Origin of the sequence: Paraburkholderia aromaticivorans, from assembly GCF_012689525.1 — a bacterium.
GTDB classification, from domain to species: Bacteria; Pseudomonadota; Gammaproteobacteria; order Burkholderiales; family Burkholderiaceae; genus Paraburkholderia; species Paraburkholderia aromaticivorans_A.
This window is the reverse complement of sequence record NZ_CP051516.1, coordinates 2233376-2464061: the sequence shown is the minus strand read 5'-3', so window position 1 is coordinate 2464061 and position 230686 is coordinate 2233376. Positions and strand designations below refer to the sequence as shown.

Sequence of the window (230686 nt, the reverse complement as noted above, 5' to 3'; positions counted from 1 at the left end):
AGCTTCACTTCTCCTGTTCCAGTTATCGGTGCGTTGACGGTGTTCATAAAGGTCCGGCTACCCGTGTTTAATGCGGCATTTCGTGGGGAAATCTCCGTGTCACGCCCGGCGCTCGCAAAGTATTGCTGCCGCGCATTGGGTCTATGAATTCTAGAAGGAGGCCCGGCTTTCTAAAAGCCGACACAGGTCGCGTATCAGGCCATTTCGTGTGCAAATCTGGCCAATGCCACTGTCGCTATGAAGACAAGGACAACGCGCTCACCCCAGGCAATGAATCTTTTCTGTTCTTCAGGCAGAACAGATTTCATCAGCCTGGGGCGGGGCGAGTAGTTGTCTCGTTACGGGGATGCCGATATCGCGCTACGGCCGGCTCACGCCTTGGGCTGTACCTCTGCAAAGTATTGAGGCGCCTCGCGGCGATCGAACATTCCGTACTCCCGTACAACGCGGATGTGCCGCAGGCGCACGAACTTCGGCAGCGTCGTATTGCGCTCGAAGGCTTCAGCGGCCGCGAGGTCGTCCCACGTCGCCACCGCGATGACGTCGCCGGGTGTCATGAGCGCGTCGAATGCGTCCCAGGCGACGAGGCCGGGTGCCTTCGTATCGAGTCCGAGCGCCTCCGCAACCGCCTCCGCACCCACCAGCTTGACCCAGTCCGGCGCGTACTGCGCGTCGAGTAGCGTGACCGCCTTGCCAAGTCCCGTTTCGGTTGCATCGAGGCGTTGCTCGATCAACGTCTGCCCGGCAGGTACGCACGTATCCGCGACGGTCTGGCCAATGCGCAGGCGATAGTCGGCAAACACACGATCGCGCGCCGCCTGCTGTACCTTGTGATGGTTCGTCGTCACTCGCCAGCGTATCAGCGACTTCTCATCGCGCCAACTCGATAGCGAGAGCAGCCATCCCTGGCGTGTCAGACTTGCGTAGCGGGTATTGTCGACGAAACCATCGATCGCATCGAGCTCCGGGCGCAGCATCTTGGCCATGCCGAGATAGGCATCGAATTGATCGGACAACGGATTGACTTCAAGCATTGCAGAAAACATGGATTCCTTGGTCTGGTTGAGGACGCCTGGTCATGCGGCAGGACATGGAATCGCAGCGACGCAGTCGATTCATCCCCATGTGACTGTCGCGCGATGGGTGAGCTGATTGTCGGAGATGGAGAGGGCTTCTTGAAGCCCCAGCAGGCCGCGAATTGGGCCATTCCATGCGCGAATTCTGCCAGGCTCGTCACGGATACCGAGGCGACGTGCCGATCCGGAACGGGTTATTTTCCGTTTGCTCAACAAAGCCAATCCCACTGAGATGGAATATCGCAAAGGCCGTTTCGTGTGCTCGTTGAAAGCGTTCGAAATCGGCCATTTGCGGTCTGCTTCGAGTCAACCGCGCAAAGAGAGCGTCACCATGCAGGGCATGGCGCTTAATATCGCGGCATCTTCCTGGCGTCTGATGACGCGGCGTCCCCGTGAGGAGGGCGCAGGTCTATCGGCAAGCAGCAAACACATTGAAGTTGGAATCAAGATGGACAGATTACGCGAGATGGAGGTTTTCGTAGCCATCGTCGACGGAGGCAGTTTTACCAGCGCGTCGGACAAACTTGGCATGTCGGCCCCCGCGGTGTCGCGGGCGCTCACCTCGCTCGAAGCCCGTTTGGGTGCGCAACTGCTTGCGCGAACAACCCGTTCAGTCCGGCCGACCGAGGCGGGTATGTCATACCTCGATGCCTGCCGTCGGGTGTTGGATGCCGTCACGGACGCCGAAGCCGATGTCGCGGCGTGTCAGGACAATCCGGTAGGCACACTGACCATTTCTGCGCCGGTGCTGTTTGGCCAGCGATTCATCGCTCCGCTAATTGATGCCTATGCCCAGCGTTATCCGGACGTCAGCATTAACGCGGTGTATGTCGATCGCACCACGCGACTTCTCGAGGAGGGCGTGGATGTCGCCATCCGGATAGGCCACCTGGGCGATTCGTCGATCTATGCCATTCCGTTGGGTTTTGTACGGCGTCGAACCTACGCGGCTCCGGCTTATCTCGCGGCGCACGGGGAACCCGTTCATCCCCGGGAGCTTGCCGATCATCACTGCGTGTCCCTCACGGGCGTGACGAATCCTCTCGAATGGTCGTTTTATGAAAACGGCTCGCGGCTATCGGTCCGGGTTCAGCCGCGAATGATCGTCAACCTGGCTCCCGCGGCCGTGATGGCCGCCGTCGACCGCGTGGGAATAACGCAACTGTTTTCCTACCAGGCGGCCCCCGAGGTACTCAATGGAACGCTGCTGCCGGTCTTGACGGCATTCGAACCCGAGTCGACGCCTGTCAACTTGCTGCATGTGGAGCGGCGTGGCGCAAGCGGTAAGATTCGGGCCTTCGTGGAGTTCGTGACCGAGACGTTGCGTAGAAACGTACATCTTCAACAGCACATGGAGACCGCGATGGCTATGAATGGGACTTCTGGAATTTTGAGTTCGGTGAAATAGGGTGTGCTGAGGGAGCGAGTCCGTTCATGCGGGCTCGTCTACACGGCGAGTTGTTCAAGCCGACCCAGCCGGCGCGATGGCAAGACGAAGTTCGCGGTAAGCAGTCACCAGCGCATCGAGGCTGAATGTCCGGTTCAAGCCGCTGGGATTGGGCAGCACCCATGCGCGGGCGCCACCAAACGCGGTGGGTTGCAGCCCCCACTGGATGTCGCGGCTGCCCGACATTGCGCTGAGCGCCATCTTGCCGAGGAAGGCCACGCATTGTGGCGCATAGCCTTCAATCTTCCGCTCGAACTCCGTCGCGGCCGCTTTGAATTCCCATGGGGATAGCTGGTCCGCTCGCGCGGTCGGACGCGAGACCACCGTGGTGAGACCACAACCGTGCTGAAGAAGCGTGTGGTCGTCTTTGGGGCCGATCTGTTCGGGAGTAAAACCCGCCAGATGAATGGCCCGCCAGAACCGATTGCCTCGGCCGGCAAAATGGCGGCCGGTCGACGCCGCGCAGACGCCCGGGTTGACGCCGCAAAATACGACGGATAAACCCGGCTCAAGGAGATCAGGAAGAGATTGAGGTGAATCGGAGCGAGTCACGGAGGGTGTAAGCCTGTTCATGAAGTACATTCGAGGCGCCGGGTGGCAACAAACCTGGGTAGACCCGAGACCTAATCGACCATTTCCAGTTCCGCTGTTTCGACTTGCTCGTCCACGTCGCCAGATGCCCACTGCTGCTTGCCAACCGTACCACGGAATCGTTGGCGATACTGTCTGGGCGTGACGTTGAGCCGCCGGAAGAAAGTGGCTCGCATATGCGTGGCGCTGTGAAAACCACAATTGAACGCCACGGTCTTCAGAGGCGCATCGGTCTCCTCGAGCAGTTTCCTCGCGGTGTCGACGCGAACCTGTTCGACAAACGCCGAGGGCGTCACCTTCGCATACTTCGCGAATAACCGCGAGAAGGTACGGCGGCTGACCGACACAGCGCTGGCAAGCTGTTCGATCGACAGCGCGTCGGTTATGTGCTCGGTCACGTAGCGGAGCACCTTGCCGACGATCGGATCCTGGTCCTTCCGCACTCCAACGTAAGGACTGTATTGAGACTGTCCGCCTTCCCGCTGGATGTAGACCACCAGACGTTTCGCAACCCGCACTGCCAGTTCGTGCCCCCAGTCTTCCGCCACGAGCGAAAGACACAGGTCGATGCCCGCCGTCACGCCGGCAGAGGTAAAGAGGCGTCCGTCACGGATGAAGATCCGGTCGGGCTGCACGGACGCCTGCGGAAACTCGTCAGCGAGGCGGCCCGCATCTGCCCAGTGTGTCGTCACTTCCTTGCCGTCGAGCAGCCCGGCGTGCGCGAGCACGAACGCTCCGTTGCAAACGGAACCGAACCGGGTTGCGCCGCGCGCCTGGTCTTGCAGCCACTTCAGAAACTCGGGCCGTGGCTGGACATTGGGCAACCGCGGTCCGCCTGCTACCAACAGCAAGTCGAATGGCGTGTCGAAGTCCGCATAGCCGTGGGGAACCGTGAGTTGCATCCCGTTCGAGCAGGCCACGGTGCCGGCCTCGTTTCCTACGAGAAAGACCTCGTATTTCTGATGCTCGGGCAAAAATGTGTTTGCCTCCGCGAATACGTCCAAGGGGCCAGCGACATCCAGCGCCTGCACATCATCGAATATAACAATGGCGACTTTCATGCCGTGACCCTCGTTCCTTGTTGCTGGCGTTCATGCCCGCGTCCCTCAAGCGGGCCGGTCGACCCACCGTTCGCGAGTCCGCGCGCGCCCGGTGAGCGGCTTGCCCGCCGGTTCGCGACACAGGTGTCTCTTCGCTGGATCCACTATAAGAGGGAAGCGCCACGGGATAAATGCGCTGCGCCGAAAATCACTTGTTACACCAGGTAGGGGTATGCAAACCGGGAAATACTGGTAAAGAGGCGCGTAGACACGTTCGTTGGCCGTCGCAAGGGCGGAGTCAGGGGCACGCCGTCTGGTGCGGGGTGCCTCATGACCCGTTGGCAGCCGTCGCGCATGGCGCCACGGCTACGTGGCCCAAATCTCACCTTCATTGGCCAGCGACGGCGCCAACGATGCACACAGTCGCTGCGCCGACTACCTATGCTTGATCTCATCAATGCGGCTGGGAACGTAAAGCCCGGGCGCACCAGAGAATCTGTCGCCGGCGAAATGCACGTCCGTCCCTAGCCCCTGGTTGCGCGCCGGACTCGCCACGATGAGGCTCCAGTCGCCTCACCACATGTCACGGTCGAAGTTCAGACCTGACGCGAATGGAGGACAGATTCATCATGTTGATGGAAAAAATTCAAAGCTCTTTCCTGTTCGGAGGAAACGCCCCCTACGTCGAGGAGCAGTACGAACTCTACCTGGCTGACCCGGCATCGGTTGCGGATGAGTGGCGCGGGTATTTCGATGCGTTGCGGGAAACGCCCGCCATCGACGGCAGCGACCGCGATGACGAACCGCACGCACCCGTCGTTTCCAACTTCGTCGATCTGGGCAAGCGCTCGCGCGCCACGGAGATCAGGCTCGACGACGGCCTTGCGATCGCCAGAAAACAGGTGGCCGTGCAGTCGCTGATTGCCGCGTTCCGCATGGTCGGCACGCGCAAGGCGAAACTGGACCCGCTGCTGTGGACGCCGCCACAGGCTTCGGTCGAACTTACGCCAGCGTTCTACGGCTTGTCGGCAGCCGACATGTCCACGCGATTCAGCACGGCGGACACGTTTCTTTTTGACGAAGACGCAACGCTAGGCGACATCGTCGCGGCACTCGAACAGACTTATACGGGCACACTCGGCGCCGAATTCATGCATCTGACCGATGCCGGCGAGCGGCGTTGGTGGCAGATGCAACTCGAGTCGACACGCGCGAGACCTTCGTTTTCGGTAGCGGAGAAAAACCGCTTTCTCGAACGTCTGACGGCTGCTGAAGGACTGGAGAAGTACCTGCACACGCGCTATGTCGGGCAAAAGCGCTTCTCGCTGGAAGGTGGCGAATCGTTGATCGTGCTGCTGGACGAACTCGTCCGCTATGGTGCGTCGAAGAAGGTCAACACGGTGGTGATGGGCATGGCGCACCGTGGGCGTTTGAATGTGCTGGTGAACATTGTCGGCAAGCCTTTGCGCGCGCTCTTCGACGAGTTCGACGGCAAGAGCGGCGACCGTCTGCCGGCCGGCGACGTCAAGTACCACAAGGGCTACAGCAGTGTCACGCAGACAGACGACGGGCCCGTCGATGTCGTGCTTGCATTCAATCCTTCGCATCTGGAAATCGTCAACCCGGTCGTGCAGGGCATGGCACGCGCCAAAGGAGACGCCTCGGGCGAGGGTGACGGTAGCGACGTGCTGCCCGTCGAAATTCACGGCGACGCGGCAATGTCCGGGCAAGGCGTCGTGATGGAAACGTTGAGCCTCACGTACACCCGCGGACACGGTACGGGTGGAACCGTGCACGTCGTCGTCAACAATCAGATTGGCTTTACGACTTCGGATCCGCGCGATACACGCTCGTCGTTCTACAGCACGGACATCGCGAAGATGATCGAGGCGCCGGTTCTGCACGTCAACGCTGACGATCCGGAAGCGGTGGCCATGGCGGTGCGGCTCGCGCTCGACTATCGCACGGCGTTCCAGCGCAGCGTGGTGATCGATCTCGTCTGTTTTCGCAAGCACGGGCATCAGGAACAGGACACGCCCGCCATCACGCAGCCTCTCATGTACCGTGCGATTGCCAGCCATCCGGGCGTGAGGACCGTGTATGCCCAACAGTTGATCAAGGAAGGCGTGGTGACGTCGGATCAGGTCAAGGACTACCTCGACGCGCGGCGCGAAAGCCTCGAGCACGCGAGAGAGAGCAACGCGGTCGAGGCAGCCGTCCAGCCGGACGAAATCCCCGCATGGCCGAAGTTTCTCGAGGACTATGCCGGCCCGGTCCAGTATGGCCCTCCGTTGCCCGCGCAGGTGCGTGCGCTGGCGCAGCAGGTCTCGACCGTTCCGGACGGTTATGAGCTGCATCCGCTGGTCGGCAAGATGATCGGCGCACGCCGCGAGATGGCCGCGGGAAAAAAGCCGGTCGATTGGGGCATGGGCGAGCACCTGGCATTCGGCTCGTTGCTGGGCGCCGGGATCGATGTCCGCCTGAGCGGGCAGGACAGCGCGAGGGGCACGTTCAATCACCGTCACGCCGTTCTGCACAATCAGACACGCACGAGCCGGTCGGAGGGCGTCTACATCCCGCTGGAGCATATCGGCGAGGCACAAGGCCGATTTACCGTGACGAACTCCATTCTGTCGGAGGCGGCCGTGCTGGCCTTCGAGTATGGCTACTCGACGGTGAACCGCAATGCGCTCGTCGTGTGGGAAGCGCAGTTCGGTGACTTCGCGAATGGTGCGCAGGTCGTGATCGATCAGTTCATCGCAGCGGGCGCCGCCAAGTGGGGGCAACTCAGCGGGTTGACGCTGTTCCTGCCACATGGCCAGGACGGGCAGGGACCGGAACACGCGTCGGCGAGGCTTGAGCGATATCTGCAGCTTTGCGCGCAGGACAACATGCGGGTAGCCCAACCGACCACGCCCGCGCAACTGTTTCATTTGCTGAGGATGCAAGCGGCTGTCTTCGATCGCCGGCCGCTCGTCGTGATGACGCCCAAGTCGCTGTTGCGTCATCCGGAAGCGGTCAGCACGCTCGACGATCTGGCCACGGGCGCGTTCCGTGAGATCCTGGTGGATACGCAGGTCGAGCCGTCGCGGGCGTCGGGTGTGGAGCGCGTCATCGTGTCGTCGGGCAAGGTCTATTTCGACCTGCTGGAACATCGCCGCACGTCGGGTGTTGCCGATACGCCGCTCATCCGCGTCGAACAGTTGTATCCGTTTCCGTCCCGGCAACTCGCCGCGGAGTTCGCGCGCTATCCGAATCTGAAGACCGTGGTCTGGTGTCAGGAGGAGTCGCGCAACCAGGGTGCGTGGAGCTTCATCGAACCGCAGTTGCGTGAGATCCTGCCTTCGGCGGCGCAACTGCGGTATGCGGGGTCGGCGGCTTCCGCGTCGACTGCGCCCGGTTATCACGCGGTCCACGCGGCAAGGCAGGCAGCGCTGATTTCGAGTGCGTTCGCGGACTAACGGCGCATGCGTATTGCGGTGATGCCGGTGCATCACCGCAATGGCTCAAATCCGGCCTAACCTGGCCCGGATACAAGCTCTTTTACGCGTGTGCGCAGCCTCAATCGTTGTCAGAATGAATAAAGCCGTTTCTCACGATACTTCCAGACGCACATCAAAAAAGTGCTAGATGGGCTGCGCTTTGTACGGAGAACCCGTCGAAGCAATCGCCCATAAGCTGGTATGGAACATACGCTGTTCTCGAGTTGGAAGGGAAATCGTCCTTAGATTTTGGCCGCTGATGTTGTCAGCGCCCGTTTCCATGCGAGCCAGCCATGACCCAAAACCCAAACGTTGCTTTAGACGCTCTCCTGAAACCGCCGGCTGCCGGCGAATCGATGTCGGGTGCCGACATCATCCTGCGCGTGCTGAGCGAACAGGGCGTCGATACCGTATTCGGCTATAGCGGCGGCGCAATTTTGCCGACGTACGACGCCGTGTTTCGTTTCAACGAGATGCACGCGCAAACGCCCGAGCGCCAGATCAAACTCGTCGTACCGGCCAATGAACAGGCCGCCGGCTTCATGGCCGCCGGTTACGCGCGCGCGAGCGGAAAGGTCGGTGTGTTCATGGTGACGTCGGGCCCCGGCGCGACGAACGCGGTGACACCGATCGCCGACTGCAACGGTGATTCGATTCCCGTCGTCCTCATATGCGGACAGGTGCCTCGTGCCATGATCGGCACCGATGCTTTCCAGGAAGCGCCCGTCTTTAACATCATGTCGGCGTGCGCGAAACAGGTGTTTCTGGTGACCGATCCGGCGAAGCTGGAACAGACGCTGCGGACCGCATTCGAAGTCGCGCGCACGGGCCGTCCAGGCCCGGTTGTCGTGGATGTGCCGAAGGACATCCAGAACTGGACCGGCACTTACCACGGGCAAGGTACGCTGGAATTTCGAGGCTATTCCGACCGTCTTCGAATGGTGGCAAAGGGCGCTCGTCTCGACGAGAACAAGCGCACCGACTTCTTCGATCTGCTGGCGCAAAGCAAGCGGCCGCTGCTGTATGCCGGCGGCGGCATTATCACGGCCGGCGCGACGGCTGAACTGCGTCAGTTTGCCGAACGCTTCGGGGTCCCCGTGGTGACCACGTTGATGGGTCTTGGCGCGATATCCGTGAAACACGAACTGGGCCTCGGCATGCTGGGCATGCACGGCGCGGCCTGCGCGAACTACGCGGTGGAAGATTGTGACTTCCTGATCGCGGTGGGCGCCCGCTTCGATGACCGGGTCGCTGGTGGCCGCCCTGACGCATTCGCGCCCAGAGCGCGGCATGTCGCGCATATCGACATCGACGAGGCGGAAATCAACAAGGTGAAACGGGCGCACTGGACCCACGTAGGCGACGCGAGGGATACCTTGCTGTCACTGATGAAACATGGTCCAGCCGCGCAACCGCCTTTAGACTGGCTCGATCGTATCAAGGAACTGAAGCGGGTCTACGGTATGAACTACGACCGGAATAGTCCGGCAATTCAGCCGCAATTCGTTGTCGAAAAGCTCAGTGACATGACCGGCGGGCGAGCAATCGTCACCACGGGTGTCGGCCAGCATCAAATGTGGGCTGCGCAATTTTTCGACTTCGTCGAGCCGCGCAGCTTCCTCACTTCGGGCAGCATGGGGACCATGGGTTTCGGGTTGCCCGCGGCTATCGGGGCTCAATTGGCGCGGCCGGATGCCCTTGTCATCGATATCGATGGTGACGGCAGTATCCGCATGAATATTGGCGACCTGGAGACGGCCACCACCTATGGCGTGCCGGTCAAAGTCCTGTTGCTCAACAATCTCGGTGACGGGATGATCCGGCAATGGCAGCGCCTCTTTTACGAGGGCCGCTTGTGCGTGAGCGACAAGTCGCTGCATCGCAAGGATTTTGTCATGGCGGCACAGGCCGACGGGTTTGAGTTTGCGCGTCGCGTTGAAACCATGGGCGAACTGGAGGACCAGCTTAAGGCCTTCGTGGAATTCGACGGACCGGCTTTCCTCGAAGTGATGGTCGACGAGAACGCTGATGTGTTTCCGATGGTGGGGCCGGGGCAAGGCTACGCGAATATGGTCACCGGGCCGTTCATTCCGTCGCGGGCCGAGCCGGAAGCCAAAGGGAAGGGCACGGAGCGTCAGGCGGCGGCCGATATGTTCTAGCCGTACTTCGTGCTGGTTCACTCGCGCTTACGCGACCGCTTCAGCAACGTGCCAATGCCATTGGCTGCGCTATACTTGCGGCGATGAAATTCCTGCGGACACTTCTCGTCTTGCTGCTGTGTGTGATGCTGCCCCTGAGCGGGCTGGCAGCGAGCGGCACGGCTGGAGCGTGTCCAATGGAATCCGCCATGACCGGCGACAACGCCGCCATGTCGGCCGACATGCCGGGCTGCGATTCGGCAGGCGCGATGTCCAGCGAACACGCCAAGTCGAAGATATCGCTGTGCAAGGTGAGCGCCCAGTGTCAGATGGGCAGCCTCTATCACCCCGTTTCTGCTCCCACCGTGACTCGACCCGCCGGGTCGTTTGTTCCCGTCAGCTTCCACTACGCACAGTCGCTCTCCATCCGCGAGCCGGATGGCCTCTGGCGTCCACCGCAGTCCCTCTAACTCCATCGTTCTGGTTCGCCGCTTTTGAGCGGTGATGTCGTCCCGTTCGGGACGTGAGTTCGTGTGTCCGCTCGCGCGGCTACACGCGGCTCGACCATTCGAGGTTAGAACATGCTTTCCATCATTGGCACGCCGGCATTCCGGCGCGCCCGGGCTGGCTCGTGCGCCGTCTTTTTCGCGTTCGGCCTGTTGGCTGGCCACGCGGCACACGCCCAGGACGCGGGCCTGACGCTCGACGAGGCGCTTCAAATAGCCACCAGTCGTTCGTCCTCGATCCAGGCTGCGCAAGCCTCGGTTCGAGGAAGTTCGGACGTGGTTGTCAAAGCCGGGCAACTGCCCAATCCCACGCTGAATCTGAGTCTCCAGAACTTGCCTGTCAATGGACCCAATGCGTTCACGATCGGGCAGGACAATTTCACGATGCGCGGCATCGGCATCCAGCAGGAATGGGTTTCTCCTGCCAAGCGCCGTCTGCAGACAACGCGGGCCGATCGTGCCGTGGAGCGCGAGAAATCGATGTACCTCGAAAAGGTCGCGGAGGTTCGTCAGCAAGTGGCCATGGCCTGGCTCAACGCCATCTATGCAAAAAAAACCGTCGCACTAAGTCAGGCGCTGGTTGAGCATCTGAGCCAGGAGCTCACCGCAAAACAGGCTTCGTACCGCGGCGCAAAAGGGGCGGCGATCGATGTCGCTCAGGCGAACCTGACGCTTGGAAATGCGCGTGACGAACTGATCAGTGCCCAACAGGACGAGAAGACCGCGTTGATTACGCTGTCGCGCTGGACGGGAGCGGGCAATGTGCTCGAAGTGGGCGGCACGCCGCCGGCACTCCAGTCAAACGTATCCAGTTTAAGCGTCGAGCAGCTTGCTCAGGTTCAGCCTGCGTTGATCGCGGCTCGCGCAGCCATTTCGCTGGCCGATGCCGACACGGACGTGACCCGCAGCAACCGGAGCCCGAACTGGACGTGGGGGCTGACCTACTTCAAGAGCGGTGGGAAGTTCCCGGACTACGTGTCGGTCGGTGTTTCCATCCCTTTGCCGATCCACCGCGGGAAAGTCGAAGACCGCGACGTCGAGCAAAAGTCCGAAATGGGTACGCAGGCGCGGCTCACTTATGAAGACACCGAGCGACAGGTTGTCGCGGATATCCAGAGTCTGACGGCAAAGCTCGCCAGTGGACGGGGCCGTCTAGCCAACGCGCAACACACCGTTCTTCCCGCGGCCGAACAAAAAGTGCAACTGGCCAATGCTGCTTACCGCTCGGGCACCGGCACGCTCTCCGATGCGTTGGATGCAAGACACACACAGCTCGAAGCCGACCTTCAGGTGTTGAACCTCGAGCGGGACGTTTCCCTCGTCTGGGCGCAGCTGGAATACCAGGTTCTGCCGCCCGACCTGACCTCCGGCCAGTAAAGAGAAAAAACATGAACCAGGAACTGATCGTACGCGCGGTTGCGGCGGTGTTCACTGCAGCCGCGCTGCTAGCTGCCGGCTATGTGATCGGCACTCATCGTGCTGCAACAGAGCCATCCATGGCGTCAGCCACGGCCGGAGACAAGGTCGACCCAAAGACGGGCCGCGAAGTGCTCTATTGGCACGATCCGATGGTGCCGAACCAGCACTTCGACAAGCCCGGCAAATCGCCCTTCATGAACATGGCGCTTCAGCCCGTCTTCGCGGACGAAGGCGGTTCGAGCGGTATCAAGGTCGACTCGACGCTGCAACAGAATCTCGGCATCCGATACGCAACCGTGGTCCTTCAGGACGCCGCTGAACGTTTCGATGCGATCGGAACCACCCAGTTCGAGGAGTCGATGGCCGATGTCGTCCAGTCGCGGGTGACGGGTTATATCGATCACCTGTACGCGAGCGCTCCGATGCAACGTGTCGCAAAGGGGGCGCCGATTGCGTCGCTCTTCGTTCCGGACTGGCTGGCGCCTCAGGAAGAGTACCTGGCGCTCAAACGCGGGGGCATGGATGCCGGCCTGCTTGCCGCCGCACGTGCGCGCATGCAGGCGCTGTCGATTCCGGACGGGCTGATTGCCAGCCTCGACCGAACCGGAAAAGCGCAGACCCACGTCACGCTATTCGCCCAGCAGGCCGGCGTGCTGACGGAACTCAATGTTCGCGATGGTGCGATGGTGTCGCCTGGACAAACGCTCGCCAAGATCGCGGGTCTCTCGAAGCTGTGGCTGATCGTCGAGATACCCGAGTCGCTCGCATTGCAGGCGCGGCCCGGCATGATGGTCGACGCGACGTTCGCCGGCGACGCTTCGCAGCACTTTAGCGGCCACATCCGTGAAATCCTGCCGGGCATCAGTCCGGACAGCCGTACGCTGCAGGCGCGCCTCGAAATCGATAACGCAGGCCTGAGGCTGACCCCCGGGATGCTGATGCGCGCGCAGGTCAGCGGAGCGAAACCGGTCTCGCGGCTGCTCGTGCCGTCCGAAGCGGTCATCACGACCGGCAAGCGCTCGATCGTCATCGTCAGGAATCGCGACGGCCGGTTGCAGCCTGTCCAGATCGCGGTCGGTCACGATAGCGGCGACAGCACCGAGGTGACGAGCGGATTGACCGAAGGCCAGCAGGTTGTCGCATCGGGCCAGTTCCTGATCGACTCGGAAGCGAGCCTGAGGTCCGTGCTGCCGAAACTCGCAGGAAGCGCGGCACCCGCGGCGTTGGCCTCGGCGCCTGCTGTTGCCTCCGCGCCTGCTGCCGCGCAAACCTACGAAACGACCGGCAAGGTCGAAAAAGTCACCGCCAGCGACATCACGTTCTCACATCAACCTGTGCCGGCGCTGGGCTGGGGGGCGATGACCATGACCTTCGGCAAGCCATCGCCGACGGCCTTTCCGGACGTCAAGGTCGGCGAGTCCGTGCATTTCGTCTTCAAGCCATCCGGCGACGGCTACCAGTTGACGCAGGTCGAACCGGCCGGAGGCACGAAATGATTGCACGCATCATTCGCTGGTCGATTGACAACCGGTTCCTCGTGCTGCTCGCGACCGTGCTCGTCACCGCGTGGGGCGTTTATTCGCTGACTCAAACGCCGGTCGACGCATTGCCGGATCTCTCCGACACGCAGGTCATCATCAAGGCGTCGTATCCCGGCAAGGCGCCGCAAGTCGTTGAAGACCAGGTGACGTATCCGCTCACGACGACCCTGCTGGGGGTGCCCGGCGCGACCACCATACGCGCCTATTCGTCGTTCGGGGACGCATTCGTCTACGTGCTATTCGATGACAGGACGGACCCGTACTGGGCCCGCTCGCGCGTGCTCGAATATCTCAACCAGGTGCAGAGCCGCTTGCCGCCGGGCGCGACTGTTTCACTCGGGCCCGATGCCACAGGCGTTGGCTGGGTCTACGAATACGCACTGCTCGACCGCACGGGCAAACATGACCTCGGCCAGCTTCGGGCCTTGAACGACTGGTTTCTTAAGTTTGAGTTGAAATCGGTACCCGACGTTTCGGAGGTCGCTAGCATCGGCGGCATGGTGCGGCAATACCAGGTCGTTCTGGATCCGGACAAGCTGCGCGCCTACGGCATCACACAGGCTAGCGTCGCGGATGCCATCGGCAAGGCGAATCAGGAATCGGGTGGTTCGGTGGTCGAGCTGGCCGAGTCGGAGTACATGGTCAGGTCGTCGGGATATCTGCACTCGCTCGATGATTTCCGCCACATCGTGCTGCGCACGAACGGCACTGGGACCCCCGTATTGCTCGGCGACGTCGCGCGCATCCAGATCGGACCTGAAATGCGCCGCGGCATTGCCGAACTGAACGGTGAAGGCGAAGTGGCCGGCGGTGTGATCGTGATGCGCTCAGGAAAGAATGCGCTGACGACCATCGAAGCGGTCAAGGCAAAGCTCGCCGGGCTGAAAAAGTCTCTGCCGCCGGGCGTCGAGATCGTGACCACCTATGATCGCTCGCAACTCGTCGAGCGCGCCGTCGACAACCTCAAGGACAAGCTCATCGAAGAGTTCATCATCGTGGGCCTGGTCTGCGCAGTGTTCCTGTTCCACCTGCGCAGCGCGTTCGTGGCAATCCTGTCGCTGCCGCTCGGCGTGTTGACCGCATTCATTGTGATGCGTTATCAGGGCGTCAATGCAAACCTGATGTCATTGGGCGGCATTGCGATCGCGATTGGCGCGATGATCGATGCGGCTATCGTGATGATCGAGAACGCCCACAAACATCTGGAGGCGTACGACCACAAGCACCCCGATACGCCGATCACGACCGCCCAGCGGTGGGAGTTGATCGCGCAGTCGGCGGCCGAGGTCGGCCCCGCGCTGTTCTTTTCGCTCCTGATCATCACGCTGTCGTTCATTCCGGTGTTCTCGCTCGAAGGCCAGGAAGGGAAGCTGTTTGCGCCATTGGCATTCACGAAGACCTACACCATTGCCGCGGCCGCCGGGCTGTCCGTCACGCTCGTGCCGGTTCTAATGGGCTATCTGATCCGTGGCCGGATTCCGCATGAGAACGCCAATCCGATCAACCGTGTGTTGATCCGGCTTTACCGTCCGGTGCTCGAAGCGACGCTGCGCCGGCCGTGGGCCGCAATCGGCCTGGCAGTGCTGGCGCTTGCCATCACGGTGATTCCCGTGTCGCGGCTCGGTGGCGAATTCATGCCGCCGCTCGACGAAGGCGATCTGCTTTATATGCCGACCGCCTTGCCCGGCATCTCCGCGGACAAAGCCGCCGAGCTTTTGCAGCAGACGGATCGCCTCATCAAGACGGTTCCCGAAGTGAAAAGCGTGTTCGGCAAATCGGGACGTGCCGATACCGCGACCGATCCTGCGCCGTTCGAGATGTTCGAGACCACCATCCAGTTCAAGCCGCGCAGCGAGTGGCGGGCCGGGATGACCCCCGAGAAGCTGGTGGACGAACTCGACGCGCGCGTGAAGATTCCGGGTCTCTCGAATGTCTGGGTGCCGCCGATTCGCAATCGCCTCGACATGTTGTCGACCGGGATCAAGACGCCGGTCGGAGTGAAAATCTCCGGCGCGGACCTGGGGCAGATCGACAGGATCGCCACGCAGGTCGAATCCGTCCTGAAGAACGTTCCGGGCGTCACGTCGGCGTTGGCGGAACGCCTGAACGGCGGTCATTACATCGACGTCGATATCGACCGGCTGGCGGCCGCCCGCTACGGTCTGTCCGTGACGGACATCCAGTCCATCGTGTCGACCGCGGTGGGGGGCGATAAGGTCGGCGAGGTGATCGCGGGCCGCGAACGCTTTCCGATCAATATCCGGTATCCGCGGGAGATCCGGGACTCCGTCGACACGCTGCGCCAGTTGCCGGTCGTCACCGAGCGCGGCGCGCAGATCACGCTGGGCGATGTGGCGACGATCAGGATCTCGGATGGGCCGCCGATGATCCGCAGCGAGAACGCCCGCTTATCCGGCTACGTCTACGTCGACATTCGCGATACGGACTTGCAATCGGCCGTGAAGGCGATGCAGACCGCCGTTGCGCAACATGTTGTCCTGCCGCCCGGCTATTCCATCGCCTGGTCGGGGCAGTTCGAGTATCTGGAACGAGCGGCCGCGAAGCTGAGAACGGTGATTCCGGTGACGCTCGCGGTCATTTTTGTGCTGCTGTTCCTGACGTTCAACTCGGCGGCCGACGCCTTGTTGCTGATGTCGACGGTGCCGTTTGCGCTGGTCGGCGGGTTCTGGTTGATCTGGATCCTCGGGCACGCGGTGTCGGTGGCGACGGCGGTGGGATTCATCGCGTTGTCGGGCGTGGCGGCCGAATTCGGTGTCGTGATGCTGCTCTACCTGAAGGGCGCGCTCAACCACCGCCTCGACGCAGGTGAGCCGTTTACCGAAGCGACCCTGATCGACGCCATCCGCGAAGGCGCGGTTTTGCGTGTACGACCCAAGGCGATGACGGTCGCGGTTGTTCTCGCGGGCCTCATCCCGATCATGCTGGGCCATGGGTCTGGCTCCGAAGTCATGCAGCGCATCGCCGCGCCGATGGTTGGCGGCATGGTGACCGCGCCGCTCCTGTCGATGCTCATCATTCCGGCCGCCTGGCTGTTGCTGCAACGCCGCCGCGTTGCGCGCATGAAAGCCGACGCGCAAGACGCGCTTCAATCCCACGTAGCACCCAATGGCACGCTTGTGCCGCACACTCACTCTGGAGAAAACCCATGAAGAAGATGATCACTCTGACGGCTGCGCTCTGTACCGGTCTGACGCTCGCCGGCGCCGCGATAGCGGCGGACGATATGGCCGGCATGAAAATGACCCACGGCGCGATGGATGGCGGAACACCGAACCAGGCCGCGCTCACCGATGCGGTCATCAGGAAAGTGGACCGGTCGACCGGCATGGTGACGCTTCAGCACGGCGAACTGAAGAACATCGGGATGTCGTCGATGACCATGGCCTACAAGGCCAAGGATGCGGCAATGGTCAAACAGGCGAAGGAGGGCGAGAAGGTGAAGGTTCGCGTTGAAAATGTCGATGGCACGCTGACCATCGTGAAGCTTCTGAAACAGTAACGTTCGCGGTTGCACGGCGATGCGTCGGCGCCTTGTCCTTCCGCTAACGCATTGCTGTGTCAGTGCTGATGCTGATCCGTTGGCTGATAGCGCGGTAAGCGCCGACCTTGCGGCGCCTGCGCCCGTCAGGCACCGCGCCCGAACGCGCCCGCTCAGAACGACGTGCCGATCTGAAACTGGAACTTCTGATACTTGTCGGTCGCATGTTTGACGACCGGAAAGCCGAGCGACAGCTTGAGCGGACCGATCGGCGAAATCCATTCGAGACCCGCGCCATAGCTGTACCGCAAGCCGTTGGCGCCGGTGCTGTTGCCTTCGTCGCCCCAGACATTGCCGGCGTCGAGGAAGGTGAATACACGCAGCGTCCGGTCCCAGCCGCTGCCCGGCAGCGGGAACGTCATCTCGACGTTGGCCACCACCATCCGCGAGCCGCCGATCGGGTCGCCGGTCGTCTTGTCGGTCGGGCCGAGCGAGCCGGCCTCGTAGCCCCGCACCGAGCCGATACCGCCCGCGTAGTAATTCTTGAAGATCGGATAGGCCTTGCCCGCAAAGCCATTGCCGTAACCGCCCTGCAGATTCAGGCCGAGAATGAAGCCGCGCGCGAACGAATAGTAGTACTGCGCCTGCACGTCCGCCTTGTAGTACTCGGTGCCGCCGGCCGGCGTGCCGACTTCGCCGTTGGTCTGAATGAAGTAGCCGCGGCTCGGCACGAGCGCGCTGTCGCGATTGTCGCGAGCCCAGCCTGTTGTCAGCGGCACGTTGTTCACCACGCGGCCGAATTCGGAGACGTAATCCAGATAGCTTTGCGGCGTCGAAGAATCCGTGTTCAAGCGGTTCTGTTCGAGCCCGACGCCAAAATAGACCGTGTCCGCTTCGGAAAACGGAATGCCGAATTTCAGGTCCGCGCCCATCGTGATGATGCGGAAACTCGTGTCCGTGTAGTTGTAGAGCGGATAGCTGGTGCGGTAGTACACGTCGGTGATCCGCTTGATGCCGTCCACCGTGAAATACGGATCGGTTTGCGTCACGGTCAGCGTGCGGTAGGTCTTCGCGGTGTTCACGTTCACGGCGAGGCTCGTGCCCGAACCGAACACGTTGTCCTGCGAGATGCCGGCTGAGAGCACCACCTTGTCCGTCGATGAAAAGCCCGCGCCCAACGTAATCGCGCCAGTGGGTTTCTCGCTCACCTTGACGTCCACGTCGACCTGATCGGGCGAGCCCTCCACCGGCACGGTGGTGACGTCGACATCGGTGAAATAGCCGAGCCGGTTGACCCGGTCTTTCGAGAGCGTGAGACGGTTCGAATCGAACCACGAGCTTTCGAGCTGACGCATTTCGCGGCGCACCACTTCATCACGCGTACGCGTGTTGCCGATCACGTTGATATGGCGCACATACACGCGGCGGCTCGGGTCCACCTGCAGCGTCAGGTCGACCGTGTGGCGTTGCTGGTCGATCTTCGGCACCGCATTGACCGTAGCGAACGCATAGCCGTATTCCCCCAGCCTGTCGACGATGGCCTTGGTGGTGACCTGCAGTGTCTCGGCGGAGAAGCGCTCGCCGGCTTTGATATTCACGAGCTTCTTCAACTCGGCTTCGCGATCGAGCAGGTTGCCCGCGAGTCCGATCGACGCAATCGTGTACGGCTCGCCTTCATGCAGCGTGACCGTCAGGTACATCTCCTTCTTGTCCGGCGTCAGCGATACCTGAGTCGACTCGATGCTGAACTCCAGATAGCCGCGATTCAGGTAATACGAGCGCACGTGCTCCAGGTCGCCGGTCAGTTTGTCCTTTGCGTACAGGTCGTTCTTCGTGTACCACGAGAACCAGTTCGGCGTGGACAACTGCATCTCGTCGCGCAACGTATCGGTGCTGAACGCGTGGTTGCCGATGATGTTGATCTGGCGGATCTTCGCGCTCGGACCTTCGGCCACCGAGAACAGCACGGCCACCCGGTTGCGGTCGATCGGCGTGATCGTGGTGGTGACTTCGGCGGCGTAGTAGCCGCGCGTCAGGTATTGGCGCTTGAGTTCCTGCTCGGCCTTGTCGACCAGCGCCTTGTCATAGTAGCGGCCTTGCGACAGTCCGACCGAACTAAGCGCCTTGGTCAGGTTTTCCTTATCGAACTCGTGAATGCCCGCGAAGTCGATCGTGCCGACCGCCGGACGCTCCTGCACATACACGATGACCGCCTTGCCCTCGGTTGAGATCCTAACTTCGTTAAAGAAGCCCGTGGCATAGAGCGCGCGAATCGCTTCGGAAGCCTTATCGTCGCTGAACGTGCTCCCTTGCTTGATCGGCAGATAGGCGAACAGCGTGCCGCGCTCGACGCGTTTCAGTCCCTCGATGCGGATGTCCTGCACCACGAAAGGTTGCGCGGCGTGGGCGGACCCGCTTGTCAGCGTGATACCGGCGAGCGAGAGCGCACCGGCTAGACGGCTCGTTAACACTTGAAGGTTCATCTTGGGTTTCAGTCCTGATGCATCGCGCGACAGCGTGGAAGAGAGCGAGCGATGCATTCGAAACGACGTGCCTTGGCTCTGGAAAGCGCGAAGTATAGGGACGTGCGTGCCGTCGATCGTTACTGAAAACTTTCCGCACATTAGGGTTGCTAACGTGCGCAACGTGCTCGTTGGGCAGGCGCGTGCGGTTTGCGGGCGGTGCGGCGAAATAAAGCGTTACAGAACCCAAGGAAGCGTAGGGGGCGTGTAACCCAAGGGCCGGCGTGCGCTGCTATCGTCAAATGGTCGATTCCGCTACCTGCGAAACGCGTTTTGGAGAAGCGATCATGATTGAATATCTTTCACCCGCAGTTCTGGCGGCGGTCCTGCGTGTCAGCTCGACGCCGGTCTTTTCGATTCATCTGGCTCTGGCGTCGTTGCTTACTCCGCGCGAGGCGTCCGGCAGCGCGCCGAGCACGACTGACGGCAAGGCCGTGAGCCGTGCACCGCTCCGGCAGGAGGGCACGAGCCGTGTCTGATCCGTCGACCTTCATGCTGAATTCGATTACCGACATGCAATTGACGGCGGACGGTCAATATCTGCTGATTCACGGTAATCAGCCCACCGCGGCGTTGCATCGGTCGGTGCTCAACGACTTGCTGGTCGCGTTGCCGAATGCCATCGAGCACGCCGACCGCGTGATTCATAACGATCAGGAGATGGGTTTCGCGCTGCACTGCCAGGGCTGGGAAGTCGGCCGGCTCAACGGTATGGAGATGGTGGTGATCCGCTTCCGGCTATCGGGCAGCGCGGGCTTGTCGTTTTCGTTGCCGGCCGGGCAGATTCCTTATCTGCTGCAGGCGCTCGGCGGCGCGGCGGGCGTGAGTACGGCGGGCGTGAGCGAGCCCCGCTCGAACGACATGACGCTTCAGTAAAACCCGGTCGACCCACTCGCGCATGACGCAGTTCAAACGGGCGCTTGCCCGGATCCCTCTTCACCGCGCCGCATCGCTGCGTCCTTTCTCCTTTCCGAGCATTACCTGTCTTGATACTACGCCGTGTATTTCAGCGTCTACGTTTGCGGCCGCTCGTTCCTCTCGTGCTCTGCGCGGCGGGATGCGCGCCGCTTGCCGGTCACGCGCAACTGGCCGGCACCGCAGCGGCGCCCGAATCGCTCGACGGCGTCTGGGGGCTGCGCCTTGCACCGCAATTGAGCGAACAACCCTTGCGGCCCGGCGACAAACCCGTCACCTCGGCGATGGCCGATTCGATGACCACTACGACCAGCACGGATGTCGCGTTGAAGGGACACGCGCAGTTGCGGCGCCCGGCGTCGGTCGTCGCGGGCGACGCGCTCTATTACGACGTCGACCGCGACAAAGCCGATGCTTATGGCCACGTGCACCTCGTCGACAACGGCAACGTGTTCGACGGACCGGACGCACATTTCTACGTGGAAGCGAACGAAGGCTATATCAGCGTGCCGAAGTACAGGTTTTATCTCGGCGGCGGGTGGGGCAGCGCCGAGCGCGCGGATGTGGTCGATAACGAACGCACCGTCGTTCATCACGGTACGTACAGCACCTGCCAATGCGAGTCGGCGCCGGCGTGGTATCTGAAGGCATCCGAATTCGATATCGACAATGGCAACGACGAGGGCATCGCCCACAACGGCGTGCTGTTTTTTCAGGGCGTGCCGCTGCTGGCTAGCCCGTGGCTGTCGTTTCCGCTGTCGGGTGCCCGCCGCAGCGGGTTCCTGCCGCCGACGTTCTCGGTCAGCTCCACCAACGGCGTCGACGTCGCATTGCCGTACTACTTCAATCTCGCGCCGAACTACGATCTCACGCTCACGCCACGCATCATGTCGCGCAGAGGTGAAATGCTGACGGCGGATTACCGCTATATCCAGCCGAACGATTCGGGGACGATGTCGCTCGCGTGGCTGCCGCACGATGCGATTACCAACACACAACGCTACTCGATTGCGCTGAATCAGAACTGGAACCTCGGTTCGGGCCTGAGCGCCTATGTGAACTACAACCGCGTGTCGGACTCGACGGTATCGACCGATCTGGCGTCGGGCGTGGCGTTTCCGACCGGCTCCACCACGCTGTATCAGCAGGAGGCGGGCCTCAACTATACGAATGGGCCGTGGAGCGTGCTGGCTCGCGAGCAGCGCTGGCAGACTTTCTCGAGCGACTCGACGTATAACCGCGAACCGCAGGTCAACGTGCGATATGCGCGCTACGACGTGGGCGGCTTCGACTTCGGCGCGGAAAGCGACGCGACGCGCTTCACGATCTCGTCGGCGGATATGACGCAAGGCGACCGGTTCGTGTTCAACCCGTACGTCAGCTATCCGATCGAACGCCCCGGCTGGTTCATCACGCCGAAGCTCGCCTGGCATTTCGCCGCTTACGACCTGACTTCGATCGGTACGGACGTGCCCGCCGGTGAGCCGAAATCGTTCAGCGTGAACGTGCCCACCTTCAGCCTCGACTCGGGCATGCGGTTCGAGCGCAGTGTGCGGCTCTTCGGGCAATCGTACCTGCAGACGCTCGAACCGCGGCTCTTCTATGTGTACACGCCGTACCGCAACCAGGCGTTCGCGCCGCTGTTCGATACGGCGACAGCCGATTTCGGGCTCACGGAACTGTTCATGCCCAACAGCTTCGTCGGCAACGACCGGGTATCCGACGCCAATCGCGTCACCGCCGCACTGACCACGCGTTTCATCGATCCCGCCAGTGGCGACGAGCGCGCCCGCTTCATCCTCGCGGAGCAATACGACTTCCGCACGCCGCGCGTGACCCTGGAAGCGGACGATGCGCTCAGTACGGTCGCCCGCACCGGTGTGATCGCGGGGGCGTCGTACAAGGTGGGTCCGGATTTCACGACCGAGCAGGCCGTGGAGTACAGCCAGGCCAACCATTACCTCACGCACGCGGAAGCCGGCTTCGGCTGGGCGCCGGGCGCACGCCAGGTGTTGAACGTCGCGTATCGCTATACGCGCGCCAACAGCACGCTCGACTATCAACTGGTCAACCAGTTCATCGTGTCGGAGCAATGGCCGCTGGCGCGCAACATGGTGAGCGTGGCGCGCGTGAATTACGACATGAGCACGCACCGTTTGATCGCGGGTCTGCTGGGACTTCAGTACGACGCGGACTGCTGGTCATTGGGCGTCGCGTTCGAAAAGTACACCAACGCCACGAGTTCGACCACGTCGCCGAGCACCGGCACGCGTGTGTTGATGCAGCTTCAGCTGAAGGGCTTTTCACAGGTGGATAACGGCCTGCTCAATCAGTTTCGCGCGAATGTGCCGGGCTACACGCCGGCGTCGACGGTCAACGAGCCGACCTCACGGTTCAGCGACTATCCGTAAGCGAGTCGAGTCAATCCGCGGGGCAGGGCACGCTTGCGGCGGCGCGCCGCGCGCGGGCAGTCGTCGTCATGCCTTGTGCGGCAGGCGCGGTGCGCGCATCCGGTGAGGCGTCGAGCGCTTCGACCCCGGCGGCGATCTTCGCGGCCACCTGATCGAGCGCGAGCCGGTGGCCGGCCACGAGCGCGTCGTTACCGCCCGCCACCGCCTCGCTGACGACGCTGCGGCATGTCAGCACGGTCTGCGTATTCAAGGCTCGCACGCTCCAAACCGCATCGATCAGCGCGTGCGAGCCGGGCCACGATTCGAAACGCTGCACGCTCACCGTGACGCGATAAACGGGCACACCTTCAGGATGCGGCGTGCCGAATACGTCGATGGTGCCGAGCCGCCGGGTCAGTTCCTGCGAGAGCGCGTGACGGATTTCATCGGCAGGCAGCGAGGCCCAGCGCGTCTGTTCGAGCACGTCCACCTGGTTCGCGCCGGTCTGCACGACGAAGGCGGTGCGCGCTATCTGCGGCGGCACTTCCACGGGTGGCACTTCGATCAGGAGCGCGGGCATGGAGGCGGTGCGCGCGGTGGTGGGTGCGGTGGTGGGTGCGGTGGTGGGTGCGTCGCTCGAACCCAGCGTGTAGAAGCGGCTCGACGGCGACGAACAGGCTGTGAGCGCAGCGAGTCCCGCGCAGATCATCGTGCCGGCGACAGCGCCGACGAGCGGCCGCCAGGCAGAGGAGGGCCGTGAGGAAGTCATGGCTTGTCTCCAGGTTTGCCTCGCACCAGCGACTCCGGATGGCGCTCCAGATAGTCGGCCAGCGCGTTCAGCGATTGCAGCGTGCGGGTCAACTCCTGCAGCGCCTGGTGCACGTCCGACTGCATCGGCGAGTCTTGCTGCAAGGTCGCCTCGGCCGAGCCGAAGGTTTGTCGCGCGGCGGCGAGCGTGTCGCGCGCCTGCGGCACGACTTCGTTGTTCAGCCGGTTGAACAGCGCGTCTGCGTTTTTCAGCGACGTGTTCAGATTCGAGCCGATCTGATCGAATGGAATCCGGTCGAGCTTCTTCGCGATGTCGGCTACCTGCGTCTGCAGCGCGTCGAGCGTGTTCGGAATGGTCGGCAACTGGACCGGCTCGCTATTGGTGTCGAACTTGACGGGCGCGGCGTTGGGGAAGATGTCGAGCGCGATGTACAACTGGCCCGTCAGCAGGTTGCCGGTGCGCAACTGGCCACGCAGGCCGCGCTCGACGAGACGCCGCAATAGCACATGGCTGGCCGTAGTACCTGCCTCGGGCATCGTCGCGGTGCGGGCACGCCGCCGCAGCCGGTCCGGGTACAGATCCAGCGTCACCGGCATGACAAAGCTGCGCGCGTCCGGATCGTATTCGACGCCGATGTCCGTCACCTGGCCCAGCACGATGCCCCGGAAGTCGACCGTCGCGCCCACTGACAGCCCACGCAGCGACTGGCTGAACATCATCACGGCGCGTACCGGTGTGCCGTCCGGCGCGCGCATGGCGTCCACTTCGTCGGCGGCGAGCCGGAAGTCGCTTTTCTCCGCGGCCGGCGTGCCCATCGGCTGGCCTGGCGGCGTCTGGAATGCGAGGCCGCCGACCAGAATCGTCGCGAGCGACTGCGTGTTGACGACGAAGCCGGTCGAATCGAGCCGCACATTGACGCCGCTCGCATGCCACCAGCGCGAATTGGTGCCGACGTACTGGTCGTACGGCGCGGCGACGAACACCTGCATCGTCACGCCCGTGCCGTCCTTGTCGAGCGAAATGCCGTAGACCTGGCCCACCTGCACGCGCCGGTAGAAAATCGGCGAGCCGATGTCGATCGAGCCGAGCGAATCGCCGTGCAGCGTGAAGCGATGGCCTTTCTGGTTGGCGGTGATGGGTGGCGGCGTCTCCAGCCCGACGAACTCGGTTTGCGTTTCCGTGGAGCGGCCGACGTCCACGCCGATATACGCACCCGAGAGCAGCGTGCCGATGCCCGACACGCCGGTGGCGCCCACGCGGGGGCGAACCACCCAGAAGCGGGTGTCCTTGACCGCGAAGCTCTCCGCCTGCTTCGTGAGTTGCACGGCGATCTGCACGTGCGTCCGATCCTTCGACAGCGTGATCGACTTCACCGAACCGATTTCGACGTCTTTGTACTTGACCTGGGTCTTGCCGGGTTCGAGGCCTTCGGCGCTGTCGAAGACGATTGCGATCGCCGGACCGCGCTCCGTGACCGCCTTGACGACCAGCGCGATACCGATCAACGCCGCGATCAGCGGCACAACCCAGACGAGCGAGGGCAGCCAGTTGCGCCGCGGCGCGATATCGGGATCGGGCAGGTCGGGCGGCAGGACAGGTCCTTGTGGGCTACTCATGACGGGGCTCCGAAGCGTGGCTGGGCGCGGCCTGGCTACCGCTCGCCGAGCGGGTCCGGAAGCGGGCGCGGATCGAACTGCAGCGCCATGCTCACCGCTGGTCCCCGGGGCGCCGTATGCCAGGCGCCCACGCGGGATCGCGCCCGGCGGTGCTGATGCCGCGCTCAGGGGTTCACGGCCTCCCACGACGAGTCCGGATCGAACGATTTGAGCGCAGCGGCGGCTGCCGCCGAATTCGGGCCGAGGTTCTTCTGATAGATCTGTCTGTCCTGATTGACGATGAAGCTCATTACGCCCGTCTTGCCGTATTCGGCGGGCCACGCGACGACGCCGTAGCCCTTGGTCATCGCGCCGTTCTCGACGTAGTTCTGGCTACCGCCTTTGGCATGCGGCCCTTGCGCGGTCAGGATGCGGAAGTGATAGCCGTAATAACCCTCTTTCGAGATGTTCCCGGTATGCGGCATCGCCGCGGCGAGCGGGCCGAGCGGACTGTCTTTTTCATCCGACGCGCTCGGCCAGTACAAGCCGTCGTGCTGGCCCGGTGTGCTGACAATGCGTTGCGCGTAATGCTGGGTCGACGCTTGATAGTCGCCTTGCGCATCGAGAATGGCGAGCGATATCAGCATGGCCGCGTTCTCGTTGCGGCCGATGCGGCGTGTCGCGATCTCATCGTGGGCGACAGTGGGATCGAAGCGCCAGCCCTTGGACGTCTGCACGAGCGGGATCGGCAACGTCCAGCCACTGGTGCCGACCGACAGATGCTTGCTCGCATGACCGTTCAGCGGCACCGGATCGTCGACGATCTGGTGTCCCTTCGACCATGCGCCGAGAAAGTCGTAGATATCCTGTTCTCCGATGTTTTGGGTCGGAATGAAGCGGGTGAAGTCCTTGCCGAGCACATGCTGCATGGCGGGGTGGTCGCTGCTGGCGAGCGCGTCGACGAACGCGTTGACAGCGGCCTCGGGCGTCGGGTACACGGCTTGCGCATGCGCCGCGGATGCGCCGAACAGCAGCGTGGCAAGCGCGAGCGCGGCAGCGATGAGGCGCCGGTTGAGCGCGGGGGCGTAGGCGAGCACAAGCGCGTCGGCAAGACGGGCGCCGAGGGTGTGGAACAGGCGGATGCGAATCATGAGCGGCTCCTGTGAGATCGGTTCAACGTTATCGGCCGAAGTGACGCTGACCGCCGCCACCTGCGCCCAGACCGCCGCCGCGCGGCTGCCCGCCGCCGCCCGCGCCGAAACCGCCGCGTTGTTGTCCCCCGCCGCCCGCGCCCAAGCCGCCGCCGGCGCGCTCGCCACCGCCGCCCGCTCCCAGATTGCCGCTACGTTGCTGACCGCCGCCGTTCGCGCCGAGGCCGCCGCCGCGGTTGTTCGCCTGCGCCTGCCGGCTGGCTTGCCCGCGCTGCATGTCCCGCTGCGCGTCGCCGCCGTTGCCGGCGCCACGCAACGCGTTGTCGCGGTTCACGTTCTGCGCGCTGTCGCGCAGGTTGCCGCCCGTGTTGCCGCCCTGGTGGATGCCCTGCACGCGCTGGCTGGCGGTTCCGCCCAGGTTCTGGCCGGTGCGGTTCTGCAAGGTCTGCTGAGCCTGCGCACGCGACGCCGCCGCCGCCGACGTATCGCGCCCGCGATACGCATCGCGTTGTGCGCTGTTCACGTTGGCCGAGGTATTGCGGTTGAAGGTCGAATTACGGTTCCAGTTGGTCGTGCTGCTATTCACGTCGAGCCGCCGGTTCACATTGATATTGTTGTACTGATTGACGTTGATGTTGACGCTGTGATTGTTCCAGTTGACGTTGCTCCACAGCGAACTGGTGATCGCGACGCCGACGCCGAACGCGAGGCCCGCGGCGAGACCGCTGGCCACGGCATAGCCCGGGGGGGGCGGCACATACACGGGCGGATAGGCTGGATAGGGCCACGCGCCGTAGACGACCGTGGGGTTGTACGTCGGCACATAGACGACCTGCGGGTTGACCGGCACGATCTGGATCGTGCTCTGCTCGACCACCACTTTTTGCTGCGGGTTGGTCTGCAGGTTGCCGGCCTTCTGCGCCTGTTTGCGCAGTCGTTGCACGGAGTCCATCACGTCGTTCGGCTGCGCGAGGAAGGCGTTGCCGAGTTGCGTGACCCAGTCGGGTTTCGACGCCATGGTGGCCAGCACCTGGGGAAACGCCACCAGCGATTGCACGCTCGGGTCCCACGGTTCCGACGCGACCGCCTTCACGGCGTCGTCGCCCTGGAGTTTCGGATTGGCTTTCGACCATGCCGCCGCCGCCGGCACGTCCTGCGGAAAGGTGGAAGCCATCAGCACCTGCGCGAGGAGCGCGTCGGGGTAGAGCGCGATCGGCGCGGTCAGCGAGTCCAGCTGCTGGTTCGAGATCTTCGCCGGGGCCTGGGCCGCGGTTTGTGCATGAGCGGCCGGCGCCGCGACCTCGAGCAAAAGCGGCGAGCCGGCCAGTACGGTCAATGCGGCTAGAAGAATTCGCGATCCTCTCTGGTATGCCCTGGAGCGTTTCACGATCAGGTCTCCCTTGTTGGAAGTTGTTTGTGGCGCAGTGGTGCGGTGCGTGAGACGTCGACGCCGTGACCGTGCCCCGAGGCGGTCGGTCACTGGAGACGGGGTTGCTCACCGGTGCGGCGAACGGTGATGCAGGACCCGCGAGAATCGAACTTCGAACGGACTCCGAATCGTGTTACGGGCAACGTGCGTCTCATCATCCGGGCCATGCATTCGTGGCAAATTCATGACGACACGCGGAACTGCGCCGCGTGCGCAGAGCGAGTGATGCGTGCATGCGAGACACCGTGAATCGCAATGGCAAGCTTATTAATAAACCTTTTCTACCGAAGTGTGCAATCTTTTGTTCAAGTAAATTCTAGTTGAATTTCCTTTGTTGATGGATTGGTGGCATGATGCTCGCCGGGTTTTTTTCGACGCTCAGCGCTTCTAACGATGTCCTTGCGTTTCGCGGCGGGGTTTCATAGGGTGTTTGAAGCACCATCGAAATAGTCTGCGCGTTAGCCGAAGATTTCCGGACCCTTCCAGGTAATCTATGGCCCCTCGGCGCAGGTTGGCGAAGCGGCGATCAACGCGCGCGGGCATGTCTGATCCGTACCTGTGCCGTTCGAGCACCCCGCTCAATGAGAGACTGAAATGAAGCGCTTTGCCGTGCGATCCTGGGCAGTATGAGCGCGCTCGCCGGTGGGGCGCGCGGCCGTCAGCTCCAGCGCTACTGTTCGTCGCCGACGAACCAGCGGAAATAGGGGTTATCCGGTTGTGACTGCAACGCGTCGCGAATGTCGCGAGACCACGCCTCCCGTTCGCCGCGGTACGCGTCGAGACCCGCGGCATAGAAACTTTGCAGCGCGCCACGTTCCGCGTTCAGGGTCGCGCGGAAAGTTTCATCGGCATGCAGCAACGGCGGCTCGCTACGCAGCGCGAGCAGATGCGTGAACGTGTCCGCGAAACTGTCCCGCCGCACCCACGCCGCGTATTCGATACGCGGCCGGTCATCGGTGACGGGCGGGGCATCCGCGATGTAATAGGCGAGGCCGGCGCGATCGGTGATCCACGTCGCCAGCAGCGCCGCCGGCGAGGCCACACCCACCTCGCGCAGCGCCGCCGCCACCTGCGGTTGCGCAAAGCGCGACGCGATACGCGGCACATCCAGTTCGATCGGCTGCATCGAACCGATCAGCATCATCTCGTGCAACTCGGTGGTCCACAGTGCGGCGTACGGAAACACTTGAATGAAGCTCTGGATCAGCGAGCGCGTATCGTCTTCGTTCTGGGTCGGCAGCGGCAGCCATTGCGCGACGATGCCGCCCGTCTGCAGACGCGAGGCCGCCAGCCGGTAGAAGTCCGACGAGTACAGATTGACCACGCCGGCCGCCGACGGCGGTGGCGGTTCGAGCGTGATCAGGTCGTAGCGTTCGCTGCTGCGCAGCAGTTCGCGCCGTCCGTCGCGCAGGCGGATATCGACGCGCGGGTCCGTGCTTATGCCGTAGTTGCCCTTGAACTGCGGCGCCGCGCGCACGACCGCCGGCAGCAGTTCGGCCACCACGCGTTGGTCGAGGCCCGGCCACGCGAGCAGCGCGCCGCCCGTGATGCCCGTGCCGAGTCCGATGACGAGCGCGCTGCGCGGCGTCTCACGATGAACCAGCAGCGGCAGCAGCGCTTGCAGACGCATATAGCGCAACGAAGTCATGGCATCGCCGGAGTTCGAGACGCCTTGAATGTAGAGACGCCGGAACTGTTTCTGGCCCGCGCCCTGTTCGATCACTGCAACGGTGCCGCCCGCGCTCTCCTCGTAGGAGATCAGGTTGCCGCCGCGCGCACCGGCGAGCAGCGCGGCGAGCCGGTCCGACGGTGTCAGCAGCACGGCGCACAGCGTGGCCACGGCCAGCACGGGTACGCTCCAGCGCGCGCCGCGCCGCACGCCCTGGCCGCGCCACACGGCGACCGCGCCCACTGCGCCGGCGAGGACGGCGAGTACGGCGAGCGCCTGCACCAGCCCTAGCGCCGGCACGAGCAGGAAGCCGGCGAGCAGCGTCCCGGCGATGCCGCCCGCGGTATTCAGCGCCACCACCGCGCCGACATCGCGCCCGGTATGCCGCGCATCCACGCTCACGCGCAGCGCGAACGGAAACGCCGCGCCCAGCAACAACGTGGGCACGAAGACGATACATGCGGCCGCGACCGCGAAGCTCGCGCACATGGCGGCGAGCAGGCTGCCGGTGGCGGAGAACGCGGCCGCGCGCGCGAGGCTTTGCCATTGCAGCAGCCAGCCGCCCAGCGCGGCGACTTCCAGCAGCGCGACGAGTCCGGCCGCCACGATCAGCAGCGCAAAGACGCCCCACGGATCGCGCGTGCGATCGACGCGGCGCGACGCGAGCGCGCTGCCGAGCGTGAGTCCGAGCAGATAGGTGGCGAGCACGATCGCAAAGGCGAAACTGCGGGTGCTGATGAACTGCACGATCAACTGCGACCACACCACCTCGTAACCGAGCGCGATGCCGCCGGCGAGCGCATAGAGGGTGATGGCGAGGCGTGCGCCGGACTTGTTGTTCGCCGCTGCGTCAGCGGAGGAGGCCGTGTCGAGCGCTGGCAAATTCACGGGCGCCGGCGCGACACCGCCGCGGCTGATCAGCAGCGCGAGCAACGCGGCCATCGCGTTCAACCCGGCCGCGGCGAACGCGCTGCCCCGCACCCCAAGCGACGGAATCAGCACGAACGCGCAAACGAGCGTGCCCGCGATCGCGCCGCCCGTATTGGCCGCATAGAGGCGCGCGCCGGCGCGGCCCAACTGCGTCGCGCGCGGACCCAGGGCGCGCATCAGCACCGGCAGCGTGCCGCCCATCAGCACGGCAGGCAGGCCGACCAACGCGAAGGGCAACGCCCACGCCAGTGGTCCGGCGCGATCCTGCAGCCAGGCGAACGGTGCCGCTGCGTATGCCAGCGCGACTGTGCCGGCCACCGCCAGCAGTAACGCGCCGCCTTCCAGTGCGGCGTAAAACAGCAGAGGCCGCGCCAGGCGGTCGGCGATCCGGCCGAGCAGCCAGCCGCCCAGCGCAAGACCCGCGAAGAAGGCGCTGACGCCGGTCGTGACCGCCTGCACGTCGACGCCCACGACGAGCGTCAATTGCTTGATCCACAGCACCTGGTAAATCAGCGACGCCGCGCCCGACGCAAACAGCAGCAGCATCGGCCACGCGACGGACAAGGCGGGCGCAACGGCGGGATCCGGCGACGCCTGTTCGAGCGGGTCGGCCCGGTCCGAGGCGCGTGCCTGGGCGCGTTCCTGGGCGCGGCGCTCACGGCGCGAACTCTTGGCTCGGTGGGTCAGCGTGTGCGTCATCGATTGAATGGCGTTGAAAACGGCGCGTGAAATGCGCCGCTCGGGTGGCGCGTTGCGCGCGCCATCGGAGGATGATGCGCACAACGCAGCAATTGACTTGCATGGCACCGGAGCAAGTGCTCTGCATAGGACCGGAGTAACGCGCTAAAGCGCGAACTCCGGTCGACAGCAACAGCGCTATTCCAGTCCGCGCTTCTTGAACGACTCGTCGATCTTCTTGTCGACCTGCCGGCGCACACCGTCCACGCTGAAGCTCGCGGGACGCTGGCTCGGCGGATACGTGACGAACGTCTGCAGGAACGTCGAAGCTTTCAGCGTCGCTATGCCAGTCAGATAGGCATTTTTCGTCACCCAGTCGTTGTATTGATCCGAGGTGATGTCCGCCCGTTCATAAGGATCCATGCGCAGATTGAATATCTTCGGCAGACGCAGGCAGACAAGCGGGTCCTGCCAGATATTCAGGTTGCCCTTCGCGCGCTGCTCGCAGAAGACCGCCTTCCACGCATTGCCGTCCTGGTCCCAGCGCATGGCAACCAGTTGTCCGTCGTCGTCGAAATAGTAGAACTCGGTGCGCGGGTCCTGGGTCGTCTGGCCTGTCAGGAACGGCAACTGGTTGTACCCGTCGAGATGGTTCTTGAAACTCGCGCCGCCGGCCTTGGGTGCCCATCCTTTCATCAAGCGGTCCTTCACGCCGCCGTCGCCGGCCGCGGCGAGCAGCGTCGGGAACCAGTCGAGGCCCGAGAACATGCCGTTGGACGTTTCGCCAGCCTTGATATGGCCCGGCCATCGCACCATCGCCGGAACACGGAACGCGCCTTCCCAGTTCGAATCCTTCTCGCTGCGGAACGGCGTGGTCGCCGCATCGGGCCACGAGAACTGATTCGGCCCGTTGTCCGTGGTGTAAATGACGATGGTGTTTTTGGAAATATTCAGGTCATCCAGCAGCTTGAGCAGTTTGCCGACGTCCTGATCGTGCTCCCACATGCCGTCGGCGTATTCGTTGCCGGCCATGCCGCTCTTGCCGTTGAATTCCGGACGGACATGCGTGAACACGTGCATGCGCGTGTAGTTCATCCAGACGAAGAAGGGCGTGCCGTTCTTGACCTGCTTGCGGATGAATTCTTCCGCGTGCGCGCCGGTTTCGTCGTCGATGGTCTCCATGCGTTTGGTGGTGAGCGGGCCGGTGTCCTGAACCTTGCCGTCCGAGGTGCTGTGAATCACCCCGCGCGGCGAGAAGTTCTTCACGTACGGGTCGTTCTTGTCTTTCGGCCAGTACGGGCGCTCAGGTTCTTCTTCGGCGTTCAGGTGATACAGATTGCCGTAGAACTCGTCGAAGCCGTGATTGGTCGGCAGGTACTCGTTCTTGTCGCCGAGGTGGTTCTTGCCGAACTGGCCGGTGGCGTAACCGAGCGGCTTGAGCGCCTGCGCGATCGTCATGTCGCTCTTTTGCAGACCCACCGGCGCGCCCGGTGCGCCCACCTTGGACAAGCCGGTGCGCAACGGCGTCTGGCCGGTGATGAAGGAGGAGCGGCCCGCCGTACAACTGTTCTCGGCGTAATAGTCCGTGAAGATCATGCCTTCGTTCGCGATGCGGTCGATATTCGGCGTCTTGTAGCCGACCACGCCGCGCGAGTAGGCGCTGATGTTGGTTTGCCCGACGTCATCGCCGAAAATCACGAGGATGTTCGGTTTCGGCGCCGACTTGGCGGCCGGTTGAGGGGCGCTCGTCGGAGCGGGTTTGGCCGCGGGTTGCGTCTGCGCGGGTGCGTTGATCGATGGAAGGATCAGCACCCCGAACACGGCAAGGGCAAGCACGGTCGCCCCCAACGCGTAACGTCCTTTTTTCAGCACCTTTGTCATTGTGTCGCTCCAATGGAGTTGACGCTCATCTGCCTGTTATCCGCCCGTCATGCATTGCTTCGCGTGACGGGGTTGCCCCTCGTCGGCCGCGGTCTGCTTGCGGCCTGCGCTCGCCGCTGCGCGCGGCTTATTGCTTCGGCGCCGGAAACACCGTTTGCCAGTCGTCCTTCATGCTGACGACCGTCCAGCCGTCGGCGACTGCTTCGTCCCATGCCTTGTCGAGCTTGCCGACTTTCGACGCACGGTCGTAAGCGAATTCACGCGCGGCGTCGTCGTGATGCAGCAGCAACGCGAGATGCCGCCCCGGACCGCTGGCGGTGTACTGCAGCATCTGCAGATCGCCGTCGGAGTTGCCGAACGCGAGAATCGGCTTGCGGCCGATGTTGCGATAGATGCCGACCGGTTTGCCGGGGCCGTCGTTGACGAAATCCAGTTTCGGCTGGCGCACGAGAGCGGGCTGGCCGTTGCGCGACTCGTACTGCACGATCTGGCTGGAGCCGATGATCTGCTCGGGCGGAACGCCGTAGACCCTTTCGGCCCACACCCGCATGAACTCGATCGTGCCGCCCGAGACGATGAAGGTCTTGAACCCGTTGGCGCGCAGATAGGCGAGCAATTCCAGTTGCGGTTGATACACGAGTTCGGTATACGGCCGGCCGAACTTTGGATGGCGTGCACTGTCGAGCCACGCGCGGATCGTCTTGTCGTAATCGTCGACGGTCATGCCGCTATTGGCAACCGCGACCAGTTGCAGCAACGCCTTCTGCTGGTTCGCAAGCGCGCCGTAGTCTTTCGCGACCAACGCCTTGAACGCCGGATTGTCTTTCCACTCGGGATGCTGCGGCGCGGCCGCCTTCACCTGTTCGAGCATGAAGACGAACTGGAAATACAGCGGCTGTTCGCTCCACAGCGTGCCGTCGTTGTCGAACACGGCGATGCGGTCCGCAGGCGGCACGAACGACGGCGAGCCTTCGCGGGTGACGTCGGCGACGAAGGACTGGATCGCCTGTTTGGCCGGCGTGTCGCGCCACGAAGTCAAAGCGGCGGCGGGCTGGTTTGCCGCCGGCTGGGCGTGCGTGACGGCGTCGTGCTGCGCGGCGCAACCGGCAAGACTCACTGCGACGCATGCAGCCCGGATCAGGCGCAGTGCACGGCTTGACCACACAGGCTGACGGCACGGTTGCATCCAGGCTCCAGTTCGATTGGATCGATAAGTTAAACCGACGAGTTGAACCGACACTCACGACACGCGCCGACACCTCGCGGATGCGAGAAACGGCGCTCAAAGCAAAACGCGCAGCAAATAAATAGCGATCAGGCAGCAGTCAATTCGCGGTCAGGCAGCCACCAGGCGCACGGGGCTACCCGCCGGCGATGCCTGGCGCGCCCGCGGCTCTCGCCGAGGCCTGACGGGCGCCGGCTTCTTTCCAGGTGTCTTCGTCCATCACCAGGCGAAAGCCGAGATGCGACATGCTGTTATAGGGGTCGGTGCCGCGTCTTGCGCTGGGCCGGTAGCTCAGGCAGTAGGTTTCGTTGCACAGGAACGAACCGCCGCGTGTCACGCGCTTGGGGGCGTCGACGGGCACGCCCTGGTCGGCGGGATCCCACGAGTCGCGCGGACCCACCGGGTTGTCGATCGCGCTGGTGCTCACCGCTTCGCGTCTGAATTGATCGGCGCGATACCAGTCGGCGACCCATTGCCAGGCGTTGCCGGTCATGTCGGAGAGGCCGTAGCCGTTGGCCGGAAACGTGCCCACCGGACTCGTGCCGAGCGCGCCGCCCGCTTTCGGATTGACGACCGGAAACGACTGCGGCTGCTGGCCTTGCCACACGTTGGCCATCTGTTTGCCGTCGGGGGAAAACTGCTCGCCCCATGCGTACGTGGCCTGGTCGAGGCCGCCGCGCGCGGCGAATTCCCATTCGGCTTCGGTCGGCAGGCGCTTGCCCGCCCACTTCGCATAAGCCTGCGCATCTTCGTAGGACACCTGCACCACAGGGTGATCGTCTTTACCGATGATGTTGCTGTCGGGCCCGGTCGGATGACGCCAGTCGGCGCCAGGCACATAGCGCCACCACTGCGAATAATCATCCAGCGGCACCGGGCGATTCGTGCCGACGAACACCATCGCGCCCGCCACCAGCGCACTGTCGGGCGGACGCGGCGTGCCGGGCGGCAACTGCACTTTCAGGCTGTCCCAGTCGGGCTTTTTCTCGGCGGTGGTGACGTAGCCGGTCGCAACGACAAAGCGGCGGAATTCGGCGTTCGTGACGTGATGGCGGTCCATCCAGAAGCCATGCACCTTGACCTTGTGCGCGGGACGCTCGTTCGGCTGGGCCTGTTTGGCGTCGCTGCCCATCAGGAATTGACCGCCGGGCACCCAGGCCATGCCGAGCGGGCCGTGCGTGCCGTCGCCGAGGACGAGTTGCGGATGAGCGGGAGTATGCGGTGTGAAAGCCCAACTGACAGCGGCGCCGACGCATGCGGGAAGCATGACGAGGAGGGTGCCCCATAGCAACAGTTTGCGCATGCGTGACGCACGCGTTGCTGTCGCGACGGCCGTTCCGTTCGAGCGGGACGGCTTGGCAGGCCCTCGATCTCTTGCACTCGTCATCTTTCCTCTCACGCAGTGAAACGGCCGGGTCGTCGTACGTAACGGTCGACTCTTTATTTCAAGCTTCAGGACAAGCTTAGCGATACAGAATAAGAATGTTGCACTCGTGCAAACGAGCCAGTTGGAGAGTAGCAATTTTTTCCCGATATTTCATAACTTTTTTTAAACAAGTTAGAAACTTTGACGAATACGCAGCGGTGCATTACCGTGTGTGCGGCAAGCATGGCATCCGGGTCGTTCAATCAGAACTCACATAAATGACTTGAGAGAGAAAACACGATGCGCGAGACCGTTCTGCAGTTCGAAGCGAGCGTGAATGAGGCGATCGTGGGCCAGCAGGCCGTGGTTCGGCAGGTGTTGATTGCGTTGCTGGCGGACGGTCATGTATTGCTGGAAAGCCTGCCTGGGCTTGCCAAAACGCGCACGGTCAAGGCGATTGCTACGCGGCTCGCGGCCACCATGAGCCGGATTCAGTTCACGCCCGATCTGTTGCCCTCGGACATCACCGGCGCGGAAACGCTGCTGCAATCCGGTAGCGAACGCACGCTCAGTTTTCAACCCGGACCGATTTTCGGTAATCTGATTCTCGCCGACGAAATCAACCGCGCGCCGGCCAAGGTTCAATCCGCATTGCTCGAAGCGATGGAAGAGCGGCAAATCTCAGTCGCGGGAAAAACGCACCGCATGTCCGCGTTGTTTCTCGTGATGGCCACTCAGAATCCGATTGAACAGGAAGGCACTTATCCATTGCCCGAAGCGCAAATGGATCGGTTTCTTCTCAAGGTGCTGATCGACTATCCGTCGCCTGAAAGTGAGGTCGCCATGCTGCGGCTGCTGCGGCACGAGAGCAATGCGGCCGCCGAGGCGCCGGACGTGCTGTCGCAGGACATCATTTTCGCCGTGCGTGAAGAAATCCGCCAGATTGCCGTGGCTCCCGCGATCGACGACTATATCGTGTCGATCGTCAATGCGACGCGTCACGGCGCGGAACTCGACGCCGACCTCGGCAAATGGATCGAAGTCGGCGCGAGCCCGCGCGGCGCGATCGGCCTCGACCGCGCGAGCCGCGTGCAGGCCTGGCTGCAGGCGCGCAGTTTCGTCACGCCGGACGACGTGCGCGCCGTCATGCATCCGGTGCTGCGGCATCGTCTGATCCTTTCTTACGATGCGAACGCGGAGAGCATCAGCGCCGACCGGGTGATCGACCGTCTGGTGGAAAAGGTGGCGGTGCCGGCCTGATCCGGCTGTCGTTTCAATGCTAAGGAGTGGCGTGGCCGTGCTGTCCTCTACTGACATCGGCAGCGTGTATGTCGACGCCGCACATCTGGCGAAGCTCGAATTTCAGGCGCGCGGCTTGAGTTTCGTCGCGCCCGCGCCGGTGTCGAGCGTGCTGTCCGGTGCGCACGCGTCGCGTCTGCGTGGGCGCGGTTTGAACTTCGAAGAGATTCGTGGCTATCTGCCGGGCGACGATGTTCGTCATATCGACTGGAAGGCGTCGTTGCGGCTCGGCAAACCGCAGGTTCGCACTTATACCGAAGAGCGCGACCGGCCGCTTCTGGTGGTCGTCGATCAGCGCATGAGCATGTTTTTCGGCTCGCATCGCGCGTTCAAATCCGTGGTGGCCGCTGAAGCCGCCGCGCTCGCCGTGTGGATGGGGTTTGCCGCGGGCGACCGCGTCGGCGGCGTGCTGTTCAACGATAGCCAGCTCACGCGCATCAAGCCGTTGCGCAGCCGCAGCCGCATCAAGACATTGTTCGGCGCACTCGCCGCGATGAATCGCGCACTGCACGCCGAAAGCGAGACCCGAACCGCTTACGATCAACTCGACGCCGCGCTCGAAGGCGTGCTTCAACTGGCGGGACACGACTATCTGATTTGCGTGATCAGCGATTTCGCCGGCGCGGGCGAGCGCACGCGCCGTCTGCTGCGGCAACTCGCGGCGCACAACGACGTGGTGGCCGCGATGATCTTCGATCCGCTGTGGCAGCAGATGCCGGGCCACCGCGCGCTCGTCGTCAGCGAAGGGCGCTTGCAGGTCGAATTGCGCATCGAACAGGAACGCGTGCGCCGGCCCTTGTCGAGCCTGTTCAGCGGCCGCACCGCCGAAGTGGCCGAATTGCTGCGCACGAGCGGCGTGCCGTTGATGGCGCTCTCCACCGACGAGCCAGCCGTCGATCAGGTGCGCCGTCTGTTCGGCGAACGCGCGCGGCCTGCCACCGGGAGTGGCATATGAGCGGCGTGTCGGGCATCGTGTCGGCGGTGGCGGATGGGTCGCCGCAACTGCAAGGCTTGCAGGAGTTGCCGCTGCCCGAGCCGGTATCGTACGTACCCCAAACGATCGGCTGGGTGCTTGTCGCCATCGTGTTGCCCGCGCTCGTGCTGCTGGCGCTATGGGCGGCCTGGCGCCGCTACGAACGGCAGCGTTACCGGCGCAATGCCTTGCAGGAACTGGCCGGAATCGAAGCGAGCCTTGCGGCAGGCCAAGCGGACCCGCTTCAACGTGCGGCTACACTCGCCGCGATACCGCGTTTGCTGAAACGCACGTCGCTCGAGGTCGCGCCGCGCGAGCAGGTGGCGGCACTCACCGGCGAGGCGTGGCTCGCGTTTCTCCAGCGCACGCGTGGGTGTTTCGACGCGCACACCGGTCCGCTTCTCACGCTAGCGAGCTATGCGCCGCCGGAGCAGGTCGCACGTCTTTCGCAAGACGACGCAGCCGCGCTGATCCGGCATGCGCGCGACTGGATCGAGCATCATCATGTGGAAATTTGATTTTCCGTGGGTGTTCGCGCTGCTGCCGCTGCCGCTACTCGTGTGGTGGCTGATACCGGCTTATCGCACCACGGCCATGGCCGTGCGCGTGCCCTTCTTTCACGAAATGGCGCAGGCCGCGGGCGAGAAGCCGGCGCCCGGCGGCGTGCGTCTGCGCCGGCACTGGCTGCTGCGTTTGCTGATGCCCGTGCTGTGGGTGCTGCTCGTGATCGGGGCGGCGAAACCGGTGTTCGTCGAGCCGCCGGTCGTGCGCGATGAACCGGCACGCGACCTGATGCTGGCGATCGATCTTTCGGGATCGATGGCCACGCGCGACTTCGTCGATCCGGCCGGTGAGCGCATGGACCGGCTAAGCGCCGTCAAACGCGTGGTGGCCGATTTTGTGGCGAAGCGCAAGGGTGACCGCATCGGCCTCGTGGTGTTCGGCGACGCGGCCTATCCGCAGGCGCCGCTCACGCTGGATCACGACAGCGTGCGGATTCTGCTGGAGCAGATGCAGATCGGCATGGCGGGCCCGCGTACGGCGATCGGCGACGCGATCGGGCTGACGGTCAAGCTGATGGGCGATTCGCACGCGCAGGAGAAGGTGCTGATCCTGCTCACCGACGGCAACGACACCAGCAGTGCGATCCCACCGGAGCGGGCGGCGGAGATCGCGAAACAGCACAAGCTGGTGGTGCACACAGTGGGCATCGGCGATCCGGACACGACCGGCGAAGACCGCGTCGATCTCGATGCGTTGAAGCGTATAGCGAGCATCACCGGCGGCCGGGCGTTTCGTGCATTGGGTCAGGAAAAGGATCTGGCCGATGTCTACACGACGCTCGACAAACTGACACCCGAAAAAATCAAACGGGAAATCTACCGGCCGCAGCGCGATTATTTCTGGGTGCCGGTCGCGGCGGGCTTGTCCATTCTCGCGCTGTATCACGTACTGGCTTTGCTGATCGCGTGGTTGCGCGCACCTCGGCGGGCGCGGGACGTGCAGCGTATGGAAAGCGTGCCGGTGAGTGTGCCGGTGAGCGAGGCTCAGCATGGAAATTGATCTGACCGCGTTCCATTTCCTGCGGCCGGTGTGGCTGCTGTTGCTGATTCCCGCGTTCGGCCTGCCGTTCGTCTGGCTGCGTCGCAATGACGTGCGCGCGCGCTGGCGTGGTGTGATCGCGCCGGAGTTGCTGGAGCATCTGATCGTCGGCGGTGCGAAACGTCGCGTGATTCAGCCGGTTCATACGCTCGCGCTGTTGCTCGGCATCGGCGCGCTTGCCGTGGCGGGGCCGACGTGGCAGCAGGAACGCCCGCCGTTCAATCAGGACAAGGCGCCGCTCGTCGTCGTGCTCGAACTCGCTCATTCGATGGACGCCACCGACATCGCGCCGACTCGCCTCGAACGCGCGAAGCAGAAAGTGCTCGATCTCGCGAGAGCGCGCAAGGGCGCGCGAACGGGGCTCGTCGTGTTCGCATCGACAGGTCACCTCGTGGTGCCGCCGACCGAAGACCCGGCGATGCTCGAACTCTACGTGCCCGCGCTCTCGCCGGCGCTGATGCCGCGCGACGGCAAGAACGCGACGGCCGGGCTCGACGTCGCCGAAAAGCTTCTGGCGAACGACCCGGCGGCGGGCACGATCGTCTTCATGAGCGACGGCTTCGATGCAAATGACGCGGACGCCTTCGTGCAAAAAGCGAAAGCGCTGCGGCATCAACTGCTCTGGCTCGCGGTCGGCACGGAACACGGCGGCCCGATCCGCGGTCCCGACGGCATGATCCAGATGGACGCCGAAGGCCACCCGCTGCTGGGCACGTTCGACGCCGACGCGATCCGCACTGTCGCGCGCGATGCCGGCATCCCGCTCGCGAGCATGCGCGCGGATGACGACGATGTATCGTGGGTCCAGCATCGCGCGCAGGCCTATCTCGCGCAAGCGGAGGAAACCAAGGTCGAGCCGCGCTGGAAGGAGAGCGGCTACTGGCTCGTGTTGCCGTTGCTGCTGCTCGCGCTGTGGAGTTTTCGGCGCGGCTGGACCGTCAAGTGGCTGCCCGTCGTGCTGCTTTCGCTCGCGTTCAGCGCGCTGCCGCGGCAAGCGCAAGCGGCGCAATGGCAATGGCTCGACCTGTTCGCGACACACGACCAGCAAGGGCGCTGGAATCTCGAACACGGCAACGACAAGGCGGCCGCGGAACGCTTCGACGATCCGATGTGGAAGGGGCGCGCGCAATATCTGGCGGGAGATTACGCCGGTGCGCTCGAAACGTTCTCGCGGATCAAGACGGCGCAGTCGTATTTCTATATCGGCAATACGCTGGCGCATCTCGACGATTACGCGGGCGCGATCAAGGCCTACGACAACGCGCTCAAACTGCAACCCTCGCTCGCGCAGGCGACGGCCAATCGCGCGTACATGCAGACGCTGATGGCGAGAGACAAACAGAACGAGGCCGACCCGGAGGAAGATCCGCCCGACCAGGTGCAGGTCGACAAGAAGAAGGGCCGTGGCACGACCGCGGTGATCGAAGCAGCGCCACAGCCGAGCGAGGATGCATGGATGCGCAACCTGAACACGTCGCCCGCCGTGTTCCTGCAACAGCGCTTTGAACAGGAATCCGCAGCGAAGACGGGAGGCGCGCCATGAAGCGATTTCTATTCGGCGTTGCGTTGCTGGTTTCCTTGTTCGCGTCGGCATCCGCGATGGCCGATCCCGCACCGCGCATCATGGCGCGCGCGCATCTCGAACCCGCCGGCCCGGTCGTGGCGGGCAGCGAGGTCAAACTGGTCGTCGATGTGCTGACGACCACGTGGTTTACCGAGGCGCCGAACTGGCCGTTGTTCAACATCCCCGGCGCGATCGTGAATCTGCCCGACGAGCAGGCAACCAATCTCTCCGAAGATATCGACGGCACGCGCTGGTTCGGCGTGAGCCGCGCGTATCGGATCGCGCCGCAGGCGGGCAAGACGTTCGAGATTGCGCCGTTGACCATTACCGTGTATCCCGGCGGCATGACAGGACCCGCGCAGGTGACGACGCCCGCATTGAAACTCGTCGCGACCTTACCGCCAGGCGCCGAAGGCATGACCACCTTTTTCGCCGCGCCCAAACTCACCGTCGAACAGAAAATCGAACCAACGCCGGGGCATCTCGCCGTCGGCGCGCCGCTCACGCGCACGATCACGCAGCGCGCCGCGAGCACCGAGTCGATGCTGATTCCGCCCGCGATACTCGGCGACGTGGCCGGTCTCAAACGCTACGCGAAACCCGCGGCGACGCGCAACATTGTCGAGGACCGCGCCGGACTCGTCGCCGGTGAGCGAACCGACAGCGCGAGTTATGTCGCCGAGCGCACCGGCACCTACAATCTGCCGCCCGTGACGATCGAATGGTGGAACACCACAACGCGGCGCGAGGAGAAGATCGTCCTGCCCGCGGTGCGTTTCTCGGCCGCCGCGGTACGGGAGAAACCGCTGTTCGAGATTCCCATCGACGCCATGCGCGGAGGCATGCCGCATCGCATCGTCGTGATTCACGCGCGGCAGGTCATAGTCGGTTGTGTCGTCGTGCTAGGCGTGATTCTGTTGATTGCCTTGCGTGCGCGTGCGGGCTCTTTCGTTCGGCGTGGCGAGCGTGCGGTGACTCATGCGTGGCAGCGCTGGTTGGCCAGCGATGCGCTCGCCTGGCGCAAGCTCGCGACGGCCGCCCGCAAAGGAGAGTGGCGGCGGACCATTCCGGCCTTGTATGCGTGGATAGATAGAGCAGGCGACTTCGGTCGTCCCGCGCGCTTCGAGAACATCGATACGACTGGCGATCAGGATGCCGCGAGTTTGATCGCCGCGGTCGAGTCGAACTATGCGGGAGACGACGCGCGGAGTGGTCCCCGATGGAAAGAGATCGGCGCGGTTCTGCGCCGGCGTGCGGATCAGGCGAGGACGAAGCGCAAGGACGACAGCTTGCCGGGACCGCTGAACCGATATTAGGCAGCAACGCTCTTTCCTGGCTTCAATGAGACCCTCCGCAATGCCACGACAACGGTTGGCTACGAGATGGCTTTTCCTATTCCGCAAACACTTCCTGCAAGGTTCGCAGGGTGTCCAACATCGCTTTATCGGCAATTGCGCCTTCTTTCTTGACCAACCGCAGTTTGTCAACCGAGCGAATCTGATCCAGCAGAATCAACCCCTGTTTTCGCTTGAACGTCACAGGGATTCGATACGGGGCAGGGCGTCCCTTCGAGGTCATTGGCGCGACGATCGCGGTACGCAGATGGTCATGCATTTCTGGTGGCGATACCACCACGCAGGGCCGAGTTTTTTGAATCTCGCTACCCAGCGTCGGATCAAGGGCGACCAGCCAAACTTCGCCTCGTACTACCATGTAAGCTCCGCGTCGTCGGCATTTCCAAAGTCGCCAATCAACAGCGCGTCGTCGCCGCTTTCAGCGAGAGCTTTGCTTGCTTCGGCCCATCCTTCGCGCGCTTTTTGCCGAGGACGTCGAAGCACAATCGCGTCATTTTCGACTTCCATTTCCACTTCCTTCTCCAATCCCAACTGCGCAAGGACAGGCTTTGGAATAAGCACACCCTGCGAGTTACCCATTCTGCGAATCGTCGTTTTCATCATTTCACCGTGATAACAATGTTATACCGTGAGGTGCGAAGCGTCAACGCAATGTTATGACACGATTCGCCCGCTGTCATTGTCGCTCTATCGACCGTCGTGGACTAAGGCAACCGTGGTAACGGGATAACCCGGCAACGTAACCTATGCCGATTCATGTGCACGGGCAAAGTGCCGGCGCAGCCCACACTCGAAGAAGCAGTGAACGCCTGCGGAAAACCTGCACTATCTGCCTTGCCGCGACGATCGCCTCGTGCTGATCGTGCCGACCGGTCACGTGCTCGAAGGGCGTGAAGCGGTGGCGTTCACCGAGACGCTCGCGTTCGATTACGTCGGCTTGTCGGAATGGAGCGCGATTCACGCGTTTCTAGTACGGGCCGCCGCCGAGGCCGGACGGCCGTTCCGCTTTCGCGCAGAGATGGGTAATTTCGATGCGGTGTGCCGGATGATCGAGGCGACCGTCGGCATCGGCGTGATCCCGGACTCCGTGGCGCGCCGGCTCGTGCCGACCATGCGCATCACCGCGAGCGCGCTGACCGATAGTTGGGCGTTGCGCAGGCTGCATGTCTGCGTGCGCGATTTCGACGCGTTGCCGCTGTTCGCGCGTGAGCTGGTCGATATGTTCGCGGCCGAAGCGCAGGCCGGCAAAGATCACACGCTGACGGCCGGCACGGTGACGCCTTAACGAACCTCGAAGATCGCTTCAACCTCGACGGACGCCGCAGCGGGCAGGGTGGCGACGCCGACCGCCGTCCGCGCATGCCGGCCGCGTTCGCCGAACACCTCGAAGAAAAGATCGGACGCCCCGTTGATCACTTTCGGCACGTCCGGATAACCGGGCGTCGCATACACGAAGCCGCCGACGCGGTGGCAGCAGACCACACGATCCAGATCGCCATCCAGCGCGAGCTGCAATGCCGCCAGCAGGTTCAGCGCGCAGATCTGCGCGGCTTGCTGTCCGGCCTGAAGGTCGTGCACCTCGCCGACCGGGCCGCTGAATCGCACTTCGCCTTCCCATTCGCAGATTTGTCCGGAGAGGAAGACCAACTGGCCGGAGCGTGAAAATGGTTTGAACGCGCCGCGCGGAGCGGGCACGTTCGGCAGGGCGAGGCCGAGCGCGTGCAGGCGGGCCAGGGCGGTGCCGGGGGCGTCGTTCGATGTGGACGTGGTCATGTCGATGTTGAAGGTTTCGATTGAGGTTAAAGCCAGGAGCATTCGGCGCTGAAAAAGCGTGGGTCGATACCCGCCGGTCGGAGAGCCCAATCATGACACGGCCGGGTACAGGGTAGAAACGTGTTAATCAGGCTCAACGCTTCTATGCGAGGTAACGGCAACGATATAGACATCCACGTGGGCGTATGATTTCGCAACCTCTGCCAAACAGGAGTCGCCCATGCAAGCGCGTGTTCACCTTCTCTTCATTACCGTATTGGCCGGTGCGTTGAGTGCCTGCGCACAGACCGGTCCCGTCGAGTTCTCCGCATCGGGCGCGGACGCGCCGATGCTCAATCAGGCGAGCGATATGGACTTCGGTCCGATGGACAGGACGATCGAACAATGCAAAGCCGTGTCGCGGAACGCGGGCCCAGGGCAATGCACGAAAGTTCGCGCATACGAATCGTGTATGAAGAGCAAAGGCTATATCACCGTGCTCGGACCAGAAAACCCGCAGGGCTGCGGCGATCCGGAATGGGAAAAGGATGTACGCAAGTGGCTTCGCTGAAGCAGTACGCCCCGACCCACTGACGTCCGTCGGGCTCCCTTCAAACCACGCCGAGCAACTCCTTCAACTGCGCGGTTCGCGAACGGCTGACGGGCACCTGAGTCTGTTCGGCGTCGTCCATGACGAGATTGACGCTCTCGTCCAGTTTGACCAGTTCGACCGCATATTGCAGGCTCACGATATGGCTGCGATGCACGCGTAGATAGATGCTGCTGTCGAGGCGCAGTTCGAGATCGGCGAGCGAGAGATTGGAGAGGTAGCGGTCGTCCTTCGTGACGATGGTCGTGTAGTGGCCGTCGCCTTGAAAACGCACGATCTCCTTCAGATCGAGCAGGATCACGCGATTCTTGCGGTACACGGGAATCTTGAAGAGACGGCGCGGCGACGGCGCGGCGCCGCCCGTTTGCAGGCCGGACGGTTCGGTGGTCAGGTCAGTGACGTCGTAAAAAATCATGCAGGTGCCGCAGGCGCCGTCGGCGCCGGCCATTTTGGACACCTTGATCATCAGGATCCGGTCCGGAATGTTGATCATCATCGCCACCGGCGGCGGCGACTTGACCGGGCAGCCGCCCGCGTCTTTCGACTGCAGCAGAAAGCGCAGTTTGTCGCGGCTTTTCTCGGGGTGGAGCTGCACCACGTCGATGCCGAATAGCCGGTCTTGTGACACGCCCAACGATTGCTCGCCGGCCGGCCCGAGAATTTGCAGCGCGACGTCGTTGAATGCCGTGACGTAGCCGCGCGGGTCCAGCCAGACGATCCCCGGATTGAACTGCTCCAGCTTGTGCTGGAAGGTCTCTGATCGGCGCTCGGACGCCGATACGGCGGCGGGCTCAGACAATTTCATGCCGGGTCTCCTCACGGGATGTCCACGTTCTCATGCGATTCGTCCTGCCTGATTTTCCTGCTTAACCACTCCCGCCGATTTTCGCGCAAATTTCCGGGCCGTTCACGCAGGTAAACCCGCCATTCAGGAAAGCGGCTTGAAATGCCGCATGGCCTCGTGAATCGTACTCTTCATTTCGTGAATACACGCCGCGCCCGATTCGTCCGGCCATGTCGGCTTTCATGGTCGTTTTCCGGTAGTTGGCGCACGCGAACCACCGTTCGGGAAATCGCATTGAATTGCTGCATTGCATTGTGAAATCCTTGATTACGGGCCGGCGACGTTCCGGGTGGCAGGCGCATGACAATAAAGGAGGCCAGTGTGATCCCTCGTCCGTTCGACTATCACGCTCCCGGCAGCTTGCCGGAAGCCATCGCGCTGCTCGCCGAATATGGCGATGAGGCGAAGCTACTGGCGGGCGGCCATAGTTTGCTGCCCATGATGAAGCTGCGTTTTGCCGAGCCCGCGCATCTGATCGACCTCGGCAAGCTCGTGGAACTCAAAGGCATTCGCGAGGCCGGCGGCGAGCTCCGCATCGGCGCGATGACGACCGAGAACGAATTGATCTGGTCGGAACTGTTGCAGACGAAGTGTCCGTTGATCGTCGAAGGCGCGCGGCAGATTTCCGATCCGCAGGTGCGCTACCGCGGCACGCTGGGCGGCGACCTGTCGCATGGCGATCCGGGCAACGACCATCCTGCGCTGATGATGGCGCTCGACGCATCGTTCGTGCTGGCGGGCGAGCGTGGCGAGCGCGTGGTGCCGGCCAACGGCTTTTTCCTCGGCACGTACGCGACGCTGCTCGAACCCGGCGAAATCATGACGGAGATCCGCATCCCGCTGCCGGACGCGGGCACCGGCTATTGCTACGCCAAGCTCAAGCGCAAGACCGGCGACTTCGCGACGGCCGCCGCGGCGGTGACGCTCCGCGTCGAATCAGGCACGGGCGCAGTCAGTCACGTGCGGATTGCTCTGACGAATGTCGCCGAGACGGCCATTCGCGCATCGGACGCGGAGCAGTTTCTATCAGGCAAGCCGCTCGATGATGCCGCCATCGCCGAAGCCGCACGCCTCGCCATGTCCGCCTGTGCGCCGGTCGCCGATTTGCGCGGCGACGTCGAGTACAAGACGGCGATGGCGGGCGAGATGACACGCCGGGCTCTGGCCACGGCTTACGCACGCACCGCGCACTGACCGCGCGCAACGAACCCGGTTTCCGGAGACTGCGACATGAGCAAAAAAACCATGGTGTCGTTCACGCTGAACGGCCAAGAAACGGACGTGATCGTCGAGCCGCGCGAACTGCTGATCCATACGTTGCGCGAAAAATGCCTGCACACCGGGCCGCACATTGGTTGCGAGACCTCGCATTGCGGTGCCTGCACGGTCGACTTCAACGGCATGTCCGTCAAGTCCTGCACGATGCTGACGGTGCAAGCCGAAGGCGCCACTGTGCTGAGCGTCGAAGGCCTCGCGCAAGGCGGCGAACTGCATGCGCTGCAAGAAGGTTTCATGCAGGAGCACGGGCTGCAGTGCGGCTTCTGTACGCCGGGCATGCTGATGCGTGCCTACCGTCTGTTGCAGGAAAATCCCGATCCGAGCGAAGCGGACATCCGTTACTGGATGGCGGGCAATCTGTGCCGCTGTACGGGCTATCAGAACATCGTGAAGGCGGTGCAATACGCGGCGCGCAAGCTGCGGGGTGAGGCGGTCGAAACATCGCATCCGCTGATGTCAGCGGAAACCCACTGACGACCGGGAGAACGTGATGGGCAATCTGGACACCAATCTCGATCGTCTCGCCGCACTGGAAGGCATGGGCTGCTCGCGCAAACGCCGCGAGGATCCGCGCTTCATCCAGGGCAAGGGCACGTACGTCGACGACGTGAAGATGCCGGGCATGCTGTTCGGCGTCATGGTGCGCAGTCCGTATGCGCACGCTCGCATCAAGAGAATCGACAAATCGCGCGCGCTCGCGCATCCGGGCGTGCATGCGGTGCTGACCGCCGACGACCTCAAACCGCTCAAGCTGCACTGGATGCCGACGCTAGCCGGCGACGTGCAAGCCGTGCTCGCCGACGAGAAGGTCTGCTTCCAGAATCAGGAGGTCGCCTTCGTCGTCGCCGACGACCGCTACGTGGCGGCGGACGCCGCGGAACTGGTGGAAGTGGAGTACGAGGAACTGCCGGTCGTGGTCGATCCGCTGACCGCGCTCGCCGCGGACGCGCCGGTGATCCGCGAGGACATCCAGGACAAACAGGCCGGCGCGCACGGCGCGCGCAAGCATCCGAATCACATCTTCACCTGGCAGATCGGCGACAAGGACAAGACCGACCGCGTGTTCGACAATGCGGACGTTACCGTGAAGCAGGACATGCTGTACCCGCGCGTGCATCCTTGTCCGCTCGAAACCTGCGGCTGCGTGGCCTCGTTCGACAAGGCGCGCGGCGATCTCACGGTTTACATCACGTCGCAGGCGCCGCATGTCGTGCGTACGGTGGTCGGCTTGCTGTCGGCGATTCCGGAGTCGAAGATCCGCATCATCTCGCCGGATATCGGCGGCGGCTTCGGCAACAAGGTCGGCGTGTATCCGGGCTACGTAACGGCGATCGTCGCCTCGATCGTGCTCGGGCGGCCGGTCAAATGGATCGAATCGCGCGCGGAGAATCTGAGCAGCACCGCCTTCGCGCGCGACTATCACATGACCGGCGAACTCGCGGCGGATCGCGACGGCCGCATCAAGGCGTTGCGCGTGCACGTCACCGCGGATCATGGCGCGTTCGACGCGTGCGCCGATCCAACCAAATGGCCCGCCGGCATGTTCCATGTCTGTACGGGATCCTATGCAATTCCGAACGCGTTCGTGTCGGTCGACGGCATCTATACCAACAAGTTTCCAGGTGGCGTCGCGTATCGATGCTCGTTCAGAGTCACGGAGGCGGTCTATCTGATCGAGCGGATGGTCGATGTGCTGGCGCAAAAGCTCGGCATCGACAAAGCCGAAATCCGGCTGCGCAACTTCATCCGCAAGGAGCAGTTTCCGTACACGACGCCGCTCGGGCTCGAATACGATTCGGGCGATTACGAACCGGCGCTGAAGAAAGTGCTTGCGGCCGTCGACTATCCGGCGCTGCGCGCCGAGCAGGCCGCGCGGCGCTCGGACCCGAACGCCGAATGGCTGCTCGGCATCGGCATCGTCAACTTCACGGAGATCGTCGGCGCCGGGCCGTCGAAGATGTGCGACATCCTCGGTGTCGGCATGTTCGATTCGTGCGAGATCCGCGTGCATCCCGACGGTTCCGCGATCGCGCGCATGGGCACGATCACGCAAGGGCAGGGGCATCAGACCACCTACGCGCAGATCATCGCGTCGGAGGCGGGCATTCCGGCATCGGTAATCACGGTCGAAGAAGGCGATACCTCCACCGCGCCGTATGGCCTCGGCACGTATGGCTCACGTTCGACGCCGGTGGCGGGCGCGGCGGTCGCGCGTGCGTCACGCAAGATTCGCGAAAAGGCACGGCAGATCGCCGCGCATCTGCTTGAAGCGAGCCCGAACGACGTCGAATTCGATCTCGATCGCTTCGTCCTCAAGGGTTCGCCCGGTCAGTTCAAGACCATCAAGGAAGTGGCGTGGGCCGCGTATAACAACGTCCCCGAAGGACTGGAGATGGGCCTTGAAGCCGTCGATTACTACGATCCGCCCAACTTTACTTTTCCGTTCGGCGCATACGCGTGCGTGCTGGAGGTGAATCGCTATACCGGCGAAACGCGGGTGCGCCGGTTCTACGCGCTCGACGATTGCGGCACGCGGATCAATCCGATGATCATCGAAGGACAGATCCACGGCGGTTTGACGGAGGGCTTCGCGGTCGCGATGGGACAGGAGATGCCCTACGACGAGGCCGGCAATCTGCTCGGCGCCACGCTGCTGGATTACTTCGTGCCGACTGCCGTCGAAACGCCACATTGGGAGACCGACTACACGGTGACGCCGTCGCCGCATCATCCGATCGGCGCGAAGGGCGTGGCCGAATCGCCGCACGTGGGCTCGATTCCGTGCTTTACGGCGGCGATGGTCGATGCGTTCGCGCATCTGGGCGTCACGCATATGAATATGCCGCACAACGCGTATCGCGTCTGGCAGCAATGCCGCGCGCTCGGACTCACGCGGCCGTGACGGTAAACGCCGACGCAACGGGACGTGTAACGCCACACACGCAAAGGATGGTCCGATGAAAGTCGTACTCGAAAAGGTGTTTCCACTGGCCGCCACGGCGGACAACGCGTGGCAACTGATGCAGGACATCGAGGCCGTGGCCGGCTGCATGCCGGGCGCGAAGATCACCGAACGCATCGACGCCACGCATTACAAAGGGACGATTACGGTGCGGCTCGGCCCGGCCACGATGTCGTTCAAGGGCGATATCGAAGTGGTGAATCTCGACGCGGCGGCGCGCAGCCTGCATCTGATCGGCAAGGGCAGTGACGCGACAGGCACCTCGGCGGCGTCGATGGATCTGGTCGCCGCGGTGCAGGCCACGGGCGAGACTTGCGAGCTGACCGGCAAGAGTGAAGTGACGATGAGCGGCAAGGCCGCGTCGCTCGGCGGCCGGTTGATGGGGCCGGTGTCGGAGCAGTTGCTCAAACAGTTCGTGGCGAATTTTGCGGCGCGCTTGCAGAGCTTGCCGGTTCAGCAGAACGCGTCGTCTGCGAGCGCGGCGACCGAAGGCTCGCAGCCCTCGCTTCCCGTCACGCCCGACGTTGCCGTGGCGATTAAAGGTTCGCAGCCTCCGAGTCCCGTTGCCCCCGAGGTTGCAATGCCGACTGAAGGCGACCAGCCTCCGCGTCCTGTCATGCCCGAAGCTGCAGCGCCAACATCCGAACTCAACGGTTTCTCGTTGACGTGGGCCGTCATACGCGACTGGTTGCGCGGGATTTTCTCCCGCAAGACGGCTTGAGGACGCCGCGCGATCATGGCCACCGACCGCATGCACGACCTCGTCGATCTGCAGGCGCAGCTTGCGCGGCACGGCTTTATCGCCGAGCGCAGCTTCGCCGCGACCCTGTTGCTGACGATGGAAATGCGCCGCCCGTTACTGCTGGAAGGCGAGGCCGGCGTCGGCAAGACGGAGGTCGCCAAGGCGCTTTCGCGGCTGCTCGACACGCGGCTGATCCGCCTGCAGTGCTATGAAGGCCTCGACGCGCATTCCGCGCTCTATGAATGGAACTACCAGCATCAACTGCTGGCGATCAAACTACTGGAGCAGGACGACCGGCCGATTACGGACAAGGAGCAGGACATTTTCTCCGAGCGCTATCTGCTCAAACGGCCGCTGCTCGAAGCGATCACCACGACGCCGGCGCCGGTGTTGCTGATCGACGAAATCGACCGGACCGATGAAGCGTTCGAGGCCTATCTGCTCGAGTTGCTTTCCGACTTCCAGATGTCGATCCCGGAGCTAGGCGTGATTCGCGCCGCCGAGCGGCCTTTCGTGATTCTGACCTCCAACGGCACGCGCGAAATCTCGGATGCGCTGCGCCGCCGCTGCCTTTATCAATACGTCGACTATCCCGGCTTCGAGAAGGAGTTGCTGATCGTGCGCACCCAGATTCCAGACGTGCCGGATAAGCTCGCGCGGCAAATGGTCGAATTCGTGCAGTCGGTCCGGCAAATGGATTTGCGCAAGAAGCCGGGACTCGCCGAGACGCTCGACTGGGTTGCCGCGTTGCTGCGCCTCGGCGTGAGCGCATTCGACGCGGACGGGGTCGAGCGGATCATGGATTCACTGGCCGCGCTCGTCAAAACGCGCGAGGACCAGGCGGGCCTGACACGGCCGGTCGTCGAAAAACTGGTGGCGTCATGTTGAGCAACGTCGACAACGCCAATAGCGCCGGCGCGAGCCGCCCCCCGCCGCCGGATCTCGACGCGGCGCTGATGACCCGCTATGCGGGCTTCGCCGGCTGGCTGCGCACGAACGATTTTCATGTGACGAGCAGCGACGTGGCTGCCTCGATGGAAGTCGCGCTGCGCATGGGTCAACTCGACAGCGAGGTGTTGCGTTGGAGCCTGCGCGCGTTGCTCTGTTCGCGAGCGCAGGAGTGGCGGCGCTTCGACGCATTGTTCGACGCGTATTTCTTCGTGCCGAACCGCCGTCAACTGGTCGAAACACGCGCCGGCGGCGCGGGCCGGATCGAGGCGAACCAAGCCACGGGGCCGCGTGACGGCAGCGAAGGCACGCCGCTATCGCTGGCGGCCGGGCGCGGCGGCGTCGCGGCGGAGCCCGACGGCAGCACCGCGGAGCAGGGCGCCTCGGAAGACGAATCGTTGGCGCATGCGGACTTCCGCCATCTGAACCAGCCCGACGAACTGTTCGCGATCGACGCCGCGATCCGCCGTTTCGCGCAGCGTCTGCAAGGCATCCAGTTGCGCCGTGAGCGGCGCGCGAACGCCGGGCGCGTGATCGACATGGCGTGGACCGTGCGCCGCAGCGTCTCGCGTGGCGGCCTGCCGCTCGATCTCGGCTGGCGCCGCAAACGGCGGCTGCGGCCGCGCATCGTGCTGCTGCTGGACGTGAGCCGTTCAATGAGCCTGTACAGCTTCTTCTATCTGCGGCTCGCGCGTGCGCTCAGCGCGCGGGTGTCCGACGTGCATTGCTTCATTTTCCATACGCGCCTCGTGGGCGTCGAGCAGGCGCTGCGCGACCCGGACCCGTGGCGTTCGCAGGAGCGCCTGCAACTGCTGTCGGCGGGATGGGCGGGCGGCACGCGCATCGGCGATAGTCTCGACGAGTTCAATCAGCAGCACGCTACACGCCTGCTGCATTCGCGCACGGCGGTCGTGGTGGTCAGCGACGGTTACGACGCCGGCGAACCCGAGCGCCTTCAGCAGGCGCTCGCCGCGATACGGCGCCGTTGCCGGTGTCTCGTGTGGCTCAATCCGCTGGCGAGCCGCGCCGATTTCACGCCGGCGAGCGCGGGCATGCAGGCGGCGCTGCCCTATATCGACCTGCTGGCCGGCGCGCGCGATCTGGCGAGTCTGGAGCGCGTGTTGCCTCAAGTACTGTCGGTCTTGCAATGAGGGTTCTGTAATGAGCACCGAAACCCTTCTCCAACTCGAACAACGGCTGATTGAAGCGGCGCGGCCGTTCGCCGTCGTGACCGTGATTCGCGCGGCGCCGCCCACCTCGGCGTGGGTGGGCGCGCAGGCGCTGGTCGACGGTGACGGCGCGCTGCACGGCTGGATCGGCGGCGGCTGCTCGCGGGCCATCGTGATCGAGGCGGCGCGGCAGACCATGCGCGCGGGCCAGCCAAAGCGCGTGCGGATCAGCAACGAACCCGGCAGGCCCGAAGCCGATGTCGAAGCGCATGCGATGCCGTGCGCGAGCAACGGCGTGCTCGAACTGTTCATTCAACCGACGCTGCCCGCGCCAGCGGTGCTGGTGCTCGGCTCGACACCGACGGCGCTCGAAGCCTGCGTGCTGGCCCAGCGAATGGGCCTGCGGGTCTGCGCGGCGGCGAACGTCACGGCGCCGCTGGCGGCGCTCGGTCTGTCGCGGATCATGCAAGGTTTCGATAGCGCCGCGTTCGATCAGATCGAGCCGCAGTTGATTCTGGTTGCCACTCAGGGCGACAGCGACGAAGCCGCGCTCGAAGCCGCACTGCGCAGCTCGGCCGATGCCGTGCTGCTGGTCGCAAGCCAGCGCAAGGCGGACCGGTTGCGCGACGCGATGCTGCTGCGCGGTATCGCGCCGGCGCGTTTAGCGGCGCTGCATTCGCCGGCGGGTCCGCATATCCACGCGCACACGCCGCAGGAAATCGCGCTGGGCGCGGTCGCGGGACTCGTGGCGCTGCGCCGTGAACTGGAACTGGCCGCTGCAGCCGCTGCCGACGCAGGGCATTGCGTCGAGGGCGAAGCGGTGCCGGCGTTGCCGCCGTGCGAAACGCCGGCTTCGATCGACGCGCCCGCCGCGCGCTATACGAACCCCGTCTGCGGGATGGCGGTCGAGATCGCATCGGCGAGACACGTGCTCGACTATGGCGGCGAGCGCGTCTATTTCTGCTGCGACGGCTGCAAACTCGAATTCGAGCGCGCGCCCGACAAGTATCTTGCGATCGCGCAGGGCCGCACCCAACTGGAAAAGACATGAGCGACGCCTGGCAGGTCGCCGCGCTGCACCGGACGCCGACCTTCTCGGCGGTGGTGCTGGCCGCCGGCATGTCGTCCCGGATGCAAGGGCAGCACAAGCTGCTACTGCCGGTGGACGGACAGCCGGCTATCAGGCGCACGGTGAGCGCACTGTGCGCGGCCCGCCCCGAGCAAATCGTGGTCGTCACTGGCTATAAAGGGCGGGCCGTCATGGAAGCGCTCGACGGTCTGCCGGTCAACTTCCAGAGCAATCCGCGCTACGAGGAAGGGCAGATGACTTCCGTCGCCGCCGGCGTGGCCGCTCTCACGGCGCCCTGCAACGTGGTGCTGGTGTGTCTGGCCGACCAGGTGCTGCTCGATGCCGCCGACTACCGCGAGTTGATCGACGCGTTCGCCGCGATGCCGCGCGGCTCGATCCTCGTGCCGTTCTTCAATGGGCAACGCGGCAATCCGGTGGCGTTCTCCGCGAGCTATGCCGCGGAAGTCGTGAGCGGACACGTGAACCCGGGATGCCGCAAGCTGATTGCGGAGCATCCCGACGAAGTGTTCATCCACGAGGCCGCGCACGACCGCTTCACGATCGATATGGACACGCCGGAGGACTATGCGCGTGTTCTGGAGCGGTTGACGTCGGTGGGAGAGAAGCTGATTCGCGTTACTTCCGGAGGCGGGTAATGCCGGCGCTGTCTCGCGCACGACGCCACGAATCTGGACGCAGCGGGTGATCGTGGTGTCGGCCGACGAGATCGTGGCAACCATCGGACGATACATCGAGCTTCGCGCGATGGGCTACGTGCCCCAATCGTCGCCGCCTGAAGCTTCGCGCCGCGATCAGCGCGGCGCTTGCCGGCCTTGCATCCGGTTCTGGTGAGAATAGAGTGCTGGCGGACCGGCTTGGTCTACCTGCGGTCCAGTCAAGGCGTATTGACGAGAGCGCTTCCGCTTAAGCCACTTCAATAAGTGTAAGAGGCAATCACGCCTTTAATCTTTTCCAACGACTCCCGGAGTATGGGCAAATCAACGGATCCAAGCGCCACGCGAATCGCGTGGGGCACATGCTCCGAAGTCGAGAAAGGCTCGGCCGTCGAGACTGAAATTCCCTCGCGCACGAGCGCCATCGCCACCACATCGGCGCGAACCTCTTCCGCGAGAGGAAGCCAGAGGAAGTAGGACGCGGGATGGCAAACGCGCCGCAGTCCGGCGAGGACCTCGGCGGCCATCGATTGCCGGACCCTCGCATCGCGACGCTTCTCAACCTCCAGACGTGTGACGGTGCCATCGTCCAGCCAGCCGCAGGCAATCGCAGTCATCACCGCGGCCGTGTTCCAGGTGGTGGCCCGGATCACACGCTCGATCGGTGCGACCCAGCGATCGGGCGCGGCGACGAAACCGACTCGCAGGCCGGTGGCGATGCTTTTCGAAAGCCCCGAGACGTACACCGTCGTTTCAGGTGCGAGCGCTGCCAACGGGGGCGGTGGGTCTTCCGCCAGGAAGGCATACGCGGCGTCCTCGATGATGAGCAGTCCGTGCTTTCGGGCAATCGACACCAACTCGTGTCGACCATGCGCGTTCATGACCCAGCCTAGCGGGTTATGAAGTGTCGGCATCGTGTAGATGGCGCGCACTTTTCTGGTTCGGCACAAGCGTTCGAGCGCGTTCAGATCGGGGCCCTGATCGGAAACCGGAATCGGCGCCAGTTCGAGCCGGATCGTTTCGGCTAGCACCTTGAATCCCGGGTAGGTCAATGCGTCGACTGCGACTACGTCGCCGGGCTTCAGGAGCGCCAGAACGGTTGCAGTCAAACCATGCTGCGCGCCGTTCACGATCACGACCTGAGCGCCTTCCACGGCTAGCCCTCGAGACGACAGGTGACGCGCGACAATCTCGCGTTCATGCGTCCGGCCTCCATGCGGCTGATAGCGCAATAGCGCATCCAGATCACCGGAGGACGCGAGCTGGCGCAAGGCGCTTCTGAGCAGTTCGGCCTGGCCGGGGAGCGACGGATTGTTGAAATTGAGGTCCGCCAGCCCCGCGTCGCCGGCGTGCTGGTCAATGCCCAGGCGCGGAGGCAGGGATATTTCCCGCACGAAGGTGCCGCGACCGGTTTCGCCGCTGACCAATCCCATTGCGTCCAGCTCGGCATAGACCCGCGACGCGGTGACGAGCGCGAGTCCCTCTTGCGAGGCGAGCTGCCGGTGAGTCGGCAGGCGCGTGCCGGGCGCGAGGCGTCCGGCGCGAATATCGATCGCCATTCTGTCGACCAGCAATTTGTACCGAGGCGTGGGCATGCGCGAATGTATCCATGACAATTATTTGATTGTATTGATTCTCGGCCATATGATGTCACATCGCAACTCTGTTTGCGCAGTCGTGGGACTCGCCGGCTTTCATTGGCGTGGCCTCATGAAACGGCGGCAAACAGTAAGCGCCCCTTGGGCTCACGGACGACATCATGCACATCGCCATCCTTACCTTCGAAGGCTTCAACGAACTCGACTCGCTCATCGCACTCGGCGTGCTCAATCGCGTCAAGAAACCGGGCTGGCGAGTGTCGATCGCCTGTCCCACCGCACGAGTCAAGTCGATGAATGGCGTGGTCATCGAAGCACAGGCTTCGCTGCAAGAGGCTTGCGATGCCGATGCGGTGATCGTAGGCAGCGGCGTGCGCACGCGTGAAGTCGTCGCCGATAATGCGCTGATGGCGCAGTTGCAGCTCGATCCATCGAAACAGCTGCTGGGCGCGCAATGTTCCGGCACGCTGGTTCTCGCCAGGTTGGGCCTGCTCGATGGCGTGCCGGCGTGCACCGATCTCACGACCAGGCCGTGGGTTCAGGAAGCCGGTATCGACGTGCTGAATCAGCCCATTTTCGTCAGCGGAAACGTCGCGACGGCCGGGGGATGTCTGGCCTCGGCTTATCTTGCCGCCTGGATGATTGCCCGTCTGGAAGGGATCGATGCAGCGGCCAGCGCACTGCATTACGTCGCTCCCGTCGGTGAGAAAGAGGACTACGTGTCCCGCGCGATGGGGCATATCACGCCGTTCCTGGACGCGAACCTGAAGACGGCATAAGCGGACGACGTAAACCGCCGGCGCAGTCTCCTGATTATTCCTCGTATGAAACCTGCCATTTAAATCGCGTTGCGTATTGCGGCGGCTTGATCCGCCGCGATACCATCCGTTCCGATCGTTCGAACCCGCAGTCGCCACCGCGACAAAAACCGAAAGCATCCCCCGCGCCTTCAACGCAGACTAAACGTCAGCCCCAGTCAAGCGCTTTCTGCGTTCTCGCGCTTTTCCCGGCGTTTCAACTGCGCAAAAACCAACACTTATTCGCCGACAACGTTTGCGCCGTCTCAATCCGTCCGGATCAGTGTCTTTGGCTATTTACAAAACGGGAAGCTACCGAAATACTCCCGCCACAACTTGAAAGTTACGTGTCAACGAGAAGTCATGCCAGTCCGTTTAACACGGACGTCACCCGTCGCAGGCTGACGCAACTTCTAATTCGCTTCCCCCCATGAACACAGCGTTTGCCCTAAGATCGCAGCAGTCCAGGGTAAATATTACCAACGATTACGAGCCGGACCGTCGTACGCAGGAAGGGTCCGGGAGGCTAGTCAGCGCATGAAAGCATTAAGTGTTCTCCACAGCGAATCGTCGCGGGGATGGGGAGGCCAGGAAGTTCGCACGCTCAAGGAAATGATCGCGTTGCGGGCGTTGGGTCATAACGTCGAACTCGTGTGTCCGGAAGACGCGCGCCTCGGTATGCGCGCGCGTGCCGATGGCTTTGCCGTGCATCACGCGCGTATGCGGGCCGGCGCCGATCTGCGCTCTATGCTTACGATCCGGTCGCTGCTCGCGCGTCGTCGCTTCAATGTGCTGAATACGCACAGCGGCCATGACAGCCTCGTCGCCGGCATGGCGGGGCGGCTCGCGGGGACGCCGTTCATCGTGCGCACGCGGCATCTGGCGTTGCCGATTACGTCGCTTGCCACGTACAACTGGATTCCCCATCGCGTGGTCGCGGTCAGCCATCATGTGCGTAACTACCTGATCTCCGCGGGCGTGCAGGAAGACCGCGTGGAGACGATTTACGACGGCATCCTGAAGCCGGAAGCGGCGACCTGCTCCACGTTGCGCGATGAACTCGGGCTGGACGCCGATGCGGTGGTCGCCGGCATGGTGGCGATCGTCCGCGAGAAGAAAGGCCACGAGGATCTGATCGCTGCCGTCAGGCCGATGCTGGCCGAGCGCCCCAATCTGCATGTCGTGATGGCGGGCGACGGCGTGTGGTTCGAGAAGATCAAGGCGATTGTCGATGGCACGGGGTTGTCGCATCGCATCCATTTGCTCGGCTTTCGCACGGACATTACCAACGTGCTGCGCGGCTGCGACCTGTTCGTTTTGCCGACGCATCAGGAAGCGCTCGGACAATCGTTTATCGAAGCGATGGCGGTGGGTTTGCCGGTGATCGGCACGCGCGTCGACGGCGTGCCCGAGTTGATCGACGACGGCGTGAATGGCCTGCTCGTGCCGGCGCATGACATCGATTCATTGCGGAGCGCGCTCGCGCGTCTGATCGACGATGCGCCGCTGCGCGCGCGCCTGGGGCTCGCCGCGCGTCTGAAGACCGATAGCCGTTTCACGGTGGACGTCATGGCGAACGAGACCATCGACTGCTACATGCGCGGCATCTATGCCGGGCGCACTTACTACGGCGAGCGGCGGGCGGCGGCATGACGAAGTTCGCGCGCGCGGTGCCCGTGCTGATGTATCACCACATCAGCACGTCGCCAGGCATGATCACCGTCTCGCCGGAACACTTTGCCGCGCAAATGGCGTATCTGGCCGGCGCGGGTTACACGACCATCGGCAGCGCGCAACTGTCGGCCTATCTGGCGGGCGAGCCCTTGCCGAAGAAGGCCGTCGTGCTGACTTTCGACGACGGCTATCTCGACAACTGGGTGCACGCGCATCCGGTTCTGCAGGCACACGGATTGACCGCGTTGTGCTTTCTGGTGACGAACTGGATCGGCGAAGGGCCGGTGCGTGCGCACGCGCGTTCGGGCGGCGCGCTGCCTGCGTTGCTCAATCACCGCGAGGGCGAGGTGGCGATCGAAAACGGTGAACCCGATCCCGCCATTCTTCGCTGGTCGGAGATCGATGCGATGCGTGAAGCCGGCACGTTCGAATTTCACAGTCACACGCACAGCCATGTGCGGTGGGATCGGGTGTCCGCCAATGCGGAGGAGAAGTGCGCCGGGCTGACACGCGATCTCGCCAGCGCACGCGCCACGCTCGAGCAAAGACTGGGCGCCGTGTCGGATCATCTGTGCTGGCCGCAGGGATACCACGACGAGGACTATCGGCGCATCGCGGCTCAGGCCGGCTTCCGGCACTTTTACACGTGCGAGACGGGTTCGAACTACTCGGGACGCAACGATGGCGTGGCGCGCTCGATCACTCGCCTGGAAGTACGTGACCGGCCGGCTTCGTGGCTGGCCTCGCGGTTATGGGTGCATACGCGACCGGCGATCAGCCGCGCGTATTTGAGGATCAAACGGTAACGCGCTGGAGTCTGACTTTGCGGCGACGCCACCATTGCCCTATCCCCGTCATTGCGATGGCGCCCAACGCCGAACCGCCTCCTTACAGTTGCGACTCGATCGGCAACAAACCGAGGAACCAGATGCCGACGCGTTTCATGCTCGACACGCCGGGTTCGTCGAGTTCACTGACCGTGCCATCCGGCGCGGTGTCGATCCAGACGATCCGGCTCGTGCCGTTCGCATCCGTGCGGGTTTCGAGCCGCCACGCGATCTGATCCAGCTTCGGCTCAAGTCCATCCGTGACTTGCGCGGCGAGCGGGGCGCTTTCGCAGTACACGCCGATTTCCGTGTTGAGCGTGATCGAACGGGGATCGAGATTCATCGAGCCGATGAAGATGCTGGTCCGGTCGAACACATAGGTCTTCGCATGCAGCGAGGCTTTCGACGAACCCAGAATCGATTTCTTTTTCTGACCGGCGTCCTCGTCGGCGTTCTTGTCCGCGTTCTTGTCGACAGCGGGCTTCAATTCATACAGATGCACCCCGGCGTCGAGCAGATCCTTGCGATAGCGCTGATATCCCGCGTGAACCGCGGCGACGTCGGTGGCGGCGAGCGAGTTCGTCAGCACCGTGACGCGCACGCCGCGCTGCGTTTGCGCGCGCATCCATTCCACGCCCTTTTTGCCGGGGACGAAGTACGGCGAGATGATCAGCACTTCCTTCGCGGGCTCGACACTCAGGGCATTGAACTGCGATAGCAGATGTCCCTGCGGGTCGTCGGGCGAGCGGGTGATCTTCGCGGGATCGTCGTAGAGGAGGGTTGCCTTGCCCCAGGAGAAGTCGGCGTCGCGCGCATTCAGCGTTTCGCGAAGGCGAGCTCTCGCCTGCGTGACGTACGGCGAATCGTGCTCGACGGCGACGAACGCCGTGAGCTTCGCGCGATAGGCCGGCAGCGCGTCCGGCTCGGCGGCATGTCCGGTCAGGCTCGCGATCGGGTACGCGGCATCCGAATTCCAGAATTCGTCGAAGGCAATGGACACCTTATGGACCACGGGTCCGAAAGTCAGCACGTCGAGGTCGCCAAAGTCGACCTCGCTGGATGCGCCGAAGTATTCATCGCCGATATTGCGGCCGCCGAGAATCGCGGCCTGATTGTCCGCGATCAGCGCCTTGTTGTGCATGCGCCGATTGACCCGGCTGAACTCGAGCGCAGCCCCCAGCCTCTTGAAGCTCCGGTTGGCGATCGGATTGAAGAGCCGTATTTCGATGTTGGGGTGTGAACTGATGGCGAGCAGGACTTTGTCGTCGGCGCCCGTGCCCAGATCGTCCAGCAGAACGCGAACCCTGACGCCGCGATCGGCGGCCTTGAGTACCGCGTCGGCCAGGTGGCGGCCGGTCAGATCGTCGTGCCAGATGTAGTACTGCAGGTCGAGCGTGCGCTCGGCTGTTTCCGCCAGCACGATGCGGGCGAGAAGCGCATCGACACCGTTGGGCAGCAGGTGGAACGCGCTGTTGTCGGGATGCTTGCGCTCCTGCGGGATGAACGCGGTGGCGAGACGCGTGCTGTCCGTGTCCGTCAGTGCGTGCGTCGTGGTACGGCCGGTTTGCGGCGGCAAGCTCGCGCAGGCGGACAGCAGCGTGATTAGCAAGACTGCAACGAGACCGCGGAACGTCGCCATGGTTGTGCCCTTCGAACGTGCGTGTCCGTAAGATAGCCGCAAGCGTGGGGCGCGTCGAGTGGAGCGGAGGAGCCGCGCACCGGCGTGGATAGCGGCGACAATGTCGGTTCAGGTTGAAACGAGTATTCTTCTGTCGACTGACAAGATATAAAGGCGTTTTTCGCGGCCACTCAAACCCTTGGGCCGCACGCCTGCCACGGGAAAAGCCGCACGCTATCCGCACCATGACCGATCTCTTTGCCACCCCGCCTCGCGCGCCGCTTGCCGAGCAGCTTCGGCCCGAATCGCTCGACGACGTCGTCGGGCAGTCTCATCTGCTGGGCCCGGGTAAGCCGCTGCGGCTCGCGCTCGACTCCCAACGGCTGCACTCGTTCATCCTGTGGGGGCCGCCCGGCGTCGGCAAGACGACGATTGCGCGGCTCGCCGCGCGGGCGTTCGACTACGAGTTCATCGCCGAGTCCGCCGTCGCCGCCGGCGTCAAGGAACTGAGAGAGGCCGCCGCGCGCGCCCAGCAGATGCTCGACCATCGGGGCCGCTCGACCGTCCTGTTCCTCGATGAAATTCACCGGCTCAACAAAGGTCAGCAGGACGCCTTGCTGCCGCACGTGGAAACGGGCCGGCTGACACTCATCGGCGCGACCACGGAGAATCCCAGTTTCGAGGTCAACAGCGCGCTGCTGTCGCGCGCGCAGGTGTATGTGCTGAAGCCGCTATCCGACGAGGAATTGCGGCAGCTCTTCACACGCGCTCAAACGGTGTTGGGACCGATCGAGTTCCAGCCATCCGCAATCGATGCCGTCATCGGCTTCGCCGACGGCGACGGCCGCAAGTTTTTGAACCTCGTCGAGCAACTCGCCAATGCCGCAACGGCAGCCGGGCGCACGCGCATCGACGCGGGCTTCGTCAGCACGGCGTCCGCGACAACGACGCGGCGTTTCGACAAAGGCGGCGAGGAGTTCTATGACCAGATTTCCGCGCTGATCAAATCCGCCCGTGGCTCCGATCCGGATGCGGCCTTGTACTGGATGGCGCGAATGATCGACGGCGGCGTCGACGTGCGTTATCTCGCGCGCCGCATCGTCATCCTGGCGAGCGAGGAGGTGGGTAATGCGGATCCGCGAGCGTTGCAGGTCGCGCTGAACGCGGCCGAGGCCTATGAACGGCTCGGCTCACCCGAAGGCGAACTGGCGCTCGCTCAAGCGCTCGTGTATATCGCTGTCGCGCCGAAGTCGAACGCGGTCAGCATGGCGTGGCACTCGGCGCTGTCATTCGTGCGCGGCGACCGCACGCGCGCGGTGCCGCTGCATCTTCGGAATGCGCCGACGCAACTCATGAAGGATCTCGGCTACAAAAAGGACTACCGCTACGCGCACGACGAACCGGATGCGTACGCCGCGGGCGAGCATTACTTCCCGGACGATGTCGCCGAACAACGCTGGTATCAACCCGTGCCGCGCGGACTGGAATCCAGAATCAGCGACAAGCTCGATCACCTGCGCGAACTCGACGCGCAGGCGCGCGGGAAACAGAAGCGCTAGGCGCGCATCGCACGCTGTCGATCTGACCGACAGCGCCGGTCAGGGTTGCGATGGCTCTTTGCTGCGTCTGTTGCCGGCTGTCTGCTCGCGAGCCGCGCCGTTGTCCTCAGTTCAACGCGACCGCCGCGGCGGCACTCACCGGTGAGCCTTCAATCGCCACCGATTGCGCGCCGTCCGGGCCAACGGGCACGTCGCCGACGAGCGTCGTGCGATACAGTTGCCGGTCGAAGTCGAGATCGAAAATATCCGTGGGCGCAAGGTGAGCCGTCGCCCGGTTATCCCAGAATGCCACGCTGCCTGCCTCCCATTTGAAGCGCACGGTGAACTCCGGCCGCGTCACATGTTCCCAGAGCAGTTCGAGCAACGCCTGGCTTTCGCGCGGGCTCACGCCGACGATCGACTTCAGGAAGCTCGGGCTCACATAGAGCGCCCGCTCGCCCGTTTCCGGATGGACCCTGACCAGCGGATGTTCGGTGACGAGCGTGCGTTGCTCGACGGCTTTGTTGAACGCCTCCGTGCCACTCGCGCCGGCCGGCGGCGTGAAACGATGAAGCCCACGCAGACCGTCCACGAACGCACGCAGCGGTGCGGAAAGCTTCTGGTAGGCAGCCACCAGGTTGGTCCACTGCGTGTCGCCGCCGTAAGGCGGAATCGTCACGCCACGCAGGATCGACGCCCACGGAGGATTGAGCGCGGCCGTCACGTCCGTATGCCAGCCGGTCCACGGGCGTTGCAGCGTTTGCCCCTCGAAACGCGTCGCTTTGCGGTACTTCGAAATCGAGTAGATCTCCGGATGACCGTCCACGTGACCGAACACCGGATGCCCCAAGGTCGGTTCGCCGAACTGCGCCGAGAAGGCGACGTGCTGCTCATGCGTGAGGAACTGCTCGCGAAAGAAGACGACGCGCCACTTCAGAAGCGCGGCGCGAATCTCCGCGATCTGGCGCGCGTCCAGCTTCTGTGTGAGATCGACACCATGGATTTCCGCGCCGATGTGCGCGGAAAGCGGCGTGACCTGAATCGACTGTACGTCCTGCACTGCGGCTGCACTCATGAAAGGCTCCTGATGTCCTGATGTCTTGGTGAAGAGAACGTGTCCGGCGGCGCGAATGCCGTCGCTGATCAACTTGCTATGGCGGCTACCTGCTGCGTCGCTGACGCATAACGATTCACAGGGCGCGGCAGCCCGAGGTTTTCGCGCAGCGTGCTTCCCTCGTATTCCGTGCGGAACAGTCCGCGCCGTTGCAATTCCGGCACGACCAGTTCGGCGAATTCCGTCAAGCCGCCCGGCAACCATGGCGACATGATGTTGAAACCATCGGCGCCTTCTTCTTCGAACCACTGCTGTAACTGGTCCGCAATGCTCTTTGGCGTGCCGACCACTTGCTGATGCCCACGCGCGCCCGCGATGCGCAGATACAGGTCGCGAATCGTCAGGTTCTCGCGCCGCGCGAGGTCGAATAGCAGCCGTTGACGGCTCTTGCCGCCGTTCGTTTCCGGCAATTCGGGCAACGGCCCATCGACGGGATACTGCGAGAGATCCACGCCGCCCGACATATTCGACAGCAGCGAGAGACCGACGGTCGGATGAATCAGGTCCTGCAGCGCGGCGAATTTCTCCTCGGCTTCCTCCTGCGTGCGGCCGACAATCGGGAAAATGCCCGGCATGATCTTCAGATGATCCGGCGCGCGCCCATACTTCGCGAGACGCCCTTTGACGTCGCGATAGAACGACTGCGCTTCCTCGAGCGTCTGATGCGCGACGAAGATCACCTCCGCGGTTTGCGCGGCGAGTTCGCGTCCGGCCTCGGACGCGCCGGCCTGCACGACGACCGGCCAGCCCTGTGGCGAACGCGCGACGTTCAGCGGCCCGCGCACCTTGAAGTGCTTGCCCGTATGGCCGAGCACGTGCAGCTTGTCCGGGTCGAAGTAGACACCGCTGTCCTTGTCGCGGAGAAACGCATCGTCTTCCCAGCTATCCCACAGGCCGGCCACCACGTCGTAGAACTCTCGCGCGCGCTCGTAGCGGACCGCGTGCTCCGGATGGCGCTCGAAACTGAAATTGAGCGCCTCGGATTCCGTACTCGACGTGACGAGATTCCAGCCCGAGCGGCCGCCGCTCAGATGATCGAGCGAAGCGAATTTGCGCGCGAGGTTATAGGGTTCGTTGAATGTCGTGGAGACCGTCGCGATCAGGCCGACGTGTTTCGTCACGACCGAGAGTGCCGATAGCAAGGTCAATGGTTCGAAATGATCGGCGCGGGCGGTGCGGGATAGCGAAGGCAGATTCGTGTCACGTACGCTCACGCTGTCGGCGAAAAAAATCGCATCGAATTTGGCGCGCTCGGCGATCTGCGCGAGTTCCGCGTAGTGCGCGAAGTCGAGCCCGCCGCTTGCATGCGCATCGGGATGCCGCCATGCGGCGATATGATGGCCTGTTTCCATGAGGAAGGCGCCTAGTCTGATCTGCCGCTTCTGCTGCTTGTCACCGCTCATCGTCTGCTCCATGAAGAATTGTTGTGGATAGGAGTGACCGCGCGCATCACCATGCGAGCCGCCATTCGGTGATCGGCGAACTCGCTACTTGCGGAATGCGCGTGCCACCGCGCGGCTTATCGCCACCGCGATCATCGCGATCCTCGCGTGGTTCGCGTTGCGCGCCGTCGTGCTCGGCGAAGTCGGCCAGCACTTCGTCACGCAAACGGATGAAGCGGGGATCGTTGCGCTCGCGCGGACGCGGCAACGCGACATCGACGATCCGCTTGATGCGGCCCGGCCGTGGCGCCATCGTGACGACGCGGTCGCCGAGATAAAGCGCTTCGTCGACATCGTGCGTAACGAGGATCATCGTGATGCGTTCGTGTTCCCAGATGCGCTGCAACTCGTTTTGCAAACGGCCGCGCGTGAGCGCGTCGAGCGCGCCGAACGGCTCGTCGAGCAGCAGCACGCGCGGACGATTGACGAGACCGCGCGCGATCGCCACGCGCTGCGCCATGCCGCCCGACAGTTGATGCGGGTAGGCATTTTCAAAACCGTTGAGGCCGACCAGCCCGACATGTTCCGCCACGGCTTCGCGTTTCTCGCGTGCGGAAAGCGGCGCGTTACGCAGCGCGGCGAGAATGTTTTGCGACGCCGTGAGCCACGGAAACAGCCGGTGATCCTGGAACACGATGCCGCGTTCGAGCGACGTATCGCGCACCTTGTCGCCCGCGACGACGATGTCGCCGCTATAGTCGGTGTCGAGTCCCGCGACCAGTCGCAGCAAGGTGGATTTGCCGCAACCGCTCGAACCGAGCACGCTGACGAATTCACCGGCGCGCACGCGCAGGCTGATGTCGTCGAGCACCGCGAGCGGCGTGCCGTCTTGCTGGGCGTAGTGCTTGCTGACGTGAAGAATGTCGATGCTGTCGGAGAGCGTGGAAGCAGTCATGAGCGGTCCGGAGAGTGAAAGTTCATCTGCAGGTTTCAGCGCGTGGCCGACTGGAACCGGCGTGCGAAGATCGCCCGTTCCACGGCGCGCGCCAGCGCGTTCAACGCCCAGCCCGTCACGCCGATCACGATCACGCCGAACAGCACCAGATCCATGCGGAACTGCTCGCTGCCGTCGATCAGCGTGTTGCCGATGCCGCTGCCGGCCACCAGCAGATATTCGGCGCCGAGCGTGGCGAGCCACGAATAGATCAAGGCGAGATAGATGCCGGTGAAGATCGACGGCAGCGCGGCCGGCAGAATCACGGCGCGGATGAGCTGCCATCGCGAGTAACGGAAGGCGCGTGCGACTTCGATATAGGCGCGCGGCACCGCGTGGATGCCGTCGCAGGTATGTGCGGTGACGGGCAGGAGCGCGGCGAGCGAGAGGAACACGACTTTCGCCACGTCGCCCAGACCGAACCACACGGAAATCAACGGGATCCACGCAAATAGCGAGATCTGTTTGAAGGTGTCGAAGCTCGGTCCGATCATGCGTGTCGCGAGTCGCGAAAAGCCGAGCACGCTGCCGAGCAGCAGGCCGCCCAGCGTGCCGATCACAAAGCCGCTCGCTTCGCGTGCAAGCGACGCCGAGAGCGCTTTTAGCAGCGCGCCGCTCTCGATCTGCTGCCACGCGGTGGCGAGAACCTGCGCCGGGCTGACGAGCAATCCGCTTTTGCTCACATGCGCTGCCGAGACGGCCCACCAGATCACAATGGCGACGACGGGCAAGACGGCGCCGCGCCAGTCGACGCGTGTCAGCAGCGGGCGGCGCGGCTGGGCAGCGCGTCGGAAGGAAGCGGGGGCGCTGCAATCGCAGGATGCGTCGGCGGACTGTTCCGACTGATTGGAACGCTTGAAGAGCTTCATCGTAGTTTCCTCGCGTGTGGCGCCATGTGTGCGTCGTTCATGCGATCACTCGCGAAATGCCGACGGCTGTCCGCGTCGCAGGCGCGCTTCGAGCGCATCGAGCGCACGATTCACCGCATAACCAATCGCGCCGACCACGACCACCGACGCCATCACCAGATCGAGTTGAAAGAGTTGCCGCCCGTAGACGATCAGATAACCGAGCCCTTCGGAAGACGCCACCAGTTCGACGACCACCAGCGCGAGCCAGGCTTTCGTGAACGCGAGCCGCACGCCCGTGGCGAGCGTCGGCACCGCCGCGGGCAGCACGAGATAGACAATCCGTTGCCAACCGTTGTACTCGAACACGCGCGCGACTTCATCCAATGCGGCGGGTGTCTGGCGGAATCCCTGCAGCGTGCTCAACGTGACCGGTACGAGCGCCGCATGCGCGATCAGAATGTATTTGAGCGGTTCGCCCACGCCCACGAGCAACAGCAAAAACGGCAGCCACCCAAGCACCGGAATCTGCACGAGTGCATTGAAGCTCGGCAGCACATAAGCTTCGAGCGTGCGTGACAACCCCAGCGCCGCGCCGAGCGCGAAGCCGAGCAGCGTGCCCGCGCCGAAACCGAGCAGCACGCGTTGCAGGCTGACCAGCGTATTGCGCGCGAGGTCGCCGCTCTGTGCCAACTCGACCAGCGTCTCGAACACGCGCTCGGGCGCCGGCAGAATTTGCGGCGCGATCCAGCCGCGTTCGCAACCCACGGCCCACAGTGCGAACAGCAGCGCCGGCAAGACCCACGGGGCGAGCCGCCACGCGAGCGCGCGCAGCCACGGCTCACGAAACAGCGGAACGTGAGACGTTTGCGGTGTACTGGAAGGCGCGAGCCGTTCGCGTTCGACGTGGATTGCGGTTTCGCTCATCGTGATCGCTCCGGTGGGTTAGCTTTGCGGTTTTCCCGCAACGTCATAACGCGTCCAGTAGTGGTCGAGCTTTTGCGTGCGTAGCGCGTTGTCGAGATATTTCGTTTCGAACCAGCCATCGACCTCGACCGGCTGGCGGATCAGTTTCAGGTTCAGCGCATCCGTCGCGACGGCTTTATAGCGCCCCACGATGAATGGATCGATCAACGGTGAGTTGCGGTCCTTCAGCTTCTGATTGGCGAACTCGGCCTGCCACGACGAATAGGGCACGCCGCTTTTGGCCCACAGTTTGAAGAGCGCATCGCGGTTCGCTTCGTCGGAGGACCATTGCGCGCCTTGCACGAACACGTTGACGACACGCTGCACGATATCCGCATGCGCATGATCGAAGTCGTCGACGACCAGCAGATGCGACTGCCGCGTGAATTGCGGACCGTCGTTCTGCGATTCGTAGACCACCTTCGCGAGGCCCTGATCGCGCAGCTTGTACACGTGGTAGTCGTTGACCGACGCGTCGATGCCCTTGGACGCCAGCGCTGCGAGCGAACTCGCGGCATCCAGATTGATCACGTGCAGATCGCGCTCGTTCAACTGATTGGCGGCGAGCACGTTGTCGGCGACGAGTTGCAGATTGGTGCCGCGAAAGATCGACACGCGCCGGCCTTTCAGGTCCTTGATCGAATGCACATCCGAATCGGCCGGCACAGCGACCTTGATGCCGACGCGTGCGCCCGAGATAAGCAGAAGGTGCGTCTTCAGGCCATTGGCGCGGGCGAGCACCGAGGGGAGATCGCCCTGGAAGGCGAAGTCGAGCGATTTGTCGGCGATTGCCTCGTTGACCGCCGGGCCGGCGCCCTTGAAGAACAGCCACTCGACCTTGATGCCGTCGGCGGCGAATTCCTTTTCTAACGACTGCTGCAATTGCACGGTCGCCGCCGGCGAGCCGCCGAAAGTGGGCGGATCGCCCGTGCCTTGTTGCGCGACGCCGATGCGGATCACCGCGGGCTTGTCGGCATAGGCGTGAACCGCGGCAAGCGAGAGGGTCGCCACGGCGACCAAAGACTTCAGCAGACGGAAATAGCGCATGCGCAAATACCAATCGAGGGATGGGAGCGGGGGTAAAAGCTCAGGTCGGCGGATAACCGGGTCGCCGGCCGCAGGAACTACACACGTTAGATTCGCGTGCGTTCGAATCCAACCAATCATTGCAGATAAGAAAATCTGCAGAAGTGCGAACCGTGCTGCCAATAGCGCCGCTGCATGGCGCACTACGAAGCAAGCGCGGAAATCCCGATTTGCATAGTTAAATTCGTCGTTTTGCCGGCGTGTAGCGGATGGCTACCATGCAACGCTTCAGCCATTCATGCGAAGTCCGGATCATGTCCACTGTTGCTTTTCCATCGACCGATGTCGACACTCAAACGCCCGCCGACAGCGCGGCGCGGCCCGCTGTCATCCGCAGCGCGCAAGACGTTTCACGCATCGTCAACGCCGGCGCCGCGAAGGGCAGCAATGCGCGCATCGTGATTGCGATCGCGCTCGGCGGCGTCTTTCTGGATGCTTACGATCTGACCTCGCTCGCTTACGGCATCAAGGACATCGCGCGCCAGTTTTCGCTGTCGCCAGTGCAGGTGGGCTTCGTTTCATCGGCCATTACCTTCGGGGCGATTCTCGGCGCGCTGTTCGGCGGTTATCTGACGGACCGCATCGGCCGCTATCGTGTGTTCATGGCCGACATGCTGTTCTTCGTGGTCGCGGCGATCGCGGCGGGTCTCGCGCCGAATGCGTGGGTGCTAGGCGGCGCGCGCTTTCTGATGGGTTTTGGCGTCGGTCTCGATCTGCCGGTGGCGATGGCGTTTCTCGCGGAATTCTCGCGCGTGGCGGGCAAGGGCAACAAGGCGGCCAGCGTCGCCGCTTGGTGCCCCGCCTGGTATGCGGCCACGAGTACCTGCTATCTGCTGATTCTCGGGCTCTATGCGATTCTGCCGGAGCATCAGCTCGGCTGGCTGTGGCGTCTGACGCTGGCCTTCGGCGCCGTGCCCGCCATCGCGATCATTCTGGTGCGCAGCCGCTATATCAGCGAATCGCCGGTGTGGGCCGCGAATCAGGGCAATCTCGACGAAGCCGCGCGCATCCTGAAGCGCTCGTACGGCGTGGACGCCGTGGTCGAGGCGAGCGACGTGCCGGTTAAAGCGCCGCGTGCCGCTTCATGGCGCAACTACGGCGTGCTCTTCAATGCAACGTATCGCCGCCGCACGATTCTCGCCGCGGTGATCGGCAGCGCTTCTTCGTTCGGCTACAACGCGATCATCTTCGGCTTGCCGGTGATCATCACCAGCTTCTTTCATCAAGGGCCGCTCACGACGATCATCGCCGCGCTGGCGCTGAACCTGGCGTTTGCGTTCGTCGGCGGTCTGATCGGCGTGCGCACCGCGCCGACGGTCGGCGCATGGAAAATGACGGTGCTCGGACACGCGCTGCAGTTCGCCTCGCTGATCGGCCTCGCGCTGATCGGCAAACCGGGCAGCGGCGCGCTCGTCGTGGTGGCGATCCTGCTGCTCGGCGGCTATCTGTTCGGGCAAGGTTTCGGGCCCGGCTCCCATTCGATGACGTATGCGTCGCTGAGCTATCCCACGTCCTTGCGCGGAATCGGCGTGGGTTTCAACCAGACGCTGGTGCGTTCCGCGTCGACGGTCTCGCTGTTTCTCTTTCCAGTGCTCGCCGCCGCGCTCGGTACGAAAGTGTTCTGGCTGATCGCGATCGCTCCGCTGGCTTCGCTGCTCACGTTGCTGGTGATCCGTTGGGAGCCGTCGGGCTATGACATCGACGGCGAGGATTACGCGGAGCCGGCCGTGACGGGAACGCGATAATGCCTTCGCGCATCGCCCAGCAGGATGCGCCGCCGTCGCGCGGTCGCCGTCGCGTGCTTGGCCGCCTGGCACTCGGCAGCCTCGTTGCCTCGCAAGCTGCGGCGGCGAGCGAGTTGCTCAAGCCGCTCGAGGTCGCGCCGTCGAGCCGCGTGCCAGGCGCACCCATACTTGAACATCCGTACGGCGTACCGTCGACGCATGAGGCGGATGTCGTGCGCCATAGTGCACGCGCTTGGCCGTTACCCGGCGCGGCTTCGTCGATGACGCCGCTCGCCGAATTGCACGGCACGCTCACGCCCAATGGTCTCGTCTACGAACGTCATCACGGCGGCGTGCCCGACATCGACCCCGATCAGCACAGGCTGGCGATTCACGGACTCGTGCGGACGCCGAAACTGTTCACGATAGACGACCTGCTGCGCCTGCCATCCGAATCGCGCATTCATTTTCTCGAATGTTCCGGTAATACCGGCAATGAATGGAATGGGCCGAGCGGCATGCCCGTGCAACTCACGCATGGTCTGCTGTCGTGCTGCGAATGGACCGGCGTGCGTCTTTCCACCTTGCTCGAAGAAGTGGGCGGTGTATCGGTCTCCGAAAGCGGAACACAGGGCGGCTGGTTACTGGCGGAGGGTGCCGACGCCGCTGCCATGACGCGCAGTTTGCCGCTCGGACGGATACTCGACCGCGCACTCGTGGTCTACGCGCAAAACGGCGAACGCTTGCGCCCGGAGAACGGTTATCCGTTGCGGCTGATCGTCCCCGGCTTCGAGGGCAATACCAACGTCAAGTGGCTGCGTCGGTTGAAGGTGGTCGACGCGCCATTGCAAACGCGCGAGGAAACCTCGAAGTACACGAGCCTGCTCCCGAACGGCACCGCGCGTCAGTTCGCGTTCGAGATGGACGCGAAGTCGGTGATCACGCGGCCGTCGCCGGGGCATCGCCTCACCACCCACGGCTACTACCCGATCACCGGTCTGGCCTGGTCCGGGCGCGGCACGGTCCGCAAGGTCGAGGTGTCGACCGATGGCGGTGCGACGTGGCGCGCCGCGCGTCTGGTCGGCGCGATCCATGATCGCGCGTTGACGCGCTTCGAGGCGGACTGGCATTGGGACGGCGGCGCGGCCGCGATTCTCTCGCGCGCCACCGATTCGACCGGCTACGTGCAGCCGACGCGCGCTGAACTGGTCGCCGCGCGCGGTCTCAACTCGCAATATCACTACAACGCGATTCAGCAATGGCGCGTTGAGGCAAGCGGCGAGGTGCGAAATGCGTGAGGCGCTTTTCCGGCGCAAGCCCGCTCGTGTGGCACTGGCCGCGTTGCTGTCGCTGACGGCGCTGGCGTCGTGTTCATCGGTGGCGCCGTCAGCGCGCAACACCGAGGCGAACCACGACATCGGCACGCCGCTCACCGCGCAAGACCTCGCCGCATGGAACATCGACATCGCGCCGGACGGCCGCGGTCTGCCGGCGGGCAGCGGCGACGTCGCCACGGGCGCGCACGTCTTCGCCGCGAAATGCGCGGCGTGCCACGGCGCGCAGGGCCAGGGCGGCCTCGGCGATCAACTGATAGGCGGGCAGGGCACGTTGACGAGCGCGAAGCCGAAACGCACCGTGGGCAGTTACTGGCCGTATGCAACCACGCTGTTCGACTACATCCGCCGTGCGATGCCCTACACCGCGCCCGAATCGCTTTCCGCCGACGAGGTGTACGCGGTGAGTGCGTTCCTGCTCAACCAGAACGGCATCGTGCCGGCGAATACGCGGCTCGACGCGGCGTCGCTGCCGCGCGTGGTCATGCCCAATCGCGATGGTTTCGTCGCCGACCCGCGTCCTGGGCGGCTTTGACGGGCCTCGCGGGGACACATCAAGAGTCGGCCGGCTGCCCGCCGCGCGTTAAAGCATCGGGTTTATCACTCCAGCAGATATCAGTATCGGATTTGCTTCGTTGTCGGCGTGCGTGCGTGCCGGTAAATTCGTCTGACTGCGCCCTTGCCGGCGTTTCCGAACAGATTCGACCAAGAGTTTCCTGTGACGACTGCCTTTGCACCCACCGCCGCCAGCGAGACTGGCCACGCTCATCAAGCCCAGCCCATCGAGATTCGCGCTTTCGACGCCCCCGTCGGCGCGGAAGTGCTGGGCCTCGATCTCAGCCAGCCGCTCGGCGACGACGATTTCCGCCGCATTCACCGCGCGCATCTGGATCATCACGTGCTGGTGTTTCGCGATCAACGCATCACGCCGGATCAGCAGATTGCCTTCAGCCGCCGCTTCGGTCCGCTGCAGATTCATGTGCTGCATCAGTTCCAGTTGAACGGCTATCCGGAGGTGCTGGTCGTCTCCAACATCGTCGAGAACGGCCAGCCGATCGGTCTCGGCGATGCCGGTCATTACTGGCATTCCGACCTGTCGTACAAGGAGACACCGAGCCTCGGCTCGCTGCTGCACGCGCAGGAATTGCCTTCGGAAGGCGGCGACACGCTGTTCGCCAACATGCATCTGGCGTACGACACGTTGCCCGCGCATTTGCGTGCCGCTGTGGAAGGACGTTCGGCGGAACACACGTATCTCGCGAAGTACGCCGAGCTGCAAAAGCGCAGCCCGTGGCGACCGAATCTCTCCGCCGAGCAGATCGCGCAGGTAAAGCCGGTGGTGCATCCGATCGTGCGCACGCATCCGGAGACCGGACGCAAGGCGCTCTTTGTCGGCGAGCATTTCACGACCCGCGTGATCGGTTTGCCGGAAGACGAGAGCATGCAATTACTCGATGAACTCTTCGCGCATAGCGTGCGCCCCGAGCATCTATACCGGCATCAATGGGCCGAACACGACATGGTGTTCTGGGACAACCGCTCATTGATGCATCTTGCGGCCGGCACGCCGGATCATCTGCGCCGCAAACTGTATCGCACGACGATTGAAGGCGACGTGCCGTTCTGAAAGCAACGCGCCTCGCTTTACCCCTGCTTTAACCAAAACAACACGCTCACACGCTGACCGGAGTTCTGATGCTCGCCATGTTTCGCCCGACCGCTGCGCGGTCGTCTTTTGCTCGCCGTTTGACCGCGACGCTGCTGACTCTGTCGACGGCTGTGGCCGGTCTCGGCGCAGCCGTGCCCGCGCATGCTGAAGGGCAGATTCGCGTGGCCGAGCAGTTCGGTATCGTCTATCTGCTGCTGAACGTGGCGCGCGATCAGCAGTTTGTCGAGAAGGAAGGGCGCAAGCAGGGGCTCGATATCAAGGTCGACTGGGTGAAGCTCTCGGGCGGCGCCGCCGTCAACGACGCGCTGCTCTCCGGCGCGGTGGATATCGCCGGCGCGGGCGTCGGCCCCTTGCTGACGATCTGGGATCGCACGCACGGCAAGCAGAACGTGAAGGGCGTGGCGTCGCTCGGCAATCTGCCGTATTACCTCATCAGCAACAATCCCAACGTCAAGACGATTGCCGACTTCACCGAGAAGGACCGCATCGCGGTGCCGGCCGTCAACGTGTCGGTGCAATCGCGCGTGCTGCAATACGCGGCGGCGAAACGCTGGGGTGACAAGGATTACAACCGCCTCGACAAGTTCACGCAGGCTTTGCCGCATCCCGACGCGGCCGCGGCGATCATCGCGGGCGGCACGGAAATCACCGGACACTTCGGCAATCCGCCGTTTCAGGAGCAGGAGCTGGCGGGCAATCCGAAGGCGCACATCGTGCTGAATTCATACGACGTGCTAGGCGGTCCGAGTTCGGCGACCGTCCTGTACGCGACGGAAAAATTCCGCGACAACAATCCGAAGACCTACCGCGCATTCGTCGACGCACTGGCCGACGCGGCGCGCTTCATCACGGCAAATCCCGATGCCGCGGCCGATATCTACATCCGCACGAATCAATCGAAGATCGACCGCAGTCTGCTGCTGAAGGTCATCAAGGATCCGCAGGTGCAGTTCAAGGTCGCACCGCAGAACACGTTCGGGCTTGCGCAGTTCATGCATCGCGTCGGCGCGATCAAGAACGAACCGAAGTCCTGGAAGGACTATTTCTTCGACGACCCGGCGACCGCCGCGGGTAGCTGAACATGAATGCTTACGCGAGCATCGCCGGATATTCAACGGCCCGAGTGGTCGGCTTACAGGGAGCGATCTGATGGTGGCCAATCCTACCTTGCTGTTTCCGAACCCCGCAGAAGCTGCCACACCGGCGACCAGTGAAAGACTGCTCGCCGTCGAAAACGTCAACCTCGAATACCGCACGCGTGAGCGGATCGTGCGCGCAACCCACGACGTGAGTTTCGACGTCTACGGCGGCGACCGTTTCGTGCTGCTCGGACCGTCCGGTTGTGGCAAGTCGACCCTGCTCAAGGCGGTGGCCGGCTTTATCGAACCGACGTCCGGCAGCATTTCGCTCGACGGCCAGACTGTGCGCGGTCCCGGCGCGGATCGCATTGTCGTGTTTCAGGAATTTGACCAGTTGCCGCCGTGGAAGACGGTGCTGCAGAACGTCGCCTTTCCGTTGCGTGTCGCGAAGAAGCTCTCGCGCGCGGAGGCCAAGGAGCGGGCGCTGCATTATCTGGAGAAGGTCGGGCTGGCGTCGTTTGCCAATGCTTATCCGCATACGTTGTCGGGCGGCATGAAGCAGCGCGTCGCGATTGCCCGCGCGCTGGCGATGCAGCCACGCGTGCTGCTGATGGACGAGCCCTTCGCCGCGCTCGACGCGCTAACTCGCCGCAAGATGCAGGAAGAATTGCTGCGTCTGTGGGAGGAAGTGAACTTCACCTTGCTGTTCGTCACGCATTCGATCGAGGAAGCGCTGGTGGTAGGCAATCGCATTCTGTTGCTGTCGCCGCATCCCGGCCGTGTGCGCGCGGAGCTCAACAGCCATCAATATTCGCAGGACAGTTTCGGACGCAGCGATTTTCAGCGCAGCGTCGCGCGTATTCATCACCTGTTGTTCGAAGAGACGGAGGCTGGGCAATGAGTTCTCCCGCCACTTTGCTGCCGCCGGTTCGCGAGGAGTACGAGCGTCCGCTCGAACCGCTCGGCGAACTCGTGCTCGAAGCGCCGCTGCCGCTCGGCAAGCGCATCTTCGCGCAGAGCTGGTTGCGCAAGACGCTGATTGCGCTGGTGTTGATCGGCATCTGGGAAATCGCCGCGCGCGCGATCGACAACGATCTGCTGCTGCCCACTTTCGGCGCGACGTTCAGCGCGTTCGTACAAGGCGTGTGGTCCGGCGAGCTGCTGCAAAAAACCGCCGTATCGATGTCCGTGCTGCTGCGCGGCTATCTGCTCGGCGCGGCGCTCGCCTTCGTGCTGACGTCGCTCGCGGTGTCGACGCGTCTGGGCCGCGATGTCCTCTCGATGCTGACGGCGATGTTCAACCCGTTGCCGTCCATTGCGCTGTTGCCGCTCGCGTTGCTCTGGTTCGGCCTCGGCACCGGCAGCCTGCTGTTCGTGCTGGTCCATTCGGTGCTCTGGCCGCTCGCGCTGAACACCTATTCCGGCTTCCAGTCGGTGCCGGCGACGCTGCGCATGACCGGCCGCAACTACGGGCTCACCGGCATGCGCCATGTGCTGCTGATTCTGGTGCCGGCGGCGTTGCCGGCGATTCTGGCGGGCTTGCGGGTGGGCTGGGCGTTTGCCTGGCGTACGCTGATTGCCGCCGAACTCGTGTTCGGCGCGAGTTCGGGCAGCGGCGGCCTCGGCTGGTACATCTTCCAGAATCGCAACGAGCTGTATACGGACCGCGTTTTCGCGGGCCTTGCCGCGGTGATCGTGATCGGCTTGCTGATCGAGCACCTGGTGTTCGATACGCTCGAACGCGTGACCGTGCGGCGCTGGGGCGTGCAGCACTGAGGGATCTTCAGGGCACCGAACGCGCACGCCGTGCGGGACGAACGGCGGCGCATCGCGTTGGCGAGTAGGATAGTGCAGCAGGGCGCTTGCACACGACTAACGCTGCGCCGCACAAAAAGTTGGCGAAACTCTCGGTTGCTCTCGCTGCCGCCGTGGACTACAAATCTAAAGCTGCGCCACGGTCCTCCGCCAACGGGCCGTGTATCTCATTGACGCACGATGTTTCGTAACAAGGCGAGCGGCCCGTCCATGACGGTGAATACGCGAACGCCCTGGCCCCGAACCGGATAGACAAGGAGAACTCGCCATGGGTATGCGCCCAGATCCCACGTTCCATGCGTCACCGAAACTCGCGATGGATGCGCCCGCGGAAGAGTACGCCTACACGGTGCTTCTCAGCCCTGACTTCTCGCAGCCCGACGCGCTCGCCGTCATTGACGTGAAGCCCGGCTCGCCCACCTACAGCCAGGTGGTTCACACCGTGCCGGTGCCGAACAAAGGGGACGAATTCCATCATTTCGGCTGGAATGCCTGCTCGTCGTCGCTTTCGCCGCTGACCGGCCACGCGTTCCTCGAGCGACGCTATCTGATCATTCCGGGCATGCGTTCGTCACGCATTTACATCGTGGACACCCATCCGCATCCGACCCAGGCGAAGATTCACAAGATCATCGAGCCCGAGGAAATTTTCCGCAAAACGGGTTACTCGCGGCCGCATACCATTCATTGCGGGCCGGAAGGGATTTACGTCAGCACGCTCGGCGGCGCGGGCGAAGATGGCACCGACGGGCCGCCGGGCATCTTCATCATGGACTGCGAAACGTTCGAGGTGCTCGGCCGCTGGGAGATCGATCGCGGGTCGCAGGAGAAGCACTACGATTTCTGGTGGAACCTGCCGCGCGACTATATGGTGTCGAGCGAATGGGCATTGCCGCCGCAATTCGAGAACGGCATCGTCCCCGAGGATCTGCTGTCGAACAAATACGGGCACCGGATCCACTTCTGGGATCTGCGAGGTCGGCGCAACGTGCAGACGCTCGATCTCGGCGCGAACCATCAGATGGCGCTCGAAGTGCGGCCCGCGCACGATCCGAGCCGCGAGTACGGCTTTATCGGCGTGGTGGTCGATACGACGAATCTGGAAGGGTCGATCTGGACCTGGTGGCGCGAAGGGGGCGAGTTTCACATCGAGAAGACCGCGACCATTCCGCCCGAGCCCGCAGCCACCGAACTGCTGCCGCCGTTGCTGCAGGGTTTCGGCGCGGTGCCGCCGCTCGTCACGGACATCGATCTCTCCATCGACGACAAATTCCTGTACGTCGCCTGTTGGGGCACCGGCGAGATGCGCCAGTACGACGTGACCGAACCCCGCAAGCCGAAGCTCACGGGATCGGTTCATATCGGCGGGATCGTTCGGCGCGCGCCTCATACGAACGGCAAGACCTTTGCGGGTGGTCCGCAGATGGTGGAGATCAGCCGCGACGGCAAGCGTGTCTACTGGACCAACTCGCTCTATTCGACGTGGGACAACCAGTTCTACCCGGACGGCGTGCCGGCGGCGCAGGTCATGGCGCGGGCCGAACCCGGTGGCGGGCTCGCGTTGGCCGATGACTATTGGGTGACGTTTCCGGACGGATACCGGGCTCATCAGATCCGGCTCGAAGGCGGAGACTGCTCGACCGATTCGTTCTGTTACCCGTCGGTGGGCGTTTGATTGGGGGAGGCTGGTCGCAGACCGGCCTGTGGCTGGCCATTCTGGCGAGCGGTCTCTATCACGGGATCAACCCGGCGATGGGGTGGCCGCTCGCCGTGTCGAGCGGCCTGATGGAGCGGCGCGCGCGGGCGCTGTTCAGCGCGCTCGTCTATCTCGCGGTTGGGCACGTGCTGGCCGTGTTACTGGTGATGCTGCCGTTCGCCATACTGACGCTCCTGCTCGCCTGGCAGCACGCGATACAGGTCGGCGCCAGTGTGCTCGTGATCGGCTTTGGCGTTTTCCTGCTGATCCGGCGACGCCATCCGCGTGTCCTCGTGCGAATTCCGCCGTCACGGCTCACGCTGTGGTCGTTCGCCGTTGCCATTGCGCACGGCGCCGGACTGATGCTCGTCCCCATCTACCTCGGGCTGTGTAGCGCTTATGGCATGGATCGAGGGCATCGGGCCGCGCAATCCCTGATCGAAGCGAATCTGGGCATGGCGCTGCTCGTCTCGTGTGTGCATGCTTGCGCAATGATGGTTGCCGGTGGGCTTCTGGCCTGGCTGGTCTATCGTTACCTGGGGTTGAAGTTCGTGTCGCGGAGCTGGTTCAATCTGGATGCGGTGTGGGCGTTGAGTCTTGTGCTGGTTGGCGCGCTCTCGCTGGCGCTTAATGCCGCGGTGGTCGGTGAGGTGTGATCGGGCGTGTGTCCGTTACTCCCGGCCGACTCCTGGCGCCGGTTGCTGCCGCACACGGCTCACGGGTTTTGCCTCGCGCCCAAGGCCGCATTTAACTTCCGATACAACGGGCCGCGGCGCCCCGGCCCGTTGTATCGTCAGTTGCACTGGGCGACGTTGGACGATACCGGAAGCGCCGCGTCTTCGATCACGCTGGCTTGATGAGTCCGAGTTGCCGCAGGGCGGTGACGCCGTCGTCCAGGCCGATTTCTTCGACGATCATGCCGTCTTTGAGCCGTAACACGGTGGTGCCGGTAAAGCGCATGGTCCGGCCGGTCGCCGCAGGCAACGATCCGAAGAGGAAGTCGCGGAATGCCGGACCGGTATGTGTGCCGCCACCCTCCCAACGGCCAACGACATAGTCCCCCTCGGCGATGAGATCGGCGGCGCCCCAGAAGTTGAGGTCCGGGAAGGCTTCGCGGAACCCGCTCATGAAGGCCTTGATGTCCTCGCGGCCACGCGCGGTTCGTGCAGCGAGTATTGAAGAAGCATGTCAGGCGCAGCGAGTTCGTCGACGATGTCGAGGCTGCAGGTCTTGCCCCAGAAGTCGGTAAACCAGCGGCCTACAACGGCCTTGTTGTCATCTTCCTTGGACATGGTGAATTCCTCATTGACTGTGGTTGAACGAGGGAAACGCAATCGCTTCCCTCTGCCTGAACAATATGGGCGCAAGCAGTCGGCCGCCTTCCGTTTCTTGCTGCAATACTCGCGTTGCGCGCGGTTGCCGCCCGGAATCCGCCGTGGCCGCGCGAGGAGATTTCAAAGCGGCGTGGAATAGATCGCAATGGTGAGGTGTTGTATCGGCAGCCCGGGTGAACCGGTTGCTTACACAACAACAGGTTCGTCGACACGCGTGCCGGCCTCAGTCGAAACCGGCGCGGCCCGAACCGCCGGCGATTGCCATCGACGGCACATCGCGTGTTTGAAGAGGGGCGAGCCGGTTGCAGGCTTTCACCGTATCGCGTCAAAAGGAGCATCGCCATGATTCGCTTGTCACGCAGAACGCGCCACTCGATCAGCGCCGTATGGCTGTCGGCGGTAGTCGCCACGTCGGCCGGCGCCGCGTCGATCGACCCGCCCGATGCGGTCGCGCTCCTGAGCGCGAGCGCATCCGGTGTGCAGATTTACTCGTGCCAATACGATGCGAATCACACGCTTGGCTGGGTGTTCCGCAGTCCGCGCGCCACGTTGTTCGACACGGCCGGGAACGCGGTGATCGAGCATTCGGCGGGACCCTCGTGGGAAGCCCGCGACGGCAGCCGGATCGTGGGCCACGTCCTCGCGCAGATGCCGAGTGAAACGCCGAACGGCGTGCCGCAGCTGCTGCTGGAAACACATTCGACGGGCGCGAAGGGCATGTTGAGCGAAGTGCGTTACGTGCAACGCACGATGACCGCCGGCGGCGTTGCGCCGACCGCGCCATGCACCGTCGAACATGCGGTGGGCAACTCGCCGTACATCGCCACTTATACTTTTTTCAAGTAACAAGCGACGGCGGATAGCATCCCTATGGACCTCATGACCAGTCGAATTATTTCGGATAACTCCATTTTTTAAGCAATGGAGTAGATAAGCGCTCGCAGTTGACGATGCCAGGCAACGCCGGTCTCTTCAACACAATAGCGGAGCGGCCGAATTATTCCGTGGCTGAAAGAACCGGCGTGTCGAGCGCGGCAAGCGGAATGGGCGCGGGCAGGGAACCGAAGAGCGGCGGGGCGCGGCGGGTGGCAATGCTGTTGCTCAGCACGCTCAGATCGACGCCGTCGCGCGGACCGATCAATGCGTAACCGAGTTCGGACTGACGCCAGGTGACGACCGTCATCGACGCGACCTGCTGTGCCTTCAGGCCCGCGTCGGGCTTGGCCTCCTTCATCACGCACAATGCGACGGGCGCGCCCCGTTCGGGCAGATAGACGATCTGGACGAGCGGCTTGTCGTTGAAACGCAGACGCTGCACGCGCTTGAACGTGAGGCCGTAAGCGCTCAGATCCGGAATGCGGACGGCGAGGCCATCGTCGTCGTGAATCTGCGCGGTGGTTTTCGCCACCAGCGCGGGATCGGCTTCGATGTTGGCGAGCGTGTCGCGAGAATAGAGCTGCTGATAGCTGGCGGCGGCCGCGACCCAGGGCGACATCCCCTTTACCACCGACGCCGCCGACGCCACCGACGCCACCGACGCCACTGACGCGCCTCCGGTCGACGCGGCCCCAATGCCGCTTCCGAGGCGCAGCACGAACCCGCAGGCGAACGCACCCGCGATGAACGCGACGGCTAGCCATGCGGGCGCGACGCGCAGGCGCGAGCGCGAGCGGATCGTCGCTGACGCCGCGGCGGCGCCGGGATGCGGCACGACGGCATCGTTGGCGCTCGCATCGCGCCCAACCGCCGCGGCGTCGCCTTGTAGGCTCAGTGGCTGGTTCCGCGTGGGATTCTGCGCGGGCTTGTTCGCCGCGCGCGCCATGTCGGCAATCCGCGCGCTCAGGCTTTCGGGCACCGGCGGCAGAGCCTGCTGCGCAAACGCTTCCGCGTAGGGCAGGCGCGACGCCCTGAGTCTCGCGACGCGTTGCATGGCGTCGGAAGAGCCGTTCAGCGCGCGCTCCACGGCTTCGCGCGCGTGGGCCGGCAGTGTGCCGTCCACGTAGCCCATCAATTCGATGTCGTCCGGATTCATAAGGCCTGTCTTCGCTCTTCGCGGAATGGGGACGCCTGGCCCAAACCTGCATGACGCAATGAGGGCTAATGACAGAACACCTATGGCTCGACATTATTCCGTCGGGCTCTCAAGATTTTGTTCGAGTCGCGTGAGCGCGTTCGTCGTTGAGCGGCGGGGTGCGTGGCTCAGTTTTGACTGCACCTGAGTATGTCGTCTAATGCGCGCCTGCTTACGGTAAAGGCTTACCGAAATTCGCCGCGGCACGGCCCGATGCGTCGCTATCGCGCGGCGCGCTCGGGCATGCCGTCATCCGGACGTGGGCCGTGTTATCGGCGAGGCGTCGCTGAAAAGCGGAGCCATGTCGAGATTGGAGATGCGCTTGCCGAGCGCGGCGAGATCGACGTCGCCCGGCTTCCCGATGAGCGCATAGCTCAGCTCCGCTTGCCGCCACGTCGCGACGTCCATTGCGTCGACCGTCCTGGTCGCGACCGGCTGGTCCGGCTTCGAATCTTTCATCACGCACAGCGCGATGGGCGGGCCATTTTGCGGCAGATAGATGATCTGCACGAGCGGCTTGTTGTTGAAGCGCAGGCGTTGCACCGACTTGAACGTCAGCCCGGCACTCGTCAGGTCCGGAACGCGCAGGGCGAGCCGGTCGTCGCTGCGGATATCCCTGACGATCTTCGCGGCGGCCGCGGGATCTTCCTGCAAGTACGCGACGGTGTCGCGCGTGTACAGCTTCTGATAGCCGACCGCCGCCGCCACCCACGGCGATACGTCGGCGCGGGCGGTCACCTGCGTGCCGCCGCCTTCAAGCGGGCCGAGCCGTACGAACAGGCCGCAGGCGAAAGCGCCGGCCACGCAGGCCGCGGCAAGCCAGACCGGCATGCCGCGCACGCGCGAGCGCACGGGTTCGGAGGGCGTCTTTTCGCAGGCAGACAGGGGCGGCTCGTTCGATTCCCGGGCGCGCTGCGCGCGGATCATCTCGTCGACCTTGAGCTTCAGCGAATCGGGCACCGGCGGGATATTCTGTTGCGCGAAAGCGTCCGCGAAATCCAGGCGCGAAGCGCGCAACAGCGCGACCTTTTCCCGTGCTTCGGCGGATTCGCGCAGTCGCGCTTCGACCGTGCTGCGGTCCTCGGGCGACAGGCCGCCATCCACGTAAGCGAGCAGTTGAGCGTCGTCAGCCATCATGCGATCGAATCCTTTTGTGTCTTCGCGGGCCGGGCTTTCGGCGTCGCGCCGCCAAGCAGCGCGCCGACCGCCTGGCGGGCGCGCGACAGGCGGCTCATGACGGTACCGATGGGCACCTCGAGCACCTCGGCGGCTTGCTGATAGCTCAAGCCTTCCACGGCAACGAGCAGCATCACGACGCGCTGCGCCTCCGGCAAGCGGTCGACTGCGTCGATGATCTGCCCGTGCATCAATTGCGTTTCGGGCCCCCGGTCGACGGGGTCGGGAAGATTTTCGAGGAAGTCGTCATCCCAATCGAAACTGGACCGTCGCCGCACGCTGCGGGCGCGCAGTTCGTTGATCCAGGTCGAATGAACAATCGAGAACATCCAGCTCAGCGGAGCCGTGTCGGGCTGAAGCTGATGGGCGCGTTCGAGCCCACGCAGGCAGGCGCGCTGCACGAGATCCTGGGCGTCATGCTGGTCGCCCGACAGGCGAAGCGCGAACGCCCACAGGCGCGGCAGCATTCCGGGAAGCATGCCTGGTAAATCTGCACCGTTCATTGAACGAAAATCTCCGATGTTCCCCGAGACGTGTTCGAGAGCACTGCGAGCACGTCGATCTCGCACAAAAAAATGCACTGCCGTTCGCCACCGTTTTTTTCGCCACGAAGCTCGAACAGCATAGTTTAACTTGAGACCACACAACGTGTGAAAGCGGTCCTTACGGCATCGAGGCGGTCTCGATGCCGCGCTTTCTAGCGGCGATGCGCGCCAATTCCCGCCTCTTCGCGCGTGCGCCGGTTGAACGAAACCGCGTAGGCCGCCGAGCGCGCGGCGAGTAGCGGATCGGCCGAGGGCGCGATGCCATAGGGGAGGATCAGCGGATCGAAATTGATGTCCCGGCAGGCGCCGTCGATCTGGCTCTCGGCGCGCTCGATCACGATCGTGCCGGCGTCCACCCGATGCAATTCGCGCTCGGCCGGCCAAGCGCGCGTCGCGTCGTCGATCGGGTCGCCCGGGCCTGCCGGCGTCAGCATGAGGCGCCAGGAAACGGGGCCGGTTTGCAAGCGCAGGTCGAGATCGTGTGCGAGAAAGTCGGGATCGCGCGCCGGGTTAGTGAGTTCGTTCGACGGCGCATAGGGCGTGTCGGGGACGACGCTCCAGCGGACGAAGCGCGCGTTGCCATCGGCATCGACGAAACGGAACGCGTCGATGCCGAAGTAACTCGCGTTATGGAAAGCCGTGGATGGCGGATGGGTATCGACCCACTGGCGAAAGGCTATTGTTTCGGGATGCTTCGCAAGAAACGCGTTCAATTTCGCGGGATCCGGCTGGCCGCTTCGCGCATCCGGGCGCAGCGCCACCAGTTGCTCGTACAGCGCCTCTGGTGTGGCAACCTGGAAGATCGGCGCGGAGTTCATTGCGGTGCGCCATTGTTCTCCGTTACGCAGCGAGAAGAGCAGTGCAAAGCTGCGCACGGACGCGTCGGCGTCGTCCCGGGCGGGATCGCTGCCCGGCGCCGAGAGGCGGCCGATCACAGGCGTGCGGCCGCGCTCGAATACGCTCGCGCGCGACAGCGCGGCGCCGTTTCCGTTGCTATCGAAATAGCCGCTCACGCACACGCCCTTGGCATGATTGCGGCGAAAGCCGGCGTGCCTGCCCATGCTGTCCTCGAACGCGTCGATCATGCGGGCAGGCGTCAGTGCGGGCTCGCTGCCCGGCCAGCGAATCCAGCCCGCGACCCACGCGAACGCTCCTGCGAGAGCCGCAATGACGATCACGATGAGGGCGTAACGGAGCAGAAGCGCCGGTGGCTGGGGTCGGGACATGATGCAGCGTGAAAGCGAACGCGCCGATCCAAAAAGCTGACGAGTATAGAGCAGGGTACGTTTTGGTGCGTGGCCGCGCAATGGAATCCATTCGCGGCGAAGCGGCGTCTCGCCATCTCGCGGCGGAATAAAACGGCTCATCGCGTGTTGTACGAAAACGCACAGGCCGGCGTTCCGCTTTGCGGCTGACCGATATTTTCGTGCCCAAGCTTCTGAAGGAGAATCCGGGCGCTTCCGCATCACAGCGTGACCTCGAACGGTTTGGACGAGGCCTTCCATGGGTCCCGACGATGCCTGGGTGGCATCGGGTTTTGCTTGCGTGGTCAGAGTCGGCGTCCGCGGCGCCTGCGGATCCTGAGCGTGTCCTATGTATGCGCCGCTCGCGCCGCGTCCGCCGACTCGTTATTGGGCGACGTCGATCCGGCCATAGACGCCGGTCGTCGGTGTCGGACCGGCGGCGAAGAACAAGGTATTCAGCGGCTGATTCGCAGCATTGTTGCCGAACGAGATGCCCCAGATACCCGGCTGCCTGAAAGTCGATCCGTCGGCTTGTGTCACGGCGCCAATGAACGAACCGGTATTGGGGTTGAACGCATCGAGCGTGCCGTCGCCGAAATTTCCGACCAGCAGATCATTACTCAGTGCACCGAAATTTGCCGGTGCCACCGCAAGACCCCAAGGCGAATTCAGCGATCCACCCTGGGCAATGCGCTTCGTGAGGTGCCCGGCTGTATCGAACGCGTCGACGGCGCCGTTGCCTGGGCCGTTCACCTGGGTGTGTCCATCGGGCCCGAGCTTCGCAAACGTCACATAGACGGTCGTACCGATCACACGTATCCCGAACGGCGAAAAACCGGCAGGCAAATTGGGATCCTTGAATTGCCCGTCGAGTTGCTGCTTGTTGAACGACTTGTCGAACACATCGACCTTGCCGTTATGGAAGTCCGCCGCGTACAGCAGGTTCTGACCGGCATTCGTGCCGATGGCAAGACCCTTGTAAACGGCGCCGCCGGCGCCGTCGTCGTGCGCGGTGACCGCTTGCGTCGGCAACACTTTCGGTGACCAGCCGGCGATGGTGCCGGCGTCGGTGGCCCAGAGAAAGAGTGCGTTACTGCTGAGGCCGTTTGCGCTGATCCCGAAGTCGGCGCTGGTATTGAACACGATGCCCGTCGGACCGGCAGCCTGTCCACTCGCCGCGGGCGGGATCGTCACGACGAGCGACTGCACCACGCCATTGCCGTCATAGAGGGTCGACTTTTTCGTATTGTTGTCGGACACCCACATCACGCCGGTTGGGTTGAAGGCGATACCCCAGCCGTTCTTGAGATTGGCGTCCGTGTTCGGCGCGCTCACGCTGCCATCGGAAACCAGGACGGTGGCTTTGAAAGGACCGGTGGCCGGGGCCGGCGGGGTGGAATTGTCGCTGCCGCCGCCACACGCGGTGAGCGTTGCCGTGCAAGCGGCGAATGACCAGGCAATCACTGCCTTTTGACGGAGTTTCATTTCGCGATTCCTTTTGTGTTCGGAGTAGCGCCCGCCGCAATCGTCTTTCTTTCCGCGATGCACGCGAACGAACGATCCGGGGTACGCAACGGAATGGGCGTGCAATCAGCGAACAGTCATTCCGCAGACTGAATTGCCCGATCCCTTTGGCGCTGAATCGTCCTTGTCGAAACACTTGGGGTTGCGGTTTTATTCCGTGACGACAGACAGCCGCCGGCGACAGCAATCGTTGCGCTTGTGTGGAATACCTCGACTGGCACGAGTGTTATGGGAAAGACAGAACCGCCGCCACTCTCTTCGTCGCACGATTCGAGGATCCCATGCCTGATCACTACAATCTGCTCGTCTATTACGATGGATCGCCTGAATCCAGATCGGCATTGCTGCGCGTGACGCGTTTGGGATATGCGTTGACCGCTACCGTTCATGTACTGTCGGTCGTGGATATCGGCTCGGCCGTGGGCAGCAGTCTGGGATACCTATCGGACGTGGCGTGTTCACAGATGGAGGGCGCGGCCAGGCAGATCTTGAAGGAAGCGCTGAATCATTTGAGAGAGAGCGGCACGGTTGCGTGCGGCTATGTCGCGGTAGGCAACGTGGTCGATAGCATGGCTAATTACGCAGGTTTGCTCAACGCGGACCTGCTCGTGCTGGGTCATCGGAATCCGCGTGGACTGGCGAGATGGTTAGGCCAGCCATCCAACCACGCGGAGCTTGTGAAACGCGCCGCAGGGCGTGCGGTTATTACCGTGCCGCTGGACTAGATGAGAGCGCCATGGATTGACTTGATCGAACACGAGGCAGGCGAGATGCGGTTTGAGCCGGTGCGCGTGGATGAACCGGCGCTTCTACTGTCGACGTCCGGCGCCACGGGAGCACCGAAGTTCGTCACGCACACCCCGCGTATCGTGTGCGCGATACGGGCTGTGCATGACGTGGCAGTTTATCTCCGCGCTGGCGTGTCGCATCGCAACAGCCAGCGCGTGACTTCTTACTTGCTTGCCACACCGATCGCCGACTGCGCATCAAGACTGCTGCGCGCTTTCTTGACAGCATCAGCGGAGACGGGCGCTGCCGCGTTGCCCCAGCTATTGCGGACATACGTGGACAAAGCAGCGATATCGCTATCGGTCAGCTTCCAGCTGAAGTTCGGCATGGCCGCACCCTCAACGGCGCGTTGCTTTCGAGTGACGTGCGCTCTCAGGGGGAATCAGGCGCCAGGTCAGCAACACCACCAGACCGAAAGCGACGTACAGAAGCGTGAATGCCCAGGCCGGCAAATCGTAGTAGAGCAGGCGACTCACCCAGCGCTGAATGAAGCCTTGCGTGAATCCTTGCGAATCCAGCGAACCCGTACGCAGCCAGTCCTCCAGCGTCGTCAACGGGCACGCGATACCCAGCAGCGACAGCGTGGCCACGATAACGATCGCTGACAGATGAACGAGCCGGAAAAGCCGCTGGCGTATCCACTCCCAGCCAAGGGGGGCGCCCAGCCAGATCGCGACGAACCCGCACACGATGAACAACGCAAGCAGCGCGTGCACGACAAGCACCGCATTGGCCAGCCCGATCATGATCGGCTTTCTCGTAACCGGCTAGTGCACCTTCAGCGCCTGTCCCGCATCACTTCCCAGCAGTCGCGATGGTCCATCCGCCGGAGCTGGCGACGCCTTATCATCTCGCGCCAATAATGTCCGGCGACCAGTAGCATGGCGACGCTCAGCCCGCATAGACCCACGACGATTCCCGCCCCTGATTCGGCCATGCAACACTCCTTGACTGTGCAACTGATCAGGCGATACGTGTCATTCGTCGTTCAGGATACGAGCGGCGGCCTTCAGAAATATCTGTCCATCAGCGGTAATGAGCGGGCGTTGTTGCCCGGAAGCGAGGTCTTCCAGCGTGACGAGTTGGCGCTCCAGAAGCACTTCCAGATCGGCACCGTCCAGACTCAGTAGATCCGGTGCATCCTTGAGCAACATGAGGGTCGCGAATTCGTGTGGACTGAGCATCGTCGTCTCCTGGCTGAGCTTGCTGCCTGGCTGGGAACCTGATCCGTTGCCCTCGCTTCGCGAGCAGGATCAATTCGGTGATGTCGGCGGCGGGATGTCATCCTGCATCTGGATGGCATGTTGCGCGCCGAGGTGCCCATCTTAATGCTGAGGCATGCAATAGATCAACATGTGGGAAAAGCTTTTTTCGATCCGCTTTGCGCCGGGTGTTCGTCAGCGTCATACTTGATGCGTGCGAGATCGATCCTGACGACTAGCCTGGCAGCGCTTCCATACGTCGGCCTCTCTTACTCGAAGCGAGGCCCGTATGCCGGGCGCTACGATCGAAACCTGAAGGAGACAACACTTGACCACCTTCGTCCTACGTAACGGCGCGCTGCTCGATCCTACCCATCCTGATCTGCTGGAAGGCTTTGAAATTCTCATCGAGGATGGCTTCGTCCGCGAAGTGTCCGATAAGCCGATCAAAAGCAACAACGCGCATGTGATCGACGTCAAAGGCAAAACGATCATGCCGGGTCTGATCGATCTGCATGTGCATGTCGTTGCAATCGAGTTCAACCTGCCGCGCGTGGCGACGCTACCCAACGTGCTCGTCACGCTGCGCGCCGTGCCGATCATGCGCGCGATGCTGCGCCGCGGCTTCACCACCGTGCGCGACGCGGGTGGAGCAGGGTATCCATTCAAGCAGGCGGTCGAGTCGGGGCTCATCGAAGGTCCGCGCCTTTTTGTGTCCGGCCGCGCGTTGAGCCAGACGGGCGGTCACGCCGATCCGCGCGCCCGCTCCGACTACATGCCGCCCGATTCCCCCTGCGGATGCTGCGTGCGCGTCGGCGCGCTCGGCCGCGTGGCGGACGGTGTCGATGAAGTGCGCCGGGCCGTGCGCGAGGAACTGCAGATGGGCGCCGACCAGATCAAGATCATGGCGTCGGGCGGGGTTGCTTCACCCACCGATCCAGTCGGCGCGTTCGGTTACTCCGAAGACGAGATCCGCGCGATCGTCGCCGAAGCGCAAGGGCGCGGCACGTATGTGCTGGCGCATGCCTATACGCCCGCGGCGATCGCGCGCGCCGTGCGTTGCGGCGTGCGCACGATCGAACACGGCAATCTGATCGACGAGGAGACCGCACGCATCGTCGCGGAGCACGGCGCGTATGTCGTGCCGACCCTCGTCACTTACGACGCCCTTGCAAGCGAAGGCGAGAAATATGGACTGCCGCCGGCCAGTATTGCCAAGGTCGCGGACGTGCATGGCGCGGGTCTGCACTCGATCGAAATCATGAAGCGCGCCGGCGTCAAACTGGGCTTCGGCACGGACCTGCTCGGCGAAGCGCAGCGGCTGCAAAGCGATGAGTTCCGGATTCTGGCCGACGTCATGTCGCCGGCCGAAGTGATCGCGAGCGCGACTCTCGTCGGCGCGGAAGTGCTCGGCATGCAGGACAAGCTCGGCAGAATCATGCCGGGCGCGCATGCCGATGTGCTGGTGGTCGACGGCAATCCTTTGAAATCCGTCGATTGCCTGTTAGGTCAGGGCGAGCATATTCCGCTCGTGATGAAGGATGGCCGGATCTTCGTCAACGAACTCGAAAGCGCTTGACCGTATGAGCGCGCCTGCGCGCCGTCCCAATGTCCTGATCGGAGCCTGTCCATGTCGATGATTGCCGCCCGTATTGAGCGATTGCCGTTTTCAGGTTTTCACCGCCGTCTGCTTTTGATGGGCGGCCTCGGCTACACCTTCGACGCGATGGACGCCGCCGTGCTCGCATTCCTGCTGCCGGTGCTGCGCACGCAATGGGGGTTGACGAGCGTGCAGACCGGCGTGCTGGGAAGCGGTACGTTCATGGGCTATTTCGTCGGCGCGATGCTCGCGGGCATGCTCGGCGATATCATCGGCCGACGCAAGGTCATGATGTATGCGCTCGTGATCTACTGTTTCGCCTCTATTGCCAGCGCGCTCGCGAACGACTGGGGATTTTTTCTGGCGACGCGCATTGTCGCCGGCTTGGGGACGGGAGCGGAAAGCGCCATCGTCGCGCCGTTTCTCTCGGAGTTCGTGGCGCGACGGTATCGCGGCAGTTTCACTGGCAGCCTCGCGGGGTTTTTCTCGTTTGGCTTCGTGGCGGCTGCACTGCTCGGCTATCTGGTGATCCCGCTCGCACCCAATGCATGGCGCGCGGTCATGGTCATCACGGCGCTGCCCATTGTGATGCTGCTCTGGTGGCGCCGCGCGTTGCCCGAGTCGCCGCGCTGGCTCGAAGCGCGCGGCCGGCACGCGGAAGCCGATGCGATCGTGTCGCGGATGGAAGCGGAAGTGATGAAAGCCGGCATACAGTTGGAGCCGCTGCCTGCCGTGCGCGAGGGATCCGTTCCGCTCGCGGCCGGACGGGCCTCGATCATCGCGAACGTCAAGGCGTTATGGGCGGCGAAGCTCGCGCGCATTACGGCCATGACGTGGCTGATGTGGCTATCCATCACGTTCAGCTATTACGCTTTTTTCACGTGGATTCCCGGCTTGCTGGTTCAGAACGGGATGACGATCACGCGGAGCTTTTCGTATTCGCTCGTGATTTACATTGCGCAGATCCCGGGATACTTTTCGGGCGCGTGGCTCAACGAGAAGATCGGCCGCCAGGGGACGATCGCGTCGTACATGATCCTGGGCGGCGTATCGGCGCTCGGGCTTGCTTTGACGCGTACGGATACGGGCATCATGGTGTCGGGCATTCTGCTTTCGTTCTTCATGAACGGCACCTATGCCGGCGTTTATGCCTACACCCCGGAGGTCTTTCCCACGGACGTGCGCGCGACAGGTACCGGGCTCGCTTCGTCGATTGGCCGGCTGGGTGCGATTGCCGCGCCTATCCTCGTCGGGTACGTCTATCCGCGGCTGGGCTTTGCCGGCGTGTTCGGGGCGACGACGCTCGTGCTGCTGATCGGCGCGATGGCGGTGCTACTCATGGGCGTGCCGACGCGCGGAAGATCGCTGGAAGACATTGCAGCAGGGCAGGTCAACCCGTGAGAAAAGCAGGCGCGGCTATCGTGACGACCAGTCCGCCTGCGCGATGCTGCGCGCGCTAATGCTTAAATCACATAGGGCTGAACGCGCGGTACCGCGTTCAGCCCCACGAAGCACCCTTAAGCGCGGGTCGTCGCGATCGCCGTGCGTGGCCGCAGCGTCGCCATGATCAGATACGTGCCGCCGCCGATCAGCACGCCGAAGAACCAGCCGTAGGTATTCCACCAGACCGGCAGCAGCGTGGTGAAGTTCGGTAGAAGGGTCGAAAACACGCCACCGGTCGCCGCCGCGACCAACGCGTTGACGTTCCAGCCGCCTTCGTAACGGTACTCACCGTGCTCCTGATAAAGCGCCGCGACGTTGATGTTGCCCTTGGCCACCAGATAGTAGTCCACCAGAATGATCCCCAGCAAAGGGCCCATCGTCGCGCCGATGGCGTTGACGAAGTGCGCGGCGTTGCCTTCCCACGGCGCGAACGGGTAGAGCACCAGCGCGATGGCCGCGGCAATGTAGCCGCCCTTCTTGAAGCTGATCTGCCTGGGGAAAACGTTGGAGATGTCGAACGCGGCCGAGACGAAATTGGCGACCACGTTGATGCCCAGCGTAGCGACCGCGAAGGTCAGCGCCGCGATGAGCGCCAGAACCCAGCTGTCGAACTTGGCGGAGATCTGCTCGGGATGCAGCAGCACCTCGCCATACACCTTGAAGGCGGCGATGGTGGTGATGCCGGCGACCAGCGAGAACGCGATCAGATTGACCGGCAGGCCCCACAAATTGCCTTTCTTCACGGCGTCGCGATTTTTCGCGTAGCGCGAGAAGTCGCAAAAGTTCAGATACAGCGCCGCGAAGTAGGTGATCCAGGTCGCGCCCACGGCCATCAGCGCCCAGAACGAGCCGGGCTCGCCGCTGACACCGGCATCTTTGGTTTTATCGAGCAGCACGTCCATCGGAATGCCGTGCGAGAACGAGAAGCCACCGGCCTTCACGCACAGCCCGATCGCCAGAATCAGCATCGCGACCCACACCGCCGGGCCGGCCCAGTCCTGAAACTTGCGCACCGTCTCCATGCCCTTCTGGATGATGAGCAACTGCAGCGCCCAGATGACCACGTAGCAGATCACCTCCAGTCCCGCGTGGCCGAGGAAGTGCGTGCCCTTGTAGAACGCCATCAGGCTGTCGTTGCGGATGAGCAGCGCGACCAGCGCGCCCGCCGCCGCGGCCGTCTGCGCGCCGTACCAGAAGCAGGCCACCACGGCGCGCACCAGCGCCGCGAGGTTGGCGCCCCACACGCCGAAGGAAGCGCGCGCCAGCACCGGGTAGGGCACGCCGGTCTTCTCGCCGGCGTAGCCGATCAGGTTCATCAGCGCGAAGATCACCAGCGAGCCGAGCCCGATCGCCAGCACGAAGTTGGTGAACGTGCCGCACAGCAGGAACAGGCTGGCGGCGAGGTAGTAGCCCCAGAGGCTGTGCACGTCCGAGGTCCAGACGTTGAAGATGCTGAAGGCACCCCAGTTGCGCACCCTGGCGGGGGCGAGATCTTCGTTGTAGAGGCCGGGCGAAGGGTCGCGGATTTCCATCTGTCATCTCCTTTGAGTTCGTGGAACTGAGGAAACACCGCCGGAAGTCCCTGGGCGGCAATACCCCCGCGTCTGAAGCAGGCTCGTATGCAAGAACTGTATGCACTTTGATGCGCAGTTCTAAATGGGTTAACCCTTAATCGAGAGCCATGCCGACGCAAACCGGCTGCCAATGAAGTGTCTCTGGGCGATATGCGCGGAAGCGCACAGAGTCACCCGGGGCGCGGCGCTAGTCTGATAGATGCCGCAGAGAAGTCTCCGCCGACATCAGGGAGCCGCGCTGTCGCGCGGAATGCAGGTTTACGCCATCAGGTGCCACCGATGCGTCTCCAAGCCGCTCACTATGCGTTGCTCCTCGCCTGCGGATGCCTGACTATCGCGGACGCACTTGCCGACGATGCCGCCGGTGTTGTCAAGACCGTCAAGGGCACCGTGCAGATCGAGCGGTCCGGAGCAAGTTCGGGCGCGGCCATCGGCAGCGAGGTATATGGCAAGGATCGTATCGTGACCGGCCCGCAGTCCTCCGTCGGCATCACGCTGCGTGACACCACCCAACTGTCGGCCGGCGCCGACACCATTCTCGACCTCAATAAATTCGCGTTCAACACCACGACCCATGACGGCGTGCTCGACGCCTCCGTCAAACGCGGTTCTCTCGCCGTGATTTCCGGAAAGCTGGCGAAGGCGAATCCGGATGCCGTCCGTTTCAGCACGCCGACTACCACGCTCGGCGTGCGTGGCACTGAGTTCATCATCGAAGTCGGCGATAAAGGGGAGGGGGCACGTTGAAGGCCTCGATCCGACGTTACGGGCTGGCATGGGCAGCGGCATTCGTCATGCTGGCTTCGCTGGCCGCGTGTAGCACCCCGGACAAAATTATTTTATTGCCGGACCCTGACGGCAAGGTCGGGGCGGTCGTCGTGCACAGCGCCACAGGAGAGCAGACCATCGACAAGGCTTACGCCGGCGTCGACGTCACCAAGGGCGGTAGCATCGAAACAACACTGGATAGCCAATCCAGTGTGCAGGCACGATATGGCGAGCTGCTCGCGGCCCGGCCGCCGCGGCCCATGACATTCACGATCTTTTTTCTGTTCGACTCCGCTACCGAACTGGCCCCGGAGTCGGCCGCCACGGTTCAGAAACTGAAAACCGTCCTCGCGACCTGGCCCGCGCCTCAGCTCGTGGTGGTTGGTCACACCGACCTGGCAGGCTCGCAGGAATTCAATGACAGACTGTCCATGCAGCGGGCGCAGACGGTTGCCGCATTCCTGATCAAGCAAGGCATTCCTGCGCAAAGGATAGAGACCGCGGCCCGCGGCAAGCGCGAGCCACTGGTCCCCACGGCAGATGGGGTTCCCCATCGCATGAACCGGCGCGCAGTCATCACCATCCAATGACCCGCGCCAGTCTGGGTGCTGATTGGCCTTTCCGTCGATGAAACGCTATTTCGCCCCATGGCATGCGCGGATCAGGCATCTGCTGAAGGCGGCCCAGGGGCGCCCGGTGGCACTGGCGTTGTTGTTCGGCCTGAGCCTGCTCAATCTGACCAGCGAATGGCCGAGCGACATACCGCGTCCGGCTTTCGTCGACGCACTCGACGCGGCGCTGCCTGACTCCTTCAAAACCGCCCGGCAAATTCTGTTCGACCAGTATCAACGTCACTTCCCGCGGGTTCCGACTGCGCAGCCCGTGACCATCGTGGAGATCGACGAGGAGACGCTGGCGAGCGTCGGTCAATGGCCGTGGCCGCGAAATCGACTCGCGACCCTGGTCGATGCCATCGACGCATTGAAACCGCTGGCCATCGGCCTCGACATTTACATGCCCGAGCCGGATCAGACCTCGCCCGACCAGGTGGCCGCCGATCTGCCGAAATCGGCAGCGGCGCTGGCCGCCGGCTTGCGGGCGCTGCCGAGTCACGAAGCCATTCTCGCGCGCTCGTTGCGCGCCGCGCCGACCATACTGGGCGCCGCGCCGCTCGATCATGCCGGTTTCGCCACCCGCACTGATATGCGCAGTGCGCCGATCCTCGTGCATGGCGCCGACCCGCTCGACTCGGTGCAACGGTTCGACTATGTGCTCGCCAGCTTGCCGGAATTGCAGGCGGCGGCTCATGGGCAAGCGATGCTGAGCGTGGCGCTCGAACAGGGCGTGGTCCGGCATATTCCGCTCATCATGGGTTTGAGGGAGAAGCTGGTCCCCAGTCTGCCGATGGAAATGCTCCGCCTCGCGACCGGATCATCGGCGATTGACGTCTTTGCCGACGCATCTGGCGTGCAAGCGGTGGGCGTCGCGGATGTGCAGGTGCCCACGCAGCCCGGCGGCGACATCTGGTTGCATTTCGCGTCCATTCGCTCGACGCTGAGCCGCTACGTGTCGGCGCGCGACGTCCTGCAGGGAACCGTCGATCCCGACCGGATCCGCAACAAGCTGGTTCTGGTCGGCCTGACCGGCGCGGGCGTGACCGACATGCGCACGACCGCGCTGAAGGAACTGGTGCCGGGCATCGAGATCCAGGCGCAAGTCATCGAGACGATTGTCGAGGGGCGTTTCCTGCGCCGGCCCACCTGGCTGAAATGGGCGGAAAGCGCCTTCATCATGACGTTCGGGCTGCTGATCATCTGGTATGTGCCGCAGCGTCAGTCGCGCTTTGCGGTGTTCATGCGAACCGTCCCGAAGGGTTCCACCGTTCTGGGCTTACTCCTGCATCTGCTGAATGTGTTGTGCTGCTTTCTGATTTTTATCCGGTTTGGGCTGCTGGTCGATGCGGCCTCGATTTTCATTATTCTTTCAGCCGTCATGGGCTGCTTTCTTACGCCCGCATTGCTTCATGCCGACGAACCCGGCAGAACAGAAACCGCGCACGCGCAGGGGCGCGAGGGAGGCGATGATCGCACCGGCAAGGCGCCGGGACCTTGAGGGAGACTCTGGTCATCGCGGTCATCGGTCATTGACGAAATAACTCGATGCGGGTGAAGCGCGCCCCCCTGAATGATGTCGGCTTGCAGCGCATCCGGCTGCAATTCTACGAGTCATCCAGGTGAGCACGAAACGTCATTATTCCATCGAATCGTGGCGCTTGGGTGACCACACGCGTTAAAGCCTGGTGGGTGAAATCCGCGTCGAGCACGCGTGGCGAACGCGGGTCGCTACGCTGCGACGCAGCGAATCCAAGGCCATTTTTGCTGCGCTGCGACAACGCGTAATCGACCGACGCTCTACGTCCGGAACCCATGCCGCAAAATAACCGTATATACTGTTTATACCGTTAAATTTTGCATGGAGATTCTGATGAGTGAGCCGAGCCTGAAGAAAGCAACGAAGAAGTCCTTTCACTTCCCGAAGGGTGCCGGCGCCGCCCCCGAAATTGAGGGCGACGTTGCCGAACCCACCGCGACCGTCGCGGTAAAAAAGAAGAGCGCGAGCGCCAAGAAAGTGTCGAAGGAAAAGAAGGTCGCAGCTGACGAGGCAGTGCCTGTCAAAGCAGGTGTGGCGGTCAAAGACAAGCGCGCGAAGAAAGAGAAAGTCGTGCGTGACAGCTTCACGATGCCGAAATCGGATTACGACAAAATTGCTGCGCTGAAACAGAAATGCCTGGCTGCCGGCGTGTCCGTGAAGAAGGGCGAAATCCTGCGTGCTGGATTGATTCTGCTCGAATCCGCGGCGCTGAAGCGTCTCCTGGCGGCAGTGTCCGCTGTGGAGCAGGTCAAGACCGGGCGCCCTGCAAAGTCGTAGGCTTCGACGAGCGGCGGCTCGCTGCGGGTAGCGCCCCTTAAGGCCGTTATGCTGCGCCGGGGCGGTGTCATCAGCGAGAGAAGTGGACGCCGATAGCCGCTGCCTGGTTGCAGTCGCTGGGCAGTCTCGATGCACCGTTGGACGCCATGGCCAGCACTTCAACGATCCCCTTCGTCGAAGTACTGACCGGCAGATTGCCCACCTCCGTTACCTTCGCCCAGGTACAACGCGTAATTTCGTTGCTGGGCACTGGCTGGTCGCCATCGGCAATCGTTGCGACAAATACATGGTGGCAGGTGTGGATGCCGGTGAAGCCGAACAGGTACCGCATGTCCATTGCATGAAGGCGCGTTTCCTCCACCAATTCTCTCATCGCGGTTTCACGAAGATCTTCCCCTGTCTCGGGCTTGCCGCCAGGTATCGACCAACGGGTGCCATCCCGGCTGACCAGGAGGATTCGCCTGCCAAGCTGGCAGACAACAGTCGCTCGTTGCTTCACGGTGTCTCTCATGTTTTTCGCCGTCATGTGGAGCACGTCGCATGCCTGGATCGGGCGAAGGGCGGCCACACAGCGGTCACTATCGTCGGGACGGCGACAGAATGTCTTCGCCGTGCCGCCCGTCCAGTCCAGGGACGGTGCAAGCATCGATCGTCGTTTTAAAGTGTGACAATATTGTGGCGTCGGTGCAGCGGCGAACTTCGCATGCAGCGTGGCGCCGACGATCGAAGGCCGATTGAACTCACGCGACGTCGGTAGTGATCCGGTCGCGTGCACCGCTATCCGCAAGGCTCTCCAACGCCTGGCTCCCGTCCGTGCGAGCGGCGTCCTCAACCGCGAAGGTTGTCTCGCTGAAGGCGATCAGTTTGAATCCGCTTCCCTTCGCGCGCGGGACTGTGATGCCCCAATGCCAGCCTCCGGCTTGCTCGAAGACATGCAATTCAGGGACGGTTGGGGTGTGTGAAGACTGAGAAGTCGTCATGGCGCATTCTCCCGTCATATTGCGACCGTGGGTGCACAATTGCAGTTGCCCCGTCTTCAGTCTACAGGTATTTTGCTGCACTGCAATATGTCGACCGTGGTAAAAATGTCGAATCATGAAGCGTCACAATTTTGAAAAGATTCGCCGTTCACTGAGATATGCGAACATGAATTGACGAATTATTGATCCGACATGATCTACGGGGGCTCCATGGGTAGCCATTCGCTCATTTGGGCAGCGGTGCCGCACAATAGTGACGGCGTCGTCTTTCAGATTCGCATCGTCCACGGACTTCAACGTTTCTACGTCTCGCGCCGCGTGCTCGAAGATGTGTTCGACCTCGAACCAGCCGCTTCGGACGCGAAACAACTGCAGCATTTCTATGTGCACATGGCGCGCATCCTGGCCCGAGCCGGCGAGAAGCGTTCGATCTGCGGTTCAGATACGGTTCCACTTCAGGCAGCCGATTTCACCTCGACGAGCAAAGAGCTGTTCACATCGAGCCGACATGCAATGGCATGAAGCGGGGTTTAAGCGACGGCACTGACGAGGCTGCGTCTACAGCCAGCGCCAGATGCCGGCGGCCCAGCCGGTGAGCGGGATATGAGCCCAGGTCGCCGCGAGCCAGACGACGAGACCGCCCAACAGCGCGTGCATGCCGAACCCGCCCAGCCGCGCGCGGCCGGCGGCGATCGCCGCGAACGGCAGGTAGCTGGTCTGCGATTCCCATGCGGGCCAGAGATCGGGCTGGAGCCGCTCCTTCTTCCGATCCTGCAGCGCGGCGCCGACGAGCGCGAGGATCACCATGGCCGCTGCAAGAATGATGTTCTTGGCTACCGGGAACACGGCGATGTGACACAGACCCCACAGCGCGAACGACCACATCATCGGATGGCGTGTTACCGCGAACACGCCGCGGGCGGCGTCGGGAAACGAACCGGGCCGGCCGCCGGTGGGCAGCGCCGGATTGCGGATCAGGGAACCCATCAGCAGGATCGACGCGATCAGCATGACCACGGTCGCAACCGCCCAGAGCCCGTCTCCTACCGGCCATAGCGGTGTGGAGAGGGGCGCCTTTACGTAAGCCACGATTAGCCAGCCGAGCGTCAGGAACGCAACCAGCGAATAGACACCCAGGAATGCCGCTTCGCCGATTGCGCCGACCAACGGTCTGCGCAGCGGATGGGAGAGGAGAAAGTGACTGCCCAGAAAGGCGATTGCCGCTGCCGCAACTGCGCTGGTGCTTCCCATTGACCCGGCTCCTCAAGTCGTTGACCGTAGCGCCGTGATTGTCGACGGCGCGGTGCACGGGCTCTCGACCTTGAGATAGGGTTTCGCCCATCCGCCACTCTCGCACACTCGCGCCTCGTCTCGCGCAAAAACACACGGTGCGGCTCCGATACAACGGGGCTCGCACCGTAACCTGGCAGTTTATCTTCACCCGATGGGGCAGCGTCCCGTCAGGGCGGCAACCCTGACGGAACCGCGGCGCCCGCTCAGGCGAGGTCGAACCGGTCGAGGTTCATCACCTTGACCCACGCGGCGACGAAGTCGCGGACGAATTTCTCGTTGCCGTCCTCGCTTGCATAGACCTCGGACAGCGCCCGCAACTGGGCATGCGAACCGAACACCAGATCGACGCGGCTACCGGTCCACCTCACCGTGCCGGTTTTACCGTCACGCCCCTCGAAGACGTCACGGGCCGGCGAGACCGGTTTCCATTCCGCACTCATGTCGAGCAGGTTGCGGAAGAAGTCGTTGGTCAGCGTTTCTGGCTTGTCGGAAAAGGTGCCTTGCGGATTCTGCCCGGTCCCGACGTTCAGCACGCGCAAGCCGCCGATCAGCACGGTCATTTCCGGCGCCGTCAACGTCAGCAATTGCGCCTTGTCGATCAGCAATGCCTCAGCCGGGACACTGAATTTGCCCTTCAGATAGTTGCGGAAACCATCGGCGACGGGTTCGAGCGCGCCGACGGATTCCACGTCGGTCTGGTCTTGCGAGGCGTCCATGCGTCCCGGCGCAAACGGCACCGTCACCTCATGGCCGGCGCTCTTTGCCGCCTGCTCGATGCCGGCACTACCGGCCAGCACGATCAGGTCGGCGAGCGACACCTTCTTGCCGCCGGACTGCGCGCCGTTGAACTCGCTCTGGATGCCTTCGAGGACCTTCAGTACCTTCGACAGTTGCTCGGGCTGGTTGACGGCCCAGTCTTTCTGCGGGGCGAGGCGAATACGCGCACCGTTGGCACCGCCGCGCTTGTCCGAACCGCGGAAGGTGGACGCCGACGCCCAGGCCGTCGACACCAGTTGCGACACGGGCAGCCCCGACGCCAGGATCTTCTGCTTGAGCGAGGCGATGTCCTGCTCGTCGACCAGCGGGTGGTCGACTGCCGGAATCGGGTCCTGCCAGATCAGTTCTTCAGCGGGCACTTCCGAACCGAGGTAGCGGGCGCGCGGTCCCATGTCGCGGTGAGTCAGCTTGAACCATGCGCGGGCGAAGGCATCCGCGAGCTGGTCGGGATTATCCAGGAAGCGCCGTGAAATCTTCTCGTAGGCCGGGTCGAGGCGCAGCGAAAGGTCGGTGGTGAGCATCGTCGGCCGCTGCTTCTTGGAGGCATCGTGAGCGTGCGGGATCGTCTCGTCGGCGCCCTTGGCGACCCACTGGTTGGCGCCGGCCGGGCTCTTGGTCAATTCCCATTCGTACTTGAACAGGTTCTCGAAGAAGTTGTTGCTCCATTTCGTCGGCGTGGTGGTCCAGGTGACTTCCAGGCCGCTGGTGATGGTGTCGGCGCCCTTGCCGGAACCGTAGCTGTTTTTCCAGCCTAGCCCCTGATTCTCGAGATCGGCGGACTCGGGTTCGGGACCGACGTTATCGGCCGGACCGGCGCCGTGCGTCTTGCCGAAGCTGTGGCCGCCAGCGATCAGCGCGACCGTTTCCTCGTCGTTCATGGCCATGCGAGCGAAGGTTTCGCGGATGTCGTGTGCCGCGGCAAGCGGGTCCGGATTGCCGTCCGGGCCTTCCGGGTTGACGTAGATCAGGCCCATCTGCACGGCGCCCAGCGGATTTTCCAGGTTGCGTCCGTTATCGTCGCGGCTGACCTCTTCGCCGTGCTTTTCTACGTCGGCGACGATCACGCCGCCGTCGTCTTCATCGCCTGCGGCGCCCTTGCCATAACGGACGTCGCCGCCCAGCCAGGTCTTTTCGTTGCCCCAGTAGACGTCCTGATCCGGCTCCCACGTGTCGGGGCGACCACCGGCGAAGCCGAAGGTCTTGAAGCCCATGGTTTCGAGCGCGACGTTGCCGGTAAGGATCAGCAGATCGGCCCAGGAAATCTTCTGACCGTACTTTTGCTTGATCGGCCAGAGCAGGCGGCGCGCCTTGTCGAGGCTGACGTTGTCCGGCCAGCTGTTGAGCGGCGCGAAACGCTGCTGGCCGCGCCCGGCGCCGCCGCGGCCGTCGCCGATGCGGTACGTGCCGGCCGCGTGCCACGCCATGCGGATGAACAGCGGACCGTAGTGGCCGAAGTCGGCCGGCCACCAATCCTGCGAATCGGTCATCAGCGCGGCGAGGTCCGTCTTTACCGCCGCCAGATCGAGGGTTTTGAAAGCCTCGGCGTAGTTGAAGCTGCCGTCCAGCGGGTCCGACCTGCTGGAGTGCTGGCTCAGCAGGTCCAGCCGCAGCTGCTTCGGCCACCAGTCACGGTTCGTCGTGCCGCCGCCGGCAGTATGGTTGAACGGGCACTTTGCTTCGCTTGACATGCGCTATCTCCTTGAGAGGACGTACCCACAATTTGTTCTGTTACGGTGTCTGTCTTCTTTGGCGCATTGCACGATCCCGCGCCGAGGCGGCTGCCGGAACATCACCTGGTGGGCTCTTGTGGGCGTACTGGGTGTACCGCTGCAATTACCCGACGCGCATGCTCTCTACCCGATACGGATATCGTGGCATGCATTGGACGACCATAGCTCGCGTCGGCAGGCCTGCTGCTGCAACTCAAAATATAGGTGAGACTCACCATCAATAGAATGAGATTAAGGCAATGCCGTCGATAGTACACGGCTATGAAATGCCGCGTGCTTTCGGTGCCATAGCCCATGCTGACCGGCCCCATTGCTGGGAGCGGCCGAAGGCGGTGGTGTCGAGGTAGAGGATAGACCTGAACGGTCTACCGAAAAGGCCAATCAAATACCGAAGGTTGCGGCTACCCGTTCAGTTCGGCGACGAGACGGGTCAGGCGGGCAATGCGATAGCGGAACAGCGGCGCGTGTGGACAATTTTTCAGATGTTCGACGCGATCGCGCCAGTAGGTGGGCGGGAAAGGCTCTCGAGACGCGCAGGCGATGACGCGTTCCAGATGAACGAGTTCGCTTTCGAAAATGTGGTGGTGCATTGTTTGAATCCCCGTGAATGGCTAGTGTGGTCCGCTCACGACGTCGCTAGCAATCTGACGCCGTGTAGGGTTGCAAAAAGCAGATTCTGTTCACGCAGTGGATCTGCGTGGTGATGCAATGCAAGAGGCCGCTGGTCTGACGATCCAGAAAAATCTGTCGGGATGGCTGGGCGTGCAGTGCCGCCGGCCGATGATTCGAATACCCCGCGAAGGGTTGGTGAATGCGCCGCGCGTGGCGCAGCCTGATCAAAAAGAGCAAGCCGCCGCTGCTTGTCCCCGGAAGGGAAGGCAACGACGGCCGCACCCTGTAGCAGCTCACCCGGTGCATAGCCAGACGGAGTCCGCGATTTCGCAGTGACGCATCGCGACGATCTTCTCTATGGAAGCATTCGGTCGCGATGCGTCGACACACGACAGTCACAACTACAACAACAGCACAGCCCTCTCTCGGTCTGTTGCCAACGACACGGTGTCGTCGGACTCGATCGGCGCGTCAACCATGGTTCGGATCACTAACCGAATGACCTCGGTGAATAGCAACGGCTCCGGGGTTCGGCTGCGTCGGCGACCAGCGGCAATCTGCCAATCTGCCAATCTGCATGTCGCCGGACGTCGGTGTGTCGAACGCTTTGTAGCGCGCGATCTTGTTGGTCTCTCAGGTTCCCCCGGCTTGTCGGACGGATTTGCTGCATGTTTCGAAACCGCCTGTCCAGGTTGCTTTTTCAGGCGGCGTTTCGTCTCACTATTTAAGCAATGACCGTGCCAAGCCTCGAAACCGCATCCGAGCAGGGATGCAGGAGATTTTCAGACACGCAATTGGTCAATCTCGTCCATGCGCAGCCTGAAGATTGGACGATTTCGTCCAATTGACCGTATCGAGCATGACGAGAGGGCGCTTTCGTCCACATGGGGACGAAAGCGATGGGGAGGCAGGGGAAAGGTGGGGAACTGGAAAGCGAGAGAGTCCGGCGAGGCAAGCGTGCCGCGCCGGACGAGCACGGAGAGAGAAGCGCCCGGCTTACGACTGGAGACTGACCTTGCTGTAAGTCAACCGGCTGGGACGTACCTTCATCCGCACCAGCGACACGAGGAAGCTGAAGCCGGCCTGATTCGGATCGATCACCGGCACATACGCGCCGAGCGCCTCGCCGAGCAGCGTGGAGACGCGGCTCGCGACGTCGACGAAACCGGTGCAGCCGAGCAGAATGGCTTGCGCGCCGTCGTCCTTGATCGCCTTCAGCGCCGCCTCGAAGGTGCGAACGACCACCACGTCGACGTTGTCGAGTTGCGAGACCGGGCAATCGATCGCGCGGATCGACGCGAAGTTGTCCTGGATGCCGTAGGTCTGCGGATGACCGCGCTGCATCGCCAGCGTGCTTTGCAGGATCGTGATGATCGAGAAACGCTGGCTGAGCGCGAGCGCGGTGAAGGCCGTAGCGGGAAAGCCGCCGATGATCGGGATATCGATCACTTCGCGCGCGGCCTCGACGCCGCACATGTCGAAGTCGGTCAGCCAGATGCCGTCGAAGCCGTCGTTGGCAATGGACTGCGCGAGTTCGACCACCGGCATGCCGTTCTGCAGCCAGTTCGTACGGTTCTCGATGTCGGGATGCCCCGTGGTGATATTGCGGATCTCGACCTGCACGTCCGACGGCAAGACCGGCGCGATGGCCTTCATGATGCGGTCGTTGTAGGCCGACGTGGCGACGGGCACCAGCACGCAGATACGAATGGGTGCGCTCAAGATGCGTCTCCCTTGCGTGCGGTGTGGTGCGAATGGAGTGATTCAAGCGGCACATACGGCCCGAGATAGCCGAGCGTGTTCAGCAACTGCATGAAGCTGTCGAGAATCAGGCCGGGCTTGCGCAATTCGGCTTCGGCACGCCAGGCGATCAGGGTCACCGGGCGCTTGCCGATCACCGGGTTCAACGAACCGTCATCCTTGAGCAGGTCGCCGTTGCTGAAGATCGCCTGACCTTCGCCGCCGACGAAATACGCCACGCTGTCCGGCGACAACACGATCGGCTGCGGACTTGCGCTGTCCCACGCGAGCAGCGACTCGTTCTGATACAGCACCGTATAGGTCCGCTGTCCGGCCTGAATATGCACCTTGCCGACGTCGAAGCCGCCGCTCGTATCGACCTCGGCCGAGACCAGCTCGCCGGGTTCCGAGATGGCGCGCGCGGCGAGCCCGCAATGCTCGGCGAGATAGCCGATCATCTGCTGGGCGCTGCCGATCCGTCCGGCCTGCAACGCGCGCCCGAGTTCGAGCGCACGCGTCAAGGTGCCATGGATCGGCGTGGCGCGGCGGATGTCGGCCGGCTTCATCACCCACATCGCGAGGCCGCCGAACTGGCCGAACTCGGGATCGGCGACGACCGGACGCATCATCTGCTCGACGATCGCCGACACGTCGCGTTGATGCGTCGGGCCGCCCTGGTTGCTGTTGCGCGGCGTCACGTCGAGTTCGACGCACAGGCCACCCTGGCTCACGAGGAACGCCGGGCGCGGATCGATCTCGGCGGCCGCGAAGGTAAGCATCGGCAGCGAGGGCACGGCGCGGCCGGCGCCGTCGGCGTCGATCACCGCGAGGCCGAGTTTCGCCGCCACGAGCGCCGCCACCGTGAAGCCCAGCGCGCCGCTTTCCGGCGGCATCACGTAGGCGAGCTTGGTGGATTGCGAGGCGAGCCGGGTCTGGACGTTCTGCACGGCCGTCACGGGTCCGATCGGAAAGGTCGCGGAGTTGATCGCTTCAGGCGCGCCGAGATAGGCGACCATGACGGCCGCGCCTTCGGTGGCCTCGTCGACCGACACGACCTTGACCGTGTCGGTGGGGTAATAGTCGCCGGTAACGAAATGCTCGGCGAGATGCCGCGCAGATTCAATCGTGCCACCGCCGCCGCTACCGAAGAACGCTGCTCCCAATAGCAGCGGTTCCAGATCTTCCCGGCGTAATTCATATGCCATTTGCGATTCCTTTACTGTCGAGGTTGAAAGAGGCGTCCAGCTGAAGTTCGGCAAGCAGACTCGCGGCGCTGGTGACGCGAGTGGTCGGATCCGTCGTTAGCGAGCGCAAACCGCGCTCGAGTGTGTCGATGGCTTCGGCGCCGCGGCCGGTGGAGCGCAGCAGATCGGCGAGATAGCGCGCGGCGTCCACACGCGCCGGCACTGAACCGAACGCAAGCGCGGTGGACAGCGCGGTGCGCAGACCCAGTTCCGCGGCGTGCACATCGCCCAGCGCCCACTGCGCGCGCGCCCGGGTCACCAGCAGTTCGCCCAGATAGACACGTTCCTGACGGGCGAGGGTCTCGTCGATCGCGGTGGCGAGAATCGCCTCGCAGATCTTGGCGCGGCCCGCGCGCAGCAGCAGTTCACCGTGCTGCCACGTCTTGAAGGAATAGAACAGCGCACCGCCATTGCACACGACGTGGTTGTCGTAGCCGTCGAGCATCACGGTTTCCGCTTCGTCGGAATGGCCGAGCGCACTGAGATGGCATGCGCGCAACACCTGGCCGACGCCGCGATAGAACGCGAAACCGTTCGCGATCGACACCGATTCGAGTTCGCTCGCGAGATGGCCGAGCCGGTCCACGTCATCGAACAGGCAGGCAAGCCACGCGGCGCCCTGCAGGTTGACGGCATGAGCGAGCGCATGCGCGCCCGGTTCGGACGCGCGCAGAATCAACATCTCCATGGCGCGCCGCGCCTGGCCGAATGCACCGATCTGATAGGCGGCCAGCCCTTCGAAGGTCAACGCGAGGCTGGCGAGATCGATCCCTTGCGAGCCGGTACGGGTATCGTTGCGTCCCACGCCGAGCAGGTTGCCGCGCGCGAGACAGGCCAGCGCTTCCTCGCTGTCGCCGAGCCAGAAGAGGGTGTTGGTCATCGCGACGTGGGCTTCGTCGAGCGAGACCCGGTCGCCGCCGTTCTGCGCGCGCTCCAGCATGTTCTGCGCGGTTCCGCGCGCCTGCTTGAGTTGGAGCGTCGTCAGCTGCGTGGTCCAGATGCCGAACTGGATCGCGGCAATTTCGGCGGGCTCGCAGACGCCTTCGCCGATCGTCAGCGCGGCGGCGTAGCAGGCGGTGGCTTCCGCATAGAGCCAGCCGTGCACGCTGCGCAAGCTCATGCCGAGCAGCCGGTAGGCGTCGAACTGCAAACGGCGCACGGCCTCCTGTTCGTGGGGCGTCTGCAGCACGTCGAGGCAGCGGCGCAACAGTGGAATCGCTTCCGCGAACTTCGATTCCTCGATCAGCGCGCTCGCGTGTTCGAGACACTTGCGCGCTTCGCGGTGATGTTCCTCGCGCGACTTCAGCCGCCGCTCGATGGTCTTGCGCCCCACGCCGAGCATGGTGGCGGCCGCACTCTTGTTGCCGCTGGTCCGCTCGAGCGCACGGTCGATCAACAGGTCTTCGGCGGCGGCGAGCTTGTCGCGGCCTTCGAGTTGCAACAGCATGTCGGCGAGACTGGCGCGCGACACCGGCCCGCCGGTTTCGTTGGCGAGAAACGGCTCGAGCGAGTCGACATCGATGAGCGTGTTTTCGGCAAGCACGCTCAACTGGCTGATCAGGTTGCGCAATTGCCGGATATGGCCCGGCCACGAATGCTGGCAAAGCCGCCGGATGGCAGCCGGCGAGAACTCGAGGCGGCGCGCGTGTTGCGATGCGAAGTGAACGACCAGCGCCGGAATGTCCTCGATGCGCTGCTCGAGTCCGGGGACGGCGAGCACGAAGACCGCGAGCCGGTAGAACAGGTCCTCGCGAAATAGCCCGCCACGCGCGAGCTCGCGCAGGTCGCGGTGGGTCGCGGCGACGACGCGCCCCGCGAAATGCAGACTGGTGGATGAGCCGATCGGACGGAAGGTCCGCGTTTCAAGCACGCGTAACAGTTTCGGTTGCAGCGCGAGCGGCAGTTCGCCGATTTCATCGAGCAGCAGTGTGCCCTTGCCGACCTGCTGAAAAAGTCCCTGACGGTTTTCGGCCGCGCCCGTGAACGCGCCTTTCACATGCCCGAACAGTTCGGCTTCGACGAGGTTCTCGGGAATCGCGCCGCAGTTGACGTCGACAAATGGTTGATCCTGGCGCTGGCTGTGCGCATGCACCCGGCGCGCGACCAGTTCCTTGCCCGAACCCGTCGGGCCGAAAATGAGTAAAGGGTGATCAGTCGGGGCAACCCGATCGATCATACGGACCAGTTGGCGAAACGCCGGGGCGCCGCCCACGAAGGCGCCCGAATCAGCCTTGTCGTGGACGAACGGAACGACAGGGGGGTAACTCATTGCAAAGCACGCTCCACTTGAACCGCGCGCGGCGCTACGCGGAAATTGCCGTCGAAAGGACGGAGCGGACGGTCATGCATCGATCGCGTTTCCGGTGAAGTCTTCCGGTTGCGCTGTCGGGACCGTCCGCCGCAAGAAGAGACAGAGTATGACGGCTTGTTGCCGATCTTGCCCTTTTCCAAATTAATCGTCGCAACGGCGCATTTGCGGATTTCATCGCAATGTGTTGCGAGCCGTGCAGCGCTGTCCGGCTGGAGGCTGATGAAAGCTTGCGGCGCTGCCGCCGGTTCGGCGGCAGGCGTGGTGGATGGCGTGTAAGGGCAAGGCACGAATGGGTATCTGACGCGACGGCAAAAACGCGCCTGGCGGTTGATGATGCGTTACCCGGATATCGGCGTCCCAGTCATGATTCTTTAATGAAAGTGGGCTTGCCGGTCAGGCCGCCGCCCCTCGCAGATCCCTGATGTGTTGATAGACGGTGGCACGCCCCATTCCGAGTACATTCGCCACATAATTCGCCGCGCTTTTCCCCTTAAAGGCGCCCTCGGCCCACAGCGCTTCAACCAGTTCGCGGCGATGGTCGCGAGTCAGGGAGTTCAGCGCCAACTGACGCTCCTGGAGCCAGGTGTGAAGGAACGTGTTGATGCGCTCCTGCCAGTCGTCCTTGAACAGTTCCTCAGGCTGCTTCACCAAACCTGCGCCGGAGATCACGCGGTCGATCACGTGCTTCACGTCCTCGAATACCGCGATGTTGTAGTTCACGCACATTACGCCGATGGCGGCCTCGGCGTCGTCGAAGAGCACCGTGCTGACGCAGCGCATTCTCCTGCCATCCCAGTTGATTTTTTCATAAGGGCCGATGGTGCCGGACTCGGCCGAATGATCCATTTCTTCCAGCGCCGACTCGTCGCCGAGTTCGCGCTTGGACAGGTTGTTGGCTATGTAAGCAACGGTCTGGCTTTGCAAGTCATGAATGACGATTTCGACGTACGGGAAAAACAGCAGCGCGATGCCGTCGGCGACACGGCTGTATCGATCCAGAAGCAGCCGACGTGCGGCCGTGGTCTTGGTCTTTCGCATAGGGAGGGATGAAGTTCCGGTTTCGCAGAGTCCGCAGCGTGTTGTTGCGTCATCGTGCTGCAAGTTCTCGTGATATCCGCCATTTTGCCACGAGCGGGATCTCGATCCAGGCGCTGTCTCCGCGTTCGTTGCGCCGTGTTCGGCCCGCTCATCGCGCGCCCGGTGTGACAGCATTTAGCAGCGCAACGTCATGCATCCCGCTGCGTCAAATGCCTGAAAAGTTCGAACGCGATGGCCACGTCTTCGAGTCCCAGTCCGATCGAGCGGAAAAATGCGTGTTTCTGATAGGACGGCTTGTGCGCGACGCCCGACACGAGTTCGGGCAAATCGGCCACCACGTTTTCGGCGGACCAGCCATGTCGCTCCGCGGCCAACTTCATTTCGCCCGCGCTGGCCGGCGTGGTCTGCCGGTAATCGCAATAGACGTCCATGGCGGGAATCCATGAGGGCGGAATTTCGTGGGCGTTCGCAGCGTTGGTGCTGATCGACGTAATGAGCGCCGGCTTGCCGAGCATGCCTTCGTGCAGCACGGGCGTACCCGATGAAGTGCACAAGGCCACCACATCGGCATCGCGCACGCAATCTTCAATCGCGGTGCAAACGGCGACGCGCTCGTCGAGGGCCGCGAGCGCGGCGCGTTTCGCCGCGTTGTCCTTGAGGTCCGGCGAAAACGCCTGAATCGAATGCCAGGGACGCACGGACGCCAGGTGCCGCAGATGCGCCTGGCCCACCGCGCCCGAACCGATGATCGCGAGCCTTCCCGCATCGGGCGCGGCGAGGTGCTCGACGGCGAGCGCCGTTGCGCCAGCCGTGCGCTCGATCGTGAGCAGGCCGGCATCGCACCACATCAAAGGCTGTCCCGTTTCCATCGACATCAGCGCGGTCCACGCGGTAATGACCGGCCTGGTTGGCGTAACGATATACGGCGACAGTTTCGCGCCGAATACCTTGGCGCTCGCCATCACGCCGAGGTAGGTAATGAAGTCCCCCGCGCCGCCTGGAAACAGCGTCAGCGTTTGGGGCGGCTGCGCCGCGGCGTCGTTGCCAAGCGCGCGAAACATTTGCGTCAACGCATTGCGCACGTCGAGATGAGGAAGGGCTTCGCGAACGGTTTCCTCATCGACGATCAACGGAACGGCTTTGTCTATCTTGCTCATTGAACTGCTCTCCATAACGTGCCGGCCTGCGGCGTGGCAGCAATTCTAAAGTCAAAATGTCCAGTCTGGACTTTTATTTTGAAAATTGCTTGCTTTTGCCGGAGTCCAGAATAGACTGTTCATCCAGAGAGAGCGTGAGCCCGGGTTGCTCCGGTGCCTCAAGCGCCGCCTCGAGGCTTTGCAGTCAGCCGTCGTCCGTGTCCTCAATTCGCGATGCCCTAACCACACAGGGAGCCACCATGTTTCAGAAGCTTTCACTTTCAATTTTCGTCGCTGCCGCGTTGCTCGGTTCGGTCGGCACCGTCAGCGCGGAGACCCAAAACACCTTGCGCTTCGGCATCGAGGCCGCCTATCCGCCGTTCGAAAGCAAGTCGCCGACAGGGCAACTGGAGGGCTTCGACGTCGACGTCGGCAACGCCGTCTGCACGAAGATGGGCGTGAAATGCGAGTGGGTGGAGAATGCATTCGACGGGCTGATTCCCGCGTTGCAGGCCCGCAAATTCGACGTGATCAATTCGGCCATGAACATCACCGACAAGCGCAAGCAGACGATCGCTTTCACGCGGCCCATCTATGTCGTACCGATCGTGATGGTGGCGAAGCGCGGTTCGGGCTTGCTGCCTGACGTGAAGGGTCTGCAGGGCAAACGCGTGGGCGTGCTGCAGGCGTCGTCGCAGGAAGATTTTCTGAAGCGCCATTGGGCGAATGCTGGTGTGTCGATCGTTTCTTACGCCGACCAGGACCAGGTGTACGCCGACCTCGTGGCCGGCCGTCTCGATGCTGCCGTTCAGGAAGCGCAGACTGTTCAGGACGGTTTCCTGAACAAGCCCGCAGGCCATGACTATGCGATTGCCGGCCAGCCGCTCAGCGACCCGGCGACGCTCGGCGAAGGGACCGGCTTCGGCTTGCGCAAGGGCGACAAGGCGCTGGCCGGGAAAATCGATGCCGCGCTCGACGCGCTGAAGAAAGACGGCACGCTCAGCGCGCTTTCGCAGAAGTATTTCAAACGCGACATCATCGCGAAGTAGGGCGTTGTCGAACCGGTGCGAACGGATTCGCACCGGACCCATGTGCGTGCTGTCGCATGCATGCTTCCGGTCCCGCCAGGGAAAGCAGAGCGAGTGTATGGATTTCGATGTAATCGTGCTGGGTGCCGGGATCGTCGGCGTGTCGTCCGCGCTGCATCTGCAGGATCGCGGCCGCCGGGTGGCGCTGATCGACCGGCGCGGTCCGGGTGAAGAGACCAGTTTCGGCAACGCCGGCCTGATCGAAAGTTCGTCGGTCGTTCCGTACGCTTTTCCGCGCAATCTCGGCACGCTGCTGCGTTATGCGCGCAATCGCTCGACCGACCTTTACTGGGACTATCGGGCGCTGCCGTCCTTTGCCGGCTGGCTCACCCGCTTCTGGTGGGAGTCGTCACCCGAGCGGCTGATGGCCGCGGCGCACGACATGCTGCCTCTGATGCGGCAAAGCGTTGCAGAGCACGATGTGCTGATCGAACGTGCCGGCCTCGGGCAGCTATCGAGTGACAAAGGTTGGATCGAGGCGTTTCGCACGTCAGCGGAGTTCTTGCGGCAAGCGGCTGCTGCCGAAGTCACGGCAAGTACCTATGGGTTGCGTGTGGTGGCACTCGATGCCGCGGCGTTGGCCGCGCTCGAGCCCGGCGTCGCAGAAGGATTTTGCGGGGCGTTGCATTGGCAGGATCCAAAGAGCATCGTCAACCCCGGCGCGTTGACGAAAGGTTATGCACGTCTGTTCGAGGAGGGCGGCGGCGCGCTGTTGATCGGCGAGGCGACGACGGTGAAGTCGGAAGGCGGCGCGTGGACCGTGCAGACCTCGTCGGGCAGGATCAGCGCGAGAGAGGTCGTCGTCGCACTGGGCCCGTGGTCGGATCAGGTGTTCGCGCCGCTGGGATATCGCATTCCACTGCGGGCGAAACGCGGCTATCACATGCATTACCAACCCACAAAACCCATGCTGTCGATGCCGCTCGTCGACTCGCAGCAGGGTTACGTGGTAGCGCCGATGGAAGGGCGCCTGCGGCTGACCACGGGCGTCGAAATAGCCCGGCGCGATGCGAAGCCGACGGGTATCCAGTTGGAGCGCGCGGAGCGCACTGCCAGACCGACATTCGGTCTCGGCGCGCGGCTCGACGAACGCCCGTGGCTCGGCTTGCGTCCGTGTACGCCCGACATGCGGCCGGTCATTGGGCCCGCGCCGCGCCATCAAGGGCTCTGGTTTGCATTTGGCCACAACCACCATGGATTGACGCTCGGTCCGGTGACGGGTCGTTTGCTGGCGGAGATGATGACGGGCGCTCAGCCTTTTGTCGATGCGCGTCCATTCCGTCCCGAGCGGTTCCGCTAGATGTTCATCAACGGATCACCTGATTGAATAACAAAGGAGAGTGACATGAAGATCAAGGACTTCGGCGTCGAACGCTGGATGGATCTGTACGAAACCAAGTGTACGTACAACCTGGCGGAAACCTGCGTGGAATCGCTGACGGTCGATCAGTTGCTGACGCTGGCGAACAAGCAGGACAGCATTCTCGACGAGCTGCGCGGGCTCAAGCTCACCTACGGCGCAATCGAAGGGTCGAGCCGGCTGCGTGAAGCGATCTCGGCCATGTACGCGCGCCAGTCGCCGGAAAACCTGATCGTCACGCACGGCGCCATCGGCGGCAACGCGCTGGTGTACGAAACCCTGGTCGAGCCTGGCGACACGGTGATTTCGGTTCTGCCGACCTACCAGCAACACTATTCGATTCCCGAGAGCTACGGCGCCGACGTGCGGATTCTGAAGCTGCGCGAGGAGAACGGATTTCTGCCGGATCTCGCCGAACTCCGCAGTCTCGTCAACGACAAAACCCGACTCATCGCGATCAACAACCCCAACAATCCCACCGGTTCGCTGATGGACGAGGCGTTCCTGGCCGCGATCGGCGAGATTGCGCGTTCGTGCGGAGCGTATGTGCTATGCGACGAGGTGTATCGCGGTACGGATCAGGAAGGCAGTGGTTATACCGCGTCGATTGCGGACGTGTACGAGCGCGGCATCAGTACCGGCAGCATGTCCAAAACGTATTCACTCGCGGGACTGAGACTCGGCTGGATCGCCGGTCCGAAGGATCTGATCCGCGCTGTCGCGATTCATCGCGACTACAACACGATCAGCGTGGGCATGATCGACGATCATTTTGCCTCCATCGCGCTGGAAAATCGCGCGGCGATTCTGGCACGCAACCACGACATCGTGCGGACGAACCTGGCGATCGTGGACGCATGGATTGCCAAAGAACCGGCGATGTCTTATATCAAGCCCAAGTCCGGAACCACGGCGTTGTTGAAATACGACCTGCCGATGTCGTCGCTTGAATTCTGCACTGAACTGATCGAACAAACCGGCGTGATGCTGACGCCGGGCAGTGCGCTCGACATGGAGGGTTATGTGCGTCTTGGGTACGCCAACAACCGCTACGTGCTCGAAACAGGGCTTGCCAAAGTGTCGGATTTTCTCGCGAAGCGAGTCTGAGTCATTTGTAATCGAGGCGTGAGGGCACTCACTCGTCGCACTGCACGTCCTGCCTTCGCACGACGATGATCACCGGATATGTGCCGTGTTCGAGTTCCACACGCGCGACGACGGACATCGTCGTGCTGTCGATATCGTCGTACACGCTGACCTTTTCATGCCGCAGGTTCGTGAGGCCGGTACAGCCGGACGCGCGACCCTCGTCGGAAACCTTGCATTGAATCGGGTTGTCCGCGAGGAAGCGATATCGGTCTCTGTCCGGTGTCGCCAGGTATTCGCGAAAGCTCTGCGCCGATCCACCGACGCCGGTGACATACCCAATCGCGCACTGCAGTTTGGGTGTGTCGCTGCTCCCGGATGTCTGCGCGGTCGCGGCCGTGCTTACGGCCGCGGTGAGCGCCACGAGTGTCGATGCAAGGAGGTATTTCATGGCGCGAATCACGGTTGTCGGATCGAAGTGCTGGATTGTAATGGCATCTCCAGAAGCATGCTCCGCTAGACGTTGAACAGCTCGCTACGCGCCGCGTCCAGAATCATCGCGACAGCCGGATGGCTGATCCGGCGCTCGATCGAGATCGCAAAGAATTCCTCGACGATGGAATTGATCTGGCCGACCGTCGTGAGTTTGTGCTCGGCCTGTAACTGGCTTTCCAGCACGGTGGGCGCGAACAGCAAGCCGCGGCCTTCACGGGCGAACGCCATGGTCATCGCGCCGTCGTCGAACTCGCCGACGATGCGCGGCGAAATGGCATGGGACGCCAGCCAGTGATCCAGCTTGCGGCGCACCGCCGATTCCGTACCCGGCAGCAGCACCGGTAACTGACCGAGCGACAACGGGAAACGCTTCTTGCCGCTCTGGATCAGCGCTTCCGCGCCGAAGCAACTGAGCGTCGAACGGCCGAGCCGGTGATTGAACGCCTTGATGTTGACGTCGGCGGGAATGGGGGCATCCGCGATGATCAGGTCGAGGCGATGCAGGGCCAGTTCCGCGAGCAGCGCATGCAGCTTGCCCTCGTGGCAGATCATGCGCAGCGATACGGACGCGCTCAGTGCGGGTTCCAGCAGCCGGTACGCGATCGCCTTCGGCACCGAATCCGCGATACCGACACGAAACCGCGTTTGCGGGCCAGCTTCGTTCTCGCGCCGCACGGCGCTTTCGAGCTCCGAGCCTAGCGAAAATATTTCGTCGGCGTAATCGAGCGCCAGGCGGCCCGCGTCGGTCAGTTCGAGCGTGCGCCCGCTTTTCCTGAACAGCTTCTTATCCAGCGCTTCTTCGAGCAGCTTGATCTGGCCGCTGAGCGTTTGCGGCGAGATATGCAACTGCTCGCCCGCCCGAACGATACCGCCCGCGTGCGCCGCGACCCAGAAGTAATGCAGATGCTTGAAGTTCACGATCTCTCCATAGATTACGCAATACTACGGTTTTCTCGAAGTGTCAGCATAGAAAATACGCATTTTACGTTACTTCACGTTCAGGTAGATTGAGGTCTCGCCCAAGGTTCATGCGGGGCGGCTAACGGAAGCTGACGGAGGTGGCAGATGGCATCGGTTGCACAATTCCTGCGTTCAAAATCGTCCCAGACAGTATGGTCGACTCAGGCATCCGCTTCGGTTTACGACGCGGTCGCGATCATGGCTCACCGGCGGGTGGGCGCGCTGATCGTCGTCCATGACGGGCGAGTGGCCGGTATCGTCACGGAGCGCGACTACGCGCGCAAGATCGTGCTGATGCACCGCTCATCAAGGATTACGCCGGTGCGCGACATCATGTCGACGACCGTGCGCTATGTCAGCCCGGAGCAGACCACGGAGGAATGCATGGCGCTCATGACGGAGTACCGGATCCGCTATCTGCCTGTCATTACGGAAGGGCAGGTGATCGGCATGGTGTCGATCGGCGACCTGATCAAGAACCTGATTGCCGAGCAGGAAGACACGATCCGGCAGTTGGAGCACTACATTCACGGCAACAGTGTTCAGGTCGGCCATCGCGGCTTTCAAACGCACTCACCAGCCGGTTTTGCCACCTGAAAAAATATTACTGTTCGTAAAGTATTCGGCGCGACCAGGACGAGCGCGCGAAGCGGGCAGTCCCCTGACTTACCAAAGAGGCTTTTTATGTACACGCAGATCATCAATCAACTTCGACGTGCTGCCGGCGCGGTGACGCGCGGGACGGCGGCGCTCGGTCTGGCGGGGCTACTTGCTCTCGGCGCCGTGGCGTCGAACGATGCCGAAGCGAAGCGCGTGGGCGGGAGCCAAAGCATCGGCCGTCAGTCGCAAACGGCGTCGCCGTCCGGGCCAGCACAGCGCAGCCAGCAAGCTCAACCGGCGCAGCAGGCCGCACAGGCGCCGGCAGCCGCGGCGGGTAATCGGTGGATGGGCCCACTCGCCGGGCTCGCCGCCGGCCTTGGCATTGCGGCGTTGCTGTCATCGTTTGGCCTTGGCGAGGGACTCGCGCAATTGATGTCCAATGCGTTGCTGATCGGCCTGGTGATTCTCGCGGGCGTCATGCTGTTCCGCTTTATCGCCAATCGGCGTCGTCCGAATCTCGCTTATGGAGACGGCGCCGCGAACCGGCCGCAAACAGGCGGCTCGCCATTTCTGAATCAGATGGGGCAATCGCGGCCTGAAACGAATTTTCGGGGCTGGCCGCGCGCCGCGATGGGTTCGGCCGGAGCAGCGGACACCGTGAAGGCGCCTGAGCTTTCGCTCGGACCAGATCAGGCGGCGTTTCTCGTATCGGCGAAAGGGATGTTCATGCGTCTCCAGGGTGCATGGGACCGGAACGAGCAGGGTGACCTGTTCGAGTTGACGACGCCGGAGATGTTCGCGCGTCTCAAGCAGGATCTGGAAGCGCGGGGCCGCGAGCCGAGCCGTACGGAGGTGCCACAACTCGATGCCGAGGTGCTCAGCACCGAAAGCAATGCGGATGAAGCGCTGGTCAGCGTTCGCTTTTACGGTCAGATCCGGGAAGACAGTGCACAGACCGCGCAGCCGTTCCAGGAAATCTGGAACCTGGTCAAGCAGGCGCAGGGTGACCAGGCGTGGCGACTGGCCGGCATTCAGCAGATCGACTGATAGCAGCACGGGTTGAGGCCGGCGCGAAGAAGCGCCGGCTTTTTTTTGGGCTGCTCCGTCAGTCTGTCATTGGGCAACTTCGGTTTCGACGACCGGGAAATCGATCTCGGTATCGAAGACGTTGTTGACGAAATTCGTCAGCATGAATTGCGCGGCGAGCGCGATGATTTCGACGATGTTGGCATCGCTGAAACCGGCTTCGCGCACGGCGTGCAGATCGCTCTCCGTGACCTTGCCGCGCGTTTCCATCAGCGTCTTCGCGAACGCTACGCCCGCGGCGATTTTGGGCGTATGCGATTTGCCGAGCCGGTTCAGGCGAATCTCATCGTCGTCGATATGAGCCATGTTGCTCGCAACGTAGCTATGCGCCGACAGACAGTACTGGCAGCCATTGACCTGGGAAACGGCGAGCGCGATGCCGTCGCGCAGTTTCGCATCGAGCGTCTTCGTCAGCGCGCCTTGCAGGCCGGCCCAACCGTTCAGCGCATTGGGGCTTAGCGCCATGATGCGAAAGAGGTTGGGCGTCATCTTCAGTTGCTTCGTCATTGCATCGATGACCGGCTGCGAAGCGGCCGGAAGAGCGTCGTTGGCGGGAAGGGCGATGCGGGTCATGGTCGTGTTCCTGTTTCTGATGATCGAGAGAAGGGTGCGTCTGCATCGGAATATCGGCATGCGTTCTCGGCTGCATTGATGAAAATTTTAGGCGTGCAGGTCGAACGAAAAATCCTGAGAACAGACGCAAAAGTCCGCAACTGCACGCGTGGGCATGGATAGCTTAAAAAAACGAAACCGGTGCCTTGCATCGGCGTTGACGTGCCGGTGCGAGGCCCCGGTCAGGGCGCAAGAGCATGCGAGTCTGGAGCGCAGCGTCCGGCAGACGATGCAGGAAGGTCTGACGATCAGCCCTTGGCGGATCCCTGACGGTATTCGGCGGGACCCGTATCGAACACCTCGCGAAACGCGCGCGCGAACGCGCCGCGGCTCGCATAACCGGCGTGGCGCGCCACCTGATCCAGCGACAGGTCGCCGGCGCGCAATTGGGCGGCCGCCTGGCGCATGCGGATGTCGCGCAGCACCTGCATCGGCGACTGGCCGAGCGCGGCGGAAAAGCGCGCCATGAACGCCGAACGGCTGAGGATCGCCGCTTCGGCGAGACTGGCGACGGTGTGCGGCGCGCCGGGGCGGCCCACCATGTCGGCGAAGGCCCGTGCGATTTGCGGATCGCCGAGCAGCGCGAATCGTTCCATCCAGAGCGCGTTGGATTTCAACGACCGCCGCACGAGCGCGACGATCACCTGCTTGAGCAGCGCGCCCGACATCGCGCCGGCGCCGATCTCCTGCGCGACGAGTTCATCGAACGCCGTGCGCAGATAGACATCGAGCCGGTCGGAAGCTTCGAACTGCTCGACGATCGGCGTCGACAGGGCGCCGAACAGATTGATCGACGCGCCGAAGGACGCCTTGAAATAGCCGCAGATCATGACGGTCATCGGTTCGGCGTTCCCCGCGCGGAAACGGTTGATCGAATCGACGACCTGTTTGTGCTCGCGCCCGGGCACGACGGTCGGCGCGATACCTGCCTGGTTTGCCGGTACCTCGAGCTTCATTGAATGACGCGGCGGCACGATCAGCAGCGTGTGAGGCTTGAGCGGCACGGTCTCGGCGCCTGCGATGTGCAGCCGCCCTTCGCCCGCCAGGATGTAGTGGATGCCGGGTGCGTCGTGGCCATCCAGTTCCAGCATGAATCCCTGGCTGACCAGGCACTCGGAAAGCCCGAGTACCTGAATGTCGAGCAGCGTGATCAGCTCGTTCAGATTGCCGGGCGATAGACGTGGCGACGAAATTGCTTGTGAAACAGGCATGGGTCATCCGCGGGAAGTGAGGCAAACAACAGATGTTTGAGCGTGGACGATGATTGTCGCAGGTTTCCGTTGAGCGCAATCGCACGTCGCGGGCGATGAAGCCGCGCCTGGCCTCGCCGAGCGGCTCGCGTAGCGAACGGACGGACGTGGGACCTAACCAGACAGGCATCCCTCAACCTGGCATCGGAGGCTTATTTAGCATCCCGAATACATCGGTAATTTACGTATCGCTCGTTGAACGAAGTGCCCGCTGCCTTGACAAGCTGAAAAGGAATGGCAAATGGAAAACAATCTTCACACTACGGAGAATCGGCTATCCGGCCCACGATCCACGCTTCGAACGCTTCTGTTTGTGGTTTCGTCGTGCTTCCTGAGCACGGCGCTTTCGGCGCAAGAGCCGGTATCCGCCAATGCCAGCGAGGCGGGTGCGCAGACAACTCAACCCCGCCATCTCGATCGCTCCGGCAAGTCGCGCAAGGGCAAGGCCTCGTACTATGGCCGGGAGTTTTATAAAAAAGAAATGGCCGACGGTACGCCGATGAATCCGCAATCCAATGCCGCCGCGAGCAAGACGCTACCGCTTGGCACCACGGCCCGGGTCACGAATCTGAAAAACGGTAACAGCGAGGTGGTCGAAATCAGGGACCGCGGCCCCTATGTCAAAGGTCGAATCGTCGACCTGTCACCCAAGACTGCGGATAAGCTCGGGTTAAAAAAAGACGGCGTCGCCCCCGTCGAAATCAAGCCGGTGGAAGTTCCGCAAGCCGACGGTACTGTGAAGCCGGGCGCAGGTGTACAGGAAACCCAGCGCGGCAGGTCGTCGGTCGATGTGCAGGATAGTCATTCCTTGCATTGAATGGGCGGCACAACGACAACAGACGCTTCTCGTCGTTCGACTCGTGAGAAGGCTTCCTGAGCGGATGTTTGTCCGCGTCGACTAACTGACGGGAGATAGCGCGCACGATGGGTGCCACCTCATCCTGACGGGCAGCTCATCGCCTTAACATGCACGCTCTGGCAGGGATACGATTCAGGTAGCTGCGGGGTCCGCGCTGCACTCACATTTAAATCGCCACTGGTCGCGGCGCAGCCGGCGAGCATCATGACCAGACCCGATATGGCCGCGATGTGACTCCACTCAGTAGAACGCATACGTACTCGACACAAAAGAAACGGGGTGTTGGCGTTCGCCAACGCTATAAACCGGTTGTCGATCTTCAAGGCCTGGTCACCGACAGGTAAGCCGCGGCCTCTTCGATCTGCGCATCATTCAATGTCGCCGCGACGGCTGTCATCGTTCCCGGCGTCGGCGGCTTACCCTTCGCGCGTGCCTGGAATTCGTGTAACCGGGCAACGACAAACGCGGCCGGTTCACCCGCGATGCCCGGAAAGCGCGCGCCGTTGCCTTTGCCACCGGCCCCGTGACAGCTGAAACAGGCGGGCACGTTCGATCCAGCACCCATCTCGGCAAGCTGCTTTCCGGCGATCATCAGACTCTGCTGTGGCGGCGCACCTTCGGCAACCGGCGGGTCTTGGCTGGAAAAGAAGTTTGCGAGTTCGCGTATTTCGCTATCGGAAAGATTGAGCGCGACCGTCTGCATGACAGCGCTTGCGCGGGTGCCCGCCTTGAACATCGACAGTGCATGCGCGAGATAATCCGCATCCTTGCCGGCAAGCCGCGGCCCACCGGTTACGGTGCCGGCGCCCAGTGCGCCGTGGCACGCGACACACGTCGCGATGGACGGCGCCGTCGCCCCCGCGGCGGTAGGTTGCGCATTCACTGCGGACTGTGCATCGCAGGTGCCTGCGAAGCCGACGAGCGCCACAATCGAAAGTGAACGCAAGCCGTCGCGCAGCATGTTGATAGAACGTGAACTGATCATCGTGGTCTTCCCGATAGCCTGCGAACAAGCGTCTGGTGAACGACGCTGTGAGGCGATTCTGCGGGAATGATTCTGACCAGCGAGCGTCGAAAGAATTACGGATTTGTTATCTGACGCGAGCACGGACCTGCCTGCCGCCGCACTGCCCATCAAGCCAAACAGCCAGTGGCACGCAATTCCATTGCATAGAATCAGGTTACGCGCAGAACGCTTTCGGGCAACACGATCGCAGTCGCGTTCGCGGTCGAGCTTGCGCGTAGACAACGCGATTCGTACTAATCGTAAGGAGAATCGTCATGGCAACCTATGTGGTTCTTGCACAATTCACCGATCAGGGCATACGCAACATCAAAAACAGTCCGCAGCGGGCCGGTCAGGCGGCGGAGTTGGCCAAGACCTTTGGCTGTGAAATGAAAGAGATCTACTGGACGGTGGGCAAATACGACATCGTCACGGTCATCGACGCACCGGATGAACAAAGCTTCGCGGCATTCGGCTACGCGCTGGGATCGGCAGGCAATGTCCGCACGCAAACGCTCCGCGCGTTCACGAAGGACGAATGCAGCGCGATTATCGGCAAACTTCCATAAAACAGGCAGTCATCACGGCACGTGAGCCGTTCTCTTTCCGCGACCCTTTCTCAGGAGATCACAATGAACGCAAAAGCAAACGACAGCGAAGACGTACGCGCATTCGTTCAAACGGCCGAGCAGGCCGGCGAGTTTGTCTGGGTGATTACGCTGGTCGACTTCGGGGCACAAAAGGTCAAACGGTCGATGGTTTCGGACGACACGTTCGCCATGCGCGCCGCGGCTCAGGATGCCGGCGAAGCCTATCTGAAGGGGCTGACGGAAGACCGGTAGCGAGGCGGGCGGGCGCCTTGTTTTCGCTCGCGGACAGACTAAAGTTGGACCAGAGGCAGAGGGCCGGGAGAGGAGGAAGCCAATGTCCACCACGCCACAAGCTCCGGCATCGCCTTTCACGGTGTCTGTCGAAGCAGGCCGCTTCCACGTCGCTCGACCCGCAAGCGCGAACGATGTGATCGAACTGGTGCGGCAAAAAAATATTCAGATCGTCGATCTGAAGTTCACCGACTTGCCCGGGCTCTGGCAGCACTTTTCGATCACGCTGCCCGAAGTGCATCCGGACCTGTTCGACGCCGGCATCGGCTTTGACGGCTCGTCGATCCGCGGCTTTCAGGAGATTCACGAATCGGACATGCTGCTCAGACCCGATCCGGCGACCGCTTTTGTCGATCCGGTTTGCGACACGCCGACTCTGTCGATCATCTGCGACGTCATCGACCCGATTTTGCAGCAGCCGTATTCACGCGATCCGCGCTATGTGGCGAAAAAGGCGGAAAACTATCTGCGCCAAACCGGTATTGCGAGCACTTGCTATGTCGGGCCCGAGCTCGAGTTCTTCATCTTCGACTCGATCCGCTTCGGTCAGGACCAGCACTGCGGCTTCTACTATGTCGAGTCGTCCGAGGGCGACTGGAATACCGGTCGTGACGAGGGCGCGTATGGCGGCGGCAATCTCGGCTACAAACAGCGCTACAAGGAGGGCTATTTCCCGGTGCCGCCTCACGACACGCTGCAGGAAATCCGCTCGGAGATCGCGTTGACGCTGCAGCAGGCCGGTGTACAGATTGAAGTGCACCACCATGAAGTAGCAACCGCCGGCCAGAACGAAATCGACATGCGCTTTGCCACGCTCACGCGCATGGCCGACAACGTGATGATCTACAAGTACGTTTGCAAGAACGTCGCGCGCCGTCATGGGAAAGTGGCAACTTTTATGCCGAAGCCGCTGTTTGCGGACAACGCGAGCGGCATGCATTGTCACCAGAGCCTGTGGAAAGACGACGAGAATCTCTTCTACGACGCAAACGGCTGGGCGCTGACTTCCGACATGTGCCGCTGGTACATCGGCGGCTTGTTGCAACACGCGCCCGCGCTGATGGCTTTTTGCGCGCCGACCACCAATTCATACAAGCGTCTGGTCCCAGGGTACGAGGCGCCCGTCAATCTCGCGATGTCGCAGCGCAACCGTTCGGCAGCGGCGCGCATCCCGATGTATTCCGATTCGCCGAACGCGCGGCGCGTCGAATTCCGCTGCCCGGACCCGTCGGCGAATGCGTACCTTGCGTTCGCGGCGATGCTGATGGCCGGTCTCGACGGTATTGAGAACAGGACCGATCCGGGCGATCCGCTCGACCGCAACATCTACGACCTGTCGCCCGAAGAATCTCGCAACATACGGCAGGTTCCGGGCTCGCTCGATGCGGCGCTCGCGGCGCTGGAGAACGACAGCGCGTTTCTGCGCAAAGGCGATGTTTTCACCGACGACGTGCTGCAAACCTGGATCGACTACAAGCGCAAACGCGAGATCGAACCGATCAAATTGCGTCCGCATCCGTGGGAGTTTTACCTGTATTTCGATGTTTAAACTGAACATTCGAACCGGTCATGACGCGGCGGGCAGGTTCCGTTTTGACGATACGCAGTGCCTGCAAGGCGAGGGTGACTATACTCAAAGAGGCCGCCTCTGATTCAGGTTCACCGGGTTCAGGTGGTAGAGGCGCCGGGCAGGATTTCAACGCGAGCCAAGCCAGGTCGCGGGGGAGAAACATATGTTCAAGCATCTGCTGGTGCCGACCGACGGCTCGACGCTTTCCGAGGCCGCCATTCAGATGACGGTAACGCTCGCCGTGGAAAGCGGAGCCAAAGTCACGGGTCTCCATGTCATTCCGGAGTTTCATGTCCTCGCGTATGGCACGGAGATGATCGCCGACAACGAGGATCGAATCATTCAGTCCGCGCGCCAGCGTGCGGAGGACTACCTCGGCGTCATCAAAAAAGCGGCCGCGCAGGCCGGTGTGGAGTGCAATACGGTTTCTGAAAGTCGCGCTCATCCTTATGAGGCGATTATCAACGTTGCAACGCAACAGAACTGTGATCTCATTGTCATGGCGTCGCACGGTCGAAGCGGCATGCGGGCGTTTTTGCTCGGCAGCGAGACCCAGAAGGTCCTGACGCATAGTTCAATCCCGGTTCTAGTCGTGCGGCAGTCGGCGCCAGGCGGCGTGCATCCGACGCGCTAGCCAGGTTGGCGGATGAGCGGGGACGCTGGCTCGGGAGTGCGCGAGCGACTTGAATCGGGATCCTCATAGAGAGGATCCTGCATCGACTCTCACCCCTTGCGGGCGGCGACTCGTTGCTGCCGCAAAATCCTGACAAAGTTCAGTACGGTCGGCGACTTTTCGCGCTGCCGATGGATCAACGCGATACCCGTCGACAGCGGATTGCCCCGCAGTCCGTGATACGACACGCTTTCGACCTGGATCTGCCGGATCGAGGCGGGAACCACCGCGACGCCGAACCCGGCCGCCACGAGATTCGCCGCCGACGAGATCCGCGGCGACTCCATGCCGATCGAAGGCGCGAAGCCGGCTTCGCGGCAGGCGCCGATGATCGAGTCGTACAGATCCGGGCCGATGGGACGCGGAAACAGGATGAACGGATCGTCCGCAAGGTCCGCCAGATCGATGCGCCGTCGCCGGTTCAAGCGATGGTTCGCCGGCAACACCGCCAACATGTCTTCGTCGGCCAATGGTTCGACAATCAGATCCCGGCAGTTCAACGGCATGCGCACCAGAGCGGCATCGAGTTGCCGCTCGGCGACTTTATCCAGCAGCAGCGAACTATTGCTCTCCTCGCAACTGATCGACACGCGCTCATACGCATGCCGATAGCGCTGCATCGTCATCGCGACCGCTGGATGAAACACCGTCGAACCCGCGAAGCCGAGCGAGAGCCGCCCGGTCTCTCCGCGTCCCGCGTTCTGCACCTCGACCAATGCCTGCTGCGCGTCTTCCACGATACGTTGCGCGCGTTCGCGAAAGAGTCGGCCCGCCTCAGTCAATTCGACGCGGCGTGGATGACGGAGGAACAGCGGGGTGCCGATTTCCCGCTCGAGCTTCAGGATCTGCTGGCTCAAAGGCGGCTGGGCGATGCCCAGGTGAGCCGCGGCGTCGGTGAAATGCAGGTGTTCGGCGACGGCAAGGAAGTAACGCAGCTGGCGAAATTCCATATGTTTTTCGTCTCCAAATAGCGGCTTCAAGATATTGGACTAATGACAGGACTGATTTTAACCTTCGTGTCAATCCGATGCGCGCAAAGGTCGCAGCCGACAACGCTGGACAAAGTCGGCGCGCATCAACACCTCACGAGGAAAAGCCGATGTCAGCAGCGCACACACCATTAGTCGCCGCCCGCCCCCACGTGGCCCACACGTTGATCGCGGCGCTACGCAGCATCGTCAGCAGGAAACAGACGCTGACCGATGACGCCGCGACCCGCCGCTTCCGGACCGGCTTTCGCTTTGGCGCGGGCAAAGCGCTTGCGGTAGTGCGCCCCGGTACGATCGTCGAGCAATGGAAAGTGCTGCAGGCATGCGTCGCGGCGAACGCGATCGTGATCACGCAGGCATCGAACACGGGCCTCACGGGCGGCTCGACGCCCGACGGCGACGACTACGATCGCGACATCGTGATCGTCAGCACGAGCCGCATGAAGAAGGTGTTTGTGATCGACGGTGGCAAGCAGGTCGTCTGCCTGCCCGGCGCAACACTCGACCAGTTGGAAAGAACGCTGAAGCCCCTTGGCCGGGAACCGCATTCGGTGATTGGCTCGAGTTGCATCGGCGCGTCGGTGTTTGGCGGTGTCTGCAACAACTCGGGCGGTGCGCTGGTGCAGCGCGGCCCGGCGTACACGGAAATGGCGGCATTTGCGCAGGTCGATGAAACGGGCAAGCTGCAGTTCGTCAACCATCTCGGGATCCGGCTCGGCGAGACGCCAGAGGATATGCTTGACCGCCTCGAACGCGGTGAGTTCTCGGATTCCGATGTCCAGCACAACGCGGGCGCCGGCTCGGACCACGGCTACGCGAACCATGTGCGTGAGGTCGATGCCGATACGCCGGCGCGCTTCAACGCCGACCCGCAGCGCCTCTATGAAGCATCAGGCTCGGCTGGCAAGCTGATGGTGTTTGCAGTGAGGCTCGACACGTTCCCGATCGAACAGAACGCCAAAGTGTTCTATATCGGCACGAACCAACCCGATGAGCTCACCGAAATCCGCCGCCATGCGCTGCACGACTTCAAAGTCTTGCCGATCTCGGGCGAATATCTCCATCGGGACGCTTTCGACGTTGCCGAAGAGTACGGCAAGGATACCTTTCTGGCGATCAACTATCTTGGCACGTCGCGCCTGCCCGCGCTGTTCGGACTAAAGAGCCGTTTCGATGCACTGTTCGATCGCTTCGGTTTTCTCCCTTCGCATTTCACCGATCGCGTCATGCAGGCCGCGAGCCGCCTGTTCCCGAGCCATTTGCCAGTGCGAATGAAACAGTATCGCGACAAGTACGAGCATCACCTGATGCTGAAGGTCGCAGCCGAAAGCGTCGACGAAACCCGTGCGTTCCTCTCCGGGTACTTGGCGAACGCCACGGGTGCTTATTTCGAATGCACCGATGAAGAGGGCAGAAAAGCGTTCCTGCATCGCTTCGCTGCCGCCGGTGCCGCGGTTCGCTATCGTGCCGTGCACACGCGCGAGGTGGAAAACATCGTCGCACTCGACATCGCACTGCGCCGCAACGATCGCGACTGGATCGAGACGCTGCCGCCCGACATCGAGGAAACGATTGCCATCAAGTTGTACTACGGCCACTTCCTGTGCCACGTGTTCCACCAGGATTACATCGTTAAGAAGGGCCACGACTGCCTCGAGGTCGAACATAAGATGTGGACACTGCTGGACCGCCGCGGCGCCGAATATCCGGCGGAACATAACGTCGGCCATCTTTACCACGCGAAGCCGCAGCTTGCGGCGTTCTATCAGCAGCTCGATCCGTGCAACTGCTTTAACCCGGGGATCGGCCAGACGTCGAAGTTCAGGAACTATCGGGAAGCGGCGGTTTAGCTGAACACCGTCACTGCGAAGTGCCCGCGCTCTTCAGCTGAATTCCGCCGGGATGCGGATTGGCGTCGTTCATATCGGCTGAACCGATGTCTATATCGACCCGGCCTACACGGAAGTCGCGGACGCGGCGCGAGCGCAACCGGACCCGCTGATGAGTTTATTGATCGAAGTGCTCCGACGCGTAGTTCAGCCATGAATAAACGCCGTACAGCGAGCGTCAGCGGGATACGGGACCTTTCCCATCCTGCCTCAACGTCTGCGCCACGAGTCCCCTGAACCACCGGTGTCCGGCGTCGTTGTGGTGACGCGCATGCCAGAACTGCTGAACCGTCAGATCGGGCAGATCGACGGGCAGCGGAAACACATCGACATCCGCGAGTCGCGCAAACAGGTCGGCGAGTTCGTCGGGGACTGCCGCGATGAAGTCGGATGTGGCAACCAGACTTGGCACCGCTAGCAGATACGGCACGTCCACGCCGACCTTCAGGCGCGCGCCGCGTTGCCGCAATTCCTTCTCGAGCAACTGGTTGGTGAGCGCCAGCGTGCCGGCCACCACATGCTTTTTCTCGACGAATTGCGCGAGCGTCATTCGGACTTTCTTGCGCGTCGGGCCTCCCTTGATGATGCCGACCAGCGAGCGGCGAAACAGCGGCTGCTGATGCAGGTTGTCGCCCATTTTGCCGAGATAGCCGATGGCGAGATCGAGCGCGCCATCCTGCAGCGCGCTGGCCAGTTCCAGCGACGGCAACTGGATCGGCTTGAGCGACGCGAGCGGCGCGCGTTCACGCAACGCTGCCAGTAGCCGCGGCAATATCACGATCACACCCATGTCGCTCAGGCAGACGGAAAACGTCCGCGTGGTAGTGGCCGCGTCGAACGCCTTGGCGCTCCAGATCTCCTGTTGGACCACGCTCAGCACATGCGCGACGCCTTCGATCAGACGCTCGCCTACCGGCGTGGGTGCCATCACAGGGCCGGCGCGCACGAACAGATCGTCCTGAAACAGCGTGCGCAGCTTACCTAGTGCATGGCTGACCGCGGGCTGCGTCAGACCCAGGCGATCCGCCGCCCGGGACACGCTCCGTTCTTCGCCAAGTGCCTGGATGACGTACAGAAAGTTGAGATCGGGCGATTCCATGTATGCACCAGATTCATTATGGGTATGAAACTCATTGTATAGATTTATACACGCCCAGCGATTAACTTTGCAACCACGGTAGAAAAAGCGACTCAGGAGACAGAAGTGGTGGATTGCGACGTAATCATCGTGGGCGGCGGCCCGGTTGGATTGTTTCTCGCGGCTGAACTCGGTCAGCGAGGGATCAGCACTGAAGTGTTCGACACGAAATCCGGAACGAGCACGCATCCCGCTGCCAACGCGAACAGCGCGCGCACGATGGAGCACTTCCGCCGCATCGGCATATCGGCGACGATTCGCGCGATGGGCTTGCCGCCGGACTACGCACCGGATGTCGCGTACTTCACTTCGATCGCGGGTCATGAACTCGCACGTCTTCGTCAACCGGCTTCCCGGGACGCGGTCGAATGGGCGAAAGCGCATTCCTTCACCTGGGCCACGCCTGAGCCACCGCATCGCTGTTCGCAACTTTACGTCGAGCCGGTTCTGCTCGAAGCCGCGCGCAATAACTCCGCGTGCCGCGTGCATTTCGATGCCCGCGTAATCGAATTCTCACAAGACGACGATTCGGTGACGGCGCTTGTCGAACTCGCCGCCACACCTGAACGTGATGCCGAAACGCGCAAGGTCACGGCGCGCTATCTGATCGGCTGCGACGGTCCGCGCAGCTTCGTGCGCAAATCGCTGGGCGTGCGCTATGAAGGCGTGTCGGGCGAAAAGCGGGAATTCATGGGCGGCCAGATGGACGCCGTGTATTTCTACGCGCCCGACATCTACAAAGTCAGCCCGCATGCGCCGGCATGGCAGTACTGGACTTTCAGTGAAAGACAGCGCGCGCTGATCATCGCGGTCGACGGCAAGGGCCATTTCATCATGAACGTGCAGATGCGCGACGATGAATTGCCCGACGACGACAGCGTCCGACGCCGAATTGCCGAGGCGATTGGCGCCGATATTCCGTTCGAGCTGAAAAGCAGTTCGAAGTGGACGGCGGGCTTCACGCTAGTCGCCGGGACATTCGCCGTGGGGCGCGTGTTCCTCGCGGGCGACGCCGCGCATCTTTTCACGCCGACGGGCGGACTTGGCTACAACACCGGTATCGACGACGCCGCGAATCTTGCATGGAAACTCGAGGCGATGGTGAAGGGCTTCGCGGGCGCCGAACTCGGTGCGAGCTACGACGCCGAGCGCCGGCCAGCGGCGTTGAGAAACACGGCGTTTGCACGCGGCTTCGCGGACAGCATCGGCCATCTCCAGATGCCGGCCGAGGCCTTCGACGATGGTTCGCGCGGTGATGCCGCGCGCGAAGCGGTCGGCGACTATCTGAAGTTTCATGCCGCCGCCGAATTCGTCATTCCCGGCGTGCATCTCGGCACTCGCTACGAAACGTCGCCGCTCATTGAAACCGAAACGGGCGCCAGTTCGCCGGATACCGCCAATCTGTACGTGCCGTGCGCACGAGCGGGCCATCGCGTGCCACACGCGTGGCTCGCTGACGGACGTTCTCTGTATGACCGATTGGGCAGCGGTTTCACGCTGCTTTGCACGGCGCCGACAGGCATCGACGCTTCGCATGACGAAGCGCTGCAGCGCGCGGCGTCCACCCTTGCGCAACTGGCGATCGTCCCTATCAGCGAAGCCGCGGTCGCGGATCTCTACAAGGCCGATTTCGTGTTGATCCGGCCGGACCAGCACGTTGCATGGCGCGGCAATGCGTTGAACGACACGTTCGACGCCGCGGTGCGCAGGGCGATTGGCCACGTGCCGGCACGGGACGCCGCGCCGTGTCCTTCGACGGCCGTCGCGCTATGAGTTGAACGACCTCGGGATCCAGGCGGATCTCTGAAAAACTAAAACGGAAATAGTTTCGCATCCAAGCGAACCCATCCTTCGGAGACAGGCAATGCACGCGCAAGCAATTACGCCTCACAGTGTCATGGACGATAGAAAGACATCGCCGCTACAGATTCTCACGCTGGTCCTCTGCTTTCTGGTAGTCGCCGCGGACGGCTTCGACGTCGCATCGGTCGGTTACGTTGCGCCCTTGCTCAAGCAGGCGTGGTCGCTCAGCCCGGCGCAACTCGGTCCGATCTTCGGCGCGGGTCTGTTCGGTCTGACGGTGGGCAGCTTTCTGTTCGGGCCGCTCGCCGATCGCATCGGCCGCAAGCGCGTGATCGCGATCTCGCTCGTGCTGTTCGGGATCGGCAGCTTCGCGTGCGCCTATGCGCCTTCGCCGATGTGGCTCATCGTGCTGCGCTTCGCGACCGGCGCCGGACTCGGCGGCGCGATGCCGAATGCGATCACCTTGTCGTCGGAATTCAGCCCCGCGCGCAGCCGCGCGTTGATGGTCACGCTGATGTTTTGCGGCTTCACGCTCGGGCTGGCATTCGGCGGCGCGGTGGCCGCGCTGTTGATCCCAAGCTTCGGATGGCAGGGCGTCTTTATTTTCGGCGGCCTGTTCCCAATTTTGCTGACGCCGATCGTCTGGATCTGGATGCCGGAATCGCTGCGCTTCATGGCCGGCAAGCCGCGCTATCAGCGGGAAAGCCGTCACGTGCTCCAGAGGCTGACGGGTGATGCGGACACGCCGATCGAGCAGGTGATCCCCGAAGACGCGAATGCCAACGCGCGTCACGAAACCGCGGTCGGCACGCTCTTCAGCCAGCGTTATCGCACCGGCACGCTGCTGCTGTGGCTCGCGTTCTTCTGCACGCTGTGGGTCTACTACCAGGTCAGCAGCTGGCTGCCGACGGTCATCACCGGCGCGGGTATCGAACCCTCACACGCCGCCCGCGTCGGTGCGATGTTGCCGCTCGGCGGAACCATTGGATCGCTGATCAATGCACGCCTGATGGACCGGATGAATCCGTTCTTCGTGCTTGCCGGTTCTTACGCTGTCGCGGCGGTCTCCATTGCGCTAATCGGTTTCTCGATCAACGAACCCACGTGGGTGTACGTCACCGTCTTCATGGCAGGTCTCGGCCTTTCCGGCGCGCAGACCGGCGCGAACGTGCTCGTCGCGGGGTTCTATACGACGGCCGCGCGAGCCACCGGCGTGAGCTGGGCGCTGGGCGTGGGCCGCATCGGTTCAATCATCGGCTCGATGACGGGCGGCGTGCTGCTGGTCGCGTTTCACAGCGCCGGTGTCGCATTCGTCGCGTTTGCCGCGCCTGTCGTGATCGCTGGCATCGCGATGCTCGCGAACGGCTGGGTCTATCGCGGTCGCGACACATCACGGATTTGATTTCACTGCGGCGCCAGACGTCGCAATTTTTCAGGAAGGAGAAGGACATGCGGTACGTGAGTTTTGAAAAGAACGGCAAGGCGTTTCTCGGCGTGCGCGAAGGCGGCGCGATCCGGACGCTCGACGAAGTCACGCTGGAAGAACTGCTCGCACGGGGCGTCGACCTGAAGACCTGGGCGGCTGAACAGGAGGGCGGCCGCCTCGAAGCCGAAGAGGGCCTGAAGTTTCTGCCGCCATTGCGCCGGCCGACGAAGATTCTGTGCGTCGGTCTGAACTTCCGGGACCACTCGAAGGAAAGCAACTTCGAGCAGCCCGATTACCCGACCATGTTCCTGCGCCTGAACACGAGTCTCGTTGCGCACAACGCGCCGATCATCCGCCCGCGCGTGTCGGACAGCCTCGACTACGAAGGCGAGATCGCCGTGGTGCTCGGCAAGGGCGGCCGCCATATCCGCAAGGAAGACGCGCTGTCGCACGTGGCCGGGTACGCGCTGTTCAACGACGCGTCGGTGCGCGAGTATCAGTTCAAAACGCCGCAATGGACGATGGGCAAGAACTTCGACGGCACCGGCGCATTCGGGCCGGACTTCGTGACGGCCGACGAATTGCCGCCGGGCGTGAAAGGCCTGCGCCTCGAAACGCGTCTGAACGGCGAGGTCGTGCAGTCCGCGAGCACGGACGACATGGTGTTCGACGTCGAGACGCTGATTGCTCTGTTGAGCGAAGCGGTCACGCTGGAAGCGGGTGACGTGATCGTGTCCGGCACGCCGTCCGGTGTGGGCTGGGCCCGCAATCCCAAGCTGCTGATGCGGGCTGGCGACGTGTGCGAAGTGTCGGTGGAAGGCATCGGCACATTGCGCAACGAAATCGTCGACGAGGCTGCCTGATCCACCGTACGCCGTTCGGGAGAAAACATGTCCACCTTTCCTGATTCACCGCCTGCCGGCGTGCATTCGATCGATCACTTCGCGCTGAACGTGCCGTCATTACCGGAGGCCGAGCACTTCTTCACGGCATTCGGTCTCGACGTCATGCACGCAGGCGGAGCGCTCGATGTTCGCGCGGCGGACGGGCATCGCTGGGCCCGCATTCTGTCGTCCGATAGAAAGTCGCTCGCGTGGCTGAGCTTCAACTGCTTCGAGGGCGATCTGCCCGCGATCGCACGACGGGTGAGCGCAACCGGCGCCGCGATCATTTCACCCGACGATGCGACCCGTTCGGAAGGTATCTGGTTCAGCGATCCGGACGGCAACCTCGTTCAGGTGCGAGTCGGTCCCAAGACCACGCCCGACGCCAAAGCAGCGCTTGTGCCGTTCAGCGCGGCCGCGGATTGCCGCGGTTCGCGCGTGCGTTCCGAGGTGAAAGCGGTGCGGCCGCGGCGCATGTCGCATGTGCTGCTCTTCACACCGGACGTCCTGCGCGCGGTGGCGTTTTACGAAAGAGCGCTGGGCCTGCGGCTGTCGGACCGGTCCGACGACATCATCGCGTTCACGCACGCGGCGTACGGCAGCGACCACCATCTTGTCGCATTTGCAAAGAGTTCGGCGAAAGGCTGGCATCACGTGGCATGGGACGTCGCGAGCATCGACGAAGTCGGCAACGGCGCCACGCAGATGGCGGCGGCAGGCTTCAAGGCCGGCTGGGGCACGGGCCGGCACGTACTTGGCTCGAACTATTTCCACTACGTGCGCGACCCGTGGGGCTCGTTCTCCGAGTATTCCGCCGACATCGATTTCGTCTCGGCGGGAACCCCATGGCCGGCAGGCAATTTCGCTCCTGAGGACTCGCTCTATCAGTGGGGCCCGGACGTGCCCGAGTACTTCGTTCACAACACGGAAGCATGACGATGCGTCGGCTTATCTGACCAACAACGAACGGTTCATAAAATTAAAAACAGACAAGGATTTGGAGACATGAACTACAAAACGATTGCAGCGGTGAGCGCTTCAACTGCCGCGCTGGTGGCGAGCGGCCCCGTCTTCGCGCAGAGCAGCGTCACGCTCTACGGGATCATCGACACCGGCATCGAACTGGTGACGCACGCGGACGCCGCCGGCGACAAAGTGATTCGCATGCCGGGTATCACCGGTTCGATGCCGTCGCGCTGGGGCATTCGCGGCAAGGAAGATTTAGGTGGTGGTCTGGCCGCGATCTTTACCCTCGAAGATGGCTTTAATACACGCTCAGGCGATGTGAACCAGGGCGGCCGCCTGTTTGGACGGCAGGCGTGGGTCGGGCTCTCGAACCAGTACGGCGCGCTCACCTTCGGCCGCCAATACACGATGTCGTACTGGGCGATCACCGACGCGGACGCCCTCGGCCCGGATATCTACGGCGGCGTCGGTTCCATCGACGCCTATATGCCGAACGCGCGCAGCGACAACACAATCGCTTACAAGGGTACTTATGGCGGCATCACCGCCGGCGCGACGTATTCGTTCGGCCGCGATTCGGCCGGCACCGGCAACTCGCCCGGTCAGGGCACGTGTGCGGGATCGATTCCCGGCAACTCGCAGGCCTGCCGCCAATGGTCCGCGCTGCTTCGCTATGACGCCAGCGCGTTCGGCCTGGCCGCGTCTTACGACGAACAGCGCGGCGGCCCGGGCGCGGCTGCGAACATCTTCAACGGCGCGGCGCCGATTGCGCTGACCAGCAGCGGCGACAAGGACACCCGTATGCAGCTCAACGGCTACTTCAAGGCCGGGCAACTGAAGATCGGCGGCGGCTGGCTGGGCCGCTTCGTCGATACTCAATCGCCCGCGGTGGCCGACGTCCGCACGAACACTTTCTATCTGACCGGGACGTACTTCGTGACGCCCTATGTGGTGCTTGACGGCGGCGTCTATCGCACGCTCGACAAACAGCAGGACACGCGCGCCACGCTGGCGGCACTGCGCGGCACGTATGTGCTGTCGAAGCGAACCAACGTCTATCTGCAAAGCGGTTACCTGTTCAACAGCGCCAGGGCGCGCTACACGCTGAGCCAGGGCGGAGCGGGCACGACGCCGGCCGCCGGCGTCGGGCAACTCGGCGTCATGGCCGGCATCAAGCACGCGTTCTAAGCACACACCGCAGTCCGTTGCGTCGATCGCGCATCGAGCGTGATCGCGAGCGGAGTCCGGGCCCTTCCACGCTTTTCATTCCGACGAGGCCGGCGGCGAATGCGCGTCGCCTGGCGTGGCACGGGCATCTAAAACAACTTGATCCAGGAGACGGAAAAATGCACGGGTTAACAGAGAAAGCAGTTTGCCGCGGTGTCGCACTTTCGCTCGTTGCGCTGACATTGTCGGCGTGCAACGGTAACAGCGTGACACCCGATCGATCCGCCACGCCGCTCGACAATCACGTGACGATCGCCTCGGGCAATCTGACGGGAAATCCCGCGGACGCATCGGGCATCGTCAGCTTCAAGGGAATTCCTTATGCCGCCGCGCCGGTGGGCAACCTTCGGTGGAAGGAGCCGCAGGCGGCCTCGAAATGGAGCGGCACGCGCGATGCCACCACCTTCGGGGCGAAATGCTGGGCCGCAGCGGCATTCGGCGGCCCGGTCAGTAGCGACGGCGTGAGCGAAGACTGTCTGTTCCTGAACGTGTGGAGCGGCGCGAAAACCCGTGGCGCCAAGCTGCCGGTGATGGTGTACATCCACGGTGGTGGTTTTCAGTTTGGCACGGCGTCGGACGTTGCGCTGGACGGCACGTCGCTGGCCAAAAAGGGGGTGCTGCTGGTGACGATCAATTATCGCCTCGGAGTATTCGGACATCTTTCGAGGCCGGATCTGGATGCGGAATCGAACGGGCACAAGTCAGGCATGTACGGTATCGAGGATCAGATCGCCGCCCTCCAATGGGTGAAGGAGAATATCGCGGCGTTCGGCGGCGACCCCGCCAATGTGACGGTGTTCGGCGAATCGGCTGGTGCTCATGCAATCGGCCTGCTGATGGCGTCGCCTCTGGCGACCGGTCTGTTCCAGAAGGCAATCGGCGAAAGCGGCGCGTTCTGGGAAAGCGAGCACGGCGAAATGAAACCGTATGCCGATGCGCAGGCAATGGGCACGGCGCTCGGCACGCAGTTGAACGCCACCACGCTGGATCAGATGAGAGCCGTGCCGGCGCAGCAACTCGAGACGGCAACCAACTGGACCTTCGCGACCGATCCTGGCGTCACCAATTTCTCGCCGATCGTGGACGGCTACGTGCTGCCGGAGAATCCCTATGTCCGTTTTCTCAACGGACGCCAGAACGATGTGCCGCTGCTCGCCGGCTGGAATTCCGACGAAGGCCTCGCATTCTTCAACCGCGCACTGCCGCATTCGACGGTTCAGGCCTATACGGACGCGGCGACAGCCGAATTCGGCGCGGCGAACCTGGCGGCTTTTCTGCAAGCCTATCCAGCGAACTCGGTGGCTCAGGCGACGCAGTCGGCCCAGTCGTTGATCGGCGACCAGGTGATCAAGTACCAGACCTGGGGCTGGGTCACGCAGCAACAGAAGACGGGGCATTCGCCGGTGTTCGTCTATCACTTCGAGCAGACGTCGGCGTATAACCCCGTGGCCACGCATGCCACCGACGTGCCCTATGTGTTCGGCAATCTGCCGGCGAAGGGTACGGTCACCGCCAGCGCACAGGACCTGGCTGTGTCCGACACGATCCAGTCGTACTGGACCAACTTCGCGCGCTCGGCGAATCCCAATGGAACGGGTTTGCCGCAGTGGCCGCAATACGCGGGCGCCGGCAGCCAGACAATGCGGCTCGGCAACGTGATTCAGGCCGGACCGGAGGAGGGCACGCAGCGGTTCCAGTTCCTGGACAGGTTCCGGGTCAATGGTCTGATCGCCGTCAGCCAGCCGCCGCTGTAATGGCCTTGAGAAAGTACGACGGCGGATAACGATCGTTAAAGCAGCCGCAAGCCTCCGTCGCATTCGATGACGGCGCCGGTCATGAAGGTGTTCTCCATCAAAAACTGGAGCGCGTGCGCAACGTCTTTTGCGTGTCCGACGCGTCCCACCGGCAGGGTTTCGGCTTGCTGGCGGAACAGGTCCGTCTTGACGCCGACGGGGAATTTGTCCCACCACGCGGTATCGATCACGCCTGGCGAAACGGCGTTCACGCGCCGTGGAGCCAGCTCACGCGCGAGCGTGCCGATCATGCTTTCCAGCGCGCCGTTGATCGCACCCAGGCCAGCCGTGCCGGGATTGGCGATGCGCGCGGAAATGGCGGTCACGAATGTCAAGCTGCCGTCGCTGCGGAGGGCCGGCAGGCCGGCCTGCGCCGCTTCGAGTTGCGGCCAGAGCTTGGCCTCGAAGCCGCGACGCAGTGCAGTCAGATCGAGTTCGCTAAACCGGCCGCCGCCTTCGCCGCCGGAGAGCGTCAGCACCAGGTGATCGATGGAACCCACGCGAGCGAAGAAACGGTCAAGCGCGGCGCGGTCGTTGCAGTCGAGTACTTCGCCGACGACATCCCCACGTCCCTCGATGCCGGCGAGTGCCTTGTCAAGTTTGCCTTGGTCACGACCGACCGCCACGACGTTCGCGCCGGCCGCCGCCAAACGTGACACCGTCGCCAGGCCGACGCCCGACGAACCGCCCAGCACCACGACTTTCTGATTTTGCCAGTCCATATCGCTGCTCCTGTGGATGAAAGGAGAGCGGGCCGACTCGACATCACATTGCACTTTGCGGCGCGCTCCATGGCGATAGAATGCATGTCGGTCGACTATCATTCAAATCGTTCATGGCGATGACCAACATCATTGAAAATGATTTCAGGCATTTCGACCTGAACCTGCTGCTGACGTTTCGCGCGCTGTTCGAGGAGCGTAGCGTCACGCGCGCCGCACAGCGGCTCTTTCTCGGCCAGCCGGCGGTAAGCGGAGCGCTCAAACGCTTGCGCGAGGCGTTCGGCGACGAGCTGTTCGTGCGCACCTCGCGCGGCATCGTGCCTACCTCGCGTGCGCTCGAACTGGCGCGGCAGATCGAGCCATTTCTTCAATCGCTGCACCAGGTGCTGACGCAGCCACCCGTGTTCGATCCGGCGAGCGCGCAACGCGTGTTTCGCATCGGCTTGAGCGATTCGCTGGAGGTCCTGATGACACCGGAAATCATGGATCGCCTGACCGCCACGGCTCCCGGCGTGAAGCTGATCGCACGCCCCACCGATTCGACGCGTGCGGCGGCGATGCTCGACGAGGGGGAAATCGAACTCGCGGTCGGCGTGTTCCCCGAATGCGCGCAGTGGCAGCGGCGCCGGCCGCTATTTCAATGGCGCTTTGTGAGCGTCTACAATCCGCGCCTCGTCAAAACCCGCCGAAAACGTCTGACGATGGAAGAATTCCTACAACATCGGCACGTGCTGACCTCGTTCAGCGCCGGCCTGCTCGGCTTTATCGACGAGCGGCTGGCATTGGAGGGACTTAAGCGCGATGTGGTGTTCTCCAGCGCGAATTTCGCCACGAGTCCGTTCATCGTCCGGCGCACGCCTGCGATTGCCACGGTGCCGGACTTCATTGGCCGCGTCTGGCGCGACGCGCTGGACCTGGCGATGAGTCCGCTGCCATTCGATGTGCCGGGCTACGAGGTCTCGCTGATGTGGTCCGCGGCGCGCGACCAGGATCCGGGGCTCGCGTGGCTGGCTGACGTGTTTGCGCAGGCGTTCGAAGAGAAGGGGAAAAGACGCGGCAGTCAGTGATGAATGCCATGGCAAACGCTGCTCACATCTGAGGATGGCCAACTCAGCTTAGTTCTATGCAATCTATTCGATCATGTCTGCCTGCGCTTTAATTGGAGCGCGCCACGAATATTCTCGTTCTGAATCAAACGTCACATTCATACACTGTTATGCGAACTCGAAGCGCTTCGATCCATAGGTTTCCGTAACAGTTGAACACGTAACCTGTCAGGAGCAAAACATGGAAGACGTGGACGTACTTATCGTTGGCGCCGGCCCAGTCGGCTTGCTGCCCTCGCGTGGAAACTGGCCTATGTCGCGAAGGGGCTGGCGGGTCCTGCGTTGCTCGGTAGCTATCTGACAGAACGACATCCCGTTGGCGTCGATGTCGTCAAGTCGACGAGCGCGGCACTCAATGCCGTCCTCACGCGCCAGGCCGCCAATCCGGCGATGCGCGAGACCCAGTTGCTGATCACCTATCGTGGCAGCCCAATCGTCGCTGACCTATGTTCTGACGCGGATCGTGAACTGCCCGCACCCGGTGACCGGCTGCCCGACGTGCAAGGTCTCGCACAACGCTTCGTTGGCCATGCAAGGCGGTTGCATGACTACGTCGACGCGGGACGACATACGCTCATCGGCTATGTCGATGCGGCTGGGCAGCAATACGACGCGTTCGTCGACGGTTGTCGCGCACTTACTGCGTCGTTACCCGGCGCCGCATCGGCCGTGCTGGTCACACCTCCGGATTGCGAAGTGCCGGTGTCCGAGCTCATGACGATAGTGACGGACGCCGCGGGTGACTTTGCCACGACATTCCGTGCGAAGGGCGGTGACGTCTGGATCGTCAGACCAGACGGCCATATTGGCTGGAGAAGTAGCGAGTGTTCGGGTGCTGCAATCGAGCGTTGGCTGGATAGCTTGAGTTCGGAATAAAGTCATGCGAAACCGTCCGTCTGGACAAGCCGTATAGGCACGGGCGGTGTTCGCGTTTTAAACAAAGTCTCGCGTGGGGCGCTCCGGGTTGGATCGGGGTTTCCCCATTACCTCGGTCTCGCGACGATGGGCCGTCGCGCGGTGCGGCATGTCCGGCCGGCTCATGCAACGATGCGCGGCTTCGGCGAGCACGAAAGCGATCGCAATCAGCGCGGCCGCGACGAGACTCAGGTACTGCCCGCCGATCTTTTGCAGCACCGCGCCGCCAAGCACGCCGGAGCAGGCGAGCCCGATGTATGTCGCGGTATTGTTGAGAGCCAGCAGCAGGGGTGCCACGTCCGGTTTGAGTTGCACCAGCCGATGTTGTTGCGGGACGATCAGCCCCCATCCGCATACGCCCCAGATCGTGAGCGCAACGGCGGTGCTGAAGGCATGCGCGGATGTCCACGGCAACGCACAAAAATTGATGATGGCAAGCCACAGCATCGCATTGATGATGTTGCGGCTCTTGAACCGGTCCACAAGACGGCCAGCCAGAAGGTTGCCGGCCGTCGCCGCCACGCCCCACAACAAGAACATCCCGGCGAGAATGCGTCCGTCGCCGTGGGTTACACGCTGCAGCACCACGCCCGCATACGTGTACACCATGAGGAACCCGCCGAAGCCGAATAACGACGTGAGCAAGGTTAGCGCTATCCGTGCGTCGCGGACCGGTGCAAGCCGTTCTCGCAACCTGACGGATGCAGGCCGGGGAACGGATGGCAGCATCGTCCAGACGCCGATCATCGCCACCATCCCGAGCAGCGTGACGAACCAGAGCGTCGTTCGCCAGCTTCCGAATCCGCCGATAAACGTGCCGATCGGCGAGCCGAGCGCTGTTGCCCCCGTCAGTCCGGCCGTTACCGCAGCTAACGCACGGCCGCGTTTTTCGGGCGGAGCAAGCGCAGAGGCAACGCCCAATGCAGTAGGCGAGAACAGCGCTGCGCCGAATCCTGACAGAGCCCGGCTAAACAAAACCCAGTGCAAGTCCGTGGCGACCGCGCTGATCATGTTGCCGGCGACGAAAATGCCGAGCGCGGAAACCAGCAGAAGCTTGCGCGGCCAGCCGCCCGCCAAAGCCGCCATGACCGGGGCAGCCACCGCGTAGGTCAATGCGTAAAAGGTGACCATCAGCCCCGCGAGGCTGACGGATGTATTCAGTGACGCGGCGACGCCTGGAAGAATACCGGCGACGACGAAGTTGTCGGTACCCATTGCGAACATGCCCACGGCCAGTATCAGTAGTCGGCGATCCATACGAAAGTTCTCGTGGTAAGCGGTTTGAGGTTCAGTCCGAAGACGCGCATCGCAATTTGACTGACACACGATCGCGGCGTCCGGCCGGGCGGCTCTTTGTGCCGGAACGGTATGGATAGAGAATAATCGCCGTTGACCGTGTCTCAAATGTCATATATACAGGCGATTCAGGACATGAGCTGGGCAAGCTATGCACACGATCGGCTTCGTTGTATTCCCGAATTTCTATCTGATGGGTTTCGCGGCAGTGACCGCCTTTGAGCTGGCGAACGTCGTGCTCGGAGAGCCCGAATACGAAGTGACGGTGCTCTCTGAAGAGGGAGGACTCGTGTTGTCCTCGGCAGGTATCCGGGTAGAAACGCAGCCGTTCTCCGACGCCGTGTTCGACACCGTCATGTTCGGCTCCGGTGTCGAGATCGACATCGTCTCTACCGCATTGACTGCGTTCGTCAGGCGCGCTCTGACAACGTCGCGGCGAATCGCGGCGCCATGCACAGGCGCGTTTATCCTGGCCGAAGCAGGGGTGCTGGACGGTCGCCGGGCGACGACACATTGGCGCTTCGCACATGACCTGCAGCGCCGTTTTCCCAACATTACCGTCGAGGAAGATCAGATTTTCATTGTCGACGGACCGATCTGGACTTCCGCGGGCATGACAGCCACGATCGACATGGCGCTCGCCATGATCGAGGGGGATCATGGCCAGGACGTTTCACGCGCGGTAGCGCGCAAGCTTGTTGTCTATCATCGCCGCGCCGGCGGGCAATCGCAGTTTTCCACGTTGCTCGACCTCGAGCCCAAATCCGACCGGATCCAGAAGGCGATCGACTACGCGAACGCCAATCTGCGCAATGCCTTGACCGTCGAGGAATTAGCCGACGTCGCGGGCCTGAGCCCACGCCAGTTCAGCCGGGCCTTCAGTGCCGAAACGGGGCAATCCCCCGCCAAAGCCGTCGAACATTTGCGAGTGGAAGCCGCGAGGCTGTTGCTGGAAAAAGGGCGTTTATCTCTGGATGTAATCGCGGACGAAGTCGGCTTGACGGATCGCGAGCGAATGCGGCGGGCGTTCCTGCGGACCATTGGGCAGCCGCCTCAAGCGGTCCGTCGCTTCAGCAGGGAAACCCGCGGGCCGATTGCGGACGCTCATCTATAAGCGCACGCTGGCCCGCGCGCGATGAACTACAGCGAACGCTCGATCGCCTGCCCGAGCAGTTCCAGGCCCAGGTCGATCTCATCTTCGTGAACGGTCAACGGAGGGGCGATCCGGAACACGCCGCCCATGCCGGGCAATTGCACGATGTTCATGCTGAGCCCCAGGTTCATGCACTCGCGGGTGATCTTCGCGCCCAGCCCATCCGCCGGCTCTTTCGTGCGGCGGTCCTTGACGATCTCCATACCCAGGAGCAGTCCTCGGCCGCGAATATCCCCGATGCAGTCGAAGCGTTCCATCAGATCCAGCAGGCCGCGCTTGAGTCGCGCGCCCATCAGGTTCGCACGCGCAACCAGCCCCTCGCGCTCGACCACATCCAGCACCCGCAGACCGACAGCGGCAGGAAGAGGATCGGATACGTGGGTCGTATAGAACAGGTAACCCAATTCATGGGCGCGCTCCTCTATCTGCGCGGATGTCACGACGGCCGCGAGCGGCAGACCGGCGCCCAGTGTCTTCGATAGCGTGAGAATGTCGGGCGTGACGCCATCGCGCTGACAGGCGAACATCGTGCCCGTGCGGCCGACGCCGGTTTGCGCTTCATCGAGGATCAGCAGCATGCCACGCTCCTCACACTTGCGCTTCAGTGCGGCCATATAGCCTTCCGGCAGTTCGATGATCCCGCCGGAACTCAGGATCGGCTCTGCAATGAAGGCGGCGAGATTGCCACTGGACTGACGATCGATGAGATCGAACGCATAGTCCAGCTCCGCCAGGTAATCGTACTCACCATGGCGCTCGAAACGCGGCCGGTACAGGAACGGGGCGGGGATCGCGAAGGAGCCGACTGCGGCCGGACCGACGCCCTTGCGACCGGCGCTATAGGTAGCGGATGCTGCTGCCCCCGTCATGCCGTGCCATGACTGCGCAAACCCGACGATTTCATATTTGCCCGTGACCAGCTTCGCCATGCGAATGGCGGCCTCGTTCGACTCCGCGCCCGTACTGAGCAATAGTGCGCGGTCGAGTCCGTCAGGCGTGATGTCGGCGAGTCGGGTCGCCAGGTCGACTACCGGCCGCGAAAGCATGCCGCTGAAAAGATGGTCGAGCTTGCCGGCGTATTCGTTGATGACCGAAACGATTTCCGGATGGCTGTGCCCAAGCACCGCGCTCATCTGGCCGGAGGTGAAATCCAGGATCGCGCGGCCGTCCGCGTCGTAGACGAAACTGCCCTGGGCGCGCTCGATGATGATCGGCTCGAAGGTGCCGCCATAGCGGATGAGGTGCTGCCTGGCGTTGCGCCAGAAAACTGCGTCATTGTTTCGGGACACCTTGCTTCTCCTTGGCGGCTAGCGGGAATAACTTGCAGTCTAGTTGGCTCTCTGGTTTCATAGAATCGAATAGTTCTTATCGAAGATAGAAGCGGGCCTAATACCTTGAGTCTTTCACTCGAAATCGATCTGCTGCGATCGTTTACCGTTGTCGCCGAAGTTCGGGCGCTCAGTCGCGCGGCGAACCGGATCGGCCGAACCCAGTCGGCGCTGAGTCAGCAGATGAAGCGCCTCGAAGAAATCGTCGATCAGCCGCTGTTCCAGCGCACGGGTCGTGGCGTGGTGCTGACGAATCCCGGCGAACGCCTGTTGATTCACGCCCAACGTATTCTGCGACTGCACGACGAGGCGATGGCCGATCTGTCCGGCAAAGGGCTGTCGGGCACGATCCGCTTCGGCTGCCCGGACGACTACGCCGCCGTTTTCCTGCCGCATTTGCTACGTCAGTTCTCGAGCCAGCATCCGCATGCGCTGGTCGAAGTGATTTGCGCACCCACGCCGCGATTGCTCGAACAACTGGAGATGCATGCGCTGGACCTTGCCATGATCTCGTTGCCCGATGACGCCGCGAACGACGACATCATTCGCCGTGAGCCGCTGGTCTGGGTTGGCTATCCGGGACTGGATTGCACGCACTTCGACCCGTTGCCGCTGGCGCTTTCCGATCCGGACACGCTCGACCATGTGGCGGCCTGCGAAGCGCTGCAACGCGTCGGCCGGCCCTACCGCATCGCCTATGCGAGCAGCAGTCTTGCCGGCCTCACGGCCCTGGTCCGCTCGGGGCAGGCCGTTGCCGTCATCACGCAGACTGCCGTCGCCCCGGATCTCTCCATACTCAATGGCGATCCCGCGCTTCCGCCTTTGCCCACCATAGGCATTACGCTGAAGTTCGAGCGGAAGCGTCCGTCCCATCTGATCACGGTATTCGCGGAGCACATCAGACTGACACTGCCGTTGCTGTGATCGAACAGGCTCGCGCGCGGAGCGTTGCGCGAGTTCAGTCGTGAAACTCTTTGTAGAACGCTCGATTCACATTAGACATACGATGGATTATTTTGCCGCGGTACGCGCCTTCGTTTGCGCAGCGGAACTGCAGAGCTTCAGCAAGACGGCTCATGAAATGGCAGTCAAAACCTCGACTATTTCGCGCTACGTGAGCGAGCTGGAAAAGGATCTGGGCATTGCCCTGTTTAACCGGTCGACGCGGGGGCTCGTCCTGACCGAGGGCGGCAGGCTGTTTCGTGAGCACGCCATGGTTGCCCTGCAGGCGCTCGACGACGCGCGCCAGCTGACGTCGTCGCTGAATCGCACGCCGCAAGGCATGCTACGCGTCACGATGCCGTCGGCGTTCGGGCGCCGGCATATCGTGCCGCATTTGCCGGCGTTCATGACGCGCTACCCTGACATCGGCCTCGATATCGTCTCGACCGACGAAACGCTCAATATGATCGAAGCCGGCATCGACGTGGCGATCCGGATCGGTGTGCTGCCCGATTCGTCGTTGATGGCCAAACGCATTGCGCCGCATCGCCGTATCGTCTGCGGCGGCCCGGCGTATTTCGAGCGGAGCGGGACGCCGCGTGTCCCCGAAGATCTGGCCGCACACGACGTGCTTCGCCTGTCGCTGCTGCCGGACGACAAATGGTCTTTCACTCGCATCGCGGATGCCCAGGCATCGCCCGAGCAGGTGCTGGTGGCATTGCGAGGGCGCCTGCGCGCGGACGACTCCGAAGCGGTGCTGGAACTCGCCGTGTCCGGCTGCGGCCTTGCTCTGCTGCCGACGTGGCTCGCATCCACGGCCTTGCGCGAAGGGCGCCTGCAGCACGTGCTGCCGGAATGGGAGGCACGCACGGGGCGAGCCGAACCCGCGGTCTGGGCGGTCTATCCGCCGAAGAAAATCGTCTCGTCGAAGGTGCGCGCGTTCGTGGACTTCTACGCCGAGGCGATCGGCGAGCCGCCGTACTGGGACGACGGACTCGCGCTGGCGCTGCAGGCTTAACGGGCGAAGCGGATGTCGAGCGTGCGCAGCCAGGTCTGCAAGCCGGCATCCTGGATCGGAATCACGTAAGCGTTTTCGTCCGTTTCATTGAAATGCGCATGCCAGTATCCCGGCGGTGTCACGAACGCCATCCCGGCTTCCCAATCGACGCGGGTCGGATCGGCGATCTTGCCGCTCTCATCCAGTTCGGTGCCGACCAGCGTATAGACGCCTGGCTTGCCGCCAGCGATGAAGTCGAGTGCAATCGACTGATGGCGGTGCGGCTTCTGCATTGAGTTAGGCGGCACGATGCCGAACATGGCCCACAACACATGCGTGACCGTGCGCGTCTGCGGAAAGTGGGCGTTGCCCATCAGCACGCTGATGCGGTTGCGGCGGCCCGCATTGGCTTCTTCCGAGACCTTGCGCAATTCCGCCTGCGCCTGGGCGGCCGGATAGCGCGTCGGCGCAAAGCGCGCCCTGACGCCGGTCGTGCCGAGATAGGTGAGCAACGGCGCGTCGTTGACGTAATAGAGCGTGGCCGTCGTGTCGGCGGACAGCACAGCAACAGCGCCGCCGGGCAGGGTGAAGAAATCGCCCTGCTCGAACGGGAAGTGAGTCTCGGCCTGCGTCACGCTGCCGGTCCCGCTAATGACGTAGCAAACCTGCGAGGTCGCGTTCGGCGCGAGCGTCAATGCGTCCCCTGCGTTGATGCGCAGAAAATTGGCGCTCAGGCCGGGACCCGTCGCGGGGCTGGGGCAACCCAACTCCGCGGAGAGGTCGAGCGGCACGACCCGGGTTGCGCCGTCTGCGTACAGCGAAGGCGAAAAGTTACGGAACGGCACGCGCGAGATGAGCTTCGCGCCGATCGGATTGGCTGACGACGTGTATTCGAAGTATTGCGCATCGAGGGTCACGGCAGCGGGTTCGACGAGAGGCGCCGGCGACGTACGGGTCAACATGGTCTGCTCCTTGGGATTGGGAAAGCTTCGCGCGGGCCCATCACGAAGTTGGGTCGGCGTCCGAAAGCTGAGCTGACTATAGGTGCGGGCCGCAGGCCTCAGAAGTACCGGATATCGAAATCACCTTTGCGCAAATGGGTACGCCGCAGGCTCCGCCTACGGCGATTATTTTGTCGCTCTCGCCGGTGACGGCTTCGACTGTGCAAGTCGCCCGGCTTATCTTCCGGACTCGAATCCTGGCCGTCACCCGGCGCTCGTCTATCTGATCGTCGAGTGTCAAGCGCTGAAGTCAGTCGATGCCGACAGCGCCCTCCAGGTTTCGGTTTCCTGCTCGACATAGGCATTCTTCTCAGCGATGGCCTTCAGCGTGTCGGTGCCAAGCGGCAGACGCAGCGGAGGCGTTTGCGCATCGACCAGTTCGATCATCGCCGCTGCGAGCTTCGCGGGATTCCCTGGCTGGTTGTGATTCATGTTGGCTGCGTGCCGGCGCACATTGCCCGATGTCCCGTCGTAGTCCGCAATGACCTCGCGTGCGACGACGAGCGATGACGCGTCGAGGAAGTCAGTCCGGAAGTAACCCGGCTCGACGACCGTCGCGTGAATGCCGAGCGGCTTCAATTCGGCGCGCAAGGCTTCGGTCAAGCCTTCGACCGCAAACTTCGTCGAACTGTACGCGCCGAATCCCGCGGCGGCCCGATAGCCGCCGATCGACGACATGTTGATGACGTGACCGGCGCGCTGCGAGCGCATCACCGGCAGAACGGCACGCGTGACAGTCAGCAGCCCGAACACGTTGGTGTCGTACATGCGGCGCACGTCCGCGTCGGTGGACTCCTCGATCGCGCCGAGCAAGCCGAATCCCGCGTTGTTGATCAGAACGTCGATGCGGCCGAATTGTTCGAGCGCGGCTTGAACCGCGGCTTTCGCCTGCGCTTCGTCCGTGACGTCCAGCGCCACGGGCAGCAGTGCCGGCGAGTCACCGAGGCGCTCGACGATCGCCGCGACGTTGCGGCCGGCGGCAACCACCGCATTGCCGTCAGCCAAAGCCGCCTGGGCGATCAGCGCGCCCAGGCCGCGCGATGCGCCCGTGATGAACCAGACACGCTTGAAGCCGTTCTTCGTGAGCTCGACCATGGTGTTTCTCCTACGTTTGGGGTGGGGGTGAACGGATCATAGGAGTGTTGATTCGCACGAACTAGGCGTAGATTGCTAGACTGATAATCAACTTTTATTTGCTAATGGGGGCGGCGGTGAATGAAGTTCGCGCGATCACGATATTCGTCCGGGCGGCGACGCTCGGAAGCCTGCGCAAGGCGGCCGTGGATCAGGGCATCTCGCCGCAGGCCGCGAGCCACGCGGTGATGCAACTGGAAAAGGAGCTGGGCGTTCGGCTCTTCCATCGGACCACGCGCAAGCTGAGCCTGACCGAGGAGGGGCAGGGCCTGCTCGACAGCGTGACGCCTGCGTTGGCTGTCCTGTCGTCCGCACTCGACGACGCGCGACGCTCGAAAGCCGAGATTGCGGGTCCGCTGCGGGTGAGCGCGCCAAGGGCAATGGGGCATCTGGTGCTGTGGCCTTACTTTCTGGAATTCGCCGAATTGCATCCGAACGTGCAGTTCGATGTGCAATTCGACGACCACTTCACCGACTTCATCGGCGATCGCGCCGATGTGGGGTTTCGTGGCGGGTCTCCGCCGTCGGGCGGCACCATCGCGCGTCGGCTTTTGCCGATCCAGTTGATCGTTTGCGCGTCGCCCGCTTATATCGAGCGCCATGGCGCGCCGCGGACTATCGACGAACTGGACGCTCACCGCTGCACGGGATACCGGCGCGCGAATACGGGCAAGCAGGCCCCGTGGGAATTCCTGATCGGGGATGAAATCGTCTATCGCGACATCGCGACGACTTTGTGCGTCAACGACACCGACGCCGAGACGGCGGCCGTGATCGCCGGACTCGGCATTGGTCAACTCGGCAGCTTTTCAGCCACCGCGCCGATCAGGAGCGGCCAACTGGTCCCGTTGCTGGTTCAGCATGTCACCGAGCGCGAGGCGGTCTATATCTACTATCGTCATCGGACCGAGCTGCCGCTGCGGGTGAGGACATTCATCGACTTCATGGTCGCGCGCCTTGCGGGGAACCGGAATTTTTATTTCGAGCCGTCCGAACTTCACGTGGCCCGTTGAATCTGCCGGGTTGCCGGCGTGCGCGTGCTCCCGAACACTCCCAAACACGGACGGTCAACCACGGCTCTGAACCTGGGCGATGTCCGGGTCGCGGGTACGTGAGCGGAAAGCAATCGCGGAAAGAATGACTGGAAGCCGGGCCGGTTTGGCGAAATGGTGATCGAAACCGGACCTGAGCGATACGGCCCTTTCGGACTGCGATGACAACCCGGACACCGCGATAAGCAAGGGTACGGGCTTGCCCCTGAGACCCCGGATTTTTCTGGCCACCTCTCGACCGTCGAGTCGAGGCATCTGAATGTCAAGAATGACCACTGCGGGAAGCCACCGGCCGTACTCGGATAACGCATCGACTCCGTCTCGAGTGGCTCGAATTTCGTAGCCGTGAAGCTCGAAATACTGGACGTATGCGGCGAGCAGATCAGGGTCGTCGTCTGCAATGAGTAAATGGTGAGAGCGGACAAGCTTCATCGCCGTTTCTCCGGACTGTATAGCGGATGAACGCAATTGGCGGACCCGGCCGGCTCGCACGGCAGATTTCCGCGTAACATGGGCGTGGCGTATGTATGCAGTTCAAAGGTTATTGCCACCATTCGAGGCGGACATGCGACTGGCTGACTTCATCTTGCGGAACATGGAGGCGATCCTGGCGCAATGGGAGGCGTTCGCCGGCACCCTGTTGCCAGCCGCCGCGAACATGCAATCCCCGGCTTTACGCGACCACGCGCAAGAGATCCTCGAGGCAGTGGCGAAGGATCTGTCGGCAGCCCAGACGAGGGAAGCACAGCTTGAAAAATCAAAGGGGCGCGCGCCCCCGATGATCGATGCCCCTGAGACGGCGGCACAAACGCACGCCATTCTTCGAGCACGAAGCGGTTTCGACATCAGGCAACTGACGGCCGAATACCGCGCTCTGCGCGCCAGCGTTCTTCGTCTATGGATGGACCGATGCCCGGGCGAGGAACGGATGATGGACGACGTCATTCGCTTCAACGAAGCAATCGATCAGGCACTCGCCGAATCGGTCAGCTTTTTTAGCGCGCAAGTGGAGCAGGCTCGCAACCTGTTGCTTGGGATGCTCGGGCACGACATGCGCAGCCCGCTTCAGACCATCCAGATGACAGCTTCGTATCTCGCCGCGTTGAACGCCGGAGAGCCTGTGGCGAGTGCTGCAAGCCGCCTGATCAGAAGCGGCGCCCGCATGCAGGCGCTGCTGGACGATCTGTGTGATTTCAACCGGGCGAAGCTAGGTCTGGGTATCAACATCGTTCCGACCCACATTGACCTTGCGACCGTATTTCGCGACGAACTGGACCAGCTTCGTACGATACATCCTGATCGCCAGTTCGATCTGGAGATGCGGGGCCAGTCTGACGGTGTTTGGGACGGCCAGCGTCTGCAGCAATTGCTCGGCAATCTTGTGCTGAACGCCGTCAAGTACGGCGCGCCGAACACACCGGTGCGGATCACTGTGACGGGCGAGGAGGCGGAAGTTCGTATCGTTGTCGCGAATAGCGGTACTTCAATTGAGCCGTTGGCCATGGAACAGATTTTTGAGCCTCTGAAGCGCGGCGTGGGTCCCGAGGAAGGCTACGAGGAGGACAGCCACCTCGGCCTCGGACTGTATATCGTGCGCGAAATTGCGAAGGCTCACGGTGGCGAGATCGAAGTGCACTCCGGAAAGGGCGAAACGGCGTTCGCCGTACGACTGCCGCGCACCAGGTAGCGATTCCCTATACCGTTACCCAAATGCCTGGCGGCGGCCACGTAAATAACGCTTCTATACCTGCGAGCGCACCTGTCAATCGAACTCACGAGGAGGCGGCCTGCCACTCCGCAAGCTTTGCTTCAGCTCGACGTCCGCTCATCTCGTCACGGAATGAACTGGCGCGCCAGGCACCCGGACGCGGCCGGCGGCGCGTTGACATGCGCCGTATGCATGAGTTGATTTTTTTAATGAATTGGTAAGACCGGACGAATTACGGTCGAATGGCGGGCGCTGCGCGCCGGATGCGGTTCCGACAGCGGGGCCCGCCGCTCATTCGTTTAAAAAGTCATGAAAGGAGAAACATGAAATCCCTGCTTGCAAGCCTGACCATTGCGCTGCTGGCTATCTCATCTGGCAGCGCGATCGCGAAGGAATGGTCGACCGTGCGGTTCGGTGTCGACGCGAGCTATCCGCCATTCGAATCGAAATCTGCCGACGGCAAGCTCGTCGGCTTCGACATTGACCTGGGCAATGAAATCTGCCGCCGCCTGAACGCAAAATGCGTGTGGGTCGAAAACGCGTTCGACGGAATGATTCCCGCGCTGAAGGGGCGCAAGTTCGACGGCGTGCTATCGACCATGTCGATGACGCCGGCGCGTCAGGCGCAGATCGCATTTTCTTCCAAGGTATTCCGTATCCCGACACGCCTCGTCGCGAAGAAGGGCTCGACGATCACGCCAACGCCGGAAGCGCTGAAGGGCAAGCGAATCGGCGTAGAGCAGGGCTCGATCCAGGAAACCTATGCGAAGACGTACTGGGAGCCGGCCGGTGCGGTGATCGTGGCTTACCAGGATCAGGATCTCGTTTACTCGGACCTGATTGCTGAGCGCATCGATGCATCGCTGCAGAACGCCGTGCAAGCTGACGTCGGTTTCCTGCGGACGGCACGAGGCAAGGATTTTGCGTTTGCCGGCAATGCGCTTTACGATGCGAAGACGCTCGGCAGCGGCACCGCGATCGGTTTGCGCAAGGAAGACACCGACCTGAAGGCGAAGATCGACAAGGCGATCGCCGACACGCGCGCGGACGGCACATACGACAGGATTGCGAAAAAGTATTTCGACTTTGACGTTTACGGCCAGTGAATGCGGCAACCTTCGCTAAGCCCGGAATGTCTTGCCCAGCTCATGCTCCGCTAGCCGGAAATAATGCCGGAAGGTGTAGATGAGCGGCGACCACTTTTCGGCATCGGTATGATTGCCGCCCTTGATGAACGCTTCGCTCGCATGCACGCGAGAATCTCCACTTCCGCCGCAACGACGCTGCCGAGCTGTTGAAGCTTCGCGGCACCCATCGTGTGAACTGTCATGAAGTGTTCGCAACCGGTGCGGCACCGTACCGACGTCTCATACGGATTCAGGGATCCTGAAGGTCTCGCACGCTGTGCAATATGACTGATCGGTAGCGAGGCGTTCAGTTCGGCACTACGTTGTTGTAGAAAGAGGGGCAACTTGTTCAGTACCTCACTCGCGTTTCTCTCGGACGGTCTGCTTGCCCTTTCTGGGTGGCAGATCCTGTTAGCTACGCTGATTTCGACGCATGTCACGATTATCAGCGTGACGGTCTACCTGCACCGGTGCCAGGCTCACCGCGCGCTCGACCTGCATCCTCTCGTCAGCCATTTTTTCCGCTTCTGGCTGTGGATGACGACCGGCATGGTGACGGGCACGTGGGCTGCGGTCCACCGCAAGCACCACGCGAAGTGCGAGACGCAAGAGGATCCTCACAGTCCACAGATCCGGGGCATCTGGACGGTACTGCTTGGCGGTGCGGAACTCTATCGCTCAGAAGTGAAGAACGAGGAAACACTTCGCCGGTTCGGCCACAGCACACCGGTCGACTGGGTGGAGCGCAACGTCTATGCGAAGTATCCGAACCTCGGCGTCAGCCTGCTGATCGTGGTTGATGTCGCACTGTTTGGCGTCGTCGGCGTGTCGGTGTGGGCCATCCAGATGATGTGGATTCCTTTCTGGGCTGGCGGGGTAGTCAACGGGCTGGGTCATTTCTGGGGTTACCGCAACTTCGGTACTCCTGATGCGAGCACGAATGTGATCCCCATCGGTATCCTGATCGGCGGCGAAGAACTTCACAACAATCACCACGCGTATGCGACATCCGCAAAATTGTCGAACAGATGGTACGAGTTCGACATGGGCTGGATGTACATTTGCGTCCTTGCCGCGCTTGGGCTGGCCACGGTCAGGAAAGTGGCGCCGAGGCCGTATCTGGTCAAAGCCAAAGCGGAGATCGACGACGATACGCTGCAAGCCGTACTTCGAAACCGCTTCGAGGTGATGGCGAGCTATGCGCGAACAGCTGAGCGCGCCTACCGACAGGAACTGGCGCATGTCAAACACACTAGTCGCCGGGAGAAAGCCCTGCTTATGCGCGGCGTGAGACGCTGGTTTCGTGACGGGCACGCAGGACAAGCCAAGGCGTGTCAACCGGTGCCCACGGGGCTATACGACAATGCGCCGACGCTTCGTATCTACGCGGAATTACGCGAGGACCTGTCGGCAATCTGGGAGCGCTCGAATCTCTCCCGTGAACAACTGCTCTGCCAGTTGCAGGACTGGTGCCGTCGTGCGGAACAAAGTCGCATCGACGCCCTGAGACAATTTTCGCTACGTCTTCGTCATTACGGCTGATGCCAGGGATTAGACCATTTCCGGATACGCGCATTTAAATGCGGATATGACGGTGATCAGAAGCGGATTCCCCGAACCGGTACGCCACCGTACCGACTTCCGCTCACTGCACGAGCACCGTCATTGCAAGGTCCTGGCGTAACGCAACGACAGGAAACGAAGCAATTTATCGAGTCACGATCTCCGTGACCGATCTACTTTGCCTTGCCCGGTGACTTGCGCTGCAATGGCGCAATGGCTCGCCGGAAAGCATTGCTCAAGCACGCGTAAGAGCGTGCGAGGAAGACGTGATGTCAACTACCGATTCGATTCTGGAGGAACCCCAGTCATTCCTCCCACACCCCAGCGTGGCGGCGTACGCCGCGATATCCGGCATGGATGCCTATCGCGCGCTGGTTGCCGAGGCAGAGCGCGATTACACCGGATTCTGGGCCCGTCTCGCACGCGAAACGCTGCAATGGAAAACGCCGTTTTCTTCGATTCTCGATGAATCCCACGCGCCGTTCTACACATGGTTTAAAGACGGGACCCTGAATGCCTCGTACAACTGCCTCGACCGCCATGTCGAAGCGGGTAACGGGGACCATGTCGCCGTGATTTTCGAAGCCGACGACGGTACCGTCACGCATGTCACCTATCGCGCGTTGCTCGAACGGGTGAGCCGCTTTGCTAACGCGCTGCGAACCCGCGGTGTGAAAAAAGGCGACCGCGTGGTGATCTATATGCCGATGTCGATCGAAGGCATCGTAGCCATGCAGGCTTGCGCCCGGATCGGCGCGACCCATTCAGTCGTGTTCGGCGGCTTTTCGTCGAAGTCGCTCAATGAGCGGATTGTCAATGTGGGTGCGATTGCGCTCGTCACCTGCGATGAGCAGATGCGCGGCGGCAAGGCGTTGCCTCTGAAGAACATTGCGGATGAAGCCCTCGCGATGGGCGGCTGCGACGCGGTGAAGAGCGTGATCGTCTATCGGCGCACGGGCGGCAAGGTCACGTGGCACGCAGGGCGCGACCTGTGGATGCATGAACTCACGCAAGCCGAAGGCGACGTTTGCGAGCCGGAATGGGTGGGCGCGGAGCATCCGCTCTTCATCCTGTACACGTCCGGTTCGACCGGCGTGCCGAAGGGCGTGCAGCACAGCACGGGGGGCTTCCTGATGTGGGCCGCGCAGACCATGAAGTGGACTTTCGACGCAAAGCGAAGCGACGTGTTCTGGTGTACCGCCGACATCGGCTGGATTACCGGTCATAGCTATATTGCGTATGGTCCGATGGCAATCGGCGCAACCCAGGTCGTGTTCGAGGGCGTGCCGACGTGGCCGAACGCCGGCCGTTTCTGGGAGATGATCGCGAAACACCGGGTGACGGTGTTCTACACCGCACCGACCGCCATCCGCTCGCTGATCAAGCTGGCCGAATCCGATCCGAAGGTTCATCCGGACCGTTTCGACCTCTCGACGCTGCGTCTGCTCGGCACGGTCGGCGAGCCGATCAACCCGGCTGCGTGGACGTGGTTCTATGAGCACGTCGGTCACAGCCATTGCCCTGTTATCGACACCTGGTGGCAAACCGAAACGGGCGGTCACATGATCGCGCCGATGCCGGGCGCCACGCCGCTCGTGCCGGGTTCGTGCACGCTGCCGTTGCCGGGCATCATGGCTGCCGTGGTCGATGAGACCGGGCGCGACGTGCCGAACGGGCAGGGCGGCATCCTCGTCGTCAAACGTCCATGGCCTTCGATGCTGCGCAACGTATGGGGCGATCCGGACCGCTACAGGATGAGCTACTTTCCTGAAGAACTCGGCGGCAAGCTGTATCTCGCGGGTGACGGGGCGGTGCGTGACGAAGACACGGGCTACTTCACGATTACCGGCCGGATCGACGACGTGCTCAACGTATCGGGCCACCGGCTCGGCACCATGGAGATCGAGTCGGCACTGGTCGCCAATCCGCTGGTTGCGGAGGCCGCTGTTGTCGGGCGCGCTGACGATACGACCGGCGAAGTCGTCATCGCGTTCGTGGTGTTGAAGGGCGAGCGGCCTACCGGTGACGTGGCGATCAGAATCGCGCATGAGCTGCGCAATTGGGTCGGCAAGGAGATCGGGCCGATCGCAAAGCCCAAGGAAATCCGCTTCGGCGAGAATCTGCCGAAAACCCGTTCAGGGAAGATCATGCGCCGCTTGTTGCGCTCGCTTGCGGCGGGCGAAGAGATCACTCAGGACGTTTCCACGCTGGAAAATCCGGCGATTCTCGATCAGCTCGGGTGATAGCTCGCGAAAGTCGCGAGATCGCCCGAACGAACGTTTTACTCTTCAGGAGCAGGCCATGGCCAGCGCACCGATTCGAACCACACTAGCGAATCCCGCGCCGCTGGGCCTTGCCGGCTTTGCCTTGACGACGTGGCTACTGAGCATGATCAACGCCGGCTGGTTTTCGGGCGAGTCGATGGGACTGGTGCTCGCTTGTGCGCTCGCCTATGGCGGCACGGCGCAGGCCATCGCCGGCATGATGGAGTTGCCGCGCGGCAATACCTTTGGCGCGACGGCCTTTCTGAGTTATGGCGCGTTCTGGTGGTCGTTTGCACTGTTCGTGCTCTTTTTACACGACAAGGTGCCGCCTGCGTTCGTCGGCTGGTATCTGTTTCTTTGGGGCGTCTTCACGTTTTATATGTGGCTGGCTACTTTTCGGTCGCCTCGCGCGCTGCAGTTCATCTTTCTGGCGCTGTGGATCACATTCGGCCTGCTGGCCGGAGGAGAGTGGACTGGCTCAGGGCTGGTGCGGATGGCGGGCGGCTATATGGGGCTCCTCACTGCGGCGCTTGCGTTCTATCTGTCCGCGGCCGACGTGATCAACGAAGTGCATGGTCGCGTGATTCTGCCAGTCGGCGATCCGCGGATACTTAGCCGGCATGCTGTGGCCCTCTGATCATCCAAAGGGGGTGTCGGCCGCAGATTGTTTCGACACAGGAGAGCGAGTGCAACGTTGCAGTAATGCCCGTGCCGATCGTTGAATCGGCAAGGCGGCCGGATGTGGCGATCAAGGCCAGTCTGAGCAGCACTGAAGCGCGCCGCAGGCGTGCCGAGTCGGGCACGAACACGCTTCCCGACACGTCAGCGAGCACGTGGCGCATGGTGCTTGAGAAATTCTGGGCGCCGGTGCCGTGGATGGCTGACACCGCCGTGATATGGCGTGCTCGGGCGCTTCGTCGAAGCAGGGATTGTTGCCGGACTGCTGCTATTCAATGCCGTTCTGACGTAATGCAGGAGAGCCGGGCACAGGCGACGCTGGCCGCGTTGAAGTCGCGCCTCGCCATGAGCGCCTCTGTACTACGCGATGGGACACGGTCGATCATCCCGGCGGCGGCTGGTCGAGGGCAATGTCGTCAGGCTATCGCTCGGCGGCCTTGGCGGTCGGCGGAATTGCGACGACGGCGCTGCCTCCGGTGCTGAGTGGTGGCGTGTCGGCGGCGACCGGTGTCGTCGCTTTCGTGCTCGCCGCCGCCCAAATTCCCGTGTTCGCGCGTCTGAAGATCAGCTAGACGGCGCGCCAATCACGGGCGTCGAACACGAGCAAAGCGCACTCTGCGCGAGGCAAATATTCATGGACCTGTCAGGCAAGGTGGACGGCGACGGCTGGACGGTGACGGCTTGCGCACGCGCAAGCGGCACTGAATTCAGCTGTCTGATCGGCACGAGCGTGGCCGTGGCGGACGGCGTGGTCGTGCGTGAATTCACCCATGACCGGACCTTCAGCACGCCGCAGGAGGCCGTGCTCGATGGCCTGAAGCAGGGCATGTCGTGGGTCGATCTAACGAGCTCGAATACGGTTTGCGCGGCCTAACGGCGCCGTATCTCGCGACGTGCCAACCAGATGTCGGGCAGCATCGGCAGCCAGAAGGTCAGGGCACGCCACAGAAGGGTGGCGGCGAGCGCCGCTTCCACCGACACGCCAAGCAAACTCAGCATCCCCACGGAGGTGGCTTCGAAGGTCCCCAGGCCGACCGGAATCGGACCGATGGTGGCCACCATCGACGCGATGATGAAGCTCACGAACACGACCCAAAGCGGCGGGAACGGCGATAAAGCCCATCAGTCCGACGATCCAGAACATGAGTGAGCGCAGCCGCGATGTTTTGCCGAGAAGCCCGGGAGCAATATGCACGAGGCCGGTCTCGGCGGCAGGCACCGGCTTCGGCAGCAACGCGCCGCTTCCCGGCATCAGCGGGGTGCGAGCGGAGCGAAGTTGCGGTGTGCTCATCAGGTCGACATGTAGGTGAGGGCAGTGCAGGAGTGTGAACCCAGACGGATGCGTTGCTTCGCCACACTGCCCGATAGCGTTAAAACATGTTGCTCGCACGCTGGCGCAATGTCGGTACGGTGTCGCACGCGGTCCGCCACCGTACCGACTTTTTCCAGGAGGCACGGCAGAGTGGCTTCAGGCGATGACAGGCGCGCGTCAGTTCAAGCGCGCGAACAAACATGCGTCGCTGTGTGAGGACAGATCCAAAGCAACCGGAGTGCACGACAATGAAAGCACTTGTTTATCTTGGCCCTGGCAAGAAAGCGGTAGAAGACCGTCCCAAACCGGTGATCGACGCGGCCACCGACGCCATCGTCAAAATCAGCAAGACGACGATCTGCGGAACAGACCTGCACATTCTCAAGGGCGATGTCGCGACCTGCCAGCCGGGTCGGGTGCTCGGGCATGAAGGCACGGGCGTCATCGACGAGGTGGGGCCGGGCGTGACCACGTTCAAGCCGGGTGAGCGCGTTCTCATCTCATGCATCAGTGCTTGCGGCAAGTGCGAGTATTGCCGCAAGCAGATGTATTCCCATTGTGTGAGCGGCGGCTGGATTCTCGGCAACAAGATCGACGGCACGCAGGCCGAATTCGTCCGGATCCCGCATGCGGATACCAGTCTTTACCGCATTCCCGACAACGCCGACGAAGAAGCGCTCGTGATGCTGAGCGATATCCTGCCGACGGGTTTCGAATGCGGCGTGCTCAATGGCAAGGTTGAACCCGGCAGTACGGTGGCTATCGTCGGCAGCGGGCCGATCGGACTCGCGGCGTTGCTCACGGCCCGTTTCTATTCGCCTGCCGAAATCATCATGGTCGATCTGGACGACAACCGGCTGGAGACCGCGAAGCGTTTCGGTGCGACCGCGGTGATCAACAGCGCGGACGGCAACGCAGTGAAGGCGATCATGAAGCTCACCTCCGGGCGTGGCGTCGATACTGCCGTCGAAGCGGTGGGCATTCCCGCCACCTTCGAATTGTGCGAGGAGATCATCGCGCCGGGCGGCACGATTGCCAACGTCGGCGTGCATGGCGTGAAGGTGGATCTTCATCTGGAGCATCTGTGGGACCGGAACATCACGATCACCACGCGGCTGGTCGATACCGTGAGCACGCCGATGCTGCTGGAGACGTTGCGCTCCGGCAGGCTCGATCCCAAACTTCTGATCACCCATCGCTTCACATTCGAGCAGATCCTCGATGCGTATGAAACCTTTGCGCACGCGGCCGACACCCGCGCGCTCAAGGTGATCATCGCGGCTTAGCTCGCCGCGATGCATGGGCCGCCATTAGCGGGGCAGTTCGTACATCGCGGCAGCGACGTCGGTGTGTGCGGGACTGGTGGTTTCCGCGACCGTGGTTTGCGCTTGCCGGCTCGGGACCAGCAACACCGGCAGGCTCGCGCTGCGCACGACGCGTTCGGCCACGCTGCCCAGGAACAGACGCTTGAAACCCCGTCGCCCGTGCGTGCCGAGCACCAGCAGATCCGCATTGAATTCGTTGGCCGAAATGCGGATCCGTTCCGAGATGTCCTCGCCGATCGGCGCGACGTCGACGATCCGCGGTGTGCCAGCGACGTTTTCGTGCTTCATTCGCGCCAGCGCATCCGCCATCAGCCGCTGGCCTTCTTCAATGCAGGCGTCGCGCAGGATCGTCGGATCGTAGCCGGACGCGTCGTATGCCATCAGGGGGTTGTCGACCACGTAGAGCGGCTGCAATTGCGCGCCATTGTCGCGTGCGAGTTGCAGAGCGCTGTCGAACGCGTGTTCAGACGTCTCGCTGCCGTCGATCGCTACCAGAATGCGTTTATACATGTCGGCCTCGAAGAAATTGTTTGGACGGAGAGCGCCGTCGTGGGAGTGGTTTGCCTACGTTCAGAGCGCCGCAGCCTCGATCTTGCCGTCGACGATGTCCTTGCCGAACTGCATGGCACGCTCGATCGCATCGTTGAAAGTGGCGGGGCTCGCTGCGTCGAAGACTGTCGAGTAGCGTCGTGCATCCGCTTCGTTCAACGGAATGGTATCGATTCGCACCACCGAAGAAAAGCGCCGCGCGCCGTTGGCGTACGGATCGCCGAAAGGCGGGAATTGCTGGCTCGCATAGGCACGTAACTCGTGTCCGTTGTATGTCGCGGTGGGGATGATCATGATGACGGGTTCCTTGACGAACGGTTTGCTCCGCTGGGCCCGGCCAGGATCTCGGCGGCATGACAACCGACCGGAAGCAGCACAGTGAATAGCACCAGACTGCGCTCAATAATGTCGTAATGCAATGAACAGATCGCGTGGGATGCCGCAGTGCGGTACGGCACCGTACCGACTTCGAGCGGTCCTGCGCGCACCGTGGGTGTGGGAGCCTTTGCCGTCTACCCGACGTCGCCATTGCATTCGCTCAGGTGCTCCTTCGCGCACCTGCTGCGCTCAATTAAAGTCAGGAGTGTCACCCCATGACCTTTCTCAAGTCCCCGCCACCCACGCCTGATGCCGTCGCCGACGAATACGCCGCGACGATCTCCGGTTCTTCGCTGCCGAAGTACCGGATTCCGGAGGCATCGTCAGACCGTCGCGCCGTATTCGATCTGGTGCGCGACGAATTGTTCATGGACGGCAACTCACGGCAGAACGTCGCGACGTTTTGTACCACTTATGCCGACGACGAAGTTCGCCGTCTGATGGATCTGTCGATCGACAAGAATATGATCGACAAGGACGAATATCCACAAACCGCCGAAATCGAAATGCGTTGCGTCCATATGCTCGCTGATCTGTGGCACGCCGCGAAGTCGTGGAAGACCACCGGTTGCTCGACGACGGGTTCGAGCGAGGCCTGCATGCTCGGTGGTCTTGCGCTCAAGTGGCAGTGGAAAAAGCGCAGGGAGGCGCAAGGCAAGCCGACTGACAAGCCGAACTTCGTGTGCGGACCCGTGCAAGTGTGCTGGGCGAAATTCGCCCGGTACTTCGACGTCGAGATGCGCCAGGTGCCGCTCAGCGGCGACGCGACCGGACTGCGGCCGGAAGATCTGGCCGAGTATTGCGACGAGAACACGATCGGCGTCGTCGCCACACTCGGCATCACCTTCACCTGCGTCTATGAACCGGTGAAGGCGCTGGCAGGCGCACTCGACGCCTTGCAAGCCAATCTCGGACTCGATATTCCGATTCACGTCGATGCGGCCAGCGGTGGCTTCGTCGCCCCGTTCATTCAACCGGACCTCGAATGGGACTTCAGCGTGTCGCGCGTCAAATCGATCAATGCGTCGGGTCATAAATACGGGCTCGCGCCACTCGGGGTCGGCTGGGTAGTCTGGCGCAGCACCCAGGATTTGCCTGACGAACTGATCTTCCGGGTCGATTATCTGGGTGGCGACATGCCGACGTTTGCGCTGAATTTCTCCCGGCCGGCCGGACAGATCATCGCGCAGTACTACATGCTGCTGCGCCTGGGCCGTGAAGGCTATCGACATATCCAGCAGGAGTGCGCCAACACCGCGCAAGCGCTGGCCGACGGTCTTGCGAAGATCGACGCGCTGGAGATGATTTATGACGGGCGTGGCGCGTTGCCGGCTGTCTGCTACAAGCTGAAGCATCCAGAAACAGCGGGCTTCACGCTATTCGATCTGTCCGATCAGGTACGCATGCGCGGCTGGCAGATCGCATCGTACAAGCTGCCAGCCAGACGCGAGGAGACCATCGTGCAACGCGTGTTGATCCGGCGCGGCGTGACCCGCGACATGGCGGCGATGCTGCTCGAGGACATCAGACACGCCGTCGCTCATCTGACGAAGAACCCGGTGCCGCATTCGACTGCCGGCCCTACCTTCCATCACGATTGATGTCGCCTCTTCACAGGAGCGCACGAAATGGATAACACCGTTACCGCCGCGACCGCGTTGCCAGCCACCAATACGGCAAAACGCGGTAAATATCTGAGTGTCACGTCGATCGGCTTGATGACGGCCGCAGCCGTGGTCACGAGTCTGCGTGGACTTCCTTTGCTGGCGAAGGAAGAGATGACGATGTTCGTCTATCTCGCGTTTACCGTGGTTTTCTATCTGATCCCCGCGTCGCTGATTTCGGCTGAGCTGGGCGGCGCTTTTGCCGACCGGCGCGGGGGTATCTATACGTGGGTCGCCGAAGCATTCGGCACACGTTGGGGTTTTCTCGCGATCTGGCTGCAGTGGATTCAGAACGTCGTCTGGTATCCCGTGGCGCTGACCTTTGGTGCGGCGGCGCTCGCGTATACGATCGGCCGGCCGGATCTGGCGAAGAACGGTGTCTATGTCGGGATCTTCTGCATCGTCGCGTACTGGCTTTCCACGTGGGTCGTGCTGCAAGGCGTTGAAGTTTTCGCGAGGATCGCCAACTGGACCTTCGTGATCGGCACCATCGTGCCGGGCATTGTGCTGCTCGCGCTGCTCGGCTACTGGATCAGCAGTGGCCACCCGCTCGGCTGGCAACACCTTAACGATGCCGCACTGTCCCAGGATGGCCATGCCCGTTTCTGGCCCGCGATTCACGGCTTCGGCACGATCTCGTTTCTTGCCGGCATCGTGTTGCTGTTTGCCGGTGTTGAGGTGCAAGCGGTTCATGTGATCGACATGCGCAGCCCGAGTCGCGGTTATCCGGCGGCCATCGGACTGGGTGCGATGATTTCGGTGCTGATCTTCGCACTTGGCGCATTGCCGATCGCGGCAATCTTGCCGTACGAGAAGATCTCGCTGCAATCCGGCGTGTTCGACGCGTTTGGTGCCGTGCTTACGGACATCTGGCACATGGGCTGGGCTGTGGCGGCGTTGTCGTTGCTTGTCGGCGTCGGTGCAATCAGTGGTGTGCTGGCCTGGCTCGGCAGTCCATCGCGCGGCTTGCTCGAGACCGCACATGAGGGCGAGTTACCGCCGATCCTTCAGGCGAAGAATCGCAAGGGTATGCCCACCCATATTCTGCTGGTGCAAGGTCTGATCGTGACCGTCATTTCGTGCTTCTACTTCGTGATCCAGGATGTATCGGTCGCGTTCTTCCTGATCTCCGCGATGACGATCGCGCTTTACCTGATCGCTTACATGTTAATGTACGCGGCGGCGATCAAGCTGCGCTATTCTGCACCTGCTTTGCCACGCCCCTTCACGGTGCCCGGGGGGTTAGCCGGCATGTGGCTGACGGCCGGCATCGGCTTTGCTGGAGTGCTCTTCAGTTTCCTCGTGTCGTTCTTTCCGCCGGACCAGTTGCCGGTCGGTTCGCCGTGGCTTTACACGGGGCTGGTCGTCCTCGGCATCGTTGTGTTTGCGGGCATCCCGTTGATTATCCACCACGTGCGCCGCAGCGACTGGGCGACCGTTCATGGCGCGCCGCTCGTTCGTCCCGCCGTGACACCGCTGAAATAGCTGCGCGCTCGGCCGCTCCCATAGGTCTTCGATATGAAATACAAAGACTATTACGAAGTGCTGGGATTGCCGCGCAACGCGACGCAGGACGATATCAGGCGTACGTATCGCAAGCTCGCTCGCAAATATCACCCGGACCTGAGCAAACTCGACGACGCGGAGCCCCGCTTCAAGGAGGTTGGCGAAGCGTATGGCGTGCTCAAAGACACGGAAAAGCGTGCGGCCTACGACCGGATGGGCGACCAGTGGCGCAATGGTCAGGAGTTCCAGCCGCCGCCGCAGTGGGACGAAGGCTTCGAATTCAGCGGCGCGGGCGACAGCGGAGCCGAGGATGCACGCTTCAGCGAACTCTTCGAGACACTTTTTCGCGGTGAACATGCCGGTGGTGGCCGAGCCTCGACAAAACGCGCCCGGCGCACTGCCGGCGCCGCTCATGACGGCGCAACTGCGCAAGAGATGGAGGATGGCTATGGTGGTGTGCCGTACTCCGCTCCGGGCCAGGACCACCATGCCAAAGTGGTGATCGATCTGAAGGATACCTATCGTGGGGCACGGCGCACGATTTCGCTGGAGACGCCAGTACTCGATGCAAGCGGCCGTGCCATGCTGAAGTCGCGGACGCTTGATGTCTCCATTCCGAAGGGCGTGCACGGTGGGCAGCACTTGCGGCTTGCCGGCCAAGGGGGGGTGGGCTTCGGAGAAGGGCGCGCTGGAGATCTGTACCTGGAAATCGCGTTGCGCCAGCATGGACTTTTCAGCGTCGATGGCCGCGATGTGACGATCGTCGTACCGGTCGCACCTTGGGAGGCGGCACTTGGCGCGCGCGTTACCGTGCCGACGCCCGACGGCGCCGTCGAAATAGCCATACCCAAAGATTCCAGCGGAGGCCGACGCTTGCGCCTGAAAGGCAAGGGAATCCCAGCGAGCGGTCCGACCGGTACAGCGGGCGACCTCTATGCGCAATTGAACATCGTTCTGCCGCCGGCTGACAGCGAGCAGGCCCGCGCGGCTTACGAGACTCTACGACAGGCATGCGACTTCGACCCGCGCGCGCATTTTTCAGGTGAAACATCGTGAACAAATCGCGCAGTGCCTGGCTCGAATGCCTGATCGTCGAGGAGCAGGTGGAGTTCACGCTACTCGAATTGTGCCGAGTGTCCGGCGCTTCTGAAGTTCAGCTCGTTGAATGGATAGAGCAAGGCGCGATTGAGCCTAAATTCGTCAGCGAGGAAGATGGCCCGCACTTTGACGGGGTCTCATTGCGCCGCGCCCGCAAGGCTCGCCATCTCGCGCAGGATCTCGAGATCAACGCTGCGGGCATCGCGCTCGCACTCGATCTGCTCGATGAAATCGCAGCCTTGCGAGCGCAGTATCCGAGGCGATAGGGCAGTTCCCTCACGCAAGCCAGGTGACACCCATTGCCACGACCGTTGCGGCCATCACGCCGGTCGCAATCCAGCCGAGGATACGTAGTGCGGGCGGCAGCGTAAAACCGGACATGATGCGAGTGCGCATCGAGAGATGCATCATGACGATCATCACGGGCACCGCGACGATACCATTGAGGACTGCGCTCCAGTAGAGCGCCTTGACCGGATCGATTGATGTGAAGTTCAGGCCGGCACCGATTGCCGTCGCCACGGCGATCACGCCATAGAACGCCTTCGCCTGCGACGGCAGGCGCGCAAGGCCCACTCGCCATGCGAACAATTCGCCCACCGCATAGGCACCTGATCCGGCCAGCACAGGCAGTGTCAACAAGCCGGTGCCGATAATGCCGGCGGCGAACACAACGAACGTGAATGGTCCTGCTATGGCACGCAGCGCTTCCGCGGCCTGAGCCGAAGTCTGAATATCAATGAGCCCGTGCGCATGCAAAGTCGTCGCCGTCGTCACCACGATGAAGAACGCGATCACATTTGAGAGCGCCATGCCGAGGTAGGTGTCGATGCGAATCCGCGCGAACTCCGCGGACGCTTCCCATGGCGCGTGGGTTAACGGATGCGCGCCGGGTCGTTCCTTTTCGTCTTCAACTTCCTGCTCTGCCTGCCAGAAAAACAGATAGGGGCTGATTGTCGTGCCCATGACCGCGACGATGGCGACGAGGTAATCCGGCTGGATGGATAGCGGCGGCAATAAGACTGCCCAGCCCACCTGGTCCCACGGAACCTTGACGACAAAGGCGCAGATTACGTAGCTGAACAATGACAGGCACAGCCATTTCAGAACCGACACATAGCGTGCATAGCGCGTGAACACTTCCAGCACCACCGACAGCAGCCCGAATCCGCTCACATAGAGTAGTGCGGGGCCTGAGATCAGCAGCTTGAGCGCAGCGCCCATTGCGCCGAGGTCCGCACCCAGGTTGATGATATTTGCGACGAGCAGCAACCCGACTACGCTGGTCGATAACCAGCGCGGATAGTACTCACGCAGATTGCCGGCGATGCCGCTGCCGGTGACCCGCCCAATGCGCGCGCTGATCTCCTGGATCGCGGCCATCAACGGATAGCTGAGCAGGAGTGTCCACGCGAGGCCATAGCCGAATTGCGCGCCGACCTGCGAATACGTCGCGATACCGCTCGGATCGTCGTCCGATGCGCCGGTGATGAGGCCGGGGCCCATCACCTGCAGAAGTTTTGGGCGGGTCGGCTGCTTGACTGGTTCGTGGGTGGGCGTATCCATGAACGGAGTACTCCTGATGGCTGGCGAGGCCGTACCGGCACCTCAGGTAGTTTCGGGTGTGGCAGGCTCGGTAGGCGTGACGCCTTCGTGCGAATCGAGACGCGTCGGCTGGTGGATCGCGAGAACGGCCTTTGCTCGAGCCATTTCGTCGGGCGTACCGTGGGCCATCACAATGAATCCATCGGCTTTGATGGCGGCCTCGTAGTGGACCCAGCTTTCCTTCGGAAGCCCCGCATTGACGAGCGTTGCGCCCAAAGCACTGAGGGTGCCGATAACTACTGCCCCTTCGACCGCCGACACGATGACAACGGCGAGATGGCCCAGCACCACAACCGGGCCGAGCACCGGAATCGTCAGAAACACGCCGCCCATCAGCAAGCCCCACAGGCCTCCCCAGAACGCGCCGTACTTGCCCCACATTTTCATGCGATCGCCGATCGTGTAGAGACCGACGATCTTTTCTTCGGTGTGATAGCCCTTCCCGACCACACTGAAATTCTTCATATCGAAGCCACCATCTAAGTACGGCCCCGTGCTATTTCAGATTGTTGAGCTCGGCACGCGCGAGGGTCTCAACTGATTCCCACGCGGCATCTTCATGCTCGAAGAAAGTGTCGAGTTTGATGAGTTCCTTGCCCTTTGACGCGCCTTTCCGAACAATACACACGCTCGCGACCCAGCCATCGGCAACATGATCCTTGACCGTCATGTAAACGTCGTGTGTCCTGCCTGAGATGATTCTGTCTGTCATGGTGCCGCCTGTCTGATTGAACGACGGCCACAGTGGCCGTCGTCGCTGCCGGGTAAAGCTCGTGGTTCGCCGATAACCGTCGGCGTTGCTATATTCCGAACTTATGTTCGGCAATGTATTTGTCGCCGTATGCAAGTGCAGCCGCATAGCCTTCCGCACTCGTTTTAAAAACGCCAACGTCATAGTGCTGGTCGGCCGATGGAAGACAACCTTCCACAGCATGCCGGAGATGAAAATTGAAGGTGCCGTCCTGCAGTTCCATGCATTCAGGGGTGAATGTATGAATACGGGCTTGATACAACTTCTGGATGTTTTGCCTCATGACCTGCTCCTGCCTTTTATGCCTTTATGCCTTTGAATACTCCCGTTTTCGATCGGTCCAGGACTGCCCGGACCAGGCGAAAACGGTGATCCGCGCGGCGCCTCATTCCGATGCAACCCGCTCGCCGGCGCCGGCATCGAGCCAGTATCCGTGTTTGTCGTAAAACTGGTGCAACTCAACTTCGTAATGCCGGTCGATCGGCATGGAGTCGTCGTAAGCGGGGCTATTCTTGATGACGTCGCGCGTCAATGCCGTCGATACGGTCGACTCGAACCAGTCGACTTCGTCTATCCAGTGAATCGCGATAAGCACGGCCTTGCCGCCGGGCCACCAGTTCCGCGTCTCCACGACCAGGTAACGAATCGCCCAGTCGGTATCATCGTAAATGAAATCCGATACGTGACCGACGCTGCCGTCGGCTGTTTTGAGGTGATAGCCCTTGACCTCGTCGGTGCTGCGCAGATGAACGTCGGGTGGCGGGTTGTTCGTGTGCAAGGTTGGCCTTGACGGCTTATCGACCAGGGCGTCCGGGGCCACGCCTGTCGGATCATAAGCAGGATAGGCGCCCATGCCCCACAGGTTGGGGCCGTCCCAATACGTCGGATAGCTGTAGTAGCGCAGATACTCGATCTCGTGCTGCCGCGATACCGGTTTGTGGGTGTCCAGCATTGGGCTGTCCCTCACTTGCTGGCGGGAAAGGCCGACGTGCACGATATCCGATCCGGGGTCGGTGTGTTTGACGGAATACGGCGAAACCAGCACTTGCCGTTCATTGAGCCAATTGCCTGTTTCGACCACCAGATACCGCACACCCCATGATTCGTCGTCGAAATAGGCCTGACTGACTGAGCCGATGTCGCCGTCCACTGCGCTGACGGTGCTGCCGTGCAAGTCTCGTACGCTTCGTAACATGGTTTCCCCCTGCTGTGTCGGCGAGGGCGGGCATGGCGCCGCGTCCCCCGGTCCGAATGTCAAAGCGACGCGAGCCGCGTCACTTTGGTGCCTTGCAGCGACGCACCCGCCATCAGGCCAGTATTGGTCAGCACGAAAGCTTCGACCTGTCCGGTGGCGGTGCTGGTGTCGAGATTGCCGTTTGCGCCGACCTTCAGCACGGCCACGGAAGCATCGCCGCCAGCCGACCATCCGTCCCTGCTACGGAAGCGGGTCAGCGACTCGTCGGTCATGAACAGGAACACGATCGCGCGCGACTGCGCGCCGATCTGCCAGCCGATCGAACCGGTCGCCGTGCTGTAGTAGCCGATGGTGTGTCCGCCGACGCGCAACGAACCTTCGCCATACTGGCCGCCGACCACGAAGCCGGCGTCGATGACCGACGGAAACGTCAGTACCCCGCGTGCCTTGCCGACCAGTTCACGCGAGCCGTTCGCCATGCCATAGAGGCGCGCCAGCGTCGAGTCGACGCCTGCATCGATAGTGCGTCGCTTGTCCATTTGCTCACTGCGGCTCGCGTCGGAAGACGAGGTGGTGGTGCAACCTGAGAGCGCCGCGCCGAGTGCCAGAAGCGATCCGGGCGTACTCCATATAAAGGTTCGTCTAAGCATGATTTTCTCCCCGCTGGTCGACGATAAAAGACACGCTACGCGCACGCGCGGAAGAAAGCGGTACGACAACGTACAGACACCTGTCTATGTTCAAACGCACAATCCGCGCCGATCTCGCGAGATTCTCCCGATGCCGGCGGCCAGTGGTGCGCCGCGGGTTGCGGCAATCATCAGACGTCCGCTAGAACCTCATCGAAGTTCCGTGTAATCCGGTCGTTTTTTCCGGTCCGAACGCCACCGTACAGACTTACCGGGCTGCATCGGCGAATCTGTTGGTTCAACCTGTTTCGTTGCGCGATTTCCCGATCGTGCCAGCGAGGCAGGCATTGGCGAACCGCGCGCTTCTGGTGCTCTGCAGGCAGCCCCCTGCCGTTGACCACCAGCCCGATACGCGCCTCTCGTCGCTCTTCGTCGCCTACCCAGGCGCGAAATGGGGATCGAAATGTCAGCACATCTGGCGTCCACCGAGTCTTTTTCGGACGGCTCTGCCTTGAACTACTTCGTCGTGACGGATGCAATGATGACGCGTGGCATCCGGGCGGCCGCGGATAACTCCGTGAAGGACGCTTGCACGACGGCCCTCGACGGCGCGGCACCGCCAGTCAGCAACCAAGTCCTGGCGATGGTGGCGCATGAGTTGCGCGGCCCGTTGGCGCCGTTGCGGCTCGCCAGCCAGTTGATCCGCCACGCGTCGGCTGAACGCCCGGAGATACTCCGCCTGATCGATATGATCGACCGGCAGGTGAACGGGATTGCAAGGTTGGCGCAAGATTTGATGGACGCGACCCGTGTCGATCGTGACGCACTCCGTCTCAGCAAAGCCGACATCGAGATCGGGGCCTTGTTGGCCGACATCTGCGAGATCACGGCAGCAGCCGCCGCCGAGAAAAAACAGGTTTTCACCGTATCGATTCCCGACGCGCCTTTGCGCGTTGAAGGCGATCCCGTCCGCTTGACGCAGGCGGTCAGCAACCTGTTGCATAACGCGGTGAAATACACGCCGATGCACGGCAATATAAGCATGACCGTGCTTGCAGAAGGAAACGATCTTGTCATTAAAATCAATGACGATGGTTCGGGGATTTCGGCGGTCCTGCTGCCGCATATTTTCGAGCTATTTGCACAATCGAGCAGAACGATCGCCGCCAGTGCGGGCGGCCTCGGCATTGGCCTCGCGGTCGTGAGAGCCATTGCTCAATCTCACGGTGGCACGGTGTCGGCAACCAGCGCAGGTCCCGGGGAGGGCAGCGAGTTCACCTTCAGGGTGCCGATTGTCACGTCCGGCGACGCATTTTTTGACAACGTATAAGTGGAACCAGCGATTGCCGTTCAGCCGATGGGTTAGATCGGGAAGGCCCAGCATGGCAATGGTTCTCGATGGTCGTGCAATCCGCCTGCACGTGCGTGTGGCACCGCGCACTCGTACCAGGATGCGGATCGGCGCGTAATTGCGACGCGACTTATAATCTTTTTGCGTATCGGCCAAATCTCGGGTAACGCGAAGATTACCGCATCGTGACGCGCTGCGGCACAAGCCGCAATGGTGTTGGAGCATTCCTCCTTCTATCCATATTCACCCGTCAGGAAATCGTCGGCGAAAGCGGCGCGGTTCCGGGCGAGCTGCGGAGTGTGTGAAATGTCTCAAGATCGGCGTCAAAACGAAAATCATCTGCTGGCAGTGTTGCCTGACCTGGAGTGGGAGCGTCTGTCCCCGCATCTGTCACTTGTGGATATGCCGCTCGGCAACGTCGTCTACGAATCCGGCGATCGCCTCAATTACGTTTACTTCCCAACCACCTGCATCGTCTCGCTGCTGTATGTGATGGAAGACGGTGCGTCCGCCGAAATCGCGATCGTCGGCAACGAAGGGCTCATCGGCATCGCACTTTTCATGGGTGGTGAAACCACGCCGAGCCGCGCGGTCGTACAGAGCGCGGGCAACGCGTATCGCCTGGACGCTCTGATCCTGAAAGAGGAATTTCATCGTGCAGGGCCTGTCCAGCGCCTTTTGCTGCGCTATACCCAGGCGTTGATCACGCAGATGGCGCAGACCGCTGTATGTAATCGTCACCATTCGATCGACCAGCAGTTATGCAGGTGGCTGCTGCTTAGCATCGACCGTCTCTCGTCGAACGAACTGAAGATGACGCAGGAACTGATCGCCAATATGCTCGGCGTGCGCCGTTCCGGAGTAACCGAAGCCGCACTGAAATTGCAGGATGCCGGTTTGATTCGATACAGCCATGGCCACATCGAGGTATTGGACAGGCCGGGACTCGAAAACCGTGTGTGCGAATGTTATAGCGTAGTGAGGCGCGAATTCGACCGGTTGCTGCCCGCTTTGAAAGCGCTATAGAAACGGCGTAAACGGAGAGTGAATTGGACGATCCTTTCAACCTTCAGCGCTTTATCGACGCGCAGGATCCGCTGTACGAACAGGCCTGTGACGAACTGCGCAACGGGCGCAAGCGAAGCCATTGGATGTGGTTCGTGTTTCCGCAGATCCAGGGGCTTGGAACGAGTGCAACGGCGCAGCGGTTCGCGATTTCGTCGTTGGCCGAGGCTGATGCTTACCTGCGCCATCCGGTACTGGGTGAACGGCTGAGGCAATCGACGCAATACGTCAACGTTGTCGAAGATCGTTCAATAGAAGAAATTTTCGGGTATCCGGATTATCTGAAGTTTCACTCGTCGATGACGCTATTCGAACGTGCGGCGATCGACAAAGCACCCTTTGCGGAGGCGCTCAGGAAGTATTTCCACGGGCAGGCCGATCCCCTAACGTCGGAGCGCTTCTAGCAGGCGGTTGCCGGGCCGGCGCAGGCTTGCCACGTCCCGCATTGATTCAACCTACCGCTCATACGGCTGTGCGTGTTGCCATGCCGGAGACGCCTCGAACATGGTGCACCCTTTCAGGCTCGACATGCCACATGCAGTTCGAGTCAGCGACGCGTTCGTCTTTTCTTTTTGGGTTTCGGCGGTGCGAGTGCAGCGGTCCAGAAAGCGGTGGTCCCGCGCTTCGCCGCCGCCGTCGCGTGACCGCGCGCTGAGCCCGCCACTGCATTGGCTCCGCTCAACCACATGCTGAGGAAGGGATTCTTTTTCATCCACGGATTTTTCATGTCAGGCCCGATCGAATAACGGTTGTCCAGTTCATCCCTGATGAAGACCGCAACGGGCATACCTATCAGGCTGCGATCGGTGCGCCGGTGCAATTCGAGCGCGGAACTGATGCTGTCGAACCTAAATCGGCAAATCGTGTGCGCGAGACGGCAGCCGCCGGCGGAAATCGCTTCGCAGACTGAATGCGAATTGAAACCCCAGTTGTACATTCGCGCAGTCGCGCTAACGAACACGTCCGGCCGATCACTTCCGCAGACCTCGCGGTGACTGGGCATACCGTTTGCTCGATTAAGCGTTCAACCGTATGGCCGAGGAGAGCAACATGGAAGCGACGAAGCAGGACAACAAGGCGACTGAATCCGGCGCACACGATGCACTAGCCTTTCTCGAGGCGGAGCATCGCGCAGTCGAAAAATTGTTCACGGCGTTCAAGAAAGCCGCGGACGATGATCTTGAAGCGAAGTCGGCACTCGCGCAGCGTGCCTGCGAGGAGCTATCCATTCACGCGATGCTTGAAGAGGAACTGCTTTATCCGGCGGCGCAGGACGTTCTGCCTGACAGCGACAAGATCGACGTCGAAGAAGCGTACGTCGAGCACTTCCTCGTCAAGACCCTGATCGCGAAGTTTGAAACGATGAAAGCGGGCGACAAGGGCTTCGACGCTACCTTCAAGGTAATGAGCGAGATGGTGGGTCATCATGTGGAGGAAGAAGAGCAGGAGCTCTTTCCGGAACTGCGCAAGTCGAAGTGCAATCTGCGCACGCTGGGCGAGAAAATGGCGAAACGCAAGGCGGAACTGCAGGGCAAGCTCGATGCGGTGGGCAGCAGATCGGTGGGCGACAAGACTGCGGTGCTTTAAGTCCGGCAAAGCGATGTTAGATCTTAGGTCGCGAACGCCAGAGAGTCGACCAAAGAGTCTTGAGGAAGGAACCGCTCGACCAAGTGACTGCCAGCCTAATTGACGGCCGCATACGGCTTGCCATTGTCGCAACAGATGCGCTTGTACAAACAGGCTGTAGCGATTGCATTGAATCAGGCGTGCAAGTCGCGCACGAAGATTCCGAAGAAGAGCGACAAGTGAGGGATGGCGCGCAGTCCTCGGCGTTCGCGAAGGAGGGCGTGGTGATGACGACGAATGAATCAGTCGAAGAAACCGGCGGATGTGCGTGCGGAGCAGTGCGATTTCGCGTCAGCATGCGACCGCGGCGAGTGTCGATATGTCACTGTATGACATGTCGGCGGATACATGGCAACGTGTTTGGCGGTTATGCCATGTTCGAGCGTCGCGCCGTGGAGCTGTCCGGCGCTACGCAGGCGTGGCAGAGTTCGCCCGGGGCGCAAAGACATTTTTGCCCGACATGCGGGTCGGTCGCGTTCATGGAATACAACGACAGCGACGAACTGGATCTTCCGCTTGGAGCCTTTGATCGTGTGGGCCTGTATGAGCCGAGCTACGAGCTTTGGTGTTGCCACAAAGAGCCATGGCTGCCCGCCGGGGTGCGCGCCGAATATAACGAAGACAGACCATAAGGCTTGCTCGATACCAGCGGTCGTAGTTTACGGCGTGGACGCTACGGTCGCCGACCCGTGCCGAACGTGGTCTGCTCGCTTTGACCAGCCGTCAGGTAATCCCGCCGCAATGACCATCTGGGAGTCGCTCTCGCCAGGTAAGAAGTACAACGCCGGTATCGGTTGCCGAAGGGCGATCCACACGGATGCAGGTGAGAACGACCGATTAACGCCGGCGGCCGGTTCTATCCTTGCAGAATGATTTCAACCGACAGCGGCATGAAGTTTGCAGAGGAAGAGACGCCCAACCTTCTGGAGCCGGTCATGCCTACCCAACCTGTCGCGCCTTCGCCCACTGACGAACTCGACACCGTTCCGGACACATCGAGCCCTGCTTACGCCGGCTGTCACCCGCTAACGCGCCTATTCGACCGGTTTGCAAGCCTCGTCACACGATGGGCCGGTTCACCCGCTGCATTCTGCCTTGCCGTGCTGACGATCGTCGCCTGGGTCGTCACAGGGCCTATCTTCCACTACTCGGACGGATGGCAACTGGTCATCAACACAGGCACCACCATCGTCACCTTTCTAATGGTTTTTCTGATCCAGCAGAGCCAGAACAAAGACAGCGTAGCGTTGCATCTAAAGCTGAATGAACTGCTTTCCTCGCATCGAGCCGCAAACAACAAACTGATTGGCATCGAGGACGCGTCTGAGGAAGAACTCCGAAGGCTGGCGGCAGCTTACCTACGTTTGTCTACTCAGTCTGATGCTCAAGTCTCGCCCGGAAAGGGCGGCGTGGTCGAGGAACCGGTCGCGCAGCCCGTCGAAAGTTGACATCAGCGTCGGAGGACAATGTCGCGCGAAGCGTTGCGCCGATGTTTCATGGCCCGCTTTGATGCGCGGAAGCTCAGGATGGAGGACGAGTCGCTCGCCTGGTTGAAGCGATTGCGAGAGGCATTGCGCACGCTCGCGCGCTGTCCCGCAACGGCGGACACGGTGGCTACGTGGCAAAGGCTATTCGATCATGACGGCCTGAAAGCCGGAGAGCGCCTGTTGATCAACTACTGCGTACGCTGCTTTACAGGCGTGTGATCTCACGGTCTATCTGGTCAAACATGGACAGCAGGCGCGTCACTCGCCGGGCACTACCGGGAAGTAATGTCTGCGCTGTTTCGAGCGCCGCAATACGCTGCCGCCAATAGACAAGTCCAAGAACATTGTTAGCGACGAGTTGTGGGAGTATGTGTTCGAGGTGAGTGAGATCTTTTTCAAGCTGATGATGCGACATATTGATCCTTTTTACCGAGATTGAAGCTCCGGAAACCTGACGCTCCGGTCGATATGGCGTGCAGTCCCTCTGCCATTCATCGGCAGAGCCCTGCACGCAGTTCGCCTGGCTTCGCCGACCAACTAGTCCGCGAAGGTAACCAGGAGCCTCGGAAAGAAGGGTTGTGAAGATTTCCTGCGATTATTTTTCTACTCTATCTCGCATGCGGGAGCATGTCTGTACGGTGCCGTACCGCGAAGTTTTCGTTTCTCGCTTGGGAATGGGTAACGACGCTACGAGGCATTCATGTGTGGCGAATCAATATCGAGTTCCGCCGCAGGCCAGTGAATATCCAGTTCCTGCGGGCATTGCCCGAATGCCTGATCCATCGTTGGGTCGTTAAGGATCGAGTCGACTCCGTGTCGCGCTTCTTTTCTTCCGCGACCACTGGCATGCCATCATCCGTCGCATTCTCCGCGGCTTCTCTTCGCCTTCTGTCTTCTTCCAATTCCTCTGTATTGACCTGGTCATCATTCATGATTCTCTCCTGCCGATAAAGAACGGCTCCGCCGACGGGATGCCGGCATCCGTCCCATAGCGTCGGCGATGGGGCGCATTCGTAGTTCGGGCACGGGTCTTCTTTGCGCGTCAGCGCATACGATCTATTTCGTACACGAAGTCCCACCAGCACCGACGTCTGGAATAATTGCGTTGCGGCGAGCGCGGCAACGATTGAGAGCGGCGAGAGACGATTTGAACAGGACGATACAGAAACGCGTTCGTTCAGCGAGCGGCAAGTGCCGCCATTGACTCTTCAGGCCTTGCAGTTAGTGAGCGGATCCGGAACGGCCGCGTGCCGCAATGCCAGAGGCTTGCCGGTCATCAAGTGGATGAGGGTCGGAGACCTCGGCGTCAACTCTCTGCCAACGGCGCTGTATAGCGCCACTTGCTTGCGTTCGAATCAATGCGTTCGTCATTGACGCGCCGTTTTTCCGCCCGTGCACGATCCGCGGTTTCGAGGGAGAGTGCTTGTGCCTGCCGCGACAGAGCATACTCACTCACGTTGCCAGCCGTACGTTGTGTAACTTTAATTTGTGATCGCATGATGATTCCAGAACAAGGGGCACTGAGTGCGACCCATACACTGACTGTATACCTATCGCCCGTTGCAAGCACGCTTTCCTTTACAAAGGTTAAAACCGGAAAGTTAGGGCTCCGTTTTTTTCAAACGCAAAACGGCACGCCGGAAATCTTCTGCGACGTAATCCTTTCGCGCGTTCTCGCAAGAAGGTGTTCATCGAAACAGTGCCCGCGAGGCATTGCGGGCACCTTTGACTCTTCAGCGTCCATCAGAGGGTGTTTATCCGGCGTGCTGAAGTAACCGGCCCAGCATCGTAGGCAACCGATGTCGGGGCCGACTCCATGATCTTCGAGGGCATCTCAGGCGACCGCGCACGACGCGCGCCGCAAGCGTACGAAACCAACCCTTCGAACTAGAACAGCGGGTGCTCGTGCGGATATAGCGCCGTCCTGAGGGCGAAGCCACCTAGGACAACGAAGATAACCGCGGCCAGAATGTGGACCGCCTTGGTCGGCAGACGGTCGGCGAACTTGTGTCCCAGGTAGATGACGGGCACGTTCGCCAGCATCATGCCGAGCGTGGTGCCGGCGACCACCCCGAAGAATTCGTGAAATCGCGCGGCCAGAGCGATCGTGACAACCTGCGTCTTGTCACCCATTTCGGCGAGGAAGAACGTCAGAGCCGTGGTGCCGAACACCCCCATCGGATGCGTGGTCGACACCGCCTCGGCGCCGTCGAGCTTGTCGGGAATCAGAATCCAGACGGCCATGACGGCAAATGATGCGACGACTGCCCAGTTCAGGATCGTGGGACTCAGAACGCTGGCAAGCCATGCTCCCAATGCGCCGGACGCAGCATGATTGATGAGCGTTGCGACAAAGACGCCGAGAATGATCGGAATGGGCTTGCGATATCTGGCGGCCAGCACCAAGGACAACAGTTGGGTCTTGTCGCCAATTTCGGCTAGGCCGACCACGCTGGTCGAAACGAGGAACGATTGCATAGGTTGGGGGCCGGGCCGCGCAATAAGCACGCGATGACGCGCATTCCGGCGACCCGGTCAGGTCGGAATGCGGGTCATCGGTCTTGCCAGGCATAGTGCTGTGCACGCCATGGCGGTCTGTCGACCACCAAGTATGTTGACGGGCACCCTCGAGCTTTGCGGTCGAGGCGGCTACTCCCCAATGAGAGGAGCGATTCTACAGTGTCTCGGCCGGGTAACGCAAATCGTCAGCTTTCCGAAAGTGGGGGATACCGTTCATAGGGAGCCGTCATGGCTTCCTTTCGCATTTGTCAGGCAGAAGCGGGCAAGAGCCGACGAGAAGTTGCAACGGCACGAAGTGGACTTCCGCAGCAGTTTCCGCCAACTCGGGCCCAACCTTGAATAACAGGAATATCGAGTGCAGCACGGCGGATTTGCCGAACATCCCGGACGCATTCGCTCCCGTGCCGCCGGAGACATCGCTCGCTGGGCTGGTGTTTCTTTGCGACGCAAAGCATTCGTGTGATAACGATCACCTGGTTGCAAACTACTACAGCGTTTATGCAACCGATCAGATTGACGTGGCCGACAAACTGAAAGTGCGCGCGGGCGTGCGCAAGGACTGGTTGGACACGTCGCTCACGCCGAATATCACGGTGTCTGGCCGGTTCGATACGGAGGGGCAACCGCTCGTCGCCGGTGTGACCGACTCACGCGACGATGCGCCGGTAAGCTGGAATATTGGCGTGCTGTACAAGGCACTGCCGTGGATGTCGCCGTACCTCGGTGTGTCGAAGAGCCATCTCGCCAACTTAAACTCCGAAAATACGCAAAATGGATTCGGTGCTCCCGAATCCGCGTTGCAATACGATGCGGGCATCAAGTTCTCGTTTCTCGACGACCGGTATGTCCTCAATACAGCGCTATTCGACGTAGAGCGCGATAACGTGGCTGCGCTGACCACGATCAGCAATATGGAAAGCGTCGACCTCAACATTCACAATCTCACAGACCGGCGCTACTTCATTGCCGCGAATGCTGCGGGAGCGTATGTCGGTGAATCGTTGAGTGCGTGTGAACCTCCACGCCAATTTTTGAGCCTGGAGAAATGTGGCCCGGATGAAGTCGCGGGGCAATCAACTGGATTGATGGATGTCGGGACGGCGACGCAGTGTGTGTCGCCTGTCACCCTTACATCCGCCGCGCCAGCGTCTCTGAGGGGGATTCGCCGAATCGCTTCTTGTACTCGATCGAGAATCGCCCCAGGTGAAAGAAGCCGCAATCCATGGCGACGTCCGAGACATGAACACCGGTGGTCGCTTCCCGAAGAATCTGATACGCCCTGTCGAGGCGGATTTGCCGCAGATACTGCGTGGGACTGATGCCCCGGAACTGTTGAAAGCCATCACGGAGTGTCCGCTCGGCCAGCCCTAGCGCGATTGCTATATCCGGCAGTCGCAAGACTTCTCCGCAATGTTCCTGCATGAAATCCTCGGCCCGCTTGACGAAGCCTGGTGACGCCGTCCGACGATTCGGCTCGGGTGCCACTGCAACGAGACCAGGGGTCAGCAACTCGATCAGAAGGCGGCCCATCTGCCTGCCGACGCCCTCATTTTTCCGGGCGAGATCGAGCAGAGCCGATGAATTGGCAATCAGATTGAGTTGTTGCAACCAGCCTACGAGCGCCGGACTGTCGACATGAAGGTGCGAGCCGTGACCCAGGCCCGCAGGCCACGCTTGAGTGCCGAGGAAACCGGTGTCGATGCGCACGATAAACTGCTCGCAATCCGGCGAAAGGACGGCGTCGAATGGCTCGCCGGCCGCGCACAGAACCGCGTTCGACTGATCCGCGCAGACAATTCGCCCCCTTGTCCGAACCTCCGCCTGACCGCTGACGCAAAACATCAGCAGGTGATAGCCGTCAACCGCCTCGACGTCGACGCGCATCGCGGTGCCAAACGCAATCGTGCCGATCCCGACTCCGCCGAGCCTGACAAAGTCCATATGTGAGCGGCCTGCCTTGGCGCCAGAGGGCACGAGCTGGTGGGGCTGCATCACACCGGAAATGCGCTCGCGTGTTTCATCGAGATCGGCGGATTCGAAGAGTCTGAATTCGCGCAAGGCCAGCGCGCTAAACGGAGACTTGAGCATGACTAACCGGCGGGTAGATGTGGCAATGATTCAACTGCGAAAGTGTGGCTGAAAAATAATCACGGCGATACACGATCCAACCCTCGCGACGAAACTTGCCGAAACTGGATAGCGCGGCCGAATTCCACCGGAATTGGATAGCGATTGCGTTTCGGCGGCCTCAGCATTGCTCCACGATGATATTCCAAACAAGGAGGAGCATGATGCAAACGACTGAGATGCCACTGCGGCCAGCCGGCGAACTGGACGATGATTTCGTCAGATTTCCGCATACTGACGGCTCGCGTGTCCCGTACAAGGTGTTCAGCTCTCAAGCGGTCTTCGAACGGGAGCAGGCGCGGATTTTTCGCGGTCCGACATGGAACTTTGTGGCCCTCGAGGCCGAGATTCCGAATATCGGGGACTTCAAGAGCACGTTCGTCGGCGACACACCGGTGGTTGTTACCCGCATGGAAGACGGCGTGGTTGCTGCGTGGGTCAATCGCTGCGCGCACCGCGGCGCGATGGTTTGCCGAAAGTCGCGCGGCAACGCAACGTCGCACACCTGCGTCTATCACCAGTGGAGTTTCGACAACGCGGGCAATCTGCTCGGCGTCCCGTTTCGCCGCGGGCAGAAAGGCATGTCCGGGATGCCCGCGGACTTCGATCCGAAGGCGCACAGTCTGAAGCAACTGCGCGTTGAGGTCTATCGCGGCCTCGTATTTGCGACGTTCAGCGACGAAGTAGTTCCGTTGCCGGAATACCTTGGCAATGAAATGCGCCCGTGGATCGACAGGATCTTCCACAAGCCCATCGAGTATCTCGGTTGCACACGCCAGTTCTCCAACTCGAACTGGAAGCTCTACATGGAGAACGTGAAGGATCCGTACCATGCGAGCATGCTGCACCTCTTTCACACCACCTTCAATATCTTCCGTGTGGGCATGAAAGCGCGCTCGATTCCGGATGCGAATCACGGCCTGCACAGCATCATCACCGTGACGAAGACGGGAGAAGACACGTCGGACGCGTACAAGCAGCAGAACATCCGCTCGTTCGACGAGGGCTTCGCGCTGGAAGACGATTCGATTCTCGCGCTCGTTTCCGAATTCGAAGAAGACACGACCAATCACATCCAGCCGATTTTCCCGCAGCTTGTGATCCAGCAGATTCATAACACGCTGGTCGCACGTCAATTGCTGGCGAAGGGGCCGGACAGCTTCGAGCTGATTTTTCACTTCTTCGGCTATACGGACGACACCCCCGAAATGCGTGCGCTGCGCATCAAACAGGCCAACCTCGTCGGGCCGGCAGGGTACATCTCGATGGAGGACACCGAGGCCACCGAACTCGTGCAGCAAGGTACCGTGCGGGACGCCGACGCGACCTCGGTCATCGAGATGTCGCGTGGAAATCCGGATCAGCAGGACACGGTCATCACGGAAAGCCTGATCCGAAAGTTCTGGGTCGGCTATCAGAAGCTCATGGGTTATTGAACGAAGGGGTGTCGAGAGATGGAACAGGAAACACAACTGTGGCTTGAGCTTCATATGCTGCAAAGCCGCTACGTCAATGCACTGGACAACGATCGTCTCGAAGCCTGGCCCGACTTTTTCGTCGAAGACTGCCTGTACGAGATCGTTCCTCGCGAAAATGATGACGCCGGTTTGCCAATCGGCATCATTCACTGCACGAACAAGCGCATGTTGCGCGATCGGGTCGTGTCGCTGCGTAACGCGAACATCTTCGAAGAGCACTCGTATCGCCACATGACGTCCGGCCTGACGGTCCTCGAACAGTCCGCGGATCAAGTGCGCACGGAGAGCAGTTACATCGTCGTTCAAACGCTGACAAACGGTGAGTCGTTCGTCTACCAGGCGGGTCGTTATCTTGACCGCGTGGTTCGAACGTCCGATGGCTGGCGCTACGCTGAAAAGCGGGTGATCTACGACACGTCGCGAGTACGGACGCTGCTCGCCACGCCGATCTGAACGGAGCTTCGAATGTCGGAAATGATTCAGTGGATTGACGTGGGCGCGACAAGTGACTTCACGGAGGACGAGCCTGCACAGGTTGCAATCGGCGCGCACCCCGTCGCGGTGTTCCGCACAGAGGGCGAATGGTTTGCGCTGCACGACCTGTGCTCTCACGGTCATGCGCGGCTGTCCGAAGGGTTCGTCGAGAATGGTTGCGTCGAATGCCCGCTTCACCAGGGGCTGATCGACCTGCGCTCGGGTGCACCGTGCTCCGCTCCGATTACCGAACCGGTTCGCACGTATCCGATTCGTGTGATCAACGACCGGGTGGAAGTCGGCAGTACCGGAACAGAGTGACGGTCGGTCAATTGCGGGAGCTGTGCTATGCAGAGTCAAAATCTTATTATTGTCGGTGGCGGTCAAGCCGGCCGCAGGGCAGCGGAGGTGTTGCGTGAGCGCGCGCCCGACGCGCGCATCTGCATCATTGGTGACGAAACCCATCTGCCGTATGACCGGCCGTCGCTTTCGAAAGATGCGCTGCTCGACGCAGAGCGGGAGCGGCATGCGTTCATTCGAAACGTCGATTACTACCGGAGCCAGCGTATTGAAGTGCGCCTGGGACTGAAAGTCACGGCGATCCATCGTGCGGACCGCCTGCTCACCTTGAGCGATGGTTCGGCGGTCTCTTACGACCGTCTTCTGCTGGCGACTGGGTCGCGCGTCCGCAAATTGCAAGGTGGCCCCGTGCATTACCTGCGCACGCTCGACGATGCCCGGAATCTGAGGATGCGGCTCGCACAAGGGGCGCGAGTCGTGATCGTGGGAGGCGGATTCGTTGGACTGGAGGTCGCGGCAACCGCCATCGGCCGAGGATGTGCAGTGACGCTCGTCGAGCCGGCTGACCGGTTGCTCAAGCGTTCGATGCCGCCGGAAGTCAGCGAGTTCATGCGACAGCTCCACGTAAGTCGCGGCGTGGAGTTTCGCCTTGGAGCGCAGGTCACGGATATCCAACAGGCGCTGGACGGTTCCGTGCGCGTTGCAACCAGCGAAGGTGACCTGTTTGCGGACGTAGTCGTGGCCGGAATTGGCGTAGTCCCCAACACGGAACTGGCTGAGCAGGCAGGGCTTGAGGTTAGAGATGGCATTGTGGTCAATGACGAATGCCGTACTTCTGACCCGGACATTTTTGCTGCCGGCGAGGTCACACAGCACTTCGTCACGTCGATCGGACGTCACGTGCGTGTCGAATCCTGGCAGGTCGCGGAGAAGCAGCCGGCAGTGGCGGCCGCCAACATGCTCGGTGCGACCGAGCGCTATGACGAAACACCGTGGCTCTGGTCGGATCAGTACGACTGCAATGTGCAATCGCTTGGCATTTTCGAAGGCGCTCACACGGTGGTCCTGCGTGGGACGATTGCCGATGGCACTTTCAGCATGATCGGCCTCAATGACGCCGGCAACGTACGGGCTGCGGTAACGGTCAACAATGGCAAGGACATGGCTATATTCGTAAGAATGGTCGCTGGTGGTCCGGTAGACGCGAATCAGTTGGCCGATACGTCCGTCTCGCTTCGCTCGCTGCTCAAGCGATAACGGCCTGCGGTGTTTCTCGAGAGGCTGATCTTGCCGGATGCAAGAGTAGCCTCTTTTCGCGTTTATTGTCCGCTAACGAATTTATTGCGGGTAGTCCATCGGAATGCGGATCGACCGGATTGCCGTTAGTGCGTTCGAGAACGCCTTAGCGTGGCTCAGCTTGGCTTCGATTCGCCCACATGCTCGTTCGGAGCAGCCGGTCTGGTTTCGGTTCGCACAGGTGCGGCCGCCGCGGCGCATCCCGGCCACCGTTGTGCCCGATGCGCACCGTCGCAATAGGGCTTGCTCTCCGAGTGCCCGCATCGACAGAGACTGAAGATGCCACTGTTCGGGAAGCGGTTGCCCAACGCGTCGACGATTTCAAACTCACCGACCAGGTGAAGCGGGCCGGCGTCCATGATTTGACCTTTGACGATAGACATAGCAGTGCCAGGTGGAAACTGATTATTGCGGAGCGACGCTCGTATTCGACGTCGACGCCGACGCCGGATCGGAGCTGGCTTCGCTTTGCGGTGCTCTCGGAGAGCTCGCGAACCCAGCCGTCTCGTGCGATGCATCACAGAACGGCAGCCGCGTCGACAGGCCGCATCGGCACAACGTGTAGACCTTGCGAGCGCGCACGATCTGCCCGTTGTCATCCACAAGTTCGAATTCGCCCGTCAGTTGCATTGGACCGTTGTCGACTATCTGAACCCTGTTCGTCATGGAGAATGTCCGTTTTGTCGTGGTAAGTAACGTCGCTTGCCGTTATCGATCGGATTTCCCGACGCCTTGCAGGTCCGGATGCACGGCTTCCACCGGCTGACCCAGCGAATAGAAAGCCCCGCGATTGCAGACTAGCGGTCGATCATCTGTGCGGTGAATCTGCAATGCCTCGCCGACCAGAATGGTGTGGTCACCGCCTTCGTATGCAGCCCAGCGGCGGCATAGAAACCAGCCCATCGTGCCGGTGAGAATAGGGGTATCCGCGACCCATTCATGCGGGGGATCCCAACGCTCAGGTATCCGGTTGGCGAAGTAGTGGCCGTGAAAGCCCTGGTTTTCAGCCAGGATATTGATTGCGTAGTAGTTGTCGCTTGACAGAAACGCATGCGATTTCGCGGTCTTCGCGATACTGACGGCTACCAGTTGAGGGTCGACTGAAACAGCTGCAAATGAACTCGCGGTCATTGCGTGCATGCCGCCCTGGCCGTCTGGCATTGAAACGACGGTGACGCCCGTCGTAAAGGCTCGGAGTCCTTTGCGGAACTCTTCGGGATCTATCTTCAACACTAGCCTCGCAGGTAGGGTTTTGTGGGCGTGCGCACCTGTATGCGCTGGTTAAGTCCTATCGTTGCACTCGCCGGTCGCGATATCAAGACGAAGCCATGAAACGTCACGTTCCATGCTGGGAACGAGGTGGTGAGCGAACGCGGATGCGAGCGGCGGCGCAGCACTCTCAAAGAGTGCTGGAAATCCCGGTTTGACAGATGTTTTTGTCACCGTTACAAGTCGTCAGCTAAGTAATGCGCTGCAGTTTGCCGGGTGGAAAGCATTTTGTTGCAATCGGGAACGGCATCAGCTTCAATGGTTCGGCATCCAGAAACCTATGATTGAACTCATCGACATTCGCGTATTTTCGAAACTTTCCGAGTTGATGAGCTTCAGTGCGGTAGCCCGGGTGCTGGCGATGCCGAAATCCTCAGTCAGCCGGTCTCTGTCCCGGCTTGAAGAGCATCTGGGCGTGGCGCTGATTATCCGGTCCAATCGCAAGGTGGCGTTGACCGATACCGGCCTGCTGTTCGCCGAGTCGGCAAAGAAGATACTCAACGAGGTCGAAGAAGCGGAGGAGAAAGTCGGGCAGGTGCGACTGACGCCACGAGGACTTCTGCGGGTCAGCTCGCCGGTAACGCCCGGGCAGTTCATGATCGCGCCACTTGTCCCCGCCTATCTCGCTGCCTATCCGGACGTCCAGGTGTCGCTGGAGCTCACCAGCAGCAAGATGGAGCCGCTGACGGACGAAATGGATGTTGTCATTCGGACCGGCGCCCTGGAAGACTCCAGACTGGTTGCGAGAAGACTGGGGAGTGCCCGGCTGGTCCTGGTTTCAACTCCTGCCTATCTCCGCGCGAGCGGCACACCCGAGTCGCCGGACGACCTCCCGGCCCATTTTCTGCTCGACATTGCCGACGGCCCGTCCGAGTGGCGCTTGCGTCGAGCGGAGGAGTTGTCGACTATCGGCGTCCATCCGCGCTTCTTTGCCAATGACACGAGCACGCTCCGGACAGTCTTGCTGTCTGGAGCAGGATTGGCCTGGTTGCCTGACTATCTGTGTCGGCAAGACATGGCAGATGGCAGATTGGTGCGCGTGATGCCGGATTGGGAAAGAGGCGAGCGGGAGATCAACGCGGTCTTTCCGCGGCACCGAACGCTGTCGCCAAAAGTACGGTCATTCGTGGACTTTCTGGCCACTCATTTCAGCAGCGAAAAGCGCTAGATCTCGCTACGCCGACCTGCTTCCCCGAGCGGGAAATCCACTTGCCCTGGCGCTCCACGCGTGTCCGGTTTGCACGGGTTTTCGTTGCTATCGCCCGTCGCACCCGAACCGACAATGGCTCGACGTGACGCCCGTTCTCCAGGCTAGATCTGAACGCTGCCTCATCCGCTCACTCGCGTCCTGCATTGCAGTTCAAACAGTCTTTTGCCGAATCCCATAGACATGTTCTCGCTAACACCGTGAAAACCCGGATGACCAGATTCGGAATGTGGTGTTCCAGTCCGGAGCCTTGTGCGCCGAATAATGGCTGGGCACTTTTGAGTCATTACGCGGAGCACGGAACGGCCAACTCAATCAATAAAACGTGCCGTCACGCAAGCAGCGATTTTGTGGAACTCGTCAATACAAGGGGACGAAAGTGAAGTCATGGCTCTATCCAGGCGTTGCAGCTGTCGTTGCAACGGCCGCACCAATCGCTTACGCGCAGAGTTCCGTTACATTGTACGGAATCCTTGACGTTGGCATTCAGTACACCACCAATCAGGGTGGTCACCACAGTGTGCAGGAGGCCAGCAGCATGATGCGTGGAGACCGATGGGGTCTTCAAGGCCGTGAGGATCTTGGCGCGGGGCTCAGGGCGGTATTCAGGCTCGAAAGCGGATTTTCCCTGAACAACGGCGTGCTAGGCCAGAGCACAGCGACTGCCCAGCGGATATTCGGTCGCTATGCCTACGTCGGACTGGCAAACGACAAGGTGCAGGTGCTATTCGGAAGGCAGCCCGACTTCATGCTCGACTACCTGCAGACTACGGCGAATTCCTGGTACGGCACGTCGCTTGAGTTTCACCCCGCAATCAACGCCAACTTCTTTGGGAACAACGGCAGCAATCCCTCGCTCGATCGCATTGGGGGAGGCGAAGTCGACAGTTCAGTGAAGGCGACGTGGAGTCCGGTGGAGTCACTGCACTTTGGCGCGATGTACGGGTTCGGCGATGCCCCAGGGATCGGATCGCCCAATAGCACGCAAAGCTATGGCGCGACATGGACAACGACCGGTGCGCTTCTGGGCGCCGTCTACACCACGCGGAAGGACAATCTGACGCCGGGAACGCTGCGTACGCTAGGCGTCGGCGGCACGGCGACTTTGGGCGATTTCATGTTCAATGCGCTCTATACCAACTCACGGTGGACGCTGACAGGCGACGTCGCCGACATTTTTGATGTCGGTGTCCGGTACAACATCACGCCGTTCCAGGTTGTCGGAGTGGAATACACGTTCCTCGACAAGAACAATGGTCCGAAAAATGTCTTCTATGCAAGTATCCGCAGCACATACGGCGTGATCTACGACTACAGGTTCAGCAAGGCCACGGACATTTACGTGACCTACGTCTTCCAGCATGCGACGGGCGGCCGTCAGGCCCAGCTATTCGGAATGTCACTCAGCTCGAGTTCCGCGCAGGGTGTTGCGGCAATCGGCCTGCGCCACTACTTCTAAAAGAGACTGGCCGCTGCGGACTGAAGACCGCAGCGGCCAGTTTCGGAATGGCGGGTTGTGCGACGACGTGAGCCCCGCCACATAGGAAAGTGTCTACCCGCACGACACGATTCAAACAATCGACCTCAGGTGGTTTCCACCGCCTTCTGCTTGCGGATGCGTGGCGGGTCATAAATGCTCAGCAACATCAACCAGCCCTCGCCAATATTTCGGATCGCATGCACCACGCCGCGCGGAATCCGGACGACCGATCCTGCCTTGACCTGATAACACCGGTCGGCGATGTCAATTTCGCCTTCGCCATCGAGGATATAAAACGCGTGGTTGTCCTGATCGATATGCAATGGCGAAAATCCGCCAGGCGCAACCTTCGCGATATCGATGTTGTAGGCGTCGGTGTATTCGGTGCCCAGAATGTTGAAGATGAATTCGTAGCCGCGTGATCCTTCAATCTGATGCGATCTCCACGGCGTATCGAAAGTATGGGTGATGTGGTTCATTCCAGTCCTCTCTTGATGATGGTGGCACTGTTGCCCAGGCGCGCTGGTTGGAAGTCGAAACATGACCGTCGCATTTTGAGCCGCCATGCGGGCGATGATCGTCGCCGCATGGTGCGGGTCGTCGGATGATTATTGGCTGGCGTGCTCTTTCACGAACAGCATGCAGATCGCGCCCAGGAGCGGGCCCACTGCGAGCGCGGCAAAGGCCATCTGGAATGAGTGACTGGCCTGAAATACAAGGCCGACGACTGCCGGTGACATCGCCGAGCCCGACTGCCAGACCGCATTCGCGATGCCGGCGGCGGAGCCCGCCCGATTGATGCCGCTCTGCTCGGCAACCAGCGTCACCAGCAGCGGGCTGTAGACGAATGCCCCGATGCCGACGAACGGAGCCGCGAGACGAAATGCATCGATATCTGAAAGCTGCCCGAACGCCAGCAGAACGACGAAGAAGAAGATAAACGACGCGACCGTCAATGCTTTCCGGCGTCCGCCCAGTCTGTCGGAGAGCCAGCCGATCGACGGTTTGCTGACTAACCCCGCAACCCCTGCAATCGCCACGATGAATCCCGCTTGCACCGGAACGAGGTGATGTCCTTTCACCATGAGCGAAATCGCCCACGACGCAAAGCCAAGCGTGCCCCAGAACCCACCGCAGCCGGCGAGCGCAAGCAAAACGAAATTGCGCGTGAGGAGGGTCCTCAAGCGCAATTTTTCCGGGCTGCGTCCCGGCAGATGGACGTCGGCATGGGCGGAATGGTTGCGGACGATCACGGCAGTCAGGATGGCCAGTATCAGCGCGCAAATACCGAGTCCGTGATAAGTGTTGCGCCAGCCAAGCTGAGTGACGATGCCCGGCAGAACCGCGTTGGTCACGATGACGGCGATGGAAGAGGCGCTCATCAGCAGACCGACCGCTCTCCCGCGTTCGTGCCTGGCAAACCACGTCGAAACGAGCTTCACGCCGGCCGCGTAGTCGGCGCCCGCGGTCAATCCCATGATGCATTGCAATACGAGCCCCACCACTAACGACGGGGTGTAACCGAAGCAGAACGTCGCGACTGCGAGGCCGAAAAGGGAGACTGACAGCGTTGTGCGGCCACCGATCCGATCGGTCGTGACGCCACCCACGACATTGGAGAGAACGTAGCCCACGTAGAACGCCGTGACAAAAACACCGAGGGCCGCAATGGGAAGCCCGAGTGACTGTCCGGCGGGAAGTGCCAGCGTTCCCCAGGCGAGGCGGCAGACCGTGCTGAGCATGAGCCCGGCCCAAGCGAAAAACAGAATCACCCAGCGGAATCGGGCGACTTCTACTTCGTCAGTACAGCTGGTTGGCGTCGGAATGGCCGCTTGCATACTGTCTCCTGGCTACGATTGTCGGCTCGCTTCCGCGAGCGGGAATAGTGTCTATGATCGTGCGAAAAACCGGAGAACAAAATCCGTCTACGGCAAAACCATGTTCCCGGCGTGGAACGAGAGCGCGAGGCCAACGCGAGACCTCCAGAAAAACCTGAGCGAGCCGTAAACAAGCGGTGGCCCGACAAAACGCGGGCCGGGATCAGCGTCGTTCGTCATTGACGCGGCGACGTGACGTTCCACATTGGAGCAACCGTGACCAGACAAAAAGATAACCACAGGCGCCGTCATCTGTGGCGAGGCAATTCGGCGGCAGACCTACTGCTGCAGTCGTCGTTGAATGTGCCTCCGGCGCGGCGCACCGCGTTATTTGGACTCGTCCTCGTTCTTCTGTGCGTGCCGCTTCTGGCCTTCTGGGGAGCTTATGAAAGCTTGAGCGCCGGGTTCGCCGCGCAAGCTGCCAACGAGGCGGATAACGCCTTCGAGGAAGCCCGCTACAGCGTCGCATGGGAGGAATCGGCCGAACGCAAGTACTTCCTCGACCCACGTCCGGAAGTTCTGCGGGAACACAGCGAAGCCGGCGCGGCATTGGATGCTTCCCTGAAGAAGGCGATGGCACTTGAACCCGGCAGCAGTACGATGCTGCTCGGCCTGCTGGAGAAGCACGCAAAATATCGATCGTTCGCCCAGCCGATGTTCAAGGCCGTCGACGATCACGACATCGCGAAAGCCAATGAGATCGACGAGGATTCGGCCGATCCGCTCTTCGACGATATCGAGCACCAGGTCCTCGCCGCGGCGGCACAGCATCGCGACGATGCGACGACGCAACTCAACCGCCTCGTGGCCGTTCAACGGATCGTCCTGATATCGACCCCTGTGGTTCTGGCGATCGGGGTAGGGCTGACGCTGCTGTTTCTTCAGATGCTGCGGCGTATTCGCAAGAACGCGGACGCGGCGGCCCAGGACGCGCTGCGCACGAGCGAACAGAGGCTGCAGGCGCTTGTCGCGAACACGTCGGACGCGATAGTCGTTTCCGACATCAACGGGACGGTGACTTACGAGGCGCCGACACGAAGACCGGACCCGTTGCGCAACATGGGTCAGCTCGTCGGCACCAGTCTGCTCGATCCGATCCACCCCTCGGACCGTCCCGCGCTGGCGGGTCTGTTGCAGACCGTCGCGTCGACGGCTCGATCCACCCGGTCCATCGAGATTCGCACGCGAGGCGAGGGCGATGCGTGGCGCTATATTCAGCTCACGTTGACGAATCTGCTCGACGAACCGGCGGTCGGTGCGATCGTGGCCACAGCAAGTGACACCACCGAAAGAAAGAACTTCGAGGAGCAACTCGCGCGAAGGGCGTTCTACGATACGCTCACCGCGTTACCGAACCGCGCGCTGCTGCTCGACCGGATTGGTCAGGCCGAAGTTCGCGCGCGTCGACGCCATGCGATGATCGGCGTCGTGTTCATCGACCTGGACAACTTCAAGCGCGTCAACGACAGTCTTGGACATCACGTGGGAGACCGGCTGCTGATCGCAGCGGCCAAGCGCCTCGAAGGCTGCGTTCGTCCCTCCGATACCGTGGCGCGATTGGGCGGAGACGAGTTCGTCATCCTGCTGGAACACCTGGGGAGTGAAGCAACCAGCGAAGGGACACTGGTCGCGGACAACATCCTTGCCCAGTTCAGTCAACCGTTCGATCTCGACAACAAACAGTACATCGTCAGCGCGAGCGTCGGGCTCGCGTTCGCGCGCGCCGGCGGCGGCCGCGGCGATGCCGAGACGTTGTTGCGGGACGCCGACGTCGCGATGTACCGGGCCAAGAATGGCGGTAAGGGCCGCTACGTGGTTTTCGAAGAGAACATGCACACCGAGGCGGTCAAAAAGCTGGAGATCGAGACGGACCTGCGTTACGCGATCGACCATCGCGAACTACGTGTGTATTTTCAGCCCATCATGCAGCTTCAGGCGGCAGGGTTTAGTGAAATGGAAGCGCTCGTGAGGTGGCAACACCCCACGCGAGGTTTGTTGCCGCCGTCCGAGTTCATTGCGATCGCAGAAGAAAGCGGCCTGATCATTCCGCTCGGACGTTACGTCCTGGAGGAGGCTTGCCAGCAAGTCGCCCGCTGGCAGTTGGAGTTCCCAACCGAGCCGCCACTGCAGATCAGCGTCAATCTCTCGCCGCGGCAGTTCGACGATCCCAACCTCGTCGCGGACGTGGCGGCGGCGCTGTCCGGTGCTCACATCGGCGCGGCGTCGCTGAAACTGGAGGTCACGGAAGGCCTGATCATGCGGGATACGGCGAAGAGCATCGAGACGCTCCGTAAGCTGAAAGAGTTTGGCGTAACGATCGCAATCGATGACTTCGGTACCGGTTACTCGTCGCTAAGTTATCTTCGCAAGCTGCCGCTGGACGTGCTGAAGATCGATCGATCCTTCGTTCAGGGTATCGGCACGAGTGCCGAGGACGATGCGATCGTTCGCGCCGTAATCTCCATGGCGCAGTCTCTTGGGTTATCCGTCACGGCCGAGGGGATTGAAACGAATGAGCAGGCAAGGCTCCTCCGCGAATGGTCCTGCCAGGCGGGACAGGGCTATCTTTTCTCACGCCCTCTGCCTGCCGAAGAGTTCACGACGCTGTTTCGCGCGCGTTCCTCCGGTTCCGGCCGCAGCCATTCCGCGGGAGACTTCGCCACGGAACTGCTCTGACGCAACTGACGCAAGGCGGCGTCTCACATCATGCCGCCCGAGCTTCCAATGCCGCCGACCCCGGTGCCGCCCGTGCTGCTATTCGGCGATGTCGCAATCGGATGTGCCGCCCCCGTCGTCGCCATCAGTGCGACGGCGGCGGCGTCCGGTTCGCCGTTGGCGTCGATGGCGCCGCGACCGAGGAGCGCTTCGAGATCACTGTCCTCGCCTGGTTGGCCGGCAGCGAAGGCGGTGGTCAGGAAATTGGGCGCGGACAGCGTCACACCGTACGTTTGCTGCAGATTCTGGACGACCGCGGCCTGCGCAGTCAGAACGTTGGTCTGATTCGCCAGCACCTGCTGAAACTGTGAGTTCACCGCGAAGCCGGCGATGAGTCCGGTTTCATTCGTGCCGAGTTGCGCCGCCAGATACGACACCAGCAGATCCGTCTCCGGCGTGACGTTGTACGTGCCGCCGGTAAACGCAACCGAATGCAGCATCGTCACGCCCGAGGTCGCGGCGATCATGCATGGCATCGCGGCGCCGAGCGTCGCGTGGAAGTTTCCGTTCGCATCCGCTGCAACCGACATCGAGCCTCGCGCGCAGTCGATGTTGATCGTCGCGTTCGCCAGTGCCTTGCCAGTTGCCGCCGTGCCGGCGATCGAAACCATCGACGTGCCGTTGCCACCACCGCCACCACCACCACCGCCGCCGCAGCCGGCGACCCACACGACGGATGCCATCAGCAGCGTTGCGCCGACAGGTCGAACGAAGTGCTGCTGTCGAATGTTCATCGAAGTCTGCCGTTGGTTCGGACATGCTGTCTAAACGATTCGGTGCCACCGCCTATTCCATCTTTCGCGTAAACCTTCACTTCACACGATTGGAATAGAGCGGCCCCGCCGCGCGTTTATTCAGGGTATTGACGCTGGATCTTTCGAGCCCGTTCAGTGCCGGAAGGTCGTTCCCGGACAGAAAGAAGGCTTTAAGCCGCGAGCCCCGGCTCGCTGCACATGGGCGCGGATCTGCGACGGACGGCATTCCGTCATTGAGAGGCATCAGGGCAGGGTAGTTGCAAACTGCAAACGAGCCATGAACGACGACAGCAACCGCAGGAGGTGAGGCGTGGGCAGTACGGATTGGCGGCCGCTATCGGCGTTTGCTGACAATGAGCTGTCCGCGTCGGAGCGCGCAGCCACGCTCGTTTGGCTGACGACCGACCTTGGGGCGGCCAAACGTGTGGACGATTACCGCGCGCAAAAAGCCGCGCTGACGGCATTGTTCCGGGACTCGCGAGACGATGCGCGTGGTATCGTCGTGCGCCGCCTCACGCCGTGGTGGCGGCAGGCTGGCCTCGCCGCCTCCTGCATGGCGATGGGCGTGGCGCTCGGCTCGTCATCCGGCTGGGTGTCGGCGAAATTCGCGGCCGATCCACCCGTGTTCGCCGAACGCGCCGACGTCGCTTTCGCGGTGTACGCGCCCGAGCAACGCCACCCCGTGGAGGTCGCGGCGCTGCAGCGCGATCAACTGGTCAGTTGGCTGTCACGGCGCCTCGGTCGACGCTTGTCGGTGGCTTCGCTTCGGGAATATGGGTATTCGCTGATCGGCGGTCGCCTGCTGCCCGGCGAATCCGGGCCCGCCGCGCAATTCATGTATCAGAACACGGCCGGCGCCCGGCTCACGATGTACGTCGCAGCGGTTCCGAAGGATGCGACAGCATTCCGCCTGTTTCGTGACGGTAATCGCAGCACGTTTTACTGGGGCAGTCAGGGAACGGGGTGCGCGCTGACCGGTCAACTCTCCGAGGCGCAATTGCGACCGATGGCGATCGACGCATGCAGCATGCTCGGGCAACCCTTCAAACCCCGGTAAACCAGCCACGGATCAAACCCATGACGTTTTGCGGATTTGGCATTTCCGACCATCCGGTGCGCCGACGCACGCTGCCCGCCACGGGATGCCCCGCAATCGCGCGGATGTTGCTGTATGTGCTCGCATTGGCATGCCTGATTGTCTCGACGGGCGCGTTTGCCCAACCGAGCAGCCCGATGGCGCCGGCTTCATCCGGCACGTCGGCGGGATGCGCGGATGCTGGCACGTCGGATACCGTGAATGCGGACATCGACGAATTCCGCTGTCTCACGGCTCGCGAACAGGCGGCGTCGTTGCGCACGCGGATCGAAAACCACTCGATTCTGACCCTGACCGACGATCAGATTCTTGCCCTGATGGACGCGATGAAGCCTGACGCCTTCGTCGAGTACGCGAAGTCCGAGATGGTTACCGACGACGCCTACGAATACAGCATGTTCCGGCAGGAGCGCATCTCCGGAAGATGGCCGGAGCGGCCCGATCACATGGCGATTCGATATCAGGACAACCCGCGAAGAGTCTACGCAAAATGGCTGCCTGATGGCGCCCATGCGGGCCAGGAGATTGTCTACGACGAAACCACGGACCCGGACAGCATCTTCGGCCATCTGGGCGGTCGGCTGCATGTCGTGTCGGGCAAGGTCGCCGTCGACGGCCCATTTGCGCACGCGCAGTCCCGCCATAGCATCCGGGATCTGGGCTTGCAGTTCATCGCGCGCACCGTCGAGCACGATGCGCGCAGTTTTCGCGAAGAGGGCCTCAGCGAGAAGCCGACCCGCATCGAACTCATGAACGCGCACGGCACGCGGTTGCTGGCGTGGACATGGACGGCCCCGTCAGGGCCGCCGGCGCATTACGCGCCGCGTGTGCGACTGCTGTTCGATCTTCAGCACACGTGGCCCTGTGGCGAAGCCGCGTGGGACGAACAGGGCGGGCTGCTGGAGCTGATCCGTTTCGAAGACGTCGTGCCGCGTCACTGGAGCGAATCGGTTTTTGATCGACGTAACCCCGAATACGGCTTCCGCTAACGCCGCGCGCTGCCGGGAACGTTCACACGACCGCCATTTCCCCGCCTCGACCCACCGCCTATTAATATCTTTTCCGACCTAATCGCGCCGGAAAAATATATTGGACGTCTTACCCGTCCTCTCGCACTATTCGTACCTTCCCAGCCGCACGCGCGCGCGTCATTGCCAGCCGCCGCCCGCGGGCAATGACTGCGCCGAGTCCGTCCGCAAACGGCGCATTGGCCAGTCTGGGCACAATTCTAATTTTGACGACCCCAATACCTGAGGATACAGATGCCTGACTTTCGATCGAAAACTTCGACCCATGGCCGCAACATGGCCGGCGCGCGCGCCTTGTGGCGCGCCACCGGAATGAAGGACGGTGATTTCGGCAAGCCCATTATCGCGGTGGTGAACTCGTTCACGCAGTTCGTGCCGGGCCATGTGCATCTGCGCGACCTGGGCGCACTGGTCGCGAAGGAAATCGAAGCGGCCGGCGGCGTCGCCAAGGAATTCAACACCATCGCCGTCGACGACGGCATCGCCATGGGTCACGGCGGCATGCTGTATTCGCTGCCTTCGCGCGAACTGATCGCCGACTCGGTGGAGTACATGGTCAACGCGCACTGCGCCGACGCCATGGTCTGCATCTCCAATTGCGACAAGATCACCCCGGGCATGCTGATGGCCGCCATGCGCCTGAACATCCCCGTCGTGTTCGTCTCCGGCGGTCCGATGGAAGCGGGCAAGATCAAATCGCCGACGGACGGCCAGGTGATCGCCAAGATCGACCTGATCGACGCGATGATCAAGGCAGGCGACTCCCGCGTCAGCGACGCCGAAGTGGCGGAAATCGAGCGCAGCGCCTGCCCGACGTGCGGTTCGTGCTCGGGCATGTTCACCGCGAACTCGATGAACTGCCTGACCGAAGCAATCGGTCTGGCGCTGCCCGGCAACGGTACGATTGTCGCCACGCACGCCTGGCGCAAGGGTCTGTTCGAGCAGGCCGGCCGTCTCGTGGTGGACCTGTGCCGCCGCTACTATCAGGAAGACGACGCATCGGTCCTGCCGCGCAGCATTGCCAGCAAGCAGGCCTTCGAGAACGCCATGGCGCTCGACGTCGCCATGGGCGGTTCGACCAATACCGTGCTGCATCTGCTGGCCGCCGCGCAGGAAGGTGGCGTCGATTTCACGATGTCCGACATCGATCGCATCTCACGTAAAGTGCCGTGCCTGTGCAAAGTGGCGCCCGCCACCGACAAGTTCCATATCGAAGACGTGCATCGTGCCGGCGGCATTCCCGGCATTCTCGGCGAACTGGCCCGCGCGGAACTGCTCGATCTGTCGTGCGGCAACGTGCATAGCGGCACGCTGGGCAACGCCATCGCCAAGTGGGACGTCGCCGGTGGCGCGGGTGAGGAAGCGCAGAAGTTCTTCCGCGCGGCGCCAGGCGGCATTCCGACGACGGTTGCGTTCAGCCAGGAAGCCACGTTCGCGTCGCTGGATACCGACCGCAACACCGGTTGCATCCGCAGCAAGCAGAGCGCCTATTCGAAAGACGGCGGCCTCGCCGTGCTCTACGGCAACCTCGCCGACAAAGGCTGTATCGTCAAGACCGCCGGTGTCGACGAATCGCAATGGGTTTTCTCCGGGCGCGCGCGCGTCTTCGAGAGCCAAGACGATGCCGTCGAAGCCATTCTGGGCGACAAGGTCGTGGCGGGCGACGTGGTCGTGATCCGCTACGAAGGCCCCAAGGGCGGTCCCGGCATGCAGGAAATGCTTTACCCCACGTCGTATCTGAAGTCGAAGGGATTGGGTAAGAACTGCGCGCTGTTTACCGACGGCCGTTTCTCGGGCGGTTCGTCGGGGCTGGTGATCGGGCATGCGTCGCCGGAAGCGGCTGAAGGCGGCACGATCGGCCTGGTGGAAGAGGGCGATGTGATCGAGATCGACATTCCTAACCGCAAGATGCACCTGGTGGTGTCGGACGCGGAATTGGCGCGCCGTCGCGAGGTGATGGAGGCACGCGGCGACAAGGCCTGGATGCCGGTGAATCGTGAACGCGTGGTGTCGCAAGCGTTGCAGGCCTACGCCGCGCTGGCGACCTCGGCCGATCGTGGCGCGGTGCGGGATCTCTCGCAACTCAAGCGCAAGTGATGTGGGACGGCTCTGGCGCTCGCTGAAGGGCGGCCAGGGCCGGAGGGGATCGATAGGCGGAGGAGTGCCTGTCGATCCCTGCGCTGATCGTCGAAATCAGCCTCACTTCCCCTCAGGTTTGGAATCGTCCCAGTTCATGCGGTGCCGATCCACCGTCTCACGATGGCGCGCATCGTCTTCGGTATGGAGGTACAGACTGGTCGTGTTGAGCGACACGTGGCCCAGGTTGTCACGGATCGTCCGCAGATCCACGCCTCCGTCCGCTTGATGCGAACCGGCGGTATGTCGAAGCCAGTGCGCCGATGCTCGCTCCAGTTCATCAGCCCGATCGGAGAATTCAGCGCCTTTCGAGCGCAACCAACTGGCCGCATTGCCAAAAATGCTCTTGATCGCGTCGTGAATGGCGGAACGGGACAAACATCGATTCCGGCCTCTGAATGGAATGACCAAGGGCACTTCTTCGCTCCGGGTGGGCAAGGGCGTCAAACCATTTTCAGTTCGGTAAAGCCGCATTTCCTGAATCAGTTCAGGCGAGGCCGGGACAATACGTTCCTTGTTCCCCTTGCCGAGCGTTTCGAGCCACCACTGATCCTTGCCATCAGCGCCGAGTCGCCGGGAAAAATCCCCCATTTTCCCGCCGGCGACTTCAGATATACGCATGCCCTGGAGATAGAAAAGCGTCGTCAGCCAGCGGCTGCGGGCGTAATAGGCACGCTCGTCGGCAGTCTCGCGCGGCAGTTGCTCGACAAACACCTTCACTTCATCCCATAGCGACGTCGACAGATAGCGCGTCACTCGCGGCGCGGATCGTTTGGCGCGCTGTCGAAGCAGCGCCATGGGATTGCCTCGCAGATAACCGGCGTTGACCAGCCACGTGAACATCGCGTTGAGGATGATCAACGCCTGACGCTGGCTTGCCGGCGACAGCGGACCATTGAACGGACGCCAGCGCTCGTCGCTGCGGGGGAATTTGCCGCCCGTGCTCGACACCCAGCGAGCCGCCGGCTGTGGATCGACGAGAAACCCCTTGAACAGCAACAGATCCTCGTGCGTTAGCGACGACAGCGGTTTGCCGAGTTGCACGACAGCCCAGAGCAATAGCCGCTCAGCTTCCTTGCGGTAGTTATCGAACGTCGTCCTGGTGTCGGCGTAGTTCGAAAGCCAGGCGCGGACGGCGTCCAGATCGTTGGTGGCCGACAGTTGCGAGCCGCCGACCGCGCCACGGTTGGTGCCGTCACGACCGTCGAGCACTTCAGGAACGACGAGCGATTCGACGGGCTGAACGGTGACAAGTTGAGCATCAGGCACGGTTTTAGAGGTCCCAAAGACGAGGTTCAACGCGAAAAGCATCCATCACGCACTACACGACATTATAGTACTAATGTCGTGTAGTAGCTAACAGGAAATTGGTTATTGAACGTTATACGTTGTATTATCAACACATCCGGACAAATCAGCCGCCAAAGGATCGTCATGCCTCTTGAAGCCGACATTGAACCCCTGCGTGAACGCGTCTCCGACACGCAGGAGCTCTATCGCGAGGTTTGCGCGCTGATGTTCTTCCGTTACGGAGAAACGCCGACAGCGAACAAGCTCTATCAACTTGTTCGCAAAGGCAGCATGAGCGCGCCGGCGAAAGCCTTGCGGGATTTCTGGACGGAAGTCAGGGACAAGACGCGGGTCGATGTCGGGCAGCCCGATCTGCCGCCGGAAGTCGCAAGCGCCGCTGGCGAACTGGCGGCGACCCTTTGGCGGCTATCCGGTGATGCGGCAAACGCCGCGCTGGAAGTCTTCAGGGAGGACGCCCAGCGTGAAATTGCCGTGGCACGAGACCATGCGCAACAAACAGCTGCGGAACGCGACACAGCGGTCGCTGCTGCCGAGCAGGCGTCCCGCGACGCGGCAGACATCCGCATAGAAAACGCGAAGCTGCTCGCGCGCCTGGTCGAACTGGAAACCGCCAAAACCATGCTGACGGATCAGCTTGCACAGGCCAGAAATGAAAGCGCGTCCACCTCCACGGCGCTGTCGGACGCCAGACGGGAATTCGCCGAGGAATTGGGCAAGCTACGTGTCATGCACAATCAGAGCGAACAGCGCCTGGCCGCGACTGAAAAGCGGGCGCTTCTGGAGATCGACAGCGAGCGGACAGCGGCACGCCAGACGCGCCAGGAGTTGCAGGCAGCGATCGACCGGATGGCCGACGCCCATGCCACCCATCAGGCCGAGCGAGATCAGCTGCGCGATGCCCTTGCGGCCGCGAAAACACAGTTGACGACGTCGATGACACGTTGCGCGAGCGTCGAAGGAGAGCTGGCGTCACGGGACATTGCGCTCGACCAACAAATAGCGGCGGGCGAGTTCCTTCGCAAAAAACTTGAAGCGCTGTCTCGTCAGTTGGTGGAAAGCGGGCGCCCTGCTGCTACGCCCTCACCCTCTCCTCGCCGGCCGTCATCAACCAGGAGGCGCGACGTGCGCCGCGATGTGAAGTTCACGGAAACAGCAGCGGTTCGCAGGTCAACCGCGGCAGACCGGTGAAATAGCTGGCGCAACGCAACGCAACGCGCGCAGCGCCCGTTCGACGAACACCTCTCCCGCAGACGCGCCGCACTGCGTACGTTGATCAGCGCGTTCCGTTCGACGCCGGGCGCCGCGCTTCCAGATGCGTTGCACGCGCCAAATGCCAAACGCTCATAACCTTCGATGAATCGCTTATTGGAGCGACGCGCGGCATATTTCTATACTCGATTCCGGTCAGCACTCACCAACGACGAGTGCCAGAATTCAAACCGCGGAAATCGAACCATGAGCCTACGCCCCTTACATGACCGCTTGATCGTCAAGCGTCTCGACCAGGAAACCAAAACCGCTTCGGGCATCGTGATTCCCGAAAGCGCCGCCGAAAAACCCGATCAGGGCGAAGTGATCGCCATCGGTCCGGGCAAGCGCGATAGCGACGGCAAACGCATCGAGCCCGATCTGAAAGTCGGCGAACGCGTGCTGTTCGGCAAATATGCGGGACAGTCGGTCAAAGTCGACGGCAACGAGTTGCTCGTGCTGCGCGAGGAAGATGTCGTCGCAGTCGTCACTCAATAACGAACGGAGCGTCAAACCATGGCAGCAAAAGAAATTATTTTCAGCGACGTCGCCCGCTCGAAACTGGTCGAAGGCGTCAACATTCTGGCCAACGCGGTCAAGGTCACGCTGGGTCCGAAGGGCCGCAATGTCGTGCTGGAGCGCAGCTTCGGTTCACCTGTCGTCACCAAGGACGGCGTCTCGGTCGCCAAGGAAATCGAATTGACGGACCGCGTGCAGAACATCGGCGCGCAGCTCGTAAAGGAAGTGGCCTCGCGTACCAGCGATGCCGCCGGTGACGGCACCACCACCGCAACCGTGCTCGCTCAAGCCATCGTCCGCGAAGGACAGAAGTATGTGGCGGCGGGCCTCAATCCGCTGGATTTGAAGCGCGGTATCGACAAGGCCGTGATCGCCGCGATCGACGAGCTGAAAAAGATCAGCAAGCCGACCACCACCAGCAAGGAAATCGCCCAGGTGGCGACGATTTCGGCCAACGGCGAAGAGTCGATCGGCCAGCGTATTGCCGAAGCGATCGACCGCGTCGGCAAGGAAGGCGTGATCACCGTGGAAGACGGCAAGTCGCTCGACGATGAACTCGACGTCGTCGAAGGTCTGCAATTCGATCGTGGCTACCTGTCGCCGTATTTCATCAACGATCAGGACAAGCAGGTGGCCGTGCTCGACAACCCGTTCGTGCTGCTGCACGACAAGAAGGTGTCGAACATTCGTGATCTGCTGCCGGTCCTGGAGCAGGTCGCCAAAGCCGGCCGGCCGCTTCTGATCATCGCGGAAGACGTGGAAGGCGAAGCGCTCGCCACGCTGGTGGTCAACAACATTCGCGGCATTCTGAAGACCGTCGCGGTCAAGGCGCCGGGCTTCGGCGATCGCCGCAAGGCCTTGCTCGAAGACATCGCGATTCTGACCGGCGGCCAGGTGATCGCCGAAGAAACGGGCCTGTCGCTCGAGAAAGCGACGCTCGCGGAACTCGGTCAGGCCAAGCGGATTGAAGTCGGCAAGGAAAACACCACCGTGATCGACGGCGCGGGCGACAGCAAGAATATCGAAGCGCGCGTGAAACAGATCCGCACGCAGATCGAGGAAGCCAGCTCGGACTACGACCGCGAAAAACTGCAGGAACGCGTTGCGAAGCTGGCCGGCGGCGTGGCGGTCATCAAGGTGGGCGGCGCGACCGAAATCGAGGTCAAGGAAAAGAAAGACCGTGTCGACGACGCCCTGCATGCGACGCGTGCCGCTGTCGAGGAAGGCATCGTGCCGGGCGGCGGCGTCGCGCTGATTCGCGTGAAGCAGGCCATTAGCGGACTCAAGGGCGTGAATGCCGATCAGGACGCAGGCATCAAGATTGTGCTGCGCGCGCTCGAAGAACCGCTGCGTCAGATCGTGACGAATGCCGGCGAAGAAGCCAGCGTGGTGGTCGCGAAGGTAGCGGAAGGCACGGGCAATTTCGGCTACAACGCGCAGACCGGCGAATACGGCGATCTGGTGGAATCCGGTGTGCTCGATCCGACCAAGGTCACGCGCACGGCGCTGCAAAACGCGGCATCGGTTGCGGGTCTGTTGCTGACCACCGACGCCACCGTGCACGAAGCACCGAAGGATGCACCGGCAGCGGGCCAGCCCGGCGGTCCGAGCGCGGGTGGGCCGGGACTCGATTTCTGAAGACCGTCTGCCGCGAAGCATCGCGCGGTTGCATACCGCGCGGTTGAACGCAAGACGCACGGGCCGGCATTCGCTTCACTGCGAGCTGGCCCGTGCCTATTCCGCCCTATTCCGCCCTATTCCGCGCTCCTTCACGCTCCCGACGCAAGCGTTGCAACACCGCGACGCGCCGTCATCACGACGTCACCGCAGCGATAGCGCGCGACGTGCTTTGGTTGTGAGCTTTTATTGGTTCGTTTGCCACCGCGACCTGGGTACATTCAACGGTCATAACGGAACAACGCAAAGGACCAGCCATGCCATTTCTTCGGGGCGCAGCACGACTATCGATCATCCAGGCGCCGCGGCGCGCGCCGATTCTTGTCCGCCGTCTTCTGCTGGCCGCGGCCGTTGCCGCTTCCACACTGACAAGCCTCGCCCCAGGCGCGGCACACGCCGCTCCGCCAGCCGAGTTGAAGCTCGACTATGCGTACTATTCGCCGGAAAGTCTCGTCATCAAGCGTAACGGCTGGCTTGAACAGGAACTGGCAGCAGATCACACGCAAGTGAAATGGGTGTTGAGTCTGGGCAGCAACCGCGCGCTCGAATACCTGAATAGCGGCGCGATCGACATCGGCTCCACGGCCGGTCTCGCCGCCGTGCTCGGCAAGGCCAACGGTAATCCGATTCGCGCCGTCTATGTTTTCTCGCGTCCCGAATGGACCGCGCTCGTCGTCCGCAAGGACTCTCCGATCCGGACAGTCGCTGATCTGAAGGGCAAAAAGATCGCCGCCACCAAAGGCACCGATCCTTTTCTGTTCACGCTGCGTGCGCTGCACACCGCCGGACTGTCGCGCGACGACGTCGAGATCGTGAATCTGCAACATCCCGATGGCCGTGTCGCGCTCGCCAACGCTCAGGTGGACGCATGGGCCGGTCTCGATCCGCACATGGCCGCCGCGCAGATCGATGACGGCGCGCGCCTGCTCTATCGCAACGTCGACTTCAATACGTGGGGCCTGCTCGACGCGCGCGAAGATTTCATCAGCGCGCATCCCGATACGCTGGCGCATGTCCTTAAGGTTTACGAAAAGGCGCGCTTGTGGATCGCGGCTCATCCTGAAGAGACCGCGAAAATCATCGCCGAGGAATCGAAGGTGTCGCTGCCGGTGGCGAAACTGCAGTTGAGCCGCAACGACTTCAGCCAGCCGCAACCGGGCGCAAAACAACTCGCCGCGCTCAAGGCCGCCGCACCGATCCTCACGCAGGAACAACTGGTCAAACCAGACACGAATCTGAATCAGGTCATCGACGCGTTGATCGATGCCAAGCCCGCGCAGCCCATCATCGCGGCCGACGCCGGCAAGTAAGCCCACCTCACCACCATGGCTACCGACGATTCACTGTCGCTCGACGATACCGCTTCGTCCGCTCGACAGTATCGCGAAGCGCCGCCACGACGCGATCCTCTGAAGACCTGGCGCGTCGCGGGAATCGCGCTGCCGCTGGTTTTTCTGCTGTTCGTCGAAGCACTGGTCCGTCTGTCGGTATTGCCCGCGCACCTCGTACCGGCGCCGAGTTCGATTGCGCAAACCCTCTGGGACATGGGCGGCGCGCGGCTCGGCCGGCATCTCGGCGCGAGCTGCCTGCGCGTTTTCGCGGGCTTCGGGATTGGCTCCGCGCTCGCGCTGCTGGTCGGCGCGGCGATGGGACTGAGCCGGCGCATCGACGCGTTGCTCGATCCGGCCTGCCAGGCGTTGCGTGCGATTCCGTCGCTTGCGTGGGTGCCGATCCTGCTGCTGTGGATGGGCATCGACGAAGCGCCGAAAATCACGCTCATCGCGATTGGTGCCTTTTTTCCAGTGCAATTGAGTGTCGTCGCGGGGATTCGCGATGTCGACCGAAAGCTGATCGAACTCGGTGAGGTCAATCGGCTCAATCAACGCGCGCTGTTCACTCGCATTCTTTTTCCCGCGTCGCTGCCGCAAATCTTTACCGGCTTGCGCACGGGACTCAGTCTTGCGTGGATGTTCATGGTGGCGGCGGAATTGATCGCAGCGACTCGCGGCCTTGGCTATCTGCTGAGCGACGGACGCGAAACGGGACGCCCCGACATTGTGTTCGGCGCGATCCTGTTGCTCGCGTTGCTCGGCAAGTTGAGCGACAGCGTCCTCAAGTCGATCGAGACGCATACGCTGTCGTGGCGCGACTCCGCTGCCGAACGCCAACCCTCTCGAAGAATCGTGTAGCACTCGTCCATGTCGACCGTTTCCCTTCCCGTTTCCCGTCCTCTTCTCGACGTCCGCGCCGTCAGCAAACAATACGACGGACGCGCGGTGCTCGACCGCGTGCGCTTCGAAATCGGGCGCGGCGAGATCGTCAGCCTCGTCGGACCGAGCGGTTGTGGAAAGAGCACGCTGTTGCGCGCGATCGCGGGTCTCGACCGGGACTTCGACGGCGAGATACGGCTGGACGGCGTGCCACAACATGGCCCGTCGTCGCGATTGGGTGTGATCTTCCAGGAACCGCGTCTTCTGCCCTGGCTTTCAGTCGCCGACAATGTCGCGTTCGCAGCAGGACCGCGGCGTGGCAGCGATCCGCGCGTCACCGAACTGCTTGGCGAAGTCGGCCTCGCCAATGTGCGAGACGCGTTGCCCAAGCAGCTATCCGGCGGCATGGCGCAGCGCGTCGCCCTGGTGCGCGGGCTTTTCTCCAGACCCGACCTGTTGTTGCTGGACGAGCCGTTCAGCGCCGTCGATGCGATGACCCGTATGCGTCTCCAGGACCTGCTGCTGGCGCTCACACGTTCACACGGCACCGCAGCCCTGCTCGTCACGCACGACCTCGACGAAGCGCTTTATCTGTCGGACCGCGTGCTGCTGCTTGCGCCGCCGCATGGCACAGGCGCGGGGCGCGTCGTGCGCGACATCGCCATCGACGCGCCGAGGCCGCGCGACCGGCGCGACCTGTCGCTGGCGGAAATGCGAGCGGAGTTGCTCGACGGATTGAACGGGACCGTCGGGCAGCACTAAAAGTCCCGCGCTGGCGTGAGTCACATCGACTGGCCACGTCCGACGCGCAAACTCATCGCGTCATGGCATCGCCACGCCATGTTCATTGCCACGCGCCGTGCCGGTTGCCGTTTCCGTATCGATGTCCGTGGCGCGTGCCGGCCGTGCACGCAACAACACGCGAGACGCAATCCATTGCAGCGCTGAGCACAAAACCAGATACACGATCCCGACGAACACGAAAATCTGCGCGGGGTAAATCATCAGCCGGCTGTTGACCTGATTGGCGAGAAAGGTGAATTCCGGCACCCCGACGATATAGGCAAGCGAGGTGTCTTTGATGAGCGACACCCATTGATTGACGAACGACGGCATCATCACGCGTACCGCCTGCGGCAGCACCACGTAACGCAGCGCCTGCCAGCGCGTAAGCCCGAGCGACAGCGCCGCGTTCTGCTGGCCCGCTCCGATCGAGACGATGCCCGCGTGCACTGAATGCGACAGATACGCGCCACCGATCAACGACAGCGCGCACACCACCGCCACCAGACCCGGCACATCGATGTGCAGCAGAATCGGCATCAGGAAGAACGTCCAGAAAATCAGCATCAGCACTGGAATCGCCCGGAAAAACGCGACGATTCCGAGCAGAAGCAGATGCACCGCGCCGCGCGTCATCGAGAGCGCCACGCCGCCCGCCAAACCTACCGCAGCGGACAGCAACGCCGACACCACCGACAGCACGACAGTCAACGCCGCGCCACCCAGCGGCCCATTCGGGAACGCACCGAGCAGCAGATAACGCAGCGTCGGCAGCCATTCGAGCGCGCTCATGCATGCCCCCTTTGCAACGCACGCACACCTGTGCGTTGCCAGATCACCAACGCCGTTTCGATCAACGCGATAGTGACGACGTACAGCACGGTTGCCGTGCCGAAGGCCTGAAAGGTCCGGAAGCTCTCCGTGTCGACCTGACGCGACATATACGACAGCTCGGCCACGCCGATCGCCATCGTCAGCGACGAGTTCTTCACGATATTCATGTATTGCCCCGCGAGCGGCCGTGTGGCGATGCGCAGCGCTTGCGGCAAAATCACGTGACGCAGGGTCGCGTAACGCGTCATGCCCAAAGCGGCGCCCGCCTGGTATTGCGCGATGCCCACGCCGCGGATGCCGGCGCGAAACTCTTCAGCGATAAAAGCGGTGCTATAGCAGGTCAAGCCGAGCCAGCCGGCGAACAGTTCGAAACTCGGCCAGCGCAAAACAAGCGGCCCGGCGCTCAATAGATGCGGCGCGTTCAGCCATGTCATCCAGTGCTCTGGCAACAGCGTCGCCGCGCCGAAGTACCAGAAAAGCAACTGCACCAGCAGCGGCGAATTGCGAAACACAAGCACGTAGAGCCTTGCCGCCGCAGCGACCGTGCGATGTTGGGCGATATGAGCCATCGCCAACCCGAAGCCGAGCAGCGTGGCGCATACGCTCACGCACGCTGACAGGATCAGGGTGATGACAAAGCCGTGTGCGAGCCAGCCGAGATAGCGGGTCTCCGGCCAGAGAGTCATGAAATGCATTCGGAAAAGCTCGGTGCTGTATCAACAAGACGGCCCGGCCGCTCTTTTCGAGTCATGACCGGGCCGTATTCAGGCGGCTGAGAAGTAAGGTGCGTCAGCTCTTTTGCGGGTCGCCGATCTTGAACAAACGCGGCAGCGGCGCGGCGCTTGTCGGGCCGAACCAGGTGTCGTAGATCTTGCCGGCCGTGCCTTTGGCCTCGAGATCCTTCAACGTTTCATTGACCACATTCAGCAGTCGCGTCTCGCCCTTCGGCACACCCACGCCTTCATAGTCGTTGGAGATCGTAAACGGCGGGATCTCGTAGTTCGCCTTGTCCGGCACTTTCGCCAGCAACGCGACGAGCTTCGGTCCGTCTTGCGTGATCGCCTGCACGTTGCCCGTGCGCAGCGCGGCGAATGCAAACGGCGTGTCGTCATAAGCGACGATCGTGGCGCCCGGGAATTGCGCACGCACCTGCTGCTCGTTGGTCGTGCCTTTGTCCGCGCCGATCCGCAAACTGTTCAACTGCTGCGGCGAGGTGAGCGCGCCCTTCTTCGCGATGAACTGCGTGCCGGACGCAAAATACGGGGTGCTGAAATCCACCTCGTTCTTGCGATCGTCCGTGATCGTGAAGTTGGCGAACACCAGATCCACCTTGCCCGATTTCAGGAAGGCGATGCGGTTGGCCGGATTAGTCGGCTGGATATCGAGCTTGACGCCGAGCCGGGTCGCGAGCGCTCGCGCATAGTCGATGTCGAGCCCGACGATCTGGTTGTTCTTCGGATCGACAAAGCCGAACGGCGGATTGCTGTCGAACGCGGCAACGCGCAGCACGCCCGCTTTCTTGATGTCGTCGAGGCGATCCGCGTGCGCGGCCGTGGACATGACGAGCAGACTTCCGGCAATCACTGCCCCAAGCACTCTGAAATTCATAGCGGTGGTTTCCTGTTGTTCTTGATGGTCCGCGCAAGACGTCGATCGACGTTGCTCCTGAGCGTAAGCCACTCACTCTACCAACGCTCCCGCGCAGAACAAACGAAGCAATTCTCAGGTGCTAAGCGGCGGTTGTCATATCGCGCGGCTTTGGAACGACCGCGTCCACCAGAACGGCTCACATCAGGCAGGGAAAAAGCGATTCTCTGGCCGTGGCAAACCAAGATTCTCGCGCAGCGTCGCGCCTTCATACTCGCGCCGGAACAGCCCCCGATTCTGCAACTCCGGAATGACTTTATCGACGAAGTCATCGAGGCCAGCAGGAAGATGCGAGAACATCACATTGAACCCGTCCGAGCCCTCCTCCACCAGCCACTGCTCCATCTGATCCGCGATCATCGCCGCCGTGCCGACCATCTCCAGTCCCGAATAGCCGCCAATGCGCTGCGCGAGTTGACGAATCGTCAGCCCATCACGCTGCGCCCATTCGACCACCCTTTGCCGCGCCGTACGGCTCGCATTGGTCTCGGGAATCTCGGGCAGCGGGCCGTCTGGATCGAAGCCGGACACGTCGTGCCCCAATGCAATCGACAATGAAGCAAGGCCGCTCTCGTAGTGAACGAACGTGTCGAGCCGCGCGCGCGTTTCGCGCGCCTCGTCCAGCGTATCGCCGACCACGACAAAGGCAGCCGGCAAGATTTTCATATGGTCGCGTTGCCGCCCGAGTTTCTCCATGCGGCCTTTTACGTCCGCATAGAAGCGCTTTCCGTCGGCCAGGTTGCTTTGCGCGGTGAACACCACCTCGGCGGTTTCGGCCGCGATCTGCCGTCCCGCTTCGGATGAACCCGCCTGCACGATGACGGGCCAGCCCTGAACCGGGCGCGCGATATTCAACGGCCCGCGCACCGAGAAGTTCTCGCTCTTGTAGTTCAGCACATGCAATTTCTGCGGATCGAAGAATGTGCCGGTTGCCGTCTCGCGGATAAAGGCGTCGTCGGCCCAACTGTCCCAGAGGCCGGTGACCACATCGAAGAACTCGCGCGCACGCCGATAGCGTTCGTCGTGCTCGACATGCTCGTCGAGACCGAAATTGAGCGCGGCGTCCGGGTTCGATGTCGTCACGAGATTCCAGCCGGCGCGTCCGCCGCTGATGTGGTCGAGCGAGGCGAAACGCCGGGCGACGTGATACGGCGCGTCGAACGTTGTGGACGCCGTGGCGACCAGCCCTAGCCTTTCGGTCACCGCCGCCAGCGCGGGCAACAACGTCAGCGGCTCGAACGAAGTGACCGTGTGACTATGTTTGAGCGCATCCAGCGGCATATTAAGCACCGCGAGATGGTCGGCCATGAAGAACGCGTCGAAGCGGCCGCGTTCGAGCGTCTGCGCGAAACGCTTCAGATGCCCGAAATTGAAGTTGGCGTCCGGATAGGCGCCGGGATAGCGCCATGCACCGGTGTGGATCGTCGTGGGACGCATGAAGGCGCCGAGGCGAAGCTGACGTGACATGTGCCGCTCTCCATCGCGAATAGGTCGCGCCAGTTTAATCGCGCTTCGCCGCGGCTGCTTGCCGCCGCCTCGCTCGCCGATACCCGCTCCCGGCGCACTCGGTGCGACGCGCCGGCCGCCACTGTGCGCGGATTTGCGCCAGTGTTACGCATCCCAAATGCGTCCCCGCAGAAATACAAAGCACAAAATCTTCGTTCGCCCGGCGGGACTCCGTCACTAGACTGTGATTCAACTTGTCATAACAAGTACAGACAACCCCACGAACCATGACGAAACCCGACCCCGCCAACGTGCTGCCGCTCGCCGCTCCCCCGCTCTACGAGCAGATCAAGACGGAGTTGCGCGCGCGCATTCTCAACGGCACGTATGCGGCCCATTCGCAGATGCCATCCGAAAACGATCTGTGCGCGATGTTCGACGTCAGCCGCATCACCGTGCGGCAAGCCCTCGGCGATCTGCAGAAGGAAGGCCTCGTTTTCAAGCTGCACGGCAAAGGCACCTTCGTTTCCAAGCCGAAAGCCTTTCAGAACGTCAGCGCGCTGCAAGGCTTCGCCGAAGCGATGTCGTCGATGGGCTATGAAATCGTCAACCAGCTCAAGCACATCCGTTTCATTCCGGCGACCGCCCAGATCGCTCAGCGCCTCGCGTTGCCCGAGGGCGCGAAAGTGGCCGAGATCCATCGGGTGCGCCTGCTCAATCGCGAACCTGTGTCGCTTGAAATCACGTGGGTGCCGGAAGCACTGGGCAAACGCCTCGCCAATGCGGACCTCGTCACGCGCGATATTTTTCTGATTCTGGAGAACGACTGCGCGGTGCCGCTCGGCCACGCCGACGTCTCCATCGACGCGATTCTCGCCGACGAAGACATCGTCGAAGCGTTGAACGTGGAGGAAGGCAGCCCGGTGCTGCGGATCGAACGTCTCACACACAGCGCGGACGGCACGCCGATCGACTACGAATACCTCTATTTCCGCGGCGATGCCTTCCAGTACCGCTTTCGCATCGACCGTCAGAAAGAGAAGAAAAGCACAAGGAAGACGAAATGAACACACATGTGATCGAATACGACCTGGTGATCGTGGGCGGCGGCACGGCCGGTCCCATGGCTGCAGTCAAGGCCAAAGAGCAGAATCCGAACCTCAAGGTTTTGCTGCTGGAAAAGGCCAACGTCAAGCGCAGCGGCGCGATTTCAATGGGCATGGACGGCCTGAATAACGCCATCATTCCCGGTCACGCGACGCCCGAGCAGTACACGCGGGAAATCACTATCGCGAACGACGGCATCGTCGATCAGTCGGCGGTCTACGCGTACGCGCGGCACAGTTTCAAGACCATCGAGGAACTCGACCGCTGGGGCGTGAAGTTCGAAAAAGACGGCACCGGCGACTATGCCGTCAAGAAAGTGCATCACATGGGCTCCTATGTCCTGCCGATGCCCGAAGGCCACGACATCAAGAAAGTGCTGTACCGGCAGCTCAAACGCGCGCGGATTGCGATCACCAATCGGATCGTCGTCACTCGCGTGCTGACCGATGCGCAGGGGCGCGCCTGCGGCGTGCTGGGTTTCGATTGCCGTACGGCCGATTTCTACGTGGTGCGCGCGAAGGCGGTAATTCTCTGCTGCGGCGCGGCGGGCCGGCTCGGCTTGCCGTCATCGGGCTATCTGATGGGCACCTACGAGAATCCCACCAACGCCGGCGACGGCTACGCAATGGCCTATCACGCCGGCGCCGCGCTGGCGAACCTCGAATGCTTCCAGATCAATCCGCTGATCAAGGATTACAACGGCCCGGCCTGCGCGTACGTGACGGGACCGCTCGGCGGCTTTACAGCGAACGGCAAGGGCGAACGCTTCATCGAGTGCGATTACTGGAGCGGCCAGATGATGTGGGAGTTTTATCAGGAACTCCAGAGCGGCAATGGCCCGGTGTTTCTCAAACTCGACCATCTCGCGGAAGAGACCATCCAGACCATCGAGCAGATCCTGCATACGAACGAGCGCCCGAGCCGCGGACGTTTTCATGCGGGACGCGGCACCGACTATCGCGAGCAGATGATCGAGATGCACATCTCCGAGATCGGCTTTTGCAGCGGTCATAGCGCATCCGGCGTGTATGTGAACGAGCGCGCGGAAACCACGGTTGCCGGTCTTTATGCCGCCGGCGACATGGCCGCCGTGCCGCACAACTACATGCTCGGCGCGTTTACCTATGGCTGGTTCGCGGGCCACAACGCCGCGCAATACGTCGAGGGCCGTGAGCATGCCGCGTTGGACGATCAGCAGATCGCAGCCGAGCGCTCGCGCATTTATGCGCCGCTCGAACGGGACACTGGACTCGCGCCGGCGCAAGTCGAATACAAACTGCGCCGCATGGTGAACGACTATCTGCAACCGCCGAAGGTCACACGCAAGATGGAAATCGGCCAGCAACGTTTTGCTGAAATCGCCGACGACATCGCGCAGATCAAGGCCGACAATCCGCACGAACTGATGCGCGCCGCCGAAGTGCGGGCGATTCGCGATTGCGCCGAAATGGCGGCGCACGCATCGCTGTATCGCACGGAGAGCCGCTGGGGGCTGTACCACCATCGGGTCGACTATCCGCAGCGCAACGACGCCGAATGGTTCTGCCACACGCATCTGAAGAAAGACGCAACGGGTCGCATGAGAAGCGAAAAGCGCGCCGTCGAACCGTACGTGGTGCCGCTCGACGATCACGACAGTCACGCCTATCAGAACCTGCGCATCGCCGAGCCCGCGCTTGCCGACGCCTGAGGAGCCATCATGCCGACCACACCGCACGACATTTTCCAGCGCAGCGCCGCGCCCGTCACGATCGATGAGGACAAGTGCATTGCCGACAAAGGCTGCACCGTCTGCGTGGATGTCTGCCCGCTCGACCTGCTCGCGATCGATCTGACCAAGGGCAAGGCCTATATGAAGTTCGACGAATGCTGGTACTGCATGCCTTGCGAAAAAGATTGTCCGACCGATGCGGTCAGGGTCGAGATTCCTTATCTGCTGCGTTAATGAAGAACCATCCGCTTTGAAGCACGGCTGCTTATTAACCGGGGTTTAACTCATGAATATCCGCCATCTGCTTGCCACGACGCTCCTCGCGAGCGGCCTGCTGGCGCTCACCGCCGGCGCGGCGCGCGCCGAGACCATCCGCATTGCGATCGGCACTCAGGACACGACAATCAATTGCGCCACCGGCGGCCTGCTGATCCGCGAACTGAATCTGCTCGACAAGTATCTGCCGCACGACGGCAAGTACAAGGACGTCAACTACGACGTGCAATGGAAAGACTTCACGTCCGGCGCGCCGATCACCAATGAAATGGTCGCGGGCAAGCTCGATTTCGGATCGATGGCGGACTTTCCCGGCTCATTGAACGGCACGGCTTTCCAGAAGGCCGGCAAGAAGAGCGTGTTCATCACCGTGCTCTCGGGCAGCATCGAGGGCAGCGGCAACGGCATCGTCGTGCCGGACGACTCGCCGATCCGCTCGCTCGCCGACCTGAAGGGCAAGACGATCTCGGTGCCGTTTGCTTCAGCGGCGCACGGCATGCTGCTGCGGGCCGTCAAGGCGCAAGGCTGGAATCCCGAGACCGACGTGAACATCATCACGCAGTCGCCGGAAGTGGCTGGCAGCGCGTTGAAGGCGCACAAGATCGACGCGCATGCCGACTTCGTGCCGTTCGCCGAACTGTTCCCGTTCCGCGGCTTTGCGCGCAAGATTTACGACGGCGCGCAGACGCATGCGCCGACCTTCCACGGCACGCTGGTCGACGCGGACTATGCGAAGCGCTATCCGGAAGTGGTGGTCGCGTATTTGCGCGCGGTGATTGAAGCCAACCAGTTGTTTGCGCAGGATCCGGAAAAATACAGCCAGCTGATCCAGAAAGTGACCGGCATCGACGCTGAAGTCAATTATCTGTTTCACGGGCCGCTCGGTCTGCAAACACGCGATCTGACGTGGAAGCCCGAATACCGTCAGGCGACGGTCACGGCCATCAGCACGCTCAAGCTGCTGAAAAAGACCGACGTCGATCTGGACGTGAACACTTTTATCGACGATCGCTATATCCGCGAAGCGTTCAAGCAATCCGGCCTGAACTACGACGCGGCGCTCAAGAACTACGCGAAGCAAGCGCTCGTCGCCAACGACGCTCAAACCGGCAAACGCATCACCGATCCGCGCAGCGTGACGCAGGTCTGGATCGATGGCGAAGGCAAGGTGCGCGACTATGCGTCGGCGCAGGAGGCATTCTCCGCGGTCAATACGCTCGAACAAGGCGGCAAGAAAGTGCGCGTCGTCTACATCCAGGACCATGCGAGCGGACTGAAGCTGTTTGCCAACCAGGCGTGGTACGTGAAAGACGCCAAGGGCAACCTCGCCGGATTCCTGCTGAAAGACAACGCGGATAGCTACGCGAAGCAGGTGAATGGCAACGTCGTGGATTTCGCCGCCGCCAAAACCGACGCGACGCAATCTGTCGCGGCGCGCTGACCGATAAGCGGCGTGCCTTGGCGTGCCTCACTCAGGAGAGTCCTCGATGTCAGCCATTCTTGAAGCCGCGGAAACCACGCGCATGCAGCGCGGTGCAGTCAGTCCGCGTGTCTGGAGACCAGCCCGTCTTGTCCGCGCATTGACCAGGATCGCCGCCGTTCTGGCCTGTGTGGGCATCTGGCAAGTACTCGCCGAACATCATGTCTCGTTGGGCTTCGTGACCTTCGCCAATGTGCCCGCGCCGAGCGATGTCGTGCCGGCGGCGTGGTCCCTGCTGCACTCGCCGAAGCTGCCGATGCACCTGCTATCAAGCCTCACGCGCGTGCTGGTGGGGTTCGTCGCGGCGAGCGTCGTCGGCATTGGACTCGGGCTCGCCATCGGCCGCTATCGCGCGTTCGAAGACACCTTGCTGCCGCCGCTCGAAGTGTTGCGGCCAATTCCCGCGGTTGCGTGGATCCCGCTCGCCATCCTGATGTTTCCCTCATCGGAGATGAGCATGATGTTCATCACCTTCATCGGCGCGCTGTTTCCGATCCTGCTCAACACGATTCACGGCGTGGAAGGCGTCGATCCGCGGCTGGTCGCGACCGCACGTTCGCTCGGCACGCGCGGCGGCGCGCTGCTGGGCGAAGTGATCCTGCCGGGCGCCGCGCCCGCGATCGTCACGGGCCTGTCGATCGGCATGGGCACCGCGTGGTTCTGTCTGGTGAGCGCCGAGATGATCGCGGGTCAATACGGGATCGGCTATTTCACATGGGAGTCGTACACGTTGCAGAACTATGCGGACATCGTTGTCGGCATGCTGCTGATCGGCGCGTTGGGCATGGGCAGCAGTCTGCTGGTGCGGCGCGCCGGCCTCGCGCTGATACCGTGGTACCGGATGGAGGCGTCGCAACGATGAGTACGGAATCGCAATCGAAACCAGCGGGCCGCATCGACGTGCGGGCGCTGAGCGTGGAAGTGGGCTTGCGCGAGCAGCGTTTCACCGCGCTCGATCAACTGGACTTCAGCGTTGAACCCGGCGAGTTTGTCTGCGTGCTGGGACCATCGGGATGCGGCAAATCCACCCTGCTGGCCGCGCTCGCCGGTCATGTGACGGCCAGCGCGGGCGAGATTGCCGTCGACGGTGAACGGGTGCTGCGCCCTCACCCGGAACGCGGCCTCGTGTTCCAGCAGCACACCCTGTTTCCGTGGAAGCGCGTGATCGACAACGTCGCGTTCGGCCTGAAGATGAAGGGCCTCCCCGCCGACGAGCGGCGCCGGCAAGCAAGCGATCTGCTCGACCTGGTCGGCCTGAGCGGATTCGGCGCGCGCTACCCGGCACAGTTGTCGGGCGGCATGCAGCAGCGGGTGGAAATCGCGCGCGCGCTGATCAACCGGCCGCGCGTGCTGCTGATGGACGAGCCGTTCGGCGCGCTCGACGCGCAGACGCGCCGCATGATGCAAGCCTTGCTGCTCGACGTGTGGACCCAGGTTCATACGACCGTGCTGTTCGTCACGCACGATATCGACGAAGCGCTGTTTCTCGCCGACCGCATTCTCGTGCTGTCGCAGCGGCCTGCGCGCATCGTCGCCGACCTGCGCGTCACGTTGCCGCGTCCGCGCGACGACGAGACCACGACCGACGCGCAATTCGTCGACATCAAGCGGCGCTGCCTCGCGTTGCTGCGCGAAGCGGCGGCGGCATGACGGGTTTTATCCGTTCCACTCCAGACATCACTGAATTCATGACCGATATTTCGCTTCCGCTGACGTTCGACCCCGACTCTCTCGATCCGGAAGCCGCCGCACTGCTGCCGCGTTTGACATCCACGGACGCCGCGGTGCGCCGCATTGCCCTGCTGGCGCTCGCGGACCTGGAGGACGAAACCGTGCTCGAACCGATCGTCGTCGCGTTGCGTCAGGACACGTCTTCGGAAGTTCGTGCGCAGGCCGCTCAGGTGCTCGGTGCATGGGAACGTGCGGACGCGGTAGCGGCGCTCTGCGAAGCGCTGGCGGATCCCGTCGAGGACGTGCGCGAAGCGGCCGCGCAGAGTCTGTCCGGTTTGAAGGACCCGCAATCGGGACCGCTGCTTGCAGCCTGGACCACGCATCAGGATCCGTTCGTGCGCCAAGCCGTTCTTCGCGGACTGCGCGAATTGCGCTATGCAGGCGCACTTGAACCCGCGTTGGACGCGCTGACAGCAAGCGAAGACCTCGTGCGGCTCGAAGCGGTGAGCGTGCTCGGCTGGCTGAAAAGCGAGCGCGCGCTTGGGCCCCTCACCAGCATCGCCGCGCATGATCCGAATGCCGCCGTGCGGCGCGCGGCGATTGGCGCGTTGGGCATCGGCGCCGCATCGACTGAAGACACCGTTGCCGCGTTGCTCGGTGCCTTACGCGACGTCGCGTGGCAGGTGCGTGAAGAAGCGGCGGCGACGCTCGGCAAACTGCGCGCGGCGGCCGCGCGAGATGCGTTGCTCGACGCGCTAAACGACGACTACTGGCAAGTCCGTCTGCAAGCGGTCCGCGCGTTGGGCAAACTGCGCGACGCGAGCGCGAGCACGGCGGTCGCGTCGCTGTTGACGCATGCGATCAGCAATTTGCGCAAGGAAGCGGCATTGTCGCTTGGAGAACTGGGCGACGCAGCGTCGCTGCCGGCCTTGCGGACAGCGGCAACGGATCCCGATCCGGAAGTCCGCAAAGCGGCGCGGATCGCGTTGACGCAAATCGAAAGCACACAGCGATGAACGCCCCTCAGCAGATCACGGTCCACGCCGCGAGCGGTCGGTTGTCCCTCACGTGGGACGACGGACGCACGCAATCGATCGACAACGCGACGTTGCGAAAACGCTGCCCTTGCTCGACCTGCCGACGCCTGGCGCATTCGGGTGAGGCGAGACTCGATTCGCCACCTGTCGCGATCGTCGACATGCAGCCGATGGGCTACGGCATGCAGATCGTCTTCAGCGACGGACACGCGCAGGGGATTTACCCATGGGAATACCTGAAGCGAATCGATTGAAAACAGGCGTCAGAGCCGATGCTCATTTTCACTGTGAGCAAGCCTTAGTCTTCGCCGACATATCCATGCCCGAATTCGTTAGTGGCCGCGCATGAGCGGCTAATCGACAATTGGCGCGTCGGCCAGATGCATACACTCCTTCGTTGCCGGCCCCTCCCGCATTCGAAAAGACCCATGAGAACCGCCCCGCCCCGTCAGCTTCATCTGAACGTCAATATTCTTCACTCCGGCTTTGTCCCGTCCGCGTGGCGTACCGAGGATGCGGACCCTCGCGCCTTCGTCGATATCGCCCACTATGTTCGTGTCGCGCAAATCGCCGAAGCGGCGAAATTCGACGCCGTGTTTCTCGCGGACAACGCATCGATCGCCGATCAGATCGACTTCCGCCCCATCACGGCGCTGGAGCCGACCGTCCTGCTCGCCGGCATTGCTTCCGCGACGACCCATATTGGCGTGATCGGCACGGCATCGACGAGCTACAACGAGCCGTATAACATCGCGCGGCGCTTCGCCACGCTGGATCATCTGAGCGCGGGCCGCGCCGGCTGGAACATCGTGACGACCGCCGATCTTGGCTCGGCCCGCAACTTCGGCCGCGACGCGGTGCCCAATCACGCTGAACGCTATGAGCGCGCCGCCGAATTCACCGAGGTCGTGAAGGCGCTCTGGGACAGTTGGGAAGACGACGCTTTTATCGGCGACAAGGCGAGCGGCCGCTTCATCGACCCGGCGAAGGTGCATCGCATCGACCATCGCGGCAAGTACTTCAGCGTCGACGGTCCGTTCAATCTGCCGCGTAGCGCCCAGGGGCATCCGGTGCTGATTCAGGCGGGCGGCTCGGCGGACGGACGCGAGCTGGCGTCCCGGCACGCGGAAGCCGTATTCTCCGCCTCGCAGTCGTTCGACGAAGCGGCGGCCTATGCGCGCGAACTGAAGTCGCGCGCCGCGGCGTTGGGACGCGGCAACGACGCGATCCGTGTGCTGCCGGGTCTCACCACCATCATCGGTGCAACCGAGACTGAAGCGTTGCGCCGCCGCGATGAACTGGTCGATCTGATTCCGTGGACCTACAGCCTCACCCGGCTGGCCGGCATCCTGGGCGTCGGCGTCGAGCGGTTGAAACTCGATGAGCGTCTGCCTGACGATCTCTCGCTGCCCGGCGGCGGCAACGGCAATCACACGTTCTTCCATGCGACGCTCGCCCAGGCACGTACGAACGGATACACGGCTCGTCAGCTAATCCGCGCGCTTGCGGGCGGTGGCGGGCATCGTGTCGTCGTCGGCACGCCGGAGCAGATCGCCGACGATATCGAACACTGGTTCAAAGGCGGCGCCGCCGACGGCTTCAACCTGATGCCGGATGTCTTGCCAAGCGGCTTGCAGGACTTCGCCGACGGCGTGGTTCCGCTTCTGCAAAAACGCGGCATTTTCCGCACCGACTACGAAGGGTGCACGCTGCGCGAACACTTCGGGTTGCAACGGCCTGTGAGCCGCCACTTTGAAGCACGGGAAGTGGCAGTCGTGTGAGCGCGGCCGCCGCCTCATTCATGAACGCACGGTGAGGCGGCCCGTCAAAAGAACAGCAGCGTGCGCAATTCGATACTGCGGCGCGGCGGCGCATCGGCGGATGAAGTGGGATCGTCGAATGCCGTATGCGCGGTCAGCCGCGCGATGCCATCACCCGCTGAGTCGTAGATCTTCAACAGCAGGAACTCATCGGGCGTCATGTTGGGAAAGTAGTACCAACGGTGCCGCGGATTGAACACCAGCGCATACGTCTCGCCCAGCTTGTCGGGATAGACGAGATCCGAAGCCACCAGATCGTTGAGCGCAATACTGCGCGAATCGCACAGCGCGAGCGGCGACGACTGCACCGTTTCGCCGATCGGACGCCACAGGTTGACGATCGCCACACGGCCCTGCAGCAAGCGCTCGGCTTCGCCTGCCGGCAGATGATCGCGCACCCGGCGCGGGCCCGACACGAACGTCTGGTCGTTGTGGATGTACTTGACCGGTTCCCGCACACCAGCGGCGCGCTCAGGCTTGCCGTCGCGAAGTGTGTGATCGAACACGACGACCCGTCGCGCGCCCGTCGCTTCTTTCAGCAGTTGTTCGGCTTCCCGATAGTAGATGGATTCGATCTTCGCCGGATCGGAGAAATCGCTCAACGCACTTGCACGCCGATGCAATTCGAAGCCGTTGCGATCGAGCCATAACGCACCCGGCGGCGGCGCGACCCGCGCATTCGATATCGTCACCCGATGCGGCCGGTACACGCCGCTGCGCTTCGGCACGCCGGGCGGCGGCTCGTATTGATACGACACCGGCTTTTCGCCGGTGAACTCGAGATAATTCAATTCCGCCTCGACCGTCGTGGCGGCGGCCGGCCTGTCGATGACGATCTCGCTCATGGTTACCTCCTCATCACGTTCAAACGATTCGTTGAATGGCTTCAGATCGATTGACGGCGGCCACGCGCAGCGTTACGCAAGCGTTCGCCGCGGATGCCGCGGATGCCGCCATCGACCTTCACATTCAAGCAGCGTAGGCGAGCGTTGACGAGGATGGAAATAACGGATCGTGGAAAGTTAAGCTGCCGCACGCAAATTCGCGTCGGCCACTGCGAGCTTTTGGGGAATCGGATTCAACCCAGTGTCGAGGCGCCTGATGCGCCGCACGAATAGGGTGAGGAAGCGGCGGCCATCGCGGCCGCCGCTTATCGTCAGCGTCGTGAAGACAGCCGTCGCACCACCGACACCAGCGCGTCGACTTCATCGCAGGTGTTGTAGAACGCGAGCGACGGCCGCACGGTTGCTTCGACGCCGAAGCGCCGCAAGATCGGCTGCGCGCAGTGATGCCCCGAACGCACGGCGATGCCCTCTTCGTTCAGCGCCTGCCCTACTTCCTCGGTTTCGTAGCCCTTCAGCACGAAGGACAGCACGCTGGCCTTGTCGCGTGCCGTGCCGATCAGACGCACACCGGGCACCGGTTGCAGCACGCTCGTCGCATACGCCAGCAGATCGTGCTCATAACGCGCGATATTTTCGATGCCCACGCGCTGAACGTAATCGATGGCCGCACCCAGGCCGACCGCATCGGCGATATTGCCCGTGCCGGCTTCGAAACGACTCGGCGGCGGCTGGAATACAGTACGCTCGAACGTCACGTCCGCGATCATGTTGCCGCCACCCTGCCACGGCGGCATGTCTTCCAGAATCGCGCGCTTGCCGTACACCACGCCGATGCCGGTCGGACCGAACACCTTGTGACCCGAGAACACAAAGAAGTCCGCGTCGATGGCCTGGACGTCCACCCGCATGTGCGATACCGACTGCGCACCGTCGACCAACGCCTTCGCACCCGCGCGATGCGCCAGCTCGACGATTTCCTTGACCGGCACGACTGTGCCGAGCGCGTTCGACACCTGCGTGACCGAGACGATTTTCGTGCGGTCGTTGAGCAACCGCCGGTATTCGTCGAGCAGAACCTGGCCGCTGTCGTCGACCGGAATTACGCGCAGCTTCGCACCGGTTTGCGCGGCAAGCTGCTGCCACGGCACGATGTTGGCGTGATGCTCGAGGTGCGAGACGATGATCTCGTCGCCCTCGCCGACATGCTGCACGCCCCACGTCTTGGCGATCAGATTGATCGCCTCGGTAGTGCCGCGCACGAAAATGATTTCCTCCGGCGACGCCGCGCCGATGAAACGCTGCACCTTGCTGCGTGCGGCCTCATAGGCGTCGGTGGCGCGGCCGGCCAACGCATGCGCCGCCCGGTGGATGTTGGAGTTTTCATGCGCGTAGAAATACGCGAGCCGGTCGATCACCGCCTGCGGTTTGTGCGTAGTCGCGGCATTGTCGAACCACACCAACTGACGGCCGTTGACGCGCTCCTGCAGAATCGGAAAGTCGCGGCGAATCGCATTCACATCGAATGGCGGATGCGCTGACGGTCCCGCATGCGGCACGCCATCCGCCGCACCGGGTGTCTGCCCAGGAAAACGCGACGGCGCATTCAGATCCAGAAAATAATGCGGGCTGCCAGCGTGCTGCGCCGGCGTCGAAGGCGATGCCGCGTGCGAGGTGGACTGACGGTCGTACGGGAAGCGTTGTTCGGCAAGCGGCTGATCGACTGCGGGGAGACCGAACGATTGCGCACTCACCTCGTTCCAGACCGGCACGACGATATCCGGCGACGCCGCTGCCGAGGCACGAGGCTGGCCCGATTCACCGAGGAAATAGTACGGCGATGCGGCTGCCGGCGGGACCGGCGACGCAATTGACGAGGGCGCCGCACCACCGGCAGACGGACGCTGTGCGCCGTGTCCCTCGGGCACACCCAGCGCGGCTCCGCCAAAGCGCGGATCCAGTGCGGGCGCGACCGTCACCACGTTATCCGACAAGCCGTTCGCCGCCGTTGCATGCGGCCCCAACGCGGGCGCGCGATTGCCCAGCGAGAGAACATGCGTCGGCGCCGAGGGCAGCAGGTTGCCACCCGGCACGTGTCCTTGTGGCAACGCCGCGCCGGGTACACCCGTGCCCGTGCCGCCAGGGCCCGCGAGCGGCGAGCCGGCCGGAGCCGGATTGCTGATCTCGCTGGTCACGGGCGCCGTGAACGGCAGCGTGCCGGCGACACCGGGCGTCGCACTTGCGTGCGCAGGGTTGCCCGGCAACGCCGAGAAGAACGCATTGGCCAGCGACGCCAACGTCGCCGGATCGGGGAGTCCCGCAGGCAAACCCCCAGGCGGACCGGTCGGCACATCGTGCGGCAGGACGCTGTCCATGGGCTTACTTGTAGGTATCTGGGTAGTCATGGTACTTGCCGATCTCCACGTCATCGAGAACTGCCAGCGCGTCCGGCGAATGCACCGCGAGCGAGCAATAGAGCGAGATCAGATACGACGCGATCGCATGATTGTTGATGCCCATGAAGCGCACCGACAGCCCCGGACCCTGCTCACCGGCCACGCCCGGCTGGAACAGGCCGACCACGCCCTGGCGCTTGTCGCCCACGCGCAGCAACAGGATCTTGGTCTTGCCGTCGGCAACCGGCACCTTGTCCGACGGAATCAGCGGAATGCCGCGCCACGTAATGAACTGCGAGCCGAACAGGCTGACGGTCGGCGGCGGCACGCCACGGCGCGTGCATTCACGGCCGAAGGCGGCGATCGCGAGCGGATGCGTCAGGAAGAACGCCGGCTCTTTCCATACCTTGGTCAGCAATTCGTCGAGGTCGTCCGGCGTGGGCGCGCCGGTCAGCGGAAACACGCGCTGCTCTTCGGCCACATTCGCGAGCAGGCCGTAGTCCGGGTTGTTGATCAACTGGCTTTCCTGCAATTCCTTGATCGTCTCGATCGTGAGGCGCAGTTGTTCCTTGATCTGATCGTGCGGGCTGCTGTACAGATCCGAGATCCGCGTGTGCACGTCGAGCACCGTGCTGACCGCATTCAGGAAGTACTCGCGCGGTTGCTCTTCGTAAGGCACGAAGGTGCGCGGCAGGATGCTTTCATCTTCGCGCGCGGTGCAGGCTGCCTTCACGGCTTCAGGATTCTTCACCTGGTTCAGACGATAGATGCCTGCCTCGACCGGCAGCCATTGCAGCAGATGCGTGAGCCAACGCGGCGTGATCGTGGCGAGTTGCGGAACGGTTTTGGTGGCATTGGCTAGTTGCCGTGCTGCGGTATCGCCGAGCGCCGTCAGGCCGCCCACTGTTGCTGTCATCTAAAGCTCCAGGGTTTGATAGAAGAAAAACGGGAAAGCTTATGAGAAAAAGTGATTATCGGGAGGCAACCCCAGCCCTTCAACATGCTATAGACGGCAGCAGAAGGTCTGCTAACTCGCCGGGATGGGATCGACACGCGCGGGACGCACGAGTCCGGCGACATCCGCACTGTCGGAAGATGGGTTGAGCAGGCGTTCGATCGGCACCTGGAACGCGCGGGCCAGCTTGTCGACCGTGACGATCGACGCGATGGCGGAACCGCGTTCGATCTCGCCGACATACGATCGGTTGAGTCCGGCGTGCTCGGCCAATTGCTCCTGAGACCACCCGCGCGTCTCGCGAAGACGCCGCACCGCAGCGCCGAACTCCCTGACGAGTCCGCTCATCGCGTGGCTCCCGCCGCGACAGGCTCAGCGCCTGCATGAACGCGCGGTGTGCGATCGTGGCCCGCGGCAGCGCCCGTGCCTTCGTTGCGCGACACGGCCTGCGTCACATGAGAACCCGGCGCGACGTCCTGGGTCAGCCACACATTGCCGCCGATCACCGAACCCTGTCCGAGCGTGACGCGTCCAAGAATCGTCGCGCCCGCGTAGATCACGACGTCGTCCTCGACAATCGGATGGCGCGCGTGGCCTTTCTCCAGATGACCTTGCGCATCGCGTGGAAAGCGCTTCGCGCCCAACGTGACCGCCTGATAGAGGCGTACCCGTTCGCCGATCACGGCCGTTTCGCCGATCACGACACCCGTTCCATGATCGATGAAGAAGCCGGCGCCGATCTTCGCACCGGGATGGATATCGATACCGGTTTGCGCATGTGCAAGCTCGCCGACGATCCGCGCCAGCAGCGGCAGGCCCAGTCCATAAAGCTCGTGCGCGAGCCGGTGATGAATCATCGCCAGCACGCCCGGGTAACACAGCAGCACTTCGTCCACGCTGCCCGCCGCGGGATCACCGTGAAACGCCGCTAACACGTCGCTGTCGAGCAAGCTGCGAATCGCCGGTAAGTGCGCTGCAAAAGCGCGCACCGCGATCTCCGCCTGCGCCTCGATCGTGGCGGCGGCCGGCGGTTGATGCCGGCTGCGGTAGTGCAGTTCCAGCCGCGCCTGACTCAGCAGCGCGTGCAGCGCGGCGTCGAGTGCATGCCCGACATAGAAGTTTTCACTTTCCTGACGCAGATCGGGTGGCCCGAGCCGCATCGGAAAGAGCACCCCTTTGAGCGTATCCACGATCTCCGCGAGCGCCTCGCGCCCCGGCAATTCGCGCCCGCCCGGTTCGAGCGAGCGCTTCTGCACTTCGCGCCATTGCTGACGGACCGTCTGAAGCGCCTCAACAATCTCATCGACATCAAACACAGCCACAGCGGTTACTCCCGTAAAGTGCAGCGTGGACGATCAGGTTCTTCAGTCCTGAATCCACGGCAGCCCGTGAAAGCGCCAACCATTGCTGGCGCCGCGCCGTTGCGCGTCGTCCAGTTCCCCTTCAAAACCTTCCAGAACGTTGAAAACCTGCGTGAAGCCGGCCTTCGCGGCGGCCTCGGCGGCCAGCGCCGAGCGGTTGCCGCTGCGGCACAGCAGCAGCACGACCGCGTCTTTGCCGGTTTTGGCTTCCAGCTCGCGCACGAAGCGCGGATTGCGCGTCAGACTGGTGCCGGTCGCCCACGCGACATGCACACTGTCCGGCACGAGTCCGACAAATTTGCGTTCTTCGGCGGTGCGCACATCCACCAACACGGCATCGCCGGCCTGGACGAGTGCCCACGCATCCTGCGGCGGCACGCCGCCCGCGTAGGGCAAACCGGCATCGGTCGCGCGGGAGCGGGCGGCTTCGAGCAGCGCGTGGGTGGGTCGTTCTGCGAGTTCAAGCGTCATGACGTCTCCTTCGATATCGCGCGAATCCTTACGCGCTGGTTCAAGGCACCGGCGAAAGCAACCGCCTATAGCCATCAGGAGACACTATGAAAGAGACGCGGCCGAAGCCGAACCAATTAATTGTGATTTCTAAAGAAGCATCGGTTTGGTCGCTGCGGCTCAAGACTGCCCTGCTCCATGCCACCGTCCATCGCAACCATCATTCCGGCGGGATGTCGAGCGGCACGACAAACATGCCTGCGGTGTATTCCATATGAAAATAGCCGCAGCGTGCGTAGGCCGCGATGCGTTCGAGCCGCTCGGGCGATTGCGCGCCGTGGCCGGGACCGGGCCTGTCGGCGGTGGATTGATCAGAGGTAACGCTCGCGTGCTTCGACCATTGCATCTGCAGCGCGCGCAGCGGATGCCGAAGTCCAACCCGGAACAAGGTCGTGGAAAGCGTGGCCATACGGCCTCCGTCGATTCATGGCTATACGGACGAATCTAGTGGTCCGCATAAGGAAGCGCAAACAAGGTTTTATGGATTGGTTTTCGGAAAACGCATCACACGCTAATCACGCCGGGTAGCCGGAATTGCAAAGTCGAATCGATACCGGAATAACGTTGCGAGAATAAATCGGTTCGGTCGCGCAGTGCGCTCCGATAAAGTGATCCGCATCGCCAGGGGCGTCCTTGCCCCTCAGGCTCGCACGTCGAATTCATTCTTTCCAGGAGCAACCACCCATGACGACATCGAACGCACGTACCGCCGACCATTCGATCGACCGGCAATTCCTCGACCGCTGGTCGCCGCGCGCTTTCCGTTCCGATCCCATCCCCGACGCAACCCTGCTGACGCTTCTCGAAGCGGCCCGTTGGGCGCCTTCTTCCTATAATTCCCAACCCTGGCGATTCGTCTATGCAAGACGCGATACGCCGCATTGGGAACAATTCCTCGGATTCCTCAACGAATTCAATCGAAGCTGGGCGAGACACGCCGCGGCCATTGTCATCGTGCTGTCGAAGAGCACGTTCACGCCGCCCGGCGGCGCGGCTGAAGTCCCCGCGCCGACTCATTCGTTCGACACCGGCGCCGCCTGGGGCTATCTGGCGCTGCAGGCCAGCCTCTCCGGATGGCATGCGCACGGCCTGGCCGGCATCGAACGCGAGACGATCCGCCAGGCACTCGCCGTCCCGGACGTTTATTCGATCGAGGCCGCTATCGCGATCGGCCGCGCGGGCGACAAGGCCTCACTGCCGGAAGCGCTGCAGGCCCGCGAAGTACAGAGTCAGCGGACGCCGCTGTCCGTCATTGCGTCGGAAGGGCGGCTCGCGCTCTGACGGGAGGATTCGAGCCGGCGCGCGTCGATGCGCGCCTGATACGCTCTCTCAATGCGCCCGAACCAGCAACTCGTAGCTCGCGTCCTGGTTCGCGGTCGACTGCCGTGCGCGGCCCCAGCCGACTGCGCGCCGGTAGTGTCCGAACGCCGTGTCGCCGACCTTGCCGATCTCGCCGAGCGGCATCGGCTCGATCTGCGGCGCCACGAATAGTGCGTCTTCGGGACAATACAGCTCGCACATGAAGCAGGTCTGACAATCGTCCTGACGGGCGATACGCGGCACGCCGTCCTGCACGGCGTCGAACACATTGGTGGGGCACGCGCGCACGCAGATGTTGCACCCTGTGCAGCGCGCGCTGTCGACGATTTCGATCATGCCGCGGCTCCTTCGGTTTGGGCAATTGGCCGCGGCACGGCCACCCTGTCGATCCAGACTTCGTCCAGTCCACCGCTCAAAAGACGCTGCCTCTGCGACGGATCGGGCGCGGCATGCTCGCGACGCCGATGCATCCCGCGCGTCTCGGTGCGTTGCTGCGCGCTGCGATACATCCACCGCGAGGTGGCCAGCATCGCCGCCGCCTCGCGAGCGCGCACCGCATCGAGCGTGTTTCGCGGCGGCCCGGCGCCGCGCACGCGATGCCACAGTGCATCGAGACGCGAGAGCGAGTCATCGAGCAGATCGCCCTGGCGAGCCCAGTTGCGCTGCGTCGGAAACACCTCGTGCTGCACGCTGCGAATCACCTCGTTGCTGTCATAAGGCGCGGTGCCGCCGCCGTCGCGCAGTCCTGCGCCGCCTGCACGCAACACCCTGCCCTGGTGCCCGGCACGCCCTTGTGAACGGTTGTAGTCCGCCGCGCCCGCGCCGGCCCAGAAACCGGACGACATCGCCCATGCCGCGTTATGGCTACCGCCACCGGTGAACCCGCCACAGATCAACTCGCGCGTGGCCGCATCGCCGGCGGCGTAGAGTCCCTCGACCGAGGTCGCACACGTCTCATCGATCAGATTGAGGCCGCCGGTTCCCCGCACCGTCCCTTCCAGACGCAGTGTGACCGGGAAATGCTGCGTGAATGGGTCGATGCCGAGCCGGTGGAACGGCAGGAAGAAGTTTGGTTGCGCCGTGCGCATCCATGCGCGAATCTGTTCGTCGGCGCGATCGAGGCAGGCGAACACGGGCTCGCTCTGCAGTGTTTGAGCGATCACCCCACGCCCATGCGACGAACCCGCGCCCGGGATCACAGAACCGTCCCGGTAATAGAACGTCGCCCAGTTATAGAACAGCGATTTCGTCACCGATGAAAACGCCGGCCCAAGGCCATAGGCGTTCGAAAACTCCATGCCCGACAGCGCCGCCCCGACTTCGGCGGCCATTAGCTGGCCGTCGCCGGTGAGCACGTTGCAACCCAGCGCATTGCTGAGAAACGCACAGCCGCCCGTCGCGATCACGACGGCGCCCGAGCGCACGATCCACGCCTCGCCGGCCTGACGATCGACGCCCGCCGCACCGGCTACCGCGCCGCGTTCGTCGACCAGCAGTTCCAGCGCCGGGCTGTGATCGAGTAGGCGCACGTTGGCTTCCTTGACGCGCTTGCGCATCAGACGCATGTACTCAGGCCCTTGCAACGACGTGCGTCGTTGTTCGCCGGATTCATCGACCGGGAAGGGATAGCCCCACTCGGCGAGTTGCTGCGCGTTGATCCAGGTCTGCTCGAGCACGCGATCCATCCACGACTGTTCGGCCAGTTCTCCGCCCAGCTTGAAACGACTCGCTTTCGCGTGGCCGCGCGCATCCCCGTCGGGCGGCACGTACCAAACGCCTGTGCCGGCCGGCGCGGTCGCGCCCGAGGTGCCGCAAAACCCTTTGTCCGCCAGCACTACACGCGCGCCGCTCGCGGCCGCGCTGATCGCCGCCCATGTGCCGGCCGGACCACCGCCGATCACGAGGACGTCGGCATCGTGCCGCACCGCGCTGTCTGCAGCCGTCACCGGAGGCCGGCCATGTTTTCCCGCGTTGTCCGTCATGAAGGAGTTTCCCTGAGGTGATGTGCCGACTGTCCGACGAAGTTGAACGCTCAGCGCTCGCCTTGCCAGGCTGTCAGCCGCCGTTCCGCCAGCAGGACGGCGTGATTGAACACGAGGCCGAGTAACGCAAGCGTGACAATGCCGGCGTACATCTTCGGAATCTCGAACGTGAATTGCGAGTAATTGACGAGGTAGCCGAGTCCCGCTTTCGCGCCCACCATTTCGGCCGCGATCAGCACGAGAATGGAATAGGCGCCCGCGACACGAATGCCCGTGAAGACAGTCGGCACCGACGCGGGCAGCACGACCTTGCGGAACAGCTGCAACGGGGTCAGCCCCATCGAGAGCGCCGAGCGGATCAGCAATGGATCGACATTGCGCACGCCGCTGACGGTATTGAGCACGACAGGCCAGATGCACGAGTACACGACCATCGAGACCTTCGAGGTCTCGCCCATGCCTAGCACCAGCACGAAGACGGGAAGCAGCGCGAGCGGCGCCGTATTGCGAAACAACTCAAGCAGCGGATTGAGAAGCTCCGCAAGCGTGCGATACCAGCCGATCACAAGACCCAGCGGCACGCCGACGGCCACCGCAATCGCAAAGCCGCCCACGGCCCGTGTCGCGCTGGCAAACAGATGGTCGGAGAGCTCGCCTGAACGCACCATCTCGAACAGCGCGCCGAGCACGGTTGAAAACGGCGGCAGAAAGGTTGCATCGACCCACCCCGCGCGCGGCAGAATCTCCCACAGCGCACAGAACGCTACGATCGCGACGCTGCCACGCAGGATGCGTGGCAATGCCGCTACGACACCAGAGGCGAACGAGCTCGCCGACGGAAATCTGGTCGCTAAGGTACTCATTACTCAGACTCCCCTATCAAGCCGCATGCGCGACCGCGAGTCGCGGCGCCGCCCGGCGCTGATGCGTCAATTGCCAGATCTCGTGTCTGAGCCGCACGAATTCCGGCGTCGAGCGCAGATCTTCGGAGAGGTCGCCGCGCTCCAGACGCACGTCGAGCGCATGGGTGATGCGACCAGGTGCGGCCGCCATGACGAGGACCCGTTGGCCGAGATAGATCGCCTCATCGATTGAATGCGTGATAAACACGACGGTCGTACCGGTGCGTTGCCAGATGCGCAGCAGTTCGTCCTGCAGGGTCTCGCGCGTCTGCGCGTCGAGCGCGGCAAACGGCTCGTCCATCAGCAGCACGGCAGGCTCGAAAGACAGCGCGCGAGCAATCGCGACGCGCTGCTTCATGCCACCGGACAACTCGTGCGGATAGCGGTCGCCGAACCCGCCAAGGCCGACCAGTTCGAGGAACGAACGGGCACGCGCGGTGCGCTCCGCCCTGGCCACGCCTTTCGCTTCCAGACCGAACTCGATATTGCCGAGCGCTGTTTTCCACGGAAAGAGCGCGTATTGCTGAAACACGATGCCACGATCGAGCCCCGGTCCTTCAATCGCTTTGCCGTCGATCAGGATCTGCCCGCGATCCGGTTTCGCGAGCCCGGCGACCAGATCGAGCAAGGTCGTCTTGCCGCAGCCGCTTGGACCGACCAGCGTCACGAACTCGCCGGCCTTCACATTGAAGGACACGTCCTCCAGCACGCTGAAGTGTCCGCGTCGTTTGAGATGAAACCCTTTCGTGACGTTGCGCACGCCGATAGCAGCACCCATATTCGCGGGCCTCGTGATTCGACGCAGTGGCCGCCTAATGGGCCGCCACCGACTGGTTGAACGGATTGAACTGGTTCGAGTAGATGTTTTCGGGTTTCACCTGGTCGGGCTTCAACACACCGTTTTTCACGTACCAGTCGATATACGTCGTGAAGTCGTTGGCGTCGATCAGACCGCCCTTGCCGCCCACGCCGGCCGATTTCCAGTAGTTGACGATCGACGTGTCTTCATTGCGATGCCGCGTCTCCACGATCTTCTTCAGCCGTGCGACCACTTCCGCACGCGGCGTGTTCTTCGCCCATTCGATCGCGCGAGCCGTCCCGTCGACGAATTTGCGCACCGTGTTCGGGTTCTGCGCGATGAAGCGGTCGGTGAACAGATAGCTCGCGTAGCCGAACGAGCCGAACAGCTGATAGTCGGTGGTGAGCAGCGTCGCGCCGCCGTCGGCTAGCAGCTTGTCCTTGATGATGTCTTCGAGGAACACGGCGTCCAGTTGTTTTTGCCTGAGCAACTGTGCGAGATTGACCGGCGGCGCCGCGACGAACACCACCTTCTGGATCTCTTCTTTGGACAGCCCAGCCTTCTCCAGATACGCGGTCACCAGGTATTGTTCGTACGCGCCCGGCGTGTTCACGCCGACCTTACGGCCGATCAGATCACGCGCACTATGGATCGGACTGCCTTGCAGCACGAACAGCCCGCCATTGGTCTCCTTGTCGGTGCCGACGTAGGAAATCACCGCTTTGACGGGCGCGTGGGCCGCCACCAGTTTGACGATCGAGCCGTTGAACGCACCACCGAAATCGACGTCGCCCGTCACCGCCGCCTGAATATCCTGCGGTCCGCTGATCGTATTGCCCACCCAGTTGAGTTTGATCGGCGCCAGATACCCGAGGTCTTCGGCGAGTTCCGGATACAACACCTTGCTGGCCCACCCCTGATAGCGCAGTTCGAGCTTCTCAGGGGTTTGCGCCAGCGCGGGGTGGCCGAAAGACAGCACACCGGCGACGAGCGTCGACAGATAAAACAGGCGAGCAACACGATGCCGCAAGTGACGCGCGGTTTGCTTCATGCTTCGATCTCCGTGGTCCGACATGGAAGGCGCGCGTGCGCCGCTCAGAACACGCCGTCGTGTTCCAGCGTGATGCGGTGAATACGCCGGCGAGCCGAGCCGTAGTCTCGCGCCGCGTAATGCTGGACCTGACGGTTATCCCAGATCGCGACATCGCCGGCACGCCATTCGAAACGGGCCTGCACTTCCGGCGTCTTGATCAGGTCGTAGAGGTAGTTCAGCAGACTCTGGCTTGCCGTCTTCGATACGCCGAGCAAATGGCTGGTATGCCCTTCATTGACGAACATTAGCTTGCGGCCGTTTTCAGGGTGTGTCTTGATGACCGGCACTTCGATGGGCGGATACTTTTGCGAGGCATCGCGCACCCGTGCCAAGCCGGCCTCCACACTTTGCTCGCTCGTGCCTTCGGGAATGTCGTAGCCGCTCAACAGATCGGACAGCGCGTTCTTTTTGGGCGACGCAAAGAACGTATTCACCGCTTTCAGCTTCTCGAAGTAGCGGGCCAGATCGGGATCCAGCAAGTCGTAGACTGCCGTCGACGAGGTCCAGATCGTGTCGCCGCCGCCCCCCTCAGGAATCTCCTGCGCGTGGAGGACGGTGGCCTTGGGCGGCTGCGGCTGCCATGAAACGTCGACGTGCCAGTTATCGGTGCCGCCCGATTGGGTTTTATCGCTGTGGGCAATGACCTCGATCTCGGGAAAGCCCGCGACGGCCGGCAGATAGATATTCTTGCGGATTGGTGTGCCGAAGATCCGCGCCAGCGCGACATGCTGCTCTGGCGTAAGCGTCTGCTCGCGAAAAAAGATCACACCGTGATCGACCAGTGCCTGCCTCACCGTTTGCTGGTTCTCATCACTGAGCGGCTTCGACAGATCGACGTTCTCGATCACTGCGCCGATCAGCGGCTTGTATCGGCGTACGCGAAGCGCCTGGTGAGCGGCGGATTGCTGATGCTGATGGTCGAGCACTGTACTCATGGTGTCCTCCTTGGGGTCGATGGCGTGAACCATGAAAGCAGGATCGATACGGCATCGGCAACCAACGATTCAGCGCATGGATATGCGTTGGCGAGCGATTCGATTAGTCGCCATCGCGGCAAAAAGAGTCCACCAGAGAAGTGCTTTGGTTCGAACAAAAGCTTATTTAGAAGGTCGTTGCTGCTTGCCTATAGTCAAAGATCGGGGGAATCGCGGCGCGACACTCGCATGACGTAGTGCATCACGTGGTGCATTTGCTGCTATCACAGATGCATCCATGCGGTTGCGGGCGTCACCGACGCCCGCATCGATCTCAACGGCCCACTCTCACCCGCCGCATCAGGCGTTCGAAGCCTCACGTTGCCATACGCTCGACGCATACGCGGATTCGTCGAAGTCAGCAGGAATCTCCGCGGCGAGGCGCTTTGCGTGTGAACCGATATCCGCGAGAAACAGATCGCGGCTGATGCGCCGGACCACCGCGGGAATATCGCGCTTCATGCTCGGCACGTCGCCAACCGGCACGCCCGCACTCACGAAACCGGCTGGATTGTAGACATGGATGTCCTTCAGATACGGCGCCTGTCCCGGCGACTTCTCCAGATACTCGAGCGCAGAACCGAGGTACGGATGCGCGCCCAGCCCTTCGTCGACGTCGCTCGCGGGCGGTGTGTACTGATCGCGCCACAGCCGGATCTGCGACGCGAAATCGGCCAGTTCCGGCCGCGCCGACGAATCGATGAAATAGCCCGTGCCGGCGATCGCGAAGTCGAATCGAAACGTTTCGCCCGACACCCGCGCGGCAATGTGCCTCGCTTCTTCACGCGCGGATTCCCATTGCGCGCCAGGGTGCAAATGGAAATTCGGAAACCGCGTGACACGCTCGATCGAGTCCAGCGGCGCCGTCGATCCCGAGCGCTTGAAGCGAAGCGCCTGCGCCCAGCGCAGTGCGTCGGGCAGATCGAAGTAGTTGTCGTACGCGCCAGGGTAAGCACGCGCGCGCGAAACCGGGACGGCCGCCAGCGCCGCGCGGCGCACGAACAGATGCACGTCGGCTGCGCCTGCTTCGAGCGCGGTTGCCGCGGCATCGAAGGCGGACGCCGCACCGCCGAGCACCGCGACCGATTTGCCACGCAACGCGACGAAGTCGATGGCCTGCGACGTATGCGCGACAAGCGACGCCGGCAACTGCGCCAATGCGCGGGGCACAAACGCGCCACCGTTACCGGCGACGCCGTTGCACAGCAACACCTTGCGGGCGGTCTCGACTTTCGCGCTGCCGTCGACTTCGAGGTGCAACCGGAAATGCTCGCCCACTGGCTCTATTTTGACGAGCCGTGTCGCGTAGCGAATCGGGACCTCGAGAAATTCGCGGTACCAGGCCAGATAGTCCGCCCACTGTTCGCGCGGAATCCGGTCGATCTCGCGATATGACGCCGCGCCGAAACGCGCCTCATACCACGCCTGAAAACCGAGCCCCGGCAGGCCGACCTCGGGCCCGACGAGAGACTTCGGCGTGCGCAGCTTGTTCATGCGCGCGCGGGTGCGCCATACGCCGGCTTTCGACGCATCGTCGGCCGCATCGATCACGCTGACGCGGCCAATGCCGGCTCGCCGCAGCGCGAATGCGAATGCGCTGCCGGTCTGGCCGCCACCGACGATCAACACGTTGTGGTCGATACCGGGCTGGTCCGGCACCCAGTTTTCGGGCGCCGGACCGAGCAGTTCAAGTGTGCGGCTTGCCTCGTGGTCAGGATGGGCAGTCTGTGTCATCAATCAGTTTTCCTTGTTGGCGGCGTATTGCCGATGCAGATCGAGCAAACGTTGCGAACGCGATATGTGTTTGCGTGCCGAAGCGAATCAGCCGACCGCCTGGGTCTCGCGCTGCATGTGCGTCGCGTTGTAACGCACTATCAGGCCCGTGCCCGTTTCGAACCCGAGCCGCCCCGTCAACGTTTCCAGCGGACGGCCATACAGATGAAAGTGCAACGTGGGCTCGGCGCCGCCGACGTGAATGCTATGGATGTCGTCGGGCAGAAATGCGATGGGCACACCGGGACGCACCACCCGTTCCCGCGCCAGTTCAAGCTGGGCGCGATCCGGATCGCGCCCATCGTCCGTGCGCCAATAGATGCGGTTGAGTTCCGCGCCCTCGATCGCCGCAATCACGGCCCACGTGTCGTGGTTATGCGGGATCGTCGTCTTGCCCGGCAGCAGCGAGTTCAGATAGAGCGCGAAACCGTCTTCACCGGGATTGAGCCGGTAGCGGGTCGATGTGTCGCCGCTACCGGGCTGCGGCGGCGGAAAATCGGCGGCATCGAACAGAGCGCGATGGGTTGCGAGTTCCGTGAGCCGCTCGCTGAGCCCCTTGAGCGCATCACGGGTCACGCCTTTTTCGTCGATGATGCGCCGGGCGTCGGCGAGCAGCGCCTCGACGGCTTCGCGTCGTTGCGTCGAGACGGCGCTACCGGTTTCGTTCGTGGTCGTTGTCATGGTCGTAAGGAATGAGGACGAGACGCTCGCGCTCGCGCGCGGCTTCGCATTGAATGTCTTGATCAGTGTCGGCGCCATCGCGACCGGTTCTGATCCGGCTTGCGATCGTCGCACTCGTTCGCGGGACGCCTCGCGAAACCGTGGGTGCAGGCGTTTCGCAACGAGCCATGGCTGGTTGGCTCGAAAGGCGGTTTGCCGCGGCCTGAGCGCTAACGCGCGGGCGCGGCGTTCGTAGCGTTAAGCCAGCACATCCGAGAACACCCGATTCGCCAGCCGGTTCGAATCGGTCCCGCTGTTGAGTACGCCGACCGCTTTCAGGTCGTCGGCATATAGCGAGATCTCCTTCCTGAACGCATCGCCGACCGGATGGTGGCGATCGGTATGGCTCTTGAGCATGGCGGCCAGTTGGCTCACCTCGGCGGACGGCGTATAGGCCGAGAAAATGGTGGCCGCGTCGTCGGGATGATTGGCGGTCCACTCGGTCGCCTCGAGCAACGCTTGCGTCAAAGCCTGCGCGGTGGCGCGATCCTTGCGCACCAGCGAACCACGCACGCCGAGCACGCAGCACGAACGCGTCTGGTACTCGCCGCACAGATTGTTCGACACTTCATAGAGGTGATCGGATTCGCGGATCGACCAGATAGTCGGGTCGCCATCCGCGATGGCGTGCACTTCACCCTTCTTCAGCGCCTCGCCCAGCAGGTTGGCCGGATACTGACGCCAGTTCACGTCGCGCTCCGGGTCCACACCGATCTTCTTCAACACGATCGCGAAGAAGTTCCTGGTCGGACTGGCCATATCGCTGACGCCGATCGTGCGGCCCTTCAGTCCCGCCACGTCGACGATGCCCGACGCTCGCGTGGCCAGCAAACGCATGCAGCCGCCGTGAATCCCGGCCGTCAGTTTCACATCGAAGCCCTGCTCCAGCGGTTTGATCCAGCGCAGCGCCATGCCGACGCCCGCGTCGGACTTACCGGTTGCGATGGCTTCGAGCAACTGGTCGGTCGAGCCCGAAAAATTCACGAGTTCGACCTGCAAACCGTGCCGCTGGAAAAAGCCCTGCTTCACCGCCACGGCCACCGGCGCAGTACAGATCGCGCCGGCGTTCCAGGAAAGCTTGAGCGGCTTGAGCGGCGCTTGCTGGGTTTGCGACGTTTGCGACGTTTGCGCGAACGCCAGCGAGCCCGGCATCAGCGCAGCGCCACCGAGCGCCGCCGCGCCCGCACTCCAGGCCGTCTTGCGCAACCATGCGCGGCGAGCCAGGCTCAGCGGGGCTTCATCGTAGGGATTCATGGTGACTGTTCCTCAGGTCGTCTATCGATTGTTTTATTCGTTCAGGTGTCGAGGCCGAGTTGGCCGAGCACCTCGCGGCGCAGTGCCACCAGTTTCGGATCGTCGCGATGACGCGGATACGGCGCGTCGTTGCGAACTTCGGCGACCACCCGCGCCGGCCGCTCGCTGAAGACGATCACGCGAT

At 62.4% G+C, this 230686-nt stretch carries 218 protein-coding genes, 2 pseudogenes and 1 riboswitch (2 of these 221 cut by a window edge); of the genes and pseudogenes, 118 read left to right on the top strand and 102 right to left on the bottom strand.

The genetic code is table 11. The annotated features are described in order from the left end of the window. Both HF916_RS39180 and HF916_RS39175 read right to left on the bottom strand, forming a co-directional pair. A protein-coding gene (locus HF916_RS39180) for an MFS transporter (RefSeq protein WP_168794088.1) crosses the window boundary here: on the bottom strand, positions 1-47 show its 5' end (the start). Its footprint begins 1567 nt before the window's first position; only the first 47 of its 1614 coding nucleotides appear in the window; its start codon is at positions 45-47; its stop codon lies off the left edge, out of view. A gap of 324 nt (positions 48-371) precedes the next feature. Then, complete coding sequence (locus HF916_RS39175) at positions 372-1046, bottom strand: antibiotic biosynthesis monooxygenase family protein (RefSeq protein WP_168794087.1); 675 nt, start codon at positions 1044-1046, stop codon at positions 372-374. Positions 1047-1281: 235 nt separating this feature from the next. Between HF916_RS39175 and HF916_RS39170 the strand changes: the two genes are divergently transcribed. Continuing rightward, entirely contained in the window at positions 1282-2484 is a 1203-nt protein-coding gene (locus tag HF916_RS39170) for a LysR family transcriptional regulator (RefSeq protein ID WP_240975685.1), read from the top strand. 54 nt (positions 2485-2538) lie between these two features. Here the strand turns inward: HF916_RS39170 and mug are convergent, their stop codons facing one another. Beyond that, on the bottom strand, positions 2539-3096 hold the full coding sequence (gene mug / locus HF916_RS39165; protein ID WP_168795802.1) for a G/U mismatch-specific DNA glycosylase: 558 nt from the start codon (positions 3094-3096) through the stop codon (positions 2539-2541). A 50-nt stretch (positions 3097-3146) separates the two neighbouring features. Beyond that, complete coding sequence (locus HF916_RS39160) at positions 3147-4175, bottom strand: GlxA family transcriptional regulator (RefSeq protein WP_168794086.1); 1029 nt, start codon at positions 4173-4175, stop codon at positions 3147-3149. Positions 4176-4783: 608 nt separating this feature from the next. Between HF916_RS39160 and HF916_RS39155 the strand changes: the two genes are divergently transcribed. From HF916_RS39155 to HF916_RS39125, 7 genes are all read left to right on the top strand, one after another. Further along, positions 4784-7615 carry a 2-oxoglutarate dehydrogenase E1 component gene (locus tag HF916_RS39155; protein ID WP_168794085.1) on the top strand — a complete coding sequence of 944 codons (2832 nt, stop codon included), beginning with the start codon at positions 4784-4786 and terminating at the stop codon, positions 7613-7615. 314 nt (positions 7616-7929) lie between these two features. Continuing rightward, on the top strand, positions 7930-9795 hold the full coding sequence (gene ilvB, locus HF916_RS39150; protein WP_206001960.1) for a biosynthetic-type acetolactate synthase large subunit: 1866 nt from the start codon (positions 7930-7932) through the stop codon (positions 9793-9795). 83 nt (positions 9796-9878) lie between these two features. Next, a complete protein-coding gene (locus tag HF916_RS39145) occupies positions 9879-10244 on the top strand; it encodes a hypothetical protein (protein WP_168794084.1) in 366 nt (121 codons plus the stop codon). A 111-nt stretch (positions 10245-10355) separates the two neighbouring features. Next, positions 10356-11657, top strand: a complete 1302-nt coding sequence (locus tag HF916_RS39140; RefSeq protein ID WP_168794083.1) for a TolC family protein — start codon at positions 10356-10358, stop codon at positions 11655-11657. Between the two features lie 11 nt (positions 11658-11668). Next, a complete protein-coding gene (locus HF916_RS39135) occupies positions 11669-13195 on the top strand; it encodes an efflux RND transporter periplasmic adaptor subunit (protein WP_168794082.1) in 1527 nt (508 codons plus the stop codon). Then, complete coding sequence (locus tag HF916_RS39130; RefSeq protein WP_168794081.1) at positions 13192-16410, top strand: efflux RND transporter permease subunit; 3219 nt, start codon at positions 13192-13194, stop codon at positions 16408-16410. Before HF916_RS39135 ends, HF916_RS39130 begins: the two co-directional genes overlap by 4 nt. Continuing rightward, on the top strand, positions 16407-16760 hold the full coding sequence (locus HF916_RS39125) for a copper-binding protein (protein WP_168794080.1): 354 nt from the start codon (positions 16407-16409) through the stop codon (positions 16758-16760). Before HF916_RS39130 ends, HF916_RS39125 begins: the two co-directional genes overlap by 4 nt. A gap of 152 nt (positions 16761-16912) precedes the next feature. Here the strand turns inward: HF916_RS39125 and bamA are convergent, their stop codons facing one another. After that, complete coding sequence (gene bamA / locus HF916_RS39120; RefSeq protein ID WP_206001959.1) at positions 16913-19222, bottom strand: outer membrane protein assembly factor BamA; 2310 nt, start codon at positions 19220-19222, stop codon at positions 16913-16915. Positions 19223-19548: 326 nt separating this feature from the next. Between bamA and HF916_RS39115 the strand changes: the two genes are divergently transcribed. The 3 genes from HF916_RS39115 (at position 19549) to HF916_RS39105 (ending at position 22587) form a co-directional block, all read left to right on the top strand. After that, entirely contained in the window at positions 19549-19740 is a 192-nt protein-coding gene (locus tag HF916_RS39115; RefSeq protein WP_168794079.1) for a hypothetical protein, read from the top strand. After that, on the top strand, positions 19733-20137 hold the full coding sequence (locus HF916_RS39110; RefSeq protein ID WP_168794078.1) for a hypothetical protein: 405 nt from the start codon (positions 19733-19735) through the stop codon (positions 20135-20137). Before HF916_RS39115 ends, HF916_RS39110 begins: the two co-directional genes overlap by 8 nt. Before the next feature lie 164 nt (positions 20138-20301). Continuing rightward, entirely contained in the window at positions 20302-22587 is a 2286-nt protein-coding gene (locus HF916_RS39105; RefSeq protein WP_168795799.1) for an LPS-assembly protein LptD, read from the top strand. Positions 22588-22597: 10 nt separating this feature from the next. On the opposite strand, the gene HF916_RS39100 is transcribed toward HF916_RS39105, so the two are convergent. From HF916_RS39100 to HF916_RS39065, 8 genes are all read right to left on the bottom strand, one after another. Continuing rightward, entirely contained in the window at positions 22598-23335 is a 738-nt protein-coding gene (locus HF916_RS39100) for a PqiC family protein (RefSeq protein WP_206001958.1), read from the bottom strand. Beyond that, positions 23332-24951: an intermembrane transport protein PqiB gene (locus HF916_RS39095; protein WP_168794077.1), complete on the bottom strand. Its 1620-nt coding sequence runs from the start codon at positions 24949-24951 to the stop codon at positions 23332-23334. The genes HF916_RS39100 and HF916_RS39095 overlap by 4 nt, the downstream gene beginning before the upstream one ends. 164 nt (positions 24952-25115) lie before the next feature. Continuing rightward, positions 25116-26081 carry a DUF2950 domain-containing protein gene (locus HF916_RS39090; RefSeq protein ID WP_168794076.1) on the bottom strand — a complete coding sequence of 322 codons (966 nt, stop codon included), beginning with the start codon at positions 26079-26081 and terminating at the stop codon, positions 25116-25118. Between the two features lie 28 nt (positions 26082-26109). Further along, positions 26110-27468 (bottom strand): DUF3300 domain-containing protein, encoded by a 1359-nt coding sequence (locus tag HF916_RS39085; RefSeq protein ID WP_168794075.1) that lies wholly within the window; start codon positions 27466-27468, stop codon positions 26110-26112. A gap of 712 nt (positions 27469-28180) precedes the next feature. After that, complete coding sequence (locus HF916_RS39080; RefSeq protein WP_168795797.1) at positions 28181-30655, bottom strand: fused MFS/spermidine synthase; 2475 nt, start codon at positions 30653-30655, stop codon at positions 28181-28183. Positions 30656-30985: 330 nt separating this feature from the next. Continuing rightward, positions 30986-32668 carry an arylsulfatase gene (locus HF916_RS39075; protein WP_168794074.1) on the bottom strand — a complete coding sequence of 561 codons (1683 nt, stop codon included), beginning with the start codon at positions 32666-32668 and terminating at the stop codon, positions 30986-30988. 127 nt (positions 32669-32795) lie between these two features. After that, on the bottom strand, positions 32796-33854 hold the full coding sequence (locus HF916_RS39070; protein ID WP_168794073.1) for an HAD family hydrolase: 1059 nt from the start codon (positions 33852-33854) through the stop codon (positions 32796-32798). Between the two features lie 175 nt (positions 33855-34029). Further along, complete coding sequence (locus HF916_RS39065) at positions 34030-35196, bottom strand: formylglycine-generating enzyme family protein (RefSeq protein WP_168794072.1); 1167 nt, start codon at positions 35194-35196, stop codon at positions 34030-34032. Positions 35197-35559: 363 nt separating this feature from the next. On the opposite strand from HF916_RS39065, the gene HF916_RS39060 reads away from it, so the two are divergent. The 6 genes from HF916_RS39060 to HF916_RS39035 are packed head-to-tail and all read left to right on the top strand — an operon-like array spanning position 35560 to position 42013. Next, a complete protein-coding gene (locus HF916_RS39060) occupies positions 35560-36519 on the top strand; it encodes an AAA family ATPase (protein ID WP_168794071.1) in 960 nt (319 codons plus the stop codon). 16 nt (positions 36520-36535) lie between these two features. After that, positions 36536-37513: a DUF58 domain-containing protein gene (locus HF916_RS39055; RefSeq protein WP_168794070.1), complete on the top strand. Its 978-nt coding sequence runs from the start codon at positions 36536-36538 to the stop codon at positions 37511-37513. After that, positions 37510-38049, top strand: a complete 540-nt coding sequence (locus HF916_RS39050) for a DUF4381 domain-containing protein (protein ID WP_168794069.1) — start codon at positions 37510-37512, stop codon at positions 38047-38049. Before HF916_RS39055 ends, HF916_RS39050 begins: the two co-directional genes overlap by 4 nt. Then, the gene (locus HF916_RS39045; RefSeq protein ID WP_168794068.1) at positions 38036-39094 is read left to right on the top strand and encodes a vWA domain-containing protein; all 1059 of its coding nucleotides are present in this window, start codon (positions 38036-38038) and stop codon (positions 39092-39094) included. Before HF916_RS39050 ends, HF916_RS39045 begins: the two co-directional genes overlap by 14 nt. Further along, on the top strand, positions 39084-40676 hold the full coding sequence (locus tag HF916_RS39040; RefSeq protein ID WP_168794067.1) for a vWA domain-containing protein: 1593 nt from the start codon (positions 39084-39086) through the stop codon (positions 40674-40676). Before HF916_RS39045 ends, HF916_RS39040 begins: the two co-directional genes overlap by 11 nt. Next, positions 40673-42013, top strand: a complete 1341-nt coding sequence (locus HF916_RS39035; protein WP_168794066.1) for a BatD family protein — start codon at positions 40673-40675, stop codon at positions 42011-42013. Before HF916_RS39040 ends, HF916_RS39035 begins: the two co-directional genes overlap by 4 nt. 76 nt (positions 42014-42089) lie before the next feature. On the opposite strand, the gene HF916_RS39030 is transcribed toward HF916_RS39035, so the two are convergent. Then, positions 42090-42410, bottom strand: a complete 321-nt coding sequence (locus HF916_RS39030; protein ID WP_168794065.1) for a type II toxin-antitoxin system PemK/MazF family toxin — start codon at positions 42408-42410, stop codon at positions 42090-42092. Beyond that, entirely contained in the window at positions 42404-42652 is a 249-nt protein-coding gene (locus tag HF916_RS39025; protein ID WP_168794064.1) for an AbrB/MazE/SpoVT family DNA-binding domain-containing protein, read from the bottom strand. The genes HF916_RS39030 and HF916_RS39025 overlap by 7 nt, the downstream gene beginning before the upstream one ends. 253 nt (positions 42653-42905) lie before the next feature. On the opposite strand from HF916_RS39025, the gene HF916_RS39020 reads away from it, so the two are divergent. Continuing rightward, a complete protein-coding gene (locus HF916_RS39020) occupies positions 42906-43337 on the top strand; it encodes a LysR substrate-binding domain-containing protein (RefSeq protein ID WP_240975683.1) in 432 nt (143 codons plus the stop codon). Here HF916_RS39020 and HF916_RS39015 read toward each other — a convergent pair. Beyond that, a complete protein-coding gene (locus HF916_RS39015; RefSeq protein WP_240975682.1) occupies positions 43334-43915 on the bottom strand; it encodes a RidA family protein in 582 nt (193 codons plus the stop codon). The two genes, HF916_RS39020 and HF916_RS39015, sit on opposite strands and share 4 nt — an antisense overlap. Before the next feature lie 130 nt (positions 43916-44045). On the opposite strand from HF916_RS39015, the gene HF916_RS39010 reads away from it, so the two are divergent. Continuing rightward, a complete protein-coding gene (locus HF916_RS39010) occupies positions 44046-44375 on the top strand; it encodes a hypothetical protein (RefSeq protein WP_168794063.1) in 330 nt (109 codons plus the stop codon). 40 nt (positions 44376-44415) lie between these two features. On the opposite strand, the gene HF916_RS39005 is transcribed toward HF916_RS39010, so the two are convergent. Together HF916_RS39005 and HF916_RS39000 are read right to left on the bottom strand one after the other, a co-directional pair. Continuing rightward, entirely contained in the window at positions 44416-45219 is an 804-nt protein-coding gene (locus HF916_RS39005) for a LytTR family DNA-binding domain-containing protein (protein WP_168794062.1), read from the bottom strand. A 61-nt stretch (positions 45220-45280) separates the two neighbouring features. Next, on the bottom strand, positions 45281-45442 hold the full coding sequence (locus HF916_RS39000; RefSeq protein ID WP_168794061.1) for a hypothetical protein: 162 nt from the start codon (positions 45440-45442) through the stop codon (positions 45281-45283). Between the two features lie 137 nt (positions 45443-45579). On the opposite strand from HF916_RS39000, the gene HF916_RS38995 reads away from it, so the two are divergent. From HF916_RS38995 to HF916_RS38960, 8 genes are read left to right on the top strand one after another with little or no spacing between them, the layout of a single operon-like run. Then, positions 45580-46452, top strand: a complete 873-nt coding sequence (locus tag HF916_RS38995; protein ID WP_168794060.1) for an FAD binding domain-containing protein — start codon at positions 45580-45582, stop codon at positions 46450-46452. A 36-nt stretch (positions 46453-46488) separates the two neighbouring features. Further along, positions 46489-47010 carry a (2Fe-2S)-binding protein gene (locus HF916_RS38990; protein ID WP_168794059.1) on the top strand — a complete coding sequence of 174 codons (522 nt, stop codon included), beginning with the start codon at positions 46489-46491 and terminating at the stop codon, positions 47008-47010. 16 nt (positions 47011-47026) lie between these two features. Further along, positions 47027-49438: an aerobic carbon-monoxide dehydrogenase large subunit gene (locus tag HF916_RS38985; protein WP_168794058.1), complete on the top strand. Its 2412-nt coding sequence runs from the start codon at positions 47027-47029 to the stop codon at positions 49436-49438. Positions 49439-49493: 55 nt separating this feature from the next. Then, positions 49494-50219, top strand: a complete 726-nt coding sequence (locus HF916_RS38980) for an SRPBCC family protein (protein WP_168794057.1) — start codon at positions 49494-49496, stop codon at positions 50217-50219. Between the two features lie 15 nt (positions 50220-50234). Beyond that, positions 50235-51128 (top strand): AAA family ATPase, encoded by an 894-nt coding sequence (locus tag HF916_RS38975; protein WP_168794056.1) that lies wholly within the window; start codon positions 50235-50237, stop codon positions 51126-51128. Beyond that, positions 51122-52339 carry a vWA domain-containing protein gene (locus HF916_RS38970; RefSeq protein ID WP_168794055.1) on the top strand — a complete coding sequence of 406 codons (1218 nt, stop codon included), beginning with the start codon at positions 51122-51124 and terminating at the stop codon, positions 52337-52339. The genes HF916_RS38975 and HF916_RS38970 overlap by 7 nt, the downstream gene beginning before the upstream one ends. Positions 52340-52349: 10 nt before the next feature. Further along, entirely contained in the window at positions 52350-53408 is a 1059-nt protein-coding gene (locus tag HF916_RS38965; RefSeq protein ID WP_168794054.1) for an XdhC family protein, read from the top strand. Further along, positions 53405-54082, top strand: coding sequence for a nucleotidyltransferase family protein (locus HF916_RS38960; RefSeq protein WP_168794053.1), 678 nt, complete (start codon positions 53405-53407; stop codon positions 54080-54082). Before HF916_RS38965 ends, HF916_RS38960 begins: the two co-directional genes overlap by 4 nt. Positions 54083-54360: 278 nt before the next feature. Here HF916_RS38960 and HF916_RS38955 read toward each other — a convergent pair whose 3' ends face one another. After that, a complete protein-coding gene (locus tag HF916_RS38955) occupies positions 54361-55695 on the bottom strand; it encodes a PLP-dependent aminotransferase family protein (RefSeq protein WP_168794052.1) in 1335 nt (444 codons plus the stop codon). Positions 55696-55859: 164 nt separating this feature from the next. On the opposite strand from HF916_RS38955, the gene HF916_RS38950 reads away from it, so the two are divergent. From HF916_RS38950 to HF916_RS38940, 3 genes are all read left to right on the top strand, one after another. Next, positions 55860-56477 carry a DJ-1/PfpI family protein gene (locus HF916_RS38950; RefSeq protein WP_168794051.1) on the top strand — a complete coding sequence of 206 codons (618 nt, stop codon included), beginning with the start codon at positions 55860-55862 and terminating at the stop codon, positions 56475-56477. Positions 56478-57032: 555 nt separating this feature from the next. Continuing rightward, the gene (locus tag HF916_RS38945) at positions 57033-58148 is read left to right on the top strand and encodes a glycosyltransferase family 4 protein (RefSeq protein WP_168794050.1); all 1116 of its coding nucleotides are present in this window, start codon (positions 57033-57035) and stop codon (positions 58146-58148) included. Continuing rightward, complete coding sequence (locus HF916_RS38940) at positions 58145-58975, top strand: polysaccharide deacetylase family protein (protein ID WP_168794049.1); 831 nt, start codon at positions 58145-58147, stop codon at positions 58973-58975. Before HF916_RS38945 ends, HF916_RS38940 begins: the two co-directional genes overlap by 4 nt. A gap of 82 nt (positions 58976-59057) precedes the next feature. Here HF916_RS38940 and HF916_RS38935 read toward each other — a convergent pair whose 3' ends face one another. Continuing rightward, the gene (locus HF916_RS38935) at positions 59058-60635 is read right to left on the bottom strand and encodes a phospholipase D family protein (RefSeq protein ID WP_168794048.1); all 1578 of its coding nucleotides are present in this window, start codon (positions 60633-60635) and stop codon (positions 59058-59060) included. A 224-nt stretch (positions 60636-60859) separates the two neighbouring features. On the opposite strand from HF916_RS38935, the gene HF916_RS38930 reads away from it, so the two are divergent. Beyond that, entirely contained in the window at positions 60860-62173 is a 1314-nt protein-coding gene (locus tag HF916_RS38930; protein WP_168794047.1) for a replication-associated recombination protein A, read from the top strand. 106 nt (positions 62174-62279) lie between these two features. Here HF916_RS38930 and HF916_RS38925 read toward each other — a convergent pair whose 3' ends face one another. The 6 genes from HF916_RS38925 to HF916_RS38900 form a co-directional block, all read right to left on the bottom strand. Then, on the bottom strand, positions 62280-63227 hold the full coding sequence (locus tag HF916_RS38925) for a TauD/TfdA dioxygenase family protein (protein ID WP_168794046.1): 948 nt from the start codon (positions 63225-63227) through the stop codon (positions 62280-62282). 68 nt (positions 63228-63295) lie between these two features. Next, on the bottom strand, positions 63296-64669 hold the full coding sequence (locus HF916_RS38920; RefSeq protein WP_168794045.1) for an LLM class flavin-dependent oxidoreductase: 1374 nt from the start codon (positions 64667-64669) through the stop codon (positions 63296-63298). Between the two features lie 46 nt (positions 64670-64715). Beyond that, positions 64716-65603 (bottom strand): ABC transporter ATP-binding protein, encoded by an 888-nt coding sequence (locus HF916_RS38915; protein ID WP_168794044.1) that lies wholly within the window; start codon positions 65601-65603, stop codon positions 64716-64718. A gap of 35 nt (positions 65604-65638) precedes the next feature. Continuing rightward, positions 65639-66511: an ABC transporter permease gene (locus tag HF916_RS38910; RefSeq protein WP_168794043.1), complete on the bottom strand. Its 873-nt coding sequence runs from the start codon at positions 66509-66511 to the stop codon at positions 65639-65641. A gap of 45 nt (positions 66512-66556) precedes the next feature. Then, positions 66557-67417, bottom strand: a complete 861-nt coding sequence (locus HF916_RS38905) for an ABC transporter permease (RefSeq protein WP_168794042.1) — start codon at positions 67415-67417, stop codon at positions 66557-66559. 18 nt (positions 67418-67435) lie between these two features. Further along, positions 67436-68503, bottom strand: coding sequence for an ABC transporter substrate-binding protein (locus HF916_RS38900; RefSeq protein WP_168794041.1), 1068 nt, complete (start codon positions 68501-68503; stop codon positions 67436-67438). A gap of 293 nt (positions 68504-68796) precedes the next feature. On the opposite strand from HF916_RS38900, the gene HF916_RS38895 reads away from it, so the two are divergent. From HF916_RS38895 to HF916_RS38855, 9 genes are all read left to right on the top strand, one after another. Beyond that, positions 68797-70287 carry an MFS transporter gene (locus HF916_RS38895; RefSeq protein WP_168794040.1) on the top strand — a complete coding sequence of 497 codons (1491 nt, stop codon included), beginning with the start codon at positions 68797-68799 and terminating at the stop codon, positions 70285-70287. Further along, on the top strand, positions 70287-71564 hold the full coding sequence (gene soxC, locus HF916_RS38890; protein ID WP_168794039.1) for a sulfite dehydrogenase: 1278 nt from the start codon (positions 70287-70289) through the stop codon (positions 71562-71564). The genes HF916_RS38895 and soxC overlap by 1 nt, the downstream gene beginning before the upstream one ends. Then, a complete protein-coding gene (locus tag HF916_RS38885) occupies positions 71557-72135 on the top strand; it encodes a c-type cytochrome (protein WP_168794038.1) in 579 nt (192 codons plus the stop codon). Before soxC ends, HF916_RS38885 begins: the two co-directional genes overlap by 8 nt. A 183-nt stretch (positions 72136-72318) precedes the next feature. Next, complete coding sequence (locus HF916_RS38880; protein ID WP_168794037.1) at positions 72319-73227, top strand: TauD/TfdA dioxygenase family protein; 909 nt, start codon at positions 72319-72321, stop codon at positions 73225-73227. A gap of 68 nt (positions 73228-73295) precedes the next feature. Next, a complete protein-coding gene (locus tag HF916_RS38875) occupies positions 73296-74348 on the top strand; it encodes an ABC transporter substrate-binding protein (protein WP_168794036.1) in 1053 nt (350 codons plus the stop codon). Between the two features lie 70 nt (positions 74349-74418). Continuing rightward, a complete protein-coding gene (locus tag HF916_RS38870; RefSeq protein ID WP_168794035.1) occupies positions 74419-75249 on the top strand; it encodes an ABC transporter ATP-binding protein in 831 nt (276 codons plus the stop codon). Next, positions 75246-76124: an ABC transporter permease gene (locus tag HF916_RS38865; RefSeq protein ID WP_168794034.1), complete on the top strand. Its 879-nt coding sequence runs from the start codon at positions 75246-75248 to the stop codon at positions 76122-76124. The genes HF916_RS38870 and HF916_RS38865 overlap by 4 nt, the downstream gene beginning before the upstream one ends. 307 nt (positions 76125-76431) lie before the next feature. Then, positions 76432-77838 (top strand): selenium-binding protein SBP56-related protein, encoded by a 1407-nt coding sequence (locus tag HF916_RS38860; RefSeq protein ID WP_168794033.1) that lies wholly within the window; start codon positions 76432-76434, stop codon positions 77836-77838. After that, positions 77835-78515 carry a hypothetical protein gene (locus tag HF916_RS38855; protein ID WP_168794032.1) on the top strand — a complete coding sequence of 227 codons (681 nt, stop codon included), beginning with the start codon at positions 77835-77837 and terminating at the stop codon, positions 78513-78515. Before HF916_RS38860 ends, HF916_RS38855 begins: the two co-directional genes overlap by 4 nt. A gap of 187 nt (positions 78516-78702) precedes the next feature. Here the strand turns inward: HF916_RS38855 and HF916_RS51780 are convergent. Then, positions 78703-79151: pseudogene (locus HF916_RS51780) on the bottom strand (ester cyclase). Between the two features lie 384 nt (positions 79152-79535). Here HF916_RS51780 and HF916_RS38845 point away from each other — a divergent pair. Then, a complete protein-coding gene (locus tag HF916_RS38845; protein WP_168794031.1) occupies positions 79536-80039 on the top strand; it encodes a DUF3455 domain-containing protein in 504 nt (167 codons plus the stop codon). A gap of 151 nt (positions 80040-80190) precedes the next feature. Here the strand turns inward: HF916_RS38845 and HF916_RS38840 are convergent, their stop codons facing one another. The 5 genes from HF916_RS38840 to HF916_RS38820 form a co-directional block, all read right to left on the bottom strand. Beyond that, positions 80191-81225, bottom strand: coding sequence for an anti-sigma factor family protein (locus tag HF916_RS38840; protein ID WP_206001957.1), 1035 nt, complete (start codon positions 81223-81225; stop codon positions 80191-80193). Positions 81226-81513: 288 nt separating this feature from the next. Continuing rightward, positions 81514-82401 (bottom strand): anti-sigma factor family protein, encoded by an 888-nt coding sequence (locus HF916_RS38835; RefSeq protein WP_168794030.1) that lies wholly within the window; start codon positions 82399-82401, stop codon positions 81514-81516. After that, positions 82398-82943, bottom strand: a complete 546-nt coding sequence (locus tag HF916_RS38830) for an RNA polymerase sigma factor (protein WP_168794029.1) — start codon at positions 82941-82943, stop codon at positions 82398-82400. The genes HF916_RS38835 and HF916_RS38830 overlap by 4 nt, the downstream gene beginning before the upstream one ends. 194 nt (positions 82944-83137) lie before the next feature. Next, positions 83138-84211 (bottom strand): catalase family peroxidase, encoded by a 1074-nt coding sequence (locus HF916_RS38825; protein WP_168794028.1) that lies wholly within the window; start codon positions 84209-84211, stop codon positions 83138-83140. Between the two features lie 402 nt (positions 84212-84613). Next, complete coding sequence (locus HF916_RS38820; RefSeq protein WP_168794027.1) at positions 84614-85714, bottom strand: TIGR03118 family protein; 1101 nt, start codon at positions 85712-85714, stop codon at positions 84614-84616. Between the two features lie 320 nt (positions 85715-86034). Between HF916_RS38820 and HF916_RS38815 the strand changes: the two genes are divergently transcribed. Then, a complete protein-coding gene (locus HF916_RS38815) occupies positions 86035-86478 on the top strand; it encodes a universal stress protein (RefSeq protein WP_206001956.1) in 444 nt (147 codons plus the stop codon). Between the two features lie 227 nt (positions 86479-86705). Here the strand turns inward: HF916_RS38815 and HF916_RS38810 are convergent, their stop codons facing one another. The 3 genes from HF916_RS38810 to HF916_RS38800 all read right to left on the bottom strand — a co-directional run bounded on the left by HF916_RS38810 (position 86706) and on the right by HF916_RS38800 (position 87726). Continuing rightward, the gene (locus HF916_RS38810; RefSeq protein ID WP_168794025.1) at positions 86706-86870 is read right to left on the bottom strand and encodes a c-type cytochrome; all 165 of its coding nucleotides are present in this window, start codon (positions 86868-86870) and stop codon (positions 86706-86708) included. 10 nt (positions 86871-86880) lie between these two features. After that, positions 86881-87288 carry a DUF2784 domain-containing protein gene (locus tag HF916_RS38805; RefSeq protein WP_168794024.1) on the bottom strand — a complete coding sequence of 136 codons (408 nt, stop codon included), beginning with the start codon at positions 87286-87288 and terminating at the stop codon, positions 86881-86883. Between the two features lie 231 nt (positions 87289-87519). Beyond that, entirely contained in the window at positions 87520-87726 is a 207-nt protein-coding gene (locus HF916_RS38800; RefSeq protein ID WP_168794023.1) for a hypothetical protein, read from the bottom strand. 346 nt (positions 87727-88072) lie between these two features. On the opposite strand from HF916_RS38800, the gene HF916_RS38795 reads away from it, so the two are divergent. Together HF916_RS38795 and HF916_RS38790 are read left to right on the top strand one after the other, a co-directional pair. Continuing rightward, positions 88073-89323 (top strand): metal-dependent hydrolase family protein, encoded by a 1251-nt coding sequence (locus tag HF916_RS38795; protein ID WP_168794022.1) that lies wholly within the window; start codon positions 88073-88075, stop codon positions 89321-89323. A 51-nt stretch (positions 89324-89374) separates the two neighbouring features. After that, entirely contained in the window at positions 89375-90745 is a 1371-nt protein-coding gene (locus tag HF916_RS38790) for an MFS transporter (protein ID WP_168794021.1), read from the top strand. Between the two features lie 116 nt (positions 90746-90861). Here HF916_RS38790 and HF916_RS38785 read toward each other — a convergent pair whose 3' ends face one another. Continuing rightward, on the bottom strand, positions 90862-92319 hold the full coding sequence (locus tag HF916_RS38785) for an NCS1 family nucleobase:cation symporter-1 (protein ID WP_168794020.1): 1458 nt from the start codon (positions 92317-92319) through the stop codon (positions 90862-90864). Between the two features lie 321 nt (positions 92320-92640). Between HF916_RS38785 and HF916_RS38780 the strand changes: the two genes are divergently transcribed. The 4 genes from HF916_RS38780 (at position 92641) to HF916_RS38765 (ending at position 96057) form a co-directional block, all read left to right on the top strand. Further along, on the top strand, positions 92641-93108 hold the full coding sequence (locus HF916_RS38780) for a FecR family protein (protein WP_168794019.1): 468 nt from the start codon (positions 92641-92643) through the stop codon (positions 93106-93108). Next, complete coding sequence (locus HF916_RS38775) at positions 93105-93719, top strand: OmpA family protein (protein ID WP_240975679.1); 615 nt, start codon at positions 93105-93107, stop codon at positions 93717-93719. The genes HF916_RS38780 and HF916_RS38775 overlap by 4 nt, the downstream gene beginning before the upstream one ends. Before the next feature lie 37 nt (positions 93720-93756). Then, positions 93757-95241, top strand: coding sequence for a CHASE2 domain-containing protein (locus HF916_RS38770; RefSeq protein ID WP_168794018.1), 1485 nt, complete (start codon positions 93757-93759; stop codon positions 95239-95241). Positions 95242-95613: 372 nt separating this feature from the next. Beyond that, entirely contained in the window at positions 95614-96057 is a 444-nt protein-coding gene (locus HF916_RS38765) for a hypothetical protein (protein ID WP_168794017.1), read from the top strand. A gap of 70 nt (positions 96058-96127) precedes the next feature. Here the strand turns inward: HF916_RS38765 and HF916_RS38760 are convergent, their stop codons facing one another. Together HF916_RS38760 and HF916_RS38755 are read right to left on the bottom strand one after the other, a co-directional pair. After that, positions 96128-96703, bottom strand: a complete 576-nt coding sequence (locus tag HF916_RS38760) for an NUDIX hydrolase (RefSeq protein ID WP_240975678.1) — start codon at positions 96701-96703, stop codon at positions 96128-96130. Positions 96704-96797: 94 nt separating this feature from the next. Then, positions 96798-97037: a hypothetical protein gene (locus tag HF916_RS38755; protein WP_168794016.1), complete on the bottom strand. Its 240-nt coding sequence runs from the start codon at positions 97035-97037 to the stop codon at positions 96798-96800. Positions 97038-97247: 210 nt separating this feature from the next. Between HF916_RS38755 and HF916_RS38750 the strand changes: the two genes are divergently transcribed. Continuing rightward, positions 97248-97559, top strand: a complete 312-nt coding sequence (locus HF916_RS38750) for a hypothetical protein (RefSeq protein WP_168794015.1) — start codon at positions 97248-97250, stop codon at positions 97557-97559. A 36-nt stretch (positions 97560-97595) separates the two neighbouring features. Here the strand turns inward: HF916_RS38750 and HF916_RS38745 are convergent, their stop codons facing one another. The 8 genes from HF916_RS38745 to HF916_RS38710 form a co-directional block, all read right to left on the bottom strand. Next, on the bottom strand, positions 97596-98288 hold the full coding sequence (locus HF916_RS38745) for an NnrU family protein (RefSeq protein WP_168794014.1): 693 nt from the start codon (positions 98286-98288) through the stop codon (positions 97596-97598). Positions 98289-98533: 245 nt separating this feature from the next. Further along, on the bottom strand, positions 98534-100795 hold the full coding sequence (gene katG, locus HF916_RS38740; protein ID WP_168794013.1) for a catalase/peroxidase HPI: 2262 nt from the start codon (positions 100793-100795) through the stop codon (positions 98534-98536). Between the two features lie 443 nt (positions 100796-101238). Beyond that, the gene (locus tag HF916_RS38735) at positions 101239-101427 is read right to left on the bottom strand and encodes a hypothetical protein (protein WP_168794012.1); all 189 of its coding nucleotides are present in this window, start codon (positions 101425-101427) and stop codon (positions 101239-101241) included. Between the two features lie 1018 nt (positions 101428-102445). After that, positions 102446-103171, bottom strand: a complete 726-nt coding sequence (locus HF916_RS38730; RefSeq protein WP_168794011.1) for an aspartate/glutamate racemase family protein — start codon at positions 103169-103171, stop codon at positions 102446-102448. Next, the gene (locus HF916_RS38725; RefSeq protein ID WP_168794010.1) at positions 103168-104394 is read right to left on the bottom strand and encodes a DUF917 domain-containing protein; all 1227 of its coding nucleotides are present in this window, start codon (positions 104392-104394) and stop codon (positions 103168-103170) included. The genes HF916_RS38730 and HF916_RS38725 overlap by 4 nt, the downstream gene beginning before the upstream one ends. Then, positions 104384-106702: a sigma-54 interaction domain-containing protein gene (locus tag HF916_RS38720; RefSeq protein ID WP_168794009.1), complete on the bottom strand. Its 2319-nt coding sequence runs from the start codon at positions 106700-106702 to the stop codon at positions 104384-104386. The genes HF916_RS38725 and HF916_RS38720 overlap by 11 nt, the downstream gene beginning before the upstream one ends. Positions 106703-107137: 435 nt before the next feature. Continuing rightward, a complete protein-coding gene (locus HF916_RS38715; RefSeq protein ID WP_168794008.1) occupies positions 107138-107782 on the bottom strand; it encodes a helix-turn-helix transcriptional regulator in 645 nt (214 codons plus the stop codon). Between the two features lie 188 nt (positions 107783-107970). Beyond that, on the bottom strand, positions 107971-108939 hold the full coding sequence (locus HF916_RS38710) for an ornithine cyclodeaminase family protein (protein ID WP_168794007.1): 969 nt from the start codon (positions 108937-108939) through the stop codon (positions 107971-107973). Positions 108940-109178: 239 nt separating this feature from the next. On the opposite strand from HF916_RS38710, the gene HF916_RS38705 reads away from it, so the two are divergent. From HF916_RS38705 to HF916_RS38695, 3 genes are all read left to right on the top strand, one after another. Beyond that, entirely contained in the window at positions 109179-109967 is a 789-nt protein-coding gene (locus tag HF916_RS38705; protein ID WP_168794006.1) for an ABC transporter substrate-binding protein, read from the top strand. Between the two features lie 97 nt (positions 109968-110064). Then, a complete protein-coding gene (locus HF916_RS38700; protein WP_168794005.1) occupies positions 110065-111306 on the top strand; it encodes an NAD(P)/FAD-dependent oxidoreductase in 1242 nt (413 codons plus the stop codon). A 45-nt stretch (positions 111307-111351) separates the two neighbouring features. Continuing rightward, positions 111352-112473: an aminotransferase gene (locus HF916_RS38695; RefSeq protein WP_168794004.1), complete on the top strand. Its 1122-nt coding sequence runs from the start codon at positions 111352-111354 to the stop codon at positions 112471-112473. A 28-nt stretch (positions 112474-112501) separates the two neighbouring features. Here the strand turns inward: HF916_RS38695 and HF916_RS38690 are convergent, their stop codons facing one another. Further along, positions 112502-112903, bottom strand: a complete 402-nt coding sequence (locus tag HF916_RS38690; RefSeq protein ID WP_168794003.1) for a hypothetical protein — start codon at positions 112901-112903, stop codon at positions 112502-112504. A 65-nt stretch (positions 112904-112968) separates the two neighbouring features. Next, positions 112969-113865, bottom strand: coding sequence for a transcriptional activator NhaR (gene nhaR / locus HF916_RS38685; RefSeq protein ID WP_168794002.1), 897 nt, complete (start codon positions 113863-113865; stop codon positions 112969-112971). A 147-nt stretch (positions 113866-114012) separates the two neighbouring features. Between nhaR and HF916_RS38680 the strand changes: the two genes are divergently transcribed. Together HF916_RS38680 and HF916_RS38675 are read left to right on the top strand one after the other, a co-directional pair. Further along, complete coding sequence (locus tag HF916_RS38680; protein WP_168794001.1) at positions 114013-114504, top strand: CBS domain-containing protein; 492 nt, start codon at positions 114013-114015, stop codon at positions 114502-114504. Positions 114505-114591: 87 nt separating this feature from the next. Continuing rightward, positions 114592-115554: a Tim44 domain-containing protein gene (locus HF916_RS38675; RefSeq protein WP_168794000.1), complete on the top strand. Its 963-nt coding sequence runs from the start codon at positions 114592-114594 to the stop codon at positions 115552-115554. Between the two features lie 66 nt (positions 115555-115620). Here HF916_RS38675 and HF916_RS38670 read toward each other — a convergent pair whose 3' ends face one another. Next, positions 115621-116166, bottom strand: a complete 546-nt coding sequence (locus tag HF916_RS38670) for a carboxymuconolactone decarboxylase family protein (RefSeq protein WP_168793999.1) — start codon at positions 116164-116166, stop codon at positions 115621-115623. 287 nt (positions 116167-116453) lie between these two features. Next, positions 116454-117416: an AraC family transcriptional regulator gene (locus HF916_RS38665; protein ID WP_168793998.1), complete on the bottom strand. Its 963-nt coding sequence runs from the start codon at positions 117414-117416 to the stop codon at positions 116454-116456. Between the two features lie 280 nt (positions 117417-117696). On the opposite strand from HF916_RS38665, the gene HF916_RS38660 reads away from it, so the two are divergent. Beyond that, positions 117697-118272, top strand: a complete 576-nt coding sequence (locus HF916_RS38660) for a septal ring lytic transglycosylase RlpA family protein (RefSeq protein WP_168793997.1) — start codon at positions 117697-117699, stop codon at positions 118270-118272. Positions 118273-118633: 361 nt separating this feature from the next. On the opposite strand, the gene HF916_RS38655 is transcribed toward HF916_RS38660, so the two are convergent. Continuing rightward, positions 118634-119563: a c-type cytochrome gene (locus HF916_RS38655; RefSeq protein WP_240975677.1), complete on the bottom strand. Its 930-nt coding sequence runs from the start codon at positions 119561-119563 to the stop codon at positions 118634-118636. Between the two features lie 32 nt (positions 119564-119595). Between HF916_RS38655 and HF916_RS38650 the strand changes: the two genes are divergently transcribed. From HF916_RS38650 to HF916_RS38635, 4 genes are all read left to right on the top strand, one after another. After that, positions 119596-119889: a GYD domain-containing protein gene (locus HF916_RS38650; RefSeq protein ID WP_168793996.1), complete on the top strand. Its 294-nt coding sequence runs from the start codon at positions 119596-119598 to the stop codon at positions 119887-119889. Positions 119890-119952: 63 nt separating this feature from the next. After that, a complete protein-coding gene (locus HF916_RS38645) occupies positions 119953-120162 on the top strand; it encodes a hypothetical protein (protein ID WP_132374516.1) in 210 nt (69 codons plus the stop codon). Positions 120163-120244: 82 nt separating this feature from the next. Continuing rightward, complete coding sequence (gene glnA / locus HF916_RS38640) at positions 120245-121750, top strand: type I glutamate--ammonia ligase (RefSeq protein WP_168793995.1); 1506 nt, start codon at positions 120245-120247, stop codon at positions 121748-121750. Between the two features lie 184 nt (positions 121751-121934). Further along, positions 121935-122405: a universal stress protein gene (locus HF916_RS38635; protein ID WP_168793994.1), complete on the top strand. Its 471-nt coding sequence runs from the start codon at positions 121935-121937 to the stop codon at positions 122403-122405. Between the two features lie 89 nt (positions 122406-122494). Here HF916_RS38635 and HF916_RS38630 read toward each other — a convergent pair whose 3' ends face one another. After that, positions 122495-123394 (bottom strand): LysR family transcriptional regulator, encoded by a 900-nt coding sequence (locus HF916_RS38630; protein WP_168793993.1) that lies wholly within the window; start codon positions 123392-123394, stop codon positions 122495-122497. A gap of 149 nt (positions 123395-123543) precedes the next feature. Between HF916_RS38630 and dld the strand changes: the two genes are divergently transcribed. Then, positions 123544-125283, top strand: a complete 1740-nt coding sequence (gene dld, locus HF916_RS38625; protein ID WP_168793992.1) for a D-lactate dehydrogenase — start codon at positions 123544-123546, stop codon at positions 125281-125283. 217 nt (positions 125284-125500) lie between these two features. On the opposite strand, the gene HF916_RS38620 is transcribed toward dld, so the two are convergent. After that, the gene (locus tag HF916_RS38620) at positions 125501-126421 is read right to left on the bottom strand and encodes a LysR family transcriptional regulator (protein WP_168793991.1); all 921 of its coding nucleotides are present in this window, start codon (positions 126419-126421) and stop codon (positions 125501-125503) included. Positions 126422-126529: 108 nt separating this feature from the next. Here HF916_RS38620 and HF916_RS38615 point away from each other — a divergent pair, with 108 nt between their 5' ends. From HF916_RS38615 to HF916_RS38590, 6 genes are all read left to right on the top strand, one after another. Further along, on the top strand, positions 126530-128233 hold the full coding sequence (locus HF916_RS38615) for an FAD-dependent monooxygenase (RefSeq protein WP_168793990.1): 1704 nt from the start codon (positions 126530-126532) through the stop codon (positions 128231-128233). A gap of 124 nt (positions 128234-128357) precedes the next feature. Next, positions 128358-129665, top strand: coding sequence for an MFS transporter (locus HF916_RS38610; RefSeq protein WP_240975675.1), 1308 nt, complete (start codon positions 128358-128360; stop codon positions 129663-129665). 47 nt (positions 129666-129712) lie between these two features. Next, positions 129713-130552, top strand: a complete 840-nt coding sequence (locus tag HF916_RS38605; protein ID WP_168793988.1) for a fumarylacetoacetate hydrolase family protein — start codon at positions 129713-129715, stop codon at positions 130550-130552. A gap of 27 nt (positions 130553-130579) precedes the next feature. Beyond that, positions 130580-131509 (top strand): VOC family protein, encoded by a 930-nt coding sequence (locus HF916_RS38600; RefSeq protein WP_168793987.1) that lies wholly within the window; start codon positions 130580-130582, stop codon positions 131507-131509. A gap of 69 nt (positions 131510-131578) precedes the next feature. Next, positions 131579-132727 carry a porin gene (locus HF916_RS38595; protein ID WP_168793986.1) on the top strand — a complete coding sequence of 383 codons (1149 nt, stop codon included), beginning with the start codon at positions 131579-131581 and terminating at the stop codon, positions 132725-132727. A 158-nt stretch (positions 132728-132885) separates the two neighbouring features. After that, positions 132886-134520 carry a carboxylesterase/lipase family protein gene (locus tag HF916_RS38590; protein ID WP_168793985.1) on the top strand — a complete coding sequence of 545 codons (1635 nt, stop codon included), beginning with the start codon at positions 132886-132888 and terminating at the stop codon, positions 134518-134520. Positions 134521-134555: 35 nt separating this feature from the next. On the opposite strand, the gene HF916_RS38585 is transcribed toward HF916_RS38590, so the two are convergent. After that, positions 134556-135281 (bottom strand): SDR family oxidoreductase, encoded by a 726-nt coding sequence (locus HF916_RS38585; protein ID WP_168793984.1) that lies wholly within the window; start codon positions 135279-135281, stop codon positions 134556-134558. A gap of 119 nt (positions 135282-135400) precedes the next feature. Between HF916_RS38585 and HF916_RS38580 the strand changes: the two genes are divergently transcribed. After that, complete coding sequence (locus HF916_RS38580) at positions 135401-136348, top strand: LysR family transcriptional regulator (RefSeq protein ID WP_168793983.1); 948 nt, start codon at positions 135401-135403, stop codon at positions 136346-136348. Between the two features lie 321 nt (positions 136349-136669). Next, complete coding sequence (locus tag HF916_RS38575; protein ID WP_240975674.1) at positions 136670-137263, top strand: hypothetical protein; 594 nt, start codon at positions 136670-136672, stop codon at positions 137261-137263. Positions 137264-137320: 57 nt separating this feature from the next. Here HF916_RS38575 and HF916_RS38570 read toward each other — a convergent pair whose 3' ends face one another. Next, positions 137321-138559, bottom strand: coding sequence for an MFS transporter (locus HF916_RS38570; RefSeq protein ID WP_168793982.1), 1239 nt, complete (start codon positions 138557-138559; stop codon positions 137321-137323). 190 nt (positions 138560-138749) lie between these two features. Here HF916_RS38570 and HF916_RS38565 point away from each other — a divergent pair, with 190 nt between their 5' ends. After that, the gene (locus tag HF916_RS38565; protein WP_168793981.1) at positions 138750-139712 is read left to right on the top strand and encodes a GlxA family transcriptional regulator; all 963 of its coding nucleotides are present in this window, start codon (positions 138750-138752) and stop codon (positions 139710-139712) included. A gap of 26 nt (positions 139713-139738) precedes the next feature. Here HF916_RS38565 and HF916_RS38560 read toward each other — a convergent pair whose 3' ends face one another. Beyond that, positions 139739-141040, bottom strand: coding sequence for an aspartate aminotransferase family protein (locus HF916_RS38560; protein ID WP_168793980.1), 1302 nt, complete (start codon positions 141038-141040; stop codon positions 139739-139741). A gap of 105 nt (positions 141041-141145) precedes the next feature. Between HF916_RS38560 and HF916_RS38555 the strand changes: the two genes are divergently transcribed. Both HF916_RS38555 and HF916_RS38550 read left to right on the top strand, forming a co-directional pair. Beyond that, positions 141146-142003: a LysR family transcriptional regulator gene (locus HF916_RS38555; protein WP_168793979.1), complete on the top strand. Its 858-nt coding sequence runs from the start codon at positions 141146-141148 to the stop codon at positions 142001-142003. Between the two features lie 82 nt (positions 142004-142085). Next, on the top strand, positions 142086-143039 hold the full coding sequence (locus HF916_RS38550; protein WP_168793978.1) for a LysR family transcriptional regulator: 954 nt from the start codon (positions 142086-142088) through the stop codon (positions 143037-143039). Here the strand turns inward: HF916_RS38550 and HF916_RS38545 are convergent. Together HF916_RS38545 and HF916_RS38540 are read right to left on the bottom strand one after the other, a co-directional pair. Then, positions 143036-143980, bottom strand: coding sequence for a cupin domain-containing protein (locus HF916_RS38545; RefSeq protein ID WP_168793977.1), 945 nt, complete (start codon positions 143978-143980; stop codon positions 143036-143038). The two genes, HF916_RS38550 and HF916_RS38545, sit on opposite strands and share 4 nt — an antisense overlap. 276 nt (positions 143981-144256) lie before the next feature. After that, entirely contained in the window at positions 144257-145114 is an 858-nt protein-coding gene (locus HF916_RS38540; protein ID WP_168793976.1) for an oxidoreductase, read from the bottom strand. Positions 145115-145230: 116 nt separating this feature from the next. Between HF916_RS38540 and HF916_RS38535 the strand changes: the two genes are divergently transcribed. Continuing rightward, positions 145231-146166 (top strand): LysR family transcriptional regulator, encoded by a 936-nt coding sequence (locus HF916_RS38535; protein WP_168793975.1) that lies wholly within the window; start codon positions 145231-145233, stop codon positions 146164-146166. Positions 146167-146220: 54 nt separating this feature from the next. On the opposite strand, the gene HF916_RS38530 is transcribed toward HF916_RS38535, so the two are convergent. Beyond that, positions 146221-146637 (bottom strand): response regulator, encoded by a 417-nt coding sequence (locus HF916_RS38530; protein ID WP_168793974.1) that lies wholly within the window; start codon positions 146635-146637, stop codon positions 146221-146223. Positions 146638-146770: 133 nt separating this feature from the next. On the opposite strand from HF916_RS38530, the gene HF916_RS38525 reads away from it, so the two are divergent. Together HF916_RS38525 and HF916_RS38520 are read left to right on the top strand one after the other, a co-directional pair. Continuing rightward, entirely contained in the window at positions 146771-147892 is a 1122-nt protein-coding gene (locus HF916_RS38525; RefSeq protein WP_168793973.1) for a sensor histidine kinase, read from the top strand. Between the two features lie 344 nt (positions 147893-148236). After that, positions 148237-149019, top strand: coding sequence for an ABC transporter substrate-binding protein (locus HF916_RS38520; protein WP_168793972.1), 783 nt, complete (start codon positions 148237-148239; stop codon positions 149017-149019). Positions 149020-149034: 15 nt separating this feature from the next. Here HF916_RS38520 and HF916_RS51585 read toward each other — a convergent pair whose 3' ends face one another. After that, the gene (locus tag HF916_RS51585; RefSeq protein ID WP_277352293.1) at positions 149035-149166 is read right to left on the bottom strand and encodes a hypothetical protein; all 132 of its coding nucleotides are present in this window, start codon (positions 149164-149166) and stop codon (positions 149035-149037) included. 219 nt (positions 149167-149385) lie between these two features. On the opposite strand from HF916_RS51585, the gene HF916_RS38515 reads away from it, so the two are divergent. The 6 genes from HF916_RS38515 (at position 149386) to HF916_RS51195 (ending at position 154419) form a co-directional block, all read left to right on the top strand. Next, a complete protein-coding gene (locus HF916_RS38515; RefSeq protein ID WP_168793971.1) occupies positions 149386-150582 on the top strand; it encodes a DesA family fatty acid desaturase in 1197 nt (398 codons plus the stop codon). Positions 150583-150872: 290 nt separating this feature from the next. Continuing rightward, a complete protein-coding gene (gene acs, locus HF916_RS38510; protein ID WP_168793970.1) occupies positions 150873-152846 on the top strand; it encodes an acetate--CoA ligase in 1974 nt (657 codons plus the stop codon). Positions 152847-152904: 58 nt separating this feature from the next. After that, positions 152905-153504, top strand: a complete 600-nt coding sequence (locus HF916_RS38505; RefSeq protein WP_168793969.1) for an acetate uptake transporter — start codon at positions 152905-152907, stop codon at positions 153502-153504. A gap of 65 nt (positions 153505-153569) precedes the next feature. Then, entirely contained in the window at positions 153570-154028 is a 459-nt protein-coding gene (locus HF916_RS51205) for a cation-transporting P-type ATPase (protein ID WP_240975672.1), read from the top strand. Continuing rightward, positions 153956-154117, top strand: coding sequence for a hypothetical protein (locus tag HF916_RS51200; RefSeq protein ID WP_240975881.1), 162 nt, complete (start codon positions 153956-153958; stop codon positions 154115-154117). Before HF916_RS51205 ends, HF916_RS51200 begins: the two co-directional genes overlap by 73 nt. A 62-nt stretch (positions 154118-154179) precedes the next feature. After that, the gene (locus HF916_RS51195) at positions 154180-154419 is read left to right on the top strand and encodes a UDP-glucose 4-epimerase (protein ID WP_240975670.1); all 240 of its coding nucleotides are present in this window, start codon (positions 154180-154182) and stop codon (positions 154417-154419) included. On the opposite strand, the gene HF916_RS51190 is transcribed toward HF916_RS51195, so the two are convergent. After that, positions 154416-154628 carry a lysylphosphatidylglycerol synthase domain-containing protein gene (locus tag HF916_RS51190; protein WP_240975669.1) on the bottom strand — a complete coding sequence of 71 codons (213 nt, stop codon included), beginning with the start codon at positions 154626-154628 and terminating at the stop codon, positions 154416-154418. The genes HF916_RS51195 and HF916_RS51190 overlap by 4 nt on opposite strands. Positions 154629-155105: 477 nt before the next feature. Here HF916_RS51190 and HF916_RS38490 point away from each other — a divergent pair, with 477 nt between their 5' ends. Then, the gene (locus tag HF916_RS38490; protein ID WP_168793968.1) at positions 155106-156143 is read left to right on the top strand and encodes a zinc-dependent alcohol dehydrogenase family protein; all 1038 of its coding nucleotides are present in this window, start codon (positions 155106-155108) and stop codon (positions 156141-156143) included. Positions 156144-156167: 24 nt separating this feature from the next. On the opposite strand, the gene HF916_RS38485 is transcribed toward HF916_RS38490, so the two are convergent. Both HF916_RS38485 and HF916_RS38480 read right to left on the bottom strand, forming a co-directional pair. Further along, entirely contained in the window at positions 156168-156692 is a 525-nt protein-coding gene (locus HF916_RS38485) for a universal stress protein (RefSeq protein WP_168793967.1), read from the bottom strand. Between the two features lie 60 nt (positions 156693-156752). After that, positions 156753-157025: a hypothetical protein gene (locus HF916_RS38480; protein ID WP_168793966.1), complete on the bottom strand. Its 273-nt coding sequence runs from the start codon at positions 157023-157025 to the stop codon at positions 156753-156755. A gap of 299 nt (positions 157026-157324) precedes the next feature. Between HF916_RS38480 and HF916_RS38475 the strand changes: the two genes are divergently transcribed. The 4 genes from HF916_RS38475 to HF916_RS38460 are packed head-to-tail and all read left to right on the top strand — an operon-like array spanning position 157325 to position 161643. Further along, positions 157325-158710 carry a glutamate decarboxylase gene (locus HF916_RS38475; protein WP_168793965.1) on the top strand — a complete coding sequence of 462 codons (1386 nt, stop codon included), beginning with the start codon at positions 157325-157327 and terminating at the stop codon, positions 158708-158710. 27 nt (positions 158711-158737) lie between these two features. Continuing rightward, a complete protein-coding gene (locus HF916_RS38470; RefSeq protein WP_168793964.1) occupies positions 158738-160258 on the top strand; it encodes an amino acid permease in 1521 nt (506 codons plus the stop codon). A gap of 33 nt (positions 160259-160291) precedes the next feature. Further along, positions 160292-161335, top strand: a complete 1044-nt coding sequence (locus tag HF916_RS38465; protein WP_168793963.1) for a DnaJ C-terminal domain-containing protein — start codon at positions 160292-160294, stop codon at positions 161333-161335. After that, a complete protein-coding gene (locus HF916_RS38460) occupies positions 161332-161643 on the top strand; it encodes a chaperone modulator CbpM (protein WP_168793962.1) in 312 nt (103 codons plus the stop codon). Before HF916_RS38465 ends, HF916_RS38460 begins: the two co-directional genes overlap by 4 nt. Before the next feature lie 10 nt (positions 161644-161653). Here the strand turns inward: HF916_RS38460 and HF916_RS38455 are convergent, their stop codons facing one another. The 6 genes from HF916_RS38455 to HF916_RS38430 form a co-directional block, all read right to left on the bottom strand. Continuing rightward, entirely contained in the window at positions 161654-162943 is a 1290-nt protein-coding gene (locus HF916_RS38455) for an NRAMP family divalent metal transporter (protein ID WP_168793961.1), read from the bottom strand. A gap of 42 nt (positions 162944-162985) precedes the next feature. Beyond that, positions 162986-163447 carry a DUF1269 domain-containing protein gene (locus HF916_RS38450; RefSeq protein ID WP_240975668.1) on the bottom strand — a complete coding sequence of 154 codons (462 nt, stop codon included), beginning with the start codon at positions 163445-163447 and terminating at the stop codon, positions 162986-162988. Positions 163448-163478: 31 nt separating this feature from the next. Continuing rightward, the gene (locus HF916_RS38445) at positions 163479-163694 is read right to left on the bottom strand and encodes a hypothetical protein (RefSeq protein ID WP_168793960.1); all 216 of its coding nucleotides are present in this window, start codon (positions 163692-163694) and stop codon (positions 163479-163481) included. Between the two features lie 88 nt (positions 163695-163782). Further along, positions 163783-164016 (bottom strand): hypothetical protein, encoded by a 234-nt coding sequence (locus tag HF916_RS38440; protein ID WP_168793959.1) that lies wholly within the window; start codon positions 164014-164016, stop codon positions 163783-163785. Positions 164017-164118: 102 nt separating this feature from the next. After that, positions 164119-164928, bottom strand: coding sequence for a PRC-barrel domain-containing protein (locus tag HF916_RS38435; protein ID WP_168793958.1), 810 nt, complete (start codon positions 164926-164928; stop codon positions 164119-164121). A gap of 59 nt (positions 164929-164987) precedes the next feature. Then, positions 164988-165578, bottom strand: a complete 591-nt coding sequence (locus HF916_RS38430; protein WP_168793957.1) for a BPSL1445 family SYLF domain-containing lipoprotein — start codon at positions 165576-165578, stop codon at positions 164988-164990. A gap of 442 nt (positions 165579-166020) precedes the next feature. On the opposite strand from HF916_RS38430, the gene HF916_RS38425 reads away from it, so the two are divergent. From HF916_RS38425 to HF916_RS38415, 3 genes are all read left to right on the top strand, one after another. Continuing rightward, positions 166021-166887 carry a sensor histidine kinase gene (locus tag HF916_RS38425; protein WP_168793956.1) on the top strand — a complete coding sequence of 289 codons (867 nt, stop codon included), beginning with the start codon at positions 166021-166023 and terminating at the stop codon, positions 166885-166887. Between the two features lie 327 nt (positions 166888-167214). Further along, on the top strand, positions 167215-167934 hold the full coding sequence (locus HF916_RS38420; RefSeq protein WP_168795790.1) for a Crp/Fnr family transcriptional regulator: 720 nt from the start codon (positions 167215-167217) through the stop codon (positions 167932-167934). A gap of 23 nt (positions 167935-167957) precedes the next feature. Further along, a complete protein-coding gene (locus HF916_RS38415) occupies positions 167958-168377 on the top strand; it encodes a DUF1810 domain-containing protein (protein ID WP_168793955.1) in 420 nt (139 codons plus the stop codon). A 143-nt stretch (positions 168378-168520) separates the two neighbouring features. Here HF916_RS38415 and HF916_RS38410 read toward each other — a convergent pair whose 3' ends face one another. After that, the gene (locus HF916_RS38410; protein ID WP_240975667.1) at positions 168521-168760 is read right to left on the bottom strand and encodes a hypothetical protein; all 240 of its coding nucleotides are present in this window, start codon (positions 168758-168760) and stop codon (positions 168521-168523) included. Positions 168761-169023: 263 nt separating this feature from the next. Here HF916_RS38410 and HF916_RS38405 point away from each other — a divergent pair, with 263 nt between their 5' ends. The 3 genes from HF916_RS38405 (at position 169024) to HF916_RS38395 (ending at position 171047) form a co-directional block, all read left to right on the top strand. Further along, a complete protein-coding gene (locus HF916_RS38405) occupies positions 169024-169560 on the top strand; it encodes a hemerythrin domain-containing protein (RefSeq protein WP_168793954.1) in 537 nt (178 codons plus the stop codon). Positions 169561-169826: 266 nt separating this feature from the next. Beyond that, positions 169827-170231, top strand: a complete 405-nt coding sequence (locus HF916_RS38400) for a GFA family protein (RefSeq protein WP_168793953.1) — start codon at positions 169827-169829, stop codon at positions 170229-170231. Positions 170232-170534: 303 nt separating this feature from the next. Continuing rightward, positions 170535-171047, top strand: coding sequence for a low affinity iron permease family protein (locus HF916_RS38395; RefSeq protein ID WP_168795789.1), 513 nt, complete (start codon positions 170535-170537; stop codon positions 171045-171047). A 244-nt stretch (positions 171048-171291) separates the two neighbouring features. On the opposite strand, the gene HF916_RS38390 is transcribed toward HF916_RS38395, so the two are convergent. The 3 genes from HF916_RS38390 to HF916_RS38380 all read right to left on the bottom strand — a co-directional run bounded on the left by HF916_RS38390 (position 171292) and on the right by HF916_RS38380 (position 173564). Beyond that, entirely contained in the window at positions 171292-171597 is a 306-nt protein-coding gene (locus HF916_RS38390; RefSeq protein ID WP_240975666.1) for a hypothetical protein, read from the bottom strand. Positions 171598-171784: 187 nt separating this feature from the next. Then, positions 171785-172018, bottom strand: coding sequence for a hypothetical protein (locus HF916_RS38385; protein ID WP_168792182.1), 234 nt, complete (start codon positions 172016-172018; stop codon positions 171785-171787). A 955-nt stretch (positions 172019-172973) separates the two neighbouring features. Continuing rightward, complete coding sequence (locus HF916_RS38380; RefSeq protein WP_106307143.1) at positions 172974-173564, bottom strand: TMEM165/GDT1 family protein; 591 nt, start codon at positions 173562-173564, stop codon at positions 172974-172976. Positions 173565-173573: 9 nt separating this feature from the next. After that, a riboswitch (yybP-ykoY riboswitch) is annotated at positions 173574-173756 on the bottom strand. A gap of 251 nt (positions 173757-174007) precedes the next feature. Between HF916_RS38380 and HF916_RS51185 the strand changes: the two are divergent. Next, positions 174008-174460 (top strand): annotated as a pseudogene (locus HF916_RS51185) (TonB-dependent receptor domain-containing protein); the annotation flags it as partial. A gap of 274 nt (positions 174461-174734) precedes the next feature. On the opposite strand, the gene andR reads toward HF916_RS51185, so the two are convergent. After that, on the bottom strand, positions 174735-175694 hold the full coding sequence (gene andR, locus HF916_RS38370; protein ID WP_168793952.1) for an anthranilate 1,2-dioxygenase regulatory protein AndR: 960 nt from the start codon (positions 175692-175694) through the stop codon (positions 174735-174737). A gap of 203 nt (positions 175695-175897) precedes the next feature. Between andR and andAc the strand changes: the two genes are divergently transcribed. Genes andAc through HF916_RS38350 form a run of 4 tightly spaced genes read left to right on the top strand, consistent with a single transcriptional unit; the run spans position 175898 to position 179242 of the window. After that, positions 175898-177169, top strand: a complete 1272-nt coding sequence (gene andAc / locus HF916_RS38365) for an anthranilate 1,2-dioxygenase large subunit AndAc (protein ID WP_168793951.1) — start codon at positions 175898-175900, stop codon at positions 177167-177169. Positions 177170-177187: 18 nt separating this feature from the next. Then, a complete protein-coding gene (gene andAd / locus HF916_RS38360) occupies positions 177188-177664 on the top strand; it encodes an anthranilate 1,2-dioxygenase small subunit AndAd (RefSeq protein WP_168793950.1) in 477 nt (158 codons plus the stop codon). A gap of 12 nt (positions 177665-177676) precedes the next feature. Continuing rightward, on the top strand, positions 177677-178006 hold the full coding sequence (gene andAb / locus HF916_RS38355; RefSeq protein ID WP_168793949.1) for an anthranilate 1,2-dioxygenase ferredoxin subunit AndAb: 330 nt from the start codon (positions 177677-177679) through the stop codon (positions 178004-178006). 27 nt (positions 178007-178033) lie between these two features. Beyond that, the gene (locus HF916_RS38350) at positions 178034-179242 is read left to right on the top strand and encodes an NAD(P)/FAD-dependent oxidoreductase (protein ID WP_168793948.1); all 1209 of its coding nucleotides are present in this window, start codon (positions 178034-178036) and stop codon (positions 179240-179242) included. Between the two features lie 155 nt (positions 179243-179397). Here HF916_RS38350 and HF916_RS38345 read toward each other — a convergent pair whose 3' ends face one another. The 3 genes from HF916_RS38345 to HF916_RS38335 are packed head-to-tail and all read right to left on the bottom strand — an operon-like array spanning position 179398 to position 180511. Then, positions 179398-179640 (bottom strand): CDGSH iron-sulfur domain-containing protein, encoded by a 243-nt coding sequence (locus tag HF916_RS38345; RefSeq protein WP_240975836.1) that lies wholly within the window; start codon positions 179638-179640, stop codon positions 179398-179400. 46 nt (positions 179641-179686) lie between these two features. Next, the gene (locus HF916_RS38340) at positions 179687-179947 is read right to left on the bottom strand and encodes a CDGSH iron-sulfur domain-containing protein (protein ID WP_168793946.1); all 261 of its coding nucleotides are present in this window, start codon (positions 179945-179947) and stop codon (positions 179687-179689) included. A 42-nt stretch (positions 179948-179989) separates the two neighbouring features. After that, complete coding sequence (locus tag HF916_RS38335; protein WP_168793945.1) at positions 179990-180511, bottom strand: flavin reductase family protein; 522 nt, start codon at positions 180509-180511, stop codon at positions 179990-179992. Positions 180512-180830: 319 nt separating this feature from the next. Here HF916_RS38335 and HF916_RS38330 point away from each other — a divergent pair, with 319 nt between their 5' ends. After that, positions 180831-181718 (top strand): LysR substrate-binding domain-containing protein, encoded by an 888-nt coding sequence (locus tag HF916_RS38330; RefSeq protein ID WP_168793944.1) that lies wholly within the window; start codon positions 180831-180833, stop codon positions 181716-181718. A gap of 364 nt (positions 181719-182082) precedes the next feature. After that, entirely contained in the window at positions 182083-183216 is a 1134-nt protein-coding gene (locus HF916_RS38325) for a porin (protein ID WP_168793943.1), read from the top strand. A gap of 125 nt (positions 183217-183341) precedes the next feature. Here HF916_RS38325 and HF916_RS38320 read toward each other — a convergent pair whose 3' ends face one another. Both HF916_RS38320 and HF916_RS38315 read right to left on the bottom strand, forming a co-directional pair. Continuing rightward, on the bottom strand, positions 183342-183803 hold the full coding sequence (locus HF916_RS38320; RefSeq protein WP_168793942.1) for a cupin domain-containing protein: 462 nt from the start codon (positions 183801-183803) through the stop codon (positions 183342-183344). 42 nt (positions 183804-183845) lie between these two features. Further along, positions 183846-185075 carry an MFS transporter gene (locus tag HF916_RS38315; RefSeq protein ID WP_168793941.1) on the bottom strand — a complete coding sequence of 410 codons (1230 nt, stop codon included), beginning with the start codon at positions 185073-185075 and terminating at the stop codon, positions 183846-183848. Between the two features lie 255 nt (positions 185076-185330). Between HF916_RS38315 and HF916_RS38310 the strand changes: the two genes are divergently transcribed. Further along, positions 185331-187790, top strand: coding sequence for a putative bifunctional diguanylate cyclase/phosphodiesterase (locus HF916_RS38310; protein WP_168793940.1), 2460 nt, complete (start codon positions 185331-185333; stop codon positions 187788-187790). 23 nt (positions 187791-187813) lie between these two features. On the opposite strand, the gene HF916_RS38305 is transcribed toward HF916_RS38310, so the two are convergent. Next, on the bottom strand, positions 187814-188563 hold the full coding sequence (locus HF916_RS38305) for a hypothetical protein (RefSeq protein WP_168793939.1): 750 nt from the start codon (positions 188561-188563) through the stop codon (positions 187814-187816). A gap of 331 nt (positions 188564-188894) precedes the next feature. Between HF916_RS38305 and HF916_RS38300 the strand changes: the two genes are divergently transcribed. From HF916_RS38300 to ilvD, 3 genes are all read left to right on the top strand, one after another. After that, positions 188895-189641 (top strand): anti-sigma factor family protein, encoded by a 747-nt coding sequence (locus HF916_RS38300; RefSeq protein ID WP_168793938.1) that lies wholly within the window; start codon positions 188895-188897, stop codon positions 189639-189641. Between the two features lie 20 nt (positions 189642-189661). Then, positions 189662-190669 carry a DUF1571 domain-containing protein gene (locus tag HF916_RS38295; RefSeq protein ID WP_168793937.1) on the top strand — a complete coding sequence of 336 codons (1008 nt, stop codon included), beginning with the start codon at positions 189662-189664 and terminating at the stop codon, positions 190667-190669. Between the two features lie 273 nt (positions 190670-190942). Further along, positions 190943-192805 carry a dihydroxy-acid dehydratase gene (gene ilvD / locus HF916_RS38290; RefSeq protein WP_168793936.1) on the top strand — a complete coding sequence of 621 codons (1863 nt, stop codon included), beginning with the start codon at positions 190943-190945 and terminating at the stop codon, positions 192803-192805. A 102-nt stretch (positions 192806-192907) separates the two neighbouring features. Here ilvD and HF916_RS38285 read toward each other — a convergent pair whose 3' ends face one another. Next, positions 192908-194155, bottom strand: a complete 1248-nt coding sequence (locus tag HF916_RS38285) for a tyrosine-type recombinase/integrase (RefSeq protein WP_168793935.1) — start codon at positions 194153-194155, stop codon at positions 192908-192910. Positions 194156-194278: 123 nt separating this feature from the next. Here HF916_RS38285 and HF916_RS38280 point away from each other — a divergent pair, with 123 nt between their 5' ends. The 6 genes from HF916_RS38280 to HF916_RS38255 all read left to right on the top strand — a co-directional run bounded on the left by HF916_RS38280 (position 194279) and on the right by HF916_RS38255 (position 200571). After that, on the top strand, positions 194279-195343 hold the full coding sequence (locus HF916_RS38280) for a DNA-binding protein (protein ID WP_168795787.1): 1065 nt from the start codon (positions 194279-194281) through the stop codon (positions 195341-195343). A gap of 267 nt (positions 195344-195610) precedes the next feature. Next, positions 195611-195901, top strand: a complete 291-nt coding sequence (locus HF916_RS38275; protein WP_007177123.1) for a co-chaperone GroES — start codon at positions 195611-195613, stop codon at positions 195899-195901. A gap of 18 nt (positions 195902-195919) precedes the next feature. Beyond that, a complete protein-coding gene (groL, locus tag HF916_RS38270) occupies positions 195920-197560 on the top strand; it encodes a chaperonin GroEL (RefSeq protein ID WP_168793934.1) in 1641 nt (546 codons plus the stop codon). A gap of 296 nt (positions 197561-197856) precedes the next feature. Next, complete coding sequence (locus HF916_RS38265) at positions 197857-198909, top strand: aliphatic sulfonate ABC transporter substrate-binding protein (protein ID WP_168793933.1); 1053 nt, start codon at positions 197857-197859, stop codon at positions 198907-198909. Between the two features lie 15 nt (positions 198910-198924). Then, on the top strand, positions 198925-199788 hold the full coding sequence (locus HF916_RS38260) for an ABC transporter permease (RefSeq protein ID WP_168793932.1): 864 nt from the start codon (positions 198925-198927) through the stop codon (positions 199786-199788). A 9-nt stretch (positions 199789-199797) separates the two neighbouring features. Beyond that, positions 199798-200571: an ABC transporter ATP-binding protein gene (locus HF916_RS38255; protein ID WP_168793931.1), complete on the top strand. Its 774-nt coding sequence runs from the start codon at positions 199798-199800 to the stop codon at positions 200569-200571. Between the two features lie 60 nt (positions 200572-200631). Here the strand turns inward: HF916_RS38255 and HF916_RS38250 are convergent, their stop codons facing one another. The 4 genes from HF916_RS38250 to HF916_RS38235 form a co-directional block, all read right to left on the bottom strand. Further along, a complete protein-coding gene (locus HF916_RS38250; protein ID WP_168793930.1) occupies positions 200632-201384 on the bottom strand; it encodes an amino acid ABC transporter permease in 753 nt (250 codons plus the stop codon). Then, entirely contained in the window at positions 201381-202112 is a 732-nt protein-coding gene (locus tag HF916_RS38245; RefSeq protein ID WP_168793929.1) for an amino acid ABC transporter permease, read from the bottom strand. The genes HF916_RS38250 and HF916_RS38245 overlap by 4 nt, the downstream gene beginning before the upstream one ends. A 103-nt stretch (positions 202113-202215) precedes the next feature. After that, complete coding sequence (locus tag HF916_RS38240) at positions 202216-203034, bottom strand: ABC transporter substrate-binding protein (RefSeq protein WP_168793928.1); 819 nt, start codon at positions 203032-203034, stop codon at positions 202216-202218. A gap of 183 nt (positions 203035-203217) precedes the next feature. Beyond that, positions 203218-204540 (bottom strand): LLM class flavin-dependent oxidoreductase, encoded by a 1323-nt coding sequence (locus HF916_RS38235; protein ID WP_168793927.1) that lies wholly within the window; start codon positions 204538-204540, stop codon positions 203218-203220. Positions 204541-204806: 266 nt separating this feature from the next. Between HF916_RS38235 and HF916_RS38230 the strand changes: the two genes are divergently transcribed. The 9 genes from HF916_RS38230 to HF916_RS38190 all read left to right on the top strand — a co-directional run bounded on the left by HF916_RS38230 (position 204807) and on the right by HF916_RS38190 (position 213582). After that, on the top strand, positions 204807-205586 hold the full coding sequence (locus HF916_RS38230) for a GntR family transcriptional regulator (RefSeq protein WP_168793926.1): 780 nt from the start codon (positions 204807-204809) through the stop codon (positions 205584-205586). Continuing rightward, positions 205583-207316, top strand: coding sequence for a fumarate reductase/succinate dehydrogenase flavoprotein subunit (locus tag HF916_RS38225; RefSeq protein WP_168793925.1), 1734 nt, complete (start codon positions 205583-205585; stop codon positions 207314-207316). Before HF916_RS38230 ends, HF916_RS38225 begins: the two co-directional genes overlap by 4 nt. Before the next feature lie 9 nt (positions 207317-207325). Beyond that, a complete protein-coding gene (locus HF916_RS38220) occupies positions 207326-207571 on the top strand; it encodes a 4Fe-4S dicluster domain-containing protein (RefSeq protein ID WP_168793924.1) in 246 nt (81 codons plus the stop codon). A 52-nt stretch (positions 207572-207623) separates the two neighbouring features. Next, positions 207624-209054, top strand: a complete 1431-nt coding sequence (locus HF916_RS38215; RefSeq protein ID WP_168793923.1) for an ABC transporter substrate-binding protein — start codon at positions 207624-207626, stop codon at positions 209052-209054. 82 nt (positions 209055-209136) lie between these two features. Next, positions 209137-209955 carry an ABC transporter permease gene (locus HF916_RS38210; protein WP_240975855.1) on the top strand — a complete coding sequence of 273 codons (819 nt, stop codon included), beginning with the start codon at positions 209137-209139 and terminating at the stop codon, positions 209953-209955. Beyond that, positions 209952-210743: an ABC transporter ATP-binding protein gene (locus HF916_RS38205; protein WP_168793921.1), complete on the top strand. Its 792-nt coding sequence runs from the start codon at positions 209952-209954 to the stop codon at positions 210741-210743. Before HF916_RS38210 ends, HF916_RS38205 begins: the two co-directional genes overlap by 4 nt. A gap of 38 nt (positions 210744-210781) precedes the next feature. Next, a complete protein-coding gene (locus HF916_RS38200) occupies positions 210782-211780 on the top strand; it encodes a HEAT repeat domain-containing protein (RefSeq protein WP_168795786.1) in 999 nt (332 codons plus the stop codon). Further along, positions 211777-212055: a DUF971 domain-containing protein gene (locus tag HF916_RS38195; protein ID WP_168793920.1), complete on the top strand. Its 279-nt coding sequence runs from the start codon at positions 211777-211779 to the stop codon at positions 212053-212055. Before HF916_RS38200 ends, HF916_RS38195 begins: the two co-directional genes overlap by 4 nt. Positions 212056-212229: 174 nt before the next feature. Continuing rightward, positions 212230-213582: an LLM class flavin-dependent oxidoreductase gene (locus HF916_RS38190; protein WP_168793919.1), complete on the top strand. Its 1353-nt coding sequence runs from the start codon at positions 212230-212232 to the stop codon at positions 213580-213582. Positions 213583-213626: 44 nt separating this feature from the next. Here the strand turns inward: HF916_RS38190 and HF916_RS38185 are convergent, their stop codons facing one another. From HF916_RS38185 to HF916_RS38155, 7 genes are all read right to left on the bottom strand, one after another. Next, positions 213627-214466: a CmcJ/NvfI family oxidoreductase gene (locus HF916_RS38185; protein ID WP_168793918.1), complete on the bottom strand. Its 840-nt coding sequence runs from the start codon at positions 214464-214466 to the stop codon at positions 213627-213629. 311 nt (positions 214467-214777) lie between these two features. Continuing rightward, a complete protein-coding gene (locus HF916_RS38180) occupies positions 214778-216868 on the bottom strand; it encodes a family 2A encapsulin nanocompartment cargo protein cysteine desulfurase (protein WP_431311457.1) in 2091 nt (696 codons plus the stop codon). After that, positions 216843-217775, bottom strand: coding sequence for a family 2A encapsulin nanocompartment shell protein (locus HF916_RS38175; RefSeq protein WP_134466264.1), 933 nt, complete (start codon positions 217773-217775; stop codon positions 216843-216845). The genes HF916_RS38180 and HF916_RS38175 overlap by 26 nt, the downstream gene beginning before the upstream one ends. Before the next feature lie 111 nt (positions 217776-217886). Next, positions 217887-218162 carry a helix-turn-helix domain-containing protein gene (locus tag HF916_RS38170; RefSeq protein ID WP_168793916.1) on the bottom strand — a complete coding sequence of 92 codons (276 nt, stop codon included), beginning with the start codon at positions 218160-218162 and terminating at the stop codon, positions 217887-217889. After that, complete coding sequence (gene epsC, locus HF916_RS38165) at positions 218159-219136, bottom strand: serine O-acetyltransferase EpsC (RefSeq protein WP_168793915.1); 978 nt, start codon at positions 219134-219136, stop codon at positions 218159-218161. The genes HF916_RS38170 and epsC overlap by 4 nt, the downstream gene beginning before the upstream one ends. Before the next feature lie 42 nt (positions 219137-219178). Continuing rightward, a complete protein-coding gene (locus tag HF916_RS38160) occupies positions 219179-219646 on the bottom strand; it encodes a rhodanese-like domain-containing protein (RefSeq protein ID WP_168793914.1) in 468 nt (155 codons plus the stop codon). Positions 219647-219845: 199 nt separating this feature from the next. After that, on the bottom strand, positions 219846-220094 hold the full coding sequence (locus HF916_RS38155) for a hypothetical protein (protein WP_168793913.1): 249 nt from the start codon (positions 220092-220094) through the stop codon (positions 219846-219848). A 275-nt stretch (positions 220095-220369) separates the two neighbouring features. On the opposite strand from HF916_RS38155, the gene HF916_RS38150 reads away from it, so the two are divergent. Then, positions 220370-220966, top strand: coding sequence for a nitroreductase family protein (locus HF916_RS38150; protein WP_168793912.1), 597 nt, complete (start codon positions 220370-220372; stop codon positions 220964-220966). Between the two features lie 48 nt (positions 220967-221014). Here HF916_RS38150 and HF916_RS38145 read toward each other — a convergent pair whose 3' ends face one another. The 10 genes from HF916_RS38145 to HF916_RS38100 all read right to left on the bottom strand — a co-directional run. Next, complete coding sequence (locus HF916_RS38145) at positions 221015-221341, bottom strand: 4Fe-4S dicluster domain-containing protein (RefSeq protein ID WP_168793911.1); 327 nt, start codon at positions 221339-221341, stop codon at positions 221015-221017. Next, the gene (locus HF916_RS38140; RefSeq protein ID WP_168793910.1) at positions 221338-222987 is read right to left on the bottom strand and encodes an FAD-dependent oxidoreductase; all 1650 of its coding nucleotides are present in this window, start codon (positions 222985-222987) and stop codon (positions 221338-221340) included. The genes HF916_RS38145 and HF916_RS38140 overlap by 4 nt, the downstream gene beginning before the upstream one ends. Before the next feature lie 50 nt (positions 222988-223037). Further along, positions 223038-223850 (bottom strand): ABC transporter permease, encoded by an 813-nt coding sequence (locus HF916_RS38135; RefSeq protein WP_240975834.1) that lies wholly within the window; start codon positions 223848-223850, stop codon positions 223038-223040. Positions 223851-223866: 16 nt separating this feature from the next. Then, positions 223867-224667 carry an ABC transporter ATP-binding protein gene (locus tag HF916_RS38130; RefSeq protein ID WP_168793909.1) on the bottom strand — a complete coding sequence of 267 codons (801 nt, stop codon included), beginning with the start codon at positions 224665-224667 and terminating at the stop codon, positions 223867-223869. A 34-nt stretch (positions 224668-224701) separates the two neighbouring features. Further along, positions 224702-225739 (bottom strand): ABC transporter substrate-binding protein, encoded by a 1038-nt coding sequence (locus HF916_RS38125; RefSeq protein ID WP_168793908.1) that lies wholly within the window; start codon positions 225737-225739, stop codon positions 224702-224704. Positions 225740-225783: 44 nt separating this feature from the next. Continuing rightward, entirely contained in the window at positions 225784-226716 is a 933-nt protein-coding gene (locus HF916_RS38120; RefSeq protein WP_168793907.1) for a TauD/TfdA dioxygenase family protein, read from the bottom strand. Between the two features lie 339 nt (positions 226717-227055). Further along, positions 227056-228489, bottom strand: coding sequence for an NAD(P)-binding domain-containing protein (locus HF916_RS38115; protein ID WP_168793906.1), 1434 nt, complete (start codon positions 228487-228489; stop codon positions 227056-227058). Between the two features lie 87 nt (positions 228490-228576). Next, the gene (locus HF916_RS38110) at positions 228577-229209 is read right to left on the bottom strand and encodes a cysteine dioxygenase family protein (RefSeq protein ID WP_168795784.1); all 633 of its coding nucleotides are present in this window, start codon (positions 229207-229209) and stop codon (positions 228577-228579) included. Between the two features lie 237 nt (positions 229210-229446). Beyond that, complete coding sequence (locus tag HF916_RS38105; RefSeq protein WP_168793905.1) at positions 229447-230502, bottom strand: ABC transporter substrate-binding protein; 1056 nt, start codon at positions 230500-230502, stop codon at positions 229447-229449. 41 nt (positions 230503-230543) lie between these two features. Next, positions 230544-230686, bottom strand: the final stretch of a protein-coding gene (locus tag HF916_RS38100; protein WP_168793904.1) for an ABC transporter ATP-binding protein. 688 nt of this gene lie beyond the right edge of the window; 143 of the gene's 831 nt are visible here — the last part of the coding sequence; its start codon lies beyond the right edge, outside the window; its stop codon occupies positions 230544-230546.

Bases quoted from the DNA above. Each gene is read 5' to 3' on its own strand.
- HF916_RS39175 (WP_168794087.1), bottom strand. From the start codon at position 1,046: ATGTTTTCTGCAATGCTTGAAGTCAATCCGTTGTCCGATCAATTCGAT.
- mug (WP_168795802.1), bottom strand. From the start codon at position 3,096: ATGAACAGGCTTACACCCTCCGTGACTCGCTCCGATTCACCTCAATCT.
- HF916_RS39160 (WP_168794086.1), bottom strand. From the start codon at position 4,175: ATGAAAGTCGCCATTGTTATATTCGATGATGTGCAGGCGCTGGATGTC.
- HF916_RS39155 (WP_168794085.1), top strand. From the start codon at position 4,784: ATGTTGATGGAAAAAATTCAAAGCTCTTTCCTGTTCGGAGGAAACGCC.
- ilvB (WP_206001960.1), top strand. From the start codon at position 7,930: ATGACCCAAAACCCAAACGTTGCTTTAGACGCTCTCCTGAAACCGCCG.
- HF916_RS39145 (WP_168794084.1), top strand. From the start codon at position 9,879: ATGAAATTCCTGCGGACACTTCTCGTCTTGCTGCTGTGTGTGATGCTG.
- HF916_RS39140 (WP_168794083.1), top strand. From the start codon at position 10,356: ATGCTTTCCATCATTGGCACGCCGGCATTCCGGCGCGCCCGGGCTGGC.
- HF916_RS39135 (WP_168794082.1), top strand. From the start codon at position 11,669: ATGAACCAGGAACTGATCGTACGCGCGGTTGCGGCGGTGTTCACTGCA.
- HF916_RS39130 (WP_168794081.1), top strand. From the start codon at position 13,192: ATGATTGCACGCATCATTCGCTGGTCGATTGACAACCGGTTCCTCGTG.
- HF916_RS39125 (WP_168794080.1), top strand. From the start codon at position 16,407: ATGAAGAAGATGATCACTCTGACGGCTGCGCTCTGTACCGGTCTGACG.
- bamA (WP_206001959.1), bottom strand. From the start codon at position 19,222: ATGAACCTTCAAGTGTTAACGAGCCGTCTAGCCGGTGCGCTCTCGCTC.
- HF916_RS39115 (WP_168794079.1), top strand. From the start codon at position 19,549: ATGATTGAATATCTTTCACCCGCAGTTCTGGCGGCGGTCCTGCGTGTC.
- HF916_RS39100 (WP_206001958.1), bottom strand. From the start codon at position 23,335: ATGACTTCCTCACGGCCCTCCTCTGCCTGGCGGCCGCTCGTCGGCGCT.
- HF916_RS39095 (WP_168794077.1), bottom strand. From the start codon at position 24,951: ATGAGTAGCCCACAAGGACCTGTCCTGCCGCCCGACCTGCCCGATCCC.
- HF916_RS39090 (WP_168794076.1), bottom strand. From the start codon at position 26,081: ATGATTCGCATCCGCCTGTTCCACACCCTCGGCGCCCGTCTTGCCGAC.
- HF916_RS39080 (WP_168795797.1), bottom strand. From the start codon at position 30,655: ATGCTGCTGCTGTTTGCGTCGGGCGCGGCGTCGCTGATTTACCAGGTG.
- HF916_RS39075 (WP_168794074.1), bottom strand. From the start codon at position 32,668: ATGACAAAGGTGCTGAAAAAAGGACGTTACGCGTTGGGGGCGACCGTG.
- HF916_RS39070 (WP_168794073.1), bottom strand. From the start codon at position 33,854: ATGCAACCGTGCCGTCAGCCTGTGTGGTCAAGCCGTGCACTGCGCCTG.
- HF916_RS39065 (WP_168794072.1), bottom strand. From the start codon at position 35,196: ATGCGCAAACTGTTGCTATGGGGCACCCTCCTCGTCATGCTTCCCGCA.
- HF916_RS39060 (WP_168794071.1), top strand. From the start codon at position 35,560: ATGCGCGAGACCGTTCTGCAGTTCGAAGCGAGCGTGAATGAGGCGATC.
- HF916_RS39055 (WP_168794070.1), top strand. From the start codon at position 36,536: ATGCTAAGGAGTGGCGTGGCCGTGCTGTCCTCTACTGACATCGGCAGC.
- HF916_RS39050 (WP_168794069.1), top strand. From the start codon at position 37,510: ATGAGCGGCGTGTCGGGCATCGTGTCGGCGGTGGCGGATGGGTCGCCG.
- HF916_RS39045 (WP_168794068.1), top strand. From the start codon at position 38,036: ATGTGGAAATTTGATTTTCCGTGGGTGTTCGCGCTGCTGCCGCTGCCG.
- HF916_RS39040 (WP_168794067.1), top strand. From the start codon at position 39,084: ATGGAAATTGATCTGACCGCGTTCCATTTCCTGCGGCCGGTGTGGCTG.
- HF916_RS39035 (WP_168794066.1), top strand. From the start codon at position 40,673: ATGAAGCGATTTCTATTCGGCGTTGCGTTGCTGGTTTCCTTGTTCGCG.
- HF916_RS39030 (WP_168794065.1), bottom strand. From the start codon at position 42,410: ATGGTAGTACGAGGCGAAGTTTGGCTGGTCGCCCTTGATCCGACGCTG.
- HF916_RS39025 (WP_168794064.1), bottom strand. From the start codon at position 42,652: ATGAAAACGACGATTCGCAGAATGGGTAACTCGCAGGGTGTGCTTATT.
- HF916_RS39010 (WP_168794063.1), top strand. From the start codon at position 44,046: ATGCAAGCGCGTGTTCACCTTCTCTTCATTACCGTATTGGCCGGTGCG.
- HF916_RS39005 (WP_168794062.1), bottom strand. From the start codon at position 45,219: ATGAAATTGTCTGAGCCCGCCGCCGTATCGGCGTCCGAGCGCCGATCA.
- HF916_RS39000 (WP_168794061.1), bottom strand. From the start codon at position 45,442: ATGAAAGCCGACATGGCCGGACGAATCGGGCGCGGCGTGTATTCACGA.
- HF916_RS38990 (WP_168794059.1), top strand. From the start codon at position 46,489: ATGAGCAAAAAAACCATGGTGTCGTTCACGCTGAACGGCCAAGAAACG.
- HF916_RS38985 (WP_168794058.1), top strand. From the start codon at position 47,027: ATGGGCAATCTGGACACCAATCTCGATCGTCTCGCCGCACTGGAAGGC.
- HF916_RS38980 (WP_168794057.1), top strand. From the start codon at position 49,494: ATGAAAGTCGTACTCGAAAAGGTGTTTCCACTGGCCGCCACGGCGGAC.
- HF916_RS38975 (WP_168794056.1), top strand. From the start codon at position 50,235: ATGGCCACCGACCGCATGCACGACCTCGTCGATCTGCAGGCGCAGCTT.
- HF916_RS38970 (WP_168794055.1), top strand. From the start codon at position 51,122: ATGTTGAGCAACGTCGACAACGCCAATAGCGCCGGCGCGAGCCGCCCC.
- HF916_RS38965 (WP_168794054.1), top strand. From the start codon at position 52,350: ATGAGCACCGAAACCCTTCTCCAACTCGAACAACGGCTGATTGAAGCG.
- HF916_RS38960 (WP_168794053.1), top strand. From the start codon at position 53,405: ATGAGCGACGCCTGGCAGGTCGCCGCGCTGCACCGGACGCCGACCTTC.
- HF916_RS38955 (WP_168794052.1), bottom strand. From the start codon at position 55,695: ATGCCCACGCCTCGGTACAAATTGCTGGTCGACAGAATGGCGATCGAT.
- HF916_RS38950 (WP_168794051.1), top strand. From the start codon at position 55,860: ATGCACATCGCCATCCTTACCTTCGAAGGCTTCAACGAACTCGACTCG.
- HF916_RS38945 (WP_168794050.1), top strand. From the start codon at position 57,033: ATGAAAGCATTAAGTGTTCTCCACAGCGAATCGTCGCGGGGATGGGGA.
- HF916_RS38940 (WP_168794049.1), top strand. From the start codon at position 58,145: ATGACGAAGTTCGCGCGCGCGGTGCCCGTGCTGATGTATCACCACATC.
- HF916_RS38935 (WP_168794048.1), bottom strand. From the start codon at position 60,635: ATGGCGACGTTCCGCGGTCTCGTTGCAGTCTTGCTAATCACGCTGCTG.
- HF916_RS38930 (WP_168794047.1), top strand. From the start codon at position 60,860: ATGACCGATCTCTTTGCCACCCCGCCTCGCGCGCCGCTTGCCGAGCAG.
- HF916_RS38925 (WP_168794046.1), bottom strand. From the start codon at position 63,227: ATGAGTGCAGCCGCAGTGCAGGACGTACAGTCGATTCAGGTCACGCCG.
- HF916_RS38920 (WP_168794045.1), bottom strand. From the start codon at position 64,669: ATGAGCGGTGACAAGCAGCAGAAGCGGCAGATCAGACTAGGCGCCTTC.
- HF916_RS38915 (WP_168794044.1), bottom strand. From the start codon at position 65,603: ATGACTGCTTCCACGCTCTCCGACAGCATCGACATTCTTCACGTCAGC.
- HF916_RS38910 (WP_168794043.1), bottom strand. From the start codon at position 66,511: ATGAAGCTCTTCAAGCGTTCCAATCAGTCGGAACAGTCCGCCGACGCA.
- HF916_RS38905 (WP_168794042.1), bottom strand. From the start codon at position 67,417: ATGAGCGAAACCGCAATCCACGTCGAACGCGAACGGCTCGCGCCTTCC.
- HF916_RS38900 (WP_168794041.1), bottom strand. From the start codon at position 68,503: ATGCGCTATTTCCGTCTGCTGAAGTCTTTGGTCGCCGTGGCGACCCTC.
- HF916_RS38895 (WP_168794040.1), top strand. From the start codon at position 68,797: ATGTCCACTGTTGCTTTTCCATCGACCGATGTCGACACTCAAACGCCC.
- soxC (WP_168794039.1), top strand. From the start codon at position 70,287: ATGCCTTCGCGCATCGCCCAGCAGGATGCGCCGCCGTCGCGCGGTCGC.
- HF916_RS38885 (WP_168794038.1), top strand. From the start codon at position 71,557: ATGCGTGAGGCGCTTTTCCGGCGCAAGCCCGCTCGTGTGGCACTGGCC.
- HF916_RS38875 (WP_168794036.1), top strand. From the start codon at position 73,296: ATGCTCGCCATGTTTCGCCCGACCGCTGCGCGGTCGTCTTTTGCTCGC.
- HF916_RS38870 (WP_168794035.1), top strand. From the start codon at position 74,419: ATGGTGGCCAATCCTACCTTGCTGTTTCCGAACCCCGCAGAAGCTGCC.
- HF916_RS38865 (WP_168794034.1), top strand. From the start codon at position 75,246: ATGAGTTCTCCCGCCACTTTGCTGCCGCCGGTTCGCGAGGAGTACGAG.
- HF916_RS38860 (WP_168794033.1), top strand. From the start codon at position 76,432: ATGGGTATGCGCCCAGATCCCACGTTCCATGCGTCACCGAAACTCGCG.
- HF916_RS38845 (WP_168794031.1), top strand. From the start codon at position 79,536: ATGATTCGCTTGTCACGCAGAACGCGCCACTCGATCAGCGCCGTATGG.
- HF916_RS38840 (WP_206001957.1), bottom strand. From the start codon at position 81,225: ATGAATCCGGACGACATCGAATTGATGGGCTACGTGGACGGCACACTG.
- HF916_RS38835 (WP_168794030.1), bottom strand. From the start codon at position 82,401: ATGATGGCTGACGACGCTCAACTGCTCGCTTACGTGGATGGCGGCCTG.
- HF916_RS38830 (WP_168794029.1), bottom strand. From the start codon at position 82,943: ATGAACGGTGCAGATTTACCAGGCATGCTTCCCGGAATGCTGCCGCGC.
- HF916_RS38825 (WP_168794028.1), bottom strand. From the start codon at position 84,211: ATGTCCCGACCCCAGCCACCGGCGCTTCTGCTCCGTTACGCCCTCATC.
- HF916_RS38820 (WP_168794027.1), bottom strand. From the start codon at position 85,714: ATGAAACTCCGTCAAAAGGCAGTGATTGCCTGGTCATTCGCCGCTTGC.
- HF916_RS38815 (WP_206001956.1), top strand. From the start codon at position 86,035: ATGCCTGATCACTACAATCTGCTCGTCTATTACGATGGATCGCCTGAA.
- HF916_RS38810 (WP_168794025.1), bottom strand. From the start codon at position 86,870: ATGCCGAACTTCAGCTGGAAGCTGACCGATAGCGATATCGCTGCTTTG.
- HF916_RS38805 (WP_168794024.1), bottom strand. From the start codon at position 87,288: ATGATCGGGCTGGCCAATGCGGTGCTTGTCGTGCACGCGCTGCTTGCG.
- HF916_RS38800 (WP_168794023.1), bottom strand. From the start codon at position 87,726: ATGCTCAGTCCACACGAATTCGCGACCCTCATGTTGCTCAAGGATGCA.
- HF916_RS38790 (WP_168794021.1), top strand. From the start codon at position 89,375: ATGTCGATGATTGCCGCCCGTATTGAGCGATTGCCGTTTTCAGGTTTT.
- HF916_RS38785 (WP_168794020.1), bottom strand. From the start codon at position 92,319: ATGGAAATCCGCGACCCTTCGCCCGGCCTCTACAACGAAGATCTCGCC.
- HF916_RS38780 (WP_168794019.1), top strand. From the start codon at position 92,641: ATGCGTCTCCAAGCCGCTCACTATGCGTTGCTCCTCGCCTGCGGATGC.
- HF916_RS38770 (WP_168794018.1), top strand. From the start codon at position 93,757: ATGAAACGCTATTTCGCCCCATGGCATGCGCGGATCAGGCATCTGCTG.
- HF916_RS38765 (WP_168794017.1), top strand. From the start codon at position 95,614: ATGAGTGAGCCGAGCCTGAAGAAAGCAACGAAGAAGTCCTTTCACTTC.
- HF916_RS38760 (WP_240975678.1), bottom strand. From the start codon at position 96,703: ATGCTTGCACCGTCCCTGGACTGGACGGGCGGCACGGCGAAGACATTC.
- HF916_RS38755 (WP_168794016.1), bottom strand. From the start codon at position 97,037: ATGACGACTTCTCAGTCTTCACACACCCCAACCGTCCCTGAATTGCAT.
- HF916_RS38750 (WP_168794015.1), top strand. From the start codon at position 97,248: ATGGGTAGCCATTCGCTCATTTGGGCAGCGGTGCCGCACAATAGTGAC.
- HF916_RS38745 (WP_168794014.1), bottom strand. From the start codon at position 98,288: ATGGGAAGCACCAGCGCAGTTGCGGCAGCGGCAATCGCCTTTCTGGGC.
- katG (WP_168794013.1), bottom strand. From the start codon at position 100,795: ATGTCAAGCGAAGCAAAGTGCCCGTTCAACCATACTGCCGGCGGCGGC.
- HF916_RS38735 (WP_168794012.1), bottom strand. From the start codon at position 101,427: ATGCACCACCACATTTTCGAAAGCGAACTCGTTCATCTGGAACGCGTC.
- HF916_RS38725 (WP_168794010.1), bottom strand. From the start codon at position 104,394: ATGGCATATGAATTACGCCGGGAAGATCTGGAACCGCTGCTATTGGGA.
- HF916_RS38720 (WP_168794009.1), bottom strand. From the start codon at position 106,702: ATGAGTTACCCCCCTGTCGTTCCGTTCGTCCACGACAAGGCTGATTCG.
- HF916_RS38715 (WP_168794008.1), bottom strand. From the start codon at position 107,782: ATGCGAAAGACCAAGACCACGGCCGCACGTCGGCTGCTTCTGGATCGA.
- HF916_RS38710 (WP_168794007.1), bottom strand. From the start codon at position 108,939: ATGAGCAAGATAGACAAAGCCGTTCCGTTGATCGTCGATGAGGAAACC.
- HF916_RS38705 (WP_168794006.1), top strand. From the start codon at position 109,179: ATGTTTCAGAAGCTTTCACTTTCAATTTTCGTCGCTGCCGCGTTGCTC.
- HF916_RS38700 (WP_168794005.1), top strand. From the start codon at position 110,065: ATGGATTTCGATGTAATCGTGCTGGGTGCCGGGATCGTCGGCGTGTCG.
- HF916_RS38695 (WP_168794004.1), top strand. From the start codon at position 111,352: ATGAAGATCAAGGACTTCGGCGTCGAACGCTGGATGGATCTGTACGAA.
- HF916_RS38690 (WP_168794003.1), bottom strand. From the start codon at position 112,903: ATGAAATACCTCCTTGCATCGACACTCGTGGCGCTCACCGCGGCCGTA.
- HF916_RS38680 (WP_168794001.1), top strand. From the start codon at position 114,013: ATGGCATCGGTTGCACAATTCCTGCGTTCAAAATCGTCCCAGACAGTA.
- HF916_RS38675 (WP_168794000.1), top strand. From the start codon at position 114,592: ATGTACACGCAGATCATCAATCAACTTCGACGTGCTGCCGGCGCGGTG.
- HF916_RS38670 (WP_168793999.1), bottom strand. From the start codon at position 116,166: ATGACCCGCATCGCCCTTCCCGCCAACGACGCTCTTCCGGCCGCTTCG.
- HF916_RS38665 (WP_168793998.1), bottom strand. From the start codon at position 117,416: ATGCCTGTTTCACAAGCAATTTCGTCGCCACGTCTATCGCCCGGCAAT.
- HF916_RS38660 (WP_168793997.1), top strand. From the start codon at position 117,697: ATGGAAAACAATCTTCACACTACGGAGAATCGGCTATCCGGCCCACGA.
- HF916_RS38650 (WP_168793996.1), top strand. From the start codon at position 119,596: ATGGCAACCTATGTGGTTCTTGCACAATTCACCGATCAGGGCATACGC.
- HF916_RS38645 (WP_132374516.1), top strand. From the start codon at position 119,953: ATGAACGCAAAAGCAAACGACAGCGAAGACGTACGCGCATTCGTTCAA.
- glnA (WP_168793995.1), top strand. From the start codon at position 120,245: ATGTCCACCACGCCACAAGCTCCGGCATCGCCTTTCACGGTGTCTGTC.
- HF916_RS38635 (WP_168793994.1), top strand. From the start codon at position 121,935: ATGTTCAAGCATCTGCTGGTGCCGACCGACGGCTCGACGCTTTCCGAG.
- HF916_RS38630 (WP_168793993.1), bottom strand. From the start codon at position 123,394: ATGGAATTTCGCCAGCTGCGTTACTTCCTTGCCGTCGCCGAACACCTG.
- dld (WP_168793992.1), top strand. From the start codon at position 123,544: ATGTCAGCAGCGCACACACCATTAGTCGCCGCCCGCCCCCACGTGGCC.
- HF916_RS38620 (WP_168793991.1), bottom strand. From the start codon at position 126,421: ATGGAATCGCCCGATCTCAACTTTCTGTACGTCATCCAGGCACTTGGC.
- HF916_RS38610 (WP_240975675.1), top strand. From the start codon at position 128,358: ATGGACGATAGAAAGACATCGCCGCTACAGATTCTCACGCTGGTCCTC.
- HF916_RS38605 (WP_168793988.1), top strand. From the start codon at position 129,713: ATGCGGTACGTGAGTTTTGAAAAGAACGGCAAGGCGTTTCTCGGCGTG.
- HF916_RS38600 (WP_168793987.1), top strand. From the start codon at position 130,580: ATGTCCACCTTTCCTGATTCACCGCCTGCCGGCGTGCATTCGATCGAT.
- HF916_RS38595 (WP_168793986.1), top strand. From the start codon at position 131,579: ATGAACTACAAAACGATTGCAGCGGTGAGCGCTTCAACTGCCGCGCTG.
- HF916_RS38590 (WP_168793985.1), top strand. From the start codon at position 132,886: ATGCACGGGTTAACAGAGAAAGCAGTTTGCCGCGGTGTCGCACTTTCG.
- HF916_RS38585 (WP_168793984.1), bottom strand. From the start codon at position 135,281: ATGGACTGGCAAAATCAGAAAGTCGTGGTGCTGGGCGGTTCGTCGGGC.
- HF916_RS38580 (WP_168793983.1), top strand. From the start codon at position 135,401: ATGACCAACATCATTGAAAATGATTTCAGGCATTTCGACCTGAACCTG.
- HF916_RS38570 (WP_168793982.1), bottom strand. From the start codon at position 138,559: ATGGATCGCCGACTACTGATACTGGCCGTGGGCATGTTCGCAATGGGT.
- HF916_RS38565 (WP_168793981.1), top strand. From the start codon at position 138,750: ATGCACACGATCGGCTTCGTTGTATTCCCGAATTTCTATCTGATGGGT.
- HF916_RS38550 (WP_168793978.1), top strand. From the start codon at position 142,086: ATGGATTATTTTGCCGCGGTACGCGCCTTCGTTTGCGCAGCGGAACTG.
- HF916_RS38545 (WP_168793977.1), bottom strand. From the start codon at position 143,980: ATGTTGACCCGTACGTCGCCGGCGCCTCTCGTCGAACCCGCTGCCGTG.
- HF916_RS38540 (WP_168793976.1), bottom strand. From the start codon at position 145,114: ATGGTCGAGCTCACGAAGAACGGCTTCAAGCGTGTCTGGTTCATCACG.
- HF916_RS38530 (WP_168793974.1), bottom strand. From the start codon at position 146,637: ATGAAGCTTGTCCGCTCTCACCATTTACTCATTGCAGACGACGACCCT.
- HF916_RS38525 (WP_168793973.1), top strand. From the start codon at position 146,771: ATGCGACTGGCTGACTTCATCTTGCGGAACATGGAGGCGATCCTGGCG.
- HF916_RS38520 (WP_168793972.1), top strand. From the start codon at position 148,237: ATGAAATCCCTGCTTGCAAGCCTGACCATTGCGCTGCTGGCTATCTCA.
- acs (WP_168793970.1), top strand. From the start codon at position 150,873: ATGTCAACTACCGATTCGATTCTGGAGGAACCCCAGTCATTCCTCCCA.
- HF916_RS38505 (WP_168793969.1), top strand. From the start codon at position 152,905: ATGGCCAGCGCACCGATTCGAACCACACTAGCGAATCCCGCGCCGCTG.
- HF916_RS51205 (WP_240975672.1), top strand. From the start codon at position 153,570: ATGCCCGTGCCGATCGTTGAATCGGCAAGGCGGCCGGATGTGGCGATC.
- HF916_RS51200 (WP_240975881.1), top strand. From the start codon at position 153,956: ATGTCGTCAGGCTATCGCTCGGCGGCCTTGGCGGTCGGCGGAATTGCG.
- HF916_RS51195 (WP_240975670.1), top strand. From the start codon at position 154,180: ATGGACCTGTCAGGCAAGGTGGACGGCGACGGCTGGACGGTGACGGCT.
- HF916_RS38490 (WP_168793968.1), top strand. From the start codon at position 155,106: ATGAAAGCACTTGTTTATCTTGGCCCTGGCAAGAAAGCGGTAGAAGAC.
- HF916_RS38485 (WP_168793967.1), bottom strand. From the start codon at position 156,692: ATGTATAAACGCATTCTGGTAGCGATCGACGGCAGCGAGACGTCTGAA.
- HF916_RS38480 (WP_168793966.1), bottom strand. From the start codon at position 157,025: ATGATCATCCCCACCGCGACATACAACGGACACGAGTTACGTGCCTAT.
- HF916_RS38475 (WP_168793965.1), top strand. From the start codon at position 157,325: ATGACCTTTCTCAAGTCCCCGCCACCCACGCCTGATGCCGTCGCCGAC.
- HF916_RS38470 (WP_168793964.1), top strand. From the start codon at position 158,738: ATGGATAACACCGTTACCGCCGCGACCGCGTTGCCAGCCACCAATACG.
- HF916_RS38465 (WP_168793963.1), top strand. From the start codon at position 160,292: ATGAAATACAAAGACTATTACGAAGTGCTGGGATTGCCGCGCAACGCG.
- HF916_RS38455 (WP_168793961.1), bottom strand. From the start codon at position 162,943: ATGGATACGCCCACCCACGAACCAGTCAAGCAGCCGACCCGCCCAAAA.
- HF916_RS38450 (WP_240975668.1), bottom strand. From the start codon at position 163,447: ATGAAGAATTTCAGTGTGGTCGGGAAGGGCTATCACACCGAAGAAAAG.
- HF916_RS38445 (WP_168793960.1), bottom strand. From the start codon at position 163,694: ATGACAGACAGAATCATCTCAGGCAGGACACACGACGTTTACATGACG.
- HF916_RS38440 (WP_168793959.1), bottom strand. From the start codon at position 164,016: ATGAGGCAAAACATCCAGAAGTTGTATCAAGCCCGTATTCATACATTC.
- HF916_RS38435 (WP_168793958.1), bottom strand. From the start codon at position 164,928: ATGTTACGAAGCGTACGAGACTTGCACGGCAGCACCGTCAGCGCAGTG.
- HF916_RS38430 (WP_168793957.1), bottom strand. From the start codon at position 165,578: ATGCTTAGACGAACCTTTATATGGAGTACGCCCGGATCGCTTCTGGCA.
- HF916_RS38425 (WP_168793956.1), top strand. From the start codon at position 166,021: ATGTCAGCACATCTGGCGTCCACCGAGTCTTTTTCGGACGGCTCTGCC.
- HF916_RS38420 (WP_168795790.1), top strand. From the start codon at position 167,215: ATGTCTCAAGATCGGCGTCAAAACGAAAATCATCTGCTGGCAGTGTTG.
- HF916_RS38410 (WP_240975667.1), bottom strand. From the start codon at position 168,760: ATGCCCGTTGCGGTCTTCATCAGGGATGAACTGGACAACCGTTATTCG.
- HF916_RS38405 (WP_168793954.1), top strand. From the start codon at position 169,024: ATGGAAGCGACGAAGCAGGACAACAAGGCGACTGAATCCGGCGCACAC.
- HF916_RS38400 (WP_168793953.1), top strand. From the start codon at position 169,827: ATGACGACGAATGAATCAGTCGAAGAAACCGGCGGATGTGCGTGCGGA.
- HF916_RS38395 (WP_168795789.1), top strand. From the start codon at position 170,535: ATGCCTACCCAACCTGTCGCGCCTTCGCCCACTGACGAACTCGACACC.
- HF916_RS38385 (WP_168792182.1), bottom strand. From the start codon at position 172,018: ATGAATGATGACCAGGTCAATACAGAGGAATTGGAAGAAGACAGAAGG.
- HF916_RS38380 (WP_106307143.1), bottom strand. From the start codon at position 173,564: ATGCAATCGTTCCTCGTTTCGACCAGCGTGGTCGGCCTAGCCGAAATT.
- andR (WP_168793952.1), bottom strand. From the start codon at position 175,694: ATGCTCAAGTCTCCGTTTAGCGCGCTGGCCTTGCGCGAATTCAGACTC.
- andAc (WP_168793951.1), top strand. From the start codon at position 175,898: ATGCAAACGACTGAGATGCCACTGCGGCCAGCCGGCGAACTGGACGAT.
- andAd (WP_168793950.1), top strand. From the start codon at position 177,188: ATGGAACAGGAAACACAACTGTGGCTTGAGCTTCATATGCTGCAAAGC.
- andAb (WP_168793949.1), top strand. From the start codon at position 177,677: ATGTCGGAAATGATTCAGTGGATTGACGTGGGCGCGACAAGTGACTTC.
- HF916_RS38350 (WP_168793948.1), top strand. From the start codon at position 178,034: ATGCAGAGTCAAAATCTTATTATTGTCGGTGGCGGTCAAGCCGGCCGC.
- HF916_RS38345 (WP_240975836.1), bottom strand. From the start codon at position 179,640: ATGGACGCCGGCCCGCTTCACCTGGTCGGTGAGTTTGAAATCGTCGAC.
- HF916_RS38340 (WP_168793946.1), bottom strand. From the start codon at position 179,947: ATGACGAACAGGGTTCAGATAGTCGACAACGGTCCAATGCAACTGACG.
- HF916_RS38330 (WP_168793944.1), top strand. From the start codon at position 180,831: ATGATTGAACTCATCGACATTCGCGTATTTTCGAAACTTTCCGAGTTG.
- HF916_RS38320 (WP_168793942.1), bottom strand. From the start codon at position 183,803: ATGGCGGCTCAAAATGCGACGGTCATGTTTCGACTTCCAACCAGCGCG.
- HF916_RS38315 (WP_168793941.1), bottom strand. From the start codon at position 185,075: ATGCAAGCGGCCATTCCGACGCCAACCAGCTGTACTGACGAAGTAGAA.
- HF916_RS38305 (WP_168793939.1), bottom strand. From the start codon at position 188,563: ATGAACATTCGACAGCAGCACTTCGTTCGACCTGTCGGCGCAACGCTG.
- HF916_RS38295 (WP_168793937.1), top strand. From the start codon at position 189,662: ATGACGTTTTGCGGATTTGGCATTTCCGACCATCCGGTGCGCCGACGC.
- ilvD (WP_168793936.1), top strand. From the start codon at position 190,943: ATGCCTGACTTTCGATCGAAAACTTCGACCCATGGCCGCAACATGGCC.
- HF916_RS38285 (WP_168793935.1), bottom strand. From the start codon at position 194,155: ATGCTTTTCGCGTTGAACCTCGTCTTTGGGACCTCTAAAACCGTGCCT.
- HF916_RS38280 (WP_168795787.1), top strand. From the start codon at position 194,279: ATGCCTCTTGAAGCCGACATTGAACCCCTGCGTGAACGCGTCTCCGAC.
- HF916_RS38275 (WP_007177123.1), top strand. From the start codon at position 195,611: ATGAGCCTACGCCCCTTACATGACCGCTTGATCGTCAAGCGTCTCGAC.
- groL (WP_168793934.1), top strand. From the start codon at position 195,920: ATGGCAGCAAAAGAAATTATTTTCAGCGACGTCGCCCGCTCGAAACTG.
- HF916_RS38265 (WP_168793933.1), top strand. From the start codon at position 197,857: ATGCCATTTCTTCGGGGCGCAGCACGACTATCGATCATCCAGGCGCCG.
- HF916_RS38260 (WP_168793932.1), top strand. From the start codon at position 198,925: ATGGCTACCGACGATTCACTGTCGCTCGACGATACCGCTTCGTCCGCT.
- HF916_RS38255 (WP_168793931.1), top strand. From the start codon at position 199,798: ATGTCGACCGTTTCCCTTCCCGTTTCCCGTCCTCTTCTCGACGTCCGC.
- HF916_RS38250 (WP_168793930.1), bottom strand. From the start codon at position 201,384: ATGAGCGCGCTCGAATGGCTGCCGACGCTGCGTTATCTGCTGCTCGGT.
- HF916_RS38245 (WP_168793929.1), bottom strand. From the start codon at position 202,112: ATGACTCTCTGGCCGGAGACCCGCTATCTCGGCTGGCTCGCACACGGC.
- HF916_RS38240 (WP_168793928.1), bottom strand. From the start codon at position 203,034: ATGAATTTCAGAGTGCTTGGGGCAGTGATTGCCGGAAGTCTGCTCGTC.
- HF916_RS38235 (WP_168793927.1), bottom strand. From the start codon at position 204,540: ATGTCACGTCAGCTTCGCCTCGGCGCCTTCATGCGTCCCACGACGATC.
- HF916_RS38230 (WP_168793926.1), top strand. From the start codon at position 204,807: ATGACGAAACCCGACCCCGCCAACGTGCTGCCGCTCGCCGCTCCCCCG.
- HF916_RS38225 (WP_168793925.1), top strand. From the start codon at position 205,583: ATGAACACACATGTGATCGAATACGACCTGGTGATCGTGGGCGGCGGC.
- HF916_RS38220 (WP_168793924.1), top strand. From the start codon at position 207,326: ATGCCGACCACACCGCACGACATTTTCCAGCGCAGCGCCGCGCCCGTC.
- HF916_RS38215 (WP_168793923.1), top strand. From the start codon at position 207,624: ATGAATATCCGCCATCTGCTTGCCACGACGCTCCTCGCGAGCGGCCTG.
- HF916_RS38210 (WP_240975855.1), top strand. From the start codon at position 209,137: ATGCAGCGCGGTGCAGTCAGTCCGCGTGTCTGGAGACCAGCCCGTCTT.
- HF916_RS38205 (WP_168793921.1), top strand. From the start codon at position 209,952: ATGAGTACGGAATCGCAATCGAAACCAGCGGGCCGCATCGACGTGCGG.
- HF916_RS38200 (WP_168795786.1), top strand. From the start codon at position 210,782: ATGACCGATATTTCGCTTCCGCTGACGTTCGACCCCGACTCTCTCGAT.
- HF916_RS38195 (WP_168793920.1), top strand. From the start codon at position 211,777: ATGAACGCCCCTCAGCAGATCACGGTCCACGCCGCGAGCGGTCGGTTG.
- HF916_RS38190 (WP_168793919.1), top strand. From the start codon at position 212,230: ATGAGAACCGCCCCGCCCCGTCAGCTTCATCTGAACGTCAATATTCTT.
- HF916_RS38185 (WP_168793918.1), bottom strand. From the start codon at position 214,466: ATGAGCGAGATCGTCATCGACAGGCCGGCCGCCGCCACGACGGTCGAG.
- HF916_RS38180 (WP_431311457.1), bottom strand. From the start codon at position 216,868: ATGACTACCCAGATACCTACAAGTAAGCCCATGGACAGCGTCCTGCCG.
- HF916_RS38175 (WP_134466264.1), bottom strand. From the start codon at position 217,775: ATGACAGCAACAGTGGGCGGCCTGACGGCGCTCGGCGATACCGCAGCA.
- HF916_RS38170 (WP_168793916.1), bottom strand. From the start codon at position 218,162: ATGAGCGGACTCGTCAGGGAGTTCGGCGCTGCGGTGCGGCGTCTTCGC.
- HF916_RS38160 (WP_168793914.1), bottom strand. From the start codon at position 219,646: ATGACGCTTGAACTCGCAGAACGACCCACCCACGCGCTGCTCGAAGCC.
- HF916_RS38155 (WP_168793913.1), bottom strand. From the start codon at position 220,094: ATGGCCACGCTTTCCACGACCTTGTTCCGGGTTGGACTTCGGCATCCG.
- HF916_RS38150 (WP_168793912.1), top strand. From the start codon at position 220,370: ATGACGACATCGAACGCACGTACCGCCGACCATTCGATCGACCGGCAA.
- HF916_RS38145 (WP_168793911.1), bottom strand. From the start codon at position 221,341: ATGATCGAAATCGTCGACAGCGCGCGCTGCACAGGGTGCAACATCTGC.
- HF916_RS38140 (WP_168793910.1), bottom strand. From the start codon at position 222,987: ATGACGGACAACGCGGGAAAACATGGCCGGCCTCCGGTGACGGCTGCA.
- HF916_RS38135 (WP_240975834.1), bottom strand. From the start codon at position 223,850: ATGAGTACCTTAGCGACCAGATTTCCGTCGGCGAGCTCGTTCGCCTCT.
- HF916_RS38130 (WP_168793909.1), bottom strand. From the start codon at position 224,667: ATGGGTGCTGCTATCGGCGTGCGCAACGTCACGAAAGGGTTTCATCTC.
- HF916_RS38125 (WP_168793908.1), bottom strand. From the start codon at position 225,739: ATGAAGCAAACCGCGCGTCACTTGCGGCATCGTGTTGCTCGCCTGTTT.
- HF916_RS38120 (WP_168793907.1), bottom strand. From the start codon at position 226,716: ATGAGTACAGTGCTCGACCATCAGCATCAGCAATCCGCCGCTCACCAG.
- HF916_RS38115 (WP_168793906.1), bottom strand. From the start codon at position 228,489: ATGACACAGACTGCCCATCCTGACCACGAGGCAAGCCGCACACTTGAA.
- HF916_RS38110 (WP_168795784.1), bottom strand. From the start codon at position 229,209: ATGACAACGACCACGAACGAAACCGGTAGCGCCGTCTCGACGCAACGA.
- HF916_RS38105 (WP_168793905.1), bottom strand. From the start codon at position 230,502: ATGAATCCCTACGATGAAGCCCCGCTGAGCCTGGCTCGCCGCGCATGG.